This window comes from Xanthobacter sp. DMC47 (genome assembly GCF_056313845.1).
Map to the genome: position 1 here is coordinate 1,129,447 of NZ_JBQUZM010000004.1, position 225,647 is coordinate 1,355,093.

The window sequence follows — 225,647 nt, forward strand, 5'->3', positions numbered from 1 at the left end:
ACGAAGATCATGTCGCGCAGCCAGGCGGCGCTGCGCGCTCCGATGAAATTGCTATCCCGGAGATGGTCGAGGTTCTCGCGCTTCGGGCGGTGCAGGTCCCACGCGCGGAACACGGCGTACGTTTCCTCGATCATCGCGCCTTTAACGATGGTGAAGGACGAGACGATGCGTGATCTAGACGCATTCTTCATGCGGCGCTTGCACGAACGAAGGGGACGACCGGGTCGTTGGCGCGCCCGACCGAGAATGCCAAGGCAAGAAGGGCGATCTGTGGGCGCTCCCCGGTGAAGATATTGCCGACGGACAGCCCTCGGCCGTCGGGCTCTGCCCGGAGGGCGAGAAATTCCTTGACCTCGTCGCTTGTGACGAGGCCGAGGTCGGTCGTGGCCGCGATGACGTCACCGCTGCGGAGAGCCGCGACGGCCTCGAAGTAGGGCCGCCACTCGCCGTGACGATCGAGCCAGGTTTCCCAGAGTGACTCGAAACGTTCTTCAACTGCCTCCGGGAGCCGCCAGAGGGTGATGGCGTCGGTCTGGCGGAGGAGCTGGTCGCAGCGATGCGACGCGACGGCCATAACGCCGCGCGCCTGCGCAAAATAGTGCGTCCGCGGGAAACCCCGCTTGAGCACGGATGCGCCGGAAGCCCCTAGTTGTTTGCTGGTGTTCCACCACCGGGCGAGATCCATCTCGCCGCACCGTGCTACCGCGACCCGAAGCTTGAGCAGCCACTCGTAGTCCAACTCAGTCATTGATCGCGCGCAGCCATTGTGTTGGGGGTCACGCAGCAAAAATTCGTTTGTGTAGCCGTACGTGTTCGGGGGAGGAACACTAAGTCTTGCCGATGGATCGGATTGGGGTCTCAAGATCATAGCTTGTCCGGCCCTCGGGATTCAATCTTTCAAACTCTTCTATGGACATGACTACAACTACAGGCCGGCCATGCTTCAGGATGGCTACCGGCGCTGCTCGTGCTAGATCAATGAGACGCCCAAACTCGTACTTCGCCTCTTTTGCGGAGAGAGACTTCATCCGGAATCGTTCCACCCTTCTAAGAGGTGGCCATTTTGGCCAAACTGGTGCGCCGCGCAACCGCCAATTCGTATTAAGATATCTGCCAGCTATCGCGTGCAACCCCTTTCGGTAAGTGCGGAGAAGGGAGCCTGGCGGGATCGGTGCAATGGCTGTCCTAAGGTCGAGACGATTGGGGGCGCGAAGCGGACGTTCGCAACGGCGCGCCTGATGGGACGCTTAGCGTCAGTTTCGGCCTCGGACATTCATCGGCGATATGTCCGATTCTCGTTTGAAGTCCCCCAATAGCGGAAAGTCCGCTCCCGGCCCCGAATCGGCCATTCATCATCACAGCAGCAAACTTCGGCCCCTGGAGCTCTATCGCCACCAGCCCTCGCGGACGCACGGAAACCTCCATGCCGATCAGGTGCCCGATTTCGGCCTTGTCATCTTTTTGTGCTTGCCGCCGCGTTTGCCTGCCATGTCCACCAGTCGGCGAAACGTCGGGCACTCCATGTGAGAGGGGGCCGGGCACTCGGCGACATGGCGGAGGGTGTCGCGCAGCGCCGTCAGCTCGCGGATTTTCCGGTCAATCTCTTCCGCCTTCGCGTGAAGCGTCGCACGTGGCAAATCCGGCATGCCATTCCTGCCGAACATCCCAGCGATCTCGCCGAGCGAAAAGCCGGCTGACTTGCCCATTGAGATCAGCTTGAGCTGCAACAGCACCTCGGGGGCAAATTGTCGGCGCAATCCGTGCCGCGAGACCGATGAAATCAGCCCGGCTTCCTCGTAGTAGCGCAGCGCCGAGGGCTTGTTGCCGCTCTTTTCCGCAACCTCGCCAATATCCAGAAACTTCATGCTTGACCTCAAGTCGGCTTTAAGTGGCAGCCTGCACGCTAACGGCTCTCGAAGCAAGAGGACAAGTCAATGGGATTGACACGATCAGGGGTGTTGGAGAAGGCGCAAGCGGGAATCGTGGTCACACTCGCGCTCGCGATGCTGTTGGCTTCGCTCGGCACGAGCATTGCCAATATCGCATTGCCGGCGTTTGCCGAGGCCTTCTCCGCGCCCTTCGCACAGGTGCAGGCGGTGGTGGTCGCCTATCTCGCGGCCCTGACGGGCTGCGTGGTGATCGCTGGTAGGCTCGGCGACCGTTGCGGACTGAAGCCCATGCTGGTGACCGGCCTCTCCGTATTCGCCATCGCCTCAGTGCTATGCGCCGTCGCGCCGAACCTTTCGCTGCTGATCGGGGCGCGGGCGCTTCAGGGGCTGGGCGCGGCATTCCTGATGACGCTCGCCATGGCGCTGATGCGCCAGACCACGAGCGAGGCGGGCGTCGGGCGAGCCATGGGCCTGCTCGGCACCCTATCGGCGCTGGGCACAGCACTTGGCCCCCCGCTCGGTGGGCTGCTCATCCCGGTGGCAGGATGGCGCGGTATCTTCTGGGTGCAGGCGCCATTGGCGGCATTGGCACTGATACTGGCGGTCACCATGCTCCCGGCCGAGCCCGTCAGGGAGAGGGCCCCGGCCGTTCGCCTGCGCACCACCACGGACCGGAACCTCGCATCAAGCCTACTGGTGAATATCGTCGTCGCCGCCGTCATGATGACGACGCTGGTGGTCGGCCCCTTCTATCTCAGCGTCGGGCTTGGCCTGAGCGCGCCGCAGGTCGGCTTTGTCATAGCAGTTGGCCCTGTGATCCCAATCTTCAGCGGCATTCCGTCCGGGAGGCTGGTGGATGCCTGGGGCAGCGACCGCGTGCTCGCCGCCGGCCTGGCCCTACTCGCGACAGGCGCACTTCTGCTGGCGTTTCTGCCGAACGTGATCGGCGTTGCGGGCTATGTGCTGTCCATCGTCGTGCTAACGCCAGGCTATCAGCTATTTCAGGCCGCCAATAACACCGCCGCGCTGGCCGACATCTCCACGGACCTGCGCGGCACCGTCTCCGGGTTGCTGGGCCTGTCACGCAATATCGGCCTGATTGCCGGTGCGTCTGCGATGGGGACCGTCTTCGCTTTCGGCCTGGGAACAGAAGAGTTCGCGCGTGCGACGCCTTTTGTCATCGCCTGGGGGATGCGGCTAACCTTTTTCCTGGCTGGCGCCATGATGCTCGTCGCCATCGCGGTTAAGGTCGACGTTGGCGCCCGTTTGCGCGGAATGTCGCACTAGTGGCGTAAAACCCCGCAGTCATGCGGGGCATCGGCTATTTTGCATCGGGTGAACCGCTGAGGGACCTCCTGGTGCTCCGGATCCCCTCCTAGGGAGCAGGCGCAATGCGTCCGATGGTGGCTGTGCTGACGCCCATTACACGGGCGATGTGCCGCACGCTTTCGCCCTCGCCACGGAGCTTGGCCACGTAGGCGCGTTGATCTGCAGTGAGCACGCTCTTGCGGCCGAACTTGACGCCTCGCGCCTTGGCGCGGATGCGTCCTTCGCCCGTGCGGGTCTTGATCAGTTCGCGCTCGAACTCCGCTAGGCCACCAAGGACCGTCAGCATGAGCCTGCCGTGAGGGGTGGTGGTGTCGGCCCATGCATCGGACAGGGATCGGAAGGCCGCGCCCCGCTCGCTCACTTCAGCCAGCACATTGAGCAGATCGCGCGTGGAGCGGGCAAGGCGGTCGAGCCGCACGACAATGAGAACATCGCTGGGCTTGAGTGAAGCAATGCAGCGTCGCAGCTCGCGCCGATCTGTCTTGGCGCCACTTGCCGTCTCAGAAAAGACTTTCTGGCAGCCTGCTGTCCTGAGGTGTTCGATCTGGCTGTCTAGCGTCTGTCCGTCAGTAGATACGCGCGCATAGCCAATGATCATGAATGCATTATGAGACTATAATTCGAGACGCGCAAGCGATTGATATTTATGAGACTGCCGCGCGTCTCAAATATTTTGAATTTTGAGCCGCGCCAGTGTCGTTCTTTTGCAAGTAGGTTAAACAAAGCCCAGCGGGTCCAAGTTCTGAGAAATCGTTGGTTCGGCCTGGGCCGACACTACATCGAAATGGTGCCGTGCATCACCCGTCGACCCACCAGCAGACTGAGCCATTCCAAATTGTTCGTCGCCGAGATGGCCAAAAGGAATGAGATCCCGGAGCTCGATCAACTGCGTGCGAAGATCCGAAAGAAACTCAGCTCTATTTTCAAGAAAGTCCGATCGAGCCTCCTTGAGGCTGTCACGAAAATCGGCAAGCCAATCAAATATATCCTGCCGAAGCTCCGCGAAGGCTCCCGCACCTGAGAACGCAGGAAAGCCGGCATCGCCTTCTTGAGAGGAGTCTGATTGATCATTTGCCGAAGAACCCGCGACAGTGGGAGCCGCAGACCCGTCATTGGCATAGCTAGGGAGGGGGCTGCTCTGTACTTTCTCGACCGCTGGGAGGTCTGAACCGCGGGAGGCTATGACCGGCGGAGAATCCCGAATCTCGTCCCAAATCGAATCTGGACCGCCCGAAAAGAAGTCCTGCGCGAATTCCTTCCATTGTGCAACGGCCGCGCCTGCCTGAGAGGTGGGGCGCAGCGCCAGACCATCCGCTAAATCGTCCAGGAATTGGAAGGTATCGTCGAGGGCCTCGCCGATGCGCACTGGCAGATGTGAGGCCAGGACATCCAGGCGTTCAAGCACTGCACTCCCTTCGTTGGAAGTAGGCGCATTTCGGGTGTGCGTCATGGCTCATGACCTGCTGTTCAAACCGAGACGTCCGGTGGCGACGCAATGTTCACCACCGGAACCTTCACAATTATTCCGGGAGGTCTGGTGTGGCTCGACCACTGCGACCTCCCTTACGTGCTATGCGAACCTAAAGTCGTCTGTGTTCAACGTGGATAGGGTTACGCCTGTCAACACGACGCTGGCATCATCATCGATCGTGATGACAACATCTGCACCGACCTGATGCGACGCCGTCATGACCTCGCTGAAGTCTTCGAAGAAATTCTTCGAGAATTCCAGAACGTCCCCCGCGCCTGCGCCCCCGGCGAAGCCGGAAACCGTGTCGGTGCCGGAGGCGATATTGAACACAAACGTGTCCGATCCCGCCCCGCCGACCAGGCTGTCATTGCCGGCTCCACCCTCAAGGCGGTCGTCTCCATCGCCTCCCAATAGGGTGTCATTACCGGCTCCGCCTGAGAGGTAGTCGTTTCCACCAAGCCCGCTCAGTGTGTTGGCAGCCGCGTTGCCTATCAGCCGGTTTGCCAGCGCATTGCCGGTGCCGTCGATCGCGCTTGAGGTTCCGTCAGCGTCGCTCAGTAGGATGAGGTTCTCGACATTGCTGTCGAGAATACGTGTGATCGTGGAGCGGACCTCGTCGATGCCTTGGTTCGCCAATTCGGTCACTACGTCGCCGGCATTGTCGACAAAATAAACATCATCGCCGGTGCCACCCTCCATGGTGTCAGCGCCTGCGTCGCCATAGAGCATATCGTTGCCGCCGAGGCCTTGCAGCAGATCGCTTCCGGCGCCCCCCTTTAGGGTTTCCGCATTATTGGCTCCGCGCAAGGTGTCGGCGAACGCCGTACCCGTGAGCCCCTCGATCGTGTTCGTAGCGAAGGTGTCGCCCACGGCGTCACCCGTATGGGTTAGGCCGCCCGAAAGGGAGACCGCGACGCCGGCGGACGACAGCTCATAGGAAACTGTATCGAAGCCCGCCCCGCCGTCGAACTTGTCGGTACCCGCTCCAGCGAGGAAGACGTCCGCCCCAAGCCCTCCATAGAGCGTATTGGTCCCAGACCCGCCCTTCAGAATGTCGTCGCCATCGTCGCCCTCAATACGATCATCCCCATCTCCACCGTCGACGAAGTCCTCGCCCCACCCGGCGTTGACGATGTCGTTGCCGCCGAGAGCAAATACCCTATCAGCGCCTTCGCCGCTCTCGATTGTGTTGGCTGCGCTGGATCCCCAGATCTGATCGTCACCCCCGCGGGTCTTCACATTTTCGATCGCAGACAGCGTATCAGTCGCTCCATAGCCGTCGATAGCAGCACCCGCAGCCAGGCTGGCGCCTGATGCAAGGATTTGTGCGACGGTCGACAAGTTCACTGAGATCGAACCGTCCCCGCCGTCCGCCGCATAGTCGACGGTGTCGGTGCCCGCACCGCCATTGAGGCTGTCGGCCCCGGTACCTCCCAGCAGGGTATCATCACCATCTCCACCGGAGAGAGCGTTCGCGCCCTGATTGCCCTTGATGACGTTCGCAAGGGCATTGCCAGTGCCGCTAAGAGCGGCGGTGCCGATGAGAGTCAGGTTTTCGACGTTGGAGCCGAGGGTCCAGGTAACGGAGCTGCGCACCTCATCGATGCCGCCGTTTGTGCCCTCGGTTACGGTATCACTCGCGGAATCGACCACGAAGATATCGTTGCCGGTTCCACCGTCCATCGAATCGTTGCCCGAGCCACCGTCGAGCACGTCGTCACCACCGGCCCCGATCAATGTATCGTTGCCCGCTCCGCCTTCCAGTCGGTTTCCGAAACGATCGCCGTCAAGAGTGTCGGCAAAGGCGGATCCCCGAAGGCCCTCAACCAGGGGCCAGTAGATCCACGTGTCCCCCGACTGAACAGGTTTCCAAAGCTTGTCACCGACGGCGTCACCCGTCAGCGTGACACCGCCATCCAATGACGCGTTGACCCCGGCGGACGACAGCTCATAGGAGACGATGTCGAAGCCATCCTGGCCATTAAAGGTGTCGGCTCCGCTTCCGGCAAGGAACACATCATTGCCATCTCCGCCGTTAAGGACGTTGGTACCGGCTCCTCCCTTCAGGATATCGGAGCCGTTGCCGCCATCGATCGTGTCGTCGCCATCGCCGCCGTCGAGGAAGTCGTCGCCTCCCCCGCCGTTGATCGTGTCGTTGCCGCCCAGACCATAGGCCAGGTCGGCCCCGTCCCCGAGGGTGAGGACATTGGCCACGCCCGAACCCCAAACGCGATCGTTACCGTTACCGGTGGTGATGTTCTCGACATTCCTGATCGTATCGGCGGCACCGAAGCCATCGATAGCTCTCTCCGCGGCGATCAGCAGCCCACCCCCGATATCCTGGGCTGCGCCGGACAAGTTCACCGTGAGTGCACCGGTCCCGCCATCGGCGGAATAGTCCACGGTGTCGATGCCATTGCCGCCGTCCAAGGTATCTGCGCCAGCCCCGCCTGAGAGCTTGTCGTCGCCGTCGCCGCCGAAAAGCTCATTTACGGCGCTGTTGCCGACGATGGTATTGGCAAGAGCATTGCCCGAACCGTTAACGGCCTGAGTGCCGAGCAGAGTAAGGTTTTCGATGTTTGCACCCAGCGCCCACGAGAACGAGCTCCGGACCTCATCGGTCCCTCCCGCAGCCGAGGTCTCGGTAACCACGTCGCCGGCTTGGTCTACAATGTAGATATCGTTGCCGTCGCCACCATCCATGGTATCGGCGCCCGCGCCACCTACGAGTGTGTCGTTGCCGGCGTAGCCGTAAAGGGTGTCGTTACCATCGCCGCCCTCAATGAGGTTGTCGTAGCGGTCGCCGCCCAACGTGTCGGCGAAGGAAGATCCTCGGAGCCCTTCAACAAAGGCGGTGTAGTAGAGGACGCCGTCTATGATCACTTGGTTCGAGAGATTGTCGCCTTGGGCGTCTCCGAGCGGCCCAAGCGCCCCGCTGATGGCAATCCGAACGCCCGCCGTCGAGTTCTCGTACGACATGATGTCGTAGCCATCTTCGCCGCGGACATTGTCAGAGCCTGCGCCACCGATGAACACGTCATCCCCGGCTCCGCCATTCAGCGTGTTGCTTCCGGCTCCGCCGATGATGCGATCGTTTCCGTCCCCACCTTCGACGGTGTCATTTCCATCGTCGCCATAAAGGATGTCGTTGCCGGCGCCACCGGTGAGGGTGTCATTGCCGCCTAGCCCGTAGGCAACGTCGTCACCATCACCCATAGAGATAACGTTGACGACCTCCGAGCCCCAAACAGTGTCCGCCTTCGCCCCGGTCGTGACGTTCTCGAAATTGCTGAGCACGTCGGTGGCACCCGAACTGTCGCGGCCACGGCCCGCAGCGATGACTTCTCCACCCGCTGTCGTCCTGGAGGTCGAGGAGAGGTTAACGACCACGCCGGTGCTTCCACCGTCATAGGCGTAGTCCACGGTATCGGTGCCGGCGCCGCCATCAAGCGAATCTGCTCCGCCGCCGCCAGAGACCGTATCGTCGCCGTTTAGTGCACTGATTGTGTTGGCGGCAGAATTGCCGCGGATCACATTGGCATTGGCATTGCCGGTACCATTGATCGCAGCCGTGCCCTGAAGGGTCAGATTTTCCACCTGAGCGGCGAGCGTCCAAGTGACCGTCGAGCGGATTTCGTCGGCACCCCCGCCAGCGACTTCGGTGACCGTGTCCGAGGTGCTGTCGACATAATAGATGTCGTCACCGCCGCCCCCTGTCATGGAGTCGTTTCCGGCGCCGCCATCCAAGGTGTCGTTGCCGCCCGCGCCAATGAGCGTGTCGTTGCCCGCGAGACCTTCCAGGCGATCCGCGCTCGAACTGCCGTCAAGGGTATCGTCGAAGTTCGTCCCCCGGATACCCTCTACGTAAACGGTGACGATGCCTTGCCCTGTATCGATAGCCGTGGCGAGCACGTCGCCGACGGCGTCGCCGGTATGCACGACACCGCCATCCATGGAGACCTTCACGCCAGATGTGGAGAACTCATAGGAGACGATATCGAAGCCCTGCTCTCCGCTGAAGGAATCGGCGCCCGCGCCGCCGATGAACACGTCATCCCCATCGCCCCCGCGCAGGGTGTTGGTGCCCGCACCGCCGCGGATCGTGTCGTTGCCATCACCACCGATAATGATGTCGTTTCCGTCGCCGCCATCGATGTCGTCATTGCCGCCTTCACCTCTAATGGTGTCGTTGCCGCCAAGGCCAAAAGCGACGTCCGCCCCATCACCCAGTTCGATCGTGTTGTTGCCGTCACTGCCCCAAACCCGGTCCGCGCCAGCGCCAGTGTACACGTCTTCGATGCTGACCAGGGTGTCGAGGTCCCCATAGGTGTCCAATGCCTTGTTGGAGGCGATTGACTGGGCGTTTCCGTAGGTCTTGGTGGCAGAGGAGAGATTAACGACCGCTCCCTTGCCACCGCTTTCAAGCGAATAGTCAAGGACGTCGGTTCCCGCGCCCCCATCGATGGTGTCTGCCCCGGCATCACCACGTAGCTCGTCGTCGCCATTCTCGCCCAGGACCGTATCGTTACCCGATCCCCCGGCGATCTGATCCTTGCCGTCACCGCCCGCGAGCGTGTTGCTGGCCGCGTTGCCGGCAATGCGGTTGTTCAGGGCATTGCCCGTCCCATTCAGTGCTTCGTCGAGGATATTGCCGAGCGTGTCGAATCCTTTACCAAGGAGGGTCAGGCGATCAATATTGGCGCCCAGTGTCCAGGACACCGTCGAACGCACTTCATCTCCCGTATCCAGGTTCGTCGTCTCGGCAGCAACATCGGCGACATTATCTACATAGTAAATGTCATTGCCCTGCCCGCCATCCATATTGTCGACGCCACTACCGCCGTCCAACGTGTCATCACCCATTCCACCCCTCAGGGTGTCATTGCCGGCTCCGCCCTCCAGCTTGTTGTTCCTAGTGTCCCCGCTGAGGACATCAGCGAACGCCGAGCCGCGCAGGTTCTCGATCGTGCCCGCTCCGAAGATATCTCCGGCAGCATCGCCAGCCTTCGTGAAGGTCACGTCCAGAACGTCCAAGGTCATACTGACGCCGGCCGCTGACAATTCATAAGAGACCGTGTCAGTGCCGGAGCCGCCATGAATCGTGTCCGTGCCCACGCCTCCGTAGAAAAGGTCGTCCCCCTCTCCACCAGTGAGCGAGTTAACGCCGGCACCGCCCCTGATGATGTCGTTGCCTTCGTCACCTTGGATCTGGTCGTCGCCGTCACCGCCGTCCAACAGATCATCGCCGTCACCGCCAACGAGTTTATCGTTGCCGCCAAGCCCCTCCAGAACGTCATTGCCGCCAAAGCCGTAGAGGGTGTTTGCCCCGAAGTCGCCCCGGATGAAATCCGCCCCAGTTCGGGACCCATGAACGTAGTCGATTGTCCCGGCCGCGAACGTGTCCCCGGTCGCCTCGGTCAACCGTGCGCCCACAATGGCACTGCCGTCCAACGCGACATCTACGCCGCTGGTGAAGTAATAGGACACCCCATCCGTACCAGCGCCGCCGTCGTAGAAGTCCGCTCCAGCACTAGAGTACATGCGATCATTATCGGCGCCCGACCGGACCTCATCATTGCCGGCAGTGCCGACAATGTAGTTGCCGCGGCCGTCGCCGATAAGTGAATCGGGACCCGCCTTGATACCGACGGCGGAAATGATCTGCTGATAGCTGAGCGTACCATCCTGAAAGACGAAGTCGACGGCGTATTCAGCACCTTCGACAGTCGAAAACAGGTTATCGATGGTCAGCTTGTCACCTTCCCCAAACTCGAAAATCAGCTGATTCTCCGAATAGGTGAAAGGCACACTTGATGCTGAAATGCCATCAAGGAAGACGACTCGGTCAGACTTTTCCCCGAGGCTCTGAGCTGTGAACGTGTCCGAACCGTAGCCGCGGCCATAAATCATCGTATCGCCGCCGCCGAAGCCGTTGACACTCTGATTGCCGGCGCCGGTGTTGAATATCTCGGATGTAACTGCCGTGCCGATCGGGAGCTGAAGAGGCGCCACTTTCTGCAGCAGGGTCTGCCGGTCCCAGACGGTGCCATCCGCGAAGCGCACCTCGTCCATCATCCCGGAGCCGATGAAGTCCCTGACAAGCACCGCTTGATTGGGATCACCGTCCACCTTCAGCAGGAGATCGTCGCCCTTGAGCGATGCCGTCACCTGGTTTGGCTTGATATCCGCTCCAAACCGAACCGTATCGAAATCGGAAGCGCCATTGCCATCGGCGTTGACTATGATGTCCTCGCCATCGCCTCGGTTGTAGACATAGACATCGTTGCCACTACCGCCGAGCATAGAATCTTCGCCGGTCCCGCCTTTCAACTCGTCGTTGCCCGAGTTGCCAACGAGAAGGTCGTCGAGGTCCCCGCCATCGAGCTTGTCGTTGCCCGTGCCGCCGACGAGCCAGTCGGAGCCGCCGGCGCCATTGAGCGTGTCGTCACCGGCGCCACCAATCAAAAGGTCGGTACCAGCGTGGCCGGTAACCGTGTCGTTACCGTCACCGGCATCCACGCGAACGACGGTATAGAGACGCGTATCAGGCGTGTTCGGATCGTCAGAGACTGCTGTCGAGACTGAGATTACATCGTTGCCCGCTGTGCCATCGACCTTGTCCGAGTGGCCGGGACCGAAGAAGTTATCGATGACGATATCTTCCTGCAAAGGGTCGTCAGCTCGCAGCACAAGCGTATCGCCATCGAAATCGGGAGTCCACGAAACTACTTTGGCAAGCCCGGAGTTCTCGAGCGCCAGCAAGAACCCGCCGAGATAGTCAGACGGCTGTGCGGAGTCTAACCCCAGATCATGCGCGCGCTGAAGAGTGATGATCCAGCCAGCGGAAAAAGCGCTATCCGGCGATAGGGCTATAAGTAAATTAATCGCAGCATAATTTTCTATGTACGTCCTGTATTCGCTCGCGATTGTGAGGTTGAATGCCAATTGATCGACATTTTCGCCACGAGAGGCGTAAAATGCTCGGCGTAATATTGGATCTCCGCCGATTATCTGCAAATCATCAAGGGTTTTTGCAATGCCAAACTTAACGGCCTCGATAGAGCCATCAGGATTGCCTAGATCGTAGACTACGACCTCTGATGTACCGGCCCCCTCACCCCGCGCGTAGATATGATCTTCGTCATGCCCATAAGTGAATGGCCTTACGCCATGAACCGGGTCTATGATCCCCCCGACCTGCTTTACCAATTCATTCACAACATCGGTGACATTTTTTGCCATGGTCATGGCTAGCTCAACATCACCGCCGTCCTGCTCGCTTACGCTGATGATCTTGAGAGCTCCTGTTGTATCATCAAAAGCCACAAACGCATTTGCCGAAGGATTTTCCTCGAAGAATACATTACCCAACGCTGTCCCAAGCAATGTACCTATCAGAGCCCCGACCCCAGGAAGCAAGAAATTAAGTCCCACGGTGAGCGCGACACTACCAACACCGGCGGAGCCGAGAGCTGTCGTCGCCGCCCATACGCCCAACGCAGAACCAGCCGCGTTGCCTACGCTGCCCACAACCGCTGCTTCCGGACTGTCGGCCGTTAAAATCTGCTCCGCCAAAGCCGCACCAAAAAACGACCCAAGTGCGCCGGGAAGGCCAACGAAGGCGCTTTGAAAGGGATTGCCGGATAAAGCTGCGAGCCCATTTTTCGTCGGATCAAGGACCTGATTGAGCACGCTCCCTAGGTATGCCGATCCAGTTGCGTTGAATAAATCTGCTCCAAAACCATCCAACCCGATAGCCTCTGCTGCCTCAGCAAAAAGGAAGGCCGTTACAGTTTGAATGCTTGCATTTAGGAGATCCTCAGGCAGATCGTCAAGTTGACGAAACGGATCTATCGTATCACCATCGTGCCACGAAATATTATCAACCAAAACCTCGTTAAAATTCCTTATCGCAACACCGAGAGCGGTTCCAGCACTAAGCTGAACGAATGGGTCGTCGCTCAGTATACGCCCTAGCGAAGACCCCAGCGCCTGGCCGATTGCCCCAGCTATGTCGATAGCAACTTGTGAATCGTTATGGACACGGACCCCATTTGCAATATATGTGTGGAAGTTGGCCACCTCGAAGTTATAGACCAATACAGACTTGCCATCCGGCATCAGACTGGCTGGGATGAGCTCGCTGAGGCCCATGTGAATCGGCGCGCCTTCGCCGATCGCAGAGCGGAGCAAAATATAATCGAGCTCCAACGACATTGTCGTGTCTGTTGTGGGCTGTTGCCATGATTCAGGCATCGCTTATCTCCGCCGAAGTGTGGTCAATTAGGATGCAGCTGATTTTGGCTATGAGGCGCGCTCTGCTTGAGCACATTCGACACGGCGCGCGGTAGCGATGGCGCGAAGAAGATGAACGGAACCGCGCATTCGATATTCGGGTATGAGATCAAGCCGGACGGCAGCACAGTCCCATTACTATTTATTATTTCGTCAATGATTGATGTTTCTTGCTCCCGCATTCGATTAAGCAGCTTTAATCCGGCTCTTCGAAAACCAGATTCGCAGACCACAAAATCATCACCAATAGTCGATTTCTGAACCGCGATGCAATACAGCAATTGATCAGCGGGAGAATTTGCATCGCAGCCGGTCGTTGCCCTGATTAAGCGTCCATCACGCCCCACAACGCACAAATCTTGGCGGAGTATATCGATAAGGGGAAGATGTTTTCCTGCATTAACTCCATCACCGCATAGGGTGACGTGATCAGGAGTAACAAAGGTTCCATGAAAGTTGATTACATGGGACACCGCTCGGCGGAATGTGCGTGCCACTTGCCCACGATACAATCGACGATCTGACAGACCCGAGTATTCGTTGTATGAAAGAACCTCATCTCCGACAACAATGTCCTCAATTCTTTTTTGGCTTCCGTCGGCCATATCTATCAGTGTACCAGCCGCAAAACAGCGAGTGGCTGGCCGGATTGGCCCGGGACGGGGCTGGTCAGGGCCGTCGGGAAGCTGCTCAACCGCAGCGATAAGGCTTGCAGGAAGCCTAAGTTGGTAATCAGCAACGGTTGCGCCGTTATCTAATGGCACACCTTGTAGGACGAGGTAGTAGTCCTGAAGAAAGGCGGCCTGAGCCTCGACGTTCAATTGATAAAATGATTTGCCATCCGTAAAAACAGCAGAATAATCATATATATTGTTTCCCGTAAGCGCGTCCATTCCAACCTCTAAAATCGGACTGACTCTATTCTGCGCCTGCCATACATGGGCCATTTCGTGAATAAACGTCGAGTACATTTCTTCATTGGCGGACGCGGAAAAGTCTGAAGTATAATAGTAGTCACTTGTATTTTTTGGGTAATATATAGAACCGTCTGGCGAATGCGGGCGCTCGCCTAGTGGAGTATCAACGAGGTTGAAAAACGTTTCGTCATAATGTATTGTAACTTTTGTATAGTCGATGCTGCTTCCATAAACCGTCTTTGCCATTTCGATTTCGCCAGCTGTGAGTTTTCGTTCAGCCATCTTATGATCTCCAATTGAATCCGTCGTCTCTTTAGATCGGCCTCTGCAGACACACAACATTGTCAGAATTTGCATCGTCAATTCGGCGAGAATATTCGTCAAATGTCTCTATTATGCCTCTTTCGGCGAGTTGTTGTAGGCACCGCGGTTCAGTTTTAGATTTGAGAATGCAAGATTTTATTGAAGATTGATGCTGCAGCGGGACTAGCGCCTCAATTAGATAGATGGCCGTTGAGATGCCATAATCGTTCCCGCTCCTAGATCCATATATAAGTAGGGTAAGAGCATACCGCTGTCTGGTTGGTCCGTCCTCTGGCCGTACCCCGGGTGGTACGATGCCAGCGACCATGAGCCCCACGCCCAATTTAGTCTGACCCTCCGGATCTCCGCTCCTAGCCGGCGGCCAGAGCTTCCGCCAGGCCCCGGTACAATCCGTGTATATAGATTTGCCATGGCCATCCGTATGGCCGAGAGGCGGGGCACTTTGAGCGCTCCATGCACAAACGAAGGACGCTGGAAGAGCGATCCCCAACGCGATCGCCGCAGCTTTAAGTAGCTTCATGACTGCGGTGCCCGGCCAGGGAAGAATCGGGCGGTTCTTTCGTTCCGTAGGTCTATTTCTACGATGTCGAGCCGGGTTGTGCCGCACTGCCATTGCGATGGCGTCATCGACTGCCATCGCGCATCTTTATCAAGCGGCGACAATCGTTCGTGTTCGTAGTCTGTCAACATCGCAAATAGGCAGACGTAGATTGGAACACCATTATGTCGGCTGATAATTGCTTGATTAAGCAGGATCGGTGGCATAATACAGCCCTCTAGATCGATCAATTTTCTTTCTCTGTGGGAGAAAGACTGGGTCATTACCCATACAACCTCCCCAAATATATGCGCGATCGAGCGCTCCCGTGCGGCCATCTCGTTCATATTATGTCGACCCTCATCTGGATGGGGCTAGCTGGAGTGACACCATAATAGCGACTGAAATCGGCCTCGATTGGATCTTCTACCAAGTCAAAAGTTGCGTACCCTTCGCTACTCCTCTAGCATCGCCTTCGCGACCTGATCATTGAGCGGCTTGAGAAGGTAAGAAAGTGGGGTCCGCTGTGCGGTTCGGATGTGAACCTCCGCGGGCATGCCTGGCACAAGTGCTGAGCCACGTAGATTAGCGAGGTCATCGTTAGTGATGACGACCCGCGCCATATAGAAGCTCTCCCCCGTTTCTACAGTGCGCGTGAGGTCTGGTGAGACCCTCTCCACCTTGCCGTTCAGCTCAGGAGTCGTGCGCTGGTTAAAGGCGGTGAATCGGATAAATGCGTCCTGCCCGGCAAACACCTGGTCGATATCTTGCGGTAATATGCGCAGTTCGACTTTTAGTGGATCGGCTTCCGGCACCACGTACATCAGCGGCTCGCCCTGCGCGACGACACCGCCGACGGTGTGAACCCCAAGCTGATGCACAATGCCGTCCTGCGGGCTTGCAATATCGACGCGCTTGAGCTGATCCTCCCCTGCGACCTTGCGCTCAACCAGCTCTCCGATCTTGGATTCCAACTCGCGAAGTTCCTTCAGAACGTCTGTAACAAAGTCTTGTTCGATCTGAAGGATTTGCAGTTCCGTCTCTGTGCTCTTGCCTTTCGACTGGGCGATAGCTGCCATGAGCCGACCGCGCTCCCCCTCCAACCTGGCGGCCTCCCGCTGAAGCGCAGCCACTCGTGAAATGGTGACGAGATTTTTCGCATAGAGCTCCTCGACCCCCTTAAGCTCTTTGGCAATGAGGAGAATCTGGTCGCTGGCAGCAGCCCTTTGCGCCTCCAACCCCGCAATCTCTTGGCTGAGTTGTGCGGTGCGCTCCCTGAGTTGGGCCGTTTGTCCGTGACGGGCATCTCGCCGGGCTAGAAAGAGCCTGTTCTCACCGGCAACTATCTTAGCGACATCTACGTTCGTAGACGCTCGACCATTGAGGGATGTCGGGAATTCTAAACGTTCTGCAGCATCCCTCTCGGCCTCAAGTCGAGTACGTCGTCCTTCCAGCTCATCCAGGCTCTTAGTGACGACCGCGAGGTTCGCTCGTATCACCGTTTCGTCGAGCCGGATCAACACATCGCCCGCCTTCACACGCGTTCCATCGCGAACGAGAATTTCGCTAACTACGCCGCCAGTGGGATGCTGAATTTTTTTGAGGTTCGTCTCGACCACCACCGTTCCGGGAGCAATTACGGCACCCGATAGCTCCGCCGTGGTCGCCCAGCCGCCGAGGCCGACGACCAGAAAGGCGCTGATGCTGACGCCAACGAGCACCTGTCGGCGCAACGACGCAATCGTCGGCGCCCCTATGGGGGAGTTTTGGATCATTTGCCCTTGACCTTAGGTCCATCACGCTAAGGTTGTATGACGCATGGTCAAGGAGGTATCGCGCGGTTATCCACAGGCTAGCGTGTCGACTTCACCAGCACTTCTTCCTTCGGGCCGAATAGCTTGACCGTGCCATCGGCCATTACCGCCACCAGATCGACCGCCGCTATAGCGCTCGGACGGTGGGCGACGACGATGGCGATACCCCCGCGGGCCCTAACGCCGAGGATAGCTTTGCTGACAGCCGCCTCGCCCTCGGCATCGAGGTTGGAGTTGGGTTCATCAAGGACCACCAGGAAGGGATCCCTGTAGAGTGCGCGAGCGAGCCCAATCCGCTGGCGCTGGCCAGCCGACAGGGCGGCTCCGTCCGGTCCAATCTGCGTTTCATACCCAGCTGGCAGCCGAACGATCAAGTCGTGGACATGGGCGGCCTGAGCCGCATTCAGAATCGCCTGGGAATCGGGATCGTTCTCGAAGCGGCTGATGTTTTCAGCGACGGTCCCGGCGAAGAGCTCAATGTCTTGCGGCAGGTAGCCGATGTGCTCACCTAAGGACGCGGGCGACCATTGATCGAGCGTAGCTCCGTCAAGCCGAATGGCGCCCCTCAGAACGGGCCAGGCGCCAACGATGGACCGCACCAGCGAGGACTTGCCAGCGGCGCTGGGGCCGATAATTCCAAGGCCTTGCCCAGCCTCGATTTTGAAACTGACATTAGCGGCGGTGGCCGCCATCGCACCCGGCGGGCCTGCAAAGACGTTTTCGAGAACGAGCTCCCGACTGGGCGCAGGAAGGGTCATCCGCTCTGTGCGCATGGCAGCTTGATCAAGAAGCTCGCTCAAGCGTCGCCGGCTCTCTCTGGCGGCCAGGAAGTTTTTCCAGTTGGCGATCGCCTGCTCGATGGGAGCAAGCGCACGAGACGAGACGATCGAGCTCGCGATGATCGCTCCTCCAGATACCTCTCCTTGGATCGTAAGCCATGCGCCCAGCGCAAGAATGGCAGACTGAAGGAGAGCCCGGAAGACCTTCGAAATAGCCCCTAGCCCCCCGCTCACGTCACTGGCGCGGCGGTGGGCGTCGAGAAATGCCGTATTCGCTGTCAGCCATCGAGCTTGGTGTCGATGTGCAAACCCCATTGCGCGGAGCGCTTCGGCGTTCCGTCGACCAGCGGCCGCAAGCGCTTGCCTTCGATTTCCTTCCACATGGGCTCGCTTGGCAGGTTCACGCGATAGCAATTCAGTGATGAGCGTTAGGGAGATCAGGACGCAAGCGCCTGCTGATGCAAGCCAACCCAGCCACGCGTGCAAGATGAAGACGAAGCCGAGATAGAGCGGGATCCAGGGGAGATCGAGAATCGCGGAAGGGCCCGGCCCGGAAAGAAAGGTGCGGATACTGTCCAAATCGCGAATCGGTTGCAGTCCATCCCCATCGACACGGGCTCGGAGCGGTAGGGACAGCACGGCTGCGTACGTCTGCTCGCCGAGAATCTCGTCTACGCGGCTCCCCAAACGCACCAGCATGCGTGTGCGAACGAGGTCGAGAACCCCCTGAATGAGGTAAAGAAGAGTGGCCATGATGGCCAACGCCACGAGCGTTGGCACGCTCCGGCTCGTCAGTACCCGGTCATAGACCTGAAGCATGAAGATCGAACCGGTCAACGCCAGAAGGTTGATCAGGCCGGAAAAGAGCCCCACGGCGATCAGCCAGCCCCGCAATTCCTTCAGAGCTTTGGCGACCTGTCCAAGCGGCGCAGACGAGGGACGGACTGGCGGGGACAAGCATCAGCTCCGCTGTGGCAGGGGCGGTCGCCGGCGCTAACCGGCGGTTGTAGGCAGGCGGCATCTGAGTAGCTGTGTCGTCACGATTTTCAAGTGAAATGTGCGCGGCGAAGCCTTCCGCCGCGAGCCCGCCTACAAAACAATAAAACCCATCCGATCTGAAGGCAGTATCGAGAGCAATTGACATTAGAACGGTATTATGATACAATAAAAACGCGCCCAGTCGGCGTTCAATTTGGAGCACTTCAACATGACCACTCAGACATCCATTCTCGCCTGCGTTCTGTTCTCCAAAAACTGGGCTGGCAAGGCTCAGGCCGGCCGCTTCTATTCGGCTGATGTCGAGCGCGCCACTGCCGCAGCCCTGAAGAACGGCGCCTCTGTCGTATTCTTCTCTGAGGGTGACGATGCCGATCTCGTCGCCGCCATCCCCGCCGGACGCTTCGGCGAGAACGACCGCCCGCTGCTCACCAGCGTGCGCCAGGACATCTTCAAGCGGCTGGTCGCCGTCGCCGAGACGCAGGGCAAGGCATCCACGCCGGCCCAATCGAATGAGAAGGCCGCTGAGGCCGATGTCGCGAAGAGCGAGCCGAAGGCGCCAGCGCGCAAAAAGGCCGCTGCAATGCTCGCCAAGTCGACGGACACGGCGAGCGGCGAGGCACTGATCAGTGTCGTGATCAAGGAAGGCGCCAAGCACTGGCCGGGCCTGCAGAAGGGGGACGTGGTTCTCGCCCCGGAGTACAGCGATGGCGAGTACAATGGCTGGTGGGAGGCCGTGGTGGTGGCCCGGAGCGAAAGCCACGTCACGCTCGAATGGCGCGACTACAAGGACCACCCCACCTTCACGCGCCCCATCACGCAGGTCGCTCCCATCCACCCGGAGTGCAGGGTCGCAGTCTGAGGCCGATACACGATGAGTACGAAGAAAGGGGCGGCTTCGGCCGCCCCTTTCTTTTGTCCTACCGGCTTCCAATTATCGGGGCCGGTCCAGCTCTGGCGGCTCGGCCAATGGCGCGAACCCGTGCGTCGGTTGCAGGAAGGCGAATAGCGCTCCCTACGCCTTGCGCTTGGGCTTTGACTTGGATGCGCGCCCAGGGGCGACGGGCGGCTCGGCAACGGCCTTGCGCATCTGCCCCAGTCCGATCCGCTTGGCCATCTCAGAGCGCGCAGCGGCATAGTTCGGGGCTACCATGGGATAGTCCTTCGGAAGGCCCCACTTCTCCCGGTAGGCCTCAGGCGTCAGCCCGAACGCAGCGAGAAGATGCCGCTTCAGTGACTTCAGCTTCCGACCGTCTTCGAGGCAGACGATATAGTCCGGCGTGATCGACTTGCGCACCGGTACAGCCGGCACGAATTCGACAACGGCTTCGGGCTGGGGCGCTCCGAGGGTGCTGAGGCTGGCGTGAACGCTGGCAATAAGCGCAGGGAGCTCAGCCGTGGGCACGGTATTGTTGCCGACGAACGCCGCTACAATATCCGCGACATTCCCGAGAAGGACTTCGGCGTCACTCACCTGATCATGGCCCGACATTTTCCACCCCAGAATAAAAAAGATATCAGCTTTTCAAGCGCAGATTTTTCGATCTGGCAAGAGATCAGCCATCCGAAGCATCAGATTTTCTATTAGCGGGAAGAATGGGGTCATAAATCCCCCGCTTGATCAGTAGCGCTTGCGCCCAGTCCGCAACAACGAACAGCCGTGCGGAGACTGCACAGCCTCATCGTAGCCGCGATCTGTGGCCTGACCGCGTTCGCTCAGCGCCTTGGGCAGGACAAGCAGACTATCTTCGGGCAAGCTTCGTCCGTTGGCTTTCAGAGCGTACTCTGTGGCCTTCCCGGGGGTCGTGTCGAGCCGGACGCAGTGAATGCGCTGAAGGCGAGTATCCCTCATGAGCCAAGGCGCATTGTCCTTGACCCAGGTGGCCAGTTCGTACCGGAACCGGGATTCCATGGGCGTGAGCAATATCCCGTGCTCATGCAGGCCATCGTTCAATGTGACATCAGCAACAGACACCTTTTCCGTCTTGAACACCGGCAGATCAGGCGAGGCGACCAGGAGGGGCAGGTACCGGCGCTGGGATGGCTTGTCGGGGTGATGGGCAAAGCGGTGAGCCACCCGAGAATAGACCCTTTCGATATCCTTATGCATGAGGTCGATCTTGCCCCCCTGCGTTCCGGCGTAGAGAGTCTTGAACATGAACGTCATCAGGTAGCCGGTGTAGCCATCGGCGATATGGTCTTCGACCCATTTGCCGTAGCTGCTGGCAAGGCCCTCGGCACAGGCCCATCCCGAGCGAAGATTTTCAACACGCTTGTTCGGCATTGCAAATATCCATACATTATGAGAACGATAATTATTTACAATATTCAATTTATGCACCTGCATTTGTGAATAATTAAATTATATATCGCAGACATACGCTATAGATATGCGGGTATTTATCAAATGTATAATAGATACGACGATAATGTATGCATTGCATTTCTATCGAACGATCGAAGCGATCATCTAGATATAAATTCAAACCTGAACGCATTCATGATCGAATTTCAGTCAATTTGCCTTTCAGACACACCTGATTCAGCCTTCGATCATTCAGACATGACTCCAAATCTCATTCAGACATGACTCCTCATATGCGGTGCGTGATGCGGCCCACATTGAAGCTGTCGGAGGCGACACAATCGATGTCGAAAACCCAATCATCGATCGCTGTTCGCTGCTGATGCCAATGATTTACAGAATCGCGATTTGCACCCTCACGGCGTGCTTTCTAAAAATTAGAGCGCGTCCCGCCGCACCTTGATCGCGTGCCCATACAAAAAAGGCCCCGCGCTGCGCGCGCGAGGCCGAAAAGTGATGAGCATGTGAGCCACCAGCTTAGGCGGCGTCCGGCTCGTCCTTGGCATTCCCCTGAATACGCGCGAGGTCGAACACGACATAGTCGCGCCGGGGCGGATGCATGCCTTTCACGCGGATCTGGCGCACATAACGCCCCGCCTCCTTGCCGGGCAGGAGATACCCGCGCGCCTTAAGTGAAGCCAACACACCGTCCGCCTGCCACGCTGGCACGATATCCGGCACGCGATCACGCAGGAGCGCCAAGCCTGACACACCCGAGATCTCACGACGGATCCCGAACATCGTCTTGCCCCTGGCCGAACGCACCTTCATCCCCATTCCCACCTTGGGGAACGGCTTGGGGTCGGTGGCGTGGGCGCGCAACCACGCCAGCATATCGTCAGCAGCAGAGCCGGCAGGTCGCACAATCTCCCAAGCCTGCCGATGCACCTTGCGGATTGCGGTAGCGGCCGCCTTCCTCGTCCATGGCGCCACCTTATATTGCGCGGCGAGCATGGCGGCCGCGTACACCACCGCGAACTTCCGGGCGAACCGCTCTGCGAAGGGAGAGGGAGCCGTCACAGCCTTGACCATGAACCGCTCGACATATTCACGAGCCCTCTCCTCGCCCTTGGGGTCGACGAGGAACTTCCGGACGAAGCGCCGGATAGGACGGCCGTAATTCTCGCAGATCGCCGACTCCGCATTGCGGGCCAGTTGCGCTCGACGCTCTCCGGAAACCTGCAGGTCAAAGATCCCGCCCTCGTCACGAGGCGGAACGGGAATGCCGATCAGGCGGACCTGCTCGCCGTCGTTCCGCCGTCGGATGCCCGAGCCATCCAGGGGCTCCTCACCCGACGACAACCCGAAAAGTAGGTAGTGGACGTTGCGCAAATCGAAGTCGGAGACCGCCCGGCTGGATCTTTGGCGTCCTTGCCCGCCGGTCATCTTGTAGGCGAGGTTCTGGACGTGCTGAAGGCGCTTGGCAGGTGTTCCTTCGATGCGCCCCAGTTCGTCGAGGACGAGGAGTGAGTCGTTGCAGCGAGCAGCCTCCTCTTCGAGAGCGCGGCCCGTCAGATCATGGGTGCGTAGACGCTCTCGTCCGGCCTTCTCGATGACGGATTGAGCCGCCGTCGATGCCAGGCTCTTCCCCGTCGACGACTCCCCGATGAAGTGGAAGACGGCGCCTTCGTCCTGGCCGACTGGCCGCAGCAAACAGCCCGCGAACGCCACACTAACCGCGAAAGTTAGATAGCTGGAGCACGCGCACGCTTCGGCTAGCCCTTCGCGCCAAGCCTTGGTCTTGCCCTTCGCGCATTGGCGAACCGGCAGAGGGTCAGTGGGGACCAACCGACGGCCACGGCCAACAGCACGGTCTGGAAAAAGGTAAGACCGGCCGTGCCATCCAAGGACGCTCGTCGAATTAACGACGTCACACCCCTCCGCTTTCAGTGCCAACTGCAGGTCCTCGAGCCAGTCCTCGGGTATGCGGGCGCCTCGCGCTGCGAGAACTCGCTTCGCTCCGCGGGGGTCGTCGATCTGGGATCGAGGAATAATCGAGGTCGCACGGCCACCGCTAACGGTACCGAAGGCAACCTTTACCGAGTGAAAATTGTCGTCGATGTTGTGATGGATCTCGATAGGCTGGACCCATGGCATCTTATGCGCGCGCGTCATGTCGGAATCCTGGGTTGGTGTGAGCCATCGGTGGCTCACACGACAGCAGACAAGGGTCTGCGCGCGCGCCGGAGCGCGCGTGCAGATGTTGGCGAGGGTGGGGTTTTGCGCCTACTTCCGAGGGACCTGCCGCTTCGACGGAGGACCTCGGACAGGCTAAGTCAGAGCGCCAGGATCAGCGTCCTGCGATCGGCGATGCGACCATCCGGCGTGAAGCTGACAACACTGTCAAGCTGAACAGTTGCGCGGATATCGAGAGTACCGGGCGGCGGTGGGCACCATGATCGGGTTTTTGGTCAGCGGCCATTGCCCACGCCCTTTTCGATGAGCAGGGCGATATCCGAAGCACGCCATGCCACTGCGCGTGCGCCGAGCCGGACCGGCTTGGGATAACGAGACCCCACGCCAGCCCACCAAGTCGAGCGCGACACAGGGATGGGCCCACGCGGGGCAAGAATTTCAGAGAGGCGGAGCAATCGGTCGGTCATGTCCGGGTCCTTTCGTTGGGGACCCGATCTATCTACGGCATGCCGAATGGGGCTTAAGGGAGTAGCGCAAGGCACTAAAAGCGCGCGCCACTCCCTCAGTTGAAATTTTATTTCTTTTTCAGGAACTTATACCGAGCAATCGCCAGATCCAGCATTGCCCGAATAGGCTTTTCGGTTAGCCTCATGCCTGAATCTTCAATCTTCTCCATAATGTTGTCGACAGCTTTCGTCCGCCCGCCCTTTGAATACCCAAAACCATCAACAGCCAATGCATACACTATTTTAAGATAAGAGTCTTTATGATTTGCCATTTTTACAGTCGTTCTCTTAATATTTTTGTATTTTCTCTCAAATCGCATCAGATAACGCTCATTTTGCTTCAAATTTTTCCAAATTTCTTTCGGAAATTCTGATTCAAATCTCTTCATGTGCCGATACATCGCCGCGGGAGTCCGATCTTTTCCGGCATCCACATAGCGCTCCGCCACACGCCTCAGATGCTCGAAGCGGCGATACACCTCGGCATCTGCAAAGCCGATCAATCCACCGTCCTGTGGGTCAAAACCAAGAGCAAGGAGTGCCGCCTCCTCTGGGGACCAAGAAGCGAGCTGGCACCAGTACTTGTAATCAATCGTCCGACCCATTGTGTGCGCGAGTTCCGAGGCCTGCTCTGCAGCCTGAGCTGCCAAACCGTCGTCGCCGGCAATGGCTTCTTTCGCCAGTTGAACGCATCGCCTGATCAGCGCGACCTCACCGATTCTGGGCTCTTCCTTCCGCGCTTGATCGGCAAATTCCACCAAAGCGAAACGGACGAAAGCTTGAACTCCCATCTCCCCCTCCTTCGCGGGGCATGGGAGTACAAAGAGGCGCCCCCAGTAATTTGCTCCCATTGAACATATGGTAACATGCGGGAACGCGGCCGCTCCAATGGCCAAAGTGCCGCTCAGGCTGAAGGCGCATCCTTCCTTGCGCGAAATTCGTCCAACAGATCCGCCCACACCTGCATGAGCACCACCCGCTCTGGCCAATAGGTCGCCCGGTTATAAGCTCGGCGGACTTCGTTCTGGTCCAGATGTCCCAGCGCCGCCTCGATCACGTCGGGAGAGTGCCCCTTTTCGTTGAGGATCGAACTCGCCGCCGCCCGGAACCCATGGGAGGTCATTTCCTCCTGCGTAAATCCCATGCGGCGCAGCGCCGAGTTCATGGCGTTTTCGCTCAGGAGCTTCTTGTTCGAGCGTATCGATGGAAAGATCAGCTCGCTGGCGCCGGTCAGTGGACGGATATCGGCGAGCACCGCCATCGCCTGCCGAGAGAGCGGCACGACATGCGGTCGGCGCATCTTCATGCGCTCTGCCGGGATGCCCCACGTCGCACTATCAAAGTCGATCTCAGCCCATCGCGCCCCGCGTACCTCGCCCGGCCTGGCGAATGTCAGCGCGGTGAATAAGAGGGCCGAACGGAGGGTTGGCCATCCATCATACTCGTCGATAGCGCGCATGAGGCCGCCGAGCTTTTTGGGATCGGTCAGTGCCGCTCGATGGGTCACCCTCGGCCGTTCCAGCGCGTCCTTTAAGGCAAAGGTAGGGTCGTTCTCAGCACGCAGTGTCGCGATCGCAAACCTGAACACGCTCCCGATAGCCGCACGCAACCGTCGCGCCGACTCTCGCCGGCCGCTTCGCTCGACCTGCTGCAGCGTTGCCAGGACCTCTACCGGGGTGATTTCGCCGATCGGCCGGGGACCGAGCGCAGGACCTGCCAATGTCTCTAGCAACCACCTGTTCTTCGCGATGGTTGCCGCCGCCGCGCCCCTGCGCTCTAGACGCTCGACATATTCCGCTGCGAGCAGCGCAAAGGTGTTTCCCGTCGCTATGGCAGCATTGACCCGTTCAAGCTTGCGCGCGGTCGAAGGATCCTGCCCTTCCAGCAGGAGCCTTTTGGCCTCGTCCCGCTTCTGCCGCGCCGCCACGAGCGTCACGGTTGGGTAGGGACCGAACGAGAGCTGCTTCGGCTTACCGGCGAAACGATAGGCAAGGCGCCAGATTCGGCTTCCGTTCGGATTGACAAGCAGGTGCAGGCCGCCGCCATCAAACAATTTGTAGGGATTGTCTCGCGGCTTTGCATTTCGCAGCGCTAAGTCCGTGAGCGCCATCTGTAGGCATCTCCTTGTGGGCACCATCGCCGTGCCTACAAGCATGCCTACGCGCGCGCGAGATTCAACTGGACCTTAGCGGCTCCAGCCGGACTAGCGATGCGGCTTAATCGCTTGTTTTAGAATGATTTTTGGACGACGATGGACGTCGTCAGACTGGTAGCTGGTGCCGCGGAAGGGATTCGAACCCCCGACCCACGCATTACGAATGCGTTGCTCTACCAGCTGAGCTACCGCGGCACGCGCGCCCTCTATTACGGGCAGGCTCCGCCGTTTTCAAGGGTCCGGCGCAAAACGCCCCGCAGGCCGCTCCGGCGGGCGTGCCGGCGCGGCTTCGGCGGGTTGCCGTCTCAGTAGGTGAGCACCGGCGGCAGCTCCTTGGCCTGCGCCACCCACTTTTCCACCATGCTCTCGGTGGGCAGGGCACGCACCAGCTTGCGCTTGGCGTTCGCCTCGGCCATGGCCTTGGTGAGGTTGGCGGGCACGCGGGTCTTGAGTTCCTTCACCGTGTCCACGCCCGCCGCCTCGAGCAGCTCGGAATATTCCTCTCCCACCCCCTTGATGCGCATCAGGTCGGCCATGTTGGCCCATTTGAGGATACGGCTCTCGTCGATCCCCGTCGCCGCCGCCAGCTCCTTGCGCAGCTTGGGCGACTTGGCCCTCTCGAGCAGTCCCTCTGTGGTGGTGATGCCCGCGGCCTTCAGCTTTTCGGCATAGACCGCGCCGACGCCCTCGATCTCGATGATGGGATAGGACATGCGACCCCCCTTCAAATCCGGCTTGTGCGCGCCGGCATCAAGATCAGGCCACAACCGCGGGCCGAGTCAACTGCCCAGCGACAGCGACCATCAGACCACGTGGGTGAGGCCCGGCACCGAGCGCACGAGGAGGTTCACGGGTTCCGCGCCCACCGTTTCGCGGGCATAGGCCACCGTCTCGCGGACCGCGAGCTGCACCTGCGGCATGGTGAGACCGTGGGCCATCATGCGGTCCGCAACCAGCATGAGCCGCGCCATGCCACCGAAATGGCGCTCGGAGAGGGCAGTTGCATTCTCCACCGGGGCGACGTCGGCCATGTCCCGTGCCCAGGGATGCGTGGCGTAGAGGGGCGCCATGGCACTCGCCGGCGCCTCACGAGCGAGAAACTGGATGACGATGGCCACCAGGGCCTCGGCGGTCGGGGCATCCACCTCGACCCGCTCTGTCAGACGCGCGATCAACTCGTCCATGCCATCTCCTTGCGCCGCATCGCAGGCGAGACTGCACCGAGATTGCCGGGCACGGCGCGCTTTCGCAAGCGGGAGCGCCGGCAGTTCTCACCGGGCGGGTACAAGCGCAAGCGGCGCTGCAACGGGCTTGCCCGCACCCCTGCGGCGGGCGAAAACATCGCGATGCCGTGGCCGGATCCGAAGGTGCGATTCGGCTGGACCGCATGCCCGAGCGAGGACACCGCCATGGCCAAAGGCCCAGGGACGAGCCGAGGAACGACGTCCGGGACGAGCCCCGAGCAAAGCACGCAGGCCAGCGCGGCGCCGTCCCCCGGCCCCTGGAGCCGCACCTCAGTACCGCGAACCGCATCCGCAGCGCCCTCCGGCGGGCGGGCTCCGGCCCCCGAATCCGACGGCCGCATCCTGGTCGGGCGCAGCTTCCTCGGCCGCGTCGAGGCGGCGGCGACCCATGCGAAATCGAAGGATGAGTATCTCACCCTGCGCCTCGCCAACCGCCACGGCCTCGTCACCGGCGCCACCGGCACCGGCAAGACGGTGACGCTGCAGGTGCTGGCGGAAGGCTTCTCGCAGGCCGGGGTGCCGGTGTTCGCCGCCGACATCAAAGGCGACCTCTCCGGCGTCGCCGCCGAGGGCGAGGCCAAGGACTTTCTGGTGAAGCGCGCCGAGGAAGTGGGCATCACCTACACGCCGGACAGCTTCCCGGTGATCTTCTGGGACATGTTCGGCGAGCAGGGCCACCCCGTGCGCGCCACCATTTCCGAGATGGGGCCGCTTCTGCTCGCCCGTCTCATGGGGCTGAACGAGACGCAGGAGGGCGTGCTCAACATCGTCTTCCGGGTTGCCGACGAACAGGGCCTGCTGCTGCTCGACCTCAAGGACCTCAGGGCCATGCTGGCCCACGTCTCGGCCAATGCCGCGGCACTGACCGCCACCTATGGCAACGTGTCGGCGCAGAGCGTCGGCGCCATCCAGCGCCAGTTGCTCGTCTTGGAGAACCAGGGCGCGGACAAGTTCTTCGGCGAGCCAGCGCTGGATATCGCCGACATCATGCGGATCGACCGCTCCGGCTACGGCACCATCAACATCCTCGCCGCCGACAAATTGATGGGCTCGCCCCTCCTCTATTCCTGCTTCCTGCTCTGGCTGCTCTCCGAGCTGTTCGAGCGGCTGCCCGAGGTGGGCGATCCGGACAAGCCGAAGCTGGTCTTCTTCTTCGATGAAGCCCACCTGCTCTTCAACGAGGCGCCGAAGGCGCTGCTGGAGAAGGTGGAGCAGGTGGTGCGCCTCATCCGCTCGAAGGGGGTCGGCGTCTATTTCGTCACCCAGAACCCGCTGGACGTGCCAGAGACCGTGCTGGCCCAGCTCGGCAACCGGGTGCAGCACGCGCTGCGCGCCTTCACCCCGCGTGACCAGAAGGCCGTGAAGGCCGCCGCCGAAACCTTCCGTCCCAATCCGGACCTGGACACGGCCAAGGCCATCATGGAACTGGGCAAGGGCGAGGCACTGGTCTCCATGCTCGAGGGCAACGGCATTCCCTCCATGGTGGAGCGCACCCTCATCCGCCCGCCCTCGGGCCGCATCGGGCCGCTCACGCCCGCAGAACGCGCGGCCATCCTGGCGAAGAGCCCGGTGGGACACCTCTACGACACGGCGGTGGACCGCGAATCGGCCTTCGAGATGCTTCAGGCGCGGGCCGAGGAAAAGGCCCAGCCGGAGCCGGAGGAGGCCGCGCCGTCCTCGGGCGGCGGCAGCATTCTTGACAGCATCCTCGGCGGTGTCCTCGGCACCGCCACCGGCGCGCCGAAGGTCGAGCCGGTGCCGCGCGACGGCGCGCCCCGCCAGGGTTCGACGACGCCGCGCGTCCCGACCACGACCGGGCGGACCACCGGTACCGCCACCCCCCGGCCGAGCACACGCATGTCCACCACGGAAGTGGTGGTGCGGCAGGTGGCACGATCCGTGGCGACTCAGGTCGGCTCCCAGCTGGGAAAGGCCATCTTGAGGGGTATCCTGGGGAGCATCAGCAAGCGCTGACGGAGCGCGGGCGCGGTCCATCCCCGGTCTCGCCCGCGCCACGGCAAGGCTCAAGGTGCTTCCACACCGCCCGTCGGTACCTAACGGCAGCTTGACCTTACTCCTGTGGCCTCGCCGTGGTCGCAATGTCGAAAGTGTTGCGTCAGAAGGCTCCTAACGGTAGTGTCATAGCGTGTCGGCGAGATTGCGGGGTCGCGTCGGCAGAGATGCTCAACACGCGTGCCCGAGCCTTCCTCCCTTGTGGATGCGGACCGAGGCGCGCCATGACCTGGAGCGCCTCATGAAGGTGTTGCCCACTGCCCGCATCGTCCTCCTTGATGCCAATATGGAACGTCGCCAGGCGACGCGCCTCGCCTTGTCCTCCCTCGGGGTCGGATCCGTGCGCGAGGTCGCCTCCATCGACGAAGTGACCGATCCTTCCGCCCAAGGCACGGCCGACGTGCTCGTGGTGCAGGTGGACGATCCCGAGGATGCCCCAACCAACCCCTTCCGCTTCGGTGCCGGCATTCCTGCCGTGCTCGTGGCGGAGGTTCCGGCACAGCAGCTCGTGCGCGTCGCCGGCCGGACCGGCTACGACGCCGCGCTCGGCACGCCCGTCGCCCCGCGGCTGCTCTACCGCCGCATCGGCTCTGTGCTCCAGCGCGCGCGCCGTCTAGGGCGTCCTGCATCCGCAGTGATTGCATCGCCCGCCGATCTCGTCACCGCCGGCTGACCTGACGGCAAACCGTCTGGCACCTTGCCAGACGGTCCCGCGACCGCCAGCATCCCTGCGATTCCGGGCCCATCGCGGCCCGGTACAGAGATCGCGCTGGCGGAGGTTGAGATGGCGGCATCGGAACTCGATCCGATTCTGAAGGCGGTTGATGCGGGGCTCGACGGGGCGCTGGAGCGTCTGTTCGACTTCCTCAAGATTCCGTCCATCTCCACCGATCCCGCCCATGCTGGTGCCTGCCGGGACGCCGCGCAGTGGGTGGCCGGAGAGCTTGAGGCGCTCGGCTTCACCGCCACCGTGCATCCCACCGCCGGCCACCCGGTTGTGGTCGCCCGCACGGACACCGGCGCCCCACGGCGCGTGCTGTTCTACGGCCATTACGACGTGCAGCCCGTGGACCCGCTCGATCTGTGGGAGACGCCGCCGTTCGAGCCGCGCCTCGGCACGACGCCGGATGGGCGGCGCACCATCGTCGGCCGCGGCGCCTGCGACGACAAGGGGCAGGTGCTGACCTTCCTCGAAGCACTCAGGGCGTTCCGCACGACCCGCGGCGCCCTGCCCGTGGATGTCACCGTGCTGCTGGAGGGCGAGGAGGAATGCGGCTCGCCCAACCTCCCCGGCTTCCTCGCAGCCCACGCAAGTGAGCTTTCGGCCGATGTCGCCCTCGTCTGCGACACGGGCATGTGGGACCAGCGCACGCCCTCCATCACCAGCTCGCTGCGGGGCATCCTCCACACCGAGCTGACCATCGAGGGCGCCGACCGGGATCTGCACTCCGGCCTGTTCGGCGGCGCGGCACGCAACCCCATCCATGTGCTGGCGGCCATCCTCGCCGATGCCCATGACGCCGACGGCCGCGTTACCCTGCCCGGCTTTTACGACGATGTGCGTGAGCCGCCCGCTGACGTCCGTGCCCGCTGGCAGGCGCTGGGGCTGACCGCCGAGGCCTTCCTGAAGCCGGTCGGCCTCTCCGTCTCGGCCGGCGAGAGCGACCGGCTGGTCATCGAGCAGATTCAGTCGCGACCGACCTTCGAGGTCAACGGCATCTTCGGCGGCTACACCGGCGCCGGAACCAAGACCATCATCCCCGCCCGGGCCACCGCCAAGATCTCCTTCCGTCTCGTGGCGGACCAGGATCCGGCCAAGCTGCGTGCCGGCTTTGAGGCGTTCGTGGCGGCGCGGGTGCCCGCCGACTGCCGCGCCGTGTTCCATTGGGGCGAGGGCGCCCGCGCCTTCCTCGTGCCGCCGGAGAGCCCGGACCTTGGCCACGCCGCCGGGGCCCTCGCGGCGGAATGGGGCGTCGCACCGGTCACCATCGGCTCGGGCGGCTCCATCCCCGTGGTGGGCCAGTTCAAGGACCGGCTGGGCGTGGACACGCTGCTGATCGGCTTCGCCCTGGACGACGACCGCGTCCATTCCCCCAATGAGAAGTACGACCTCACGTCCTTCCACAAGGGCACGCGAAGCTGGGTGCGGATTCTCGACGCCCTTGCCGGCTCGTGAGTTGACGTAACGCTAGACTTTTTCGCGTCGTGCAATCGTGCGAGGAAGGCCCGTAACGTCAGCGACGGAACCTGCCATGGCCGCTCTCGCCTCCACCATCGACACGCAGGGCCTCGTCTCGGCATGGTGGTTCGATGGCAAGGGCGGCGCAGGTCGCATCAAGCCTGAGGATGCCATCTCCGCGACGGCGCCCGAAGGCGGCTTTGTCTGGCTGCATTTCCGCCATCTGCCCCGCGCGCCGCAGACGTGGCTGCGGGTCGACAGCGGCCTGGAGGGGCACGCGCTGGAAATCATGGCCGAGGACCAGTGCCGCCCGCGCTGCGTGATGTTCGCCGATGGTGCGCTCCTCTCCCTGCGCGGCATCAATTTGCAGCGCAACGCGCTCCCCGAGGAGCTCATCACCGTCCACCTCTGGGTGGATGCCCAGCGCATCGTCTCGGTTCAGCACGACTTCCTTTCCGCCATCGCCGATTTCGAGGATGCGCTCGGCCGTGGCCGCTGCCCGCGCACGCAAGGCGAGTTCGTGGCCGACCTCTCCATGCGCCTCGTGGAGCGGGTCGACGCGGTGGTGACGACCCTGATCGAGGAGGCGGACGAGCTCGAGGATGCCGTCCTCGTCACCGAGACATCCGAGCTTCTGCCCAAGCTCGCGGTGCTGCGCCGGGTGGCGATCAAGCTGCGCCGGCACATCGCGCCCCAGCGCGAGGCGCTCAACCATTTCGCGCTCGAGGATGACCCCTGGATGGGGCCGAAGGACCGAAACCGCCTGCGCGACGCCGCCGACCGCGTGGCCCGCTTCTCCGAAGAGCTAGACAGCGTGCGCGAGCGGGCGGCGGTCATCCGCGACCAGATGGTGGACGCCCGCGCCGAGCAGATGAACAAGTCCATGCTGGTGCTTGCCGTGGTCACGGTGGTGTTCGCCCCCATGACGCTGATTTCGGGTATGTTCGGCATGAACGTGGGCGGCATCCCCGGCAGCACGGATCCCGCGGCCTTCTGGGCGCTCTGCGTGTTCCTTCTGCTGCTCGGCTTCGTCCTCCTGTGGACGTTCCGCCGGCTGAAATGGATCTGATCTTCCTTTAGGTCATGCAAAGTTCGCGCGGCTGTCTCCACCGCGTCAAGGATGGTGCCGCAGATGCGGTGCGCACGGACCTTTGGAGGTTTCCCATGCGCACCCTGAAATGCGTTGCCCTCGCGCTGCTCGCCGGCGCCGCCTTCGTTTCACCCGCCCTTTCGCAGGATAAGACCGCCGAAGGCACCGCCTTCCCGGCCGTCCTCGCCGGACATGTGGTCCTGCCGGCCGCCACCTTCGTCCCCGCCCCTGCAGACGCGCCGGATGCGTTGAAGACGTCGGGCAAGTTCACCAATGCCGATCGCGCGCGGATCGACGCCATCGGCAGCGTGAAGGGCGTGAGCGTTCTCTCCAATCCCGCTGCGCCGCGCGAGACGGGCCTCTCGCTGCCGTTCGACGGGCAGCCGGTGCAGGGCTTCTCCGGCATCGTTTCCGAGGGCGACGGGAATTTCCTGGTGCTGACCGACAACGGCTTCGGCTCCAAGGCCAATTCGCCGGACGCCATGCTCACGGCGCACCGGCTGAAGATGGACTTCAAGGCCGGCACCATCGAGCGCCTGAAGACGATCTTCATCAGCGACCCCGACCGCAAGGTGCCCTATCCCATCGTCATGGAAGGCACCGCCACGCGCTACCTGACCGGCTCCGACTTCGATCTCGAATCGATACAGCGCGTGGGTGACAGCCTGTGGTTCGGTGACGAGTTCGGTCCCTTCCTCATCGAGACCGATCTCGATGGCAAGGTAAAGGCCGTGTTCGAGACCAAGGTGGACGGCAAGGTGGTGCGCTCCCCCGATCATCCCGCCGTCACCACGCCGGGCGCGCCGGACGGCAAGGTGGCCTTCAACGTCTATCGTTCCAAGGGCTTCGAGGGCATGGCCCTCTCCCCGGACAAGACCAAGCTCTATGCGCTGCTCGAAGGCCCGCTGTTCGATGCGGCCGCCGGCGGCAAGGAGAAGGTGGGTGATGCGGAAGTCCTGCGCATCGTCGAGTTCGACCTCGGCAAGCGCGAATGGACCGGCCACTCGTGGAAGTATCCCCTGGCGGTGGCGGGCAATGCCATCGGCGACTTCAACATGATCGACGACACCCACGGCCTCGTCATCGAGCGCGACAGCCTGGAAGGCTCCCGCTTCAAGGCCTGCGCCGCAGGCAAGGTCGAGCCGAGCTGCTTCGACAAGCCGGCCCAGTTCAAGCGCGTCTACAAGATCGCCTTCTCGCCCGAGACCGCCGGCGAGCCGGTGCGCAAAGTGGGCTATATCGACCTTCTCGCCATCAAGGATCCGAACGGCAAGGCGAAGCAGGGCGGCACCGAGGGCGTGCTCGACTTCCCCTTCTTCACCATCGAGGACGTGGTGATGGTGAGCCCCACCGAGATCGTGGTGGGCAACGACAACAACCTGCCCTATTCGGCCGGCCGCAGCCCGCAGAAGAACGACGACAACGAGTTCGTCCTCCTCAGCGTGCCGGAGCTGCTGGGCGCCAAGTGAGCCGGCGCGCGATCGCCGCAAGAACGCAAAAGGCCGGGCTCACGCCCGGCCTTTTCGATTCACTTGCGATCAGACCCTACTGCCCGGCGGCGAAGACGCTCGGGAACGGCCGCCCACGCACGTCGTAGACGGTGGCGTAGGTGACGCCCTCGCGCTCGACCTTCACCAGCAGCGGCGCCTTCACGTCGGCGCAATAGAACTCGCCGAGACGCATATAGAAGTCCGCATTGCTGCTGTCGTAGGTCGTCTCGTAGCGCGGCCCCAATTCTGCAGCGGCGGCGAAGTGGGGGCCGCAGACGGCCACGCGCAGCTTGCGGCCCTGGGGGAGGGTGCGCCGGTGCTGCTCCACATATTCGTCCAGCTCCTCCGTGGCCTGCTTGAAGGCAAGACCCCAGTAATCGAGCATGAACAGATCGTCCGCGCCCTTGATGCCGCCGACGAAGTGGTTGTAGTAGGTATATTCGTAGGGGTGGAGATTGTGGAAATCCACCGCCGGCACCGCGAACCCGACCGCGAAGGTCGCGGCCACGGCGGCCTGGGCGAGACGCGGGAGGCCCTGCGCCTTCTGCCACAGCCACGCCGCCGCATAGCCGCCAAGCAGCGCCAGGGCGGGCGTGACGAACACGAAGTGGCGGATGCCGTTGTACATCACCGGGCGGGTGACGACCGTGAGCAGCACCGGGAAGGCGGCGGCGGTAACGATCAGAACCAGCCGCGCGCGCTTGGCGGGGGAATCCTTGCCGACGAAAGCCGAGACGATCGCGCCCGCAGCGCCTGCCACCGCAAGGCCGAGGAACAGCTCGGGCATCTGCACGGAGAAGAGCGTGGGCACGTAGGTGCGCGGCATGTCCGGCACGAGGATGGGCCGGCCCTCGAACATCTCCCGCCACGGCACTTCCCAGAAGTGCGAGTAATATTGGAGCGCCACCAAGGGATTGAGCGGCTCCGCGACGCCCCAGGGCCAGACGATGCCGAGCACGAAATAGGCCAGCGGCAGGCCCAGCATCAGGAGGCCAGTGAAGCGCAGGGTGCGCAGCAGCGCCGGCTTGATGCCGAGGCGCACGCACTCCACCGCCAGCACGAAGGCGATGGCGGCGGCGAGATACACGCCGCAAAGAAGACCGAGGACGCGGGTGCCGATGGCAAGGCCGAGAAACAGGCCGAACAGGGTCACCGTGCGCGGCGACGGCTGGGGAAATTCATCGAACGCGCGGATGCAGGCATAGAGCACGCCGGCCACGGCCACGGCGAAGGGCGCGTCCTTCGCGTTCATGAACATGTGCCCGTAATAGAGCGGGCAGATCATGAGGAGGGCGACGGCAGCAAGCCCGCCCCACGGCCCGGCAAGCCGCCGGCCGGCCCGCCACACCAGGACGAAGCCGAAGACGCCGACCAGCCCGCCCAGAAGCCGGCGGATGTCGAAGACATCGACGAAGGGCAGCGCCTTGGAGAGGGCAGCCGCCGCGAGATCGAAGCCGCCGCCGTAATAATACAGGTTGACGAAGGAAAAGACCTTCCGATGCGTCAAGCCTGACGAAAAGTAGGAATAGAGCAGGTCGCCATACTGGGAGTGGGTGAAGTCATCCCAGCCGAGGCCATAATCGGAAAAGGTGAGAGCGGCGATGACCGCCACACCGGCGATGAGGACAAGGGCGCACGCGTCCGCAATCGCGCCCGGCCGACGTTCTATATCGAGGAACGACATTGATGGAGGATCCCGAACCCAACTCCTGTCGCGCCGATTCCGGAATCGCTTCCAGGCCCCCAGCGCGATACACCACCATATTACCGCAGGCAGCTACGCGGATCACAGCTAAGATGGAGTAGAGGAGGATCGCAACAAAATTATGCTGTGCGTTGCAAAAAATTAAGGCAACTTCGGGAGCAATTGCGGCAGCATAGCTGACCGAAGGTAAGATTAACCGGCGCAGTATTCTTGCAGGGCAGAGTCGATCACCGGCAGGAAAGAAAGTCGCGTGCCCGAGCGTATTTGTTCAGCACGTGAATCCCGGAGCGGCAAAAGAGGCGGCCGCCCACAATCGGCCTCGCGCAGGAGCCAAGCGGGCCTGCACCCACGCCCTTCGGCGAGGAGCAGGCCCGGAATGGGAGCCGGTCAGACGGCCTTGCCGTAAAGCTCGGCGACGTAGTCCCAGTTGATGAGGTGGTCGACGAACGCCTTCAGGTAGTCGGGGCGACGGTTGCGGTAGTCGATGTAGTAGGAGTGCTCCCACACGTCGACGCCGAGAATCGGGGTGGCGCCCTGCACCAGCGGGTTCTCGCCATTGGCGCTCTTCAGCACGACCAGCTTGCCGTCCTTGAGCGCGAGCCACGCCCAGCCCGAGCCGAACTGCCCGACGCCGGCGGCGATGAAGTCCTCCTTGAACTTCTCGACCGAGCCGATGTCCTCGATGATCTTCTTCTCGATCTCACCGGGGATGGGCCCGCCGCCGTTCGGCTTCATCCAGTTCCAGAAATGCAGGTGGTTGTAGTGCTGGCCGGCGTTGTTGAAGAGCGGGGCGTTCTTGCCGAACGAGCCCACGACGATCTCCTCGAGGGTTTTCCCTTCAAATTCAGTTCCCTTTAGGAGATTGTTGCCATTGTTGACATAAGCGAGGTGGTGCTTGTCGTGATGGTATTCCAGCGTTTCGCGCGACATGTACGGCGCAAGCGCGTCATAGGCATAGGGCAGGTCGGGCAGCGTGAAGGACATGAAACATCTCCGCAATCTATCCGGCGTTTCGCCCGGGGCGAAATCGCTGCCCCGGCGCCATACCGGGTATACGACATGTCCGAGCGAGGACCTAGATAGGGTCGCGCTCGCCATCAAACAACCTTGAAGCGGCCGATTTTCGCGGCGAGGTACCACCTTTGATCAGAACGGCTGAGGCCGGCATGCGGAAGTGGGGTTCGAGATGTGGTGGTTCCTGGTCCTTCTCGGCGTTCTCATCGCTCTGGCCGGGCTCGCGGTCATCGGCCTCGGGGTGACGATCTACGTCTCGGCCTTCGGCAATACCCTCATCACCACCGGCGCCGTGGCCGCTTCTGGCGGCTTCGTCATCACCGCCATGGGCCTGGTGCTGCGCCAGCTGGACCGGCTGACGCGGCAGATCGATCGCTCCTACCCGGCCGGCGAGGCCGAGGCCGAGGAAGCCGCCGCGCAGCCCGCGGCCCGTCCCGCCCGCGGCGGCCGCGGCGCAGCGCCGCGCCTCTCCGTGGATGATCTGGTCTCCGCCGAGGAGGCCGACGCCGAGGCCGCCGCGCCGCCGGCCCGTGAACGTGCGGCCGACCGGCCTCAGGAACGTCCCCAGGAGCGCGCTCCGGAACGCGCCCCCGAGCGCCCGCAGGAGCGCCCTGCCGCGCAGCGGCGCCCCGGCCCCTCCCCGCTCCTGCCGCCGCCCGAGGCCGCTCCAACGGCCGACCCGATGGTCGAGGCCCGTCGGCAGCGGCTCCAGCGCGGCCCCGAGCCTGCCCCGGAAGCGCCGGCTGCCCCGCCTGCACCGCCCCGTCCGCGCACCGGCTATGAGCCGCCGCCCCGTCCGGCCCGCGCCGCGCCGCCCGAGGCCCCGCCTCCCGCTCCCGCGCCGGCTCCCGCCCGCGAGCCGGACGAACCGCGCATCCTGAAGTCGGGCATCGTCGGCGGCATGGCCTACACGCTGTATTCGGACGGCTCGATCCAGGCCGAGCTGCCCACCGGCGTCGTCCGCTTCGCCTCCCTCCAGGAACTGCGCGACCACGTGTCCCAGGCCCAGCAGGGCGGCTGAGCGGCAGCCGTCGCCCCGCCGGGCGGCGGGGCGGATTTGCCGGATCGGGGCGCCCGCTCTATTGAGCGGCAGCGTTCCCTGCCCGGCAATGCCGGCGCCCAGAGGTCATTCCGCCCGATGTTCCCGCAAGATCCCGGCTCGCCCTTCGACGACATCCGCCAGCTCGTCGCCACCCTGCCCGGCCCCAACGAGGGCGCCCGCGAGGCAGCGCTCGCCCGGCAGGAGCAGCTGGTGAAGCCGCCGGGCGCGCTCGGGCGGCTCGAAGCCATCGCCGCCCACCTTTCCGCCTGGCAGGGCAATTCCATGCCGACGGTCAACCGCCCGATGGTGGCGGTGTTCGCTGCGACCCATGGCGTGGCCGACCGCGGCGTCTCGCCCTATCCGGGCGCCGTGACCAAGCAGATGATGGCGACCTTCACCGCCGGCAAGGCCGCGGTGAACCAGATCTGCGCCACCTTCGACGCCGGATTGCGGGTGTTCGACCTCGCCCTCGACTATCCGACCCCCGACATCACGACGAACGCCGCCCTCGACGAGAAGGCATGCGCCGCCACCATGGCCTTCGGCATGGAGGCCATCGCCGGCGGCTCGGACCTGCTCTGCCTCGGCGAGATGGGCATCGGCAACACCACGGTCGCCGCCGCCATCTGCCACGGGCTTTATGGCGGCACCGCAGAGGACTGGGTGGGGGCGGGCACCGGCTCCACCGGCGAGGTGCTCGAGCGCAAGATCGCCGCCGTGCGCGATGCCGTCGCCTTCCACAAGGATCACCTCTCTGATCCGCTGGAAGTGCTGCGCCGCCTCGGCGGGCGGGAGATCGCCGCCATCGCCGGCGCCATTATCGCCGCGCGGCACGAGAAGGTGCCGGTGGTGCTGGATGGGTTTGTGGTGACGGCCGCCGCCGCCGTGCTCCACGCCATGAACCCGGGCGCCCTCGACCACTGCCTCGCCGGCCATGTCTCGGCGGAGAAGGCCCATCGCGCGTTGCTGGACCGGCTGGGCCTCGTGCCGCTGCTCGATCTCGGCATGCGGCTGGGCGAAGGCTCGGGCGCCGCGCTGTCCATTGGCGTGGTGAAGGCCGCCGTGGCCTGCCATCGCGGCATGGCCACCTTCGCGGAGGCCGGCGTCTCCGAGGGCTGACGCCGATCAGGGTCCGGGCAGGGTCCGGGCGGGCGGGAACGTCACGCGTGCCCGCGTTCCGCCTCCGGCGCGGCGGGCCAGCTCCAGCTCCCCGCCATGGAGAGCCGCGAGCCCCCGCGCGATGGCGAGGCCGAGGCCGGCCCCACGGCCGGTGGCAAGATCTAGCCGGCTCTCGCGGGCATGGGCGACGCCCAGCGGCAGCTCGCCATCAGCGATGCCCGGGCCGCTGTCCTCGACGATGAGGACGGCTCCACCCGTCGCGTCCACGGCCGCGACGAGCCGCACCTGGCCTTCGACGGGCGTAAACTTCACCGCGTTTGCCAAGAGGTTGAGGGCGATCTGCCGGATCGCCCGCTCGTCGCCCCACAGCCGCGGCGTGCCAAGCCGCTCCAGGGAAAGGCGCAGGCGCCGCTCGGCCGCGAGTGGACGCATCATGGCGAGGCAGTCTTCCGCCAGCGCATCGAGCCGCACGGGCGTCTCCACCAGCGTGCGATGGCCGCTTTCGATGCGGGCGAGGTCGAGGAGATCGTCGGCGAGCGCCAGCAGGTGCCGGCCGGCACCGTGGATATCGCGGGCATAGCCGGCATAGGCCGACACCCGGTGCGGACCCAGCACCTCCTCGGCCATCATCTCGGAGAAGCCCATCACCGTGTTGAGCGGGGTGCGCAGCTCATGGCTCATCTCGGCGAGAAAGCGCGATTTCGCAAGGCTTTCCGCGGCCGCGCGCCGGCTCTCCGCCTCGGCCGCCAGAGCCCTCGCCTCGGCCGCCTCACACGCCGCATGGAGGCGCCGGACGTGACGGGCCACGACGGCGAAGGCAAGGACCGCGGCAGCAGCCCCCAGGATCGCCCCGGCAACACCGGCAGCGAGCCCGCCCGCCAGCGCAAGCCCGGCAGCGGCGGAGATCGCGAGCAGGATCAGGATCTTGGATGAGATGATGTCGGGCCCAGCGAATCCCTCCCCCGCTTCCGCCGGCTCCGGTTGGGAGGCCGCGGCGTTGCCGAGCGGGAGGCAGAGGGGGCCGGACATGCGGCGGGAGCCCTTCGCGGACGGAGTGTCGGTGGAATCGACCACCCTGCGGAACGTCACCTTGGCACCGACTCCTGCGTCAGGTGGGTTAACGATTGGTTAACGCCCCCACCCCATCCTGCCAGCGTCCCGGTCATCCGGCGTCGAGCGGCCAAGGCTGGACCATCTAATTCATGCGTTTGTTCGATATTTTACGCGCGGCCCTGATCCTCGCCGTGCTCGCAGTGGCGGTGGAAATGCTGTCGCGCGCCGAACATCTGGAAGGCCGCGCCGAGGCGGTGGATGGGGACACGCTGGACATCGCAGGCACCCACATCCGCCTCGCCGGCATCGATGCGCCCGAGCTGCGCCAGACCTGCGAGCGGGAGGGCCGCCCCTGGCGCTGCGGCGAGGCGGCGCGGGCGGCGCTGGCCGAGGCGCTGGCCGGCGGCCCGGTGTCGTGCCGCGCCGAGAAACGCGATAAATACAAGCGACCATTGGGTTTTTGCACCGTCGGCAGCACCGATATCGCAGCGCTGATGGTCGGCAACGGGCTGGCCATCGCCTATCTGGGCAAGGCCTACCAGAACGAAGAAGCGGAGGCGCGGGCCGCCGGGCGGGGCTTGTGGGCCGGCACCTTCCAACGTCCCGCCGACTACCGGGCCGAGCATCCGCGCGCGCCCTGATCGCGGAACGCGCGGACGGGAGCGCGGACCCTTGCGCGGTTGCCGCAGGCATGGTCTTTCGCTGGCCATAAAATCACGCCAGGGGGAAGCGCACCGCCATGAAGCTCTATGACACCAACCGGGCGCCGAACCCGCGCCGCGTCCGTATCTTCTTGGCGGAAAAGGGAATTTTGGTGCCCCTGGAGGCCATCGACCTCGGCAAGGGCGAGCACAAGAGGCCGGAATTCACCGGCCTCAACCCCCGCCAGCGGGTGCCCCTTCTGGTGCTGGACGATGGCACGGCCATCGCCGAAACCATGGCCATCTGCCGCTATTTCGAGGCCTTGCAGCCCGAGCCCAACCTGTTCGGCCGCACGCCGGAGGAGCAGGGGCTCGTGGAAATGTGGCAGCGGCGGGTGGAGCTGGACCTGTTCTATCCCATCATGATGGTGCTCAGGCATCTCAACCCGGCCATGGCCCAGATGGAGGTGCCGCAGGTGCCGGAATGGGGCGAGGCGAATAAGCCCAAGGTGTTGGCAGCGCTCGGCTTTTTCAACGATCAGCTAGCTGACCGGGCGTTCATCGCCGGCCCCCGCTTCTCGGTGGCGGACATCACCATGCTGGTGGCGGTGGATTTCCTGCGCGTGATCCGCACCGAGGTGTCCGAGCACCAGACCCACCTCAAGCGCTGGTACGATGTGGTCTCCCAGCGGCCAAGCGCAAAGGCTTGAAATCATGAAGCTAAAGGTGGTGGGTTGCGGCGATGCGTTCGGCTCGGGCGGGCGGGGAAATTCCTGCTACCGCGTGGAGACGGACGGGCATGTCGCGACCCTCGACTTCGGTGCGAGTTCACTCGTTCAAATGCACCGGTTCGGCATGGATTCCAGTGCGGTTCGGCAGGTGTTCATCAGCCATCTGCATGGCGATCATTTCGGCGGCCTGCCCTTCCTCCTGCTCGACGGCCAGTTCGTCCACCGCCGGAGCGAGTCGCTGACCATCATCGGCCCACCCGGTACCAGGATACGCCTCGACGCGGCCATGGAGGTCCTCTTCCCGAAGATGGCCACCAATGCCTGGCGGTTCGACTTCGAGGTGAAGGAGGTGGAGCCCGGCTCGACCTCGCAGCATGGCCCCCTCACCCTCACCACCGCCGAGGTGATCCACGGCTCGGGCGCCCCCTCCACCGCGCTCCGCATCACGGACGGCAAGCGCACCCTCGCCTTCTCCGGCGATACCCAGTGGACGGACGCGCTCCTGCCCATCGCCCATGGGGCGGACCTCTTCATCTGCGAGTGCTTCGCCTTCTCCGGCAGCCCGCACGGCCACATGGCCTATGAGACCATCGCGGAAAAGCGGGAGGCGCTGGGGGCCAGGCACATGCTCCTCACCCACATGGGCGACGAGATGTGGGCGCGCCGGAACGAGGTGGACCAGACCCATTTCACCGTGGCCGAGGACGGGCTTGAACTCACCCTCTGACGACGGCCTCGACGCGCTGGTCGCGCGCATCCGCGCCTGCCGGATCTGCCGCGAGGCGCCGCGGGGCGCGCCCATGCCGCACGAGCCGCGGCCAGTGCTCAGGGTGTCCGGCACCGCCTCCATCCTCGTCGCCAGTCAGGCGCCGGGGACGAAGGTGCACCTTTCGGGCCTGCCCTTCACCGATGCCTCGGGCGACCGGCTCAGGGCCTGGATGGGGGTGGACAAGGACACCTTCTACGATGCCGCCCACATCGCCATCGCCCCCATGGGCTTCTGCTTTCCGGGACAGGATGCGGCGGGGGGCGACCTGCCACCGCGCCGGGAATGCGTCGCCACCTGGCACGACACGCTGTTCGCCACCCTACCGCCGTTCCGGCTGATCCTCGCCGTGGGGCGGCCGGCGCAGGCCTATCACCTCGCCCGCCTCGGCCTCGCGGCGCACCTGAAGCCGAGCCTGACCGAGACGGTGGCCAAATGGCGGGCGGTTCGTGCGGCGGGGGAAAAGCTCGCCCATCCGGTGGCGGTCTACACTTTGCCCCATCCCTCGTGGCGCAACACCGGCTGGCTGAAGAAGAACCCCTTTTTCGAGGCCGAGCTGCTGCCGCAGCTTCAGGCGGATATCGCGAAGGCGCTCGGGCGGGGGTGAGCGGGCGGGGTGCTCGCGTTGGAACCGGCCGGCCCCCTCTCCCCTTGCGGGAGAGGGCTGGGGTGAGGGGTATAGCCCCATTTGCCCCAGCACCGGGATGGCGCGGCCAGCCCCCTCGGAACAGGGTGCAGCGCCGTCGTCCTCCGGCTCGACCGGAGGACCCATGGTGCCGCTTGTCACGCGACCCCGGCCATCCGCGCAAGCGGAGGGATGGGCCCTCCGGTCGAGCCGGAGGGCGACGGCGGGTGGGGTGAATCAACCCTCGCGTCCCGGACGCATGCAGCGACAGCGGAATGCGAGCCGGGACCCAGCGCAAGGGGCCGCCGAAGGCGCTGCCCTAGCCCAGCGCTCTAAGGTTTTGCCCCGCTGCGCGGGACTTTTTGCGCTGGTCCCCGGATCGGCGCTCCACCTGCGGTGTCGCTTGTCTGGGGAACGGAGATCCAGCCCGGCCCCTCAGATCCGCAGGCGCGCCCACAGGATGAAGCCGGCGCCGGCCACCGCGGCGGCGCCCACCAGCGCGACGAAGAGGGCGGACTGGTCGAGCCACGCCACGGCGGGCACGCACAGGGCCATGAACACGCCGTTCAGCGCCATGCGCCACGACTGGGTGTGCACGCCCGCCACGAAGCTGCCCAGCGCCAGCAGCAGGAGCACGATGAGGCTGGTGGAATCCGCGTCCGCCACCGCCTGCACGCTCGGCAGGAACACAAGGTTCATGGCGGCGAGGAAGGCGCCCCAGTGGAGGAACTGCGTCACCACCAGCCGCACGCGCTGCTCCTTCAGCGTGGCGCGCCGCCAGCCGGCGAAGATGCCCACCGCGCAGCTCGCCACCGCCACGAATTCCCAGAACGTGACCAGCGGCCGGCGCGTCATGGCCACGTAGGCGACGCCGCCCACCGTGAGCGCGAGGATGGCGAGATAGGGCCCCTCGCGCAGCCAGAAGTCGCGGCCGTCTCCCGCACCGGCCCCCGACTGCGCCCTGCCCGCGTCATCCATGTCCGCCTCCGCCGCGCTTTCCGCACCGGAATAGCCATAGGGCCGAAACGCACCGGATTGAAGCGCCCCGAAGGTCGCGCGGGGGCGCTCCCTCAGGCCGCGGCGGCTCGGTCCACCGGGTGCAGCATGCGCGAGGAGACCGCGATGCGGTTCCACACATTGATGGTGCCGATGGCGATGGTGAGCTTGGCGATCTCCTCCGGCGAGAATTCCGCCGTCACCGCCGCATAGGCGCTGTCGGGAATGCCGGTCTGCGCGATGAGCGTCACGCTCTCGATCCATTCCAGCGCGGCCCGGTCGCGGGGGCTGTAGAGGGGCGATTCCCGCCACGCCGTGAGCATGTGGAGATGCTGGGCGGGAATGCCGTCGGCGAGGGATTCCTTCACGTGCATGTCGATGCAGTAGGCGCAGCCGTTGATCTGCGACGCACGCAGCTTGACGAGATGCAGGAGGCGCTTCTCCAGCCCCGACTTCATCACCGCCCCGTCCAGCGCCCGCACGGCGGCATAAAGGGCGGGGGCGGCCTCGGCCACGTTCATCCTCGGTTCCATGCGGCTCTCCTGTCGGCTCTCGGATATCTGATCCCGCCCGTCCTTGGCGTGAATCATAGACATATTATATCTATGATTATCGGAGTAGGAAAGAGGCCAGCCGGTGATGAACCCGGGGCAGGAGCCGGAGCAGGCATGAGGCGGTTGGGAGACGGAGTGGAGGCGGCGCTGCACTGCGCGCTGGTGCTGTGCTGGCTGGAGCCGGGCAAGGTGCTGCCGGGCAAGAGCCTCGCCGAGATGCACGGCCTGTCCGAGAGCTACCTCCTCAAGCACATGCGCGCCCTCACCGAGGCCGGCCTCGTGGAAGCCCTGCCCGGCCCCCGCGGCGGCTACCGGCTGGCGCGGCGCCCCGCCGAGATCACGCTTCTGGACATCGTGGAAGCCATCGACGGGAAAGAGCCCGCCTTCACCTGCAAGGAGATCCGCCGGCGCGGGCCGGGAAAGTCCAAGGACCCGTGCGCCTACAAGACGGACTGCTTCATCAAGCGCCGGATGCTGGCGGCGGAAGAGCTGTGGCGCCAGTCGCTGAAGGCCCAGACCCTCGCCGATCTCGCCCAGGATGGCGAAGAGCTGATCGACGCCGAGAGCAGGAAGACCGTCGCCGCCTTCGTGCGCGAGGCGCAGCGCTAGAGCGCGCGTTGGCCCGAGACCGACCAAAGGCGCCAACCGGATGCCGTCATGCCCCGGCTTGTCCGGGGCATCCACCCCGCAACCCACGCGCCTCCCGGGGGACACGAAGCCAGCCCGGCCGCACGGTGGATCCCCCGGACAAGCCGGGGGATGACGGCCGGAACGGGCGGCTTCGGCCTTCGACTGCAGATGTTCAGCTCAAGACAACCGGCAGGCCCCGCGCGACGCAACGGAACTCTGCCGCCTGCCGCCCGTTGTGCTCCCAGCCCGAAGCGCATCGCGCCCGCGGGTGATCGCCCAAGGACAAACCCGGTCCCACCCGTGACCCACGCGGATGGACGCGCGCCCTCGCGCGCGCCGGCTGGCCGTGGTGCGATTTGGGCCTGCGACACGAGAAAACCGGCGGCAACGTCAAACGAAAGGCATTCCCCATGGCACAGTCCAAGACTTTGCAGGATCTGTTCTCCGAAACGCTGAAGGACATCTACTACGCCGAGAAGCAGATCCTTCGCGCGCTGCCCAAGATGGCGAAATCGGCCCAGTCGGAGGAGCTGAAGGCCGCCTTCCTCACCCATCAGGAGCAGACGGAAGGCCAGATCGAGCGCCTGGAGCAGGTGTTCGAGATGATGGGCAAGGCCGCGCGCGGCAAGCACTGCCCGGCCATCGTCGGCATCGTGGACGAGGGCAAGGAGATCATGGAGGACTTCGCCGGCACCGAGGCGCTGGACGCCGGCCTCCTCTCCGCCGCGCAGGCGGTGGAGCATTACGAGATCGCCCGCTACGGCACGCTGAAGACCTGGGCCGCCCAGCTCGGCCTCGCCGATGCGGTGCCGCTGCTGGAGGCCACCCTGAAGGAGGAGAAGGAGACCGACCAGCTCCTCACCCGCCTCGCCTCCGCCAACGTGAACAAGAAGGCCGCCTGAGGCGACCCTCTGGCGCCCGCTCCGGCGGGCGCCGTTTTCATAAGAGGCCCCCAGGATGGCGCCCCCTCCCTTCGACCCTCGCGATGTCGGCCGCCGCACGACCGCGCTGGCGGCGCTGAATGCGGAGGGCAAGGAGAAGGGACCGCTGGTGCCCGGTGCCACGAACCCCGTCTTCGGCGAAGGTCCCATCGGGGCGGCGCTCGCCTTCGTCGGCGAGCAGCCGGGGGACAAGGAAGACAAAGAGGGCCGTCCGTTCGTCGGCCCCGCCGGCAAACTGCTCGATCGGGCGCTGGAGGAGGCGGGGATCGACCGGGGCGCGTGCTACCTCACCAATGCGGTGAAGCATTTCAAGTTCGTCCAGCGCGGCAAGCGGCGCATCCACCAGAAGCCCGGCGCGGGCGATGTCGCCCATGAGCGCTGGTGGCTGGAGGCTGAGCTGGATCTCGTGGCGCCGCAGCTGGTGGTGACGCTGGGCGCGACGGCCCTGCTGGCGCTCTCCGGCAAGCCGCTGGCCATCTCCCGCCTGCGCGGGCCGGCGCGTCTCGGGGCGCACGACGCCTTCGTCACCGTCCACCCCTCGTCCATCCTGCGCGCGCCCGATGCCGACCGCTCGGCCGCCTACGCCGGCTTTCTTGCCGACATGCAGGCGGTGCGAAAGATCATCGCGGCGGATCCTCCCCCGGCAGCCGCTCGTTGAGTTCCTGCCGGCGCCGGCGCCGCTGGAAGGTGCCGTACAGCAAGGCGGCGAACAGCACGAGCGCGCCGCCGGCCACCGCGATCAAATAGAAGCCGCTGGCGGCATCGCTGGCTTCGTTCATGGCGCGCCCTCAGCTCAGCCGCATGGCGGCGAGATAGGCGGCCATGCGGCGGCCCGCCGTATCCACCGCCTCCTCAGTCCCAAGCCGCGCGGCGGCGATGAGGACGTGGGCGGTCTCCTGCAAGGCGGCGGAATGCTCCAGCGTCGCATGGCGACCGGAGAGGAAATCGCCGGCATCCGCCAGCGTGCGCAGCACGAGGCCGGGGACGGACACGACCTCGATGGGCACGGGCAGCGCCGCATGCCAATGGGTTTCGCCGCGCGCTTCGGGATCGGGGCCGGGCAGCACGTCGCGTCCCTCAATGGGCGAGAGGGCGCTGCCGAAATCCTCCGCCGGCCGATCACCGCCGGCCTTGCCCTCATAGACGCTGGCGGTGCGTTCGCCCGCGGCCTTGGTGGCCTGCGCCACCGGCGGGTTGTGCCGGTCGCCAAGGCTCTGGACGAGGTCGTCGGGATAGGCCGTGGATGCGGGAATGGCCGGTCCGGGCTCCGCCATGGCTTCCTCCTGCGCTGGTGCCTCCCGGTGCGCCGTGCGCAAACCGGGTTCAGGAGATCAAGCCATGGGGGCGCGCAGGGTTCCGGAATTCCCTATTCGGCCGCCTCGGCAAGCACCTCTTCGTCGCGCGCGGCCGGATGGGTGGGGAACGGCAGGCCGAGATTTTCGCGCAGGGTCGTGCCTTCGTACTCGGTGCGGAACAGGCCGCGCTCCTGCAGGATCGGCACCACCTGCTCGATGAAGTCCTCCAGCCCGCCCGGCAGGTGCGGCGCCATGATGTTGAAGCCGTCCGCGCCCTCCTTGCGGAAGCGCTCCTCCAGCTGGTCGGCGATCTGCTCGGCCGTGCCCACCACCTGCCAATGGCCGCGCGCGCCGGCAATGGAGAGATAGAGCTGGCGGATGGTGAGGTTGTCGCGCCGGGCGGCGTCGATCACGAGCTGCTGGCGGCTTTTCGGGCCGTTGGTCTCGGGCAGGTCCGGCAGCGGCCCGTCGAGATCATAGCCGGAGAGGTCGCCGACGCCGGCCACCACGGAGAGCAGCTGGAGCCCCACCGCCGGATGGATGAGGGATTGCAGCTCCTCGAACTTCTCCCGCGCCTCCGCCTCGGTGCGGCCGATGACGGGGAAGACGCCGGGCATGATCTTCACATGGTCGGGGTTGCGCACGGCGTTGGCGGCGCGGGTCTTGATGTCGGCATAGAAGGCGCGCGCCTCTGCCAGCGTCCGGTGGGCGCAGAAGATGGCTTCCGCGCTCTCGCCCGCCAGCGACCGGCCATCCTCGGACGCGCCCGCCTGCACCACCACCGGATGGCCCTGCGGCGAGCGGGCGACGTTCAGCGGGCCCTTCACGTTGAAATGCCTGCCGCGATGGTTGAGCACGTGGAGCTTTTCGGGATCGAAATAGGTGCCGGAGACCTTGTCGCGCTGGAAGGCGTCGTCCTCCCAGCTGTTCCACAGGCCCTTCACCACCTCGATGAATTCCCGCGCCCGGTCGTATCGGTTCGCATGGGGGATGTGCTGGTCGAGATTGAAGTTGCGCGCCTCCTCCTCGCCCGAGGAGGTGACGAGGTTCCACCCCGCGCGCCCGCCGCTCAACTGGTCGAGGGAGGCGAACTTGCGGGCGATGTGGAAGGGCTCGTTGAAGGAGGTGGAGGCCGTGCCGATGAGGCCGATGTTGTGCGTCACCACCGAGAGGGCGGACAAAAGGGTCAGCGGCTCGAAGCCCACGTTGCGCGAGGTGCGATGCACCGAATCGAGGTTCGTATCGCGCACGCCGAGGGAGTCGGAGAGGAAGATGGCGTCGAGCTTGGCCGCCTCGGCGAGGCGCGCGAGGCGCAGATAGTGGTCCACCCGCACATTGGCGTTCGCGGTGGCGCGGGGATGCCGCCAGCCGGCGATGTGGTGGCCGTCCGTCATGAGGAAGGCACCGAGCTTGATCTGTCGCGTCTTGGTCATCTGTCGCCTCCAGGGGGCGAAATCTCTGGCGGTTCGCGCGCCGCGACGGGGCAGGGTCGGCGGGCTGAACGGTTGGAGCGCGGCGGCCGGAGAGCCCGGGTCGAGGCAGCATCCAACAGTAATATGATAATTTCAATCTGTTTTATATGAATTTGACGCGCGCGAAGTACGCCTTCGCATCGGCGGAACGGTCAACCAATTGAGCAGAATATTAAAAACCTCTTCTGTCCCGCCGACGTGGATGGCCGGGACAAGCCCGGCCATGACGGGTGTAGCAAGGCGCGCCGTCGCATCGGGGACCGGCGCGCCTCGCCCCCTCAGCGCAGGCCGAAGCCCAGCGCGGTGAGCGCATCGCGGATGCGGTCGCGGCCGGCGAGGGAGGAGGCGCCCTTCACCCTCGGCAGAGCGGCGGCGATCCAGCCGATCTCGGGGATCTTCTGGCCCTTCTGGAAGGCCTTCAGCGCCGCTTCGTAATGGTCCAGCGCGTCCTGCGGCAGGCGCGCGTCGTAGCGCTCGCGGTGGAGCACGAGGCGCTGGGAAATGCGCGGCTTCACATCCGCCGGCCGGTCGGGATCGGGATGGCCGATGGCGAGGCCGAATACGCCCACCACGTTGGGCGGCAGGCCGAGCAGTTCGGCCAGTTCAACCGGTCGGTTGCGCAGCGCGCCGAGATAGACGCCGCCCTGCCCGAGGGATTCCAGCGCCACCAGCGCATTCTGCGCCCCCAGAGCGGCGTCGATGAAGCCGACGAACAGGGTTTCCAGAAAGCCCAGCGCGTCGGTGGGGTGGGCGTTGCGGCGGCCGATCTCCTCGAGGCGCGCGAGGTCGGCGAGCCACACCAGCACCAGCGGCGCCTCGACGACATGCTTCTGCCCGCCGGCGATCTCGGCGAGGCGCGCCTTGGTGGCCGGGTTTTCCACCGCGACCACGCTGAAGGTCTGGAGGTTCGAGGAGGACGGCGCCGACTGCGCCGCCGCCACCAGCGTCTCGATGAGCCCCTCCGGCAGGGGCTCCTGCGTAAAGGCGCGCACGCTGCGGTGGTTCAGGAGGCCGGCAATGGTGTCGTTGAGGAGGATGGAGGCCGGCGCCTCGGTCGCGCCGTAGCGGGCCTCCAGCAGGGCGCGGGCGGCGGCGGCTTCATCGGGCGCGAGGGTGGCGCCGGTGGCTGTATCGGTCATGCGGGCAAGCTCCATGGGACGGCGCCGCGAACGGCGCCCGAATGCGATCAGGCCGTGGCGCGCGGCTTCTCGGCGACGGCCGCCGCGTTCCGGCGGAAGCCGGCGGCGGGGTGGGTGTCGGGCAGGAGGGGGCCACGGCGGAACAGCTTCTCGCGCAGGGTACCCTCATCGTAGGACGTCTTGTAGACGCCACGGTCCTGAAGCTCCGGCACCACGAGGTCCACGAAGGATGCCAGCGTCTCGTGGGAGACAAGGCGGTTGAGGTTGAAGCCGTCCACGTCCGTGTCGCGCACCCAGGAGATGATCTCGTCCGCCACCTCGCCGGGAGAACCGACGATGAAGGGCGCGCGGGCGCCGGTGGCGGAGAGGGTGGCGAGGTCCTTCACCTTCAGCGGCTCGGCGCTGCGCAGGGTGAGGTTTTCCAGCGTGGACTGGATCGCATTGCTCTTCACGTAGGAGATGGCCTCCTCCGGGTCGAGGGTGGAGAGGTCCACGCCCGTCCAGCCGGAGAGCAGCGCCAGCTGCCCGGCCGTGTCCACATACTGGGCATACTCCGCCAGCCGGTCGAAGGCCTCGGCGCGGGTGGGGGCGACGATCACCGTCGCGCCGGGGAACATGCGGATGTCGTAGGGATCGCGGCCGAAGCTCGCCGCCGCCGTGCGCACCGCGCGCACCGCCTCGGCGAGGATGGGCCGGGTCTGGCCATTGAGGAAGATGGCCTCCGAATGCTTCGCCGCGAACAGGCGCCCCCGGCCCGAAGTGCCCGCCTGATAGAGCACCGGCGTGCGCTGGGGCGAAGGCTCGGCGAGCTGGATGCCGTCCACCTGATAGTAGGGGCCGTTGTGGCGGATGCGGTGGACCTTGGACGGGTCGGTGAAGACCCGGGCGGCGCGGTCGCGGCGCACGGCCCCCTCCTCCCAGCTGCCCTCCCACAGCTTGTAGACGGCGGCAAGGAAATCCTCCGCCGCCTCGTAGCGGGTGTCATGGTCGCGGTTGGACTTGTCGCCCATGCCGCGGGCGCCGCTGTCCAGATAGCCGGTGACGATGTTCCAGCCCACGCGGCCCTTGGTGAGATGGTCCAGCGTCGCGAAGCGGCGGGCGAACTGGTAGGGGTGCTCGTAGGTGAGATTGGCGGTGACGCCGAAGCCGATGTGCTTCGTCGCATGCGCCATGCTCGGCACCACGAGGGCCGGGTCGATGTCCGGCGTCTGGGCGGCGGAGATCAGGGCCGCGTCCGGGCTGTTGCCGTAAACATCGTAGACGCCGAACACGTCGGCGATGAACACACCGTCGAACAGGCCGCGCTCGGCGGTGACAGCCAAGTCGATCCAGTAATCGAGGCTGTTGTAGTCGAAGGCGCGGTCGCGCGGATGCGCCCACAGGCCGGCCCAGGTGTGGCCGGGCGAGGCCATGTTGAAGGCGTTGAAGCGGATGTCGCGGTTGAGCGGTTTCGTGGTCATGGCAGCGTCCGCCCTCAGCTGTAGAGCGGGGTCGGCGTGATGACGCCGTTGAGGGCGTAATTGCCCACCTCGCGGGATTTGTAGACCACCGGATCGTGCAGGGTGTGGGTGCGGATGTTGCGCCAGAAGCGGTCGTAGCCGTAGTGGCCGGCGGTGGCGCGGGCGCCCATCAGCTCGAAGATGCGGGAGGTGACCTCCAGCGCCGTGCGGCTGGAATGCACCTTGGCGGCATAGATGGCCGCGGCGGCGAGATTGCGCTCGTCCGGGGTGATGGCATTGCCCAGCGCGGCCGCCGCCTCGAAGCGCGCATTGGCCACGTCCGCCAGCGCAATGGAAGCGCGCAGCTCCACGTCGAGATTGCCGTAATGCTCGAGGATGTAGGGGTCGAGCCGTGCCGCCTCGACGCCTGAGGCCTGCCAGGGGCGGGAGACATCGCGGATGTAGCGGTTCGCTTCGGCGAGCGCGCCCTCGGCGAGGCCGATGTAGAAGTTCACGATCAGCAATTGGTGGAAGGGCACCACGAGGCTGGTGCGCGGCGGCGGCGGGGCGGCGGGATCGCCGAGGATTTCGTCGCGGCCGATCTTCACGTCAGCGAAGGCGATGGTGCCGCTCTCCGACAGGCGCTGGCCGAAGGCGTCCCAGTCGTTGCCGTGGCTCACGCCCTCCCGGTCGCCGGGCACGACGAGCACGGCGAAGCCGTCGCCGAGCTGCGCGCGCAGGGTGATGATGTCGGCGAGCGCGGCGTTGGAGGCGAAGGTCTTGCGGCCGGCGAGGCGATAGGAATCTTCCACCGGCGCGAGACGGGATTCCGGATCACGCGGGTTGGAGGCGCCGCCCCAGAACCAGCGTCCCGCCACCGACGCCCGCGCCAGCGCCGCCGCCTGCTCGGGGCGCGCCCGCCACAGGGCGTTGGTGAGGTGGAGATAGTGGTAGGCGAGCAACTGGGCGATGGAGGCATCCGCCCGCCCGATCACCCGCACGGCGAGGAGCGCGTCGGCGAACGATCCGCCGCCCCCGCCGTGCTCGGCCGGGTAGAGCAGTTCGAGCAGTCCTGCCTCGCGCAGCAGCGCGAGTTCGCGCTGGGGCGAGGCGCCGATGCGGTCGCGCTCGGCGGCATCGGGGACGAGCGCGTCGGCGACGCTCTGGGCGCGGGCGATCCAGTCCGGGCGCGGCGCCGGGGCGAGGGAGAGGTGGGACGGGCGTGCGGCGGGCGGGTTCATGGGTCAACGCTCCTCGATTGGGTTCCGGCAGGCGCGCTCACCAGGTAGGGATGAGGCTGCCGTTGAACTTGGCGAGGGTGAAGTCCTTCACCGGCTGGGACCGGTAGACCTGGATGAACTTGGCGATGCGCGGGTCATCCTTGCGGTCCTCGCGGGCGGCGAAGACGAGCGTGAAATAGGGCTTGGATTCCTCCAGCGTCGTCTCCGCCAGCAGCGCGCTCTTCAGCTGCAGGCCGGCGAGATAGGCATAGTTGGAGGAGACGAAGGCGGCGGCCACGTCGTCCAGCGAGCGCGGCAGCTGGGCGGCGTCGATCTCGACGATCTTGAGGTTCTTCGGGTTCTCCGCCACGTCCAGCACGCTGGCGTAAAGGCCCGAGCCCGGCTTCAGCTTGATGAGCCCGGCCTTCTGGAACAGCAGCAGCGCGCGCCCGCCATTGGTGGGATCGTTGGGAATGGCGATCTTCGAGCCGGCCGGAATGTCGGCGAAGCTCGTATACTTCTTGGAATAGAGACCGGCGGGCACGAGGATGGATTCATCCAGGGCGACGATATTATAGCCGCGCGTCTTCACCTGATTGGCGAGATAGGGCCGGTTCTGGAAGTTGTTCAGGTCGATGTCGCCGGCCTGCAGCGCCGCATTGGGCTGGTTCCAGTCGGTGAACTCGATGATCTCCGCCTTCACCCCCTGCTCGGCCGAGAGCTTCGCCGCCTCGCGCAGGATGTCGCCGTAGGGCCCGGCCGAAACGCCGATCTTCAGTGGCTTGTCGGCGGCGGCGGACGGCGCCTGCGCATTGGCGCCGGTGCCGAGCGCGAACAGGGCAAGGCCCGAGAAGAGGAGGGCCGCGAAGGGGGAGCGGAAGCGGGAGGTCATGGATCGATCCTGGTTCATGAAGGGGCGGAAGCGCGCGCGAACCCTGCGCCCCCGCACGGGCGGAGACGCGAAGCGTGGCCTTCGGATCGGCGCGCCTTCTATATTCCATAAAACTTATAGAATTAATTTGCATACCTCGCCGGCAGTGTCTATCCCCTTTTCGTCACGCCCCTTCCGACGCCGGGAACCGCCATGAACAAGCCCGTCATCCCCCTCCCCCCTGCCGCGCCCGCAGCGCCCACCACGCGCCGCTCGACCGATCCCGCCGACTGGCGCGACCTGTTCGCGCAGATCGGCGCAGGCTCCAGCGAGCGCGAGCGCGACCGGGTGCTGCCGTTCGAGGCGGTTGATCTCTTGAAAGCAGCCGGTTTCGGCGCGCTCAGGCTCGCGGAGGCGGACGGCGGGGCGGGCGCGACCTTCCGCCAGACCTACAAGCTGGCGCTGGACCTCGCGGCGGCCGACGCCAACGTGGCGCACATCTTCCGCAACCACTTCACGGTAGCCGAGCAATATGCGCGCCGGCCCTACGATGCGAAGAGCAGGGGCTGGCAGAAGGAGGTGGCGGCGGGCGGCATCTTCGGCCTCGCCTCCACCGAATCCGGCGACAAGCCGGCCGGCGGCTTCGCGCCCGACACGCGGCTCGACCCCGAGGGCGACGGCTTCCGCCTCAATGGCGTGAAGTATTACAGCACGGGCACCCTCTTCGCGGATTCCATGCTGATCCGCGCGGCGACCGCGGACGGACGGGTGGCGGCGGTCATCATCCCCACGCGGCGGGAAGGCATCGAGATCGTGGACGACTGGGACGGCGCCGGCCAGCGCCTCACCGCATCGGGCACCACGCGCTACCACAACGTGCGGGTGGAGGCCGACGAAGCGGTGTTCGACACCCCCGGCCTCGGCTACGGCCTCGCCTATTCCAACACGCAGGCGCAGCTCTTCCTCACCACCGTGGTGGCGGGCATCACGCGCGGTGCGCTGGAGGACGCCATCGCTCTGGTGAAGCGGCGCAAGCGCAGCTTCTATTACGCGCCGGTGCCCACCCCCGCCGACGACCCCTTCCTGCATCAGGCCGTGGGCCAGCTCGCGGCCAATGCTTTTGCCGCCGAGGCGGTGATCCTCGCGGCGGCCGAGACCCTCGACCGCGCGAGCGATGCCCGGGACCGCGGCGAGGACGCGCAGGCGCTCGCCGCAGAGGCGGCGAAGGCCGCGGCGCAGGCGAAGCTGGTGGTGGACGATCTTGCCCTGAAGTCCGGCTCTCTGCTGTTCGAGACCGGCGGCGCCTCGGCCACCGAACGGGCCGTCAACCTCGACCGCCACTGGCGCAACGCCCGCACCATCGCCTCGCACAATCCTTCGAGCTACAAGGCGAAGGCCATCGGCGAACTGCTGGTGAAGGGCACGCCGCTGCCGGCCAAGGGCTTCTTCTGAGGGCTTCTTCTGATCCGGCGTCTTACGTCACGATATGATGGCCCCGCCGCACCGGCGGGGCCATTTCTTTTAAGGGTCACGCCGCCGGAAAGGCGCCCTCGAACACGGTCTCGTCGAGCGGGCGCCGGCCGCTCGGGGTCTCGCCCTTGTGGAAGCTCTCCGGCAGCAGGGACTTGTCGCCGCGACGGCCGAGGGCGATGGCGATCTCCACCTCGTAATCGTCCGGCACCTTCAGCTCCGTGCGGGTCTTCTCCACATCGAAGCCGCCGATGCCGTGGGCGTGCCAGCCGAGCTTGGTGGCCTGCAGCGCGAGGTTGGCCCAGGCCGCGCCGGTGTCGAACGAATGGCTGCGCGCGACGATCACATCGCTCGTCCCCGGCCGCACGAAGGTGCGCGCCGACACGGCGATGATGAGCACCGCGGCATTCTGCGCCCACTGCTGGTTGAACGGGTTGAGCAGGCCGAGGAAGGTCGCGAATTCAGGCGTGCCACGGCGCGCGTAGAGGAAGCGCCAGGGCTGGGAGTTGAAGCTGGACGGCGCCCAGCGCGCCGCCTCGAAGATGGACTTCAGCTCGGCGGCCGGGATCTCCTCCCCGGTGAAGGCGCGGGGCGACCAGCGCTCCAGGAACAGGGGCTCGACGGGGTGCTCGCTCTGGCGCGGTGCAACGGCAATGGTCATGGGGCAAATCCTCGGGTTGGGAACGGATGAGCGTCACAGCCTCAGGCCGGCCTGCTTCAGCAGGGGCAGGATGGCGGTGGCGAAATGGTCAAGGTCGGCCGCGAAGTCATAGAAGTTGAGCTGCACGCCGTCGATGCCGGTCTTCTTCAGCGCGGCGAGCTGGTCCACCACCTCTTCGGGCGAGCCGATGATCTCGATGTTGCCGCCGAGGTTCAGCCCCTGCTTGTGCTTGGGGTCGCGCCGGCCGAGCCAGGCCACCGCATCGCTGTCATAGCCGCGATGGCCGAAGGACGTGTGGGTGGGCGCCGGCACCCCGGCGGCGATGGCGCGGGCATAGTCATGCGCCTCCGCCGAGGTGTCGCGGCTGACGATGATGGGGTTGATGATGGCCTTCACCTCCCGCCCCTTCGCCCGCGCCCGCCCCTTGATGGCGGCGATGTGCGCCGGCAGCGTCTCCAGCGCGCTGTCGATATGCGCGCCGCCGGGCGAGGTGAGGAAAACGAGGTCCGAATGGCCCGCCGCGAAGTCGATGCCGGCTTCCGAACCCGTCGCGGTGACGAGGATGGGGCGGCCATAGAGGGGCTTCGGCGTGATGTAGCCGTTGACGATCTTCCACGGGTTCAGCCGGCCCTCGACGGAATAATTCTCGGTGTCGCTCCACAGGCGGTGGAGCACGTCGAACAATTCGCCCGTCATGTCGTAGCGGCGATCGTGCTCGATGCGGTTCCAGCCGAACATCTCGTGCTCGATGGCGCGGTGGCCGGTGACGATGTTGATGCCCCAGCGCCCCTTGGAGATGTGGTCGAAGGTGGCGCCGATCTTGGCGATGTGCAGCGGGTGCCACGGCCCGTAGAGCACATGCAGAGTCGAGATGAGCAGGATGTTCTTCGTGGTGGCTGCCATGGCACCCAACGCCACGAAGCTGTCCAGCGAGGCCTCCCCGTCATAGCCGCCCTTGGGCAGCCACTGGGTGCGCGAGAAGGCGATGTCGAAGCCCAGCGCGTCGGCCTTCTGCACGAGGGCGGAATTGTAGTCCCAGGTCCAGCTGTTGCTGGTGGGATGATCGGAAAAGTGGATGTCCTGGAGGTTCAGGAACAGGCCCAGCATCAGCGGCTGGCGGGCCGAGCGGGAGAGCGGGCTGTCGGGAAAGTCCAGCGGGCCGCGCAGGAGCGGGGCATCGGACGGGGCGGCGAGAGCGGACATGACGAACCTCGCAGGAGGACGGAAAGTGCCCCGGCCCCTCCCCCGAGCGACCGGGAAAGGGGCCGGATCCGTGCCCGGCCGCCTGGGGAGCGGACGGGCGCGACGGAAAGGCGAAGCCTCAGGCGGTGGCGCGCGCCGCCTCGGCAAACTGGCTCCCGGGCCGCGGGAGGCCGTAATGCTCGCGCAGCGTCCGGCCGGTGTACTCCGTGCGGAACAGCCCGCGCTTGCGCAGGATGGGCACCACCTGGGAGGCGAAGAGATCGAAGCCGGCGGGGTACCACGGCGGCATCACGTTGAAGCCGTCCGCCGCGCCGGTCTCGAACCAGAGCTGGATCTCGTCGGCGATCTTCTCGGGCGTGCCCACTACCACGTAATGGCCGCGTGCCCCGGCGAGGCGGTCGATGAGCTGGCGCAGCGTCGGCTTCTCCCGCCGCACGATGTCCACCACCAGCTGGAAGCGGCTCGCCACCTGCTTCGCCGGGCCGACGTCCTTAAAGGCATCCAGCTCCACCACCGCATTGAGGGGGTGACCGGAGAAGTCCACGCCGGTGATCTGCTTCAATTGCGAGATGGAATATTCCGGCTGGATGAGGTCGCTGAACGCCTCGTGCAGCTGGCGCGCTTCCGCCTCGGTGGAGCCGATATAGGGGCTGATGCCGGGCAGGATCTTCACATGGTCCGGATTGCGCCCGAGGCCCGCCGCCTGCTTCTTGATGTCGGCATAGAAGGCCTTGGCGCTCTCCACCGTCTGGTGGGCGGTGAAGATGGCTTCCGCATAGCGCGCCGCGAACGAGCGCCCGTCGTCGGAGGAGCCCGCCTGCACATAGACCGGCCGGCCCTGCGGCGTGCGCGGCGTGTTGAGCGCGCCCTTCACCCGGTAGTGCCGGCCCACATGCTCGATGGGGTGGATCTTCGCGTCATCCGCGAACAGTCCGGAGACGGGATCTGCGACGAGAGCGTCGTCCTCCCAGCTGTCCCAGAGCTTGGTCACCACGTCCACGAACTCCGCCGCGCGGGCGTAGCGCTCGGCGTGGCTCGGGGTCTCGGCGAGGCCGAAATTGGCGGAGGCTTGCGGCACGGCGGTGGTGACGATGTTCCAGCCCGCGCGCCCGCCGGAGAGATGATCCAGCGAGGCATAGAGCCGGGCGAGATTGTAGGGCTCGTAATAGGTGGTCGAGGCCGTGCCGATGAGGCCGATATGGGTGGTGGCCGCCGCGATGGCCGAGAGCCAGGTGAGCGGCTCCAGGCGGAAGCGCGAGGCGTAGCGGATGTTGTCCACCTGCGCCGGCCCGTCGGCGAAGAACACCGCATCGAGCTTCGCCGCCTCGGCCGAGCGGGCGAGGTCCTGGTAGAAGGTGATGTCCAGCAGCCGGTCCGGCCGCGCGCCGGGATAGCGCCAGCCGGCCTCATGATGGCCGCCGGGATAGATGAACAGGTTGAGGACGAGCTGCCGGCGGGCCTGCGGGGCGGGGGTCGAGATAAGTGCCATTGGGATCTCTCCTGTGATCGCTCAAGGCGTGAAGGGGCAGAACATTCGGTTTTTTCAGCCGACGCGGGCGGCCACGCGCGAAGTCACGCGCTCTTGCGCGCGCTCCTGCACCCGCGCAGCCGCATCGCTTCCGCCGGTGTGCGGCACGCGGCCCTCAACCGGGTGGCTGGGATCGGTGTAGAATTTCGTGGAGACGTGCCCGTCCGGCACGAGGGAAGCCACCAGCGCCTCGTCGGCGGCGGTGAAGCCATAGTCGAGGGCGGCGACATACTCGTCCCACTGCGCTTCGGTGCGCGGCCCGGCGATGGCCGAGGTGACGAGGCTGTTGTTCAGGACCCAAGAGAGGGCAAATGTCGCGGCCGGAATGCCGGCCTCGGCCGCATGCCGGGCGATGGTTTCGGCGATGTCGATGGAGTCCGCGCGCCACTCCGTCTCCAGAATGCGCCGGTCGCCCCGCCCCACCCGGCTGTCGGCATCCGGCGCCGCGCCCGGGGCGTATTTGCCGGTCAGCACGCCGCGCGCCAGCGGCGAGTAGGTCACCACGCCGAGGCCGTAATGCTGGGCGGCGGGAAGCTGCTCCACCTCCGCCGTGCGGTCCACGATGTTGTAGAGCGGCTGGCTCGCCACCGGCCGGTCGATGCCGAACTGGTCGGCGAGATGCGCCACCTCGGCGATGCGCCAGCCGCGGAAATTGGAGACGCCGAAATAGCGCACCTTCCCCGCCTTCACGAGGTCCGCCACCGCCCGCACCGCCTCGCCCAGCGGCGCGTCGAAGATGGCGCGGTGGAAATAGAGGATGTCGATGTAATCGGTGCCGAGGCGCCTCAGGCTCGCCTCCGCCGCCTCGATGATCCACTTGCGCGAGATGCCCTGGCGGTTCGGCCCCGTGCCGCCCGGATTGGCGAATTTGGTGGCAACGACGTAGGCGTCCCGATCCTCGCGGATGGCGCGGCCGACGATCTCCTCGGTGCGGCCGTTCTGGTAGGCGTCGGCCGTATCGAGGAAGAAGAAGCCCTGTTCCTTCGCCTTGTGGATGATGCGGTGGGAGGTGGCCTCGTCGGTGGGCCCGCCGAACATCATGGTGCCCAGCGCGAGCTTCGGCACCTTGAGGCCGCTCCGGCCGAGATAGCGATAATCCGGCGGCGTCGCGGGCGCTTTCGGGAAGGCGTGCGCAGTCATTGGCGAAATCCTCAGTGAAGCGCCTCTTCGGGCGCGTGATGGCAGGCGACGGCGCGGCCGGCCCCGAAGGGACGCAGCGCGGGGTCGGACGTGGTGCAGATCGGGGTGGCCAGCGGGCAGCGCGGATGGAAGCGGCAGCCGGGCGGCACGTTGCGCGCGCTCGGCAGATCGCCGGACAGCGGGGCGGCGTGGCGCCGCCGTCCGGGCGTCGGCACCGCCTCGATCAGCGCGCGGGTGTAGGGATGCAGCGGACGGGCGAAGATGGACTGCCAGGAGCCCGTCTCCACGATGCGGCCGAGATACATGACCAGCACCCGGTCGGCGAAATAACGCACGACGGAAAGATCATGGGAAATGAAGAGATAGGAGAGCCCTAGCTCCGCCTTCAGCCGCGCCAGCAGGTTCAGGATCTGCGCCTGGATGGAGAGGTCGAGGGCCGAGACCGGCTCGTCGCAGATGACGAGCCGCGGCGAGAGGATCAGCGCGCGGGCGATGCCGAGACGCTGGCGCTGGCCGCCGGAGAATTCATGGGGAAAGCGCGCCAACGCCTCGCGCGGCAGGCCCACCCGCTCCAGCGCCTCGCCGGCCGCCTTCAGACGCTCCCCGTGCGGCACGAGGTTGTGGACCGCCAGCGGCGCGATGAGGATGTCGGCGATGGACTGGCGCGGATTGAGCGAGGCGAACGGGTCCTGGAACACGATCTGCGCCTGCCGGCGATAGGCCTTCAAGGGCGCGCCTTCGAGGCCACCCACGTCCACCCCGTCGAACACCACCCGTCCCGAGGTGGCCGCCACGAGGCGCATGATGACCTTGGCGAGGGAGGACTTGCCGCAGCCGCTCTCGCCCACGAGGCCCACCGTCTCCCCCGGCGCCACGGCGAAGGAGACGCCGTCCACCGCGCGCAGCAGGCGCCCGCCGGACTCATAGCCGGCGTGCAGGTTCTCAACCGAAAGCAAGGGCATGGCGCGCCTCCCTTTGCGCGACCGCCGTGGTGACGGGGCAGGCGACGAGATGGCCCGGCGCCACGGCCTCCAGCGCCGGCGCGGCCGCGCGGCACAGCGCCCGCGCGATCGGGCAGCGCGGGGCGAAGGCGCAGCCCTCTTCCCCCGCCGCCGAGGCGATGGAACCGGCGATCTCGGCGAGCGCGCCGACCGAATAATGCTGGCCGGCATCGAGCCGCGGCGAGGCGGCCAGCAGGCCGCGCGTGTAGGGATGGAGCGGGGCGTCGAACAGGGTCTCGAAGGGCGCTTCCTCCACCTTCCGGCCGGCATACATCACCGCCACCCGGTCCGCCCATTCGGCCACCACACCGAGATCGTGGGTGATGAGGAGGAGGCCCATGGAGAGGTCGCGGCGAAGGGCGTCGAGCAGGTCCAGCACCTGCGCCTGGATGGTCACGTCGAGGGCCGTGGTGGGCTCGTCGGCGATGAGCAGGCGCGGGGCGCAGGCGACCGCGATGGCGATCATCACCCGCTGCCTCATGCCGCCGGAAAGTTCATGGGGATAGTCCCCCACCCGCCGCTGCGGTTCCGGGATGCGCACGAGGTCGAGCAGTTCCACGGCGCGGGCAGAAGCGGCGCGGCGGGAGAGGCCTTCGTGCAGGCGCACCACCTCGGCCACCTGCTGGCCCACGGAGAGCACCGGGTTCAGCGAGGTCATGGGCTCCTGGAACACCATGGCGATGTCCCGCCCGCGCACGCGGCGCAGGGCACGATCCTCCAGCCGGGCGAGATCGGTCACCGCGCCGTCGCGGTCCCGGAACAGGATCTCGCCCGAGGCGATGCGCGCCGCGTCGGGCAACAGGCGCATCAGCGCGAGGGCGGTGAGCGACTTGCCGGAGCCGCTCTCCCCCACCAGCGCGACGGTCTCGCCCGCCCTGACCGTGAGGGAGAGGCCGCGCACGGGCGTCGCGCGCGGGAAGGCGATGGAGAGGTCGCGCACGTCGATGAGCGGCGCCATTCAGCCCTCCCCGCCGCGGCGCGGATTGAGCGCCTCGTTGAGGCCGTCGCCGATGAGGTTCAGCGACAGCACGGTGAGCACGATGGCGACGCCGGGGATGGCGCTGAGATACCAGGCCGTGCGCAGGAGATCGCGGCCGGTGCCGATCATGGAGCCCCAGCTCACCACATTGGGATCGCCGAGCCCCATGAAGGAGAGCGCGCTTTCCATGAGGATGGCGGTGGCCACCGTGACCGAGGCGAGCACGATCACCGGCGGCAGGGCATTGGGCAGGATCTCGCGGAAGATGATGCGGGCGTGCCCGAAGCCCAGCGCCCGCGCGGCGGCGACGAAATCCTTCTCCTTGATGGCGCGGAACTGCGCCCGCACGAGGCGCGCCACCTGCGGCCACGACACCGCCGCGATGGCGAGCGCGATGGCCGGCACCGAAGGCTGGGCGATGGCCACCAGCACGATGAGCAGGATGAAGCCCGGCACCGTCTGGAAGATCTCAATGAGCTTGGAGAGCCCATCGTCCACCAGGCCGCCGAAATAGCCCGCCGTGGCCCCCACGAGAATGCCGGCCAAAAGCCCCGCCAGCGTCGCCGAGGCGCCGACCAGCAGGCTCACCCGCGCGCCGTGGACGAGGCCGGCGAGCACGTCGCGCCCCAGCGCATCGGTGCCCAAGGGAAAGCGCGGGTTCTGGCCCGGCCACTGCAGCGGCCGGCCGGCCATGTCGAGTGGATCGTCAGGGAAGAGCAAGGGGGCGGCCAGCGCCGCCCCCACCACGACGGCGAGGATGAGGAGGCCCGCCACCGCCGTGGGATTGGAGAGGAAGACGAGCAGCGCATGGCGCCGGCCCACGGGCGCGAGCCGTGCCACCTCCGCCGTCACCGTGCGCGCGGCATCCGGCGCATGGACGTTGGGCCAGAAATCCGGCGGCTCGGGCGGCGGGACGGGCGCGCGCTCGGCGCCGAGGCCGGCGGTCGCGGCGCTGTCCTCGGCGTCGGTTGCGAGCCCGCCGGTGGGGAAGGTGTCCGCGCCGTGCATCAGCGCACCTCGATGCGCGGGTCGAGCCACGCTTGAAGGATATCGATGGCCGCATTCACCGCCACCACCAGCAGCGACGACAGAAGCAGGATGCCGAGCAGGACATGGAAGTCCCGGCCCATCACCGCCTCGTAGGCGAGGCGGCCGAGGCCGGGCCAGCTGAACACCGTCTCCACCACCACCGCCCCGCCCATGAGGCCGGCGAGGTGGATGCCGGCCATGGTGGTGACGGGGATAAGCGCGTTGCGCAGCACGTGGTCGCGCGTCACGGCATAGGGCGAGAGGCCCTTGGCGCGGGCGGTGCGCACATGGTCCTGCGCGCGCACCTCGATCATGTCGTCGCGGGTGAGGCGGGCGTAGATCGCCACATAGAAGAGCGCGAGGGAGAAGGCCGGAAGGATCTGGTAGCGCGCCCGGTCCAGCACGGCGTCCCAGCCGGTGAGGTTCGCGCCGATGGTCTCGGCCCCGCCGGTGGGCAGCCAGCCGAGCTTCACCGAGAACAGCACGATCAGCATCAGCCCGATCCAGAAGCTCGGGATGGAATAGAACAGCAGCGCGACGACGCTCAGCACCCGGTCCGTGGGCCGCCCGGCGAACGTCGCCATGAGCGCGCCCAGCGTGATGCCGATGACGAGCGCGAAGACGAGGGCGAGGCCCATCAGGCTCAGCGTGTTGGGCAGGCGGGCGGCGATCAGCTCCGCCACCGGCTGGTTGTAGCGCGGCGACACGCCGAGGCTGAAATGGGCGAGGTTGTTGAGATAGGACGCGAGTTGCTGGAACGCCGGCAGGTCCAGCCCGAACTTCGACTTCAGCGCGGCGAGCGTTTCCACCGTCGCCGCGCCCGCCTCGCCGGCGAGCACGTCGGCCGCGTCCCCCGGCGTCAGACGCAGCAGGAAGAAATTGAGGATGAGGATGCCGATGACAGTCGGCACCGCCTGGAGCGCGGTGCGTCGCACGGCTTTCAGGATACGGGGCAGCCGGCGCGTGGTCATTTCTCGATCCACACGTCCGCGAAGGAGGCGTTGGGCCCGGTCACGCCCAGAGTGTGGTTCTTCACCTTCTTGTTGAAGAGCGTCACGCCCTGCGGCGCGATGAGATGCACCGCCGCCACGTCGTCATGGATGGCTTGCTGGAAGGCGAACCAGATCTGCCGCCGCTTCTCCGGATCGCTCTCCACCGCGCCGGCCTCGAGCAGCGCGTCCACCTGCGGGTTGTCGTAGTGGGAGGCGTTGGAGAAGGGCAGGCCGATCTTGAAGTTCTTCGACCAGAAGATGCGCTGGATACCCGGCGTCGGATCGAAGGTGTTGGAGAGGGATTCGAGCGTGAGATCGAACTCGCGGCCGGTATAGGCCTTCTGGATATAGGTGGAGAAATCGAAATACTGGAAATCGACCGGGATGCCGATCTTCGCCAGCGCCTGCTTCACGAAGTCACCGGATTCGCGGCCGTTGAAGGGATTGGCATAGAGGCGGAGCGGAAAGCGGGTGCCGTCCGCCTTGCGCGGATAGCCCGCCTCGTCGAGCAGGCGGTTCGCGGCCTTCAGGTCGAAGGGATAGGGCTTGATGGAGGGATCGACGAACTTCTTCAGGTCCGGCCCCACCGGCGAGGGCGCGATGGTGCCGTAGCCGAAATAGACCACGTCCAGCAGCTTGTTCAGATCAAGCGCCTGGGCGATGGCGAGGCGGACGCGCTTGTCCTTCAACTGCGGCGTGTCGAAGTTGAAGTAAAGCTGCGTCATGTTGCCGTTGTATTCGTAGCCCCGCGTCTCCGAGCCGAGGTTCGGCAGGGCCTGCACGCGGGCGAGGTCGGAGCGCGGCACCGGCGGGCCGCCGGCCAGATCCAGTTCTCCGGTCTCGAAGGCTGCGGCGCGGGCGCTCTGGTCGGCGATGAAGCGGATCACCACCCGGTCGAGATAGGGCTTCCCCTTGTCCCAGTAATCGGGGTTGCGCTCCAGGATGACGTGGCTGCCCTTGACCCATTCCTTGAAGATGAACGGGCCGGTGCCGATGGGCGCGGACGCGTTCTTGTTGGTCAGCGGATCGGTGCCCTCATAAACGTGCTTCGGCACGATGGGCGATTCAGAGGCATCCAGCGCGGCGAGGAGATAGGGCGCCGGCTTCGACAGGCGGATGATCGCCGTGGGCGGATCGGGCGTGTCCACCGCCGTCACCGAGGCATAGGTGCCGCGGCCGCGCGGGTGATTCTCCTTCAAAAGCTTGATGGAATAGGCCACGTCCTCGGCGGTGAAGTCCTGCCCGTCGTGCCACTTCACGCCTTCGCGCAGCTTGAAGGTGTAGGTCAGCCCGTCCGGGCTCACGCTCCATTCCGTGGCCAGCGCCGGCTTGGGGTTGAAGTCGAGATCATAGCTGATGAGGCCCTCCGTCACCTTGGGCGAGACGCGCTGGGTCGGGCCCGCCGTGTGGGCGATGGAGACCAGCGTCGAAGGCTCATGCTCCACCAGGAAACGCAGCACCCCGCCCCGCACCGGCTGGGCCGTGGCCTGCGGCTCCGTCCCCCGCGCCGGCGCCGCTGCCCCCACGATCACGCAGGCCGCCGCCAGCAGCCCCTTCAGCACCGCCCGGCGCGGGCGGGAAGCGAACGACGGGAATGCGTCAGCGCGCGGCAGAACCATGCCGGGTCTCCTCGGATGCAGGGAAGGCGATGCGGGCATCGCGAGACCCAACGATATGGCCCGGCTTCAACGCGTCAATTATTTTTTGATAAAATCTATGAAAAAGATAGAATATGGTCGTGCCGCCCGCGCCGGGGCCGTCCGGCGCGCGCCGCCGCGCCGGCCCTCGGCGCCGCAACCGCCTGCCATGAAAGGAAAACCGATGCCGAGCGCTGCGCCCGTCTCCTCCAGCCAAGCCGGATTCGCCGATCTGCCGCCGCGCCACATCGCGGTCCATCCGCTCACCGGCCACATCGGCGCGGAGATCGAGGCGCCGGACCTCTCCCGCCCGCTGGCGCCGGAGGTGGTGGACGAGATCCGCGCCGCGCTTCTCAAGTGGAAGGTAGTGTTCTTCCGCGACCAGCCGCTGACCCATGCCGAGCATGTGGCGCTGGCCTCGGCGTTCGGCGCACCCACCATCGGGCATCCGGTGTTCGGCTTCGTGGAGGGCTATCCGCAGGTCTATTCCATCGGCCGCGACCGCTTCGCCACCCGCCACACCGGCGAGCCGCTGATCCGCCCCTGGACCGGCTGGCACACGGACGTGACCGCCACCGTGAACCCGCCCGCCGCCTCCATCCTGCGCGGCGTCACCATCCCGCCCTATGGCGGCGACACCTTCTGGACCAACCTCGCGGTGGCCTATGAGGCGCTCTCGCCCACCCTGCGGGGCTTCGTGGATACGCTGCGCGGCATCCACGCCTTCGCCCCGCCCGAGGGGCAGGCCGGCACCGCCGACTTCACGGAGAAGAACCGGCGCCGGCCGCTGGTGAGCGAGCACCCGCTGGTGCGCGTCATCCCGGAGACCGGCGAGCGGGTGCTGTTCGTCAGCCCCTCCTTCCTGAAGAGCATCACCGGCCTCACCCCGCGCGAGAGCCAGCAACTGCTGGAATTGCTGTTCGAGCACATCACCCGGCCGGAATTCACCGTGCGGTTCCGCTGGCGGCCGGGCTCCATCGCCTTCTGGGACAACCGCACCACCGCCCACCTCGCCCCGCGCGACATCTATGCGCTCGACTTCGACCGCCAGCTCTTCCGCATCACGCTGAAGGGCGACGTGCCCGTGGGCGTGGACGGACGGCCGTCCAGCATCGTCGAGGGCGAGCCGCTGGAGGCCTTCACCGCCGGCACCGCCTGACCCTTTCTTTGCGTCCTCCCCGCCTTCCGGGCCTGCGCCTCACCCGCGCGGGCCCGCCTTTTTCATCAGCCCAGGTTTTCCCTGCCACCGGACAGCCCCTCCCCATGAGCCGCGACTTCCTCATCCTCCTCGCCCCCGGCTTCACCGATCCCCAGAAGCCTGGCCGGCGCTATTTCTGCCCCGACTGCAACCAGATCGAGGGGGTGCTGGCGAGCAATCCGGGCCTCGCGAGCCGCATCACCGTGAAGCGCGTGTCCTTCCTGCGGCCGCGGGCCGAGGTGGTCGCCCTGCTGGGGCCGGACAACCAAGGCCTGCCCGTGCTCATCTTCGGCGATGCGGCGCCCATCCCGGCGGATGCGCAGGCCTACGGCACGTACCGCTTCGTCACCGACACCCGCCGCATCCTGGAGCTGATCGCCGAGCGCCACGGCGTGCCCTTCCCGCATTGACGCAGCCCCCCGGCGCGGCCACCCTCCGCGCCAACCCCTCCCCTGGATTCCCATTCCCCCATGCTTGAATATCGCCCCCTCGGGCGCACCGGCATCTCGGTGTCGTCCATCGCGCTTGGCACCATGACCTTCGGCCAGCAGAACACCGAGGCCGAGGGCCACGCCCAGCTCGACCTCGCCCGCGATCGCGGCATCACGCTCATCGATGCCGCAGAGCTCTATCCCATCCCGCCCAAGGCCGAGACGCAGGGCGCCACGGAACGGATCATCGGTTCCTGGCTGAAGGCGCGCGGCGGCCGCGACAAGGTGGTGATCGCCTCCAAGGTGGTGGGCCGCTCGGACGCCACCTATTTCCGCGCCGACGGCAGCACCACGCGGCTCGATGCGAAGAACATCAACGAAGCCGTCGAGCGCTCGCTGAGGCACCTCGGCACCGATTACATCGACCTCTACCAGATCCACTGGCCCGACCGCGCCGTGCCCCTGTTCGGCCAGCGCGCCACCACCCGCGCGCGGGGCGGCGGCGATGGCCCGGAGGTGCCGGTCGAAGAAACGCTGGCCGCCCTCGATGGGCTGGTGAAGGCCGGCAAGGTGCGCCACATCGGCCTCTCCAACGAGACCCCCTGGGGCCTCTCCGCCTTCCTCGCCGCGGCGGACAAAGGCAACGGCCCGCGCGTCGCGTCGGTGCAGAACGCCTTCAGCCTCGTGAACCGCGTCTATGAGACCGGCCTCGCCGAATTCCATGGGCGCGAGGGGGTGGGCCTGCTCGCCTATTCGCCGCTGGCGCAGGGCTTCCTCACCGGCAAATATCTCGACGGCGCCCTGCCCGCCGGCGCCCGCAAGACGCTGTTCAATCGCGCCCAGCGCTATGAGAAGCCGGGCACGGAAGAGGCGGTTCGCGCCTATGTGGCCCTTGCGCGCGAGGTGGGTCTGAGCCCGGCGCAGCTTGCCCTCGCCTTCGTCACCAGCCGGTCGTTCGTGACCGCCAACATCATCGGCGCCACCACCCTCGCGCAGCTCGAGGAAAATCTGGGCTCGCTCGACGTGACCATCACGCCGGAGATCGAGGACCGCATCGACGCCCTGTACCAGTTGCACGGCAGCCCCGCGCCCTGAACGCAGACGCACCGCCGGCCCGGTCGCGGGGCGGCTGTGCGCCCGGCACGTGTCCGCCTTCGTCCGGCACTATTTTCCATTAATTTGATAGACAAACTTATTATCGATCGTAGACTGGCCGGCACCGATTGGCCGGCACACGCATCGCGCCCCTTTCCGGCCAGTCTCCGCCCGTCTGCCGCCGAGCTGCCGTTTGCTTCCGAGGACCTTTCATTCCATGAGCCAGATCGAAGACGCCTGGGGCGCCGGCCCCACCGACCGCTACGAGGAATTGGCGAGCCGGTTCCGCCCCATCTTCCGCGAAATCCGCGAGAGCGCGGTGGAGCGCGAGCAGACGCACCGCCTTCCGCGCGCCGAGATCGACGCCCTCAAGGCGGCCGGCTTCACCACCCTGCGCCTGCCGAAGGACGAAGGCGGCTTCGGTGCCACCTTGCCTGAGCTGTTCAACCTGCTGATCGAGCTGTCGGAAGCCGACAGCAACGTCACCAACGCGTTGCGCGCCCACTTCGGCTTCACCGAGGAAGTGCTGAACTCGCCCTTCAAGGACTATCGCGACCGCTGGGTGAAGCGCATCGCGGCCAAGGAAACCTCCGGCAGCGGCTTCACCGAGGGGGCCGACAATGCGGTCGGCCACTTCAACACCCGCATCGTGCGCGACGGCGACCGGCTGCGGCTGGACGGGCAGAAATTCTACACCACCGGCTCCCTCTTCGCCGACTGGATCAACCTCGGCGCCGAGGACGAAGAGGGCAACTTCATCCTCGCCCAGGTGCCCACCAGCGCGCCAGGCGTGCGCATCGTGGACGACTGGGACGGCTTCGGCCAGCAGCTCACCGCCTCGGGCACGGCGACGTTCGACAACGTGACCCTCTCGGACGAGCACCTCAACCCGCAGCGCAAGCGCTTCCGCTATTCGGTCGCCTTCTACCAGCTCGTCCACCTCGCCACCCTCGCCGGCATCGGCCGGGCGGCGGCGGGCGACGTGGCGCGGCTCGTCTCGGCGCGCAAGCGCGTGTTCAGCCACGGCAATGCCGACCGCGCGGGCGCCGATCCGCAGATCCTCCAGATCGTCGGCAAGGTGCGCGCCAGCGCCTACGGGGCCGGCGCGGTGGTGCTGAAGGCCGCCGAGGCGCTGCAGCGGGCCTACGACACGCGCGAGCGGGAGACGTCGGAAGGGCAGGACATCTCGGTCGCGGTGGCGGACCTGGAGGTGAACCAGGGCGTCACGGTGGTGACCTCCCTCATCCTCGGTGCCACTTCCGACCTGTTCGACGCGCTGGGCGCCTCCTCGGCGCGGCGCGGGGTGGGCCTCGACCGCCATTGGCGGAACGCCCGCACCCTGTCCTCCCACAATCCGCGGGTCTATCGCGAGCGCATCGTCGGCGACTTCGCCGTGAACGGCACCTGGCCGCCCGGCCCCTATCGCGTCGGCGACGGCGTCGCCGCGACCGCCGGCTGAGCACCCCTCCCCGACGCGACACGGCGTGGACCCGCCCGCCCCGGCCTCACCGGGGCGGGCACCGCGCCGTGCCCTTTCGCTGGCAATCGCCAGCCCGCGCCCTATGCTCCGGACTGATTTTCGCCGCGCCCGCCGCGCGCTTCCGGACGACAGGGACACGATGCGAGACTTCCGCTGCCTCTACCGCCACGACTTCCTGCGCATCGCCTCCTGCGTGCCGCGCGGCGCCGTCGCGGACCCGAATTTCGCCGTTGCCGAGACGCTGGAGATGGCGACGCAGGGCCATGAGGCCGGCACCGCGCTGATGCTGTTCCCGGAACTCGGCCTGTCCGCCTACGCCATCGACGACCTCCTGTTCCAGGCACCGCTGCTCGATGCGGTGGAGGGCGCGCTCGCGACCCTCGTCGCCGCCTCGCAGGATCTCTCCCCGGTGCTGGTGGTGGGCGCGCCGCTGCGCCATCAAAGCCGGCTCTACAACACGGCGGTGGTGATCCATGCCGGCACAATCCTCGGCGTGGTGCCGAAGAGCTATCTGCCCAACTACCGCGAGTTCTACGAGCGCCGCCACTTCACCCCCGGCCTCGACGAGCACGGCGGCTACATGGCGCTGCTCGGCGCGGAGGTGCCGTTCGGGGTGGACCTCCTGTTCCGCTCGGAGGGCGAGGTGCCCTTCACCTTCCATGTAGAGATCTGCGAGGACGTGTGGGTGCCCCTGCCGCCCTCCACGCGCGGCGCGCTCGCGGGCGCCGAGGTGCTGCTCAATCTCTCCGCCAGCAACATCACCATCGGCAAGGCGGAATCCCGCCGCCTGCTGTGCGGCTCGCAATCCGCCCGCTGCGTCGCGGCCTATGCCTATTCGGCGGCGGGACCGGGGGAATCCACCACCGACCTTGCCTGGGACGGGCACGCCGCCATATTTGAGTATGGCGACACCCTCGCCGAGGCGGAGCGCTTCGCCCCCGACGCCACCATGGCGGTGGCCGACATCGATCTTGGCCGGCTGCGGCAGGAGCGGATGCGCCTCAACACGTTCGGGGATTGCGCCCGGCTGGAGCGCGACAGCGCCCCGCCCTTCCGCACAGCCCATTTCGCCTATGAGCCCCCGGCCGAGCCCGTGCGCCTCAACCGCGACGTGGCGCGCTTCCCGTTCGTGCCCAACGATCCGGCGCGGCTGCGCGAAGACTGCTACGAGGCCTACAACATCCAGGTGCAGGGCCTCGCCCAGCGCCTCGCTTCCACCGGCATGTCGCGGGTGGTGATCGGCGTCTCGGGCGGGCTTGATTCCACGCAGGCGCTCATCGTCGCCGTGCGCGCCATGGACCGCGTCGGCCATCCCCGCTCCAACGTGCTCGCCTATACCCTGCCGGGCTTCGCCACCTCCGACGAGACCAAGGGCAACGCCTGGGCGCTGATGCGCGCCCTCGGGGTGAGCGCGGAGGAGATCGACATCCGTCCCGCCGCGCGCCAGATGCTGGCGGATCTCGGCCACCCCTTCGCGGAAGGCCAGGCGGCCTATGACGTGACCTTCGAGAATGTGCAGGCGGGGCTACGGACGGATTATCTCTTCCGCCTCGCCAACCACCATCGCGGGCTCGTGGTGGGCACCGGCGACCTCTCCGAGCTGGGGCTCGGCTGGTGTACCTATGGCGTCGGGGACCAGATGTCCCACTACAACGTCAATGCCTCGGTGCCGAAGACGCTGATCCAGCACCTCATCCGCTTCGTCGCCGCCTCGGGGGACGTGAGCGAGGAGACCGCCAGCATCCTCCACGCCATTCTCGCCACCGAGATCTCGCCGGAGCTGGTGCCGGCCACCGAGGGGGGCACCATCCAGTCCACCCAGAGCATCATCGGCCCCTACCCGCTGCAGGACTTCACCCTCTTCTACGTGACCCGCTACGGCTACCCGCCGTCCAAGATCGCCTTCCTCTCCGAGCACGCCTGGGCAGATGCGAAGAAGGGCCGCTGGCCGCAGGGCATTCCGGAAGCCGACAAGCGGGCCTACGACCTTGCCGAAATCCGCCGCTGGATGAAGGTGTTCCTCTCGCGCTTCTTCGTGAGCCAGTTCAAGCGCTCGGCCCTGCCCAACGGGCCGAAGATTTCCTCCGGCGGCTCCCTCTCCCCGCGCGGCGACTGGCGCCAGCCCTCCGACAGCGGCCCCGGCGTGTGGCTCGCCGAGCTGGAGCGCAACGTGCCGGAGGCATAGGGGCCCCTACGGCGCCTCGAACACCCGCCCTTCGCCGTCGCCCGCGGTGCGGGCGGGGGGCGCGGCCGTGCGGCGGAAGGCGGCGGGGGTGACGCCGAAGCGTGCCTTGAAGGCGCGGCCGAAATGGGAGCCATCGGCGAAGCCAAGGTCGGCGGCGATGCGGGCGGCGGAAAAGCGCGTGTTGGCCAGCATCCAGCGCGCATGGCGCAGGCGCAGCGCCAGATAGCTCTCCTGCGGGCTCTCGCTGAGGCGATCCGCGAACAGCCGCTCCAATTGGCGCGCGCTTAGCCCCAGCGCATCCGCGATGGCGGCGATGGCCAAAGGCTCGGCGAGGTTCTGCTCCATCATGAGCAGTGCCCGGGAAACGCGGGCATCGTCCACCGTGCCTTCCGCGAGGCGCGGCGCCGGCTGGGCGCTCTCGGCCGCGCGGGGGCGGTCGATGAGGAGGATGTTCAGCGCCTTCTGGGCGGTGGCCGCGCCGAGATGCTCGGTGACGAGCCGCGCGGCAAGGTCCGCCACGCCCGCCCCGCCCGAGCAGGTGATGCGGTCGCCATCCACGACGAAGAGCTGGTCCGCCACCGGCACGAGGGTGGGAAACTCGTCCAGAAAGTCGCGGTAGTGATACCAGCTCACGCAGCATTTGCGCTGCGCCATCAGCCCCAACCGGCACAGGAGGAACGAGCCGGTGCAGACCCCGATCAGCGGCACCCCCGCCGCCGCCGCGCGCTTCAGATACTCCCCGAGCGGATCAGCCTGCCCCGGCACCCCGCGCAGCAGCCCGCCCACCGCGACGATGTAGTCGAACGCCTTCGGGTCCGAGAGGTCCGCGGTCGGCTGGATGTCGATGCCGCACGAGGAGCGGACGGGACGCAGGCGCGGGCTCATGACCTGCCAGGAGCAGTCGATGGGGCGCGAGCGGTCGCCCTTGTCGGCAGCGAGGCGCAGCACGTCCACGAAGCTGGAAAAGGCCGTCAGCGTGAAGTTCGGCAGCAGCACGAACCCCACCCTGAGCTTGGCGGACGGGCCGGGACGGGCAGAGAGCACGTGTCGCATCTGTTCCAGACGAAAGTCGCAAGGGGACGAGCAGGCGCCCCCGCCAGCCAGCATGATGAAGCTTCGCCCCGGTGCGTCGACGGGTCAAGACGGGCGCGACAAGTCCTTGAGACAGCGATAGAATAGGCCGCCGACCCCGGAGGGCGCCGGATGACCAGCGTGTTCGACCTGTTCAAGATCGGCATCGGGCCGTCCTCGTCCCACACGGTCGGGCCGATGGTGGCGGCGCGCCGCTTCCGGGAGGCGCTGCCCGCCGGCACCGCCCGCATCACCGCCGAATTGTTCGGCTCGCTGGCCTGGACCGGCAAGGGCCACGGCTCCGACCGCGCCGTCGCGCTCGGCCTCATGGGCGCGCGGCCGGAGACCCTGGACCCGGACGACGTGCCGGCGCTGGTGGCGCGGCTCACCATCCGCAAATCCATCGAGGTGGCGGGCGCGCGCATCGCCTTCGATCCCGAGGCCGATCTCATCTTCGATTTCGATACGCTGATGCCGCTGCACTCCAACGCCATGCGCTTTCGCGCTTTTGGGGCGGATGGCACGCTTATCGGCGAACAGGTCTTCTATTCCATCGGCGGCGGCTTCGTGGTGGCCGAGGGCGAGGCGCGCGAGCCGGAGGCGGCGGAGGTGCCCCACCCGTTCGCCACGGCCTCCGAGCTTCTCTCCGCCTGCGCCCGCACCGGCCTCACCATCGCCGGCCTGCAGATGGCGAACGAATGCGCGCTGCGCCCGGCGGACGAGGTGGAGGAGAAGCTGGATGCGCTGCTCGCCGCCATGTTCGCCTCCATCGATCGCGGCCTCGCGCAGGAGGGCACCCTGCCCGGCCGGCTGCGCGTGCGGCGGCGGGCGAAGGCCATCCGCGACCAGCTGGAGGCGGACCGGCTCGCCAATCGCCGGCCGCCGCACGAGATCATGGATTGGGTCTCGGTCTTCGCCATGGCGGTGAACGAGGAGAATGCGGCGGGCGGGCGCATCGTCACCGCCCCCACCAACGGCGCGGCGGGCATCGTGCCGGCGGTGCTGCGCTATGTGCGCGACATCTGCCCGGACACCACCCACCCCCAATTGCGCGACTTCCTGCTGACGGCGGCGGCGGTGGGCGCGCTCATCAAGCGCAACGCCTCCATCTCCGGCGCTGAGGTGGGCTGCCAGGGCGAGGTGGGCTCGGCCGCCGCCATGGCCGCGGCGGGGCTCGCCTGCGTGCTCGGGGCGAGCCCGGCGCAGATCGAGAATGCCGCCGAGATCGCCATGGAGCATCACCTCGGCATGACCTGCGATCCCATCGGCGGGCTGGTGCAGATCCCCTGCATCGAGCGCAACGCCTTCGGCGCCAACAAGGCCATCGCCGCCGCCTCCCTCGCGCTGCGGGGGGACGGGGTGCATCTGGTCTCGCTGGATCAGGTCATCGAGACCATGCGCCAGACGGGGGCGGACATGCAGTCCAAATACAAGGAGACGTCCCAGGGCGGCCTCGCGGTGAATGTGCCGGAGTGCTGAAGTTGGGGTAAGGGGTGGCGTCGAATTCACCCGACTGCCGTCGCCCTCCGGCTTGACCGGAGGGCCCATCCCGCCGCCGGCGCAACCGGCACGGTGGGTCCTCCGGTCAAGCCGGAGGACGACGGCGGTTTGGTGCAGCCTCCCCGTCCCCCAGCGATCCCCTTCCCCACCATTGCCTCCGCTCCCCGCCTTGCGCATGGTGGCGGCCCTTCGATGCCCCAGAGTGAGCGCATGAGCCTGCCGTCCCCCCTGTCCGCCCGTGATCTCGCCCACGCCATCCGCTCCGGCCGCACCACGCCGGAATCCGTGCTGGAACAAGTGGCAGACGCCATCCCCGCCCGCGAAGGCGAGGTCGGCGCCTTCGTCACCCTCGCGGTCGATCAGGCCCGCGCCGCCGCCCGCGCGCCGGGCCTTGCCGCGACGCCGCTCGCCGGCCTGCCGGTGGGGGTGAAGGACATCCTCGACACGCGGGACATGCCCACCACCTACGGCAGCCCCATCTACGAAGGCTACCGCCCGCGCACCGACGCGCCCGTGGTGGCCATGACGCGCCGGGCCGGCGGCCTCATCGTGGGCAAGACCGAGACCACCGAATTCGCCTTTCTCCAGCCGACGCGCACCCGCAACCCGCGCCGCCTCACCTTCTCGCCGGGCGGCTCCTCGGCGGGATCGGCGGCGGCGGTGGCGGCGGGGATGCTGCCGCTGGCGCTCGGCACCCAGACCGGCGGCTCGGTGATCCGCCCGGCGGCCTTCTGTGGCGTCACCGGCTACAAGCCCACCTTCCGCCTGCTGCCGACGCTGGGCATGAAGACCTTCTCCTGGCACCTCGACACGATTGGCCTGTTCGGCGCGCGGGTGCGGGACGTGGCCTTCGCCGCCGACGCCATCGCCGGGCGAGGCCTCGATATCGGCGAGGAGGCCGCGATGGCGCCGCGCATCGCCATCGTGCGCACCGCCCGCGCCAGCGCCGCCTCGCCGGACGCCCACGCCGCGCTGGAGGCCGCCGCCCGCGCCGCCGAGGCGAGGGGCGCCCGCATCTTCGATCTCGAATTGCCCGAGGCGCTGGAGGCGGCCGACGCCATCCACGGCACGGTGCAGGATTTCGAGGCCGCGCTCTCCCTAGGCGATGAGTGGGCCTATGACGGCGACCGCCTCTCCCCGCTCCTGCGCGGCCATCTGGAGGCCGCCCGCGCCATTCCGCCGGACCTTTATGACGGCGCCCGCCGCACGGCGAAGCGGGCGCGGCATGTGCTGGGCGACGTGTTCGCGGAGGTGGACGCGCTCCTCACCTTCTCCGCCCCCGGCCCCGCGCCGGAGGGATTCGCCACCACCGGCTCGGCCATCTTCAACCGGCTGTGGACGCTGATGGGCTGTCCGGCGATCAACGTGGCGGGCCTCTCCGCCGCCAACGGCATGCCCGTTGGCGTGCAGGTGGTGGGGCGTTTCGGCCGCGACCGGCAGGCTCTGGCCGTCGCCAACCTCGTGGAAGCCGCCATTACCGCCTGAAATGCAGTATTCCACCGCTGCGTACCGTGCGCCGCAGCGGAAGGGAAAGCGTAGAAGGGGGCTCGACTTGACGACCTGAGGACCGCGGAAAGTCATGCGCTGCAACACTTTGCAGCGGCAATGCAGCACAACTTACCTCTTTTCGCAGTCTGAGAGTTTGTTAAGGTTCTATTGAGATCGACCCTGCGAGGCACAAGGTGACATTCGGCCATCTCCTCACCGTGATCGAGACGTGCGCGGCCTTCGGCTTCGTTGGCGCTGTGCTGCTCGGTCTGGTCTGAGGACCAAGACCCGACACCGCCCTCGGGGACCCGACAATAGAAACAACCGGGGTCCGGTCGATCGAGGGCGCCGGGGAGCCAACCTCCCCGGCGCCGCTCGTTTCAGGGGCCTGAGATACGGGCAGTCGCACCTCCGGATACCTCTGCCCCTTCTGACCCCCGTTCATGACAGGCCGTTGACATCCCGCCCGACGCGCCGACGCGCGCCGTCATAAACCGCGCGTCACATGCCGCCCGCGCATGGACCGCGCCACCCCCGCCAACCTGACCCAGACAGCTTGGACGAGGCACGCCGCGTGCACCTCGGCCATGATCCGCCCATCGTCATACGGGTGTTGCGGAGCAGCGCTATCGATGGCTTCGACGCGCTGGTGAGCGATCAATGCGGCCTGAGCCGTGCGATCTTCGCTGGCCAGTGGATCAGGACCGCGCTGCCCGGCCGGCTTGCCCTGCAAGCTGGCCGTCGCGTGCTCTGGGAGCCTCCGGATGCTGGTGATCGAGGGCCTCACCCGACGCTTCGGCGACAAGGAGGCCGTGTCCAACGTGAACCTTCAGATCGGCCAAGGCGCCTTTGTGGGCGTCATCGGCCGCTCCGGCGCCGGCAAATCCACGCTGCTGCGCATGGTGAACCGCCTGCAGGATCCCTCCGCCGGCCGCATCTCGTTCGAGGGGCGGGACGTGACGGCCCTCAAGGGCCGCGCGCTGCGCCAGTGGCGCGCCGAGGCGGCGATGATCTTCCAGCAGTTCAATCTGGTCGGCCGCCTGGATGTGCTGACCAACGTGCTCATGGGCCGCCTCGCCACCGTGCCCGCCTGGCGCGCCCTCACCAAGAGCTGGAGCGCGGACGACCGGGCCATCGCCCTCTCCGCCCTCGACCAGTTCGATATCGCCTCCCTTGCCGCGCAGCGCGCCGACAGCCTGTCCGGTGGCCAGCAGCAGCGCGTGGCCATTGCCCGCGCGCTGGCGCAGGAGCCGGCGCTGATCCTCGCCGACGAGCCCATCGCCTCGCTCGATCCGCGCAACACCAAGATCGTGATGGATGCGCTCCTGCGCATCAACAAGCACTTCGGCATCACCGTGCTGTGCAACCTGCACTCCCTCGATCTCGCCCGCACCTATTGCGACCGCCTCGTGGGCATGGCGCAGGGCCGCGTGGTGTTCGACGGCGCCCCCGCGGCGCTCACCGAGGACGTGGCGCACGATCTCTACGGCCTCGAGGCCGGCGAGGTGATGGACACGCCCGCGCGGCGTCCCGTCACCGCCGAAGATGGCATCCCCGAAGCGGCCGCCCTCGCCTGAGCGCGCGCCTCCCGCGCCGACCCGTTCCGGCGGGCCGGCCAATTCCGCTTGTTCACGTTCGATTTCGTCCGACAGGAGCACGAGACATGCTGAACCGTCGTAGCCTGATCGCGGCCGCCGCCGCGCTCGTGATGTCCGCCGGCGCCGCCGCCGCGCAGGACTGGAAGGCGAAGTATCCCGAGCTGGTGTTCGCCATCATCCCCGCCGAGAACGCCTCGGGCGTGACCGAGCGCTTCCAGCCGCTCATGGACTACCTGACCAAGCAGCTCGGCACCAAGGTGACGCTGCGCATCGCCAACGACTATGCGGCGGTGATCGAGGGCCAGCGCGCCGGCAACATCCAGATCGCCTCCTACGGCCCCTCCTCCTTCGCCCGCGCGCTGATGACCGGCGCCAAGATCGACGCCTTCGCCATCGAGGTAAACCTCGACGGCACCAAGGGCTATCATTCGGTGCTCTATGTGAAGGCCGACAGCCCCTACAAGTCCATCGAGGACCTGAAGGGCAAGAACCTCTGCCTGGTCGATCCCAACTCCACCTCCGGCAACAACGTGCCGCGCTTCGCCCTGAACAAGATGGGCCTCAAGCCCGACGACTTCTTCGGCAAGGTGGTCTACGCCGGCTCGCACGAGAACGCCGTGATCGCCGTGCAGCAGGGCACCTGCGACGCCGCCTTCAACTGGTGGAACGACGAGCAGGAATCCAACCTCAAGCGCATGGAGCGCAAGGGGATGGCGAAGTACGACGACTTCCGCATCATCTACAAGTCCGACCTGATCGTGAACTCGCCCTACGCCTATCTCTCGGACCTGCCCTCCGACCTGAAGGCGAAGATCCGCGACGCCTTCTTCTCGATCCAGCAGAACGACAAGGCCGCCTTCGACAAGATCTATGAAGGCAAGCAGCAGCCCTGGCAGCCCATCGACAACGAGGCCTACGTGCAGATCATCGAACTGAACAAGTTCGTGGACGAGCTGCGCAAGAAGAAGAGCTGAGCGGATTTTCCCCTCTCCCCTTGCGGGAGAGGGTGGATCGCGGCGCAGCCGCGAGACGGGTGAGGGGCGCCGCGCACCACGCGGCCCCACGACCCCCTCACCCCCAGCCCCTCTCCCGGAAGGGGAGAGGGGAGAAACAGGTAGAGGCTCCCGTGTCCCACGCCATCACCCGGCTGCCCGACGAGCAGATCGCCCCCCTGATCGCGCATTACGATGCGGCGGTCCGGGCGCGGCAGCGCCATACGCTCGTCGTGTTCGCCGTGATCGCCGTGTGCATCGTCCTCGCCGCCTGGATGGGCGAGGTGAAGCCGGCGGTGTTCCTCGCCCATGCCGACCGGCTGCCCAACTATTTCTGGAGCATCACGCCGGTCCTTCACTGGGACACCCTCGGCACCGATCTCGCCGAGTGGTACTGGAACGTCGACCACTGGCTGAAGCTTCTGCTGGATACGATCCTGATCGCCTACCTCGGCACGCTCATCGGGGCGGTGGGCGGTTTCTGCCTCTGCTTCCTCGCCAGCGCCAATCTGGTGAAGAGCCCGTGGATCCGCCTCGGGGCGCGCCGCTTCCTGGAATTCTGCCGCACGGTCCCGGAGCTGGTGTTCGCGCTGCTGTTCGTGATCGCCTTCGGCCTCGGTCCCATGCCCGGCGTGCTGGCGCTCGCCATCCACACCATGGGCGCGCTTGGCAAGCTCTATGCCGAGGTGGTGGAAAACATCGACATGAAGCCGGTGGAGGGCGCCACCGCCTCCGGCGCCTCCTGGCTCACCACCGTGCGCTTCGCCGTGGTGCCGCAGGTGCTCTCCAATTTCGCCTCCTACGGCCTGCTGCGCTTCGAGATCAACGTGCGCGAGGCCTCCATCATGGGCTTCGTCGGCGCCGGCGGCATCGGGCAGGATCTCGTGGAGGCCATCCGCAAATTCTACTATTCGGACGTTTCCGCCATCCTCCTCCTGATCATCGCGACCGTGATGATCATCGACCTCGTCACGGAGCAGGTGCGCCACCGCCTGCTCGGCTGGGAGGGGCAGCGATGAGTCGGGCGCGCATCACCCTCACCCACGCGGCGCGGGCGCGGCTCGCCGCCGACCACCCCGGCGCGCTCGCCCCCTCGCCCGGCGCGCGGATGCGCACGCTCGGGGCGATCGCGGCGGCGCTGGCGGTGGCGGCCTTCGGCTTCTGGCAGCTGGGCTTCAATTTCGACCGGCTCGGCACGGGCATCGCGCAGCTCGCGCACTTCCTCACGCTGATGGTGCCGCCCGATCCGGGCACCCAGCTTCCGCTCTACATGCACGCTCTGGGCGAGACGCTGGCCATCGCCTTTCTCGGCACGCTGGGTGGCGCCATCATCGCCTTCCCCTTCGGCTTCCTTGCCGCGAAGAACGTCATCCCCAACATCTTTGCCCATTTCACTGTCCGCCGCGTGCTCGATACGGTACGCGGTGTGGACCGCCTCATCTGGGCGCTGATCTATGTGACGGTGGTGGGCCTCGGCCCCTTCGCCGGCATCCTCGCCATCGCCACCGCAAGCTTCGCCGAACTGGGCAAATTGTTCTCCGAAGCGGTGGAGGCTCTGGATCGAAAGCCCGTGGAGGGCGTCGTCTCCACCGGCGGCTCGCCCGTGGAAGCGGTGCGCTTCGGCATGCTGCCGCAGGTGCTGCCGGTGCTGGCGAGCCAGCTGCTCTATTACTTCGAGTCGAACGCCCGACAGTCCACCATCGTCGGCATCGTCGGCGCGGGCGGCCTCGGCCTGCATCTCGCCGAGCAGATCCGCGTGCTGGAATGGCAGAAGGTGTCGTTCCTCATCCTGATGATGCTCATCATGGTGGCGGTGATCGACTTCATCTCCTCCCGCCTGCGCTTCGCCATCATCGGCAAGTCGCGCATCGGGTGAGCTGAAAGTCAAACTCCACAGTCATCCCCCGCCTTGTGCGGGGGATCCACTCCGGGGCCCGAGCGGTGTGTAGCGTTCACGCACCCGTCCCGGCGGAGGAGTGGATGCCCCGGACAAGCCGGGGCATGACAAACCCAGGCAGAAGCGGCCGCCGTCAGTACAGAATCTCCCGATAGCGCGCGACCATCTCGGCCTGGCTCTCCGGCGCGTCGGTTGCGAAGGCGGAGGCGGCGTCCTTGCCGGCGATCTGGTCGCGCAGCATTTCGCCCATGGTGGGCAGCTGGGTGCGCTCCACCTGCGCCTCGAGGTCCCACAGGCGCGAGCGCATGAACGCCTTGGCGCAGTGCAGATAGGCCTCCTTCACCTCCACCCGCAGCACCGTGCGCGGCGCCTTGCCGCCGACGGTGAAGAGGCGCGTCAGCTCCGGGTCGTCATGGATGAAGGCGTTGCCGTTCACCCGCAGGGTCTCGTCCACGCCGGGAATGAGGAAGAGCAGGCCCACCTGCCCGGTGGCGAGGATGTTGGTGAGGGAATCCAGCCGGTTGTTGCCGGGACGGTCGGGAATGAGGAGCTCCCGCTCGCGTGCCGCGACGAAGCCCGGCACATCGCCGCGCGGCGAGACATCGGCGGCGCCCGCGGCATCGGCCGTGGCGATGAGCACGAACGGGCTCAGAGAGATGAAGTGCCGGCAATGGCGGTCCAGCCGGTCCAGCTGCTTGGCGACGCTGCGTCCCGCGGCAGAGCCATAGAGACGGCGCAGGGCGGCTTCATCGGCGACGACGGCCATGGGGCAGACCTCCTTCGGATACCTATTTCTCGCGCAAACGATTGGGCTGACGCAAGCACCTAGGGCTTGAAAACCAGCTGCACCCGGTCGGCGGCGAAGGAAGAGCGGCCCCATTGCAGGGGCTTGCCGTTGGCCTCCACATCGAGCCGTTCCAGCACCATCACGGCGCGGCCGGGGGCGAGGGAGAGAATATCCATCTCGCGCGGATTGGCGGGTCGGGCGGTGATGCGCGTCTCGCGCCGGCGGAAATCCTCGATGCCGAGCGTCGCGAGCGCCCGCGTCAGCGAGCCAGTGGCAGCATAGATGAGGTCGAGGTCGCGGCAGCGGGCGGCGGGAAACCAGGCCGAGCCGCAGGAGATGGGCACGCCGTCCGCCTCGTGGGTGGTCTCGATGCGCAGCACCGGCGTGCCGATGGCAAGCTGCAGCTCGCGCGCCACGTCCGCGTCCGCCGCCTCCACCGTGGAGCCGCGGAACCGGCCGGACGGCTCGCGCCCGCCCGCCGCCACGATCTCGGAGAAGCGGGTGCGCGGGCCGATGGGATAGCGCAGCGGCGGCTCCTTCACGAAGGTGCCCCGGCCCGCCGTCGCCTCGATCAACCCGGCCTCGGAGAGATGGGAGAGCGCGCGGCGCAGGGTGTGGCGATTGACGCCGAAGCGCTCGGCAAGCTCCGCCTCCACCGGCAGGCGCGCGCCCGGCGCGAGCGCGCCCGCGAGGATGTCGGCCTCCAGCTTCTCGGCGATCTGCCGCCAGAGGGTGACGCCGCTGCCGCGCGCGACGGAACCGGCTGGCGCCGCGCCGGTGTCGTCCTCCGTCATCGGGCTGTGACCCTCGGCGGCGAGACTGCGCGGCGCACCAGACATTCCTGCCTCCCCATCCGCCCAAGGACAGCACCGAGGGCGCAGATACCGTCTTGCGCATTTGTATAGACTATTATACAAACTATGTCCAGCAAGGCCCCGCGGCAGCGCTCGCCCGTTTGCGCCAGGGGTGCAGGACATCTGGAGGCTGCCCGTGAGGTCCGATCCGCCCGGCATCGAGCCGCAAATCGCCGCCGTTTCCGATCCCGCTGCGGAGCAGGCCGCACGGGAGGTCATGATGGGTCTCTACGCCCGCGCCACCCGCGCCGAGCTCCAGGCCGCCGTGGAGCGCTTTCAGCCGCTGCCGCAGCTCAAGAGGCTGCGCCCGGCGGAAGCCGGCCTCATCATGGTGCAGGGCCGCACGGGCGGGGACGGTGCGCCCTTCAACCTCGGCGAGGCGACCGTGACCCGCGCCGCCGTGCAGCTCGCGGGCGGTGCCACCGGCGTCTCCTACCTGCTCGGCCGCGACCCGGCGAAAGCGGAGGCCGCCGCCATCCTCGATGCCTTGTGGCAGGACGAGGCGCTGCGCCTCGCGGTCACGGACGCGCTCACCCCCGTGCGGCGGCGCCTCGCGGTGGAAGCGGCCGTGGCGGCGGCGGAGACCGAGGCCACCAAGGTCAATTTCTTCACCATGGCGCGGGGAGAGGACTGATGGCCGCCCCCGCCCTCGCGACGCCCCATGTCGTCCCCCTCTCGGCCGGCTTCGCCGATCCGGTCCACGACGCCCAGCGCAGCTTTGCCGCGGTGATGCGCGCCATGGCCGAGCCGGGCCTGCCCGTGCCGTTGGCGAGCGATCTCGATCCGCCCGCGCCGTTGACCCGCGAGGCCGCCGCCTGCGCCCTCGCGCTGCTGGATTACGAGACGCCGGTGTTCCTCGACGCGGCGCTCTCCGCCTCTCCGTCGGTCGCCGCCTTCCTGCGCTTCCACACCGGCGCGCCGGTGGTGGACGACCCTGCCGCAGCGCGCTTCGCCCTCTTCGCCGATGGCGCGGCGCTGCCCGATTTCGGCGTCTTCGCCCAGGGTGAGCCGGACTATCCGGACCGCTCGGCCACGCTGATCGTGCAGGTCGAGTCCTTTGCTGCCGGCGCGATCACCCTCGAAGGCCCCGGTATCAAGGGCCGCCGCAGCTTTTCCGCCGCGCCGCTGCCTTCCGACCTGCCGGCGCGGCTCGCCGCCAACCGGGCGCTCTACCCGCTCGGCATCGACCTCATCCTCACCGCGCAAGGGCCCGACGGACTTGGGTCCGTGATGGGCCTGCCGCGCTCGGTGACGCCCGTGATGGAGGACTGATCCATGTACGTGGCCGTGAAGGGCGGCGAGGCCGCCATCCGCAATGCCCACGCGCTGCTCGCCAAGCGCCGCCGGGGCGAGGAGAGCGTGCCGGAGATCGGGCTCGACCAGATCGCCGGCCAGCTCTCCCTCGCCGTCGACCGGGTGATGGCCGAGGGCTCCCTCTATGACCGGGAGCTGGCGGCGCTCGCCATCAAGCAGGCGCGGGGAGACCTGATCGAGGCCATCTTCCTCGCCCGCGCCTTCCGCACCACCTTGCCCCGCTTCGGCGCCTCGGTGCCGGTGGATACGGGCGCCATGCACATAGAACGGCGCATCTCCGCCACCTTCAAGGACCTGCCCGGCGGGCAGGTGCTCGGCCCCACCTTCGACTACACCCACCGCCTGATGGACGAGCGGCTAGCGACCAAGGCGAGCGATGCGAACGAATCGCACCAGCCCGCCCTCTCTCCCCCCGCGGGAGAGGGCTGGGGGGAGGGGGAGGAACAGAGGGAAGCCACTCCTGCCACTCCCATGCCCCGCGTCACCGACCTGCTCGGCGGCGAAGGGCTGATCGAGCCCTCCCCGGCCGATGACGGCACGCCGCCGCGCGATCTCACCCGCGAACCCCTCTCCTTCCCCGCCGACCGGCCGCTGCGGCTGCAGGCGCTGGCGCGGGGGGACGAGGGCTTTCTGCTCGCGCTCGGCTATTCCACCCAGCGCGGCTATGCCCGCACCCATCCCTTCGTGGGCGAAATCCGCTTCGGCACGGTGGAGGTGAGCCTCCATGTGGAGGAGCTGGGCTTTGCCGTGCCCCTCGGCGACATCGCCGTCACCGAGTGCCAGAGCGTGAACCAGTTCAAGGGCTCGGCCACCGAGCCGCCCCAGTTCACCCGCGGCTACGGCCTCGTGTTCGGCCAGTCCGAGCGCAAGGCCATGTCCATGGCGCTGGTGGATCGCGCGCTGCGCTTCAAGGAGCTGGGCGAGGAGAAGAGCGCCCCCGCGCAGGACGAGGAATTCGTCCTCTCCCATTGCGACAACGTGCAGGCCACCGGCTTCGTGGAGCACCTCAAGCTGCCGCACTACGTGGACTTCCAGGCCGAACTCGACCTCATCCGCCGCATGCGCGCGGCGGCCGAGCGCGATCCCGGCTCCGAGGACATGAAGGAGGCCGCCGAATGACCGCGCCCGCGAATGCCGCCGCCTCGTCCATGCCGGCCATCACCTACAATTTCGCCTATCTCGACGAGCAGACGAAGCGGATGATCCGCCGGGCCATCCTGAAGGCCATCGCGATTCCCGGCTATCAGGTGCCCTTCGCCTCGCGCGAGATGCCCATGCCCTACGGCTGGGGCACCGGCGGCGTGCAGGTGACGGCGGCCATCCTCGGCGCGAACGACGTGCTGAAGGTGATCGACCAGGGCTCGGACGACACCACCAATGCGGTGGCCATCCGCACCTTCTTCGAGACCACGGCCGGCGTCGCCACCACCACGCGCACGCCCGACGCTACCATCATCCAGACCCGCCACCGCATCCCGGAAGCGGAGCTGAAGGCGGGGCAGACCATCGTCTTCCAGGTGCCCATCCCCGAGCCTCTGCGCTTCCTCGAACCGCGCGAGACGGAGACGCGCCGCCTGCACGGCCTCGCCGATTACGGCCTGATGCAGGTGAAGCTCTATGAGGACATCGCCCGCCACGGCCACATCGCCACCACCTACGCCTATCCGGTGAAGGTGGAGGGCCGCTACGTGATGGATCCCTCCCCCATCCCGAAGTTCGACAATCCCAAGATGAACGACAGCCCCGCCCTGCAATTGTTCGGCGCCGGCCGCGAGAAGCGCATCTATGCCATCCCGCCCCACACGCAGGTGGTGTCGCTGGATTTCGAGGATCACCCCTTCAAGGTGCAGGCCTTCAAGGAGCCCTGCGCCCTGTGCGGCGCCAAGGGCGTCTATCTCGACGAGGTGATCCTCGACGACAAGGGCGGGCGCATGTTCGTCTGCTCCGACACAGACCATTGCGCCACCCGCCAGGCGGACGGGCACACGGGGACCATGAGCGCGCCTTATGCCGCGAGCACCGCCGCACCCCCTCTCCCCTTGCGGGAGAGGGATGGGGTGAGGGGGTGTCCGGACGACCTGGGAGCCGCTGGCGTCGCCAGCTCCGCGGCCCCCTCACCCCCGACCCCTCTCCCGCAAGGGGAGAGGGGAGACGGCAGCCACCCGGAGACGTGGCATGACTGACATCCCCCTCCTCACCGCCCGCGGCCTCGCCAAATATTACGGCCACCGCCTCGGCTGCCGCGACGTGGACCTGACCCTGCACGAGGGCGAGGTGCTCGCCATCGTGGGCGAGAGCGGCTCCGGCAAGTCCACTTTGCTCGGCCTCCTCTCCACGGAACTCGCGCCCTCCGCCGGCAGCGTTACCTACCGCATGCGGGACGGCGCCACCCGCGATCTCGCGACCCTTTCGGAAGCCGAGCGCCGGCTGCTGCTGCGCACCGACTGGGGCTTCGTGCGCCAGCATGCGGAGCAGGGCCTGCGCATGGCGGTCTCGGCCGGCGGAAACGTGGGCGAGCGGCTGATGGCGGTGGGCTGGCGCCATTATGGAAACATCCGCAGCGAGGCCACCGACTGGCTCGCCCGCGTGGAGATCGCCGCCGAGCGGATCGACGACGACCCGCGCACCTTCTCCGGCGGCATGCGCCAGCGCCTGCAGATCGCCCGCAACCTCGTCACCCGCCCCCGGCTCGTCTTCATGGACGAGCCCACCTCCGGCCTCGACGTGTCGGTGCAGGCGCGCCTGCTCGATCTCATCCGGCAACTGGTGGAGGAATTCGGCCTCGCGGTGGTCATCGTCACCCATGACCTCGCGGTGGCGCGGCTGCTCTCCCACCGCATCATGGTGATGAAGTCCGGCCGCGTGATCGAGCAGGGCCTCACCGACCAGGTGCTCGACGACCCGCGCGAGCCCTACACCCAGCTCCTCGTCTCCTCGGTGCTTGCGGCATGATGATCTCTTCTTCTGGCGCCCTCGCGTCCACTGCCGCAGAGCGCATGACGGCTGGTAAAGGCAATGCGTCGGCGCTGGGCCGGGACACGCAGGGCCTCCTCCTCGCCGTCGAAGCCCTCGCCAAGAGCTTCACGCTCCACCTGCGAGGCGGGCTCAGACTGCCCGTCGTCTCCGGCGTCACCTTCGAGGTCCGCGCCGGCGAGTGCGTGGCGCTGGGCGGGCCGTCGGGAGCGGGGAAAAGCTCCATCCTCAAGATGGTCTACGGCAATTACCGCATCGATGCCGGCTCCGTGCGCATCGCCGATGGCGACACCTTCGCCGAGGTGGCGGGCGCCGAGCCGCGGCAGATGCTGGCCCTGCGACGCGCCCGCGTCGGCTATGTCAGCCAGTTCCTGCGGGTGATCCCCCGCGTCTCCACCCTCGACGTGGTGGCGGCGCCCCTGCGCGCGGAGGGCGTGGACGAGGAGACCGCGAAAGCTCGCGCCGGCACGCTCCTCGCCCGGCTCAACCTGCCCGAGCGCCTGTGGACGCTGCCGCCCGCCACCTTCTCCGGCGGCGAACAGCAGCGCGTGAATGTGGCGCGCGGCTTCATCGGCTCCCAGCCGCTGCTGCTGCTGGACGAGCCCACCGCCTCGCTCGACGCCGCCAACCGGCAGGTGGTCATCGACCTCATTCGAGAGAAGAAAGAGGCGGGTACCGGCCTGCTGGGCATCTTCCACGACGCCGAGACCCGCGAGGCCGTCGCCGACCGGGTGGTGGACGTCACCCGTTTCGAAGCCTGAGTCCGGAGCCCCGCCAATGACCGAACAGGTTTTCGCCAACGCCCGTCTCGTCCTCGCTGACGAGATCGTTTCCGGCCACGTCACGGTGACGGACGGCACCATCACCGCCATCGGCACCGGCACCGCGCCCGCGGGTGCGGAGGATATGGGGGGCGACTATCTCCTCCCCGGCCTCGTCGAGTTGCACACGGACCATGTGGAGGGCCACCTCGCCCCCCGCCCCAAGGTGCGCTGGAACCCCCTCGCCGCCATGCTGGCCCACGATGCGCAGATCGCCGCCTCAGGCATCACGACCGTGTTTGACTCCCTGCGCGTGTGGCCCGACAAGAAGGCGGTTGGCATGGACGGGGATGCCCCGCTCCTCATCGCCGCCCTGGAGGCGGCCCGCGCCGCCGAGGCGCTGCGCGCCGAGCATTTCATCCACCTGCGCTGCGAAATCCCCACCGACACGGTGGTGGAAGACGCCGAGGCGATCCTGAAAAAGACGCCCGTGCACCTGATCTCGCTCATGGACCACACGCCGGGCCAGCGGCAGTTTGCGACCATCGACCAGTTCCGATCCTATTACATGAAGAAGAGCGGCATCAGCGCCGAGGAGATGGACGTGATCGTCACCTCGCGGCTCGACTTCCACGCGCGCTACGCCCGCGACAACCGCGCCGGGCTGGTGGCCCTCGCCCACGCCCATGGCTGCGTGGTCGCCAGCCATGACGACGGCACGCCCGAACATGTGGCCGAGGCCATCGGCGACGGCGTCGCCATCGCCGAATTCCCCACCACCGAGGAGGCCGCGCGCCTCTCCCACGAGGCCGGCATTCGCGTGCTGATGGGCGCGCCGAACCTGGTGCGCGGCGGCTCTCACACCGGCAACGTCTCGGCGGAATCGCTGGCGCGTGGCGGCCGGCTCGATATCCTCTCGTCGGATTACGTGCCCTCATCCCTGCTGTGGGCGGCCTTCGACCTCACCCGCCGGGTGCCGTCCATCGCCCTGCCCGAAGCGGTGCGGATGATAACCAAGGCCCCGGCCGAGGTGGCGGGCCTTGCCGATCGCGGCGAGATCGCCATTGGCCGTCGCGCCGACCTCGTGCGGGTGACGCTGGCCGGCGAGATGCCGGTGGTGAAGGGCGTGTGGCGGGAAGGACGGCGCGTGGCATGACGAAAGATGCGGCCGGCGACACATTCGGCCCCGGCACCCTGCTCCTCGTGGTCGGCCCCTCTGGCGCCGGCAAGGACACCCTCATCGACATTGCCCGCGCGTATTTTGCGAGCAACCCGCACGTGCTGTTCGCCCGCCGCCTCGTCACCCGGCCCTCGGGCACGGGGGAGGCGCACGGCACGCTGTCGGAAGCCGAGTTCGACGCGCTGCTGGCCGAAGGACGCTTTCCCCTCTTTTGGCGGGCGCACGGGCTCAGCTATGCGCTTGGGCCGGAGGTGGCGGAGGTGATCGCGAAGGGGGGTGTCGTGGTGGCCAACGGCTCCCGCGCCACGTTGCCGGAAGCGCGCCGCCGCTTCGCACGGGTGCGGGTGGTGCATGTGACGGCGCCGGTGCCGGTGCGCGCCGCCCGCCTCGCCATGCGCGGCCGCGAAAGCGCCGACGACATCGCCGAACGCCTCGCCCGCGCGCCGGAGCTGGACGTGGCGCCCGACCTCACCATCGACAATGTGGGCACGCCCACCGAGGGCGGCGCGCGCCTCGTGGACTTCATCGCCGAGGAACTGGCCACGGTCGCCTGAGCGGGGCCGACGCCCCGATCGCAGCTGGCGCCCCGAAGCTATCGCCGTTCGCCGGCCGGCAGATAGGGCTGGAGCGCGTGGGCGAGCTTGGACGGGGTGAGCGACTGGAGCCACACTGTGCCGGGCCCGGCGAGGCGGGCGAGGAAGAGGCCATCGCCGCCGAACAGCATGTTCTTCACACCCCGCACGGTGGTGATCTCGAAGGAGACGCTGTCCTCGAACATGCCCACATGCCCGGGATGCACCAGCAGGTCCTGCCCCGGCTGCAGCGTATAGCTGACGATCTCGCCGCCCAGTTCGATGAAGGCCGAGCCCTCCCCCGTGAGGTGCTGGAGGATGAAGCCGTCGCCGCCGAACACGCCAGCCCCCAGCGTCTGCTGCACGCCGACGCCGATGGAGAGCGTCGGCGCGCCCGCGAGGAAACCGTGACGGTGCACGAGATAGCCGCGCCCCGGCGCCACCTGCATCTCGAAGATGCTGCCGGGGATCGTAGCCGCGAAGGCCACCAGCGCCTCGCCGCCCTCGGCCGTGAACTCGGTCATGAACAGCCCGCCCCCACCCAGCGCGCGGCCGATGGCACCGAAGAAGCCGGTCGAGCCGCCGGTGGCCGTGGTGGTGTGCATGGCGACGTTGGAGGTCATCCAGGAGAGGCGGTCCGTCTCGGCCAGCACGGTCTCGCCCGGCGCCAGCGTGAGCGTGAGCACGGGCAGCGTCGTTCCGGAAATCTCGTGGCGCATGTTTTCTCTCCCGGTAAGTCGACACCGAGATTAGGGTGAGGAAAATCGCACGCAAGCGACCGCCTCCGGCCAAGCCGCAACAATCACTGCACAAGCTGAGGAAAAGCCCATGCGCGCCACCACGCTCCTTCTCCTCTCCCTGCTGGCCACGCCCGCCTTCGCGCAGCAGCCGGCTTTCCTGCCCTATCTCAACGCGCCCGCCGACGGCGCGCCCATCCTCCGGCCGCCGACGCTCTCCATGTCCATCAACGGCGGGCCGGCGCGCCGCGCGATCATGGATACCGGCTCCACCGGCGTGGTCGTCTCGGCAAGCGCCATCCCCGGCTTCGACCAGCTGACGCCGCTGGGGCCGGGCGAGCTCACCTACACCTCCTCCGGCCGCATCATGCGCGGGGTGAACGTGATGGTGCCGGTGACGGTGGCCGGGGCGGACGGCACCAGCGTCACCACCCAGCCCATTCCGGTGCTGGCTGTGACGCGCATCGACTGCCTGCGCAACGCCCGCAACTGCCGCCCCATGGATGCGCCCCGCCGGGTCTCCATGCTCGGCATCGGCTTCGCCCGCGCCAAGGACCGCCAGCCGGGCGCGGGGCCGGGGCGCAACCCCTTCCTGAACGTGGCCGGCATGGGACAGGCAGGGACCGGCACCGCCGATTTCAAGCGCGGCTATGTGGTGACGCGCCGCGGCGTGCAGGTGGGTCTGGCGAAGGGCGACGGCGCAGCCTTCAGCAAGGTGAAGCTCGGCAGCGATGCGGCCACCGGCGACTGGCAGCCGATCCCCACCTGCCTCGCCCTCAACGGCCAGACCCCCGCCGCCTGCGGCACGCTGCTGCTCGATACCGGCGTCTCCATCATGTACCTGACCCTTCCGCCGGCCCAGACGGATGGCCTTGCCGTGCCCGGCCTGCGCGGCGGGCGGGTGGTGGCGGACGGCGCCAGCCTCGCCATATCGCCGGGCACTGGCCAGCCGGTGCCGGCCTACAGCTTCACGGTGGGCGACCGGAGCAATCCGGTGACACCGGAGCGCGTCGTGCTGGTCGGACGTGGCGACCGGCCCCCCTTCGTCAACACCACCGTGCGGGCGCTGAACGCCTTCGACTATCTCTTCGATGCCGAAGCCGGGGAGGCCGGCTTCCGGGCCGTGGGCCGGCGATAGCGAACAAATCCGGAAAAGCGGGCGGGAACTGATTCGGTCACGGCCCGTTCGCGCTGCGTGCGCGGGGGGCCCGAACCAATGTGCCATTTCTGGACAGAGGATTGCGCGCCAGCCGCTATCCCACCGTCATGGCCGGGCTTGTCCCGGCCATCCACGTCGGGCCGAAAGCGCATTAATCGGATGATGGTCCCCAGCCGCTCCACGTGGATGCCCGGAACCCGCGTGTTCGCGGGTTCCGTTCTGGCGGACGGAAGTCGGCAAAAGCCGACTTCCGGGACAAGCCCGGGCATGACCGCCAGTGAGGTAGGCTGCGACGGAGCTAATATCTCGCCGGGAAGACGACGGCGGCGAGGCCGGGCGCGACGCGGAGCGATAACAAACCCCGAAACCCGGCCGCCGACTGATTCGGTCATGCCCCGTTCCCGCTGCGTGCACGGCTGGCCGAGCCGCTGTCCCATTTCGGGACGGCAGAACAGCGCGCGGCCCCGGCAAGCGCAGCGTTTTGCGAACAAACCCCGAAAACCAGCCCCCGACCGATTCGGTCACGCCCCGTTCCTGCTGCGTCCCGGCCTGCGCGCGCTTCCGTCCCGTTCCGGGACAGGTTCACGGCTTCAGATAGAGCGCGAGGCGGGTGGCGGCGTTGCGCAGGTGTTCCTCGGCGGCGGCGCGGGCGGCGTCGGCGTCCTGCCGCTCGATGGCGGTGAAGATGGCCACGTGCTCGTCCTGCACCGCCTGGGCGAGGCCGCCGAGGCGGGCGGTGTTGGCGCGGGCGGTGCGGATGAAGTGGCGCACCCGGTGGTCGAGGAACTGGGAGAGGTCGCGGAAATAGGGATTGCCGGTGGCCTCGACGATGGCCCGGTGGAAGGCCATGTCCTCGTCCACCCCCGGCTCGCCGCGGAAGACCGCCGCCTGCATGGCCTCGAGCTGGTCATGGATGCGGCCGAGATCGTCCGTGGAGCGGCGCACGGCGGCATGGGCGGTGGCGTTGGCCTCCACGGCCATGAGCAGCTCGACGATGGCGCTCATCTCCGCGCGGTCGCTGAGATCGGCGATTTCCAGCCGGAAGGAGGAGGCGGCGCCGGGATCGGCGACGAAGGCCCCCGCCCCCTGCCGGCTGGTGACGAGGCCATCGTGCTTCAGCCGGCCCACCGCCTCGCGGACGATGGGGCGGCTGACGCCGTAGGTCTCCGACATCTGGTGCTCGGTGGGCAGCTTCTCGCCGGGCTGGAGACGGCCGGAGGCGATCTCCTCGCGCAGGCGCTGGGCAAGCGTGTCGGCGAGCGAGGGCGCGCGGCCGAGAATGTCGCGCGGCATATCGCGGGGCGTCGCGCGGGGCGTTTCGCGGGGGTCCGCCATCCTTGTGTCCTCACCTCCGCCGGCCGTGTGGGTGGGGTGCCGCTGCTGGTGCGGCGCCCCTCGGCTCAGCTCGCAATATAGAGACCACCATTCACGTGCACTGTCTCGCCAGTGACGAAGCTCGCCCAGTCGGAGGCGAGGAAGGCGACGACGCGCGCCACCTCCTCCGCCGTGCCGAGCCGCTTCAGCGGCGTATTGGCGAGCAGCGCCCCGCCGTTGGCCGCCATCAGCGGGCGCACCATGGGCGTGTCGATGAGGCCGGGTGACACCGCATTCACCCGCACCTTGGGTGCGAGTTCCTGCGCCAGCGTGCGCGAGAAATTCAGCACCGCGCCCTTGGCCGCCGCATAATCCGCATGGCCGACGCTGCCCTTGTGACCAGCCATGGAGGCGACGTTGACGATGGACGCGCCCTCCGCGAAGTGCGGGATGGCGGCGCGGCAGGTGTAGAACACCCCGTCCAAATTCACCGCGATGCCGGTGCGCCAATAGTCATCGCTCATGTCCCCCACGCGCCGCTCGCGGTAGAGCCCGGCGGAGGTGACGAGCACGTCCAGCGCGCCGAATCGATCCGCCAGCGCTTTCAGCGCCGCGTTCGCCTCCTCCGGCTTCGCCGCGTCCTGCCGGAGCGGGAGGACGCGGGTGCCGGTGGGATCCAGCTCCGCCGCGAACGCGGAGACGCCGGGAAGGTCGAGATCGGTGAGCACGCAATTCGCGCCGAGATCGAAGAACACCCGCGCGATGGCGCGGGAGATGCCGCCGTTGGCGCCGGTCATCAACAGGGTCTTGCCGGTGAAGTCGATCATCATGCGCCTCAGGTCATCAGCCAGCCGCCGGCCACGTCCACCACCTGTCCGGTGACGAAGGCCGAGGCCTCGGAGGTGAGGAACACGCAGGTCGCCGCCACCTCCTCCGGCTGGCCGAGGCGGCGCAGCGGGGTGGAGAGCCGCACCGCCTCGTTGGCGGTGGAAGCGGTGCCACGCATCATGGGCGTGTCGATGCGGCCGGGGGCGATGGCATTCACGGTGATGCCGTAGGGCCCGAGTTCGCCCGCCAGATGCTTGGTGAAGCCGATGAGCGCGGCCTTGGAGGCGGCATAGTGGACGCCCACGATGTCGCAATAGGTGCGCCCCGCCACCGAGGCGATGTTGACGATGCGCCCCCTGCCCTGCGCCTTCATGCCAGGCGAGAGCGCCCGCACGCAGTTGAAGGCGCCGGTGAGGTTCACGTCGATCACCCGCCGCCATTCCTCCGGCGGCATCTCCCAGGCTTCCGAGCGGCGGCCGTCCGCCCCGCTCTTGGGCGAGATGCCGGCATTGTTCACCAGCACCTCCACCGGCCCGAGCGCCGCAGCCGCAGCCTCCGCGGCGGCCGCGACGGCGGCGTAGTCGGAGACGTCGGCGGCAAGGCCGATGGCGGCGGCGCCGCGCGCGATCGCGGCCTCGGCGGCCTCGTTCGCGAGACCCGCATCGTGGTCCACATAGGCGATGGCGAGGCCCGCATCGGCGAGGGCATCCGCCTGGGCGCGGCCGATGCCGCGACCAGCGCCCGTGACGAAAGCGACGCGCGCGCTCACCGGCCGGTCTCCAGCATGATCTTGCCGAGATGGGCGCTCGATTCCATCAGCGCATGGGCTTCCCGTGCCTGCTCCAACGGGAAGGTGGCGTGGATGAAGGGCTTCACCTTGCCGGCGTCGAGCAGCGGCCACACGTCCCGCATGAGCAGATCGGCGATGGCCTTCTTCAGCGCCACCGGGCGGGCGCGCAGCGTGGAGCCCGTGAAGGTCAGGCGCTTCAGCATGACCGGCATGAGGTCGATGGTAACCTCGCTCGGCTGCAGGAAGGCAATCTGCACGAGGCGGCCCTCCACCGCGAGGGCCTGGAGGTTGCGCGCCACATAGGGGCCACCCACCATGTCGAGGATCTCCTCGACTCCCTTGCCGTCGGTGAGCGCCTTCACCTCGGTGACGAAATCGCCCTCGCGATAATTGATGGCCGCGTCGGCGCCCAGCGACAGGCAGAAGTCGCACTTTTCCTTGGAGCCCGCCGTGGCGATGACCCGCGCGCCGGCATGATGGGCAAGCTGGATGGCGGTGGAGCCGATGCCGCTCGACCCGCCATGGATGAGGATGGTCTCGCCCGCCTTCAGACCGCCACGGGTGAAGACGTTGTCGTAGACCGTGTAGTAGTTCTCCGGCAGTCCGGCCGCTTCCAGCAGCGACAGCGGCTTCGGGATCGGCAGGCAGAGCGGCGCCTCGGCGATGCAGTATTCCGCATAGCCGCCGGAGATCACCAGCGCGCAGATCTCGTCGCCGATCTTCGGGGAGGTGACGCCCTCGCCCAGCGCGACCACGCGGCCGGCGATCTCGAGGCCGGGCACATCGGTCGCGCCGGGAGGCGGGGGATAGTTGCCGGCGCGCTGGAGGCAGTCCGGCCGGTTCACGCCCGCCGCCACCACTTCCACCAGCACCTGCCCGGGGCCGGGACGCGGCACATCCGCCGTCTCGACCGTCACCACCTCGGGACCGCCCGCGCCCGCAAAGCGGACCTGTCGCATCGTCTTGGAAATCTCTGCCACCGGTTTCCTCCCTTGCGCCTTCTGCGAGGCTTTCCGGCACCTGTCGGCGGCGGCCTTTTCGGCCGCGCCCGGTCCCGGCGGCGCCCTCATCACGGCGCGTTCTGGTCGGCGAGGAAAATACATAGGTCGTACTTGTCAGGCAACTTGGTTATCTGCATTATCCGCCTCGCCAGACGGGCCGGCCGCCACGCCGGACCGCAGCCGAAGGGCACGAAAACCGTGCCCGAGCAACGGTTTGAATCGCCCGGCCCGAACCGGGGTCGGCGGAGGGAGGAAACCATGAAGTTGTTTGCGCGGGCGGCGCTCGCCGCCGCCATGCTTGCTGCCGTGCCGATGGCCACGACCCTGCCGGCAGCGGCGCAGGGCACCGTGAAGTTCGGCGCCCTCTATCCCTTTTCCGGCACCCTCGCGCTGCTCGGCGACGAGAGCTTCCGCGGCTTCGAGCTGGCGGTCGAGGAGCGCAACGCGGCCGGCGGCCTCAACGGCCAGAAGATCGAGTTCATCAAGGGCGACGCGGTCGATCCCAACCAGGCGGTCGGCGAAGCGCGGCGCCTGACCTCGGTGGACAAGGTCTCGGCCATCTTCGGCACCTATTCCTCGTCCCTGTCGCTGGCTGCGACACAGGTGACCGAGCTCGCCAACATCCCCTATTTCGAGCTGGGCGCGATTTCCGATCCCATCACCGAGCGCGGCTTCAAGTACGTCTTCCGCACCAACGCCACGGCGCGCGACTTCGCCAACCGCATGGTCGATTCGATCATCGAGGCCATCGCCCCGGCGCTCAACGCCAAGCCCGGCGACCTGAAGATCGGCATCATCCACGAGGACAGCCTCTACGGGCAGACGGTGTCCGGCTATCAGAAGGCCCGCGCCAAGGAGAAGGGCCTCAACGTGGTTGAGGTGCTGCCCTATTCGGCGAAGTCGGTGGACCTCACCCCCGTCATCCTGCGCCTGAAGTCCTCGGGTGCCGACGTGGTGCTGCAGACCTCCTACCAGAACGACACCGTGCTGTTCTTCCGCCAGATGAAGGACCAGGGGTACAAGCCCAAGGCGGTGATGGGCGCCGGCGGCGGCTATTCCACCCGTGACACCATGCAGGCGGTGGGCGCGGAGAACATGGAAGGCGCCCTGGACGTCGACTTCACCCAGTACAACACCAACCCCAAGGCGGCGCCGGGCATCACCGAGTTCGCGGCGAAGTACAAGGCCAAGTACGGCATCGAGCCGCGCTCGGGCCACTCGCTCGCCAACTACATGGGCGCCAAGGTGTTCTTCGACGCCATCGCCAGCGCCAAGAGCACGGATGCCGACAAGGTGCGCGCCGCCGTCCTCGCGGTGGACATCCCCGTCGGCCAGACCTCGACCGGCTGGGGCGCCAAGTTCTCCGAGCAGGGCCAGAACACCCGCGCCGTGCCCTTCCTGATGCAGTGGCAGGGCGGCAACCTCGTCACCGTGTTCCCGGCGGACGCCGCGGTCGCCAAGATGAAGACCGGCATCGGCGCCAACTGAGCATCAAACTGAGGCGGCGACCTCCCGCGCCGCCCTGCCCCGCCCGGTCTGGCTCCGGGCGGGGCCCTCTGACACCTGACCGGCGCAGCCCGCTGCGCTCTCGGCCGAAGCCGCGCCCCTGCCCCGGCGCGGCGCCGGTCCTCTGCGCCCCGACGGCACGCCTCACCCACCTGCGCACTGGAGCCAAGCGCGATGGACGTTCTTATCCAGCTGGTGCTCAACGGCATATTGCTCGGCAGCATGTATGCCATCATCAGCGTCGGCCTCACCCTGATCTTCGGCATCGTGCGGGTGGTGAACTTCGCCCACGGCGAGTTCCTGATGGTGGGCATGTACGCGGCCTATCTGCTGGCCGCGAAGTTCGGCCTGCACCCCTATGCCGCCGCAGTGCCCATCGTGATCCTGCTGTTCGCCATCGGCGCGGCGGTGCAGCGCTTCCTCATCCAGCCGCTGCTGGGGGCCGAGGAGCACATCCAGATCTTCGCCACCGTCGGCCTCTCCACCGCGCTGGTTAATCTCGCTCTGCTGGTGTTCGGCGCGGACCTCTATTCCATCCCCCCCTCCGCCGCGCAGGGCTCCGTCATGGTCGGCGGCTTCTCGCTGGTGAAGGGGCAGATCGTGATGTTCGTGTGCGCGCTGGCGCTGGTCGCCGGGCTGCACCTCTTCATGCAGTCCACCGCCCTCGGCCGCGCCATCCGCGCCACCGCGCAGAACCGCAACGCGGCGCTGCTCATGGGCGTGAAGGTGGACCAGATCTACGTCATCGCCTTCGGCATCGGCGCCGCCTGCGTCGGCCTCGCCTCGGCGCTGGTGATGCCGCTCTATCCGGTCACGCCCACCATCGGCACCTACTTCGTCCTCACCGCCTTCGTGGTGGTGGTGCTGGGCGGCATGCGCTCCATGTACGGCGCCTTCTTCGGCGCGATGATCATCGGTCTCGTGGACAGCCTCTCCGGCTACTACATCGCCCCCGACCTCAAGGAAGTCGTCTATTTCGCGATCTTCCTCGCCATTCTCATCTTCAAGCCCACCGGCCTGTTCGGCCTCGGCCGCGGCACGGAGTGATCCGATGAGCCTTCAAGACTCCTCGCCCGCCTCCGCCACCCCGGTGTCCTCCGGCGGTCCCTCCCTGCTGGCGCGCCTCGCCAATCCGCGGGTCTATTGCGCGCTCCTCGCGCTCTCGCTGCTGGTCATCATCCCGGCCTGGTCGGGCTCGACCTTCGTCATCCACGTCTTCGTCACCATCTGCGTGTTCGGAGCGCTGGCCACCGCGTGGAACATCCTCGGCGGCTATGCCGGCCAGCTCTCGCTGGGCCACACGGTGTTCTACGGCATCGGCGGCTATACGGCGGCGCTGCTGCTGGACAGCTTCGGCCTCTCGCCGTGGATCGGCATGATCGGCGGCGCGGCGCTGGCGGCGCTGGTGTCCATCGGCATCGGCTATCCCTGCTTCCGGCTGCGCGGACCGTTCTTCTCGCTCGCCACCATCGCCTTCCTGGAGGTGGTGCGGCTGCTCGCCATCCACTTCAACGGCCTTACCGGCGGTTCGGCCGGCCTCGTGGTGCCGCTGCAGATCGGCTGGCCGTGGATGATCTTCCGCGAGAAGATCAACTATCTCTACATCGCCTTCGGCCTGCTGCTGCTGTCGCTCGCCGTCAGCTACGCCATCCGCCACTCGCGGCTCGGCTATTCCCTCACCGCCGTGCGCGAGCGCGACAGCGCGGCCCAGGCGGCAGGCATCAACATCAACGGCGTCAAGCTCTGGGCCATCGCCGCCTCGGCGGCGCTCACGGCGACCGTCGGCACCTTCCACGCCATGTACATGACGTTCCTGGAGCCGGCGACGCTGTTCTCTCTCGCCACCGCCATCGAGATCGCCATGTTCGCCCTGATCGGTGGCCTCGGGACCGTGGCGGGGCCGCTGCTCGGCACGGTCCTGGTGGTGCCGCTGGCGGAACTCGCCCGCGGCTGGCTCGGGGCCTCGGCCAATGGCCTGCACGGCTTCGTCTACGGCACCGTGCTGGTCATCATCACGCTCACCCTGCCCGGCGGCCTCGTCGGCACCTTCGGTCCCTTCGTCACCCGCCTGATCGACAGACTGCCCGGCGGCGGACGGACCCGGCCGGAGACGGTTGCGCCCGCGGTCAAGCTGGTCGGCGGCACGCCCGGCGAGCCGGTGCTGAAGGCGACCAACCTCGTGAAGCGCTTCGGCGGGCTGGTGGCCACGGACAACGTGTCCCTCACCCTGAAGCGCGGCGAAATCCTCGGCGTCATCGGCCCCAACGGCGCGGGCAAGACCACCGTCTTCGCCCAGCTCTCCGGCTTCCTCGCGCCCAATGCGGGCACGGTGGAACTCCTGGGACAGGACGGCAAATGGCACCAGCCGAAGACGCCCGATGCCTTCGCCCGCCTCGGCATCGGCCGCACGTTTCAGATCGTCCAGCCCTTCGGCAAGCTGAGCGTGCTGGAGAACATCATGATCGGCGCCTTCCTGCGCCACCGTTCGGTGGACGACGCCCGCGCCGTGGCGCTGCGGGTGGCGCGCACCGTCGGCCTCTATGATGTGAAGGATGTGGAAGCCGGCACCCTGCCCATCGGCGGCCTGAAGCGGCTCGAAGTGGCGCGCACGCTCGCCACCGAGCCGACCGTCCTCCTCCTCGACGAGGTGATGGCCGGCCAGAGCCAGTCGGACACGCTGAAGATGGTGGAACTGGTGCGCGCCATCCGCGACAGCGGCGTTTCCGTCATCGCCATCGAGCACAACATGCAGGCCATCATGAGCCTGTCGGACCGCATCGTCGTCATCGACAGCGGCAAGGTGATCGCCGAGGGCGCGCCGGAAGCCGTCGTGCGCGAGCGCCGGGTGATCGAGGCCTATCTCGGGGAGGATTTCGTCCATGCTCAAGGTCTCTGACGTGACCGCCGGCTATGGCCGGACCGTCATCCTCCAGGACTTGTCCCTCCGCGTCGGAAGGGGCGAGGTCGTCACCATCATCGGCTCCAACGGCGCCGGCAAGACGACCCTGCTGCGCACCATTTCCGGCCTGGTGAAGCCCACCTCCGGGACCATCGAGTTCGACGGCAAGCGCATCGACCGCATGAGCCCGGACGAGATCGTGGGCTCGGGCCTCATCATGGTGCCGGAGGCGCGACAGCTCTTCCCTGTGATGACGGTGCGCGACAACGTGCTGATGGGCGGATACCACCCGAGCGTCCGCGCCGGGATGATGGAGCGCTTCGAGGAAGTGCTGGACATCTTCCCCCGCGTCCGCGAGCGCCTGTCCCAGCTCGCCGGCTCCCTCTCCGGCGGCGAGCAGCAGATGGTGGCCATCGCCCGCGGGCTGATGGCGAAGCCGAAGCTGCTGATGCTGGACGAGCCGTCGCTGGGGCTCGCGCCCATCATCGTCGGGCAGATGTTCGATGTCATCGACCGCATCTGCAAGAGCGGCACCACGGTTCTCCTCGTGGAGCAGAAGGCGTTCCACGCGCTGAAGATCGCCGACCGCGCCTATGTGATCGAGAACGGCGCCATCGCCATCGAGAACACCGGCGTGGGCCTGCTCGCCGACCCGCACATCAAGACCGCCTATCTCGGCATCTGAGACCGGACATCTGCCATGACCGCCCCGACATCCCGCGAGATTTCCGGCCTCACCAAGGTCTACGGCATCCTCGCGGACCCCATCCATCACGTGAAGACGCCGCAGATGCTCAACGCCCTCATGGCGCGCGAGGGTCGCGACGGCGTGATGGTGCCCTTCCACGTCTCATCCGACGAGCTGCCGCGCCTCGTGGATGGCCTCAAAGCCATGAAGAGCCTTGGCGGCTTCGTGGTCACGGTGCCGCACAAGACCGCCATCGTGGACCTTCTGGATGAGGTCTCCGACAGCGCCCGCCGCATTGGCGCCTGCAACGTGGTGCGCCGGGAAGAGGACGGGCGGCTGATCGGCGACATGCTGGACGGCAAAGGCTTCGTCGGCGGGCTCATCGCGGCCGGCATCGATCCCAAGGGCAAGAGCGTCTATCTCGCGGGAGCCGGCGGCGCGGCCAACGCCATCGCCTTCGCTTTCGTGGAGGCCGGTGTTGCCCGCCTCACCATCGCCAATCGCACGCGGGCCAAGGCGGAAGACCTCGCGGCGCGCCTCGCCGACGCCTTCCCGGGCGCGCCGGTTCAGATCGGCACGTCCGACCCCTCCGGCCACGATATCGCCGCCAACGCCACATCCCTAGGACTGAAAGAGGGCGATGCCCTGCCCCTCGATGCGTCTCGGCTGACAAGCGACCAGATCGTTGCCGAGGTCATCATGCAGCCGGAGGAGACCGCGATCCTTGCGGCGGCGAAGGCCAAGGGCTGCCGCACCCATCCGGGCAAGCCCATGCTGGTCTGCCAGCTCGATCTGATGGCCGACTTCCTCGGCATGCGTTCCCTCGGAGCCGCCTCGTGACTGGCGCGCTGGCGGGCCGCTGCGCCCTCATCACCGGCGGCGCCTCGGGCATCGGCCTTGCCGTGGCGCGGGCCTTCCGGGCGGAGGGCGCCTCCCTCGTCTTGCTCGACCTCGATCCCGCCGCCGCGCGCATCGCGGAAGAGCTGGGCGAGACGCTTGCCGTCAAGGGCTCGGTGACGCGCAAGGCGGACATCGTGGCCGCCTTCGATGCGGCCGAGGCGCGGTTCGGGCCGGTGGACATCTGCCTCGCCAATGCCGGCGTCTCGCAGAACGCCCCCACCCTCTCGGTGAGCGAGGAGGAGTGGGAGCGCGTCATTTCCATCAACCTCACCGGCGTGTTCCTCACCGCGCAGGAAGCCGGCCGGCGGATGATCGCGCAGGGTGGCGGCTCGCTGCTGCTCATGGCGTCCATGTACGGCATCGTCGCGGCCCCCGAGCGTATCGGCTACTGCGCCTCCAAGGCCGGCGTCGCCATGATGGCCAAGGCGCTCTCCTGCGAATGGGCCGGGCAAGGCGTGCGGGTGAATGCCCTCGCCCCCGGCTATGTGCGCACCCCCTTCCTCGACGACCTCGCCGAACGCGGCCGCCTCGACCTCGACAGGCTCCGGGCGCGCACGCCCATGGGCCGGCTCATCGAGACCGAGGAGGTGGCGCGCATGGCCGTCTTCCTCGCGTCCGACCAGGCGAGCGCCGTGACCGGCCAGATCATGGCCGTGGACGGCGGCTGGACCGCCTACGGCTACCTGTGAACACCGCCTGCGGCAGGTGCCGCAGGCACGCCGAACACAGCTTCCGGCGGGTGCCGGAAGCACTTGTACGAAACGTTTTAATTGACGGTCCCGACGCCACTCCGAGCGCAGGAGGACGCCGCGGCACGGAGACAAGAGATGCCCGAGACCATTGCCCTTCATCCCGCCGCGCCCTGGGTCGAACTCAAGACCACGGAGGCCGACTGGGCCGCCGCCGACCCGGCCCTGCTCAAGGAGCTTCTGACGCAGATGGCGCTGATCCGGGCCTTCGAGGAGAAGGTGCTGGAGCTGGCCGGCGAGGGCCTCGTGCACGGCCCCGCCCATTCCTCCATCGGGCAGGAGGGCGGCGCGGCTGGCTCCATCGTGGGCCTGCGCCCCACCGATCAGGTCAACGGCTCCCATCGCGGCCATCACCAGTTCCTCGCCAAAGCCCTCGCCTATGTGGCGCCGGGCCTCGACCCCACCGCGCCGCTGAGCGATGACACCCACGCCCTGCTCCACCGCTCGCTCGCCGAAATCCTCGGCCTCGAACCCGGCTTCGGCCACGGGCGCGGCGGCTCGATGCACCTGCGCTGGGGCGAGGCGGGCGCCATCGGCACCAATGCCATCGTCGGCGGCGGCGTGCCTCTGGCGGCGGGCGCGGCCTTCGCCCACAAGCGCGCGGGCACGGGGGATGTGGCCATCTCCTATTTCGGCGACGGCGCGGTGAATATCGGCGCAGTGCTGGAGACCATGAATCTCGCCGCCGCGTGGGACCTGCCGCTGCTCTTCTTCATAGAGAACAACGGCTACGCGGTGGCCACCACCGTGGAGGAGGCAACGCGCGAGACGCGCCTCTCGGGCCGTGGCACCGGCTTCGGCATCCCCTCCTGGAAAGTGGACGGCATGGACCCGCTGGCGGTCCATCTCGCCACCCAGGAGGCCCTGAAGATCATGCGCGCGGGCCAGGGCCCGGCCGTGATCGAGGCGGACGTCTACCGCTATTTCCACCAGAACGGCGCCCTGCCCGGTTCCGCCTTCGGCTATCGCACCAAGGAGGAAGAGGCAGCATGGCGCGCCCGCGACCCCATCAAGCGCACCGGCGCGGCGCTGGTGGCGCGTGGCGATCTCACACAGGATGATCTCGACGCCCTCACCGAGCGCGCCGAGGCGGCCATGGCGGATGCGGCAGCAAGGCTCGTGGAGACCGTGGGCAACAAGCGCCGGGTGATGCCCAGCATGTGGCCCAACGTGTCCTTCGTGGACGAGGGCATCCGCGGCGATCTCTCCGAGCTTTCGGGCAAGCGCGGCGAGGAGGAGGCGACCTATCGCGGCCGCCTCGCCGAGCGCAAGTTCGTGGACGCCATCGCCGACGTGCTCCACCGCCGCTTCGAGACGGACGACCGCTTCGTCATCATGGGCGAGGACATCCACAAGCTGAAGGGCGGCACCAACGGCGCCACCCGCGGCCTCGCCGCCGCCTTCCCCGATCGCTGCCTCGGCACGCCCATCTCGGAAGGCGCGTTCGCGGGCCTCGCTGGCGGCATCGCCATGGACGGGCGCTACCGGCCCATCATCGAGTTCATGTATCCCGACTTCATGTGGGTCGCCGCCGACCCGGTGTTCAACCAGATCGGCAAGGCGCGGCACATGTTCGGGGCGGACGTGCCGGTGCCCCTCGTGCTGCGCACCAAGATCGCCATGGGCACGGGCTACGGCTCCCAGCATTCGCTGGACCCGGCGGGCGTGTTCGCCACCTCCCCCGGCTGGCGCATCGTCGCGCCCTCCACCCCGTTCGACTACGTGGGCCTGATGAATGCGGCGCTGGCCTGCGAGGACCCGGTGCTCGTGATCGAGCACGTGGACCTCTACCAGACCTCCGGCGCCATTCCGGACGGCGACCTCGACTACATCATCCCCTTCGGCAAGGCGAAGGTGGTGCGCCCGGGGCGCGAACTCACGATCCTCACCTATTCCGCCATGGTCCACCGCAGCCGCGAGGCCGTGGAGGAGCTGGGGCTCGATGCCGAGATCATCGACCTCAGGTCCCTCGATCGTGCGGGGCTCGACTGGGACACCATCGGCGAGAGCATCCGCAAGACCAACAACGTGCTCATCGTGGAGCAGGGCTCCCTCTCCACCTCCTATGGCGGCTTCCTCGCCGACGAGATCCAGCGCCGCTATCTCGACTGGCTGGACCAGCCGATCCAGCGCGTGACCGGCAAGATCGCCTCCCCCACCATCTCCAAGGTGCTGGAGCGCGCCGCCTTCGCCGGCAAGGAGGAGGTGATGGCCGGCCTCGCCGTCACCATGGCTGCGAAGGGAATGCCGCTGCCGGGAATGCCCGGCGCCGCCCTCTAGTCCCATTCGGATCGAAGACGATGGACAGTTTCGATTACATCGTGGTGGGCGGCGGCACCGCAGGGTGCATCCTTGCCGCCCGGCTCTCGGAAGACCCGCGCCGGCGCGTGCTGCTGCTGGAGGCCGGCGGCACGGACAAGGGCTTCTGGGTGCCCATCCCGGCCGGCTTCTCCAAGCTCCTGTCGGGCAGCGCCTTCAACTGGCGCTTCAACACCGAGCCCGAGCCCAACACCTACGACCGCCCCATCGTCGTGCCGCGCGGCAAGGGGCTCGGCGGCTCGACGCTCATCAACGGCATGATCTTCGTGCGCGGGCAGAAGCAGGATTTCGACGGCTGGGCCCAGCGCGGCGCCACTGGCTGGGGCTATGACGACGTCCTGCCCTATTTCAAGAAGTTCGAGCGCTTCGACGAGCCGGACGCGGACCCGACCGTGCGCGGCACAAACGGGCCCATCAGCATCGTGCGAGTGGCGGAGCGGCCGGTGCTCTCCGAGGCCTTCCTCTCGGCGGCGGAGGAAGCGGGCTTCCCGCGCAATCCCGACTACAACGGGAAGGACCAGGAAGGCTTCGGCTATTACCAGGTGAACCAGCGAGGCGGTCGGCGCTGGACGGTTGTGGACGGCTATCTGCGCCCTGCCCTCTCCCGCCCCAACCTCAAGGTGATCACCCACGCGCAGGCGCTGCGGCTGGTGCTCAACGGGCGGCGGGTAACGGGCGTGGTGTTCCGCCGCGACGGGAAGGAAGAGACGGCCACCGCCTCGGGCGAGGTGCTGCTCACCGCAGGCGCCGTGCAGTCCCCCCATCTGATGGAACTCTCCGGCATCGGCCATCCGGAGGTGCTGCGGGCGGCGGGCATTCCTGTCGTTCATGCGCTGACGGGCGTCGGCAACAATTATCAGGACCATTTCGCCACCCGCATGAACTGGCGGGTGAAGGAGCCCATCACCCTCAACGAGCAGACGCGCGGCGTCGCCCTGGCCAAGGCGGTGGCGCAGTATTTTCTCACCCGCAAGGGCATCCTCACGCTGGGCACGGGCCTCGCCCATGGCTTCGTGAAGACGCGGCCGGGGCTGGCGGGGCCGGACGTGCAGTACTTCTTCATGCACGCGAGCTACGCCAACGCCGCCGATCGCACGCTGGATCATCTGCCGGGCATGACCATCGGCGTCACCCAGTTGCGGCCCCACTCTGTGGGCTCGATCCATGCCAAGAGCGCGGACCCGCTGACGCCGCCCGCCATCCGACCGAACTTCCTCGCCGTAGAGGAGGATCGCGCCTGTCTTGCCGCCGGCATGAAGATCGCGCGGCAGATCGTCGATCAGCCGGCCATGGACCCGTACCGCGCCTTCGAGATGAACCCCGGGCCGGACTGCCGGAGCGACGCCGACTTCGTGGAGTTCGCCCGCCGCACGGGGCAGACCATCTATCACCCGGTCGGCACCTGCAGCATGGGCACCGGGCCTCAGGCCGTGGCGGACCCGCACCTGCGCGTCATCGGGCTCGATGGCCTGCGCGTGGTGGATGCTTCGGTGATGCCGACGCTGGTCTCGGCCAACACGGCGGCGGCGGTGATGATGGTCGCGGAGAAGGCGGCAGACCTGATCAAGGCGGACAGCCGGGGCTGAGCGGCGCCGCGCTTCTGCGCCGCGCTCGGCTCCAGTCCGGAGCCGTCATCCCCCGGCTCGTCCGGGGGATCCACTCCGGGGCCATTCCGCTTTCCGCCATCCGGGCACCCCTCCAGCCGAGGTGTGGATCGCCCGCACAAGGCGGGCGATGACGGGAGGGATTAGCGGCGCGGGCGTCCTGCGTTGCCTTCGCTCAGGCGCCGCGCGGGCTAGGCGAAGCCCGTCACAAACGCCAAAAGCCGGCGCGGGGATGTCCCCGGCCGGCGCCGAACGCCCTGTCCGCGATCCCGAAGGATCAGCGGCGGCGGAAATTCTGCTGGCGGCGAGCGCCGGGCGGCGGGGCGTTGCCCTCGGCCTTGTGGCGGAAGTTGATCCGGCCGCGATCGAGATCGTAGGGGGACATCTCCACCACCACGCGGTCGCCCTCGATGGTGCGGATGCGGTTCTTCTTCATCTTGCCGGCCGCATAGGCCAGAATCTGGTGGTCGTTGTCGAGACGCACCCGGAAATTGCCGTCCGGGAGCACTTCCGTCACAGTCCCCTCGAACTCCAGCAGTTCTTCCTTCGCCATATAGTCGTCTCCAGCGGTCCCGCGGCGCGGGACGAATTTGGCGGGCTTATCTCACAAAATCGCCCGATTTCCCATAGGTGGGTCACGCCGGCCCGGGAAAAAGGCCCGGCGTGACCTGTTCAACGCAGTGTGACGGGAGTGCCGATGCTCAGCGCACCGGGCGCTTGGTGCCGGCCGGACGGCTGGCGGGACGCTCGCCTCGGTTGGACACGGCCTTCATGAAGCCGAGGCCGCCGAGATCGGCGCCGGGACGCGCGCCGCGATCGCCGCCGCGCTCACCCGAGCGCTCGCCCCGGGGGGGACGGGCCTCGCCACGGTGCTCACCGCTGCGCTCACCGCCGCGGTTCTGGCCGTCACGACGGCCTGCGCCGTTGCCGGCCCCCTGGGCGTTGCGGTGCCCTTCGGGGGCGCGCTCGGCACGCGGCTGGGCGGCACGGGCCGGACGACCCTCGCCGGCCGGACGCTCGCCACGCGGCTCGCGGCCCTCGGCGCGCTGGCCCTGGCCACGCCCGCCTTCGGGGCGCGGACCGCGCGGACGCTGCGGGCCACGCTGGCCCGGACGGCCGCCGCGACCACCGATGAAATCGTTGCGCTCGGCGGTCTCGTCGCGCTCCTCCAGCTCGATCGGCGGCGCGTCCGGAATAGCGAAGCGCATGCCTGCGCCGCGACGGTCGGTGGCCGGGATCTGCAGCTTGATGAGCCGCTCGATGGACTTGAGATACGCCCTCTCCTCGTGATCGCAGAAGGAGATGGCGATGCCTTCCCGGCCGGCGCGCGCGGTGCGGCCGATGCGGTGGACGTAGCTCTCGGGCACGTTGGGCAGGTCGTAATTGATGACGTGGCTGACGCCCGTCACATCGATGCCGCGCGCGGCGATATCGGTGGCGATCAGGGTGCGGATCTTGCCCTCGCGGAAGGCGAGGAGCACGCGGTCGCGCTGGTTCTGCGACTTGTTGCCGTGGATCGCCTCGGCGGCAATGCCGCACTTGGCGAGCACGCGCACCACCTTGTCCGCGCCGTGCTTGGTGCGGGCGAAGACGAGGGCGCGGTCGATCTCCTCGGTGGAGAGCACCTCGGCGAGGAGCTGGCCCTTGTTGGGCTTGTCCACGTGGATGACGCGCTGCTCCACCCGGTCGGCGGTCTTGGCCACCGGGGTGACAGCGACGCGCACCGGATCATGCAGCATGCCGCCCGCCAGCTCGGCGATGGCCGGCGGCATGGTGGCGGAGAAGAACAGGGAGTGCCGCTTGTGCGGCAGCCGGCGCACCACCGCGCGGATGGCATGGACGAAGCCCATGTCCAGCATCTGGTCGGCCTCGTCGAGGACGAACATCTCCACCTGGTCGAGCTTCACCGCGTGGTTTTCCACGAGGTCCATGAGCCGGCCCGGGGTGGCGACGAGCACGTCCACGCCGCGGGCAAGCGCCCGGATCTGCCGGCCCATGGGCACGCCGCCGATGGCGAGCGTGACCGAGATGCGGGCATGGCGGCCGAACTTCTCGAAATTGTCCACGATCTGGCCGGACAATTCGCGGGTGGGCGACAGCACCAGGGCACGCACGGACTTGGGGTCCGGACGGCGGGGATGGCGCACGAGGCGATCGAGGATGGGAAGGGCGAAGGCAGCGGTCTTGCCGGTGCCGGTCTGGGCGATGCCGATCAGGTCGCGGCCGTTGAGGACCTGCGGGATGGCTTCAGCCTGAATGGGGGTGGGAGTGACGTGATTCGCTTCGGTGAGGGCGCGAACGATGGGCTCGGCAAGGCCGAGGCTCGAAAAAGAGGTCAAGCTCTGACTTTCATATGCGAGCGGCACCGGCGCAGCCTTTTGGGCGCGGCGCGGCTCGCGGGATTTCGACATCCCGCGTGGCCAGGGGTGTCCAAGGGCAAAAGATGTGATCGGGCAAAGCCGCTTGCGATGCCTCACCGACGAAACGCCCAGTCACGGCGTCGTCCAGATCGAAGCTCCAGCGGTCTCCGCTACGCGGCCCGAGCGCGCTAAGGGGAGGAAACCAACTGCCTCCATCGGCGCGATGCACCGCATATGGACGAGACCCGTGACGATTTCAAGGCGAATGGTTGGGCAGGCGGAGCTTTGCGCCGTCCGAATGCGTCGCGTGGCGCCATTTCGCCCGAATGTGCGTCCAGTAGAACACGCTGAAGCAGTCGCCCGGGGTGGCGCGCGGCAGGGCCTTGCGCCCGGAGGCCACGCCGCCGATCCTCGCGGCAGGAGGAGACATGTTCGATTTTTCCGCCATCGTCGCCGCAACCACCGCCTTCGTCGAGCAGCACCATTATCTCGCGCCGGCCGTGGTGTTCGGGCTCGCCTTCGGGGAATCGCTGGCGCTGATCTCCTTCTTCATTCCCGCCACCGTGCTTCTGCTCGCCATCGGCGCGCTGATCGAGGCGGCGGGGCTGCACTTCTTCCCCATCTGGCTCGCCGCCGCCGCAGGCGCCGCGCTGGGCGATGCCGTCTCCTATTGGCTCGGCTTCCACTACAAGGAGCGCGCGAAGGGCTTCTGGCCCCTGTCGCGCCGGCCGGACCTCGTGGCCCGCGCGGAGGACTTCTTCCAGCGCTTCGGCGTGTGGGGCGTCGCCATCGGACGCTTCTTCGGGCCGCTGCGCGCGGTTGTGCCGCTGATCGCCGGCGTGCTCGCCATGCGCCAGAGCCACTTCCAGGTGGCGAACGTGACGAGCGCGGGCATCTGGGCCTTCGCCATGCTGGCTCCCGGTGCCGCCGCGCTGAAGCTCATGGGCTTTTGACGGCGTCGCGCCCCCGCGCGGCGTGATGCCGCAGTGCAGCAAAGGCCGACTGGGCGCCAGACGTTTGGCGGTATCCTGAGCCGCGCTGCGGCGGGTCCTGACCTTTCGGAACGGCCCAGCCTATTGTCTCGCCGCAGCATCCTGTATATCGATGGACATATCACAGGCCCATTGCCGAGGTGCCATTGCCATGTCCGGTTTTCCTGCCTCGTTCCTCGCCTCGTTTCCTGCCTCCCGCCGCCTGGTCCTCGGTCTCGTCGTCTCGGCCTTTGCCGCCGCGCCGCTCCCCGCGGCCGCGCAGGAGACCGTGACGGTGTTTGCCGCCGCGAGCCTCACCAACGCCTTGCAGGACATCGCCAAGGCCTATGAGGCGAAGGGCAGCAAGGACAGCATCAAGTTTTCCTTCGCTGCCTCCTCGGCACTGGCCAAGCAGATGGAGGCCGGCGCACCCGCCAACATCTTCGCCTCCGCCGACCTGAAGTGGATGGACTATACCGACGGCAAGGGCCTGACCCTGCCCGCCACCCGGGTGAAGCTGCTCGGCAACGAGCTGGTGCTGGTCGCCCCCGCCGACAAGGCGAAGCCGGTGACCATCTCCAAGAGCCTCGACGTGGACGCGCTGCTCGGCCCCAACGGCCGCATCGCCACCGGCCTCACCGACAGCGTGCCGGTGGGCGTCTATGCCAAGCAGGCCTTCACCAATCTCGGCCTGTGGGACAAGATCGGCCCCCGGATCGTCGGTTCGGAGAGCGTCCGCGCGGCGCTGGCGTTGGTGGAGCGCGGCGAGGTGCCTTACGGCGTCGTCTACGCCACCGATGCGGCCATCGCCAAGAACGTGAAGATCGTCGCCACCTTCCCGGCCGACAGCTATCCGCCCGTCGATTACCCCTTCGCCCTCGTGAAGGGCCAGGACACCGCCGCCGCCAAGGCCTTCTTCGCCTTCGTCCAGAGCCCCGAGGCCAAGGACATCTTCAAGAAGTACGGCTTCGCGGTGAACTGAGCCGCTGCGCGCCGGGGGGCGCGGGGCGGAACGGGAATTGCTTATTGGGGGCAAAAGGCCGAGCCTGTTTCACGGGCGATGCGCGGCCTTTTTGCAGGCGGATATATTCGAGATGTTGCTCACTCCCGAAGAATGGACGGCCGTGCGGCTGAGCCTCATCGTGGCCTTCTGGGCCACTCTGTGGAGCCTGCCGCCGGCCATTCTCATTGGCTGGGTGCTCGCCCGCTTCGAGTTTCCCGGAAAAGGCATCTTCGACGGCATCGTCCACCTGCCCCTCGTGCTGCCCAAGGTGGTGGTGGGCTATCTGCTGCTCATCGTCCTCGGCAACCGCGGCTATCTCGGCCAGTATCTCAACGAGTGGTTCGGCATCTCGCTGATCTTCTCCACCGCGGGCGCCACGGTCGCGGCGGCGGTGGTGAGCTTCCCGCTCACGGTCAACGCCATCCGCCTTGCCATCGGCGGCATCGACAAGGGCATCGAGACGGCAGCGCGCACGCTGGGGGCCAGCAGGCTCGACGCCTTCTTCACCGTGACACTGCCGCTGATGATGCCCGGGGTGCTTTCCGGCTGCCTCATCTCGCTCGCCTCCGCGCTGGGCGAGTTCGGCGCCACCATCACCTTCGTCTCCAATGTGGAAGGCCAGACGCGGACCATCCCGCTCGCCATCTACAGCGCCACCCACATGCCCGACGGCGACGCCATGGCGCTGCGCCTCACGGTGGTGTCAGTGATCCTCGCCCTCGGCTCCCTCATGCTGGCGGAGATGGCGGACAAGCGCATCCGCGTGGCGCTGGGCCAGATATGATCGAGATCGAAGTCTCCCTCGCCCGCTCCACCGGCTTCCACCTGAAGGCGGACCTCAGGGCGCCCGAGACCGGCGTGACCGCCCTGTTCGGCCGTTCCGGCTGCGGCAAGACCACGGTGATCCAGCTGGTCGCCGGCTCGCTGACGCCGGACACCGGGCACATCCGCGTCGGCGACACGGTGTTCTTCGACAAGCAGGCGGGCATCAACCTGCCCATGGAGCAGCGCGCGGTCGGCTACGTGTTCCAGGACGCGCGGCTGTTCCCGCACATGACCATCGAGAACAACCTGCGCTACGGCGAGCGCCGCACGAAGCGGCCGCGCACCATAAAGTTCGATGCCGTGGTGGAGATGCTGGGCGTCGGCCACCTCTTGCAGCGCCGCCCGCACACGCTCTCCGGCGGCGAGAAGCAGCGCATCGCCATCGGCCGCGCGCTACTCTCCCAGCCGCGCCTGCTCCTGATGGACGAGCCCCTCGCCTCCCTGGACGAGATGCGCAAGGGCGAAATCCTGCCGTATCTCGAGCGGCTACGCGACGAGCTGAACCTGCCCATCCTCTATGTCAGCCACTCCATCGAGGAGGTGCTGCGCCTCGCCGATGCGGTGGCCGCGCTGTCGGACGGCAAGGTCATCGCCTGCGGCCCCCTCGCTGACGTCCTGTCCCGGCCCGAGCTGCTGCCGGTCATCGGCCGGTTCGATATCGGCACCATCCTCGACTGCATCGTGACGGCGCACGATCCGGACCTCGGCCTTTCCACCGTCTCGTTCGCGGACGGCGAATTGCGCGTGCCGCTGGTGGGCCGCCCGGTAGGCGCGCCGGCGCGGGCGCGCATCCGCTCGCGCGACGTGTCGCTGTCCCTGTCGCGGCCCATGGACGTGTCGGTGACCAACCGGATTTCCGGCACCATCGCGGCCATCACGCGGGCGGAAGGTCCGTTCTCCGAGGTGGAGCTGGCGCTTTCCGCCGGCCGCCTCAGCTCGCTGGTGACGCAGGAAAGCGTGCTGCGCCTTGGCCTTGAGCCGGGCATGCAGGTGTGGGCGATGATCAAGGCGGTGACGGTGGACAGCCGTCCGCCGGGCTTTTACTCGCCCGGCGCGGAGATCAGCCCGCCTGCTTCGCGGCCGGCGCGGCCAGCGGCGAATCCGCCTCAGGATCCCCCGGCTCTGCGTGTGATTTCGGGTGGTAATCCGCCGCAAGGGCGGACGTAAGCTCGTCCAGCGCCCCACTGGTGGCCTTGGCCGCCTGCCGCTCCATGGCGCGGTAGAGCGCGATCACTCGTTCGCCGAAGGCCGTCACCTCGGTGCCCGCGCCACGGCGGCCGGGGAAGGTGACGATCACGCGCTGCTCGAACATACGGTCCAGCTCGTCCACCAGCAGCCAGGCGCGGCGATAACTCATGCCGATGGCCTTGGCGGCGGCGAGGATGGAGCGGTGTTCGCGGATCGCCTCCAGAAGCTTGATCTTGCCCGGCCCGAGGCGCCGGCCGTCGGCGAAGTCCACGCGCAGGAACAGGCGGGTGCCGTCCCGGCCTTGCCCGTCCTTGGTGCGGCTGTCCTTGCTGCGGCCACTGCCGCCCGTTCCGCCGCTCATGATGCTTCTCCTCGGATGCCGCCCGGCGCACCGCCTGTCCCGGGAGCCCGGAACAGCGCAGTCAGCATACCGGAAGCCGGCGACCTCGGAAACGCCGGAGGGCGACGGAAGCGCTCCGAAGATCAGGCGCGGAAGGAGGCTCAGGCGCGGGACACTTGGCCACCGGCCGAGTGGCCGGCGCTCTGACGGCGCGGGGCGGCCGAAAGGCGGCCGTTGACGATGGCCGACAGGCCGAGGATGACCGCCACCGTCGCCACATAGGCGATCACCTGCATGCCCGTGGGCTCGGCGCGGTAGCCGACCAGCGTGCGCAGCACGCGGCCCAGCGCGCTGTCGTCGGCCAGCAGCCAGCTCGAATTCCACACCGGCTCGGCCAGCGACTGGATGAAGCCGGAATCCTGCAGGATGCCAACCACCTGCGCGGCAAGGCCGGCGGCCAGCAGCGTGATGAGGACGGACGTGACCTTGAACAAGTGCTTGAGCGGGATCGCCACGAGGCCGCGATAGAGCAGCAGCGACAGGGCCGCGCCACCGGCGAGGCCCGCAAGGCCGCCGAGCACGACCTGGCCCGTCGAGTCGGCGCCGGTGCTGGCGATGCCATAGAGGAAGAGCACGATCTCGACACCCTCGCGCAGCACGGCCATGCCGACGACGATGGCCAGCGCGGCGAGGGGCTTGCGCCCCTCCTTCACGTCACGGCCGACTTCCCGCATCTCCATGACCATGTGCTTGCCGTGGCTCGCCATCCAGACGACCGTCCACACCAGCATGACCACCGCGACGGAAAGGATGGCGGCGTTCAGGATGTCCTGGCCAGAGCCATCGAACGTGGAAGCGATGGTGTCGGCGAAGAGCGCGAGCACGCCCGAGCCGGCGATCCCGCCCAGAATGCCGAGGCTGATCCAGAGGCCGCGATGGCGGATGCCCTCGGAGGCGGCGAGCACCACGCCGGTGACAATACCGGCCTCGAGGACTTCCCGGAAAACGATCAGAAGCGCGGCAATCATCGCGACCTGTCCTTCTGTCCCCGACGGCCGCTGCCGGCACGCACGAGCGGGCACAAACGCTGCCCTGAGGGCCATCGCCCCGGGGGCGATCAAGGCCGGCGGGACGAAAACCAGTTGAATATGACGAAATCCTATCACTCGGGTGCGGCCCCTGTCACGGCAACGGCTGAGGTTTGGAATTGTTCAAATGAAAAGCTGCGCACCCATCCAGCGACCGTTCAGACTATAGTTGGAGGGCGGCTGCACCCGGCCGCGATCGGCGCGTGTTCAGCGTTTGCAGCGGGGCGCGACGAAACGGCCCAGCGCGACGCGGATACAGGTGACGTTACGTCTTCTACTAAGGAGTGCGTCGCTTTGACTTGGGGGCGTCAAGTCGATGACCCGCACTCTGGACATGGAACAATTCCATTATTTTCCCAAGCGCTTGCCCGTCACCAGCCCGGCTCATACTCTCCGCGGCGACGGGGCAAAGGCCCCGGTTCCGGTTGTCCCTGCCCCGGTTGCCCGGGCGCCGGTTCCTGTATTCGAATTTCAAGGAGAGAAGGTCGATGCGCGCGCATTTTCTCGGCGCAGTCATCGCGTCAGTTGCAGCCTTCGCGAGCCCCGTGCTCGCGGATGCGCCGAAGCCGCGTGACGTGATCGTCCATTATGCCGACCTCGCCGAGGTGTCTTACGGGACGTCCGCCGCCACCGCCAAGGACATGCAGAAGGCCATCGACGCCTTCCTCGCCGCCCCCAGCGCCGACACCCTCGGCAAGGCCCGGGATGCCTGGAAGGCAGCCCGCGTCTATTACCAGCAGACCGAGGCCTTCCGCTTCGGCAACAAGATCGTCGACGAGTGGGAAGGCAATGTGAACGCCTGGCCGCTGGACGAAGGCCTCATCGATTACGTGGACAAGAAGAGCTACGGCGAGAAGTCGGACGAGAACCCGCTCTACACCGCCAACGTGATCGCCTCGAAGTCCATCCGCATCGGCAAGAAGACGGTGGACGTCACCAAGATCACCCCCAAGCTGCTGCATGAGCTGAACTCGGCCGGCGGCGTCGAGGCGAACGTGGGCTCCGGCTGGCACGCCATCGAGTTCCTGCTGTGGGGCCAGAACCTCCACAACGCGACGCCCAGCCAGGGCCAGCGCTCCTACACCGACTATGACCTGAAGAACTGCACCAACGGCAATTGCGACCGCCGCGGCGAATATCTGAAGGTCGCGACCCAGACGCTGGTCGCCGATCTCGACGAGATGACTGCCAACTGGGGCGCCAAGGGCAAGGCGCGCGCCGCGCTCATCAAGAAGAACGACAAGGCCGGCCTCGCCACCATCTTCACCGGCCTCGGCTCCCTCTCCTATGGCGAACTCGCCGGCGAGCGCATGAAGCTCGGCCTCATCCTCCACGATCCGGAGGAAGCGCACGACTGCTTCTCCAACAACACCCAGAACGCGCACTATTACGACGAAGTGGGCATCCGCAACGTCTATTACGGCTCCTACGTGAAGCCGGACGGCGCCAAGGTCACCGGCCCCTCGGTCGCCGACCTCATCCGCGCCGCCGACCCGAAGATCGCCGACGAGATCGACGCCAAGTCCGACGCCGCTTTGGCCGCCCTCAAGGCCCTGAAGGACGTGGCGGATTCCGGCGAGATCACCTACGACAAGATGCTTGAGGAGGGGAACACCAAGGGCGCCAAGCTGATTCAGGACGGCGTCGACGCCCTGGTGGCCCAGGCCCACGCCATCGAGCGCGGCGTCGCGGTCCTCAAGATCCAGATCAAGGTGGAAGGCTCCAAGAGCCTCGATGATCCGAAGAACGCGAAGAAGAAGTGAGACGATGACGATGGGACGGACGCGATGATTTCGCGTCGGGCGCTCCTTGCGGGCGCAGCGGCTGCGGGGGCGGCGGGGTTCGCCCCCTCCGCCCTCGGCCGCGTACCGGCCTCCGTGGATACGCTGCCGAAGACGGCGCCGGTGCGCCGGCTCGCCCTCTCGGCGGCGGAAATGGAAATGCCGCTGCTCGGGCCGGGCAAGCCGGTGACCAAGGGCTTCTGCGCCTATAACGGCACGCCCTTTCTCACCCTGCGCGCGCCCGTGGGCACCCGCCTGATGGTGGATTTCGAGAACCGCCTGCCGGACCTCACCACCGTCCACTGGCACGGCGTGCGCGTGCCGTATCTCTCGGACGGGGTGTCGCCCATTACCCAGGCGCCAATCCCGGCGGGCAGCACATTCACCTACAACGTGCCCCTGCCCGATCCCGGCTTCTATTTCTTCCATCCCCATTGCGACGAGACGGGACAGGTGGGCCGTGGCCTCGTCGGGCTGCTCGTGGTGGACGATCCCGCCGAGGCAAAGCTCGGCTTCGATGCCGAGCACTTCATCGTGGTGAAGGACTGGCGGCTCGACGAGAAGGACGGCCGCTGGCTGGAGATGTTCACCGACGAAGGCGCCTCCACCGCCGGCACCTTCGGCACGGTGCGCGCCACCAACGGCTCCATCGTGCCGCCCCGCGTCGACGCGCCGGCCTATGGCGACGTGCGGCTGCGCGTGATCGTCGCCGATTCCACCCGCACCATCGATTTCGGCTGCGAGACGGAAGACGCGGCCATCATCGCCATTGACGGGCAGGCCCTGACACCGCTGCCCTTTTCCAAGCTGCCGAACGAGATCTGGCGCATGGGCCCGGCCATGCGCATCGACGTCCATGTGCGCATGCCCGGCCCCGGCGAGGAGGTGAAGGTCTATGACTACCGCACCGCCGAGCCCTATCTGCTCACCACTCTGGTCGGCGTCGACAAGGGCCGAAAGAAGACCGCCTTCCGCCCCAAGGCGCTGCCCGCCGCGAAGGTACCCCTGCCGGACGTGAAGCGCGCGAGCCGCCTCGACTATCTCGTGCAGACCGCTGCCGGCCCCATCGTGAGCGGCGATCCCCTGCCGCCGGACGATCCGCTGGCCAAGGCGCTCATCGCCTCCGCCTGCGTCGGCAGCAAGACCTTCTGGGCCATCAACCGCAATTCCTGGGGCGCCGGCGCGGACCTGCGCCTGCCGCCGCCGCTGGCGACGCTGAAGGACGGGTCGAGCTACATCGTCTCCATCACCAACGTCACCAAGCACGTCCACCCCATGCACCTGCACGGGCACGTGTTCCGTGTGCTGTCCTCCTCCAAGAAGAAGGACATCCCGCCCTATCTCGCCGATACGGTCATGACCGAGCCCAACGAGACGGTGGAGATCGCCTTCCGCGCCACCAGCGGCGACTGGGTGTTCCACTGCCACATCCTCGAGCACATGGATTCGGGGCTCATGGGCTGGATCAGGGTGGTCTGATGAGCGGGCGCCTCCTTCTCGTGCTGCTCGCCGCCCTCGCGACCACGCCCAGCGCGGCCGAGACTTTGGACAAGCTGGACCTCGCCATCGGCAAGGCGCTGTTCAAGCGCCCGTGGGTGCCCGCCCCCGCCTCGACGCGCGGCGACGATGGCCTCGGCCCGCTGTTCGATGCCCGCTCCTGCGCCACCTGCCACCCCGCCGATCGCCGCGCTCCCGCGCGTCTGGAGAACGGAACGGCGGAGCGCGGCTTCGTCTTGATGATCGGCCGGCCGGACGGCAGCGGCGATCCGGTCTATGGCCGGCGCTTCCAGATCGATGCGGTGCCGGGCATCCCCGGCGAAGGCGTCATCGGCGTCACCGATACGCCGCTGCCGGACGGCCGCATGGCTCGCAAGCCCCATCCCGAGGCACTGGGCTACGGCCCGCTCGATCCGGAGAGCGGACTGTCTCTCCGCGTGGGGCCGGACCTGAAGGGCCGCGGGGCGCTCGCCGCCGTGCCGGATGCCGCCATCCTGGCGGTGGAGCGGGAGCAGGCGAAGGGCACCGACGGCGTGAAGGGCATGGCGCGGCGCGTCACCCTCGCCGACGGCAGCACCGCCATCGGCCGCTTCGGCTGGAAGGCGTCGCAGCCGACCCTCGCCGGCCAGTCGGCGGAAGCCTTCTTCCTCGATCTCGGCCTCTCCAACCGCTTCCATCCCGAGCCGTGGGGCGACTGCACCCCCACCCAGACCGCCTGCAGAACGGCACTTCATGGCAATGCCAACGCCACCTCGGGGGATGCGGACGACGAATTGGAAATCGGCTCGGCGGTGCTCGACCGGGTGGTGGCCTATGTCGCCTCCCTGCCCCAGCCCGAGCCGGAAGAGCTGCCCAAGGCCGAGGCGAAGCGCGGCGCGGCGCTGTTCGCCTCCACCGGCTGCGCCCAATGCCACCGGCCGTCTTTGCCCATGGCCGGCGGCGGCGAGGCACGCATGTACACGGACCTGCTGCTGCACGAGATGGGCCCGGACCTCGGCGACACCATGCCGGAGCCGGGCGTCGGCGCCTCGCAATGGCGCACCGCGCCGCTCGCCGGCCTCTCCGATGCGCTTGCCGCCAAAACCGGCCTGCTGCACGACGGCCGCGCGCGCACGGTGGAGGAGGTGATCGCCTGGCACGGCGGCGAGGCGGCGACGGCGCAGCGGCGCTTCGGCGCGCTCCCGCCCAAGGACAGGGCGGCGCTGGTGCGCTACGTTTCCAGCCTGTGATTTCCGCCGGCTGCGGCCGGCACCGACCTGATATTGCGGATCGACGTCATGATCGAAGCCATGCGCCTTTCTTCCTCCCGCCTCGCTGGCGCCGCCCTCGCCGCCACGCTCGCCTTTGGCGCCGTCCCGGCCGCCGCGGCCGATCCGAAGCTTGATCCGGTGCCGCTCATCGAGGGCTGGCTGCTGCCGCGCTATGATGCGCTCGCCGCCTCCACCGCCGCACAGGCGAAGGCCTGGGCCGCCTTCTGCCCCGCCCCCTCGGCGGCCGGCGTCGCGCCGCTGAAGGAGGCCTACAACAAGGCCGCGGATGCGTGGAATGCGGTGGAGTTCGTCACCTTCGGCCCCATCACCTTGTCGCTGCGGGCCGACCGCATCTCCTTCTTCCCGGACCGGCGCAACGGCGTGACGCGCGGCCTTGCCGAGATCATTGCCGACAGCGATCCCGCCCGCCTCGCGCCCGAGCGCTTCACCCAGTCGAGCGCCGCCGTGCAGGGCCTACCGGCGCTGGAGCGCCTGCTTTACGACGAAGGTGCCGCCGATGCGCTGGTCTCCGGCCCCGAAGCGGCGCGGCGCTGTGCGCTGGGCACTGCCATCGCCAACAATCTCGCCACCATCACGGGGGAAATCCGCACCGCCTGGGGCGACAAGTCCTCCGGCGTGCTCGGTGCCATCGTCTCCGGCAAGGGCGATCCGGCCCTGTTCCCGGATGTGGGCGCCCTGCCCGGCATGATCCTCACCGACCTCTCCGGCGCCTACCAGCGGGTGACCGACACGAAGCTCCTGCCCGTGCTCGGTGCCAGTCCCGCCGATGCCAAGCCGACGGTCGCCGACAGTTGGCGTTCCGGCCGCTCCGGCCGCGTCGCCGCGAACATGATCCACAGCGCCGACGCGCTCCTCGTCGCCGTGGGGACGCAGATGCCGAGCCGGCCGCAATTCGTGGTCAACAAGGCCGCCACCGCCGCCGATGCCGCCGCCGACAAGCTGCCCGCAGACATCGGCGCAGCCGCCGCCACCGCATCGGGCGCGCAGGGCATCCAGGCAACGATCAAGACCTTCAAGGCCGCGCAGCTCGCCGTCTACAAGCCCATCGCCTCCTATTTCGGCATCTCGCTGGGCTTCAATGCCCTCGACGGCGACTGATATGCGCGCGCGCCTCGACCACGCCCCGCTCATCGGCCGGCGCGGCCTGCTCCTCGGCGGCGCGGCCCTCCTCGCGTCGGCCGCCTTACCGGGCTGCCTGCGCGCCGCCGAGCTGGACGAAGGCTGGCTGGCGACGGCGGGGGTGGGCGAAGGCTTCGCCGCCATCGGCCTCGATCCCAGCTTCGCGCCGACCCCCGAGGCGCCCTCCGACGCTCGCCTGCACGGCATCGAGGCGAGCCCGGTGGGTCCGCTCGCCGTGGCGGTGGGGCGGCGGCCGGGGCGCATCGCGCTCGTGTTCGACCGGCGCAAGGGCGGCGTGGTCGCGAGTTTTGGGCCGGGCGAGGGCCGTGTCTTCTCGGGCCATGGCCGCTTCTCGGCGGACGGCCGACTGTTCCTGACCAACGAGATCGAGCGCCCGGCCGACGGCGTGCGCGCCATGGGCCGCGGCGTCGTCGCCGTGCGGGCGGTGGACGGCGGCTTCGCCATCCGTGACGAATGGGCAAGCGGCGGCGACGGCCCGCACGATCTGATGCGCTCGGGCACCGCCCTCGTGATCGCCAATGGCGGCATCGAGCCTAACACGCCGGAGGCGCGCGACGCCGAGGTGACGGGCTCCGGCATCACCCTGGTGGATCCCGAGACCGGCGCCGTGCGGGGCGAGGGCAAGCTGTCCGCCGATCTCGCCAGCCTGTCGCTCCGCCACCTCGCCCGCGACGGCAATGGCGGCACGGTGGTGGCGGCGCAGGACCTGCTGAAGGACGGCGAGGCCCGCCCCCTGCTCTTCCGCATCGCCGCCGATGGCACGCTCTCCCCCTTCGATGCGCCGGACGAAGCCTGGCGGGCGCTGCGCGGCTATGTAGGGTCGGTGGCCTATGATCCCTCCGGCCGCTTCGTCGCCTGCGCCACCCCGCGCGGCAATCAGGTCGCCGTATGGCAGGCGGATGGCCGCTATATCGGGGCGGTGCCGCTCACCGATGGCTGCGGCCTCGCGGCGGGGGCTGAGGCGGGCACCTTCGTCGCGGCATCCGGCTATGGCGAGGTGATCGTGGTGAGGGCCGCAGCCGAGGGCGTCGCCATCACCGCGCGGCGCACCGGCGGGCCGCGCTACGACAATCACATGGTCCGCATCGGCTGATTTTGACGCAAGCTCACGCAACCTTCTTGTTTTTGCGCCATTATCCGGGGCGTGCCCATGTGGGCAGGGGATGGCGGGCAGCGGGAGAATGGCGATGAACTGGGTCGTGCTGGTCGGCAGCGTTCGCAAGGGGTCCCTCAATGCCGCGCTGGCCCGCGCGCTCGCGGGAATCGCGCCGGAGGGGACGACGCTGGAGATCCTGCCCTCCATCGCCGAATTCCCCATCTATGACGGGGATATCGAGGCGGAAGGCTTCCCGGCCCCGGTGACGGCCATGGGGGAGAAGGTCGCGGCGGCGGATGCGCTCGTCATCGTGACGCCGGAATACAATTACTCGGTGCCCGGCGGCCTGAAGAACGCGATCGACTGGCTGTCGCGTCTGAAGCCGCAGCCGCTCGCCGGCAAGCCCACCCTCATCCTGTCCGCTTCGCCCGGCTCCATGGGCGGGGCGCGCGCGCAATATCACCTGCGGCAGGTGCTGGTGGCGCTCAACGCCCACGTGATGAACGTGCCGGAGGTGATGGTCGCCCAGGCCCACACCAAGATCACGGACGGCGTCGTTACCGACCAGGGCACGCTGGACTTCACGAAGAAGCAACTTTCCGCCTTCGCCACCTTCGTGAGGAAGGCCAAGGCCGGGGACGCGGCGGGCTGAGGCCCGCTCACCCCTCGGCGTATTCCGCGTAGGACATGGGCGTCTCATAGACCCGCACGGAGGCGAGCGTGGGCAGGAGCGGCTTCATCCGCGTCCAGATCCACGCCGCGATGATCTCGGCGGTCGGGTTTTCCAGCCCCTCGATGTCGTTAAGACAATAATGGTCCAACTGCTTCAAGAGCGGGCCGAAGGCGTTCTCCACATCGAAGAAGTCCACCACGAAGCCCGTCACCGGGTCCACCGGCCCCTCCAACGCAAGGTCCACGCGATAGGAATGGCCGTGCACCCGCCGGCAGCGGTGGGTTTCCGGCACGTTGGGCAGGAAATGCGCGGCCTCGAAAGTGAAGCCCTGGGTGATCCGCACGCGGCCGGGCAGCGCCGCCGGGGTGTCACGGGTGGTCATGGAATTCCGATCATCTTGTGGGTCTGGACGGACAGGCGCCAGCGCGGATGGGCGAGGCAATAGGCCACCGCCGCATCTGTGTTCGCGCGGCGATCCGGGCCGTCCATGGGCTGGAGGAAAAAGTTGGTGAAGGGGAGGTCCGCGACCTCGGCGGGGTCGAGCCCGGCCTGCGGGAAGACGAGCTTGAGCTCGTGGCCGACACGCTGCTTCAGCTCGGTGCCGGCCTTGGGGCTGACGCAGATCCAGTCGAGCCCCTCCGGCGCGACGACCGTGCCGTTGGTCTCCACCGCGATCTCGAAGCCCCGCCCATGCACTGCCGCGATGGCCGCAGGATCGAGCTGGAGCAAGGGCTCGCCGCCCGTGAAGACGACGAAGCGGCGTTCAGTACCTGCGTTGCCCCACACGGAGCCGATGGCATCCGCGAGCGCCTCGGCATCGGCGAAGCGGCCGCCGCCCTCGCCATCCAGGCCGATGAAATCGGTGTCGCAGAAACGGCACTGGGCGGCGGCACGATCCTCCTCCCGCCCGGACCACAGGTTACACCCCGCGAACCGGCAGAAGACGGCAGCACGCCCCGCCTGCGCCCCCTCCCCCTGCAGGGTGAGGAACATTTCCTTGACTGAATAGGCCATGAGGCGACGCCTTTAGACCGAACGCGCCCGCGAGGGAAGCGCCGGCCCGGCATAGGTCGCCTGCGCGGACGGGATCACGGCGCAAGGCGCCGCGGCCCTATTGGGCGGGGGCGGTCGGCGTGGCGGCCGGCTGCACGCTGGCGGACTGGCCCACGGGACCGGGCGGATGCGCCGCGCGGGCCTGATCGAGGCCGGTGATGCGCACCCCCTCCATCTGAACCGTGTTGGAGGACGCGGTTCCGTTGGCGCTGGCAAGCGCGCTTTGCAGCTGCGGCGCCATTTCGGCGAGTTGGGCGAACTTGCCGTGGTTGAAACTGTCGAGGGCCTTCACGTCGGTCATGTCGACCACGACGGCGCCAAGACCCACGAGTTCGGTGTCGTTGGCGTATTCGCCGAGCCGCGGCTTCTTGCCGGCAAGGAAGTCGGAGAAGCCGAGCGCCTTGTCGTCGCGGGAGACGACCACGATGAACGGCTTCGGCGGCTTGCCGAAGCGGCGCAGCTGGGTCTTGAACACGTCCACGTCGATGTCGGGCGCAGCGAGGATGATGTTGCCGATCTTGTTCACCGGCAGCGTCTTGCCGGAGATGCGGATCTGCCGCAGGGCCTCCACCGTCAGCCAGTTGCCCATGGAGTGGGCGAGGATGCTCACCTGGTCCGCGCCGCTGCCGAAGGCGAGGCGGATGGTCTCCTCCAGCTGGTCGCGGGCGGCGGTGGCGCTGTTGTTGTCGTAGACATAGCCCTCGGTGGTCGCCCGCGAGGCCCAGGTGAAGAGGATGGGAACCGCCGGCGCATCGGAGTCCGTCGCCATCTGCGCGAGACGGTACAGCGCCTCGGAAAACATGGTGTTGTAGCCATGCACGAAGATGAAGACGTTGCGCTTGCCGGCGGGCCGGCGGGCCAGCTCGCTCTTCAGGTCGCGCAGGAACTCGCCTTCGGTGTCACGGTAGATGGCCTCGCGCACCACCATGTCGGTGGTGGGATTGCCGAGGCCGTTCTTCGGCCACTCGATCTCGCCCGGCCTGTGGGTGGGCGGCACGGAGAGGTCGATCTTCGCGAAATTGAGCTGGGCGGAGCGTTCGCCGTTGAAGAAGACGCCGGGGCGCGGATCACGCTCGCGGGTGGAGGCGACGAGGATCACCTGCTCGCGGGCCCCCTCCGCCAGCGGGGCGGAAACCGGGACGAGGGCGTCGATGCCAGGGCGATCGGAGCAGCCGGCGACGAGCATCACCACCGTCGCGGCGGCCATGAGGCGCAAGGCCAGATTGCGGAACGTCATGCGCCAAAGTCCCCCAAAGTCCGCCACGCCCACCTGCATGCCCCCGCATGGAACGGCCTTCTTGGCACAAACAATGAGGCGGATGAACGGCGATCGCGGGAAATGCTGAACACCGGTGAAATGGTGCCGGCGCGGCCACGCTGCCGATTACCACAAATTGCATGAACGATCTGATCGACCCCTATTCCACAAAACGCTCTTGCAAATCGGCAAACCCGGATTGCGAACGTGGTTCTCGTCCCGAAGCGGCTGCGCGCCTATCTCTGGCACCAGACAGATACCAGGCTCCGCACGCCGGAGGAGGACGCCATGCCGAACACCACCGAGACCACCGGGCCGCTGACCGGACTTCACCACGTCACGGCCATCACCGCGGATGCGCCCTACAACCACCGCTTCTACACCCAGACGCTGGGCATGCGCCTCGTGAAGAAGACGGTGAACCAGGACGACGTGTCCGCCTATCACCTCTTCTATGCCGACGGGGAGGCCAACCCCGGCACCGACCTCACCTTCTTCGACTGGCCGGTGCCGCGCGAGCGCCGGGGCAGCCACGCCGCCGTGCGCACCTCACTGCGGGTGCGCGATGAGGCGGCGCTGGAATACTGGGCGGCGCGCCTCACTGACGCGGGCGTTTCCCACGCCGGCATCGAGACACGCGACGACCGCCACCAGCTTCCCTTCGAGGACAGGGAGGGCCAGCGCCTTGCCCTGATCGTCGATGACGGCAAGGGTCCGGGCGTCGCCTGGGCCAAGAGCCCGGTGCCGGAGGCGCACCAGATTCGCGGCCTCGGCCCGATCCTGATCTCGGTGCCGGACCTTGCCCCCACCGCTGCCGTGCTGATCCACGTGATGGGCATGAAGGAGGTGCGCACCTATGCCGCCGAGGACGGCCGCGCCATCCATGTGTTCGAGATGGGCGCGGGCGGCCCCGCCGCGGAAGTGCATGTGAAGGTGGAGCCGGGCCTTTCCCCCGCCGGACAGGGCGCGGGCGCGGTGCACCATGTGGCGTTCCGCGTCACCACCTTCGACCAGTACGAGGAATGGGCGCGGCGGCTGAAGGAGCTGCGCATCCCCAACAGCGGGATGGTGGATCGCTTCTACTTCCGCTCGCTCTATTTCCGCGAGCCGAACGGCGTGCTGTTCGAGCTGGCCACCGACGGGCCGGGATTTGCCGCCGACGAGGACGCCGCGCACCTCGGCGAACGCCTCGCCTTGCCACCCTTCCTGGAAGGCCGTCGCTCTGCCATCGAAGCCGGGCTGAAGCCGCTCTGAGGCGAACGGGCTGGCCAGCCCGCGCGGCGCCTGAGCGAAGGCAGCCCATAACAAAAAAGGCCGGTCGGACGGGGAGATCCCGTCCGACCGGCCTTTTGATTGCGTCTCAGGCGAGCGTCAGGCGCGCTCTTCCAGCGGGTGCGTGCGCAGCCGCATGGGATCGTAGAAGGGGGTGCGCACCACCGTCGCCTCGAAGCTCTCGTCTCCATCAGCAACAGAAAGCGCGGTGCCGAGCGCGGTCACGTCGGGCCGCAGCGAGACCAGCGCCAGCGACTTCATGAGATGGCGGCTGTAGGTGGTGGAATTCACCACGCCCACCTCGTCGCCATCCTTGAAGATTTTCGCGCCGGGCGTGATCGCCTTGGCCGCCAGCACTTCGAGTCCGGCCTGATGGGTGCGCTCCGTGCCCTTGCGGGCGAGGAGGGCCGCCTTGCCGCGGAAGTCCGGCTTGGAGAGGTCCACGGACCAGTCCATCAGCACCTCGAAGGGCGTCGTGTCCTTGTGCGGCATGTCGAAGGGGAAGAACAGCAGGGAGCCTTCCACCCGCACGATGTCGAGGCAATCCCACGACACCGGCATGGCGCCGAACGGCTTGCCCATCTCGAGGATTTTGTCCCAGAGGAAGACCGCATCCTTCGCCGCGCAGAAGACTTCGTAGCCGCGCTCGGCCGAGTAGCCGCCGCGGGCGAGCGACACCGGAATGCCGAACAGGGTGGTCTTGCCGTGCCCGAAATAGGGCAGGTCCTTCAGCACCATCGGCGTGTGGGGGGAGAGGATGTCGAGGGCGAGCGGGCCCTGCAGGGAGAGGATGTGGACGTCGTTGTCACGGCTGAAGGTGACATCGAAGCCCTCCGCCACCACCGGCAGCGCCTCTTCCAGCGCGCCGCCGCCGTGGGACAGGCGGAACTTGCCGTCGCCGTCCACATAGACGAGCACGTCGTCGATGAGCCCGCCTTCGTCATCGACGATGGAGGAGATCATGGAGCGGCCGGCCGGGATCTTGGCGATGTCCGCGGTGAGCAGCTTGTTGAGGAAGGCGAGGGCGTCCGGGCCACCGATGTCGATGATCTTCAGGGCGGACACGTCGAAGAGGCCGGCCCGGGTGCGCACGGTCTCCGTCTCCACATAGGGATCGGTGGCGTAGTGCTGGGGAATCGCCATGTCGTTCCAGGATTCCTCCAGCTTGGAGCCGAGGTCCCGGTGACGGTCGTTGAGGATCGATTGGCGCAGAAGGATCGCGCTGGTCATGTGCCCTCTCTTGAAGGATGCCGGCCCGTGCGCCGGGCCCGTCGTTAAGGCGGGCGGCTCAGGCGGCCGGAAGGCCGGCCATGCGCGCCGCGACGACCGCATCCTGATGGCGGGTCAACGCTGCTGTCAATTACTTTTCCTCAGAAGAAATTTCTTTGGTAGCATGGCGCGAAAGGCGGCAAAGGAAAGCGAGGTGGGCCCATGCGTCGCCCAGATCGTGGTCATCCAGGAGGCGCCAAACGCCCAACTAATGGGCTTGCACCAAAAATGGCCCGTGGCACTCTCGTTTCTACCGCGTCAAAAAAGTTCACTGAGGGGAACAGGCGCGCCACAGCGTGATCGCAAATGGCAGGGACGGCCGCGGGGACTGCCCGCGCGCCGGCCCGGGCGGAGCTTGAGATATGTCCGAGACAAAGATGTGGGGCAAGGAAGAGTTCTGGGGGCTCGGCTTCGAGTGGGACCCCCAGTGGCTGCTGAGCGCCGAGCAGAAGGACCTGCAGGCGAAGCTCATCGCTTTGTGCGAGACCACGCTGCGGGCGAACGCCGTGGAGAGCGACGCCAACTACGTCTACCCTCGCAAGAATTTCGAGGCCCTGGCCACCCTCGGCCTGCTCTCGCTGAACGTTCCAAAGGAACTCGGCGGCCTCGGCCAGAACCATGTCTGCGCCGCCATGGTGGTGGAGACCATCGCCCGCTACGGCTGCCCCTCCACCGCCATGTGCTACACCATGCACCTCGGCGCCGTGGCCGCCGCGCTGCTGCGCCACCACGACAACCCGCTGCTCACCGACATCCTGAAGCGGCTGGACAGCGACGTGCTCATCGGCACGCTCTCCTATTCCGATCCCGAGACCGGCTCGCACTTCTGGTATCCCATCTCCTCCAAGGCCGAGGCCCATGGCGACGGCTGGAAGGTGACCAAGAAGGCCTCCTGGACCACCTCCGGCGGCTTCGCCGACTGGTACATCGTGCAGACCACCAGCCCCGGCTTCTCGGGCGACTATTCCGACCTTTCCTGCTTCCTCGTCACCAAGGACGAGGTGAAGGCCAACCCCTCCGAGTGGGACGGCCTCGGCCTGCGCGGCAACCAGTCCGGCCCCATCGTGGTGGAGAATGCGGTGCTGCCGAAGGAGGCCCTCGTCGGCCCCATCGGCGACGGCGCCAAGTCCAACGACGAGGTGGTGGACCCCTTCTTCCTCACCTGCTCGTCGGCCTGCTGGAACGGTATCTCGCTGGCGGTCATCGACATTGCCAAGCGCCACACCACCCGCAAGACCCACAATGACGTGGGCATGCGCGTCGCCGACTACCCCACGATCCAGGACTATGTGGGCGAGGCGATCATGGACACCAATGCCTGCCGCGCCTTCGACTATCAGATGGCGCAGGCGCTGGATTCGGTGACCAACAATTGCGACTGGTCGATCCACAAGGACATCGACGCGCTCCCCCGCTCTACCCTGCTCCACTGGCTGTGGCAGGTGAAGTTCGAGGCGGCGAAGAACGTCGCCCATGTGGTGGACAAGATGCTCCACGCCACCGGCGGCACGGGCTTCCGCCCGGCGCTCCAGATCGAGCGCTATCTGCGCGACGGCAAGGCCGGCTGGGTGATGGGCCCCACCAACGAGGTGCTGCGCCAGTTCGTCGGCAAGGCCGCGCTGCTGGGCTTCGGCTCGCTGGACTACTGGAACAAGTCGATCAACGAGCGCGTGCTCAACAACGAGATCAAGAAGATGGACGAGGCGGAGAAGCGCGCCTTCGCCGAAAAGCTGCTGGCCGAGCTTCAGCCGGCCAAGGTGGCGTAACGCGGGACGCCACCACGCGGAGCCTTCGTCCCTCTCCGTCGCTCAGGAGGGGGGCGAAGGCCCGCGCGCCCGCCATCGAAGGGGATTATCATGGACGGGCTGTCGCATTTCAGAAAGTACCTTGCCATGACGACCATTGATCTCGACGCCCGTTTCGACCCGCGCGAACTGCGCAACGCCCTCGGCCGCTTCGCCACCGGCATCGCCGTGGTGATGGCGCAGGACGAGGACGGCCCCATCGGCGTGACGGTGAATTCCTTCTCCTCCGTCTCGCTGGACCCGCCGCTGATTCTCTTCTCCATGGCCCGCTCGCTGCATTCGCTGGCGCGGCTGGAGAAGGTGAAGGCCTATTCGGTCAATATCCTCATGGAGAGCCAGCAGGACATCTCCAACCGCTTCGCCCGTGCCGGCGAGGATAAGTTCTCGGCAACACCCTGGGAGGTCGGCCCCTCCGGCGCGCCGCGCCTCGTGCCCGCCCATGCCATCTTCGAGTGCGTGCCCTACGCCCATTACGACGGCGGGGATCATGTGATCTTCGTCGGCCGGGTGGTGCATCTGCACGCCGAGGGCGAGGGCGACCCGCTGCTCTATTACCGCGGCAGCTACCGGCTGCTCGCATCCATCGCTCAAGAGGGGTGAATGGACGCCTCCCTCCTTCCGCCCGGCCCTTCCTCGACCACCGCCGCCCGCGAACGGGTGGTGGTGCGTGGCGGCGGCATGGCCGCCCTCTCGCTCGGCGCCGGAGACCGACTGACCGTGCTGGACCCGGAAGGGCTCCAGCCGGCGCTGGTTTTCGTCACCGACACCGATGCTGTGGAAGGCTGGGACGGCGCTGGCGTCGAGACGCTGCCGGCGCTTCTGGACCAGCGGGGAGAAGGCAGCGCGGAGGTCGCCCGGCTTCTGGCGGAAAGCGGCTTCGCGCCGGCAGCGCTGGCGGGACGGACATTGCTTTCGCGAGAGAGCGGCACGGGCGAGACGGCGGACGTCGCGGCCCGGGCTGATGTGCTCGTGGTGATCGCCGCCCCCGGGGGCCCCATGTCCCCGGACGCGCAGGACGCGCCCACCGACCTCATCGTCACCGTCACCCGTGCGCGGGGCCGCGGCCGTCCCCTCCCCGCCCCGCTCGCGCCGCCGAAGCTCGACGTGCGCGTACCGGCGGCCGAGGCCCGGGCCTATCGGGTGAAGGCGGGCGACTACATCCAGATCATCGACGTCGATGGCCGCCAGTGCGCCGACTTCCTCGCCTTTGACGCCGCCGCGCTGGAGACGGGCGCGGAATTCGGCCTCGACGCCACCACCACCCGCACGCTCATGGGCGCCGCCTTTCCGGGGCCGGGGCTCCATTCCAAATATTACGACGAGCGCCAGCTGCCGCTGGTGGAGGTGATCCGCGACACGGTGGGCCGCCACGACACCTTCGCCCTCGCCTGCTCGGCGAAGTATTACGAGGACATGGGCTATCCCGGCCACGCCAACTGCACGGACAATTTCAACGCCGTGCTCGCGCCTTTGGGCATTCGGGAGCGCGCCGGCTGGCCGGCCATCAATTTCTTCTACAACACCGCCGTGGACCACACCAACGCGATCACCATGGACGAGCCGTGGTCGCGACCCGGCGACTATGTGCTGCTCAAGGCGCTGACCGACCTCGTGTGCGCCACCTCGTCCTGCGCCGACGACATCGACCCTGCCAATGGCTGGGAGCCCACCGACATCCATGTGCGCGTCTATGACGGCGCCGAAAACTTCTCCAAGGGGATCGCGTTCCGCATGAGTGCTGACGCCGAGCCGCGCCTGACGCGCGAGAGCGCTTTCCACCAGAGCCTTGCTGCCCATACGCGGAATTTCGTGGAGTATCGCGGCTTCTGGCTGCCCACCTGCTTCACCGGCGAGGGGCCCATCGCCGAATACTGGGCCTGCCGCGAGAAGGCCGCGGTGATGGACCTCTCCCCGCTGCGCAAGTTCGAGGTGACGGGGCCGGACGCCGAGATCCTGCTCCAGCGCACGGTGACGCGCGACATGCGCAAGCTGGCGGTGGGCCAGGTGGTCTATACTGCGCTCTGCTACGACCACGGCGGCATGATCGATGATGCCACCGTGTTCCGCCTGTCGCCGACCAATTTCCGACTGGTGTGCGGGGAGGAATTCACCGGCGCCTGGCTGCGCACCAAGGCGGCGGAATGGGGCCTTAACGTCCACGTCCGCTCATCGACCGACCAGTTGCACAATATCGCCGTGCAGGGGCCGCTCGCGCGGGAGATTCTCGCCGAGGTGATTTGGACCGGACCGACCCAGCCCGCCATCGCCGAGCTGAAGTGGTTCCGCTTCGCTGTCGCGCGCCTCGGGGGTCCCACGGGGCCGGCTCTGGTGGTTTCGCGCACCGGCTATACGGGCGAACTCGGCTTTGAAATCTGGTGCCATCCCAAGGACGGCAAGGCGCTGTTCGAGGCCGTCTGGGCGGCGGGCGCGCCGAAGGGCATGAAGCCTCTCGGCCTTTCCGCGCTGGACATGCTGCGCATCGAGGCGGGGCTCGTCTTCGCGGGCTACGAGTTCTGCGACCAGACCGACCCCTTTGAGGCCGGCATCGGCTTCGCCGTGGCGGACAAGGACGAGGATTTCGTGGGGAAGGCGGCGCTGGCGCGGCGCAAGGCGAACCCGGCCAGGAAGCTCGTGGGGCTCAAGATCGAGGACAACGATGCGGTGGGCCATGGCGACCCGCTGTTCGTCGGCCGGGCGCAGGTGGGCGTTGTCACCAGCGCCACGCGCTCGCCCATCCTGAAGGCCCAGATCGCCCTCGCCCGCATCGATGTGGCCCATGCCGCGACCGGCACGGTCCTCGAGATCGGCAAGCTCGACGGGCACCGCAAGCGCATCGGCGCCGAGATCGTGCCCTTCCCCCATTTCGATCCGCAGAAGACGAGGGTGAGATCCTGACCTGTCATCGCCCGCGCGATGACATCTGAGCAGAGGTAAAACCAGCCCGGCCCCGCGCATTGCACCGCGGGGCCGCAGGCATTTGTTTCCCTAACGATAGCATGCCCAAGCATTGAGCGGGCGATGCGTGCAAATTGAGCCGCTTTCACCATCCAGTTGGCCAATTTATACGTTGACAAAAAAGTTTCTTCTCTGGAAACTCCCCTCCATAATTGAGGGGAATAACATGAGCATCGCAGCAACCAACGAGGCGATCGCCGCGCCTGAGGCCGGCACGCTTCAACGCAAGATCAGCTGGACCGGCGCCTTCTGGATCGCGAGCGGCGTGCCCGCCCTCGTGCTCTTCTCCATCGGTGCCATCGGCGCCACGGTAGGCGCGCCGGCCTGGTTCGTGTGGATCCTGTCCATCATCTTCGGCTTCATCCAGGCCTTCTCCTACGCCGAGATCGCCGGCCTGTTCCCGCACAAGTCTGGCGGGGCCTCGGTCTACGGCGCCATCGCCTGGGTGCGCTACGGCAAGCTGCTCGCGCCGTTCTCGGTGTGGTGCAACTGGCTGGCCTGGTCTCCGGTGCTCTCCATCGGCTCGGGCCTTGCGGCGGGCTACGTGCTCTCCATCCTGTTCGCGCCGGATGCCGCCATCAACACCTGGCAGCTCACGCTGGTGGATCTCGGCTGGCTGAAGGCGGGCCTCGCGCTGCGCATCAACGCCACCTTCATCCTCGGCGCGGTGCTGCTGCTCGTCGCCTTCGCCATCCAGCACCGCGGCATCAGCCAGACCGCCAAGGTGCAGGTCATCCTCGGCGTGGTGGCGCTGCTGCCGCTGATCCTCATCGGCCTCGTGCCGCTGTTCACCGGCGACGTGCTCGCCGCCAACCTCGGGCCGTTCGCCCCGCTCGCCAAGGACGAGGCCGGCAAGGTGATCGCCGGCGAGTGGAACATGGCGGGCCTGACCCTGATGGCCGGCGGCCTCTTCATCGCCGCGTGGTCCACCTACGGCTTCGAGACCGCGGTCTGCTACACGCGCGAGTTCCGCGACCCGAAGACGGATACCTTCAAGGCCATCCTCTACTCGGGCCTGCTCTGCATCTTCGTCTTCACCATCGTGCCCATCTCCTTCCAGGGCGTGCTCGGCCTCGGCCAGCTCGTGACCCCGGCGGTGCTGGACGCCTCCGGCACGGTGACGACGCCGGCGGTCTATTCCGGCATCCTCTCCGCCGACATCTATTCCGGCATGGGTGTCGCCAGCGCCATGGCGGACATGATCAAGGGCGGACCCATCGTCCACACCGTGATCGTGGTGATGCTGATCCTCGCGCTCATGCTGGCTATCATCACCTCCATGGCCGGCTCTTCCCGCACGCTCTACCAGGCGTCGGTGGACGGCTGGCTGCCCAAGTACCTCAGCCACGTGAACGAGAACGGCGCCCCCACCCGCGCCATGTGGACGGACCTCGGGTTCAACCTCATCCTGCTGATGATGTCGGACTACGTGTTCATCCTTGCCATCTCCAACGTCTGCTACATCCTCTTCAACTTCCTGAACCTGAATTCCGCCTGGATGCACCGCATCGACCGCCCCGCCTGGGAGCGCCCCTTCAAGGCCCCCGTCTGGCTCATCGGCATGGGTACGGTGCTTGCCTACGTGAACCTGTTCCTGCTCGGCATGGGTGCCGACATCTGGGGCGCGGGCACGCTGGTCACCGGGCTCATCGTATCGGCCGCCATCATCCCGGTGTTCCTGTTCCGGCACTATGTGACGGACAAGGGCCAGTTCCCGGCGGCGATGATGGAGGACATGCACCTCAAGGCCGAACCCGGTGCCGGCACGCGAGCGGGGATGCTGCCCTACCTCGCCCTCGTGCTTGGCGCCGTTGTCATCATCGTGGCCCGCAGCATTGCGGTCTATTGAACGGAGACGAAATGAGCGACCAGGGTATCAAGAGCCGCCCGACGTACGCCCCCATTGCCCCGGACCCGTCCGGACGGCACCACCTCCTGGTGGTTGAGGCGGCCGAGGTCCCGGCTGAAGCGCTGGCGGAGGGGGTCACCCCCTCCGCCTTCGAGGTCTGGACGGTGGCCCGGCGCAGCGCCGTGCCCTCCGCCCCGGCCATGGAGGAGGCGCCGGGCAGCGTCGCCGTCTTCCGCTCCGTGCCGCACCTGTTTTCCGCGCTGGAGGAGCGGCTCGCCCGCGAAACCATGGGGCTGCGCCTCTATGCGGCCGGCGCCGAGCCGTTCCTGTGGGATGTGTGGGGGCGCGCCGAGAAGGCCGGCCTCAGCCGGCAGGAGACCGCCTTCGCCGCGGTCGGCCCGAAGGCGCGGCGCATCTATTGCGTCCACTGCCGGACGGTGAGCGAGGGTGTCACCACCTCCATCTTCACCTGCCCGGGCTGCGGCGCATCCCTGTTCGTGCGCGATCATTTCTCACGGCGGCTCGCCGCCTTCATGGCCGTCCAGGTGGACGCCGAGGTGCCCGGTGAGGTGCCCGAGGCCGAGGAGCTCTACGCATGACCGCCGCCCAGCCCTTCAATGTGCGCGTGCGCGAGATCGTCGAGCTTGCGCCGAGCCTCAAGCGCTTCTCCTTCGAGCCCGCCCACGGCGGCGTATTCCCCACTCCGCCGGCGGGTGGGCACGTGCTCCTCACCCTGCGCGACGGGGCGCGGGTGATGAAGAACGCCTATTCCCTCGTCTCCCCGCCCTCCGAGCGCGCGCGCTACGACATCATCGTGCGCCTCGTCGCCCAGTCGCGCGGCGGCTCCTCCTATCTCCATCGGCGGGTCGCGCCGGGCGACGTGCTGGAGATGGCCAATCCGGTGAGCCTCTTCCCGCTCGCCTCCACCGCGAAGAAGCACCTGCTCATCGGCGGTGGCATCGGCATCACACCGCTCCTGTCCTTCCTGCCGGAGCTGAAGGCGCGCGGCGCGCGCTTCGAGCTGCACCAGCTCGCAACGCTGGAGGAAGTGCCGGTGTTCGAGCGCCTGCTCGCGCCCTATGCGGCGGGCGAGGAAATCCGCGTGCACGGCGGCGGCCGCGCCGCCTTCGATCTTGCGGGCCTGCTGGCGCGCCAGCCGCTGGGCACCCATGTCTATGTCTGCGGGCCGCACAGCCTGATGGAGGCGGTGGCCTCCACCGCTGCCGCGCTCGGCTGGCCCAAGGGCAAGGTGCACAAGGAGAGCTTCGGCGGCGACGTCACCGGCCTGCCGTTCCGCGCCGTGCTCCGGAAGTCCGGCATCGAGGTGGAGGTGGGCGAGAGCCAGAGCCTCTTGGAAGCCATCGAGGCGGCCGGCGTGGAGGCCCCGTGCCTGTGCCGCGGCGGCGCCTGCGGCCAGTGCGCCACCCCCCTCGTGGAGGGCGAGGCGGAGCACCGCGACGACTTCCTCTCCGCGGAGGAGAAGGCGGCCGGCACCCTCATCATGACCTGCGTGTCGCGTGCCCGCGGCCCGCGCATCGTCATCGACCTGTGATCCCGGGAGGTTCCATGACCCTTCAGTTCAAGCCCGCAGAGACCTTCCGCGACACCTTCACCTACAAGAAGTCGCCCGAGGATCTCCTGCGCTTCCCGTTCCCGTTCCCCGAAGACAGCTACATGTATTCGGTGAACATCGAGCCGCACGTGCGCGGGGGGCCCACCGCGGCCTTCCAGGCGGTGTTCGACGTTGACGAGCACTATATCGCCGAGTGCAAGGAGCGCGCCCGCATCCTCGCCGAGGACCCCAAGCGCTGCCAGGTGCTGCCGCACATGATGACGGCGGAGTGGGACAGCCTCGAGCTCATCATGGAAAGCCTCGCGGCAGATTATCCCGAGCACTTCACCCTGTCCAAGGACGGCGACGCCTGGACCTGGGTGAACCGGCCGCTCGGCATCCAGCAGAGCTTCATCTTCGGCAAGGCCGAGACGCTGCCCTGCGGGCCGTTCGAGTACATCACCCGGCAGGCGCAGGGCGATTTCACCCTTCAGGACCAGCGCGAGGACAACCTCTTCGTGGACGGCGGCATGGTGACGACCCAGGCCGACTGGTCGCTGGAGTTCGATATCGGCATGAGCTTCCAGGAATGGCACGGCCCGGTGCCGCTGGCGCACGAGAAGGGCGTGTTCGACCGGGCGCTGAAGTATCTCCTGCGCCTCCAGTACGGCCAGCCGGTGCGCCGCCTGAACTGGACCATGACGGTGAACCCGCGCCTCGACACCTCGCCAGAGAATTATCCGGTGTGGGGGCCGGACAAGGCGTCGATCACGCCGGAGAACGTGGCGGAGAAGGTGCATCTGCGCGTGGAGCTGCAGACGCTCTATCGCCTGCCCCGCTCCAACGCCATCCTGTTCGGCATCCGCTGCTATCTGACCAGCGTAGCGGACATCGCCAAGGTGCCGAAGTGGCGTCGGCGGCTGCATCGCGTGCTGCGCGACCTGCATCCGGACATCGCCGCCTACAAGGGCATTCCGCGCTTCCGGCAGATGGTGGTGGACCACCTCGCGCCGCTGGACGACGGCTCGCCGACCTCGCCCGGCATCGCGCCGGATGTGGAGAAGATCGAGGCCTGACCTGAAGGCCCGAGAAAGCCAGCCTGCCGCCGCTCAGATCGGCGGCAGGTTGAGCCATTTCTGGAAGGCGTTGAGCACCAGATTGACCGAGAAGGCGGCGAGCAGGATGCCCATGATCCGCCGCAGGAGGCTCGCTCCGCCCTCGCCGAGCACCTTGGCGATGTAGTCGCCCAGCCAGAAGATGGCGAACAGCACCAGCGACATGAGCACCAGCACGCTCACCGTGACGAGGTGCTGGGAGAGCGGCGCACCCCGGTTGTTGTCGGAGAACAGCACCATGGCGAGGATGGCGCCCGGCCCGGCGATGATGGGCGTCGCGATGGGATAGATGGCGATATGGGTCAGCCGCCGCTCGGGGGCGGGCGTCACGGCATGGGGTGTCATCGCCCCGAAGATCATGGTCATCGAGAAATAGAACAGGATGATGCCGCCGGAGATCTGGAAGGCGAGGATGGAGATGCCCATCGCCTCCAGCAGCATCCGACCGATCAGCGTGAACACCACAAGGATCAGGAAGGCGAAGGCGGTGCCCATGGCCGCCACCTTGTGCCGCTCCTGCCGGTCGAGATGGTCGGTGGTGGCGAGGAACATGCTGAGATGGCTCAGCGGCTCCAGCACGACCCAGAGCGTCACCAGCTGGCTCGCGAACAGGTTCAGATCGTCGATCATCGGCACCCCCTGCACCCCTTATTACCTCAAGGGAATGGGCTGGCAACCGGCAGACGCGCTCTGCAGCCTTGACATGACGCAACGACAAGCTGAAGCCTTCGGGTACCTTGATCTTGTGTCAGGAGGAAACGCCAAATGGTGCAGAACATAAAAAGCGTACTCATCGGCATGACCGAAGAGGGCATCGATGAGCCCTCTGCCGCTCTCGCCTATGGCCTCTCGCTGGCCCAGCAGTCCGGCGCCCACGCCACCATCCAGGCGGCCTCGCTCAAGGTGGTGATGGGGAATACCTTCGTCAGCAACGTCGCGACCGGCCTCGTCGCCGCCCACAACCGCCGGCTGAAGCAGCTCGCGCAGGCGGTGGCGGAGCGGGCGCGGGGCGATGCGGCGGCCGCCGGTGTCGCAGCCTCGGTGGAGGCGCCGCAGCTCGGCTATGGGCAGCTGGTCGAGCTGTTCGTCGCCCAGGCGCGGGTCCATGACATCGCTGTGCTCGACGCGGAGGTCGCGACCGTCAATGCCGATCGGGGGCTGATCGAGGCACTGCTGTTCGAGAGCGGCCGGCCGGTGATCGTGGTGCCGCCCGGCGTGGACACCTTCAAGCACGACCGCGTTCTGATCGCCTGGGACGCCAGCGTGCGGGCGACGCGGGCCGTCAACGACGCCATGGGCATCCTCAAGTCCGCCGCCTCGGTGGAGGTGCTTGCCATCGGCTCGGAAAAGGAGCTGGCGCATGAGGTGCCCGGCGCCGAGCTGGCGCCCCATCTGGCGCGCCATGGCGTCCATGTGGAGGTGAAGAATCTGGTGGTGAGCCCGGATGGCGTCGCCGAGACCCTACGGGAGCAGGCCGGGCTGATCGGCGCCGACCTCATCGTCATGGGCGCCTTCAACCACTCGCGCATCCGCGAATGGGTGCTGGGAGGGGTCACCGAGTCGCTGCTGGAGGACTGCAAGGTTCCACTGCTCATGTCCTACTGAGGCCCGCCGGGCCGACCGCGGCGCGCCTCAGGCGGCCGCGCAGCCTGTCGCGAAATCCTGTCCCCGCTTTCCACGCCCGCACCGCCTCAGGCGGCGGGCGCCTTCAGCGCGCAGCAGCCTTGGAGCGCACCCTTTGGGCGCGCAGATCAGCTCACCGGCTGCCAGCGGCCGTCCGCCGTGCGGCAGGCGGCGCCGCGGGCGATCTGAGGGCGATTGTCGATATAGATGGTGTGGGAATAATCGCGGCAGCTCTGGTAGCCGGCACGGTTGTAGGGCGGGCCGGCGATGACCGTGCCGCGCGCGTTGCCGTCGCCCTTCCAGCCGATGGGATAGCCGGGGCCGCCCGTCTCCAGCGCCGAAATCTCGGCGTCGTAGGCGCGCTGCCGGTCGCCATCGTCGAGCCCATTGCCGATTCCGCCGCTGATGAGGCCGCCGGAGACAGTGCCCGACATCACCGGTGCCGTGGGCAGGGCCGCGAGCGCCGCCGTCGCCTTGTTGCCCGTGTTGTCGGTCGCGCACCCGCCGAGCGCAAGGGCGACGACCGCTGCGAACGCGGGAGGAACGCGGAACACGCGGACGAACATGAACAGGCCTCGGGCAGAACAACGGGCAGGACGGACCCGGGCGAATGCCCGTGCACGTCATCAACGCTCAGACCAGCCCATCGGATCACCGATTGGGGCGACAAAGAGGCTGACGGGCTCTCTTAGGCGCCGCAAGCCTCACTGTGAAGACGGTTTGCCGCAGCCTGTGGCGCCACGGTGTCACCCCCGGGGCCGCGCCGTCCCGAAACGTCAGGTGGGTGGGGGCGGCGCCGCGGCGGCCGGCAGCACCAGTTCGGTCCGAAGGCCGCCGATGGGGGCCGAGCTCAGCTCGAACCGCCCGCCATAGAGCAGGGCCAGTTCGTGGACGATGGAGAGGCCGAGCCCGGAGCCGGGCTTGGATTCATCGAGCCGCCGCCCGCGTCGCCCCACATCCACACGCCGCGCAGGATCAAGGCCCGGACCGTCATCGTCGATGGTGACGTGGAAATAGACCCGGTCGCTAGGGGTGCGCGGCCGCTCCACCAGAACCTCCACCTCCACGCGAGAGGAGGCCCATTTGCAGGCATTGTCGATGAGATTGCCGAACATCTCCTCGAGATCCTGCTGCTCGCCGCGGAAATGCACATCCTCGGGAATGTGCACGTCGATGGCGAGGTCCTTGGTGCGGTGGATCTTTTCCATGGTGCGGGCGAGCGAGGTGATGACGGGCGTCACCTCGCACACGCTCGCCACCACCGAGATGCGGGCCGCCATGCGGGCGCGCTCCAGATGGTGCGCCACCTGGTCCCGCATCACCCCGGCCTGGTCGCGCACCCGCATGGCGAGGGGGTCGTCGCGGGTACCGGCCTCGTTCATCAGCACGGAAAGGGGAGTCTTGAGCGCATGGGCAAGGTTGCCCACATGGGTGCGGGCGCGCTCCACGATCTCGTGGTTGGCGTCGATGAGGGCATTCACCTCCCGCACCAGCGGCACGATCTCGATGGGGTACGTGCCCTCCAGCCGCTCGGCCTTGCCGGAGCGCACATCCGAGAGCGCCTCCGAGATGCGGGTGAGCGGCTTCAGCCCGAACCGCACCTGCACGATGACCACCAGCAGGAAGGCGCAGGCCAGCACCACGAGCGTCGCCGCCAGCGAGAGGTTGAAGGCAGAGATCTCGGCTTCGAGATCGGACGCCACCGCGGCCACCGAGACCACGTAATGGGCATCGGTGCCGAGGTCCACGTCGCGCTCCACGACGCGCAGGCCGACGCCGCCCGGCCCGGTCGCATAGCCCTGCCGCATGAGCCCGGGGCGGCCGCGGATGCCCTGCTCGGCGAGCAGCGGCAGGCTGGCCCCCACCAGCGAGCGCGAGGTGCGCCGCTCAAGCTGCCCGCCGGACTTCAGCGCGATCTGCCAGTACCAGCCGGAATTGGGGAAGGCGAACAGCGGATCGGCCAGCGCCGCCGGATCGGGCAGCCGATCCGGCGCGTTGGCGACGTCGGCGACGATGATCTTCAGATAGATGTCGAGCTGCCGGTCGAACGCGCGCTCGGCGGAGCTGCGGTAGAGGGAGGCGAGCACGAGCCCCACCACCAGCAGCACCACCACGGTGATGGCCATGGCGGAGAGCACGAGACGGAAGGCCAGGGAGCCGGGCGTGTATTCCGGCGGCCGCGCGGCGTTCGCGGCCATGTCAGGAGGTCGCCTTGCAGGCTGCCGCCTCGCGGGAACCGGCCATGGATCAGCGCGGCTCCTCGGGTGCGGCGAGCAGATAGCCGAGGCCGCGCACGGTCTGGATCACGTCGCAGTCCAGCTTCTTGCGCAGGCGCCCGACGAACACCTCGATGGTGTTGGAATCGCGGTCGAAATCCTGGTCGTACAGATGCTCGACCAGCTCCCCACGCGACACCACCCGCCCCGCATGGTGCATGAGGTAGGAGAGCAGGCGATATTCGTGCGACGTGAGCTTGACCGGATTGCCGTCCACCGTCACGCGGCCGGAGCGGGTATCGAGCCGCACCGCACCGCAGGACATCTCGCTGGAGGCGTGCCCTGTAGCGCGGCGCAGCAGCGCGCGCAGGCGGGCCAGCACCTCCTCCATGTGGAAGGGCTTGGCGACATAATCGTCGGCGCCGGCGTCGAAGCCCTGCACCTTGTCGCTCCAGCGGTCGCGGGCGGTGAGGATGAGAACGGGAGTGGTCTTGCCCGCCCGTCGCCAGCTTTCCAGCACCGAGATGCCGTCGAGCTTGGGCAGGCCGATGTCGAGCACGATGGCGTCGTAGGGCTCGGTCTCGCCGAGGAACTGGCCTTCAAGGCCGTCATAGGCGCGATCGACGGCATAGCCCGCGTCGCCGAGCGCCTCGACGAGCTGCCGGTTCAGCTCGGGATCGTCCTCGATCACCAACAAGCGCACGGTGCCCCTCCGCCTTCGCCTGATCCTCCTTAAGCGAGAGAGGCCAAGAATGACAGAGCCTTGCGCGCCTGTCAGCGATGACGGGGCGCCGCAGGCGAGACTTGAGCCATCGGCTCCGGTCTGTTCGACCGGAGCCGAGTGGGCCACGCTCAAGCGCCGCGCGGGCTTTTTGGTGGCCACGCTCAAGCGCCGCGCGGGCTTTGTGGGGGGAGCGCGCCCAAGCCCCTATCCTCCCCCCTCACCGCCAGCCGCACAGCCGCCGGCCCACCGCGTTGGCGGCCTTGGCCTGGCGAATGGTCTCCTCGGTGTCGGACAGCGACCAGCGGATGGGGGCGGCGGCGCCGCAATAGACCCTAGTCGCGCCGGAACCCATCGTCGTCGTGCAGCCGGCGAGCATCGCCGTCGCGGCGAGCGGCAGCATCCCGCGCAGACCGCGCGGCAGAAAGGCTTTTCGAGACATCGCGTTCTCCGTCCTTCAGGGCGCGGTCATAGCCGCGCTGGGCGGCGCGCCGGGTGACGAGGATGAGGGCAAGGACAGCGGCGGCCATCCCCGCCGCCCGCACGCCGAACAGGCGAAGCAGCAGCACCACGGCGAGGGCGCCCGGCAGGGTCCAGGCCCACCACGGCACGGCGTAGCCGAAGAAACCGCCGAGAGCGTCGAGCGCGCCGCTCACGGCTTCGCCTCCCCCGCCGCCCCGGTTCCGAGGTCGAGCACCTCTGCCCGCTTCGCGCCCGCGTGCGCGCTCCACCACACCCATCCGAGGCCGGCGAGGGTGGCAGCGAGGCCAAGCAGGGTGAGGACGGCGAACACGTTGGCGAGCAGGGGCGAACCCGCCGCGTGGGGCTCGATCTGCCGCGCCGCCTCGGCAACAGTGGAAGCGACGATGCCGCCGGCAACCGCACCCGCACCCGCCTCGGGCCGCGGCGCGGGCTTGGCGCTGGCGAGCGCGCCCTTGGCACCCTCCCCGTCCCTGGCCGGCACCGCGACCGAGGACGTCCGCCCGCCGGTCGCCCAGGATTTCCCGAGCTTGCGCACGTCGGCGACGCGCCGCCCCCAGCCCTTGCCGAACACCGGCCAGGTGCGCAGCGCCTGCAGCATGGCGAGGCGACGGTCGCAGATGTCATCCACGAGGCCGGCCGGCGCGTGCTCGGCGGCGGCGCGGGCGGCATTGAGCGTCACCTCCCCCACCTGCCCGTCGGCGGAGAGGCCGAGCGCACGCTGGAGCCATTTGGCGGACTGGGCGGGGCCGGAATTCACCGCGCCGTCGAACACCACATAGTCGATGCCGGCGGGCAGCTCATCGGCGCGCACCGCGTCCCAATACTGGCGGCGGTAGATCTCCTTCAGCTCGGCATCCTCGATCTCGCGGACCGGGCGCGCGGGAAGGCCCTTGGAGCGGCGCCAGGCGTCGTACACGCGCTGGATGATGCCCTTCATGGTCGGGCCGCCGGGATCGTCGGGATGGTTGGAATATCCGCCCTCGTGGCGGAGCACGGCGGCGAGCGCCGGCGCGAAGCTTTCGGCAGCCATTGCGAAATGTCCTGATGAGGAAAGGCGGGATTGCATCGCCGCGCACGCGGCGGCACGCGGGAGGGGCGGATTTCGCCCCTCCCGCGCTGTCTTCAGGCCACCAGCGGCAGGAGGTCGTTGGCGTAGCTCGCGGCCATGCGACCGGCGAGGTACAGCGTGCCCTTGTCCACGGGGTGCACGTTGTCGCCGCCGATCCACTGCCCGATGTTGGACGACCAGCTGGAGCCCGCGTTGTTGTGCGAGCCGGTCAGCCAGGGCGGCGTGGCGGTGACCATGGACTTGTAGAAGATGTTCTTGTTCGGCCGCGCCGCGACCGCCGCGGCGATGGCGGCGTCCACGGTCTGGATGGACGAATAGCTCCCCGCCAGCGGCGCCGGGCCGAACCAGAACACCGGGGCGCTGGTCGCGGAACGGATGCTGTCGAGGAAGGCGAGCGCTTCCGTGGTCAGGGCCTGCTGGGTGTAGCTCACGTCATTGGTGGAGCCCTGGACGAAGATCACGTCCGGCTTCAGCGCGAGCACCTGCGGCAGGCGCTCGCGGTAGGTGTAGAACGGCCCCTGCGCGGCGTTGGGATTCAGAAGCCCGGTGCCGCCGATGCCGAAGCGCCACATGTTCCGGATGCCGGCAAGACGCCCGAACGCCGCCGAGAGCGTGTTGCTGAGAATGAAGGGGCCGTAGCTGGAGCCGTCCAGATAGCTGTCGCCGATGAAGGCACCGACAACGGGAACGGCCGGCACCGAAGGCCAGAACTGATCCCGGTTAGAGACAAGAAGTCGCCCGAAGATCGCCGACGACTTCCCGAAGAACACCTCATAGGTGCGCACACGCTGGTCGCCCCACGTCAGGGTGAAGACCAGATTGCTGACATTGTTCGGATAGATGGCATCCGCAGTCACCGGCCGGCCGTCCACATGGACACAGTAGCCTGCCGTGCTGTTGATGACCTCGAAACCGATGTAGTTGGCGTCCGAGCGAAACGCGACGGAGCATCCGCCCACCTTCTGCCCCGAGGCATTAGCCATGAAGGTGTTGCACTCCAGCCGATCCGCATACTTCTGGACCGGCGTGCAACCGTTGAAGGTGAAGAACGACCGGTTCGCCCACACGTCGAGGAAGCTGAGGCCCGCCGGGGCACTGCCGCCGCCGGTGAGCGTGAGGGTCGGCGCATCCGTCCGGCTGGCCGGATCATCCGTGTAGGAGCCGAGATGCGCCCACAGCACGCCGCCATCGCTGATCGCCGCGCCGGAGGCATGGGTCGGCTCGGTGGCGCCGGTCGTGCCGCTGTTCACCGCGATGTAGCGCTGGCCGACGGAATTGACCTTCACCTGCCCCTGAAGGATGGCGATGCCCGACGACCAGGCACCGGGGGCGATCCACGGCTGCTGATACACCGGCTGGGACTGCGCCGCGAGCGCCTGCTGAAGGCGGGTCTTCAGGGCGGCGGTGCTCTGGTTCCAGTTTCGAGACGACATGAACAACTCCTGAGCAAAGGTCAAAACACGCCCGTGCCGGGGGTGCGGCACGGGCGATCCGGGCATGGGGAATGGGGGTGCGGGCTGGAGCGGCGGCCCGCGGGGGCCGCTCAGATGCGCTCGATGAGGCGCGCGCCGTCCGCGTCGGTCAGCGGCGAGCCATCGGCATCCACGAGGAAGATGAAGCCGCGGGGCGGACGGAGCCCGCGCCGGCCGCGCAGGATGGCGGCCGCGGAGAGGGCGAGGGACAGCATGGCCGCCGCTCCGCTCAGCGGTCGATCAAGGCGTAGATGTCGATGCCCGTGCTGGTGCCGGTGGCCCACACCCGGCGCACCTGGCAGGGCGGCAGGGGCTGGAGGCCCGGCAGGGCGCGCACGTCGATGCGGGTGGCATCGTCCGCGCCCACGGGAGTGATGCGCACGGTGGCCACGCCGCCGGCGACATCCTCCGGCACGAACACCCACACGGCCTTGGCGTAAGCGGCGAGTTCGTCGCTGTCGGAGGGGGTGACACGGGTCATCTGCCGCGTCGGCGAGGAGAGCGAGGCGGCGAGCCCCCGCATGGGGTCGCGGGCGGGATCATAGGCCATGGGAAGTCTCCGAAAGGCGGCCGCGCGACGCGCGTCAGGCGCCGGGAATGGCAAGGAGGAGGAGGTGAAGGCCGAGGCGCACCGTCCCGCCGCTGAAGCTGCCGCCGACGGCGGTGAGGCGGATGGGGGTGGGCGCGTAGAAGGCGGTGGGACCGATGACGCCCATGTTGGTGGCGCCCGCCGCGGCGCCGAGGCTGCCGCCGAACTTCGCGGGCTCCCCGGCGATGCCGCAGTCGTAGGCGGAGGCGCCGGTGACGGCAGTGAGGGTGCGGGTGGAAACGCCGAGCGCGATGGCCCGGTCGGGGATCACCAGCGCGGTGTCCACAGTGGCACCGGAGAGGGTCGCATCCGCCTCCCGCACTTCGGCCGAGATCGCGCCGCGATGGGCACTGGCCGCCAGAGGCGAGACCCACGCGCCACCGTCGAACACCGCGAGCCGGCCCTCGTCGCGGATGAAGGCGAGGAAGCCCGCCGCCACGGGCAGGAAGTCGAATGCGCCCGCCTCATAGGCCGCGATCATCCCCGCCCGGCCGGCGAAAGCGCCGGTGGCGCCGGGCAGGACGAACCAGCGCGCGCCCTCGGCGGGCGATGCGGGCGGGGCGGTCGCGGTGGCGCTTTCCAGCACCAGCTGCACGAAGGCATCAAGGCGGCGGATGGCCTCGTTATGGGTGACATGCTTCTGCGCCTGGGCCGCCGCGATGTACGGCAGCGCCAGGTTCGCCGATTGCTCGGACATGGCTGGACCTCGATGGAAGGAGAAGGGCCTTACGGCCGCACGGTGGCCGTGACCGCCGCGCCCGCGCCGACGCTGGCCGAGAGCTGCGCGATGCGGACGGTGAGTTCGCCCTGCGGGGCGCCGAAATCGGCGATCTCGTCGGCCGCCGCGTAGAGGGCTTCGGGGGACGTGAGGGTGAAGCTGCGCCGCACCGTCCCGCCGTCGAGAATTTCGAGCCGGTAGGCCTCGCTCGCCTCGCCCAGCGGCACCTCCACCGCCTCCCAGCCATCGCCGGCGATGCGGGTGCGGCGGATGAAGGAGAGCGCGACGCCCGCCCCCGTCCGCCGCGCCCGCACATGCACCGGCGAGAGCGGCGCGAGCGCGCGGCCGGAGACGGTGGCGGCGACTTCCGTCACCTCCTCCGCGCCCTGGTCATCCCGCGCCGAGCCGACGCGGTAGACGAAGGAACGCCCCAGCGCCGCGACGCCGCTGGCCACGCTCACCAACGTACCGTCGAGCCGCACGATGCGGGTCCCCGCCGGCCACGCCTCCGCCCCCGCGCCTTCCGTGCCGGCGAGGCCGCGCAGCAGGCCGGTGAGGTGATAGCTGCCGGCATCAACCAGTTCCGCCTCGGTGAAGGCGACGATCTCTGGCGGGCGGTCATCGGCGAGAAGCACGAGGAGGTTGACGCCAGCCAGCACCTCGGCCTCGCTGGCCGAGACGAGGAGGGAGGTCTGCAAGCTGGCCTCCATCGCGTTGTGCCGATCGAACCGCCAGAGCGGCCCCGGCGCCAGCGGCGCGGTGAGGGTACCGAAGGTCGCAGAGGCGGTGACGGGCGCCAGCGTCTCGAAGGTCGCGCCATCGGTGGAGCGCCAGATGGCGAGCGTCCCCGGCCAGGGCGATGCGGCCGCCGCAAGCCATTGCAGCGGCACGGGTTCCGCCTCCGACAAGGCCGGCAGGTCGAGCACCCGCACGGCGGGCGGGCCGGAGGCGCCGGGCAGCGCGATGGCGCCCGCCCCCTCCTCTGCCAGCGCCACGTCGAACACCTCCGGCTCGATGGTGCGCGCGGTGATGGCCAACGCCTCCGCCGCCTCCACGCGGACGATCTCCACGAGCCGCGTGCGGCCATCGAAGGTCAGCCGCACGAGGTCGCCGGGAGCAAGCGCGAGCAAGGAGGGCGGCAGGGAGAAAGTCAGCGTTTCCCGCCCGGCCCACAAGTCCTGAAGCCAGACATCGGCGGCCCGCACCATCACGGCATCGGAGGCGACGACCGCGAGATCGGCCTGCGTCACATGCCGGCTCTTCCCCGCGAGGCGGCGGGAGGAGACGGTGGCGCGGCGGTAATCGCGCAGGGCGTCGACGAAGCCCACCGTCACCTCCAGCGGCAGCTCGGTCTCCTGCGCGCGGGTCACGGCGAGGAGCGGCGTGCCCTCGGCCTGCACCAGGTCGTCGGTGGCGATCTGCGCCACCTCCCCCTGTCCGCGCGGACGGAACACCATGCGGCCCGCCTCCTCCCCCGCCTCGAAGGCGAAGGCGCGGGCGAGCGGCTCCAGCGCCGCGCGGGCGGTCATGGGCTGCTCCACCACATAGCCCTCGACGGCGCCCGAGAGGCCCGCGCTGTCCACGTCCGCAATGCCGAAATCGGCGGCGAGTGTCGCCACCAGCGCATCCAGCGGCGCGGCGCCGAGGCGGCCGGTGAGCCAGTGGCCGGTGGCCCAGTTGGCCCCGTCCGCCCACACGTCGGTGGCGTAGGGGAACTGGGGATAGGGCCGCGCATCCCAGCTCCACAGGAAGAGCGCGTCGGGCTCCATCATGCGGCCGGGATAGAGCGTGGCGGCCGGGTTGTCGGTGGGGTCCGCATCCGCGCCGAACGTGGCGAGGATGGCCTCCAGCGCATGGCGCTGGATGAGGTCGTCCCGCGCACCGGAGGAGAAGGGCGGCAAGCGGTTCTCGGCGGATTTCGCATCCGGGAAGGCGCTCGGCCGGTTGGCGCCCTTGTCCACCGCCGGGCACCCCGCCTCCATCAGGCGGATGGGCTTGGCGCCGGGAACATAGGCGGTGGGGCTCGCGTTGCGGACGCCCGCGATGCGCTCGTGATGGGCGTTCGCCCACCAGGACCAGAGATCCTTCTGGCGATACACCCACGGCTCGCCGAAGGCACCGTCGGTGATCGGGCTGCGGTCCTGCGCCGTGCGGGCGGCATCGTCCGCATAGAACCAGTCGAAAGCCTCGCCCCGGCGCAGGTTGGCCTTGAGATACGCGCGGTCGTGGATGGACTGCGCCAGCGCCGCATCGAGATGGGTGGAACCGTCGCGCCAGTCGGCGAGCGGGGGGTAGTAGTCGATGCCGATGAAGTCCACCGCATCGGCGCTCCACACCGCATCGAGGGGAAAGCGCACGTCGCCCGAGGCGAGCACCTGCGCGCCATATTCCGTCCAGTCGGCAGCGTAGGAGACGCGGGTGGACGGCCCCACCACCGCCTTAACCTCGGCAGCAAGCGCGGCCAGCGCCTCGGCCGCGGGGAAGGCGCCGGTGTCGTCCGTGAGGCGGGTGAGCGCGGCCATTTCCGAGCCGATGAGGATGGCCTCCACCCCGCCCGCCGCGACGGCGAGATGGGCGTAGTGCAGCATCATGCGCCTGAGGCTCCACTCCTCCGGCCCGTGATAGATCACGCTCGATCCGACGCGGGTGAAGTCCCCCGCCGCCGCCGTGCCGAACAGCGCCGCGATCTGCGTCCGGCAGGCGGCCGTGCCATCCACCGTCCCAATCCGCCCCGGCGCCGGATCGCACGTGATGCGCCCGCGCCAGGGATGGGTTGGCTGGGAGGCGGCGCCGGTCCAGGGATCGGGGCGCGTGTTGTCGGCCGGGATGTCCATCATGACGAAGGGATTGAGCGTCACCTTCAGCCCGGCTTCGGCCATGCGCTGGATGGCGCGCACCACGCTGTCGTCGGAGGGCGTACCGCCATAGGCCGCGCGGCCCTCGTACTGGGAGACGGCGGGCGTGGTGAGGCGCGCCTGCCCGCCCACGCTCCACAGCGCCGGGGCGGTCGCCTTGTTCACGCGCTCGCACTTCGGCCGCACGGCGCAGGCGCCGGCGCGCAGGTCGTCGCCGAACCAGGACACCACCAGCGAGACGCGCTCCAGGTTCGGGCAGGCGCCGATGAGCTGGTCGAGGGAGGCCTCGAAATCGCTGAAGAAGCTGGTGACGTGCCGGTTCTCCGGCCCGTAGCTCGCCTCGCCATAGACCTGCCGGATGTTGCGCGTGTCGTAGCCGAATTCGGTGGCGCCGGGGATCAGCGTCACCGCCTTCACCTGCTTCTCGAGCGCGCCGATGGAGCGCTCCACCTCCACGGTGATCTGCGGCAGGCGGTTGCCGTAGTCGGTCAGCTCCAGATTGCGGAAGGTGAGATAGGCGACACCGCGATAGGCCGGCGTCCCCGCCGCCCCCTGCTTCGCCTCGATCCAGGAATCCGGCGCCTCGTCCGCGCCGCCGAGGTGGGGCGTGATGTGGAGGCGCCGCGTATCCAGCAGCTTGCCGTCCGCCCAGATGCGGCCGATGCGCGAGACCGGGCCTTCGCAGAGCGCCACGGCGAAATTGGCGTAATAGGTGTAAGTCGTGGTGCTAGCGGACAGGCTGCCGCCCTTGCCGCCGACGGACTGCGTCTCCTCCTTCTTCACCTCCTTCAGCTTGGTGGCCCAGATCACCTGCCCGGCGAGGCGCGCGCGGCCGTAGATGCGGGGCAGCGGCGCGCCGGCGGTGGAGGCCATCACGTCGAGGTCGGTGAGGCGCGGGCCTTCCGCATGGCGCGAGCGGTTGCCGCCGAGGAGCGCGCCATCGATGACCGAGCCGCCGAGCGCGCCCAGCGCCCGCCCCGCCACCGCGCCGATGGGTCCGAAGAGCGCGCCGCCGATAAGGCCGCCGGCCGCGCCGAGAAGCAGCGTCGCCATGGGAAAGGGCTCCGGGATGGTGGGATGGGATGACGGTGATCCGAACCCGCCACAGCGCACCGTCATCGCCCGGCGCGTCCGGGCGATCCACGGTTCGGCGGGTTCGGGTTTCCGGGCAGCGCGCAAGCGGCTCAGTGGATGCCCCGGACGAGCCGGGGCATGACGGCGGGCAGTATGGGGAAGTCGCCGCGGCGACATGCGCCCGTCCGCGCCGCAAGGGCCTCCCTCTCCCCTTGCGGGAGAGGGCTGGGGTGAGGGGTATTTTTCCGCTTGGCTGGTGCTGGTGAAGACGGGGCGGAAGAGCGGACAGGCGGATGCGCCGCCCCCTCACCCCCGCCCCCTCTCCCACAAGGGGAGAGGGGTGTCACGTGCCCCTACCCCGCCGCCGGAAACGCGAAGGCATAGGCCAGCCGCCGGCGCCACCAAGGCGTGAGGGCGGTCTCGCAGACGCTCGCGCCGTCATAGGCGTGGATCATCCGCCCGCCGTCGCAGAGCAGCGCCGCGTGCTTCGCCGGAAGGTGCTCGCGGAAGCGGAACAGCAGCACGTCGCCGGGCTGCGCCTCGGCCAGCGGAAGCGCGACGAGATGGCGCCGCGCGGTGTCGGCCAGCGTCTCGCTGCGGGAGGCCTCGGCCCAGTCCGGCGCGTAGGATGGAAGCGCCTCGGGCTCCGGGCCCACCACCGCGCGCCAGACGCCGCGCACGAGGCCGAGGCAGTCCGCGCCGTGGCCCTTCAGCGAGGCGCGGTGGAGATAGGGCGTGCCGATCCAGGCGCGGGCCTCGGCCAGGATAGCGGCGCGGAGGGCGGCGCGATCAGGAGCCACGCTCATTCCCGGAGGCTCCCGTCGTAGCCGCCCTCGCCGGGGATGGCGACGGAGATCACCGCATCGTTGCCCGGCATGTGCGGGAAGCCGCGGAAATTGAATGCGTTTGAGAAGCGGTCGCGACAGGTCGCAAAGCGCTTGTCGCAGCCGGCGGTGAGGGCGATCCCGTCGCCCTCCATAATCTCGAACGGCGGGCGCTGCCACAGGCGCAGGACCACCCCTTCGGCATCCACCAGATGCGCCTTCACCTCGGTGACGAAGCCGGCATTGGCACCGCCCGCAAACACCGCACGCCCCCGCGCGAAGGCGCCGGCCGCAAAGCCGTCCAGGCCAGCGACGCGCAGGCGCAGCGCGCCCTCCACCGCGCTCACCACCACGCGCGCGGAATGGGCCGGCGCGGAAAGGTCCACGCCGCAGCGCGCGTCGCCGAGATCGGCATCGCAGGTGGGGGTAAAGAGGCGCCCGCGCGTCTGGTTGAAGGCATCGGCGAGGGCGCGGATCTCGGCGGTGAACACACCATCCTCTGAGCGCACCTCGCCGATGGTTCCCCGCCGCAGGAGATGGTTCTGCGCGGGCGCCTGCCAATTGACGAGGAGGAGGTCCACGCCCGCCCCGTCATAGAGGCCGGCGGCGAGGTCGGCGGCATCGAGCGCGTCGGCGCTGAGCGCGCCGGAAAGCTCGGTGCCCGTCACCGAAAGCCCCTGGGCCTCGCTGCTCTCGGAACCCGCGACGCCGGAGGCGGCGATGAAGGTCACGCCCTCCACCACGAGGTCGCGATCATGGTCGGTGAAGCCGAGCACGGTGCCGTCGCGGCGGGTCACGCGCCATGCGCGGCACAGGGTGGTGACGCCGCTCGCGAGATGGTCGGCGAGCGCGGGATCGAGGGTGCGCATTTTCGGCCTCACACGCGGATTTCGATGATTGGGATGCGGGGGATCGCGCCGGCCGCGAAAGCGGAGAGATCGACCTCCAGGAAATCGGTGTCGAAGCGCACCGGAACATCGAAGCGGAAGCCGGCCGTGACCACCGCCGCGGGGGGCGGGATGGCACCCGCGGCGAAGGTGATTTCGCCGCGCGTGGCATCGAGCGAAAAATGTGCGCCCTCAACGTGTTCGATGCCATTCACCGCGACCTTCACACTGCCCGCGAAGGGCTTGGTGATGGCGCGCAGATAGGGCGCGTGGAGGGCGCCGTAGCGCTTCGTCAGCGCGAAGGTGGCGCGCGCTCCGTCACCCGCGCCGATCAGCTGGTCGAGGGCGCTCACCTCGCTTTGCGGAGCGGCCGAGGAATGGTCGAGACGATCGCGCCAGCGGAAGCCGTGGAGACGCCCGCGACGCTCCTCGAAGAAGGCGACGATTTCGGCCAGCGCGGCGAAGGTCTTCACCCCGTAACCGGCATCCCATCGGCGTCGCGAATCAGCCTGTCGGGTGTTGCGTTCCTCGCGTCCGGAGGCGGTCGTGACGACCTCGGTGACGCGCTCGGGACCGCCGGAAGCGCCGAGAGCGACCTCCAGAGGGAACAAAATCTCATGAAAGGCGGCCATATGATGCCCCCATCCCCTAATTCTTGGCCGAAAACAGTAGAGATGGCCTTGACATAGTTGAACGTGACGCCTTGACTTTCCGGTGCCCCGTTGAGCATGGAGCGAAAGCATGGCTACCAAGCCCGCGAAGAAGCCGGCCGCCGCCGCCGAGAAACCTGCCGAGAAGAAGGCCGCTGCCCCCAAGGCCGCTGCCAAGACCACAGCACCCAAGACCGCCGCCCCGAAAGCCGCTGCACCGAAGGCCGCCGCCCCCAAGGCTGCTGCGCCGAAGGCCGAAGCCAAGGCCGCTGCTCCCAAGGCCGCTGCTCCCAAGGCTCCTGCCAAGAAGGCCGCTGCGCCCAAGGCCGCTGCGCCGAAGGCCGAGGCCAAGGCTGCTGCCCCGAAGGCTCCCGCCAAGAAGGCGGCTACCCCCAAGGCTGCGGCTCCCAAGGCTGAAGCCAAGGCCGCTGCCCCCAAGGCCGCCGCTGCCAAGGCTCCTGCCAAGAAGGCTGCTGCCCCCAAGGCCGCTTCCGCGAAGGCAGCCGCCAAGCCCGCCGAGGCTCCGGTTCCCGAGAAGAAGGCCGCCGCTCCCAAGGCTGCGAAGGCGCCCGCCAAGGCTGCGGCTCCCAAGGCTGCCGCGCCCAAGGCCGCTGCCAAGCCCGCCGCCGAGAAGAAGGCTGCCGCCCCCAAGAAGGCCGCGGCTCCCAAGGTTGCTGCGCCCGCTCCGGCCCCCGAGGCCAAGCCTGCCGCGCCCAAGGCCGCTGCCAAGCCCGCCGCCAAGAAGGCCGCTGCCCCGAAGGCTCCCGCGAAGAAGTGATCTTCGCTCCCCGATGGCGGCGTGCGGCTCAGGGCCCGCGCCACCGCCATCGGAGCGCCACCGAGGTGGCCGCATGACGATGCCCGCCCATGGGCGGGCGACAAAGAGACGATGCCGCCCATGGGCGGCAGACAGGATCGGGGCCCGGCGGTTCATCCGGGGCCTCATGTGGCATCCGTATGCGCCCGGGCACCGCGTGGCCTGGGCCTTTGCGTGTTCGGGCACCCGCCTCTTCGGGCGCCGGATCGGGTGATGTCGTATCCGTTCGGACATCGGCCAGAGGGGCAAGGCCGGAATGCCGCGAACGGGACGACCACACCCGGCTCCTACTCCGCACGCCGGATGCCTGCCGGCGCGAACAAGAGCTGCGAGGTCCGCTCGGCCAGTCCACTCGGCCAGTCCACTCGGCCAGGTCGTGCCTTCCGGCGACACGTCGCCACGAAAGACCTTCCGGCGCGGCCGCCGGACATCGTTTGACCTCAGGTCACGCGAGATATTCCGCCTTGGCGTTCAAGGTGCCGATCCGTCAGGGGATTTCCCGGCACGCGCGGCAACGCTATGGTCGGCGGGCTCGCATCGGGCGAGCCTGTCCGGACCGCCTTCTGCTGCCATGCCCACTCGCGCCTCAAGCCCCATTTCGTCCGGACACCGCTCCGCCGCCATCGGCCCGGCGCGGGCAACCCGCGGACGGATACCCGGCGCGCTGGCCTTGGGCGCGGCCCTGCTGATGGCTGCCGCAGGCCCGGCCCTCGCGCAGTCCAGCGGCAAGAGCGGGAGTGCCAGCGGCAGTTCTACCAGCAAGAGCGACAGCTTCTGCGCCAGCTACGGTCCGGGCTTCCAGCGGGTGCCGGGCTCGGATTCCTGCGTGAAGACCGGCGCGGTCGTGCGCACCGATGCCTATAGCGGCAGCGGTCCGAGCAACGCGCCGAACCAGTTCAACAACACGATCTCGTCCTCGCAGCCCTCGACCCCCGCCCCCGCGCCGGACCCGTGGAAGTCCGCGCGCTGAGGGCTCACCCGCTGCGCTGCCCGCGCGCCACCGCCCGCGCCACCAGGCCCGAGACATAGGCGTCCGAACGGCGGAAGCCCGAGATGTCGGGCGTCGAAATGTTCACCGTCACCGCCCCGCCGCCCGCCCCTTCGGACGTGCGCACGCCGAGCCGCCCGTCGGCCCCGCGCGCCAGCGGCAGGATGGCTTCCGCCCCCTTCTCGCCCATCAGGCCGAGGGACGCGCCGAGGGGAAAATAGGTGGGCGCCGCCACCACACCGCCGCGCGCGAAGGGCTTCACCTGTCCCTCGCCGATCACCCCGCCCTTGGCGAAGCCGAGGCCGGCGCCGGCACCGGAGAGAAGCGAGGTGAGCGAACTCTCCAGCGGCTTCAGGGCCGCCGTGAGCGCGAGGTTGGCGAGGCGGGTCGCGAGCTGCTCTAGTACCGTGCCGAGATCCTTGCCCTGCACGGCAAGCCCAGTGAAGGCGGAAGCCAGCGCGGAAGAAAAGCCGCGCGCGGAGACTTCTGCGGCACCCAGCGCCGCCATGGCGCTGCGGGTGTCCACCTGAAGGGCGATATCGACGGTCTCGGTCACGGCGTCATCCTCTCGTGCGATCGGGAAACCGCGCCATGAGGGCGGCAAGGCCGGCGCGGTCGATGGCCTCCGGCGCGGCGGGCAGCAGAGCGGAGAGGGCGGCCGCCAGCTCGCGCGGCGTCATCCGCCAGAAGGCGTCGGGGGCAAGCCGCAGCAGGCCGAAGCCGGCACCCATGGCGAGCGCCCAGGGAAAGGCACGCGCCGAAGGCGGCGCGCTGTCCTGGGTAGAGGCACGCGCCGCGGGCGTTGCGCTCAGGCCGGCTGCGGCGCGGGAGGGGACGGGATCGTCTCCTCTCCGCCGAAGGTGGCCGCGAGCAGGTCCGCGACGATGCGGGCGAACCCTGCCGCGCCGCCATCCGCCCGCATGTGCTCCACCTCCTCCACGGAGACATCCGCGCCCGCGCCGTTGAGCCCGGCGGCGATGATGCGCGCGGCATCCCGCGCCGAGAGGCGGCCGCGGCCGAAGCGCTCGGCGAGCGCCATGAGATCGTCCGCGCCGAAGGCGGCTTCCAGCTCCGCCAGCGCGCCGAGGGTGAGCACGAGCACGCGGGGCGTGCCGTCGAGCACCGCCGAAATCTCGCCGCGCCGGCGGTTGGGCATCCCGCCGCCCATCACAGCGCCGCGAAGGCGATTTCGCCCGCGCTCTCCAGGGTCAGGTCGAAGGTGATCTCCCGGTCGTGCTCGGCCGCGATCTCCAGCGCCGTCACCTGGAACGGGCCGGTGAGCGTGCCGAAATCCGGGATCAGCAGCTGGCAGCTCGCCAGCGCGCCGGAGAAGAAGAGCTGGCGGACGAGGGCATCGGACGCCGCATCCTTGAACACGCCGGAGCCGGAGACCGAGGCGCGCTTCACGCCCGCCCCGTCCAGCAGCTCGCGCCAGCGGCCGGCGCTTTCGGAATGGGTCACATCCACGCTCTGCGTGTTGAAGGCGAGGGTGCGCGTGCGCAGCCCCGCCACGGTGATGAAGGAGGTGCCGTCATGCACCTTCAGGAGAAGGTCCTTGCCCTTCTGCGCGGCCATGTTTCTCTCCGGTCAAACGGGCTCGGTGACGGCGCGGAACCGCACCAGAGCGTGGAAGGTACGCCCGTCGCTCTCGCGGCGGACCTCGGCGGTGGTGGCGCGCAGATTGGCGAGGCGATGCCCGTCCAGCGCGAGGGCCGCATCGTGCAGCACCTCCTGCATGCGGGCGGCGATGGCGAAGGCCTCCGCCCGCCCGCCGGAGCGGGAGAAGACGTGCAGCGTCAGCGCCTGCTCGGTGCCCGCCTCGGTGGCGGTGGACCAGTCCGCCACCACCGCCTCGCCGAGGGTGACGAAGGGAAAGTCCGCATCGCCCGGCGGCACGTCATAGACGCGCGGCGCGCCGAGCAGCGCCACCAGCGCGGCATCGACCACGAGCGCGGCATGGATGGCGGCGCGCAGCGCCAGCGCGGGGCTGTCGAGGGGGATGCTCACAGGCGCCTCCGTCGCGCGAAGAGAAGGCGGATGCGGTCGAGCGCCGGATCCCCCGGCCGGTCGAAGGCGCCCCGCACGCGGTCGAGGAACGCCGCGCCGGAGACCTGCACCAGAGGCCGCGCGGGTGTGCCCGCGATCGTGGCGACGGCGCCGGCCTCGGCGCCGATCTCCCCCGCCAGGGCGGCGGCGGCGCGGGCCGCGACCTCCGCTTCGGCAGCGGGGAAATGGCGGGCGGCGATGCGGCGGGCGAGGCCGTCGAGGCCCCGGGTGCGGACGCTGAGTTCCGTCCTCATGTCTGCTCCTCGCTGCAGCGGATGCGATGGAAGCGGCCGCGCCCATCGGCGTCGGAGATGGACTCCACGGTCAGCACGCGGCCGGCATGGATCAGCCGGTCACCGGCCGCGATGGTGTTGGGCGCCCGCACGGTGACATGCAGCACGCGCGCGGCGCGGGGCCTCTCCTCGCCGAGGCCGTAGGCGGTGGAGACCTCCTCTACCGCGCCCCAGAGGACATCCACGGAGATGAAGCTGCGCGTCACGCCGCCGGCGCCGTCCGGCACCTCCAGCGGCGTCTGGTGGGTAAGGCGATGGCGCAGGGCGCCGATGCCGCTCACAGCCGCACCACGCGATAGGGCGCGGTCAGCGCGCGGGCGGCGGCGGGGAGCTGGGTGGCGTCACCCGGCCCGTCGCGATGCTCGTAGAGATGGGCGAGCATGAGCCGCACCGCCTGCACGAGATCTGCCGGCACGTCCCCCGCGTCCGCGCCATAGCCGGCGAGGAGCGTGATGACGATGCCGCCATGGGAGACGAGCGGCGCGGACACCCGTGCGGACGCCACCCGGATGAGCGCCGGCGCGCGATCCCCCACCAGCGCGAGGGCGTCCTCGGGGAGCGCCACCGGCGTGCCGTCCGCCGCCGCGACGGTGGCTTCAAGGATGGCCCGCACCGGGGCGACGGGCGCGGGGATGACGCCGCGCAGGGGCCAGCGATCCAGCGAGAAGCGCCAGGTCTGGTCCATCAGGATGCGCCCCGTCTCGGCCTCCACATGGCGGCGGGCGGCGGCGATGAGGGCATCGATGAGGGCGTCCTCCGCGTCGGTCTCGACGCGCAGAAAGGCCTTCGCCTCGGCGCGCGTCAGCGGCTCGGCGGCGGGGCCGGAAAGAAGCTCGGCCATGGGGGGCTCCGGGTGAAAGGAATGGGGCGTGGCAGATGCGCGGCGGGCGTCCTGCACCGGCCATGCTCCCTCTCCCCTCGAAGTCGGCTATTGCCGACTTCGACCCTCACGAACCGAACTCGGCAAAAGCCGAGTTCGGGCGGGAGAGGGCTGGGGTGAGGGGTGTGGCGCAGCAGACAGAGGCGGCGGGACTTGTGGAGAGGTCTCCCCCCTCACCCCCGGCCCCTCTCCCGCGAGGGGAGAGGGGAGGAAGAATTTGTGCTGCCGTCGCCCTCCGGCTCGACCGGAGGACCCATATGTCCGCGCGCGCCGTCATCCGCGCACTGGGACAAACGGTGCCATGGGTCCTCCGGTCGAGCCGGAGGACGACGGGGTTTGCCTGCCGGGCGGAGTCTCTCGCAGGCCCACGCATCAGCGCTCCGGCCGCACCGTCGCTTGTCCGGGGCACCATTGACGCGTCCCGCTACGGGCGGCAGAAACGGGGGATGATGACGCTCCGCACCCGTGCCGCCGCGACAATCCTGATGTGCGCCCTCGCGCTCTCCGCCGGCCCGGCCCGCGCCATCGTCGGCGGCGCGCCAGCTGCGGCGGATGTGGCGGCGCAGACGGTGCTCATCGTCTCCACCCGCGGCGCCTCCTGCACCGGCACGGTGCTGGCGCGCGACCTGGTGCTGACGGCGGCGCATTGCGTGGGGCCGAAGGCGGACTATGCGGTGGCCGTCCTCGGCGACGGCGCGCCGAAGCTGGTGCCGGCGGCGCGCATCGCGGTGCATCCGCGCTTCGACGCCGACCAGTTCCAGACCCGGCGGCCAACGCCCGACCTCGCTTTGGTGAAGCTCGCCGAGCCCTTGCCCGCGCGCTTCCGCACGGCGCGGCTCAGCCCAGCCACGGGGCTGCCGGAAAAGGGCGTCTCCTTCCTCATCGCGGGCTATGGCGTCACCGCCGATGGGGCGATGAAGAGCGCGGGCACGCTGCGCAGCGTGGCCCTGCCCTCCATCGGCACCACCGGGGGCATCATGGTGCGGCTCTCCGCGCCCGAGGGCGCGGCCGGGGCCTGCACCGGGGATTCCGGCGGGCCGGCCTTCCTCGATGGCGCGGTGGCCGGCGTGGTGGGCTGGGCCACCGCCGCGGGCGGCGCGCGCGGCTGCGGCGGCGTCACCGGCGTCACTCTGGTGTCGCTGCATCGCGACTGGATCATGGCCACGGCGAAGGCGCTGGGCAGTTCCCTTCCCTCAACCGGGCTCTGACATGCGGGCCGCCCTGCATCACGCAGGACGCGGCCTCGTGCTCCTGCTCGCGCTCGCGGCGCCGGCCCGCGCTCAGTCGCCCGGCGGCGAGACCGTGGATCACGCCATCTGCCGGCTCATCGATACGGCGGCAGCGAAGGAGGGGCTGCCCGCTTCCTTCCTCACCCGCCTCATCTGGCAGGAAAGCTCGTTCCGGTCCGATGTGGTGAGCCGCGCCGGGGCGCAGGGCATCGCCCAATTCATGCCGGGCACGGCGAAGGAGCGCGGGCTCGTGGATCCCTTCGATCCGGAGGCGGCCATCCCTGCCTCGGCCGCGCTCATCGCCGATCTCAACCGGCGGTTCGGCAATCTGGGCCTCGCGGCGGCGGCCTACAATGCCGGGCCGGGGCGGGTGAACGGCTTCCTCGGCGGCGGCGGCCTGCCCAACGAGACGCGCGCCTATGTGCGCATCATTACCGGCCGCACGGCGGAGGATTGGGCGGGCCTGAAGAAGCAGAATGCGGCCGCCTTCGGCCCGGCGGATTTCCCGCCCGAGCCGTGCCTCGCCACGGTGGCGAGCCTGCGCAAGGGTGCGCCGGCCCCGGCCGCCGGCCAGCCGGCGAATGCGCTGTTCGCGCCCTGGGGCGTGCAGATCTCCGGCAATTATTCGCGCGAGATCGCCCTCGCCTCCTTCCGGCGCGAGGCGGCGCGCGCGCCGCAGGTGTTCGCGGACTTGACGCCGGTCATCGTCTCCACCCGGGTGGGCGGGCGCGGCCCGCGCACCTTCTACCGCGTGCGCCTGCCGGCCCAGTCCAAGGCCGAGGGCATGAAGATGTGCGAGCGCCTCCGCAAGGCCGGCGGCGCCTGCCTGGTGCTGCCGAACTGAGGGAGTCCTGATAACCGCCGTCGTCCTCCGGCTTGACCGGAGGACCCATGGCGACGTTTGTCCCCATCGCCGGAGGCTTGCAGCGGCGGCGGAATGGGCCCTCCGGTCAAGCCGGAGGGCGACGGAGAGAGGTCGCCCCTCAGCTCGCGGCGAACTTCAGGAGCTTGGCGGCCTCGAAGCTCTGCACGCCGCCGCCCACGCGCTTCGTCGTGTAGAACAGCACGTAGGGCTTGGCGGAATAGGGATCGCGCAGCACCCGCACCCCGGCGCGGTCCACCACCAGGTAGAAGCGGCGGAAGTCGCCGAAGGCGATGGCGAAGGCGTCGGCGGCCATGTCCGGCATGGCCTCGCTCTCGGCCACCGGGAAGCCGAGCAGGCTCGCCGGCTGGCCGACGCCTGCGGGCGGCGTCCAGAGGTAGTTGCCGTTCTCGTCCTTCAGCTTGCGCACGGACCCTTGAGTCTTGCGGTTCATCACGAAGGTGGCGTTCTGGCGGTAGCCGCCCTTCAGCGCATAGACGAGATCGATGAGCGGATCCGCGGGAGTCGCGGAGGGGAAGGCGCCGGCGGCGCCGGTCGCCACATAGCCCACCTTGTCCCACGCCCAGGCGCTGTCGGCGACCTTGGTATAGGCGAGGAAGCCCTTGGGCTTGGCGACGCCGTCGCCGGTGACGAAGGCCGTGCCCTCCTGCTCGGCGAAGGCGGCGTCCACCTCCTGCGCCAGCCACTCCTCGATGTTCACCTGCGCATCGTCGAGCAGCGCCTGCGTCGCCGCCGGCATGGCGTAGAGCTCCATGGCGGGGAAGGCGAGCTCGGCGAGGACCGGGCTGTCGGTCTGCGGACGCGCCGCCGTCTCGGCCGCCCAGCCGGAGGCGGGACCGGACGTCATGAAGGGCTTGCGATAGGTGCCCGCGCCGATCACCCGCACCGTGGCCAGCGCGCGGATGGGCGAGAGCGCGGAAAGGCGCCGGCCGATCTCCTGCTCCGCCTCATAGGGCACCAGATAACCGCCGTCCGCGCCGGAGCCGGCGGAGAGGGCCTTTGCCTCCAGCGCCTTCAGGCCACCGGCCTCACCGTGGCGGGCATAGGTGTCGAAGGCCGCGCCATGCTGGGAGGCGTCCGCCGTGCGCTCGGGCGCGGCGCCCAGCGCCGGGCGCCGGGCCTTGGTGGCGAGGGCATCGAGCCGCGCCTGGTGGGCGTCCAGCGCCGCATCGATGCGGGCGAGCTGCTCGGTGGTGAGCACGTCGGCGCCGCGGCGCTCCATCTGGGCGAGGCGCGCGTCGTTGGTCTCCTTGTAGGCCTCGAAGGCGGAGAGGAAATCCGCGACGGCGATGCGCTGCTCGGCACCGGCCACCTTCGTTTCAGGCGCGCCCGAATGGGCGTCAATGTTGAGCGACATGGGAAGAACCTTCTGTTGAGCGAAGATCAGGCGCCGGCGGTGGCGCGCAGGCGGGCGGCCGCGGCGGTGAGCAAAGCGGCGGGAGACGGCGCCGGACGCCGGATCCGGGCGTCGTCGGTTTTGCGCGCAATGCGCGCTTGTGGCTGCATGGGAAAGGTGACGACCGACACCTCCCACAGATCGATACGGGCGATGCGGCGCAGCCGCGTGCGCGGATCGGTGCGGGCCGTCACCGCCTTGAAGCCGATGGAGAGGCCGTCGAGCGCGCCGTCGCGGATCAGCGCCGCCACCTCCCGCGCGCGGGCGACGAAGGGCGAGAGCCGGCCGCGCACATAGAGGCCGCGTCCGTCCTCGATCACATCGGTCCACACGCCGATGGGCTCGGCCGGATCATGCTGGTAGAGCATGCGCACGCCGCCCGCGCCCTGGCGGGCGAGGCTTGCCGAAAAGGCGCCGCGCTCGATGAGGTCGCGGCCGAGGTCCGGCACGTCGAACAGGCAGGCATAGCCCTCGATGGCGTAGCCGTCGGTTGGGGGGTCAGACACGGCCAAGGAATCCCGCGCGGGCATGGCTCAGGCGCCCCCCGCGGGCGGGGTGGGCTTCTTGCGGCGGCGGCTCTTCTCGATGCGCTCCAGCGTCGCGACGAACTCGCGGAAGACGGTGCCGGCGGCGGCCGGAGCGGCCGGCGGCGTGGCGCGGGCCTTGGTTTTCGGCCCGCCGGTGAGCGCGCGGATGCGCGGCGCGGACGCCTTCTGGAATGGCGATCGCATGGGTGTCTCCGAAGATGTGTTGGGGGGTCAGGAGAGGTCGTCGAACCGCGCGTTGAAGCGGGCCAGCTCACGCACCAGCGCGTCCATCCGCGCGTTGGCGCGGGCCAGCTCGGTGAGCGTCCGCCACAGCCCGGCGGTGGCCGCCAGCGCCCACAACAGCAGCGCCAGATGCGCCAGATCGCCCCGCTCGGCGAAGGTGCGGATGAGGGTGTCCATGGGGGCTCGCGAGAGTGGGATGAAGCGGGGCGCGGTGATCGCAACCCGCCGTCGTGGTCCGGCTCGACCGGACCACCCATGGCGCCGTTTGCCCCACACTCCGCGCCTTCGCAAAAGGATGGATGGGCCCTCCGGTCAAGCCGGAGGGCGACGGCGGTGCGGGAACCGCCCTCGCGCCCCGGACGCATGGAGCGTCAGCGCAATGCGCGCCGGGGCCCCGCGCAGGGGACCGCCGAAGGCGCTTCCTGATGCCCGCTGCTAGCGAGAACCGCCGTCGTGGTCCGGCTTGACCGGACCACCCATGGCGCCGTTTGCCCCGCCGCTTGTACATGCGGAGGGATGGGCCCTCCGGTCAGGCCGGAGGGCGACGGCGGTACGGGGCATTGGATCGGCGATCCGGCTGCGCCGTCGCTTATCCTGGGAACGAGGCCGGGTCCGGGGAGGCCCTACCCCTGATACCCCACCGCCGCCCTTTTCTCCGCGTCGCTCAAAAAGTCGGCCGCGCCCACCCGCGCCCACAGCTCCGAGCGCTCGGCGGAAAGGGCTTCGATCTGGTCGAGGTCGGGCACCAGCGTCAGGCCGCCGCCGTAGGCCGGGGCGAGCCACAAGGCGAGGGCGTCGCAGACGCGGCGCACCAGGGGCACCACGCTCTGGCGCCAGAGGGCGCGGTTGGCTTCGGCGTAGTTCGCATAGGTGTTGTCACCGGGGATGCCGAGCAGCATGGGCGGGACGCCGACCGCCAGCGCGATCTCCCGCGCGGCGGAATTGCGGGCGGCCTCGAAGTCCATGTCCTTGGGCGAGAGGGAGAGCGGGCGCCAGTCGAGCCCGCCCTCCAGCAGTAGCGGGCGGCCGGCATTCACCGCGCCCTGGAAGGAGGCTTCCAGCTCGCCCTTCAGCCGCTCGAACTGCTCCTCGGTAAGCGCGCCCGTGCCGCCATAGACGAGGGCGCCGGAGGGGCGGGCGGCGTTGTCGATGAGCGCCTTGTTCCAGGCGCTCGCCGCATTGTGCAGGTCCAGCGCCTGCGCCGCCGCCTCCAGCGGGGCGAAGCCATAATGGTCATCCAGCGGGTTGAAGGCGGAAAGATGCAGGATGGGCGGCACGTCGGCGCCGGGCACAAGCGTGTCCTGCGCGATGCGCACCGTCTCGGCGCCCAGGGTGTAGTCGAACGCCTCGGGCCAGCCATCCGGCCCCGGCACCACGCGCACCCGGTCCGGCCGCAAAAGGTGCAGCTCGCGGGGCGCGCCGTCGAGGGCCACCGCCTCCACATAGGCGTTCCCGGCCACGAGAAGATGGCAGCAGATGGCCTCGAACAGCGCCGCGCGGGTGAGGCGCGGGTTGGGCCGGGCGAGGAGATCGAGGAAGGGGTGGGTGTCGTGCTCGCGCCCGTTCACCGTGAGCACGAGGGGCACGGTCGCCGCTGCCTCGCCGATGAGCCGCACGGCGCGATAGGCGATGGCGTTGCGGGCATAGCCCTCGCGGGCGAGCGAGGCGTAATCGCGCGGCGTCCAGCGCGGCCGGCCGGCGGAGAGGAGCGCGATGAGGCGGCCGGTGCGGCTCGCCTTCGCCTCCTCGGGCGCGCGGCGGAAGGGGGCGAGGAGGCTGGCCAGCATGAGAGGGCTCCGAAATGAAATCGGCCGCCCCCTGAAGCCGTTCCTCCGCGCAGCTCGGGGCGTCTGCGGAAGGAGCGGATCAAGGAGCGGCCGGAGGTTGCACACCGGCGAACCGGCTGCAGGCCACAGGGTGCGCCGGCAGGGCGGCCGGCGTTAAAGCGTGCGGATCAGCCCGCGCGGCGGGGCAAAAGGGCTTTAGCCCGCCCGACGTGGCAACAGGGCTTTAGCCCGCCCGGCGAGGATACTCGTGGTGGCGCGGCGGCAGCCGGTGATAGAGGCTTGCCACCGCCACGAGGCAGATAGCACCGGCGATCACGATGCCGGACAGCTCGAACGGGTCGATGGCCGAGGCCGCCATCAGCACCGGCACGGCGCCGGCGGGCGGATGCGACACGCGCAGCAGCAGCATGGCGAGGATGGCAAGGCCCACGCCCAGCGCCGCCGCCCACCAGGCGCCCGGAAACAGCAGCGTGAACACGATGCCCACCGTGACCGACAGCATATAGCCGCCGATGACATTGGCCGGCTGCGCGAGCGGCGAGGAGGGATGGCCGAACAGCAGCACCGCGCTCGCGCCGAACGGCGCGATGAGCAGCGGAAGGCTGGTGAAGGCCGCGGCGCCACCGACAAGGCCCATGCCGAGCATGCCGCCCGCGCCGGACTTCAGCCCGACCTGGACGGAGCCGCAATGGGGCTCATGACGTGCGAAAAATGCTTTCCAATGATGTCTCATGGCTCCAGACGGGGCAGAGAGGGCCAAGGGAAGGCAAATGTCTGCACACAACGCTGTCATGCAGCCTCATTTGTAGGCACATGATGGACGTATTCTGGATGCCACGCAAGGGGCATAGCACGGCGCCGGCGGAACGCGAGCCGCGACCCAGCACAAGCGGCCGCCGAAGGCGCAGTCTGGCTCCCTCTCCCCTTGCGGGAGAGGGCTGGGGTGAGGGGTAGTCTTTCCCTTTGTCGGGATCGCCGGGGACCGCGGCGCCACCCCCCTCACCCCCGGCCCCTCTCCCGCAAGGGGAGAGGGGAGAAGGACGGCCTAGAGCCCCCGCACCCGCGGCGCGCCGGCCCTGGGGCCGAGCGCCAGCGCGGTCACCGCCCACACCAGCGCGTCGAGCCGGTCGGGCGAGCGGCCGGAGGAGAGTCCGTCGGTGCCGAAGTCGCACATCTCGTCCTCCAGCTCCGGAAAGGCGCCGGCGTGGCGGACGCGGGCCTGCTCATAGAGGGCGGCCACCGGCTCGGCGCGCAGGAACTTGCCGCGTGTGGCGCGCACCTGCTCCACCGGGACGGCGGGGTCCACCTCGGCGATGACGGCGCGCACCATCTCGCCGCCCTGGTTCACCTCGGCGACGATAAGGTCGGCGGATAAGCGATGGAACAGCGCCACCGCCTTCGCCGCCCATTGGGCCGGGCGCAGGCCCTGCTCGGTGGCATCCGCCAGCACATGCACCACCCCCGCCGCATCGACGCCCGCCGCGACGAGGCCGCAGGAATCGGCGCCAGCGCGGGAGGAGGCGGGCGGGTCCACCGCCACCACGATGCGGGCGAGCGGCGGGGCCTCGGCCTCGCGCAGCGCCTCCAATTGGGGGCGGGAGAACAGCGCGTCCGGCCGGTCCTCGATGATCTCGCCATCCAGCTCCTGCCGGCCGAGGCGGGTGCCGCCATAACGCGACATCACCTGCCCGAGGAAGGTCGGCGCGAGGTGAAAGGCATTGTCCGCCGTCTTCGCCCGGCTCACTGCCGTGGCGGGATCGGCGAGGAGCCGGCGCAGCAGTGCGGTGGGGCGCGGCGTGGTGGTCACCATCTGGCGCGGGTGGGTGCCGAGGCGCAGGGCGAATTGCAGCATGTCGAAGGTGGCCTCGCCGCGCTTCCACTTGGCGAGCTCGTCCAGCCAGGCGGCGGCGAATTGCGGGCCGCGCAGGCTTTCCGGGTCTTCCGCCGAAAAGCCCTGCGCCACCGCGCCATTGGGCCAGACGAGCCGGCGGCGCGTCGGCTCCCAGCGCGGACGCTCGCCGCGCGGATGGACGGCGAGGACGCCGGAGACGCCCTCCACCATCACCTCGCGCACATCGGCCATGGTCTCGGCGATGAGCGCGATGGGGCTCACCGGGGCCGCCGCGAAGGGCGCGGTTCCGGAGGCGAGGCCGCGCACCCATTCGGCGCCGGCCCGCGTCTTGCCGGCGCCGCGCCCGCCCAGCACCAGCCAGGTGGACCAGAGGCCGCCGCCCTGCGCCTCGGCGGGGGGAAGCTGGTCCGGCCGCGCCCACAGGGCCCAGTCGGCGAGGAGGCGGCCGGCGTCGTCCTCGGGCAGGGCCTCAAGAAACGCCCGAGCCGTCCCCGCCCTCGTGCAGGCGATCAAGGCGGCGCGCAAGCTCGCGGCGGAAGGTGTCGAGGTCGCGGACGGTTCCATCTTGGTCCTTCGCCTTGCGCCGTTTCTTCGCCTCGGCCTCCAGCGCGGTGAGTTCGCGCAGGGTGCGCGCGAGAACCGCCAGCGCGCGGGCGTCCTTCTCGGGCTCGGGGCGGGGCGCCTCGTCGCCGGGGTCGGCGGTGCGGGCGAGGCGGCCCTCGATCTCGTCGATCTGCCGCTCCGCCGCCCGCCACAGCCGCTTGAGCAGACCGCGCCGGTCCGGCTTGCCGGAGGGCTTTTCGGCGCGCGTCTTCGCCGGCTGCCCGCCCACGGGATGCGCGGTGCGGCGCGGCACGGGATTGAAGAGGAAAGTGCCGTCCGGCCCCATCTCGCGGTCGATCCAGTAATAGACGGTGGCGCTGGAGAGGCCGGTCTGCCGGCGGATCTCCGCCATGCTGGCCCCCTCCAGATAAAGCCGCCGCGCCAGCGCCCCCCGCGCCGGACGCGCGGACGGCACGGCGCTGCCGTGAGGCTGATCCATGGGCGGACCTCTGGGATGAGGAGGGATGGGTGGAGAGGGGCGGGGCGCCAGACCGGCGGAGAGGGCACGCCCCGCTCACGCACCGCCGTCGCCCCCGGCTCGACCGGAGGGCCATTGTTTCCGCCGCCGCGAACCCTTGGCGGCCAGCGCATGCGGCGCCATGGGTGGTCCGGTCAAGCCGGACCACGACGGTGCGCGGAACACCAAATCATGACGAGAGCGGGAACATCGAACACCGAAACCGCCGTCGCCCTCCGGCTCGACCGGAGGGCCATTGTTTCCGCCGGCGCGAACCCTTGGCGGCCAGCGCATGCGGCGCCATGGGTGGTCCGGTCAAGCCGGACCACGACGTGAGCAGGAACATCGAACACCGAAACCGCCGTCGCCCTCCGGCTCGACCGGAGGGCCTATTGTTTCCGCCAGCGCGAACCCTTGGCCGCCAGCGCGCGTGGCGCCATGGGTGGTCCGGTCAAGCCGGACCACGACGGTGTGCGGAACGCCAAATCATGATGTGGGCGGGAGCCGCGCCACCGGCCTCGGCCGTCAGGCACACGTCTCGAACATGGGGAAAAGATACCCAGGCAGCGTCACGCTGTCAAGGACTAAATTCCCATAAATCTCACCCCACCCTCACCCGGTCCCGCCCGTCCATCTTCGCCTGATACAGCGCCCGGTCGGCGCGGCCGTAGGCGTCGGAGAAGGTGTCGCCGGGGGGAGCGAAGGTGAGGCCGGCGGAGAAGGTGTAGGTGAAGTCCGGCAGTTCGGGGAGCGGGCGGGAGGCGCGGACGCGGGCGAGGAGGTCGGCGACGCGGCGCTCGGCGTCCGCAAGGTCGGTCCGGGGCAGCACCAGCACGAATTCCTCGCCGCCCACCCGGCCGAAGCAGTCGGAGCGGCGGATGGCGCCGGCCATCAGGGCGCAGAAGGCGCGCAGCAGCACGTCGCCCGTCTGGTGGCCGAAGCGGTCGTTCACCTGCTTGAAATTGTCGATATCGATGACGCACAGGGTGCCGCCGGGGCCGTGCGGCGCCATCATCTCGTTGGCGCGGTGGATAGCGAAGCGGCGGTTGGCGACGCCGGTCAGCTCGTCCGTATAGGCGGCGCGCAGCGCGTGGTCGCGGGCCTGCCTGATGTGACGCGTGTCGACACGGAAGGAGGTGACGTCCACCCCCACGGTGAGCATCCAGCCGTCCGCGTCCATGGTCTCGTTGACCAGCAGCCAGCGCCCATCTTTCAGATCGCTCTCGAAGCTGCGGAACTGCACCTTGCCCCGCCGCGACTTGGCGGAGGCGAGCCAGGTCTCGAAATCGTCCGACCTGATGACGATGCCATGCCCCGCCGCATGGCTGCGCCGGACCAGTTCCTCCCAAGTGGGGAACTCGCCCTCCGGAAGGCCGAAGGTGGCGCGGCAGGCGGGGTTCGCATAGCGCAGCCGGTCGTCGGGATCGTAGAGGCCGACAAGCAGCGGCGTCGCCTCATAGAGGGCGCGGATGCGGGCGATGATGTCCAGCGCGCCGTCTTCGGCGCCCAGGCTTCCGAAGTCACGGATATTGAACATGGCCCGGCCGAGCATAGCGCAAGCCTGGCCACGGTGGGCGATGGATTTGCCCCGTTTGCCCCCTGCTTTCGGGTGAGGCGAGGGCGCCTTCCGGCCGCCGCGACCTACCTTGGAACCGCCTACCCGCGGGCCGCCATCGCCGCGGGCGGCGCCTCGCCGTCGACCATGATGCGGTTTCGGCCGGCCATCTTGGCCATGTAGAGCGCGCGGTCGGCGCGGCCATAGAGATCGGTGAAGGTGGTGCCCGGCCCGCCCGTGGCGACGCCGGCGGAGAAGGTATAGGCGAAATCCGGCCATTGCGGCAGCGGTCGCGACTGGCGCACCACGGACAGCATCCGCTCGACGATGAGCACCGCCTCCGCCGCGGAGGTCTGCGGCAGCACCAGCACGAACTCCTCGCCGCCGATGCGGCCGAAGCAATCCTTGCGGCGGATGAGGCCGTTGATGCGGGCGGCGAAGTCGCGGAGCACCGCATCGCCCGCGAGGTGGCCGACGAGGTCGTTGATGTATTTGAAATTGTCGAGGTCCAGCACGCACAGCGCCCCGCCCAGGGCGCCGGGCGCGAGCATGTCGTCCACCCGCGCGGTGATGAAGCGGCGGTTGGCGATGCCGGTGAGGTCGTCGGTCTGCGCCTCCTTGATGGCGCGGTCGCGGGCCTGGCGCACATCCCGCCCGTCGGCCTTCAGGGCCGTGATGTCGCTGGCGATGCAGAGCATCCAGCCCGAGGCCGAGACGCTCTCGGTCATCAGCAGCCAGCGTCCGTCGTAGAGGTCGGTCTCGAAGGCGCGGTAGGGCACCTTGCCGCGGCGGGAGAGGGTGGAGACCAGCCAGGCGTCGAAATCCGGGGCGGTGATGACCGTGCCCCGCCGCTCGGCATGGTTGCGGCGCATGATCTCCGCCCAGGTCGCCTCCTCGCCCGGCGCGAGGCCGAAGGCGGCCCGGAAGGCGGCATTCGCATAGCGCAGCCGGTCGAAGGAATCATAAGCCGCCACAAGCACCTGCGTGCTGTCGTAGAGAGCGGCGAGATGGTCGGGGACAAGGGTCATTCCAAGGCCATTATACGTCATGCCTGAAGGTTTGGGCCACGTCCCGAACGCGCTTGCGCTGCGTGCTGCTGTCTCATGCCGCCGGTGGAGCGGCGCGCGCCATGGAAAGCGGCTTCGCGCTGCGGTATGGAGAGGGGTGGCGCGCTGGCGCGCCGCTCTGGAGGGTGCGTTCCCATGTTTCCGCCCGGCTTCCCGTCCGGCCTGCCGCTGCTGGTGCCGCTGATGCTGGCCGCCTGCCTGATGGTGCCGGCCCACGCGCTGGAGGCCCAATGGCCGGATACCGCCTCCGCCCGCCAGCAGGCGCAGGAGCTGGTGGAGGCGCTGAACGCCGACCTCCTCGCCCATCCGAGCGCCACCGCCACCCTGGAGCGCTGGTGCGCCACCCGGGGCATCTCCGATCCATCCAAGGTGGTGGCCGAGCGGGTCTACGAGCGGGAGGGCGCCGCCCCCCCGGAGGTGCGCGCGCTGCTCGGTGCCGGACCCGACACGCCGGTGCGGCATCGCCGGGTGCGCCTCGTGTGCGGACCCACGGTTTTGTCGGAGGCGGATAACTTCTATCTGCCGGAAAAGCTGACACCCGACATGAACCAGGTGCTGGACACCACCGGTACCCCGTTCGGCAAGGTGGTGAAACCGCTCGATTTCCGGCGGAAAACCCTCGATTCCACAGTGCTGTGGATGCCGGCCGACGAGACCGGTTTCAAGCCAGCCCCCGGCGCCCCGCTGCCCCTGCCCGCCTTCGTGCTGAGCCATCGGGCGGTGCTGACCCTGCCCGACGGCACCCCCTTCAGCGCCCTGATCGAGCGCTATACCGCGGGCATACTCGGCCCCCCGCCATCGCGCTGAATCCGGCCGGCAAGAGCCTTTGACAAAGGCATTCCTCCTCCCGCGCGGAGAGGAGGAATGCCTTTGCTTACAGAGGCTTGTCAGTCCGTCTGCGCCTCGGCGACGGCCACGGCGGTCATGTTGACGACACCGCGGGTCGTCACCGACGGGCCGAGGATGTGGGCCGGCTTGGCGGTGCCCATGAGGATGGGCCCGACGGGGAGGGCATCGCCCAGCACCTTGATCATATTGAAGGCGATATCGGCCGCGTCGAGGTCCGGCATCACCAGCACGTTGGCCACTCCGGAGAGGCTGGAGTGGGGGAAGGACTTCTTGCGCACATCTTCCATAAGTGCAGCATCCGCCTGCATTTCTCCGTCCACCTGCAGGTGCGGGTCGCGCTCGCGGATGATGGAGAGTGCGGAACGGACGCGCTTGGCCGAAAGCGTCTCGTGGCTGCCGAAATTGGAGTGCGACAGCAGCGCCACCCGCGGCTCCAGACCGAAGCGGCGGACGTGGGCGGCGGCCAGCACCGTCATCTCGGCAAGGTCGGCGGCGGTGGGCTCGGTCTGGATCTGCGTGTCGCAGATGAAGAAATTGCCCTTGGAGGTGATGAGCAGCGAGAGCGCCGCCAGTTCCTTGACGCCGGGGGCGAGGCCGATGATGTCGCGCACCTGCCGCAGGTGGCGCACGAAGCGACCCTCGATGCCGCAAAGCATTGCATCCGCCTCGCCGCGATGGACGGCCAGGGCCGCGATCACGGTGGGATGGGTGCGGACGAGCGTGCGGGCGGCATCAGGCGTGACGCCCCGGCGGCCGGCCACCTCGACGTAATCGCGCACGTAGTCGCGGTAGCGCGGATCGTCCTCGGGGTTGATGAGGTCGAAGTCGCGGCCGGGCTGGATGGAGAGGCCGAAGCGCTTCAGGCGGGTGTCCACCACGCTCGGGCGGGCAACGATGATGGGCCGGGCGATGCCTTCCTCGACCACCGCCTGCACGGCGCGCAGCACGCGCTCATCCTCGCCCTCGGCATAGATCACCCGCTTGATGCTCTTCTTCGCCTTGGCGAAAAGCGGACGCATGATGAAGCCGGAGCGGAACACGAAGGTGTCCAGCCGGTCGATATAGGCGTCCATGTCGGTGATGGGCCGCGTCGCGACCCCGGTGTCCATCGCCGCCTTCGCCACCGCCGGTGCGATGCGCAGGATGAGGCGCGGATCGAACGGCGAGGGAATGAGCGAATCGGCACCGAAGGAGCGGGTCTCGCCGCCATAGGCGCGAGCCACCACGTCCGAGGGCGTCTCGCGGGCGAGGGCGGCGAGGGCTTCCACCGCGGCCATCTTCATCTCGGCGTTGATGTCGGTGGCGCCCACATCCAGCGCGCCGCGGAAGATGTAGGGGAAGCACAGGACGTTGTTGACCTGGTTCGGGAAGTCCGACCGGCCGGTGCAGATCATAGCGTCCGGCCGCGCCTCGCGGGCGGCTTCGGGCATGATCTCGGGCATGGGATTGGCGAGGGCGAGGATGAGCGGCTTGTCCGCCATCTTCTTCACCATCTCCGGCTTCAGCACGCCGCCGGCGGAGAGGCCGAGGAAGATGTGCGCGCCTTCGATCACCTCGTCGAGGGTGCGCTTGTCGGTCTTCTGGGCGTAGATCTCCTTGTAGGGATCCATGAGGGTGTTGCGGCCGTCATAGACCACGCCCTCGATATCCGTGACCCAGATGTTCTCCTTCTTCGCGCCGATCGTGACGAGGAGGCCAAGGCAGGCGAGCGCGGCCGCGCCGGCACCCGACGTGACGATCTTGAGATCCTCGATCTTGCGATTGCCGATCTCCAGCGCGTTGCGCACCGCGGCGGCGACGATGATGGCGGTGCCGTGCTGATCGTCGTGGAAGACCGGGATCTTCATGCGCTGGCGCAGCTGGGCTTCCACCTCGAAGCACTCGGGCGCCTTGATGTCTTCAAGGTTGATGCCGCCGAAGGTGGGCTCCAGCGCGCTCACCACGTCCACCATGCGCTCGACGGTCAGGGCGTCGATCTCGATGTCGAACACGTCGATGCCGGCGAACTTCTTGAACAGGACGGCCTTGCCCTCCATCACCGGCTTGCCGGCGAGGGGGCCGATATTGCCGAGGCCGAGCACGGCGGTGCCGTTGGAGACGACGCCCACGAGATTCGAACGGATGGTCAGCTCGGCGGCCTGCAGCGGATCGGCGGCGATGGCCTCGCACGCGGCGGCGACGCCGGGCGAATAGGCGAGGGCGAGATCGCGCTGATTCCCGAGGGGCTTGGTGGCCTGGATCTCAAGCTTTCCCGGCCGCGGCGTGCGATGGTAATAAAGTGCGCCCGAACGCAGATCCTCGGAAATGTTGGACGCCATGCCCCTCCCCCTTCGTGAATAACGAACGTCGCGGAAAATCGGGCCGCAACCTAACTGCCACGCATGCTTATGTCACGGTGGACCGCACAAATTAGGTTATGTTGCGCACGCATGGCGGCTCTGAGGGGCGCAGGTGACGCGATCTTGGGCAGGCCTTGTGCGGGCCCGTGATTTGGGCGCCTGCGATTTGGTCTTGCGGCCGCTGGGGCGGCGGGTCTGATGCGGGCGGATGCCCGAAAGGAATGGACATGAGCGAGGGGAAGGCGGGGCGCGGGATCTGGACCAGGGTTGCCGTTGCGGTCGGTATCGTCGCCGTGCTGGCGGCGGGCGGCTGGTTCGGCTTCGCCGCCTGGTCGCGGGCCAAGGTGCGGGCGGAGGTGGATCAGGCGTTCGCCGGCATCCGCGCGGCAGGCAGCCAGGCCTCCTTCACCGATGCCGGCTTCGACCCGGCCGGCCGCGCCGTGACCGTCTCCGGGATCGCCATCGCCTCGGCGGACGGCTCTGCCGCCGTGAAGATCGCGCGCCTCGTCGCGCGGGGCAGCGAGAAGCCCATCGACCGGCGGGTGACGCTGGAAGCCCTCGACCTCGACAGCGTGGAAGTGACGCTCAGCGGTGACGCCGCGCAGGGCGGCACGATCACCTACAACCTGCCGCAGGTGATGATCGACCGCTACAATGGCCCGATGACGCTGATCGCCGCCGGTGAGGGCGGCGGCGCCTACGGTGCCTTGCGCGTGGCGCTGCGCCAGCTGGCGGCGACGACGGCCGCCAAGGTGACGATCCCCGAGACCCGCGTCCGCATGGCACCGGCCGGCGCCCCGCCCATGGAGGCGACCTACACCAATCTCGCCGCCGAGGGCATCAATGCAGGCGCGATCCGCAGCCTCATCATCGATCGCTCGACCGCCTCTTATGTCCTGCCGGCAGCCGCCCCCGCCGATGGGCAGGCTGCACCGGCGAAGGTCAGCCTGCGCATCGAGGGGCTGGTCGCCGCGCAGATCGACACCGCTCCGCTGCTGCTGATGACCCAGCCGGGCGGCCCCGTCGGCAAGGCCGCGGATGCCTACGGGCGCATCTACGGCAAGGTGGTCACCGGCCCCTATGTCATCACCCAGGAAAACGGCCCCACGCAGGGCGGCGCTTCCATGCTGATGGAGAATTTCGCCATCCGCCCCTCGGCCTTCGATGCGGGGCGGCTTGCGAAATTCCAGGCCCTCATGGCGAAGCCGCCGGCCAATCCCTCCGTCGAGGACAGCCGCCGCGCCGCCGAACTGCTGCGTGACACCATCGGCGGCCTCTCCTTCACGACTGTTGCGCTCACCGAAGCCTACACCAAGGACAATGGCGAGACCGGCCATATCGGCCTGGTGCGCATGGATGGCCTTGCCAACGGCGTGCTCGACGGATTCGTGCTGGAGCGGGCGGACGGCACGACGCCCGACGGCGGCGCTGGCAAGATCGGGCGCATTGCGGTGCGTCAGCTGGATTTCAACCAGCTCGCGGCGCTCGCCGCCGAGGCGCAGAGCCCCTCCCCCACCACGGCGCTGGTGCTGTTCCGGGTGATCTCGGGCATCGAGATCAAGAACCTCGAGGTGCCCTACGGTGAGGGGGATGCGAAAAATGAGCCGGTGAAGATCGGCAACTTCTCCCTGTCCTGGGGTGGATCGCTCGGGGTGCTGCCGTCCTATGTGGACTTCGCGCTGACCGACGTGTCCGGGCCGATCCGGCCGGAGGATGGCGAGCCCTTCACCTATCTCATCAACGCGGGGATCAAGCGCGCCACCGTCTCGCTTGGCGCCAAGGCATTCTACGACATCAACGAGAGCACCCTGACGCTGGCGCCCATCACCACCGAGGTGAAGGACGCCTTCCGCGTCACCATCGAGACCACCCTCTCCGACGTGCCGCAGTCCGCCTTCGCCGATGCCGGCGGCTTCATCAACGAATTGCCGGCGATTGGCGCGGGGCCAGTAACGGTGACGCTGACCGACCTCGGGCTCGCCAAGCTGATGTACGCCCAGTTCGCCAAGGCCGCCGGGGTGAGCGAGGCGGACTATCGCGAGCAGGTGGTGGCACTGGCCGAAAGCTTCGCGGCCGAGATGGAGGAAGGCATGCCGGAGATGGCCCCGGTGGGTGCCGCCCTGGTGTCCTTCCTGCGCAATCCGGGGACGCTGAAGGTGACGGCGAAGCCGAAGGGGTTCGTGCCGCTGATCGCCCTCGCCTCCTCCGGCGACCCGACGGTGCTGCTGGAAACCTTCACCTTCGAGGCGACCGCCACGGCGCCCTGACGGCGCGCAGGCCGTCGATCGACTGACGGTGGGTCAGACGGCGCCCCTCACCGGGGGGCGCCGGTCGCAGCGCTCAGGAACGCCACCAGCTTCACGATCTGCTGCTGGACGGCCATATTGACCGATTCCGGCGGATTTTCCTGCACCTGCACCATCTTCCGCCCAAGGGGGCTGGTGTAGAAAGCGGCCAGTTCCTTCAGGTCGGCCAGCGTGTAGGCGTCCGCATAGTAGCCGACGAAGACCCCCACGAGATCCTCCCGGATGCTGGCGGATTCTTTCGTGAGCACCTCACGTGCGGCGTCCCGCTTGTCGGCGGGGATCTTCTCCGCCGCCTGGCCGATCATGCGGCCGAAATGCTTTTCGAGGCCCGGCACGACCGCGAGGTCGACCACCTGGCGCGCCAGCGCGGCCTTGTCGGACGCCTCATCGGCTGCGGCGCCGGCCGAAAAGGTGAGTGTCTGGACCGCAAGTGCCGCGGCCACGAGCATCGGATAGGCGAACCGCATCTTAATCCTCCCGGGAGCGCCCGCGGTTCGTCCCGCGATGCGTCCCGAAGAGAATCTATATCGGCTTCGGCGCGGCCGCGCTTCTCCCCCAACTGGGGGACTGCATCATTTCTGCTGCGGCGCAGGACGGATGTGCAGTTCGCGCAGCTGCTTGGGGCTCGCCTCGTTGGGCGCGCCCATGAGCAGGTCCAGGGCCTGCTGGTTCATGGGGAAGATGGAGATCTCACGCAGGTTGGTGGTGCCGCACAGGAGCATCACGATGCGGTCCACGCCCGCCGCCATGCCGCCATGGGGCGGCGCGCCGTACTGGAATGCGCGGTACATGCCGCCGAACCGCTCCACCACGGTCGCCTCGTCATAGCCGGCCAGCTCGAACGCCTTCACCATGGCCTCGGGGCGATGGTTGCGGATGCCGCCGGAGGCGATCTCGTAGCCGTTGCAGGCGATGTCGTACTGGAACGCCTTGATGGTCAGCGGGTCCTGCGTGTTCAGCGCTTCCAGCCCACCCTGCGGCATGGAGAAGGGGTTGTGGGAGAAGTCCACCTTCTTCTCCTCCTCCGAATATTCGTAGAAGGGGAAGTCGACGATCCAGGCCAGCTCGAAGCGGTCCTTGTCGATCAGGTTCAGCTCCTCGCCCACCTTGGTACGGGCGAGGCCTGCGAACTTCACGAACTTGTCCGGGTCGCCCGCGACGAAGAAAGCGGCGTCGCCGGCCTTGAGGCCGAGCTGCTGGCGGATCGCCTCGGTGCGCTCGGGGCCGATGTTGTTGGCGAGAGGACCTGCGCCCTCCCCGCCTTCACGCCACATGATGTAGCCGAGGCCCGGCTGGCCCTCGCCTTGCGCCCACGAATTCATGCGGTCGCAGAAGGCGCGCGAACCGCCGCCAGGACCGGGAATGGCCCACACCTCGTTCTTCTCCACCTCCAGCATGCGGGCGAACACCTTGAAGCCCGAGCCGCGGAAGTGGTCCGACACGTTCTGCATGACGAGAGGGTTGCGCAGGTCCGGCTTGTCGGTGCCGTACTTGCGCAGCGACTCTGCATAGGGGATGCGCGGCCAGTTGTTGGTCACCGGCTTGCCGCCCGCAAATTCCTCGAACACGCCGGTGATGACCGGCTCCATGGCGGCGAACACGTCTTCCTGCTCGACGAAGCTCATCTCCAGGTCGAGCTGGTAGAACTCGCCGGGCAGGCGGTCGGCGCGCGGGTCCTCGTCACGGAAGCAGGGGGCGATCTGAAAGTAGCGGTCGAAGCCGCTCATCATGATGAGCTGCTTGTACTGCTGCGGTGCCTGTGGCAGGGCGTAGAACTTGCCGGGATGCAGGCGCGAGGGCACCAGGAAGTCGCGCGCGCCTTCCGGCGAGGAGGCTGTGAGGATGGGCGTCTGGAACTCGAAGAAGCCCTGATCCTTCATGCGCCGGCGCATGGCGTCGATGATGGCGCCACGGGTCATGATGTTGCGGTGGAGCTTCTCGCGGCGGAGGTCGAGGAAGCGGTACTTCAGCCGCGTCTCTTCCGGATATTCCACGTCGCCGAACACGGGCAGCGGCAGCTCCGCCGCCGGGCCGAGCACTTCCAGCTCGAGGGCATAGACCTCCACGGCGCCGGTGGTCAGGTCCGGATTCTCGGTGCCCTCGGGGCGCGGACGCACCTTGCCGTCGATGCGGATGACCCATTCGGATCGCACCTTCTCGGCGTCCTTGAAGGCCGCGCTGTCCGGGTCCACCACCACCTGGGTAAGGCCGTAGTGATCGCGCAGGTCGATGAAGAGCACGCCGCCGTGGTCGCGGATGCGGTGGCACCAGCCGGAGAGGCGGACAATCTGGCCCACCTCGGCGGTCGAAAGCGCGCCGCAGGTGTGGGAGCGGTAACGGTGCATGGGGTCGCCCTTTCAAGGCTGATCAGGGAAGACACGGGGCGAAAAAGACCCTGCTGCCCGAGGGTCCGCGCGCAGGCCATTGGCGCGCACCGGCCCCCCAAGGCGCCGCTTGCGTGCCGGGCGCCGCGTCACCGCGCGCCACGGCTCGAAAGTCCGCATCTGAGGCGGGGCGAAGGTGCATGCGTTCCGGCCCGTGTCAAGCGCGCAGTCCTGTTCAGCCGTGCGCGAAGGATGTAGGTTCAGCTTCGCCGTGTCTCAATCGACGGGTCGTGCGGGTGCGGGTGTGACAGAGAATGAGGCCGGCATGGAGACGCCGAAGGGGCGGGAGACCGGGCCGTCGGACGTGGCTGGTCCGGCGCTGCGCGGGCCTCTGTGGCTCGCCTTCATCGTCATCGCCCTGATCGTCTGCGTCATCTCGGCCACCAGCCTGCTGGTGACGCGACTGTGGCACGATGGCGCTGCGGACCGCACCAGGGAACTTGAAAACCTCGCGGTGACGCTGTCCGAGCAGACCGCCCGGGCTTTCCAGAGTGTCGGCCTCATCCAGGACGACCTCATCTCCCATGCACGCGAAAAAGGCATCGAGACGCAGGCCGAACTTGCCGTCGTGATGTCGAGGGAAGACATCCACGCGACCCTGCGGGAGAAGATTTCGGGTCTGCCCTTCGTCGACGCCATCACGATCATCGACGAGACTGGCAAGCTCCTCAACTTCTCGCGCTATTGGCCCATCCCCAGGGTCAACGTATCCGACAGGGATTATTTCCTGGCCCTCGAAGGGATGCGGGGACCCGACATCTTCCTGAGCGAGCCGGTCCCGAACCGCGGCACCGGCTCAGTCACCATCTATCTTGCCAAGCGCTTCGCCAACAGCTCCGGCCGCTTCCTCGGCCTGGTGCTGGGAGCCATGGAGCAAGCCTATTTCGAGCGCTTCTACGGCGGCATCCGGCTCGGCCGCGACGGCATGATCGCTCTGGTTCGGTCGGACGGCGCGCTGCTCGCCCGCAATCCCGGCTCGGCCGGCCTGTCTCCGCGCGATGCTGCCGTGCGCGCGCGGACCGCGGCGGCGGTGTTCGGCAGCGGCCAGATGGCTGAGCTGCCCGCCGGCACGCTGGACGAGAAGGCCCGCGTCGCCGCCGTCCACCCGGTCGGCGACCTGCCGGTGGCGGTGGTGGTGAGCGACAGCGTTGCGTCCCTCGACGCCCTCATGTGGCAGCGGGCGACGCCTCTGCTCGTGGCCGCCGGGCTGCTCTGCCTCACCATCGTCCTCGCCGCCTGGGGGCTCGGCCGGCACCTTCGCGATGAGCGCGCCTTCGCCGTGACGCAGCACGCCATGGCGCGGATCGACATGCTGACCGGCCTGCCCAACCGCCTCGCCTTCACCGAACGGCTGGGCGCGCTCCTGGGCGCGCGGGGCGGCGGGACGCCCTTCGCCCTGATCTATCTCGACCTCGATTATTTCAAGACCGTCAACGACACCCTCGGCCACGACGCCGGGGATACCATGCTGGCGGAACTGGCGGAACGCATGCGCGGCCTGCTCGGCCCCGAGGATTTCGCTGCGCGCCTGGGAGGCGACGAGTTCGCAGTCGTGCTGTTGGGGGTGACGCGCGAGAGCGAGGCGACGGAACTCGCCCAACGCCTGATCGACGCGCTGCGGACGCCGCTTCACCTCGGCCTCCACCGCATCATCAGCGGCTGCAGCATCGGCATCGTGATGGCCCCGCGCGACGGCAACGACGTGGCGGCGCTGCTCAAGAATGCCGACCTCGCCCTCTATCGTGCCAAGACCGACGGCCGGGGCATTGCCCGTGTCTTCGTCGAGGAGATGGAGCGTCTGGTCCGCGAGCGGCGGGAGATGGAGGTAGACCTCCAGACCGCATGGCGGGAGCATCAGTTCTTCCTGCTCTACCAGCCCATCGTCGAGGCCGAATCGGGCCGAATCGCCGGGTTCGAGGCGCTGCTGCGCTGGCGCCATCCCGAGCGCGGACTGGTCAATCCGGAAAGCTTCATCCCGGTGGCCGAGGAAACCGGGCTCATCCTGCCGCTCGGCGCCTGGGTTCTCACCGAGGCCTGTACCGCAGCAACCGCCTGGCCTGACGGTCTTGTCGTCTCGGTCAACCTCTCGCCCGTCCAGTTCCGCGGCGCCGAAGCTTTTCGGCAGGTGCGGAGCGCGCTCGAAAGCTCGGGCCTCGCCCCCTCGCGGCTCGAAGTGGAGATCACCGAAAGCACCCTGCTGCACGAAGGCCCCATGGTGCGGGCGACGCTGGAACAGTTCAGCGAAGAGGGAATCACGGTCGCGCTCGATGATTTCGGCACCGGCTATTCCTCTCTCGGCTACCTGCGGACGCTCAGCATCGGCCGCATCAAGGTGGACCGCTCGTTCATCGAGCAGGTGGAGACCTCGCCCCAGAGCCTCGCCATTGTCCGTGCGATCGTCGGCCTCGCCCGCACGCTCGGGCTGCGCTGTACCGCCGAAGGCGTCGAGACCGAGGGTCAGCGCCGGCTGCTCACGGCCGAAGGTTGCTCACACCTGCAGGGCTACCTGTTGGGCCGTCCTGGCTCCGCAGAGGAAGCCCTGCGCCGCGCCCGCGCCTCGGCTGCCTGACGCCTTTCCGACAACATAGCGCCACATTTCCTTTGCCGAACGCGTCGTCGTGGGTATGTTTGCAGCATGGACCCCATCACCTCGACCGAGGCGCTGGCAGTTGCCTGCGAGCGTCTTGCGCGACACCCCTTCGTCACCGTCGACACGGAATTCCTGCGGGAAAGCACCTTCTGGCCGAAGCTGTGCGTGGTGCAGGTGGCCTCTCCCGACGAGGCCATTCTCATCGACGCGCTCTCGGATGGGCTGGACCTCGCCCCCTTCTATCGGCTCATGAGCAATGAGCGGGTGATGAAGGTCTTCCACGCCGGGCGGCAGGACATCGAGATCATCTGGCATCAGGCCCGGCTGATTCCGCACCCGGTGTTCGACACCCAGGTGGCCGCGATGGTTCTGGGATACGGCGACAGCATTTCCTACGACCAGCTGGTCCAGCGCACCGTCGGCCACAGCCTCGACAAGTCCTCGCGCTTCACCGACTGGTCGCGCCGGCCGCTGAGCCAGGCCCAGATCACCTACGCCATCGCCGACGTCACTCACCTGCGGGACATCTACATCAAGCTGACCGCCGACCTCGACGCGCGCGGCCGCGGCGAGTGGGTGGGCGAGGAGATGCACGTCCTCACCTCCCCCGCCACCTATGAGCAGCATCCCGAGCAGGCCTGGGAGCGGCTCAAGTCGCGCGTGCGCAAGCCGCGCGAACTGGCGGTGCTGGTGGAAGTCGCCGCCTGGCGCGAGCGGGAGGCCCAGACCCGCGACCTGCCGCGCGGTCGCGTCATCAAGGACGAGGTTATCGGCGAGATCGCCGTGCAGCAGCCGCAAACCCCCGAGAAGCTGGCGGAGCTGCGGTCCCTGCCCAAGGGCTTCGAGCGTTCGCGCTACGGCGAGGCGGTGCTGGAGGCGGTGAAGCGCGGCGTCGCCCGCGACCCCAAGACCTTGCCCCGCATCGAGCGGGACAAGCCCCTGCCCAACGGCGCCAGTGCTACGGTCGAGCTGCTGAAGGTGCTGCTGCGCATGACGGCGGAGCAGAACGCCGTGGCCGCCAAGGTGATCGCGACGACCGAGGACCTGGAGCGGATCGCGGTGAGCGACGAGGCCGACGTGCCTGCGCTGAAGGGCTGGCGACGCGAGCTGTTCGGGGTTCACGCCCTCGCCCTCAAGGCCGGCAACCTTGCCCTGGCGGTGGACAAGGGGAAGGTGGTGGCGGTGCAGAAGTAGGCGCCGCCCTCTGCCCGTCTCAAGAGCGTCCCTCAGAGGTTGTCGCGCAGGCCCTTCACGAAGCTCGAAAGCCCGGTGAGCCGCCGCCGCTTCAGCCGCTCCGCCTGAAGGATGGCGGTGAGCTTGGCGAGGCTGTCCTCCACGTCGTGATTGATGATGATGTAGTCGTATTCGGTGTAATGGCTGATCTCGTCCGAGGCCTTGGCCATGCGCTGATGCACGACCTCCTCCGAATCCTGCGCCCGCGACCTCAGCCGCTGCTCCAGGTCGGCCGCCGACGGCGGCAGGATGAAGACCTTCACCAGATCCTGCTGGGCGCTCTCGCCGAGTTGCTGGGTGCCCTGCCAGTCGATGTCGAACAGCACGTCCCGCCCGGCCGAGAGCGCCTGCTCCACGGCGCCGCGCGGGGTGCCGTAGAGATTCTCGAAGACCGTGGCGTGCTCCAGCAGCTCGCCTTCGTCGCGCATGCGGTGGAAGGTGTCGCGATCGACGAAGAAGTAGTCCTTGCCGTGCTCCTCGCCCGGCCGCGGCGCGCGGGTGGTCACCGAGACCGACATGGTGATGCGGTCGTCGCTCTTGAGCAGCAGGCGGGAAAGCGTGGTCTTGCCGGCCCCCGACGGGGAGGAGAGCACCAGCATCAGTCCGCGGCGCGCCAGCACCCCTGCCCCCGGCTTCCAGCCCGGCAGGGCGAAGTGCGGCGATACGGAGGAAGAGGCGGAATTGGGCATCGCGGCGGACTTCACTCGAGGTTCTGGATTTGCTCGCGGAACTGATCCACGAGCAGCTTGAGGTCAAGCCCGATCTGCGTGAGCGCCACGGAATTGGACTTTGAGCACAGGGTGTTCGCCTCGCGGTTGAACTCCTGGGCGAGGAAATCCAGCCGCCGCCCCACCGGGCCGCCGGCCGCCATCAGGTCGCGCGCGGCGGCGATGTGGGCGACGAGGCGGTCGAGTTCCTCGCGCACATCGGCCTTGGTGACGGCGAGAATGGCCTCCTGGTGGAGACGATCCGGATCCAGCGAGGCGGCGTCCATCAGCACCCGGACCTGATCTGCGATGCGGCCCTTGACCGCCTCGACCGACCGCTCGGGCAGGCGCTCGGCGCGGGACACAAGGCCGGTGATCGAATCAAGGCGCTCGGTCAGGATGGAATTGAGGGCGCTGCCCTCCCGCTCGCGCATGGTCCCGAGATCGGCCAGCGCCCGGTCGAACGCTTCGAGCACGGCAGCCATCAGGGCGCGGCGCTCCTCCTCGCTGTCCTCGGCCTCGGTGATCTCCACCATGCCCTTCACGGCGAGGAGCGAATCAAGGGTGGGAGCGGCAGCGCCGAGGCGACGCGCGCTCTCGGCCATGGCACGGTAAAGCGCTTCCAGCGCACCCTGGTTGACGCGGACGGTGGAGGCTTCGCCCTCGCGGGTGGCGGTGAGATTGGCGGAAACGGAGCCGCGGGAGAGCACCTGCCCGGTGCGGCTGCGGACGTCCGATTCCATCGCCTCGAAGCCGGGCGGCAAGCGGAGCCGCAGGTCGAGGCCCTTGCCGTTGACGGAACGCACTTCCCAGCCGAAGCGCCACGGACCGTGCGAGCCCGAGACGCGGGCGAAGCCGGTCATGCTGGCGAGCGGCGTCCTCGGCTCCACCTTTCCGGCCGAGACCGCTGCGCGCTTGATGATCGGTCCCGCGGCCATCGCCGTCTCCGTGTCGGTCAGCGGCCGGGGGCGGCCGGAGGTGTGGTGGGCGGCCCTGCGGGCGACTGCCCGCCCTGGGCCGGGGCTGCGCCCTGCTCGATCGCCCGCCAGCGGCTGACATTCTTGTTGTGATCCGCCAGGGTCTCGGCGAAGGCGTGACCGCCGGTGCCATCGGCGACGAAGAACAGATCCTTCGTCTTCGGCGGGTTGGCGGCCGCCATCAGCGCGTCCTTGCCCGGATTGCAGATGGGGCCGGGCGGCAGGCCGTCGATGGCATAGGTATTGTAGGCCGTCGCGGTGGCAATGTCGGTGCGGCTGATGGGCCGGCCGAGCGAGCCCCTGCCACCAACGATGCCATAGATGATGGTCGGATCGGACTGGAGCCGCATCTTCTTCGTGAGGCGATTGACGAACACGGCGGCGACCTTGGGTCGCTCGTCGGCCTGCCCGGTCTCCTTCTCGACGATGGAGGCGAGGGTCACGAGTTCCTGCGGGCTCTTGAGCGGCAGGTCCGGTGCGCGCTTGGCCCAGACGGTCGCGAGCAGCTTCTTCTGGGCATCCGCCATCTCCTGCAACACGGCGTCCCGGGTCATGCCGCGGTGGATGCGGTAGGTCTCGGGCAGCAGCGTGCCCTCCTGCGGCACGGCGGGCGTGCCGGTGAGAAGATCGTTGTCCATCAGCCGCTTGACCACCTGCTGGCTGGTCAGCCCCTCAGGGATGGTCACCTGGTGGAGCACGACCTTGCCGGAGGCGATGGTGTCGATGACGCTCGCCACCGACTGGCCCGGCTTGAACACGTACTCACCCGCCTTCAGTGAGGCATCCGGCCGGGCGATCTTCTGCCCGGCGACGAACAGCACCCAGCTCTGGACCACGCCCTCGCGCTCCAGGATTTCCGCCATGTCGCGCACCCCGGCGCCACGCGGAATGTTCACCACCTTCTCAGTGGTCAACGGGCCCGGCTCGGTGAAAGCGCGCTGGCCGTACCAACCGGCGAGCCCCACTGCCACGAAGACGAACAGCAGGAAGGTGAAGATGCCGCTGCCGATGGTCACAGCGGGATGCCGCGCGCTGCGCGATGGCCTGGGCGGCTTCGGCGGTGGCCGGCGCGGCGGCGCCTTGCGCGGCTTCGAACTGCGGGCGGGACCGGTGGGCATCGGCGGAGCGGCGGGCGGCCGTGGCGGGGCGGACACGCCGGCGTCGGGCGGACGGACCTGCCCCTTCGGCAGAAGCGGCGATTCCTCGCCTGCACCGGCGTGAGACTGCGGCACGGCAGGCTCGGAAGATGCCGGCGTCGGGGCTGCCGTGCTCCCGGCCTCCACCGGCTCCTCGCGCGTCGATGATCCGTCGTTGGACTGGGCCATCCCGGGCTCCCTTGTCGTCGGCGAAGGCTCCCGCCCTGTCGGCGGGGCAGTCAGCCACCTTTTGGCGGCTTGCTAAAGGGACATTCGGGCGTGACGGGGGCAGGCTGTCCCAGCGTCGTGCGGCCGGGCGCGAGCCCGGCCGTCGGGCCGCATCAGGCGGCGTAGCGGCGGAAAACCAGCGACGCGTTCGTGCCGCCAAACCCGAAGGAATTGGACAGCACGGCGTCGATCTTGCGCGGCTTGGGCGTCAGCGGCACCAGATCGATCGGCGTTTCCACCGACGGATTGTCGAGATTCAGCGTCGCCGGGGCGATCTGGTCGCGGATGGCGAGGATGGAGAAGATCGCCTCCACCGAGCCCGCGGCTCCGAGCAGGTGGCCGATGGACGACTTGGTCGAAGACATGGCGGTCTTGGCCGCCGCATTGCCGAGCAGCCGCTCAACCGCCTTCAGCTCGATCTCGTCGGCCATGGTGGAGGTGCCATGGGCGTTGATGTAGTCGATGTCATCGGCCGTCATCCCCGCCCGCTTCAGCGCCGCCGACATGCAGCGATAGGCGCCATCGCCGTCCATGGACGGGGCGGTGATGTGGAACGCATCACCCGAGAGGCCGTAGCCAACCAGCTCGGCGTAGATCTTGGCGCCGCGGGCCTTGGCGTGCTCCAGCTCTTCCAGCACCACGACACCGGCGCCCTCGCCCATGACGAAGCCGTCGCGGTCCTTGTCATAGGGGCGCGAGGCGTGGGTGGGGTCTTCGTTGAAGGCGGTGCAAAGGGCCTTGCAGGCGGCGAAGCCGGCGATGGAGAGCCGGTTCACCGGCGATTCGGTGCCGCCCGCGACCATCACGTCCGCATCGCCAAGGGCGATCAGCCGGCCGGCGTCGCCGATGGCGTGGGCGCCGGTGGAGCAGGCCGTGACCACCGCATGGTTCGGCCCCTTGAGGCCGTGGGCGATGGAGACGTAGCCGCCGGCGAGGTTGATGAGCCGGCCGGGAATGAAGAAGGGCGAGATGCGACGCGGGCCGCGATCCTTCAGCAGCAGGGACGCATCCGCGATGCCCTCGATGCCGCCGATGCCGGAGCCGATCAGGACGCCAGAGGTGATCTGGTCCTCGTACTCCGTGGGATGCCAGCCGGCGTCGTCCAGCGCCTGGGTGGCGGCGGCCATGGCGAAGACGATGAATTCATCGACCTTGCGCTGTTCCTTCGGCTCCATCCACTGGTCGGGATTGTAGGTGCCGTCGGACCCGTCGCCGCGGGGGATGTTCGCCGCGATCTTGCACGCGAGGTCGGCGACCTCGAAATGGCTGATCGCCTTGACACCGCTTTCGCCGGCGAGAAGCCGCCGCCAGGTCGGCTCGACGCCGCAGGCGAGCGGCGTCACCATGCCGAGGCCGGTGACGACAACACGTCTCATGGGAAAAACTCCGGGAGGCGGGCAATCAGCGCGCCTGGCGCGCGGCCCGGTGCAACAACGGCCGCGGGCGCCAAGCGCCACGCGACCGCCAGATGGACACGCGAATGGATCAAGCCGCGTTCTTTTCCAGGAACTTGATCGCGTCGCCCACAGTCAGAATGGTCTCGGCGGCATCGTCCGGGATCTCGCAGTTGAAAGCCTCCTCGAAGGCCATCACGAGTTCCACGGTGTCGAGGCTGTCGGCGCCGAGATCGTCGATGAAGGAGGCGCTCTCCGTGACCTTCTCGGGCTCAACCCCCAGATGCTCCGCGACAATCTTCTTCACCCGCTCGGCGATGTCACTCATAGATCGAACCCTCGGTTGTTCGGATAATCCCGTTGCCGTTCGGCGGCTGGACGAGGGCATAATGCCTTTTTTCCGCCGTGCCCAGTCCCCCTCCGTCGCGAAGGAGACGAGATTGCGTCGGTCCGTCCTCGCGCCGCGCGCGGATGGTGGAGCGCCTGAACGCCCGCGTGCCCCCGGCCCAGCAATTGGGCTCGTTAGCACACTCCCTGCGGCAAGGCCAGCAATGCACGCAAAGGTAAGGAGAAAGGGTGCCCTTGCGCCGGCTCGGGACCAGCTTTAATGGGACGAAAAGGGAACATCATGGCCTCTGACACGGATCGATCGGACCGCCTCGCCGCCGCCCTGCGCGCCAATCTCCAGCGCCGCAAGACGCAGGCCCGCGCCCGGCGCACGCCGCAGGCGCCCGATGCGTCATCTTCCCCCGAGGCTTCCGGTGGAAATCCCGCAACGGGTGGTAGCAGCGCCCCGCCCGAGGGGAAGCCCGCGATTGTGCCGGACGGCGAGGCGGGCTAGAGCTTTCCTCTTATACCCGCTTACGGCCGGCTCGGGGGGCGCCGCCCGCAAGGCAAGGACAGGACGGCATGGACAAGATTCGCATCGTCGGCGGCAACGAGCTGAAGGGCACGATCCCCATCTCGGGCGCGAAGAACGCAGCCCTGCCGCTGATGATCGCCAGCCTCCTGACCGAGGAGAAGCTGATTCTCGAGAACGTGCCGCGGCTCGCGGACGTGGCGCTGCTGCAGCGCATCCTCGGCAATCACGGCGTGGACATCACCACCAACGGCAAGCGCAACGGGGACGACCCCTATGCCGGCCAGACGCTGGAGATCGACGCTCGCGTCATCGTCGACACTGTCGCTCCTTACGAACTGGTGTCGAAGATGCGCGCCTCCTTCTGGGTGGTCGGGCCGCTCCTCGCCCGCATGGGCGTCGCCAAGGTCTCCCTGCCGGGGGGCTGCGCCATCGGCACCCGGCCGGTGGATTTCCACCTCGACGCCCTGCGGGCGCTCGGCGCGGACATCGAGATCGACGCCGGCTACGTGCTGGCCAAGGCCCCGCGCGGGCTCACCGGCGCCCGCATCGTGTTCCCGAAGGTGTCGGTGGGCGCGACCCATACCGCGCTGATGGCCGCCGCCCTCGCCCGCGGCGAGAGCGTGATCGAGAACGCCGCGCGCGAGCCGGAGATCGTCGACGTCGCCGACTGCCTCATCAAGATGGGCGCGCGCATCGAGGGGGCCGGCACCTCCACCATCCGCATCGAAGGCGTGCCGCGCCTCAAGGCCGCCCGCCATGCCGTGCTGCCCGACCGCATCGAGACCGGGACCTATGCCATGGCCACGGCCATGACCGGCGGCGACGTGATGCTCGCCGGCGCCCGCCCGGACCTGCTTGAAGACGCGCTTGAGACCCTGCGCCACGCCGGCGCCGAGATCGATGCCACCAACGAGGGCATCCGCGTGCGCCGCAACGGCGCCGGCATCCTGCCGGTGGAGGTCTCCACCGCCCCGTATCCGGGCTTCCCGACGGACCTCCAGGCCCAGCTCATGGCCCTGATGACGAAGGCCAAGGGACGCTCGCGCATCACCGAGACCATTTTCGAAAACCGCTTCATGCACGTGCAGGAGCTGGCCCGCCTCGGCGCCCGCATCCAGCTCGACGGCGACACCGCCGTGGTGGAGGGCGTCGAGCGCCTGACCGGCGCCCCGGTGATGGCCACCGACCTGCGCGCCTCGGTCTCCCTCGTCATCGCCGGCCTCGCCGCCGAGGGCGAGACCATGGTCCAGCGCGTCTACCATCTCGATCGCGGCTTCGAGAAGCTCGAAGAGAAGCTGTCGCGCTGCGGCGCCGAGATCGAGCGCATCAGCGGCTGAACGGGCGCGGAGCTTTCCGCGCCCTCCAATGACGGGCCTTTCAACGCTATCAGGGTGGCGGAAGAGCCGTGAGCATCCCCAACATCATCACCTTGCTGCGCATCTTCCTGGTGCCGGCCGTGGTGTGGGCCATTGCATCCGGCGAACCGCTGTTCGCCTTCTGGCTGTTCCTCGCGGCGGGGATTTCCGACGCACTCGACGGCTTCATCGCCAAGCGCTTCCAGATGCAGACGGAGCTCGGCTCCTATCTTGACCCGGTTGCCGACAAGGCGCTCCTCGTCTCCATCTACGTGACGCTGGCGGTGGTGGGGCTCATCCCGCGCTGGGTGGCCATCGCGGTGGTGTCGCGGGACGTGATGATCATCGGCGCGGTGGTGCTGTCGCTGGTGATGGCGAAGCCGGTAACCATCAGCCCTCTGCTGATTTCCAAGGTCAATACGGCGGCCCAGATCAGCTTCGCTGCCCTTGTGCTGGCCAGCGCGGGCTTCGGGGTGACGGTGCCCGGCCTGTACGATCTGGGGCTCGTGCTTGTCGGCCTCTTGACGGGCCTTTCCGCCGCTGCCTATCTCGCCGCATGGACGCGCCATATGGCAAGCTGAGGGGCAACGGTTCAGGATCGGCGCTTCTCGGGGCGGCCGGTTGAAAGGCGCAAGGTGATGGACGGCGACCGCACCCGTATGCCGGAACTCCGCAGCGACCCCACGTCGCCGGCGCGGCGCGGTGCCGCCTTCGCCCGCCTGCCGCGCATGCCCCTGCCGGTCCATGCCGAGGTGGAGGGTCCCTCCGTGCGCATCCAGGCCCGCTTCTGGGTGGGCGCGCTGCTGCTCACCGCCGTCGTCCTGTGGCTGCTCGCGGGCATCCTCCTGCCGTTCGTGGCCGGCATCGTGCTCGCCTATTTCCTCAATCCGGTCGTCGCGCGCCTGGAGCGCATCGGCGTCGCTCGCACCCTCTCCGCGCTGGTCGTGGTGGGGATCATGCTGCTGCTGGTGATGCTGTTCTTCCTGCTGGCGCTGCCCATCCTGTCGTCCCAGCTGTTCGAGTTCATCCAGCGCCTGCCGTCCTATGTGACGCGCCTGCAGGGCCTCCTGACCGAAGAAAACCGGGAATGGTTGAGCGGCATCGTCGGCGACCGGCTGCCGGACATGCAGCGCTCCATCTCCGACCTGATGACGCAGGGGGTGAGCCATGTGCTGAGCCTGCTCTCGTCCGTCTGGTCCGGCGGGCAGGCGCTGATCTCGCTGTTCGCGCTGCTGGTGGTGACGCCAGTGGTTGTGTTCTACATCCTCTGCGACTGGAACGAGATGGTGGGCCTGGTGGACCGGCTGGTGCCCGTGCCGCACCGCCCGGTGGTGAGGAGCCTCGCCCTCGCCATGGACAATGCCGTGGCCGGCTTCGTGCGCGGGCAGGCCATGGTCTGCCTGCTGCTCGGCGGCTTCTATGCCGTCTCCCTCTCCATGGTGGGGCTGAACTTCGGCCTGCTGATCGGCATCGTCTCGGGGGTCATCACCTTCATCCCCTATGTGGGCTCGCTCACCGGCTTCGTGCTGGCCATGGGCGTGGCCATCGTCCAGTTCTTCCCGGACTGGAGCATGATCGGCACCGTGCTCGCCATCTTCGTCGCCGGCCAGACCATCGAGGGCTATGTGCTCTCGCCGAAACTGGTGGGCGACAGCATCGGCGTGCACCCGGTGTGGCTGATGTTCGCCTTGTTCGCCTTCGGCTATCTCTTCGGCTTCGTGGGCCTGCTGCTGGCGGTTCCGCTCACGGCCGTCGCCGGCGTGCTGGTGCGCTTCGCCATCGCCCGCTACATGCAGTCCTCGCTCTATCAGGGCGCGGCGGACGAAGATCCGCCCGCCGAGACGCGCTGACCCGATGCCCCGCACCCCGGCCGAGCCGCCGCGACAGCTTCCCCTCGACCTGCCGAACCAGCCCGCACTCCGGCGCGAGGACTTCCTGGCCGCGCCCGGCAACGCGGCGGCACTCGCCCTGATCGACGCATTTCCCGACTGGCCGTCGCGCGTCGCCTGCCTCGTCGGGCCGGAGGGCGCGGGCAAGAGCCACCTCGCCGCCATCTTCGCCGAGCGTTCGGGCGCGCTGACGCTGGCCGCCTCTGATCTCGCCCGCGAGGCGGTGCCGGCGGCCCTCGCCCATGAAGCGCTGGTATTGGAAGACCTTGACCCGGCGACGTTCAGCGAGCCCGCCCTGTTCCACCTGCTCAATCTCGCCCGCGAGCAGCAGGCCTACCTGCTGATGACGGCGCGCATGCCGCCCTCCGGCTTCACCCTCGCCACCGCCGACCTCGCCTCCCGGCTGCGCGCGATCCCGGTGTTCGAGATCGCCCCGGCGGACGATGCGCTGCTCGCCGCGGTCCTGGTCAAGCTGTTCGCCGACCGGCAGCTCGCCGTGGACGAGGCAACGGTGCAATACCTGCTGTTGCGCATCCCGCGCTCGGTGGCAGGCGCGCAACACATCGTCGAGGCGCTCGACCAGGCAGCGCTGGCCGCCCGGCGTCCGGTGACGCGTGCTCTTGCCGCCCAGGTGCTGGCGACCGCGCTGGCCGATCTGCCGGACGAGGCGCCTCCGGGCACATCTCCCCAGTCGGAAGATTGAGGAGCATGCACGGGCGGCGCAATGTCATAGAGTGGTCATCCAAGCCAGCCATGGTCCGGCCGGTTTCCGCCATTGGGGCACGAGGGAGCGACGGGAGCGAATGGGCATGAACGAGGCTGTGGCTCTCTCCGAGACCGAAGTCGTCGCCGAAGTGGAAAGCCCGCTCGCGCAGTCACCGCAGCGGTTCATCAACCGCGAGATTTCCTGGCTCGGCTTCAACCGCCGCGTGCTGGAGGAAGCGGAGAACCGCAATCATCCCCTGCTGGAGCAATTGCGCTTCCTCTCCATCTCCGCCAACAACCTCGATGAATTCTTCATGGTCCGCGTCGCGGGCCTGAAGGAGCAGGTGCGCGAGGGCGTGCAGACCCCGAGCCCCGACGGCCTCACCCCCTCCGAGCAGCTCACGACCATTCTCGCCGCCGCCGCTCAGCTGATCGCCGACCAGCAGGGCCGCTGGCGCGAACTGAGGCGAGACCTCGCCGGCGCCGGCATCGTGCTCGTGGACGGCGCGGACGGGACGCCCGAGGACCTGGAAGTGCTGGAGCGCCACTTCCTCAACTACGTCTTCCCGGTGCTGACCCCGCTCGCCATCGATCCTGCGCACCCCTTCCCGTTCATTCCCAACCTCGGCTTCTCGCTGGCGCTCCAGCTGGTGCGGCAGTCGGACGGGCGGGGCATGAACGCGCTCATCCGAATCCCGGCGAAGGTCGATCGCTTCATCCGCCTGCCGGACCTCGGCACCGGCGCGCTGCGCTTCATGACGCTGGAGCAGATGATCGGCCTGTTCATCGCCCGCCTCTTCCCCGGCTACGCGGTAAAGGGACAGGGCGTGTTCCGGGTCATCCGCGACAGCGACCTCGAAATCGAGGAAGAAGCGGAAGACCTCGTGCGGCTGTTCGAGACGGCCCTCAAGCAGCGCCGCTACGGCGAAGTGATCCGCATGGAGGCCGACGCCGCCATGCCTGAGGAGCTGCGCAACTTCGTCGCCCGCGAACTCGGCGTGAATGACGACGAGATTTTCGTGGTGGACGGCGTGCTCGCCCTGAACGAGTTCTCACAGCTCGTTTCGGTGGACCGGCCGGACCTCAAGTTTCAGGCCTACAACGCCCGATTTCCCGAGCGCATCCGCGACCACGGCGGAGACTGCTTTCTCGCTATTCGTGAGAAGGACATTCTGGTTCACCACCCTTATGAATCCTTTGACGTGGTGGTTCAGTTCCTTCGTCAGGCCGCCCGCGACCCCAACGTCGTCGCCATCAAGCAGACCCTCTACCGCACCTCCTCCGACAGCCCCATCGTGAAGGCGCTGGCCGAGGCGGCCGAGGCTGGCAAGTCGGTGACGGCTCTGGTGGAGCTGAAGGCCCGCTTCGACGAGGAAGCCAACATCCGCTGGGCCCGCGACCTGGAACGCGCGGGCGTGCAGGTGGTGTTCGGCTTCATCGAGCTGAAGACCCACGGCAAGCTCTCCATGGCGGTGCGCCGGGAAGGCTCGCAGCTCGCCACCTACGTCCACGTGGGCACCGGCAACTACCACCCCATTACCGCACGCATCTACACCGATCTCTCCTTCTTCACCGCCGACCCGGTGATCGCCCAGGACGTTGCGCGCATCTTCAACTTCATCACCGGCTATGCGACGCCGGGCGAGCTGGACGCGATGGCCGTCTCGCCCGCCTCGCTGAAGCCGCGCCTGATGAAGCACATCGCGGACGAGATCGAGTTCGCGCGGGCCGGTCGGCCGGCAGCCATCTGGCTGAAGTGCAATTCGCTGGTGGACCCCGAGATCATCGACGCGCTCTATGCCGCGAGCGCCGCCGGCGTGCAGGTGGATTGCGTCATTCGCGGCATCTGCTGCCTTAGGCCCGGCATTCCCGGCCTTTCCGAGAACATCCGGGTCAAGTCCATCGTCGGGCGCTTCCTGGAGCACTCGCGCATCTATTGCTTCGGCGGCGGCCATGGCCTGCCAAGCCCGAACGCCATCGTCTACATTTCCTCGGCGGACCTGATGCCGCGCAACCTCGACCGTCGGGTCGAGACCCTGTGTCCCATCACCAACCCCACGGTGCATGAACAGGTGCTCGACCAGATCATGGTTGCGAACCTTATCGACAACCAGCAGAGCTGGCGCGTCTTGCCGGATGGCTCCTCCGAACGCATAGTCCCGGCGCCGGGCGAGGAACCGTTCAACGCCCATCAGTACTTCATGACAAATCCGAGCTTGTCCGGACGTGGAAAGTCTCTCAAGGATTCTTCGCCGCGTAGCCTCTTCGTCCGCCGCGGAGGCGGGCGCTGAGTTGACGCATGCGCCTGGCCGGCTGTCCCACGGGGCGCCGGTTGCCGTCATCGACATCGGCTCAAACTCGGTGCGCCTCGTGGTGTACGAGGGGCTCAACCGTGCGCTGACGCCGATCTTCAACGAGAAGGCCCTGTGCGGGCTCGGCCGGGAGGTGCTCTCCACCGGCCGGCTCCCGCAGGATGCCGTCGATCGCGCCTTCGCGGCCCTGAGGCGTTTCCGTGCGCTCTGCGACGCCATGGAGGTGGGAGAGGTTCACGCCCTCGCCACCGCGGCGGCGCGTGATGCGCAGAACGGCCCGGCGTTCATCGCCGAGTGCGAGGCGATCTGCGGTACCCGCATCGAACTCCTGACCGGCAAGCGCGAGGCGGAACTCGCCGCGTGCGGCATCGTCGCGGGCGTCCATGCGCCGGACGGCATCGTCGGCGACCTGGGCGGCGGCTCGCTGGAGCTGGTGGACGTGAAGGCCGGCTGCGTCGGCACCGGCGTGACCCTGCCCCTGGGCGGCCTCGCCCTCCAGGACCGCTCCGCGCGCTCGACGCGCAAGGCGGAGAAGATCGTCCGCGACACCATCCCCGAGGCCCAGGTTCTGGAAGGCCTCGCCGGCCGCACCTTCTATGCGGTGGGCGGCACATGGCGGGCGCTCGCGCGCCTCCACATGTTCACCAAGGGCTATCCGCTGCATGTGATGCACGGCTACGTCATCCCCGCCCGGGAGGCGCTGGACTTCACCCGCATCGTCCATCGCGCCGATACCGAGGCGCTGGCCCATATCGACGTGATTTCCGATGCCCGCCGGCCCCTGCTCGCCTACGGCGCGCTGGTGCTGGAGAACATCGTGCGGCAGGGCCGCCCGTCCGAGGTGGTCATCTCCGCGCTCGGCGTGCGGGAAGGCCTGCTCTATTCGCTGCTGCCGGAAGCCGAGCGCGCCGGCGACCCGCTGCTCATCGCCGCCGCCGAGATGAACGTCCTGCGCTCGCGCTCGCCCCTGCACGGCGAGGAACTGGTCGCCTGGACCGACGGATTCTTTGCGTCTGCCCCCGTGCTGGAGGAGGCGGACGAGGAACGCCGCCTGCGCCGCGCGGCCTGCCTGCTGGCGGACGTGGGCTGGCGCGCCCATCCCGACTATCGTGGCGAGCAGAGCCTGAACATGATCGCCCACGCCGCCTTCGCCGGCATCGATCACCCGGGCCGGGCGTATGTGGCGCTGTCGGTCTATTTCCGCCATGTGGGCTTGGGCGCAGACGAGAGCGACACCCGCATTCTCGAACTCGTCACCACCGGAATGCTGGACCGCGCACGCATTCTCGGCGCAGCCATGCGGGTGGCCTATGTACTGTCCGCTGCGATGCCGGGCATCCTGCCCCGCATGCCGCTGAAGGTGCGTGGCGACCAGTTGGTGCTGAGCGTACCAAAAGCGCTGGTGCCGCTGGTCAACGAGCGTGTGCAGAACCGCTTGCGCCAACTCGCCCGGCTGATCGGCCGCGAGCCGGCGATGGAGCAATATGACGAGGGGGCGGCGGACTGATCCGCCTCCCGCCCCTCCACGCTCCGCGCCCAGCCCGGTCACGAAAAGGTTGCCGGTGCCCCCGCGTCGCCGCACGGATTTCCGCCTGAATTGGCCGGCAGTCTTTCAGGCATGAAACAGCTCGTGAACATCTTCGGCGGCATCGCTGGCCTTGTGGTGGCGGGTCTCGTGGGCCTCGCCCTCTTCACCCTCGTGGGCGGGCTCATCCTGGTGGCGGGTATCGTCATCACAGCCCTGGTCATTGGCGGCGGCGTCTATGCCCTCGTCACCGGCCGCGCGCCGGGCATGAAGCGCAACGGCGGCTTTTCCTTCCGGGTCATCGACCTGCGCGAGACGCGCACCTACGGGACGCCGGACGAGAGCGGCATGATCGACGTGACCCCGCCCAAGGATCCCCGCCGCAACATCTGACCGCCGCTCTCGCGAGCGGTCTGGCCGACCGACTGGTGATATGGTCAGCGCCCTTCAAAGCGGGAGCGGACCTGGGATATGGACGGAAATATCGGTTCGGGCGCGGTTTTCGCGGTGGTCGTCACGAGCATCGTCCTGGCGATGCTCACCGTGGTCACGCACGCGATTTCGCTGACGCTCATCCGCCGCCGCCTCAACCACCGGATCCGCGGAAAGATTTACGTCGACCACGTCTTCGTGGAATCCGTCATCATCAGCGCCACGGTGCTCAGTCTCAGCCTCGTGCATCTCGCCGAGGTGTGCATCTGGGCCGGCGCCTATGTGCTGCTTGACGCCATCGGCGACCCGCGGGACGCCATCTATTATTCGCTCTCCACCTACACCACGCTCGGGCCCGATGGCGTGAGCATCGTTCGCTCGTTCCGGGCTCTCGCCGGATTCGAATCGCTGATCGGGCCGATGATGGTTGCCTGGTCCACGGCCTTCCTGGTGGAATTCGTGGTGCGGATGCGCGGCGGCGGTGCCGCCGGCGCGGGGTGAGCCGCGCCGGTGCGAACACCCAAACAGCTTCAGACGCTGGTCGGGTAGTTGGGGCTCTCGCGGGTGATGGTCACGTCGTGGACATGGCTCTCGCGCAGGCCGGCCGAGGAGATGCGCACGAAGCGGGCGCGCTCGCGGAACTCTTTCAGGTTGCTGCCGCCCACGTAGCCCATGGCCGCCCGGAGGCCACCAGCGAGCTGATGCAGAACCGCGCCCACCGGCCCCTTGTACGCGACCTGCCCCTCGATGCCTTCCGGCACCAGCTTCAGGGTATCGCGCACCTCGGCCTGGAAATAGCGGTCGGCCGAGCCGCGGGCCATGGCGCCCACCGAGCCCATGCCGCGATAGGACTTGTAGGAGCGCCCCTGGAACAGGAACACCTCGCCGGGGCTCTCGTCGGTGCCGGCGAGCAGCGAGCCCACCATGGCGGCGGACGCGCCGGCTGCCAGCGCCTTGGCAAGATCGCCGGAGAACTTGATGCCGCCATCGGCGACCACCGGCGTTCCGGTGAGGAGCGCCGCTTCCACCGCGTCCATCACGGCAGTGAGCTGGGGCACGCCGACGCCGGCCACGATGCGGGTGGTGCAGATGGAGCCGGGGCCGATGCCCACCTTCACCGCATCTGCACCGGCATCGATCAGCGCCTTGGCGCCGTCGGAGGTAGCGATGTTGCCGGCGAGGATCTGGGTACGGTTGGAGAGCTTCTTGATGCGCTCCACCTGGTCCAGCACCTTGCGGGAATGGCCGTGGGCCGTGTCCACCACCACGAGATCGACGCCGGCGTCGATCAGGCGCTCGGTGCGCTCGAAGCCGTCCTCGCCCACCGTGGTCGCGGCGGCAACGCGCAGGCGGCCCTGCTCGTCCTTGGCGGCGTTGGGATACGCCACCGCCTTCTCGATGTCCTTGACCGTGATGAGGCCGACGCAGCGGTCGTCCGCATCTACCACCAGCAGCTTCTCGATGCGGTACTGGTGCAGCAGGCGCTTGGCCTCGTCCTGGTTCACCTGCCCCTCGCGGACAGTGACCAGCCGGTCCTTGGTCATCAGCTCGGCGACGCGCTGGCCGGGATCGCGGGCAAAGCGCACGTCGCGGTTGGTCAGGATGCCGACGAGACGGCCGGCAATGCCGCCGGTGCCGCGCTCCACCACCGGAATGCCGGAAATGGAATAGCGCTTCATCAGGTCGAGGGCGTCGGAGAGCGTCTGGTCGGGGTGGATGGTGACGGGGTTCACCACCATGCCCGATTCATACTTCTTCACCTGCCGCACATGCTCGGCCTGCATCTCGGGCGAGAGATTGCGGTGGATGACGCCAATACCGCCGGCCTGGGCCATGGCAATGGCCAGCCGCGATTCGGTCACGGTATCCATCGCGGCGGAGAGGATCGGCAGGTTGAGGCTGATGGTCTTGGTCAGCTGGGTGCCGATCTCCACCTGACCGGGCATCACCTCGGAGGCGCCAGGCGTCAGCAGCACGTCGTCGAACGTCAGCGCCTCGCGGAAGCGCGAGCGGCTGTCGATCGCGGACGAATGCGCAGTCCCATTGGGGGTCGTCATGGCCAACTCCTGGTGGCGGCGCGGAACGCGACCGCTGGATCGGGGCCGGAACGAGGGGCTGAGTCTGGACCAAGCCTTGGGCTGGCCTTGGGCTCCGACGCCTCGCTACGAGTTGGCAGTGGCCGATACCATGGGTGCGCGACGAATAGAAGACCTGTTGCGAGGGATTCGCTGCAGGGCACGCATGCACCGGACGAGGAGCAGGAAAGGCAGCTCCTCAGCGCGTGATGAGAATCAGCGTGTTGCCCGCCCCGTAGTTCTGCACCAGGGAATAGAGCGTGGCGGCGTTCGACGGATGCAGCCGCACGCAGCCGTGCGAGGCCGGCGCGCCGAGGCGGCTCACCTCGTAGCTGCCATGGATGGCATAGCCCCCATTGAAGAAGATCGAGTAGGGCATGGGCGAGTTGTAATACTTGCGCGAGAAATAGCTGCGGTACATGCGCTGCGGCCGGTAGGCGCCGGTGGGCGTGACATAGCCGCGCCGGGCGGTGGAGACCGGCCAGGAATATTGCGGCATGCCGTTGACGCTCACCGTCATGGTCTGGCGCGACAGATCGATCAGCGCCACCACGGCCGCGGTGCCGGCGGAGGCGGGAGCGGCAAAGGCCGGCGACAAGACGAGCGAAACGGCCAGGAAGAGTGCCGCCAGCCAAGTGGGGGAAGCCCGAAGCGGGCGCGTCGCGAGCGGAGGCCGGGCCTTCCAGCCGGCACGCGGTCGCACAACCAGAGCTAGACTCATGCCCGCTGCCCTCCCGTCAGCCATAGTGCCACGCTTGCGGTCGCGCGCAAGCTGTTGCCGCCGCTCGCACCGTCCACCAGTTGCTGGGCCGCTGCCCCGTTTCCAACCGGCTCCGGTGCCACTAATGTCCGCCCGGCGGCGGCTGACGTCTGCGGACCGCGCCTGAAGGAGACCTGCCCCATGGTGATGATGCTGCTCGGTCTCGTCGTCTTCCTCGGCATCCACCTGGTGACGACTGTCAGAGGCCTGCGCGCCAGCCTCATCGCCCAATTGGGGGAAGGCCCCTACAAGGGCTTCTATTCCCTGCTGGCGGCCTCGGGGCTGCTGCTCACGGCGTATGGCTATGCCCTGTGGCGCGCCTCCGGCCCGCTGCAGGTGTGGAACCCGCCGGTCGGGATGCGGCACCTCACGCTGCTGCTGATGCTGTTCGCCGCCATCGCCATCGTCGCCGCCTATGTACCGAGCCACGTGAAGGCCTGGCTCAAGCACCCCATGCTGGTGGGCGTGAAGACATGGGCGGTGGCGCACCTGCTCGCCAATGGCGATATCGCCTCCATCGTCCTGTTCGGCGCGGTGCTGGCCTGGGCGGTGTTCGACCGCATCTCGCTGAAGCGGCGCAACCTGCCGGTGCCGGTGGCGCCGAAGAACTGGGCGGGCGACGCTCTCGTGGTGGGCGGGGGGCTGGTGCTCTATCTCGCCCTCGCCTACCTATTCCATCCCTACGTCGTCGGCGTGCCGGTGATGTAGAAGCGGCAAAGCCGCAGGGGAACAAGAACAACGCACAGGTGAGGGCGGCTCCTGCCGGAGCCGCGAACGACCCCGGCCGCAGCCATGACGGCGGCCAAGCCAAGAGGAACGCCATGTCCATTCAGGCCGACGCCCGCCGCGTCACCGCGCCCGAGATCCAGGCCCGCAAGGGGGGCGAGCCCATCGTGTCGCTCACCTCCTACCACGCCCATACGGCGCGCCTGCTCGACCGCCATGTGGACGTGATCCTGGTCGGCGACAGCCTCGGCATGGTGATGCACGGGCTGGAGACCACCGTCCCCGTCACCGTGGAGATGATGATCGTCCACGGCCGCGCCGTGGTGCGGGGCACGCAGCGCGCGCTCATCGTGGTGGACCTGCCGTTCGGCAGCTACGAGGCGAGCCCGACCGAGGCCTTCCACACCGCCGCCCGCGTGCTCAAGGAGACCGGCGCCGGCGCGGTGAAGCTCGAAGGCGGCCGCCGCATGGCCGAGACCGTGCGCTTCCTGGTGGATCGCGGCGTGCCGGTGATGGGCCATGTGGGCCTCACCCCGCAGGCCATCAACACGCTCGGCTCGTTCAAGGCCCGCGGCCGCGACGATGCGGAGGCCTCCATCATCCTCGACGACGCTCGCGCCATTGCCGAGGCCGGCGCCTTCTCCATCGTGCTGGAGGCTATTGCCGAGCCCTTGGCGCGCCGCATCACCGAGGAAGTGCCCTGCCCCACCATCGGCATCGGGGGCTCGCCCGCCTGCGACGGACAGATCCTGGTGCTGGAGGACATGCTGGGCCTCGGCGACCGGGTGCCCAAGTTCGTGAAGAAGTACGCCAACCTTGGCCCGGACATAGAGACGGCGGTGGCGACCTATGCCGAGGAAGTGCGCGCCCGCACCTTCCCCGCCAAGGAACACACCTACGCGCCGCGCCTCGTGGACAAGCCGGCCAAGGCCTCCTGATGGGGTGGTTGCGCTCGGGGGTGGGAGCGCCTCTCGCCCGCCTCGTTCTCACGCTGTCCCTCGCTCTGACCCCGGCGCTCCTCGTCCTGCGCCCGGCAGCGGCCGCCGAGGACTGCCTGCTCGTCACCGACCTCGACAGCGGTCGGGTGCTGGCGAAGCAGGGACTGTGCGCCGCCCGGCACCCGCCCAACTCCACCTTCAAGGTGGTGCTGGCGCTGATGGGCTACGACGCCGGCATCCTCAAGAGCGATAGCCAGCCGGTCTACGAGCCCCCGCCGGGTGCCGACCTCGAACGGGAGGTGACGCGCGGCCCTCAGACGCCCCGCTCCTGGATGAAGAATTCGGTGGTCTGGTATTCCGAGCTGCTGGCCGCCGAGCTGGGCCGGGAGCGGATGGCGCACTATCTCAAGGTCTTCACCTACGGCAACGAGAACATGGGCGGGGTGAAGGGCGAGGAGGAGCCCGGCAAGCGCTACTGGATCTCCTCTTCCCTCGTAATCTCCCCCCGCGAGCAGATCGACTTCCTGCGCCGCATGCTGAAGGGGGAGCTGCCGGTGTCTGCCGATGCCGTGGACCAGACCATCCGCATCATGGCGATCGAGGAGCAGCCGGCCGGCTGGCTCACCTTCGGCAAGACAGGCTCCGGCTACGGCCGCTTCCCGGACGGGCGCAGCGACCGGTCACGGCCGTTCGGCTGGTTCGTCGGCTTTGCGAAGAAGGACGGCCGCACCGCGGTGTTCGTGCGCTATACCTCCCTCGACATGGCGTCCCCCGAATCCCTCGGGCTGGTGGCGCGGCGGCAGACGCTGGCGGCGCTCGTCCCCGTGTTGTCGGCGCAGGCCCCCTGAGCCGCTAGGCGGAGGCCTTCCGATAGACGTCCGCGAGGAGTTGAGCGTGCCCGTCTCCGCCATCGTGTCGGCCTTCGTCGCCGCCCTCGTGGGCTTCGGCGGCACGCTCGCCCTCATCCTTTCCGCCGCCGCGGCGGTAGGGGCGAGCCCGGCGCAGGCCTCGTCCTGGGTGGCGGCACTGTGCCTCGCAGTGGCCGGATCGAGCGCATTCCTCTCCATCCACCACCGCATGCCCATCATCAGCTCGTGGTCCACGCCGGGCGCGGCGCTGCTCGCTGCGTTCGGCGCGGGGATCGGCATGGAGCGGGCGGTGGGCGCTTTTCTGGTGGCCGGCCTGCTCATGGTGGCCTGCGCCGCGGTGAAGCCGCTCGGCACGCTGGTGGCGCGCATTCCCGTTGCGGTGGCGGCGGCGATGCTCGCGGGCGTGCTGGTGCGCTTCGTCACCGCGCTGGCCGAACATGCGGTGAAGAGCCCGGCGCTGGTCCTGCCGGTGGTGGTCGCCTTCTTCCTGACGCGCCGGCTCGCGCCGAGTTGGTCGGTGCCGGCGGCGCTCGTCGCCGGCATCGGCGCGGCCCTCGGTCTGGGGGCGGTCGGACCCATGCCTGCGCCCGAACTCTCGGCGCTGGTGTGGGTGACGCCGGAGTTCGATGGCGGCGTGCTGATCAGCATCGCTTTGCCGCTGTTCCTCGTGACCATGGCGTCGCAGAACCTGCCCGGCTTCGCTGTGCTGACGGCCAGCGGCTACGTGCCGCCGGTGCGCTCCATTCTCGCCACGACAGGCATCGCCTCGGTGCTGACGGCGCCATTCGGTGCCCATGCCTCGAACCTTGCCGCCATCACCGCCGCTCTCTGCACCGGGCCGGAGTGCGACCCCGACCCGCGGGCGCGGTGGAAGGCGGGGCCGGTCTATGCCCTGTTCTATCTGCTGCTGGCGGCGGCGGGCGCCTCGCTGGTGGCGGTGTTCGCGGCGCTGCCGCCGGCGCTGGTCGCCACCATCGCGGGGCTGGCGCTGATCGCCCCCCTCACCGGCTCGCTCACCGCGGCGCTCAACGTGGACAAGGACCGCACCGCCGCCATCGTGACATTCGCCACCACGGCGTCGGGCATCAGTGCCCTCGGTCTCGGTGCCCCGGTCTGGGGGCTGGCCGCCGGCCTTGCGGTCTTCGCCATGGATACCGTGCGCCGCCGCTGACGGGGCCAGCCCAACAAAAACCCCGCGGACGATGGACGCCCGCGGGGTGGGAGGATGTCTGTCCGGCTGCCGGAGCCGGACGCCCCGATGCTAGCCGTTGGACTTGCGAGCCTTCATCTGCGCCCAGACCGCGATCACCTCGCCGACGAAGCCGCGGCGGAACAGGGAGACGGCGAGGACGAAGATGACGCCCTGAATGACCAGCACCCACTCGCCGAGGCCGGCGAGATAGTTCTGCATGGTCACGATCACGGCCGCGCCCACCACCGGGCCGAGGATGGTGCCCATGCCGCCCACCAGCGTCATCAGGATCACCTCGCCCGACATCTGCCAGGCGACATCGGTGAGCGAGGCGAGCTGGAAGACCAGCACCTTGGTGGAACCGGCGAGGCCGGCGAGGGCCGCCGAGAGCACGAAGGCGAGCAGCTTGTACTGGTTCGCCCGGTAGCCGAGCGAGATGGCGCGCGGCTCGTTCTCGCGGATCGCCTTCAGCACCTGCCCGAAAGGCGAGTGGATGGTGCGGTAGATGACGAAGAAGCCGAACAGGAAGATCGCCAGCACGAAATAATAAAGGTGGATGTCCTGGCTGATGTCGATGACGCCGAACAGCGGGCGCCGCGGCACCGCCTGGAGGCCGTCCTCACCGCCGGTGAACTTCGCCTGCAGGCAGAAGAAGAAGAACATCTGCGCCAAAGCCAACGTGACCATGGCGAAGTAGATGCCCTGCCGGCGGATGGCGAGCAGGCCGGAGATCAGCCCCAGCAGCGCCGCGAATGCGACACCCGCCAGGATGGCGAGCTCCGGCGTGAAGCCCAGCACCTTGGTGGTGTGGGCGCAGATGTAGGCCGACCCGCCGAAGAACATGGCGTGGCCGAACGACAGGAGCCCCGTGTAGCCGAGCAGCAAGTTGAAGGCGCACGCGAACAGCGCAAAGCACATCACCTTCATCAGGAACACGGGATAGACGCCGAACGGCGCCACCAGCAGCACCGCCACGGCGGCGATGCCGAACAGGAGCATGGCGTTCGAGCCGGAGCCGGAGGCGGCGGGCGCGGCGGCGGGATGGGTTGCGGAGCTCATCGCTGCGGCCTCACTTCGCGGTGCCGAACAGGCCGGCGGGCTTCACCATGAGCACGATGGCCATGATGACGAAGATCACGGTGGACGAGGCCTCGGGATAGAAGACCTTGGTCAGGCCCTCGATGACGCCGAGACCGAAGCCGGTGACGATGGCGCCCATGATCGAGCCCATGCCGCCGATCACCACCACCGCGAACACGACGATGATGAGATTGGAGCCCATGGTGGGGCTCACCTGGTAGGCCGGGGCGGCGAGCACGCCGGCGAGCGCGGCGAGGCCGACGCCGAAGCCGTAGGTGAGCGTGATCATGCGCGGCACGTCGATGCCGAAGGCCTGCACCAGGTCCGGCCGCTCGGTGGCGGCGCGCAGGTAGGAGCCGAGCTTGGTGCGCTCGATCACGAACCAGGTGGCAAGGCACACCACGAGGGACGCCACCACCACGAAGGCGCGGTAGTTGGGCAGGAACATGAAGCCGAGGTTGGTGCCGCCCGGCAGGGGATTGTTGTAGGGCAGGCCCGAGGAGCCGTACTGACGCCGGAACAGGCCCTCGAGGATGAGGGCGAGGCCGAAGGTGAGCAGCAGGCCGTAGAGATGATCGAGATGGTACAGCCGTTTGAGCAGCGTCCTCTCGATGACCATGCCGATGATCGCGACGATGATCGGCGAGAGCACCAGCGCCCCCCAGAAGGGGATGCCGGCATAGTTCAGCAACATCCACGCCCCGAACGCGCCCATCATGTATTGCGCGCCGTGGGTGAAGTTGATGACGTTCAAAAGGCCGAAGATCACCGCGAGCCCGAGGCTCAGCATGGCGTAGAACGCGCCGTTAATCAGGCCCAGCAGCAATTGCCCGAACAGGGCCTGGGGGGGAATGCCGAGAAGCTCGAACATCGAAGACCCGTCTCGTCAGGAGGAAACGGCGGAAACCGCAAGCGACAACCGGAACTGAGGTACCGGACACGAAGGAGGACCGGGCGGGCCCTGAGGACCCGCCCGGTCCGGATGCTGGATCAGCCCTTCTTGACGAGCGGGCAGTCGCTCTCGGAGAGCGGACGGAACGCCTCGTTGGCGGGGATGGTCGCCTTCAGGGTGTAGTAGTCCCACGGACCCTTGGATTCGGAGGGCTTCTTCACCTCGTAGAGATACATGGGGTGAATGGTGCGCCCATCGACCCGGACCTCGCCCTTGCCGAACAGCGGGTCGTCGGTGGGGATTTCCTTCATCTTGGCCACGACGGCAGCGCCGTCCTTGGCCGACTTCATGGCCTCCACCGCCTTCAGATAGTGCAGGGTGCCGGCATAGACGCCCGCCTGAACCATGGTCGGACGCTTGCCGCCGTTGGCCGCGGCGAAGGCGTCGGCGAACTTGCGGTTGGCGTCGGTCTGGTCCCAGTACCACGCTTCGGTCAGGGTCAGGCCCTGGGCGGTCTTCAGCCCGAGCGAATGCACGTCGGTGAGGAAGATGAGCAAGCCGGCGAGCTTCTGGCCGCCCTCGACGATGCCGTATTCCGACGCCTGCTTGATGGAGTTGATGGTGTCGCCGCCGGCATTGGCGAGACCGACGATCTTCGCCTTCGACGACTGCGCCTGCAGCAAGAAGGAGGAGAAGTCGGCATTGTTGAGCGGCACCTTCACCGCGCCCACCACCTTGCCGCCATTGTCCACGACCACCTTGGAGGTGTCGCGCTCGAGCGCGTGGCCGAAGGCGTAATCGGCGGTGAGGAAGAACCAGGTGTCGCCGCCGGTCTTCACGATCGCCTTGCCGGTGCCGTTGGCCAGCGCATAGGTGTCGTAAGTCCAGTGGACGGTGTTCGGCGTGCAGGCCTTGCCGGTGAGGTCGGAGGTGGCCGCGCCGGAATTGATGAAGACCTTGTTCTTTTCCTTGGTGACGGTGTTCACCGCCAGCGCCACGCCCGAATTGGGCACGTCAAGGATGACGTCCACGCCGTCCACGTCGTACCACTGGCGGGCGATGGAGGTGCCGACGTCGGCCTTGTTCTGGTGATCGGCGAAGATCACGTCCACCTTGAGGCCCTTGGCGGCGGCGCCGAAGTCCTCGACCGCCTTCTTGGCGGCCCACACGGAGCCCTGGCCGCCGAGGTCGGCGTAGAGGCCGGACTGGTCGTTGAGAACGCCGATCTTGACGGGAACCTGGGCCTTGGCGGCGCCAGCGGCAACGACGACGCTGGCGGCGGCCAGCAATACGGCTGCAAGACGCATGATGTGTCCTCCCTCCGGCTGGAACCGGATTTTCTCGCTGTCAGGAACCCGGCGTCACACGCCGAGAAATGCTTCGAGACGCGCCGCGTTTTCCGCGATCTTGTCGTTTTCCACCATGTCCACCACGCGGCCGTGCTCCACCACGTAGTGGCGATCGGCGACGGTGGAGGCGAAGTGGAAATTCTGTTCCACGAGCAGCACCGTGAACCCCTTCTTCTTGAGGTTCCGGATGATCTCGCCGATGTGCTGCACGATCACCGGCGCGAGGCCCTCGGAGGGCTCGTCGAGCAGCAGGAGCTTCGCCCCCGTGCGCAGGATGCGGGCGATGGCCAGCATCTGCTGCTCGCCGCCCGAGAGCTTGGTGCCCTGGCTGTTGCGGCGCTCTTCGAGCCGCGGGAACAGCTCGTGAACCTCGTCGACGGTCAGGCCGCCGGGCAGCACCACGGGGGGCAGCAGCAGGTTCTCGCGCACGGAGAGCGAGGAGAAGATGCCCCGCTCTTCCGGGCAGATGGCGATGCCGAGCCGGGCGATCTTGTTGGGCGGCAATCCAACCGTTTCAGTGCCCTGATAGCGGATGGAGCCGGCGCGCTTGCGCAGGAGGCCCATGATGGCGCGCATGGTGGTGGTCTTGCCCGCGCCGTTGCGGCCGAGCAGCGTCACCACCTCGCCCGGATGGACGTCGAAGGTCATGCCGTGCAGCACGTGGCTCTCGCCATAATGGCCGTGCAGGTCCTTCACCTCGAGAAGGGGCGTTCCGTTCGCGGCCATCAATGCGCTCCACCGGTGCCCATGTAGGCCTCGATCACCTGCGGGTTCTTCGACACTTCGGAATAGGGCCCCTCGGTGAGGATCTCGCCGCGCGCCAGCACGGTGATCCGGTCCGAAAGGTTGGCCACGACCGAAAGGTTGTGCTCCACCATGAGGATGGTGCGGTTGGCGGAGACGCGCTTGATGAGGTCCGCCGTGCGGGCGATGTCCTCGCGGCCCATGCCGGAGGTGGGCTCGTCCAGCAGCAGCATCTCCGGCTCGAGCGCCAGCGTGGTGGCGATCTCCAGCGCGCGCTTGCGGCCGTAGGGCAATTCCACCGCCAGATGCTTCGCGTACTGCGTCAGGTCCACGTCGGCGATCAGCTCCATGGCGCGGTCGTTGAGCGCTTCGAGGCTCTTCTCCGACTGCCAGAAGTGGAATGAGTTGCCGATGGGCCGCTGCAGCGCGATCCGGACGTTCTCAAGCACGGTGAGATGCGGGAACGTGGCCGAGATCTGGAACGAACGGACCATGCCAAGCCGCGCTACATCCGCCGGCGGCGTGCGCGTGATATCGCGGCCGTTCAGCTTGATGGTGCCGCGCGTCGGCTCCAGAAATTTGGTAATCAGGTTGAAGCACGTGGTCTTACCGGCACCGTTCGGCCCGATGAGGGCATGAATGGTGTGTCGGCGGATCCTGAGGTCAACGTTCTTGACCGCAGCGAACCCCTTGAATTCCTTCGTAAGACCTGAAGCTTCAACGATGTAGGGCACGTCTGAGACGCTGTCCATGATCGTAAGGCGCCCTCGCTGTTCCCCGGCCGCGCGTCGCAGGCGAGCACGCTTCAGCCGACCTCCGCAACTAAAGGCACCTTGACCGGTGCGCTTGATCTTGGGGCGCAAGCTAGCACGCTCCGCCGCGGCTGCGTCAATAGACCGGGCCGTCGACAAATGTCTAGCTCGATCTTACCACTATTGTCTGAGCGCCGTAGCGGCAGGAGGTAATCCACAGCCATACGCGCCCGAGTTGAGTTCAAGTTGTTGCCGGCTTACGGCGCAACTGCATCGATGACCAGTCCGAGACTGGCACCGACGGCATCGCCCACCACCAGCACAGCCTCGCCCGGGGGCAACCGGAAGCGCAGGCTCTTGCGGACGCCCGGACAGGCATGCACCCCGGTGAAGGCGAGCGGCGCCAATGGTTTGCCGTCCACGAACACGTCGAGCCACGCGCCCTCCGACACCGTGACCTGGTAGTCTCCACCAGGCGAAGGGACGGTGAGGTGCGCGAACCCGGCCCAAGCTTCCCGCCCCTGCCGCGTCGGCGGGAACGGAAGTGCGAGGGATACGCGATCCGACAAGGCCAGCGTCACCGCGCCCTCCAGCGGCAAGGAGAGGCGTCCGCCCGACTCCACTGTCCGAACCGGCGCCGCGAGGCGGGTGCGCGCGGACGCGAGCGGCCATGCCGCCGTGGCGCAATCCTCCCCGGCCGTCTCCGCCCTCACCGCCGCCGGAGCAACGGCAAGCGCGGGCGAGAGCAGCAGAAGAAAGATCAACAGCCCGTGCGCCGAACCCATGCCGCGCCTCCCGATCCTGAAAGCTATATCCATAAGGATATATCTTCCCGGTCCGGCGGGCGAGCCCTGGGGCCGATCCTCACCCCTTCGGCGTGCGCGACTGGGCGTGGTATTCCTCGTTCGGGCGCATGTCCGTCGCCGAGGCGATGCGGTTGGACATGTTGAAGAAGCCGACCACGGCGCCGATGTCCCAGATGTCGCGCTCGGAGAAACCGGTCTTGCGCAGCGCCGCCCGGTCCTCCTCCTCAACTTCATGGGGGCGCTCGGTGAGCTTGGCGGCGAAGTCGAGCATGGCCCGGCGGCGCGGATCGAGCCGGGCGGCGCGATAGTTCATCACCATTTGCTCGCCGAGGATGGGATCTCCGGACAGCTGGCGCACCGCGGCGCCGTGCGCCGTCAGGCAGTAATAGCAGCGGTTAATGCTGGACACGACCACCGCGATCATCTCCCGCTCCAGCTTCGAGAGGCCGGAGGGGGCGAGCATCAGGTCATTATACATGCCGGCGAAGGCGTTCAGCTTCGCCATGTCGAGCGCGTAGGCTTGAAGGACATTCGGCACGAAGCCGATCTTCTCCACGCACTTGTCGAAATAGGCCTGATTCTGCGCATCGAGCTCGGCGGGCGGGATGGCGAGGGCAACGGTGGGAAGATCGTCGCGCTTGCGGGCAGGCTCGGCCGGAGAAACGGCCTTGTTCGGGACGGACTTCTTGGCCGAAGACTTCCCGCCGGACGCCGCCGCCTGAGTTTCGGGCCTGCCTTTATTTGCGGCAGTCGCGCTTTTGCCCTTTTCCACGCCCCCTGCTGCCTTCACTTTCGGTGCCATTGGGTCGCCTCGTCATTCCAGCGTCGCCGCTCCGGGCCACAACGTCATGCTCGCCGTGCCTGGGAAACCCGCAGCCGGCGGCCACACAGTGAGGAAAGGCCATGAACGTCATGGGATTTCAAGCCGGTGCGCACGGGCTCCACGACGAGACGGCACTGGCCGCGGTGAAAGCGCTCGTCGAACGCGAAGCGCCTCACCTGCCGGCCGGCTTCACCGACACCTTCCTCGCCGCCGTGGCGCCGGAAGACCTGGCGCCCCTCCCGGCGGCCTGCATCGTCGTCCTGCTGCGCGAGGCCTGGGCCCATGTGGCCGGCCGCCCCAAGGGCCAGCCGAGCGTGCGGGTGTTCAATCCCGCCCTGCCCGGCCCGGCCATCACCGTCATCGAGGCGGTGAACGATGACATGGCCTTCCTGTTCGATTCGGTCGCGGGCGAACTCGCCGACCGCGGGCTGGTGGTGAAGCTCGCCGCCCACCCCATCCTGCATGTGGAGCGGGACGGCGACGGCGCGGTGCGCGGCCTGGAGAGCGCCGGCCCCCGCGGCCTGTCGGAAGAGAACCGCGAAAGCCTCATCCACATCCATGTGGCGGCCATCGACGAGACGGCAGCTGCGGAGCTGAAGGCCGGGCTGGAGCGGACGCTCGCCGACGTGCGCGCCGCCAATCTCGACTTTTCGGCCATGCGCAAGCAGGTGAAGAGCCTCGCCAAGGGCTATCGGCGCGAGAAGCGGCCCTATGACGACGACGCTCGCGAGGAAGCCGCCGACGTTCTGGAGTGGCTGAACGAGGACAATTTCATCTTCCTCGGATTGCGCCACTACGAGCTGACCGAGGACGGGCTCAAGGCGGAGGAGAACAGCGGCCTCGGCATCCTGCGCAATCCCGACGTCCATGAACTGCGCCTCGGCGATGCGCCCGTGGTGACGACGCCGGAAATCCGCGCCTTCCTCGATGGCCCGACCCCGCTCCTCTTCACCAAGGCCAGCCTGCGCTCGCGGGTGCATCGGCGGGATGTGATGGACTATGTGGGCATCAAGGCCCACGACGAGAAGGGCCGGCTCATCGGCGAGGTGCGGCTCATCGGCCTGTTTGCCTCCACCGCCTACACCCACTCTTTGCGCGAGATTCCCTATCTGCGCCTCAAGGCGGAGTCCGTCATCCGCGGCGCCGGGCTGGAGCCGGACAGTCATTCCGCCCGCGCGCTCTCCACCGTGCTGGAGACCTATCCGCGCGACGACCTGTTCCAGATCGACGTGCCGACGCTGCTCGTCCACGCCCGCGAGATCCTCTCCCTTTATGACCGGCCGCGCCTGAAGGTGCTGGCGCGGGCCGACCGGTTCGACCGCTTCGTCTCCGTCCTCACCTTCCTGCCGCGCGAGCGGTTCGATGCGCAGGTGCGCGACCGGGTTGGCGCCATCCTCGAACAATCCTACGGCGGAACGGTCACGTCCCTGGAGCAGGCGTTCGTCGCCGGCCTGCCGCTCACGCGCGTGCACTACGACATCGGCCGCACCGAAGGGCGCATCCCGGAAGTGGACAAGGGTGAGCTGGAACGGGCGGTGGCGGATGCCATCCTCACCTGGCGTGATCGCCTTTCAGCCGCCGTATCGGCGCTGCCCGGCATGAATGGCGCCGATTCTACCCGCCTCGCCCGCCGCTATGTGGAAGCCTTCGATCCCGGCTACCGCGCAGCCTATGGCGTGCCGACGGCGCTTGCCGACATCGAGCTGCTCGAACGCCTGTCCGAGGAGCGCCCCGTCGCACTCGATTTCTACCGCCGGGACGGCGACGACGACCGGCGCATCGCGCTGCGCCTCCTCTCCTATGGTGCCCCCCTCCCGCTGGCGGCGCGGGTGCCCATGCTGGAGAACATGGGCCTCAAGGCCATCAACGAGCGCACCTTCCGCATCGAGCCCGCCGGCGGTCCCAAGAGCTGGGTCCACGACATGTCGCTGGAGCGGGCGGACGGGGGCTCCATCGCCGTGGAAGGCTCCGCGACCCGGCTGGAGGACTGCCTCAACGCCGTGCTGCGCGGCGCGGCGGAGAATGACGGCTATAACGCGCTCGTGCTCGATGCCGGCCTCAGCTTCCGCGAGGCGGCGCTGGTGCGCGCGCTCGGCCGCTATCTCAGGCAGGCCGGCATCCCCTTCTCGCAGGACTATATCTGGCAGACGCTGAACCGCCACGGCACACTCGCCCAGGCCATCGTCGGCCTGTTCCACGCCCGCTTCGACCCGGCGCAGGACACCTCCCCCGAGGCCCGCGCCGCCCGGGAGGCGCCGCTGCGCGAGGCCATCGACGAAGCCCTCGCCGAGGTGTCCAGCCTCGACGAAGACCGCATCCTGCGGCGCTTCGTGAATCTCGTGGATGCGGCGCTGCGCACCACCTACTACCAGAAGGATGCGCAGGGCCGCCTGCGCGAGCCCATCGCCATCAAGTTCGAGAGCGCCAGGGTGGAGGGGCTGCCCCTGCCCCGCCCGCTCTATGAGGTGTTCGTCTATTCGCCGCGCGTCGAGGGCGTCCACCTGCGCTTCGGCAAGGTGGCGCGCGGCGGTCTGCGCTGGTCGGACCGGCCGCAGGATTTTCGCACCGAGATCCTCGGCCTGGTGAAGGCGCAGCAGGTGAAGAACGCCGTCATCGTGCCGGTGGGCGCCAAGGGCGGATTCGTGCCGAAGCGCCTGCCCGTTGGCGGCTCGCGCGAGGCGGTGTTCGCCGAGGGCACGGCGGCCTATGAGGTGTTCGTCTCCTCCCTCCTCGACCTGACCGACAATCTGAAGGGCGGCGCCGTGGTGCCCCCGGCCGACACGGTGCGGCTCGACGGGGACGACCCCTATCTCGTCGTCGCCGCAGACAAGGGCACGGCCACCTTCTCCGACACCGCCAACGCCCTTTCGGCCCGGCACGGCTTCTGGCTGGACGACGCGTTCGCCTCGGGTGGGTCGGTGGGCTACGACCACAAGGCCATGGGCATCACCGCCCGCGGCGCCTGGGAGGCGGTGAAGCGTCACTTCCGGGAAATGGACATCGACATCCAAACGACCCCCGTCACCGTGGCCGGCGTCGGCGACATGTCGGGCGACGTGTTCGGCAACGGCATGCTCTTGTCCTCGGCGCTGAAGCTGGTGGCGGCCTTCGACCACCGCCACATCTTCCTCGATCCCGAGCCGGACCCCGCCTCCTCCTTCGCCGAGCGTCGGCGCCTGTTCGACCTCCCCCGCTCCTCCTGGGCGGACTATGACGCTTCCCTCATCTCCAAGGGCGGCGGCATCTTCCCGCGCAGCGCCAAGAGCATCGACCTCTCGGAGGAAGTCCGCGCGCTGCTGCGCTTCCCGAAGGCCAGCGCCACCCCGGCGGAGCTGATCAACGCCATTCTCAAGGCGCCGGTGGACCTCCTGTTCTTCGGCGGCATCGGCACCTACGTGCGCGCCTCCAGTGAGACCGATGCCCAAGCCGGCGACCGCGCCAACGACGCAGTGCGGATCGCCGCCGCCGATCTCAACGCCAAGGTCATCGGCGAGGGCGCCAACCTCGGCATGACCCAGCGCGGGCGCATCGAGGCGGCCCGCAAGGGCGTGCGGCTGAACACCGACGCCATCGACAATTCCGCCGGCGTGAACACCTCCGACGTGGAAGTGAACATCAAGATCGCCCTCGCCAAGCCGTTGGAGATGGGCGACCTCAGCGTGCCGGACCGGGCGGCGCTCCTGAAGCAGATGACCGACGAAGTGGCCCGCCTCGTCCTCGTCAACAACTATGCACAGACCCTCGCCTTGTCCCTCGCCGAGCAGAAGGGCGCGGACGATCTCGCCTTCCAGCAGCGCCTGATGCAGATGCTGGAGGCGCGGGGCGAACTGGACCGCGCGGTGGAGTTCCTGCCGTCGGACGCCGAGATCGCCGACCGTCGCTCACGCGGCGAGCACCTCACCCGGCCCGAGCTGGCGGTGCTCCTCGCCTATGCCAAGCTCGCCCTGAAGGACGATCTCGTCGGCTCCAGCGTGCCGGACGACGCCTATCTCTCCGGGGAGCTGGTGCACTACTTCCCGCACGAGTTGCAGGACCGTTATCCCCACGCCATCGAGACCCACCGCCTCCATCGGGAGATCATCGCGACGGGCCTCGCCAACGCCATCGTCAACCAGGGCGGCCCCTCCGCCATGGCCCGCATCTCGGACCAGACGGGTGGCGATGCCGCCTCCATCGCCCGCGCCTTCGCGGCGGTGCGCGACAGCTACCACCTGCCGGAACTCACCGCCGCCATCGATGCGCTGGACAACAAGGTGGACGGGCACGTCCAGCTCCAGCTCTACGCGGCGGTGCAGGACCTGATGGTGGGGCGCACCATCTGGTTCCTGGGCAACGTCTCGTTCGCCGATGGCATCGCCGGCGTCGTCGAGCGCTACCGCAGCGGGGTCGCTGCGGTCGCCGCCGCCCTGGACGAAAGCCTACCGGAAATCTGGCGCAAGGACCGCGCCGGACGGGTGGCGGATCTCGTGGCCCAGCGTGTGCCCGAAGAGCTGGCGCGCCGTATCGCCTCCATGCCGGCGCTGGCGGCGGCATCGGACATCGCGCTGATTGCCGAGACCACCGGCAAGGCCATCCCCAGCGCGGCCAGCACCTTCTTCGCCGCGGGCCGCTACTTCGCCATCGATGATCTGCTCGCCCAGTCGCGCGGCATCATGGCGCCGGACTATTATGACCGGCTGGCGCTGGACCGCTCGCTCGCCCAGCTCGAGACCTTCCTGCGCCGCATCACCGAGGCGATGCTGGCGGAGGGCGTCTCCGGCGAGGCCGCGGTGGAGGCCTATGTGGGCCGCCGCCGCGAGGAGGTGGAGCGCATGCGCCGCACGGTGCGCGACATCGCCCAGTCCGGCCTCAGCCTCTCCAAGCTGACCCTGGCCGCGAGCCTCCTGGGCGATCTGGTGAAGAGCTGAGAGGGCGCTGGCTTAACCGTCGCCCCCCGGCTCGGTCGGAGGGCCCTCAGGCCGCTCCCGCCCGCACCGGAACGACGGCGGGAGCGGGGGAGGCGGGCGCCTCCACCTGTGCAGCCTCCACTGCCCCCTTCACCGTGGACACCGCCGCCGCCTCGCCCTGGAGGACGGCCGGCGATTCCTCAGCCATGAAATCCGCCACCACCACACGCCGGCCGGTGCGGTCGCGGTTGAGGCTGCGGATGGTGTAGCGGCGGTGCGCCGGCGTCGCGGGAGAGAGATAGGCGAGGATGATCGCCTCCGCCTGCCCCGTCGCCAGCCGGCGCGCACCACCGGCCGGGGCCGCCTCGGCCTCAATACCGTCCGCCATCAGCCGGTGAACCAGAAGCAGGGCTGCCGCCTCGTCGAGCGCCGAGCGGGCGGGCAGGACCAGCACTTGGGGGCCTTGTGGCCGGGGCGCGGCCTCGCCGCTCTCGTCCGCGGCCGCAGGGGGCTTCTCGTCCGGCTCCGGCATGTGGTCCAGAAGGTCCGCGAGGGTGTCGCGGATGCGCTCCTGCCGGCTGGCGTCGAGCGCGCCGCGCGCCGCATCCCGCTGGGCAAGCCTCAAAGCGGGCATCACCACGCCGTCGCAATAGGCATCGAGATCCTTCTGCCGCAGCACCTCCTCGGCGGCGGCGGCGGCCTCGATGGGGTCCGCGGCCAGAAGGCGCTGATAGAGGAGTTCGCTGTCCGACAGGGGCGGCCGGTCGCCCAGTGCCACGTCGAGGAATTCGAGGCTTTCCACGTGGCGCCCGAGCACCACCAGACACAAGGTAAGAGGGGTCGAGAGCAAGAGGCCGATCGGCCCCCACAGCCAGGTCCAGAAGGTGGCAGCGGCGATCACCGCCACCGGCGAGAGGCCGGTGGAACGGCCATAGAGCAGCGGCTCGATCACATGACCCACCAGCGGTTCAACCACGATGAAGAGGGCGGCGGCCGACAGCACCATGGTCCAGCCGGGGTCCACCGCCAGCGCAAAGCCGATGGGCAATGCAGCGGCCACCGCCGCGCCCACATAGGGGACGAAGCGCAGCACCGCCGCGGCGAGGCCGAACAGCAGCGGGCTCGGCACCCCGATGAACCACAGGCCGAGGCCGATCACCGTTCCGAAGGCGGCGTTCAAGCCCACCTGGGCCAGGAAGAAGCGCGACAGCCGCCGTGCCGCATCATCCAGCGCTGCCGTCGTCCGCTGGATGTCGTGGGCGCCGGCGAGGCGCACGAAACGGTTCCTGAGGTCCTCGCGCTGGAGCAGGATGAACAGCACGAAGATGAAGACGATGCCGAGCGTCGCCAAAGGATGCAGCAGTGGCGCCATGACGGTGGAGAGGGTACCGAGCGTGCCGGGCGGCGGCTGGCGGATTTCCACCGGCAGAGGCCGACCGCCCGTCGCAAGGAGCCCGCCCTCCTCCTTCGCGGCTTTGGCCGGATCCGGAGCCTCGAGTTCCCGGCCGAGATCCTGGATCATGTCCATGGTCCGCTCGAACGTGCCGGAGCCGCCGGTCGCCTCCTTGAGGGAGCGTATCTTGTCGCTCAGGTTCAGCCGGTATTTCGGCAGCTCGGCGACGAGATCTGAGGTCTGGAGCGCGATGACCGAGCCGAGCGCCAGCAGGCCCACGAAGGTCGCGATCACCACCACCACCGCCGCCGCCGTCCGCGGCACCCGCACGCGCCTCAGCACCAGAATGACCGGAGCCAGCACAAAGGCGAGGAGGATGGCCACCGCGATGGGCACGAACACGTCGCGCCCCACATAGAGCACTGTGACGATGGCGATGGCGGTGAAGAAGGCGAGCAGCCGGTCCCGTCCCGGCAGATCGGCGCCTGCGGCCGGGCCGGGCAACGACGGATCCTGTGACTGCAGCATCGCCGCCTCTCCCCAATTTCGCGCCCGCGGCGCCGAACAGGGCATCAACGCTGCGGCGTGGCAGTTGATCCATGGCACTGCGAGATCGCGCTTGGCGGGCCGGAACGAGGGGCTCGACCGTGGCGTTCAGGGGATGGATGGATGCAGGGAGCAGGAAGCGCCATGTACATCTACAAGGTGGTCTGGCGGGCCGGCGACGAGGATCCGCTGCATGTGCGGGACAAGCGCCCGCCCAAGGCCATTGCCCGCGACCTCATCAAGGACGGCTACCTCGTGACCGAGGCGGTCGCCGTGCGCGCCGCCTCCTCCGCCTTCAAGGACGAAGACGGCAATGCGGTGCAGGAGGAGTTCTTTTCCGCCGCGCCGGTGGGCGCCGTCGTGCTTGTGGCATCCGCGATCGCGGCGCTGGTGGAACATGTGGTGCCGGCAGGGGCCGAGCCCATGCCGGAATTTACCGCCTGAGGAGACTCACGCCCGCGCACGGTTTCCCTCGGGCGTTCGGGCTGCCATGGTGCGGCGTCGCTTGCCAGCCGGAACCCGCCCTTGCCTTCCTCGCAGCCCTTCGCCCGCGTCCCGCGCCGGGCCGTGGTCGGCTGGATCCTGTTCGATCCGGCCTGCCAGCCATATTTTACGCTCATCACGACCTTCATCTTCGCCCCCTATTTCGCTTCCGCCGTGGCACCGACGCCGGCAGAGGGGCAGAGCCTGTGGGGTTTTGCCACCGGGGCGGCGGGGCTCGTCATCGCCATCTGTTCGCCTATCCTCGGCGCGGTGGCCGATGCCTCCGGCCGGCGCAAGCCGTGGATCGCGGTCTTCGGGCTGATGCTCATGGCGGGTTCGGCGCTGCTGTGGTTCGCGGTGCCCGGCGACACCGCGCGCATCCCGCTCATCCTCGCCGCCTTCGCCATCGGCACCATCGGCGTGGAGTTCGCCACCGTCTTCAACAACGCCATCATGCCCGACCTCGTGCCGCCGGAGCGGCTGGGCCGGCTTTCCGGCACCGGCTGGGCGGCGGGCTATTTCGGCGGGCTGGTGTCGCTCGCGCTGATGCTCTGCTTCTTCTCCACCGCGCCGGACACCGGCCTCACCCTCATCGGCCGGCCGCCGGCCTTCGGCCTCGACGCCGCGACCCGCGAGGGCGACCGCTTCTGCGGCCCGCTGACCGCTGTTTGGTTCGCGGTGCTGGTGCTGCCCATGTTCCTGTTCGTGCCCGACCGCGCGAAAGGCCTGTCGCCGCGCGAGGCGGTGCGCAAGGGACTGTCCGAAATCCGCGTCCTGATGCCGAAGCTGAAGGCGCGCCCGGCCCTCGCCCGCTTCCTCATCGCCAACATGATCTATGCGGACGGCCTCGTCGCCCTCTTCGCCTTCGGCGGCATCTATGCGGCGGGCACCTTCGGCTGGGGCTCCATCGAGATCGGGATCTTCGGCATCCTGCTCACCCTCACCGGCACGGCCGGGGCTCTGGCCGGGGGGTGGCTGGACGATGCCTTCGGCCCGCGCGTGGTCATCCTCGGCGCGCTCCTCGCGCTGCTTTTCGCCTGCGTCGGGCTTCTCTCGGTGGCGCGCGACTCCATCCTGTTCGGCCTCGTGCCCACCGCGCCGGGAACGGGTCTTTACGGCACCGTGCCGGAGAAGGTCTATGTGGGCCTCGGCCTCCTGATCGGCGCGGTGGCCGGCCCACTCCAGGCCGCCTCGCGCACCCTGCTGGTGCGCCTCGCGCCGCCGGAGAATATCGGCGAATGCTTCGGCCTGTTCGCGCTCTCCGGCAAGATCACCTCGTTTGCTGCCCCCACCACGGTCGCCATCGTTACCGCCCTGACCCAAAGCCAGCGCGCGGGGGTGGCGGTGCTGGTCGCCTTCTTCGGGGTCGGTGCCATTCTTGTCGCAGGCATCCGCACACCCTTGCGGCAGAATGCCGGACAGGCGAAGGATGCGACCCACGCCGTCCGCCAGGCGCGCAGGGAGTGACCCCCATGGCCATCCGCTCCATCCGCTTCGATCCGCACCCGCCGCTCGACCCCGGTGCGGCGACGACCGTGCATGAATGGTATCAGGATCGCACTGGCGCCTTCTCGGCGGGCTTCTGGGCCTCCGCCCCGTCGGAGATCGAGGTGAGCTACGACGAGGACGAATTCTGCGTCCTCATCGAAGGCACGGTGGAACTCACCGATGCTTCGGGCCACACCGAGACCTTCCTCGCCGGGCAATCCTTCGTCATTCCCTCGGGGTTCAAGGGGGTGTGGAAGAGCGTGACGGCGGTGCGCAAGTTCTACGTGGTCCACCTCCCGTCGCCCGCCCCCGGAGCCCCCAAGGCCGCGCCCTCCTTGCCTGATGCCGCCGGTGACCTCGCAGGAACCTGAACGCCCGCCGGGAACCACCCCGGGCACACACCTGTTGCCCTTCCGGGATGTGATTTCGGAAGGAGGCTCGCCCATGTCGATCCGGCTGCAACTCGCCGCCATGCTGTTCATGATGATCCAGGCCGTCACGTTCTTTGCCGGCCTGCTGGCGCTGCTGCTGTCGCCGCTGGCGCGCGACGCCATGAGCGTGATGCCCTTCGTCGTGATCGGCTCGTCGATCGTGTCCGCGCCGCTGTCGTGGTGGCTGGCACCCCGGCTCAGGGCCCGGACCTGGCGGCGCGAGGGCACGCTCGAACTGCTCAGGTGAAGGATCATCCGCGGCCAAGCTCGCAATCCGGCGCGCGCGATGCCATTTTGTTCCCTTGAGCGAATCACGCGCACCGAGACCTGTTGCATTGAGACCGCCTGAATCCCCGCGCCGTCCGGGCCATGAACCCGGCGGAGCGCCAGAGCTTCCCGCCTTGAAGCCCGGCGGCATTGCCGCGCGGGCGCGTGCCGGCATCGCGCCCGCCGGGCCGCAGGCCTCCTATCTCTCCGGCCTCAATCCCGAGCAGCGCGAGGCGGTGGAGACGCTTGACGGTCCTCTGCTGGTGCTTGCCGGCGCCGGAACCGGCAAGACGCGCGTGCTCACCGCCCGTGTCGCCCATATTCTTGCCTCCGGCCGCGCCTTTCCTTCGCAGATCCTGGTGGTGACCTTCACCAACAAGGCCGCGCGGGAAATGAAGGACCGCATCCACGGCATGGTCGGCGACCAGATCGAGGGGATGCCCTGGCTCGGCACCTTCCATTCCATCGGCGTGCGCATCCTCCGGCGCCACCACGAGCTGGTGGGGCTGAAGAGCGGCTTCACCATCCTCGACACGGACGACCAGATCCGCCTGCTCAAGCAGCTCCTCGCCGCCGAGAACATCGACGAGAAGCGCTGGCCGGCACGCCTGCTCGCCGCCACCATCGACGGCTGGAAGAACCGCGGCCTTTCGCCCAAGGACGTTCCGCCCGGCGAGGGTGCCGTCTTCGCCAACGGCAAGGGCGGGATGCTCTATGCCGCTTATCAGGCGCGCCTCAAGGCGCTGAACGCGGTGGATTTCGGCGATCTGCTGCTGGAAGGCATCCGCCTGTTCCGCGAAAACCCCGACGTGCTCGCCGAATACCACCGGCGCTTCAAGTATCTGCTGGTGGACGAGTATCAGGACACCAACGTCGCCCAGTATCTGTGGCTGCGCCTGCTCGCGCAGGGCTCGAAGAATGTCTGCTGCGTCGGCGACGACGACCAGTCCATCTATGGCTGGCGCGGCGCGGAGGTGGACAACATTCTTCGCTTTGAAAGCGACTTTCCCGGCGCCAAGGTCATCAGGCTGGAGCGCAATTACCGCTCGACGGGACATATCCTCGCTTCGGCCGCCCACCTGATCGCCCACAATGAGGGGCGGCTGGGGAAAACCCTGTTCTCCGAGGGCGACGAGGGCGAGCGAGTCTCCGTCACCGGGGCGTGGGACAGCGGCGAGGAGGCCCGCGCGGTCGGCGAGGAGATCGAGGCGCTGCAACGTGCCGGGCATCGGCTATCGGAGATCGCCATCCTGGTCCGCGCCTCCTTCCAGATGCGCGAGTTCGAGGATCGCTTCGTCACGCTGGGCATGCCCTATCGCGTCATCGGCGGCCCGCGCTTCTACGAGCGGGCGGAAATTCGCGATGCTCTGGCCTATCTGCGCTGCGTGAACTCCACCGCCGACGACCTCGCCTTCGAGCGCATCGTGAACGTGCCCAAGCGCGGCATCGGCGATGCCACGGTGAAGCAGATTCATGATGTCGCCCGGGCCGCCGGTGTGCCCCTTCAGGAAGCCGCGCGCGTGCTCACCGAGAGCGAGGAGCTGAAGCCCAAGGTGCGCGGGACGCTGCGCGGGCTCATCCAGGCCTTCGAGCGCTGGCGCGAGCAGGCGCGCACCATGTCCCACACCGAGATTGCCGAGATCGTCCTCGACGAGAGCGGCTATACGGAGATGTGGCAGAAGGACCGCTCCGCCGAGGCCGCCGGGCGGCTAGAGAACCTGAAGGAACTGGTGCGCTCCATGGAGCCGTTCGAGAACCTGCCCGGCTTCCTCGAGCACATCTCCCTCGTGATGGACGTGGACAACGGCGCCGGCGAGGATGCGGTGCAGGTCATGACCCTGCATTCGGCCAAGGGGTTGGAGTTCGACACCGTCTTCCTGCCCGGCTGGGAGGAAGGCCTGTTCCCTCACCAGCGCGCGCTGGATGAGCAGGGCAAGGCGGGCCTCGAGGAGGAGCGGCGGCTCGCTTATGTGGGCATCACCCGCGCCCGTGCCTCCGCCCGCATCTGGTTCGCCTCCAACCGGCGCATCCACGGCATGTGGAATTCGACGGTGCCCTCCCGCTTCCTCGACGAACTGCCGGACGCGCACGTTCAGGTCGAGGAAAGCCGCGGGGGCATGGGCTGGGGCGGCTCGTCCTACGGCGGCGGCGGCAGCTACGGCCAGAGCCGGTTCGACCGGGCCGAGCCCTTCGCTGCCTCCTCCTATTCCACCCCCGGCTGGCAGCGGGCGCAGACCCAGCGCGGCCGATCCGACACGGGCGGCGGCGGGCGGGGAGGGTTTTCCGAGCGCGGCGGGCGCTATGATGCCGGCGCTGCGGCCCGGCGCGGGCCGATGGTGATCGAGGGTACGCTGGTGGCCTCCTCCGCCGCTCCCTCCTCGGCCTTCAAGCGGGGCGAGCGGGTATTCCACATCAAGTTCGGCTATGGCGAAATCACGGGCATCGACGGCAACAAGCTGACCGTGCAGTTCGACAAGGCGGGCGAGAAACGGGTGGTGGATACCTTCGTCGAAAAGGCCTGATGCAATATTTGCGGGCGACGACCTAAATAGCGCCCCATTCCGGCCCGGCGGCCCTCATCTCCGCCCTGATCTTCCCCTAGCGTCGCCCGCGCCGCAGATTCCAGATTGATGATCGCACTCAACATCCTCCTGCTCGGCGCCGAAATGCTGGTGTATTTCGGCGCCATGCTCGCGCTGTTCCGCCTGCGCGGCACGCTGGGCATAGGCGTCTTCTTCTGCGCGCTGGGCTCGCTCCATTTCATGGAGACGTATCTGGCCGCCGCCTACTACGTGCAGTTGCCCTTCGCCGTCTCCCTGTCGCCGGGCTCCGTGGTATTATTTTCCGGAAAACTGGCGCTTCTGCTGCTCGTCTACATTCGCGAGGACGCGCTGGTCGCGCGCCAGCCCATCTATGGCCTTTTCCTCGGCAATCTGGTGCTGCTGGCGCTCGTTTTCCTGCTGCGCCAGCACGATGTGGTGCCGGCCCCCGGCACGCCCGCGGACATCACCTTCATGGACCAGCTCGGCGCGCTGGCGGTGTGGAGCACGCTGCTGCTCTTCATCGATTCCATTGCCATGATCCTCATCTACGAGCGCCTGTCGTCGCGCGTGAAGCGGCATCCGGTGGCAGTGATCTGGGCGACACTGGCGCTCGTGCTCACCTTCGATCAGGTGGGCTTCTTCGGCGTGCTGCATTTTGCGCTCGACGTGCCGTTCTCTGCGGGCGTCGGCGGCTGGGTGGGCAAGATGGTGGCGGCGGGCCTCTATGCCCTCATGCTTGCCCTCTATCTCGACCGCTTCGAAATGGCCGGCAATCCGCAGCGCCCGCGCATCGCCGACGTGTTCGACACCCTCACCTACCGCCAGCGCTACGAGCAGCTGGAGGTGACCTCCCGGCTCGATCCGCTCACCGGCGTGCTCCACCGGGGCCAGTTGGAACCGCTGGGCCGCGACCTCGTGGCGATCGCCCGCAAGACCGGCCGGCCCATGAGCCTGCTGCTGGTGGATGTGGACGACTACAAGGAGGTCAACGACCTCCACGGCCACGCCACCGGCGACGACGTGTTGCGGCTGCTGGCGGGCGCCATCTCCGAGAGCCTTCGGCAGTCGGACCACGTGGTGCGCTATGGCGGCGACGAATTCGCGGTGCTGGCGCCGGGTGTGTCCCACGTCTCGGCGGTGGCCCTCGCCCACATGCTCAACGAAAGCGTGGCGGGGCTCACGCTGCCGGCCGGGGTGCGGCAGCAGACCCTCTCCATCGGCGTCGCGACATTGCCCGAGGACGGCCAGACCTTGACGGCACTGCTCGAAGCGGCCGACAAGCGCCTCTACGCGGCCAAGGACGCCGGGCGCAACCGCGTGACGGGAGCGACGGGCGACGGCGGCCCCAGCGATAACGGATGACGTTTCACCCATGCTCGAAGGCCTCCCCCCCAACGACGCCACCCATGTGATGCGGGTCGAGGCGCCGCGCCGGCAGGCGCAGCGCATCGCCGACCTGATCTCGGAGACGTTCGACCCCGCCGAGGTGGCCGTGGCCAATTTCGAGCGGACGGACGACGACTGGGTGGTGGAAGTCTACGCCGGGGCAGCGTTCGATCCGGACATGCTGCGCGAGCTGGTGGAGATCGCGGCCGGCCCGGAACTGGCCGCCGCCGTCACCTTCGGCGAGATCGAGCAGAAGGACTGGGTGGCCGCGAGCCTCGAAGGCCTCGCACCGGTGGCCGTCGGACCGGTCGTGGTCCATGGCTCCCATGATCGCGGGCGGGTGGGACCGCACCGGATCGGCATCGAGATCGAGGCGGCGCTGGCCTTCGGCACGGGCCACCACGGCACCACCCAGGGCTGCCTCCACGCCATTGTCCACGCCGCGCGCAAGGGACGCCCGCAGCGCGTGCTGGACGTGGGCACGGGCACCGGCGTGCTCGCCATTGCCGCCGAGCGGCTGTTTCACACGGAGATCGTGGGGAGCGACATCGACATCGTTGCGGTGCGCACGGCCAAGGCCAATGCGGCGGCCAACAAGGCGCCGGGGGTGCGCATGGTCCATGCGGCGGGAGCCGGGGCGCGGGCAATCCGCATCCATGGCCCCTACGACCTGATCCTCGCCAACATCCTGCTGCCGCCGCTGAAGCGGCTGGCGCGCCCGCTCGCCTCATTGCTGGCGCCGGGGGGACGCATCGTCCTGTCGGGGCTGCTCACCGCCCAGGTCCCGGCCGCATTGGCGGCCTACCGGGCGCAGGGGCTGCACCTCGTCAGCCAGCGGCATATCGAGGGCTGGGCCACACTGACCCTCGCCGCGCGGTCGGGTCGGCCGCGCGGATGAGAGGTCTTACCTGAAGCGTGTCAGTTCAGCGGATCGCGACCGTTGAGCTGGACATAACGGGACAGTTCGCGCTCGGCCTGCTCCATCCGGGCGGCGATGATCGCGTCCATCAGACGGCCGAAGAAGCCCTTGCCGGCAGTCTTGCCAGCCGCAGCCTTGGGAGCGGCAGAGCGGGTGTCGCGGGAGAGGGTGTCGGGAGAAAAGGTAACGGCGCTCATGGAGGCCTCCTGCACTGGCCCTACGGGGCTTTATCGCAGTGCAATATATGCCTCTGTGCGACGCAGCAGAACTTCCCGCTAGACATGCCAGACCTGCGCCGAGCGCACGGTAAAGGCATGGTTGCCGATTGGGCAGACGCGGCCCGAAGAGAAAGGCGGCCGGGCGTTATCGCCTCAGCCGCCACCGGCGCACCAGCGCCGCGATGACCGCGATGGACGTCAGGATCACGGTCGCCCCTATAGCCGCGCTTCAGGATCGCGACGGCATGGACACCTTGCGGCCAACGCCGTCAAGAGGCGGCAAGCCCGCATGGGCGGCGCGCATGGTGGCGATCCGTTCCAGCACGTCGTCCGGGAAGGGCACCACCCGCCGGGAGCCGAGGTCCACGTGCAGCGTGATCTGCTCCGACGTGGCGGAAACCCAGCCGTCGGTGGCATGATGCAGCGACTGGAAGAGGTGCAGCCTCTTCTCGTCGTAGTCGAGCAGCCGCATCGTCACGCGGACCGGCGAGTCAGGGGCCAGTTCGCGGGCATAGCGGATATGGGATTCGCCGGTGAAGAAAGAGGCGCCGCGGGCGCGGGCGTAGGACGGACCCAGCCCGAGCAGGCAGAGCGCCTCATCCAGCGCTCGGTCGAAGATGAGCGTGTAATAGGCCACGTTCAGATGGCCGTTATAGTCGATCCAGTTGCTCTCCACCTTCATGGAGGAGGACACGAACGGGGCAAAGAACACGGGTTCAAAGTCGATTCGGTCGAGCATGGCCGCCTCGCTTCGTCAGGTTTCAGATTTTGCCGCTTGTGATGGCACTGTGCCGTGCTAGGAGGCATCCGTCATCCTGAAAAAGCGCCGCAGGGCGAATCAAAAAAGTCACTGTCAAGTCGAAACTGCTTCTAAAACGGTTCAATCCAATTTTGCGCCATCCGGGGCCCGCCCGGCCGGCGCAGACAAAGGTTAAGGATTTGTAAATGGTTGCCGCAGCCGCGAAATCCGACAGTGCAATGCCCGATCGCATCGCCCAGGCGGTGCAGCGCCTGCAGGCCGCACTGGATCACAAGGTCGTTACGGGCCGCGCCGTGCGGGAACAGCACGCGAACGTGACGACATACCTGCCCAACGAGCCCGCGGACGCCGTTGTTTTCGCTGAATGCACGGAAGATGTGCAGGCCGTCGTCCGGGTCTGCGACGAGCTGTCCGTCCCGGTGATCGCGTGGGGCGCGGGAACCTCGCTGGAGGGCCATGTGAACGCCCCCTTCGGCGGCATCTGCATCGACCTCTCGCGCATGAACCGCATCCTGGCCGTCAACACCGCCGACCTCGACTGCGTGATCGAACCCGGCGTCACCCGCAAGCGGCTGAATGAGGAACTGCGCGACCAGGGCCTGTTCTTCCCGCTCGATCCCGGTGCCGACGCCTCGCTGGGCGGCATGGTCTCCACCCGCTGCTCGGGCACCAATGCGGTGCGCTACGGCACCATGAAGGACAACGTACTGTCCCTGAAGGTCGTGACGCCCAACGGCGAGATTCTCACCACCGCCACCCGCGCGCGCAAATCCTCCGCCGGCTATGACCTGACCCGCCTGTATGTGGGTGCGGAGGGCACGCTCGGCATCATCACCGAGATCACCCTCAAGCTCTACGGCATCCCGGAGGCGGTTTCCGCCGCCGTCTGCCCCTTCCCCAGCATCGAGGCCGCCTGCAATACGGTGATCGCCACCATCCAGAGCGGCATCCCGGTGGCGCGCATCGAGCTTCTGGACGAGGAGCAGGTGAAGGCCTCCAACGCCTACGCCAAACTGGCGCTGGCCGAGACCCCCACCCTCTTCCTCGAATTCCACGGCACCGAGGCGAGTGTCCACGAGCAGGCCGATCGCTTCGGCGAACTGGCGGCCGAATTCGGGGGCGGCCCCTCGGTGTTCGCGGTGAAGCCGGAGGAGCGCACCAAGCTCTGGCAGGCGCGGCACGACGCCTACTGGTCGGTCCTGCCCATGCGGCCGGGCGCCAAGGCGGTGGCCACCGACGTGTGCGTGCCCATTTCCAATCTCGCCGAATGCGTGATGGAGACCAAGCGCGACATCGTGGAGATGGGCCTCATCGCCCCCATCGTCGGCCATGTGGGGGACGGCAATTTCCACACCACGCTGATGGTGGACGTGGACGATCCGGAAGACCTCGCCAAGGCCAAGCTTTACATGAAGCGTCTGGTGGAACGCGCCCTCGCCATGGGCGGCACCTCCACGGGCGAGCACGGCGTCGGCCAGGGCAAGATGAAATACATGGAGGGCGAGCACGGCGCCGCGGCGCTGGAGGCCATGCGGGCGATCAAGCGGGCGCTCGACCCCAAAAACATCATGAATCCGGGAAAAATCGTCGCGATCTGATCGCAATCCCTGCGCATAGGGTTAAGCGTCCCTTTATGATCGGGGGCCTCATCGGGAGACGCGTGTGCAGGGCATTCTCATCAGCCTCGCCTCGGCGATAGTCCTCGCCATCAGCGCGGCCTTCGCCGCGCCGTTCGTGGTGGACTGGAACCAGTGGCGCGGCACGTTCGAGACCGAGATGGGCCGCACGCTGGGCCTGCCCGTGGTCATCCGCGGCCCCATTGACGCGGAAATCCTGCCCGCGCCCCGCATCGTGCTGCGCGACGTGACCCTCGGCGACGTGGTTTCCACCGGCGGCACAGTGAAGGAACTCACCGCCGAGCTCTCCCTCGGCGCCCTGATGCGTGGCGACATCCAGGCCACCGGCGTCACCCTGCGCAAGCCGCAGATCCGCGTGGTGCTGGACAGCGCCGGCCGCGTCGCCATGCCCACCGGCACCGGCCGGGCTTCCGAACTCTCCATCGCCCGGCTGGAGGTGGAAGACGGCAGCCTCGATCTGCTCGACCGCGCCTCGGACCACCGGGTCAGCATCGACGACCTCGACCTGAAGGGCGAGGCGCGCTCCCTCGCCGGCCCCTTCCGCCTCGATGGCGAAGTCCAGGCCGGCGAAGCGCGGTTCGCCGTGCGCTCCACCCTGGGCAAGATCGGCGATGACGGCGCGGGCAAGCTGCGCATCGTTCTCGACGGGCGCACCCGTCCCTATGCCCTCGATCTCGACGGCAGCCTCAACGTGGCCGGCGCCAAGCCGCGCTTCGACGGCCGCGCCACCCTTTCCCGCCATGGCGACGGGGCGGAGGCCTGGCAGCTCTCCGGCACGCTGAAGGCGAGCCCGGAAGCGGTACTGGCGGAAAGCCTTGATCTGGCGCTGGGCGGCTCGGCCACCCCGGCGCAGCTCACCGGCACCGCGCGCCTCGCCCTCGGCCGCGCCATCGGCCTCGATGCGGTGCTGAATGCCCGCAGCCTCGACATCGACGCCGTGCGCGCCGCCACCGGCACGAAGGACGCCGACGCCGGCAGCGGCAGCCCGGCCGCCTCCCTCGCCCGCTTCCTCGGCGGCGTCGCTGCCCTGCCCGCGCCGGACATCGCCTCGCGCATCGGCCTCTCGGTGGACCAGCTCGTGCTTGGCGGGACCATGGTGCGCGACGTGCGCGCCGACATCTCCGGCTCTGCCGCCGGCTGGCGGGTGGACAGCGCCGAGGCGCAGTTGCCCGGCAAGGCCGCGCTCCGCCTCTCCGGCATGCCGACCCGCGCCAATGGTGGCGGCGGCTTCGACGGCAATGTCTCCTTCTCCGCCGATGACCCGGCTGTCTTCCTGCGCTGGGCCGCGCCCACCGCGCCGCGCGACTATGTGGCGGCGGCCAAGGGCCCGGTGCGCATTTCCGGCCGCGTCACCGCCGGGCCGTCGCGCATCGCGGTGGACATGCTGGACGCCACCTTCGCCGCGAGCCGGATGCGCGGCTCGGCCTCGGCTGCGCTGCCGGACAACGCACCGCCCAAGCTCGATTTGCGCCTGTCGCTGGACGGCTTCGACCTGGACCCGCTGATCGCCGCGGTGCAGACCGCCTCGGCGGCGGTGGGCGGAGGTGCGGACGGGCAGATGGCGCTTGAGGGGCGCAACCTCACCCTGTCCGGCCTGCCGCTGCGCGGCCTGAATCTGGACGGCTCCGCCACCGGCGGCAACTGGCGCCTCGCCCGCCTCGTGATGGACGATTTCGCCGGCCTGCGCGTCGAGGGTGCCGGACGGATGGAGAATTTCTCCACCACGGCGCGCGGCGAGTTCAACATCGCCGCCTCCGGCGCCAAGGCCGATGGGCTCGTGCCCGTGGCGCGGCTGCTGGCCGGCGAGGAAACGGCGCAGGTCATCGGCAGCCTCCTGCCCATCGCCTCCCCGGTGAAGCTCAACAGCACCGTCGTCTGGGGCGAGGCCGGCGGGCGCAATGTCACCATCGCCGGCACGCTGGGGCAGATATCGGGCGATGTCTCCTTCGCCCGCACCACCGCCGGCGTGCCGCTGCGCATCGCCCTGAAGGCAGACGCGACCGACGGCGGCCGGGCGCTTTCCGTCCTCGGTGTGGACGGGCTCGGCCAGCGGCTCGGCCCGGCCCACGTGGAACTCTCCGTCGATCCGCTGACGCAGGACGAGGCGCAGGTGCGCGGCCGCATCACGCTCGCCGACCTCACTGCGCAGGCGCAGGGCACCGCCCGCCTTTCCGGCGGCAGCATCGAGCCCAATCTCGCCATGCGCCTCGACGGCGCCGACCTCGGCCGGCTGCTGCCGCAGGCTTACGCCGCCGTGGAAGGGCCGGTGCCCACCGCCCTCGCCTTCACCCTCTCCCGCCGCGCTGGCGCGTGGCGCCTCGGCGAGCTGACCGGCTCGCTGGCGGCCGCGCCGGTTTCCGGCAGCGTGGAGTTCGAGCCCGGCGCGGTGCCCCGCCTCTCCGGCAAGCTGGCGTTCGATAGCCTTTCGGTGCCCCGCATCCTTGGCATGTTCGCCGCCCGCGCCAGTGCGGAGAGCGGACCGGCCGGCCTGTGGAACACCGCCCGGCTCGCCCCTGCAGCAGCGGGCGGCATCGGCCTCAATCTGGAACTTTCCGCCGGGCGCATCGCCGCGCTCGGCCCCTATGCGCTGGACAAGGGCCGCCTCGTGCTGGTCAGCGACGGCACGGACTTCGACCTGCGCGACCTCTCCGGCAGCCTCGGCGGCGGCCGGGTCGCCGCCTCCCTCCGCCTGAAGCGGCAGAACGACCTTCTCCAGGCCGACGGCCGCCTCGTGCTGGAACAAGTGGACGCGGCCGCCCTTCTCGCCCCCACCGGCGCCCGCACCCCGCCCAAGGGTCGCGTGAACCTGCTGCTGGATCTCGGCGGCTCGGGCCGCAGCGTCCAGTCCATCGTGCAGAGCCTCTCCGGGCAGGGCACCCTTGGCGTGCGCGACCTCGTCATCGAGAATGCCAGCCCCGCCGCCCTCGACGCCGTGCTCGCCGAGGCTGCCCCCCTCTCCCCTCCGCCCGACGAACGCCGCACCGCGCAAATGCTCGATCGGGCACTGGCCAGGGGGCCGCTCAAGCTCGCCTTCGTGGAATCAACCCTGGGCGTGGTCAACGGCGTCGCCCGCCTGTCCCCCGCCCGCACCACGGCGGACACCGTGCGCGTCGGCCTCTCCGGTAGCCTCGACCTGACGCGGCTGATCCTTGATGCAGGCGTCGATTTTGAAGGCGCGGAGGCCGCCGGTGGCGTGCCCGGCGGCGCCGTCGCCTGGCGCGGACCGTTGGCGGCACCCGAGCGGCGGGTGAGCGCGGCGGCGGCGACCAGCGTCATCGCCATGCGCGCCATCGAGCACGAAACCCGCCGTCTGGAAGAACGCCAGCGCGGTGGAACGCCAGCCCCCGTGCCGGCCACCGCCCCGGCGGCACCTACGACCGTCGCGCCGGCTGCGGTCTTGCCCGCGCCGGTCGTTCCTGCTCCGGCTCCGGCGCCTGTTCCCGCCCCGGTCGCCGTCGCCCCCGCGCAACCGACCACCCCGCCGCCTGCGGCGCCCGCCCCCCGTCCGGCCGTCACGGCGCCTGCGCCTGCTCCGGTGGCTCCCGCACCGGCACCGGCACCCGTTGCGACCGCTCCGGCGGCCGCGGTCGTCGCGCCCGCGCCAGCGCCCCAGCCGGCTCCCGTGCCGGTGCCGCGCGCGGTGGATCGCAATCAGGAGATCGAGCGGCGCGACGTGCCCGCCTCAGGTTTCGGGGTACCCACCGCCTCCGGCACCGCCGGCACCGCCACACCGGGCGAGGTCCAGTCCCGCCAGACCCATCAGGCAGCACCGGCCCGTTCCGAGCCCGAGCGCCAGCAGGAAAGCCGTGCCACGCCCGAGCCCAATGCCGAGCCGCGCCACCAGCCGGTGGTGCGCCAGACCCAGCCGCAGCCGCCCGCGCCGCGCCGCACGGACCGCGTTGAGCCGCCGCCCCCGCCGCGCTTCGCCGTCCCCGCACCTTCGGACGGCCAGTTGCCGCCCACCTCCGGCTTCGGCGACCTGCCGCGTCCGCCGGGCCTGGTAGGCGCGCGCTGAGCGGGCCGCTCAGGCCCGTTCGAGCGTCACATAGGTAAAGGCGGCTTCGTCCTTCTCGCCGCGGATCGGCCCCTCGCGACCGGTCTCGCGCCATTGAGCGCGATCGAAGGTGGGGAAGAGCACGTCGCCCACAGGTGCTGCATCCACCTCGGTCAGGTGCAGCCAGCGGGCGATGGGCAGGGTCTCGCGAAACAGCCGCTCGCCGCCAATGACCATGATGGCGTCGGCACCCATGGCGTCGGCCGCGTCATCCGCCAGCGCGAGCCCTTCCGCGAGGGATCCGCCCTTCAGCACGCCCTCGGGCGGCGTGAATGCGGGATCGGCGCTGATCACAACCGAGGTGCGTCCCGGGAGCGGCTTGCCGATCGACTCGAAGGTGCGCCGCCCCATGAGGATCGGCTTGCCCCAGGTGATGGCGCGGAAGCGCTTCAGGTCCGACGGCAGCCTCCACGGCAGCCCCCCGCCGACGCCGATGACGCCGTTCCTCGACACTGCGACCACCAGCGCTAGGGGATGGCGGGTCGCGCTCATGCTGCGTGCTCCAAGTGTGCGAGGGCGGTTTCGGCGGCGACGATCCCGGAGAGGTGCGCGCCATGGCAGGTGGAGAAGGCGGGACCGCCGAGCGCCTCCCCCGCGAACACGATGCGCGGGTCGAACGGTTGGTGAAGCTTCGCGCGCAAATGGGCCTTGCCCGGCAGTGCGCAGGAATAGGCCCCGCCGATAAAGGGCATCCCGGTCCAATCGGTGGTGAGGCGCCGGACGACATGGCGCCGCACGTCTTCTCCGACCGCAGTGGCCAGCACACCGAGGGCAAACTCGGCCAGCGCATCGGCCCCCTCGGCCGCGACCGCCTGCGCCTCCGGCCCGGCCACATGGACCAGGGCCGCCGAGGCGCCGCCCGGCCGCAGCATGACCGAGGCGCCAGCGCGGGCCGGATCGGCCGGGTCCACCGCGTCGAAGCCGCTGCGCTCGGGAACGCCGAAGATGT

207 protein-coding genes, 1 tRNA gene and 2 pseudogenes (2 of these 210 only partly in view) are annotated in these 225,647 nt (G+C 68.1%); 97 read left to right on the plus strand and 113 right to left on the minus strand.

The genetic code is table 11. The annotated features are described in order from the left end of the window. The 4 genes from ACT54R_RS17030 to ACT54R_RS17045 all read right to left on the minus strand — a co-directional run. On the minus strand, positions 1-191 hold the 5' end (the start) of the coding sequence (locus tag ACT54R_RS17030; protein ID WP_476328224.1) for a BrxA family protein. 595 nt of this gene lie to the left of the window's left edge; 191 of the gene's 786 nt are visible here — the first part of the coding sequence; it begins with the start codon at positions 189-191; its stop codon lies beyond the left edge, outside the window. Then, positions 188-748, minus strand: coding sequence for a BrxE family protein (locus ACT54R_RS17035; protein ID WP_476328226.1), 561 nt, complete (start codon positions 746-748; stop codon positions 188-190). The genes ACT54R_RS17030 and ACT54R_RS17035 overlap by 4 nt, the downstream gene beginning before the upstream one ends. Positions 749-827: 79 nt before the next feature. Next, the gene (locus tag ACT54R_RS17040; protein ID WP_476328228.1) at positions 828-1,028 is read right to left on the minus strand and encodes a type II toxin-antitoxin system Phd/YefM family antitoxin; all 201 of its coding nucleotides are present in this window, start codon (positions 1,026-1,028) and stop codon (positions 828-830) included. 402 nt (positions 1,029-1,430) lie between these two features. Continuing rightward, a complete protein-coding gene (locus ACT54R_RS17045; RefSeq protein ID WP_476328230.1) occupies positions 1,431-1,865 on the minus strand; it encodes a helix-turn-helix domain-containing protein in 435 nt (144 codons plus the stop codon). Positions 1,866-1,934: 69 nt separating this feature from the next. Between ACT54R_RS17045 and ACT54R_RS17050 the strand changes: the two genes are divergently transcribed. Beyond that, positions 1,935-3,176 carry an MFS transporter gene (locus ACT54R_RS17050; protein ID WP_476328232.1) on the plus strand — a complete coding sequence of 414 codons (1,242 nt, stop codon included), beginning with the start codon at positions 1,935-1,937 and terminating at the stop codon, positions 3,174-3,176. A gap of 88 nt (positions 3,177-3,264) precedes the next feature. Here the strand turns inward: ACT54R_RS17050 and ACT54R_RS17055 are convergent, their stop codons facing one another. The 7 genes from ACT54R_RS17055 to ACT54R_RS17085 all read right to left on the minus strand — a co-directional run bounded on the left by ACT54R_RS17055 (position 3,265) and on the right by ACT54R_RS17085 (position 18,313). Beyond that, a complete protein-coding gene (locus ACT54R_RS17055) occupies positions 3,265-3,816 on the minus strand; it encodes a recombinase family protein (RefSeq protein ID WP_476328233.1) in 552 nt (183 codons plus the stop codon). Between the two features lie 117 nt (positions 3,817-3,933). Continuing rightward, positions 3,934-4,668, minus strand: coding sequence for a hypothetical protein (locus ACT54R_RS17060; protein ID WP_476328235.1), 735 nt, complete (start codon positions 4,666-4,668; stop codon positions 3,934-3,936). A 120-nt stretch (positions 4,669-4,788) separates the two neighbouring features. After that, on the minus strand, positions 4,789-12,906 hold the full coding sequence (locus tag ACT54R_RS17065; protein ID WP_476328237.1) for a beta strand repeat-containing protein: 8,118 nt from the start codon (positions 12,904-12,906) through the stop codon (positions 4,789-4,791). Between the two features lie 62 nt (positions 12,907-12,968). Further along, positions 12,969-14,183 (minus strand): Hint domain-containing protein, encoded by a 1,215-nt coding sequence (locus tag ACT54R_RS17070; protein ID WP_476328239.1) that lies wholly within the window; start codon positions 14,181-14,183, stop codon positions 12,969-12,971. 558 nt (positions 14,184-14,741) lie between these two features. After that, a complete protein-coding gene (locus tag ACT54R_RS17075) occupies positions 14,742-15,110 on the minus strand; it encodes a toxin-activating lysine-acyltransferase (RefSeq protein WP_476328241.1) in 369 nt (122 codons plus the stop codon). 108 nt (positions 15,111-15,218) lie between these two features. After that, positions 15,219-16,538 (minus strand): HlyD family type I secretion periplasmic adaptor subunit, encoded by a 1,320-nt coding sequence (locus ACT54R_RS17080; RefSeq protein WP_476328243.1) that lies wholly within the window; start codon positions 16,536-16,538, stop codon positions 15,219-15,221. A gap of 77 nt (positions 16,539-16,615) precedes the next feature. Beyond that, positions 16,616-18,313: a type I secretion system permease/ATPase gene (locus ACT54R_RS17085; RefSeq protein ID WP_476328245.1), complete on the minus strand. Its 1,698-nt coding sequence runs from the start codon at positions 18,311-18,313 to the stop codon at positions 16,616-16,618. Positions 18,314-18,563: 250 nt separating this feature from the next. On the opposite strand from ACT54R_RS17085, the gene ACT54R_RS17090 reads away from it, so the two are divergent. Continuing rightward, positions 18,564-19,214 carry a hypothetical protein gene (locus tag ACT54R_RS17090; protein WP_476328247.1) on the plus strand — a complete coding sequence of 217 codons (651 nt, stop codon included), beginning with the start codon at positions 18,564-18,566 and terminating at the stop codon, positions 19,212-19,214. Positions 19,215-19,367: 153 nt separating this feature from the next. Here ACT54R_RS17090 and ACT54R_RS17095 read toward each other — a convergent pair whose 3' ends face one another. Continuing rightward, on the minus strand, positions 19,368-19,757 hold the full coding sequence (locus ACT54R_RS17095; RefSeq protein ID WP_476329209.1) for a Ros/MucR family transcriptional regulator: 390 nt from the start codon (positions 19,755-19,757) through the stop codon (positions 19,368-19,370). Here ACT54R_RS17095 and ACT54R_RS17100 point away from each other — a divergent pair. Continuing rightward, on the plus strand, positions 19,716-19,940 hold the full coding sequence (locus ACT54R_RS17100) for a hypothetical protein (protein ID WP_476329248.1): 225 nt from the start codon (positions 19,716-19,718) through the stop codon (positions 19,938-19,940). The two genes, ACT54R_RS17095 and ACT54R_RS17100, sit on opposite strands and share 42 nt — an antisense overlap. Positions 19,941-19,973: 33 nt before the next feature. On the opposite strand, the gene ACT54R_RS17105 is transcribed toward ACT54R_RS17100, so the two are convergent. From ACT54R_RS17105 to ACT54R_RS17140, 8 genes are all read right to left on the minus strand, one after another. Continuing rightward, positions 19,974-20,636 (minus strand): hypothetical protein, encoded by a 663-nt coding sequence (locus ACT54R_RS17105; protein ID WP_476328249.1) that lies wholly within the window; start codon positions 20,634-20,636, stop codon positions 19,974-19,976. 558 nt (positions 20,637-21,194) lie between these two features. After that, positions 21,195-22,832, minus strand: a complete 1,638-nt coding sequence (locus ACT54R_RS17110; protein ID WP_476328251.1) for a DUF927 domain-containing protein — start codon at positions 22,830-22,832, stop codon at positions 21,195-21,197. A gap of 296 nt (positions 22,833-23,128) precedes the next feature. Further along, the gene (locus tag ACT54R_RS17115; RefSeq protein ID WP_476328253.1) at positions 23,129-23,320 is read right to left on the minus strand and encodes a helix-turn-helix transcriptional regulator; all 192 of its coding nucleotides are present in this window, start codon (positions 23,318-23,320) and stop codon (positions 23,129-23,131) included. A gap of 107 nt (positions 23,321-23,427) precedes the next feature. After that, entirely contained in the window at positions 23,428-24,150 is a 723-nt protein-coding gene (locus ACT54R_RS17120) for a hypothetical protein (protein WP_476328255.1), read from the minus strand. A 113-nt stretch (positions 24,151-24,263) separates the two neighbouring features. Continuing rightward, positions 24,264-25,469 carry a tyrosine-type recombinase/integrase gene (locus tag ACT54R_RS17125; RefSeq protein WP_476328257.1) on the minus strand — a complete coding sequence of 402 codons (1,206 nt, stop codon included), beginning with the start codon at positions 25,467-25,469 and terminating at the stop codon, positions 24,264-24,266. A gap of 164 nt (positions 25,470-25,633) precedes the next feature. Further along, positions 25,634-25,709: transfer RNA gene (locus ACT54R_RS17130), tRNA-Thr, on the minus strand. Between the two features lie 110 nt (positions 25,710-25,819). After that, positions 25,820-26,227, minus strand: a complete 408-nt coding sequence (locus ACT54R_RS17135) for a DUF4332 domain-containing protein (protein WP_476328259.1) — start codon at positions 26,225-26,227, stop codon at positions 25,820-25,822. A gap of 90 nt (positions 26,228-26,317) precedes the next feature. Beyond that, positions 26,318-26,698: a hypothetical protein gene (locus tag ACT54R_RS17140; protein WP_476328261.1), complete on the minus strand. Its 381-nt coding sequence runs from the start codon at positions 26,696-26,698 to the stop codon at positions 26,318-26,320. Positions 26,699-26,923: 225 nt separating this feature from the next. On the opposite strand from ACT54R_RS17140, the gene ACT54R_RS17145 reads away from it, so the two are divergent. The 5 genes from ACT54R_RS17145 to ACT54R_RS17165 all read left to right on the plus strand — a co-directional run bounded on the left by ACT54R_RS17145 (position 26,924) and on the right by ACT54R_RS17165 (position 33,509). Next, on the plus strand, positions 26,924-28,732 hold the full coding sequence (locus ACT54R_RS17145; RefSeq protein WP_476328263.1) for a helicase HerA-like domain-containing protein: 1,809 nt from the start codon (positions 26,924-26,926) through the stop codon (positions 28,730-28,732). Between the two features lie 280 nt (positions 28,733-29,012). After that, positions 29,013-29,444, plus strand: a complete 432-nt coding sequence (locus ACT54R_RS17150) for an ANTAR domain-containing protein (protein ID WP_476328265.1) — start codon at positions 29,013-29,015, stop codon at positions 29,442-29,444. A 111-nt stretch (positions 29,445-29,555) separates the two neighbouring features. Then, positions 29,556-30,947: a M20/M25/M40 family metallo-hydrolase gene (locus ACT54R_RS17155; RefSeq protein ID WP_476328267.1), complete on the plus strand. Its 1,392-nt coding sequence runs from the start codon at positions 29,556-29,558 to the stop codon at positions 30,945-30,947. Positions 30,948-31,023: 76 nt separating this feature from the next. After that, a complete protein-coding gene (locus ACT54R_RS17160; protein ID WP_476328269.1) occupies positions 31,024-32,019 on the plus strand; it encodes a zinc transporter ZntB in 996 nt (331 codons plus the stop codon). Positions 32,020-32,114: 95 nt separating this feature from the next. Continuing rightward, positions 32,115-33,509 carry an esterase-like activity of phytase family protein gene (locus ACT54R_RS17165; protein WP_476328271.1) on the plus strand — a complete coding sequence of 465 codons (1,395 nt, stop codon included), beginning with the start codon at positions 32,115-32,117 and terminating at the stop codon, positions 33,507-33,509. A gap of 76 nt (positions 33,510-33,585) precedes the next feature. Here the strand turns inward: ACT54R_RS17165 and ACT54R_RS17170 are convergent, their stop codons facing one another. After that, on the minus strand, positions 33,586-35,214 hold the full coding sequence (locus ACT54R_RS17170) for an ArnT family glycosyltransferase (protein ID WP_476328273.1): 1,629 nt from the start codon (positions 35,212-35,214) through the stop codon (positions 33,586-33,588). Positions 35,215-35,622: 408 nt separating this feature from the next. Next, complete coding sequence (locus ACT54R_RS17175; RefSeq protein ID WP_024277967.1) at positions 35,623-36,219, minus strand: superoxide dismutase; 597 nt, start codon at positions 36,217-36,219, stop codon at positions 35,623-35,625. A 202-nt stretch (positions 36,220-36,421) separates the two neighbouring features. On the opposite strand from ACT54R_RS17175, the gene ACT54R_RS17180 reads away from it, so the two are divergent. Beyond that, complete coding sequence (locus tag ACT54R_RS17180; protein WP_476328275.1) at positions 36,422-37,270, plus strand: hypothetical protein; 849 nt, start codon at positions 36,422-36,424, stop codon at positions 37,268-37,270. 117 nt (positions 37,271-37,387) lie between these two features. After that, positions 37,388-38,410 (plus strand): nicotinate-nucleotide--dimethylbenzimidazole phosphoribosyltransferase, encoded by a 1,023-nt coding sequence (gene cobT, locus ACT54R_RS17185; RefSeq protein ID WP_476328277.1) that lies wholly within the window; start codon positions 37,388-37,390, stop codon positions 38,408-38,410. Positions 38,411-38,416: 6 nt separating this feature from the next. On the opposite strand, the gene ACT54R_RS17190 is transcribed toward cobT, so the two are convergent. Next, positions 38,417-39,499, minus strand: a complete 1,083-nt coding sequence (locus ACT54R_RS17190; protein WP_476328279.1) for a sensor histidine kinase — start codon at positions 39,497-39,499, stop codon at positions 38,417-38,419. A gap of 113 nt (positions 39,500-39,612) precedes the next feature. On the opposite strand from ACT54R_RS17190, the gene ACT54R_RS17195 reads away from it, so the two are divergent. The 4 genes from ACT54R_RS17195 (at position 39,613) to ACT54R_RS17210 (ending at position 42,208) form a co-directional block, all read left to right on the plus strand. After that, on the plus strand, positions 39,613-40,104 hold the full coding sequence (locus ACT54R_RS17195) for a thermonuclease family protein (protein ID WP_476328281.1): 492 nt from the start codon (positions 39,613-39,615) through the stop codon (positions 40,102-40,104). Between the two features lie 98 nt (positions 40,105-40,202). Continuing rightward, complete coding sequence (locus ACT54R_RS17200; protein WP_476328283.1) at positions 40,203-40,814, plus strand: glutathione S-transferase family protein; 612 nt, start codon at positions 40,203-40,205, stop codon at positions 40,812-40,814. A 4-nt stretch (positions 40,815-40,818) separates the two neighbouring features. Further along, entirely contained in the window at positions 40,819-41,562 is a 744-nt protein-coding gene (locus ACT54R_RS17205) for an MBL fold metallo-hydrolase (RefSeq protein WP_476328285.1), read from the plus strand. After that, entirely contained in the window at positions 41,546-42,208 is a 663-nt protein-coding gene (locus ACT54R_RS17210) for a uracil-DNA glycosylase family protein (protein WP_476328287.1), read from the plus strand. Before ACT54R_RS17205 ends, ACT54R_RS17210 begins: the two co-directional genes overlap by 17 nt. A gap of 453 nt (positions 42,209-42,661) precedes the next feature. Here the strand turns inward: ACT54R_RS17210 and ACT54R_RS17215 are convergent, their stop codons facing one another. Further along, entirely contained in the window at positions 42,662-43,204 is a 543-nt protein-coding gene (locus tag ACT54R_RS17215; RefSeq protein WP_476328289.1) for a hypothetical protein, read from the minus strand. Between the two features lie 92 nt (positions 43,205-43,296). After that, positions 43,297-43,755, minus strand: coding sequence for a carboxymuconolactone decarboxylase family protein (locus ACT54R_RS17220; protein WP_476328291.1), 459 nt, complete (start codon positions 43,753-43,755; stop codon positions 43,297-43,299). Between the two features lie 135 nt (positions 43,756-43,890). Here ACT54R_RS17220 and ACT54R_RS17225 point away from each other — a divergent pair, with 135 nt between their 5' ends. The 3 genes and pseudogenes from ACT54R_RS17225 to ACT54R_RS17235 all read left to right on the plus strand — a co-directional run. Then, on the plus strand, positions 43,891-44,385 hold the full coding sequence (locus tag ACT54R_RS17225) for an RrF2 family transcriptional regulator (protein ID WP_476328293.1): 495 nt from the start codon (positions 43,891-43,893) through the stop codon (positions 44,383-44,385). A gap of 431 nt (positions 44,386-44,816) precedes the next feature. Beyond that, entirely contained in the window at positions 44,817-45,308 is a 492-nt protein-coding gene (locus ACT54R_RS17230; RefSeq protein ID WP_168459106.1) for a YciE/YciF ferroxidase family protein, read from the plus strand. Between the two features lie 103 nt (positions 45,309-45,411). Further along, positions 45,412-46,005, plus strand: a pseudogene (locus ACT54R_RS17235) (UdgX family uracil-DNA binding protein); the annotation flags it as partial. On the opposite strand, the gene ACT54R_RS17240 reads toward ACT54R_RS17235, so the two are convergent. From ACT54R_RS17240 to ACT54R_RS17270, 7 genes are all read right to left on the minus strand, one after another. Continuing rightward, on the minus strand, positions 45,968-46,126 hold the full coding sequence (locus ACT54R_RS17240; RefSeq protein ID WP_476328295.1) for a hypothetical protein: 159 nt from the start codon (positions 46,124-46,126) through the stop codon (positions 45,968-45,970). The pseudogene ACT54R_RS17235 and the gene ACT54R_RS17240 overlap by 38 nt on opposite strands. Positions 46,127-46,135: 9 nt before the next feature. Then, positions 46,136-46,621, minus strand: a complete 486-nt coding sequence (locus ACT54R_RS17245) for a hypothetical protein (protein ID WP_476328297.1) — start codon at positions 46,619-46,621, stop codon at positions 46,136-46,138. 92 nt (positions 46,622-46,713) lie between these two features. After that, complete coding sequence (locus ACT54R_RS17250) at positions 46,714-48,075, minus strand: LLM class flavin-dependent oxidoreductase (RefSeq protein WP_476328299.1); 1,362 nt, start codon at positions 48,073-48,075, stop codon at positions 46,714-46,716. A gap of 317 nt (positions 48,076-48,392) precedes the next feature. Continuing rightward, entirely contained in the window at positions 48,393-49,253 is an 861-nt protein-coding gene (locus ACT54R_RS17255) for an NADPH-dependent oxidoreductase (RefSeq protein WP_476328301.1), read from the minus strand. Between the two features lie 47 nt (positions 49,254-49,300). Next, positions 49,301-50,713, minus strand: a complete 1,413-nt coding sequence (locus tag ACT54R_RS17260; RefSeq protein ID WP_476328303.1) for an LLM class flavin-dependent oxidoreductase — start codon at positions 50,711-50,713, stop codon at positions 49,301-49,303. 14 nt (positions 50,714-50,727) lie between these two features. After that, on the minus strand, positions 50,728-51,933 hold the full coding sequence (locus ACT54R_RS17265; protein WP_476328305.1) for an acyl-CoA dehydrogenase family protein: 1,206 nt from the start codon (positions 51,931-51,933) through the stop codon (positions 50,728-50,730). A gap of 37 nt (positions 51,934-51,970) precedes the next feature. Beyond that, complete coding sequence (locus ACT54R_RS17270) at positions 51,971-52,804, minus strand: MetQ/NlpA family ABC transporter substrate-binding protein (protein WP_476328307.1); 834 nt, start codon at positions 52,802-52,804, stop codon at positions 51,971-51,973. Between the two features lie 192 nt (positions 52,805-52,996). Here ACT54R_RS17270 and ACT54R_RS17275 point away from each other — a divergent pair, with 192 nt between their 5' ends. Beyond that, a complete protein-coding gene (locus ACT54R_RS17275; protein WP_476328309.1) occupies positions 52,997-54,235 on the plus strand; it encodes an acyl-CoA dehydrogenase family protein in 1,239 nt (412 codons plus the stop codon). Positions 54,236-54,311: 76 nt separating this feature from the next. Here the strand turns inward: ACT54R_RS17275 and ACT54R_RS17280 are convergent, their stop codons facing one another. The 9 genes from ACT54R_RS17280 to ACT54R_RS17320 form a co-directional block, all read right to left on the minus strand. After that, positions 54,312-54,914, minus strand: a complete 603-nt coding sequence (locus ACT54R_RS17280) for a nitroreductase family protein (protein ID WP_476328311.1) — start codon at positions 54,912-54,914, stop codon at positions 54,312-54,314. 33 nt (positions 54,915-54,947) lie between these two features. Continuing rightward, on the minus strand, positions 54,948-56,117 hold the full coding sequence (locus tag ACT54R_RS17285) for an LLM class flavin-dependent oxidoreductase (RefSeq protein WP_476328313.1): 1,170 nt from the start codon (positions 56,115-56,117) through the stop codon (positions 54,948-54,950). A 118-nt stretch (positions 56,118-56,235) separates the two neighbouring features. After that, positions 56,236-57,606, minus strand: a complete 1,371-nt coding sequence (locus tag ACT54R_RS17290) for an LLM class flavin-dependent oxidoreductase (protein WP_476328315.1) — start codon at positions 57,604-57,606, stop codon at positions 56,236-56,238. 54 nt (positions 57,607-57,660) lie between these two features. Beyond that, positions 57,661-58,785 (minus strand): aldo/keto reductase, encoded by a 1,125-nt coding sequence (locus ACT54R_RS17295; RefSeq protein WP_476328317.1) that lies wholly within the window; start codon positions 58,783-58,785, stop codon positions 57,661-57,663. Positions 58,786-58,796: 11 nt separating this feature from the next. Further along, positions 58,797-59,747 (minus strand): ABC transporter ATP-binding protein, encoded by a 951-nt coding sequence (locus ACT54R_RS17300; protein ID WP_476328319.1) that lies wholly within the window; start codon positions 59,745-59,747, stop codon positions 58,797-58,799. Continuing rightward, the gene (locus tag ACT54R_RS17305) at positions 59,728-60,744 is read right to left on the minus strand and encodes an ABC transporter ATP-binding protein (RefSeq protein WP_476328321.1); all 1,017 of its coding nucleotides are present in this window, start codon (positions 60,742-60,744) and stop codon (positions 59,728-59,730) included. The genes ACT54R_RS17300 and ACT54R_RS17305 overlap by 20 nt, the downstream gene beginning before the upstream one ends. Further along, the gene (locus tag ACT54R_RS17310) at positions 60,745-61,773 is read right to left on the minus strand and encodes an ABC transporter permease (protein WP_476328323.1); all 1,029 of its coding nucleotides are present in this window, start codon (positions 61,771-61,773) and stop codon (positions 60,745-60,747) included. Further along, positions 61,773-62,765 (minus strand): ABC transporter permease, encoded by a 993-nt coding sequence (locus ACT54R_RS17315; RefSeq protein WP_476328325.1) that lies wholly within the window; start codon positions 62,763-62,765, stop codon positions 61,773-61,775. Before ACT54R_RS17315 ends, ACT54R_RS17310 begins: the two co-directional genes overlap by 1 nt. Further along, positions 62,762-64,405: an ABC transporter substrate-binding protein gene (locus ACT54R_RS17320; protein WP_476328327.1), complete on the minus strand. Its 1,644-nt coding sequence runs from the start codon at positions 64,403-64,405 to the stop codon at positions 62,762-62,764. The genes ACT54R_RS17315 and ACT54R_RS17320 overlap by 4 nt, the downstream gene beginning before the upstream one ends. A 202-nt stretch (positions 64,406-64,607) precedes the next feature. On the opposite strand from ACT54R_RS17320, the gene ACT54R_RS17325 reads away from it, so the two are divergent. The 5 genes from ACT54R_RS17325 (at position 64,608) to ACT54R_RS17345 (ending at position 70,812) form a co-directional block, all read left to right on the plus strand. Continuing rightward, positions 64,608-65,582, plus strand: coding sequence for a TauD/TfdA dioxygenase family protein (locus ACT54R_RS17325; RefSeq protein WP_476328329.1), 975 nt, complete (start codon positions 64,608-64,610; stop codon positions 65,580-65,582). Between the two features lie 104 nt (positions 65,583-65,686). Beyond that, positions 65,687-66,031 (plus strand): DUF3088 domain-containing protein, encoded by a 345-nt coding sequence (locus ACT54R_RS17330; protein ID WP_476328331.1) that lies wholly within the window; start codon positions 65,687-65,689, stop codon positions 66,029-66,031. 60 nt (positions 66,032-66,091) lie between these two features. After that, on the plus strand, positions 66,092-67,147 hold the full coding sequence (locus ACT54R_RS17335) for an aldo/keto reductase (RefSeq protein WP_476328333.1): 1,056 nt from the start codon (positions 66,092-66,094) through the stop codon (positions 67,145-67,147). Between the two features lie 217 nt (positions 67,148-67,364). Beyond that, positions 67,365-68,606, plus strand: a complete 1,242-nt coding sequence (locus ACT54R_RS17340) for an acyl-CoA dehydrogenase family protein (RefSeq protein WP_476328335.1) — start codon at positions 67,365-67,367, stop codon at positions 68,604-68,606. A 160-nt stretch (positions 68,607-68,766) separates the two neighbouring features. Beyond that, positions 68,767-70,812 (plus strand): NAD(+) synthase, encoded by a 2,046-nt coding sequence (locus ACT54R_RS17345; protein WP_476328337.1) that lies wholly within the window; start codon positions 68,767-68,769, stop codon positions 70,810-70,812. Between the two features lie 6 nt (positions 70,813-70,818). Here ACT54R_RS17345 and ACT54R_RS17350 read toward each other — a convergent pair whose 3' ends face one another. Next, positions 70,819-71,865 carry a GlxA family transcriptional regulator gene (locus ACT54R_RS17350; protein ID WP_476328338.1) on the minus strand — a complete coding sequence of 349 codons (1,047 nt, stop codon included), beginning with the start codon at positions 71,863-71,865 and terminating at the stop codon, positions 70,819-70,821. Between the two features lie 150 nt (positions 71,866-72,015). On the opposite strand from ACT54R_RS17350, the gene ACT54R_RS17355 reads away from it, so the two are divergent. The 6 genes from ACT54R_RS17355 to phnE (ACT54R_RS17380) all read left to right on the plus strand — a co-directional run bounded on the left by ACT54R_RS17355 (position 72,016) and on the right by phnE (ACT54R_RS17380) (position 79,337). After that, on the plus strand, positions 72,016-73,362 hold the full coding sequence (locus ACT54R_RS17355; protein ID WP_476328340.1) for an L-serine ammonia-lyase: 1,347 nt from the start codon (positions 72,016-72,018) through the stop codon (positions 73,360-73,362). A gap of 231 nt (positions 73,363-73,593) precedes the next feature. After that, positions 73,594-74,868 carry an amidase gene (locus ACT54R_RS17360; protein WP_476328342.1) on the plus strand — a complete coding sequence of 425 codons (1,275 nt, stop codon included), beginning with the start codon at positions 73,594-73,596 and terminating at the stop codon, positions 74,866-74,868. Between the two features lie 767 nt (positions 74,869-75,635). Further along, positions 75,636-76,448 (plus strand): phosphonate ABC transporter ATP-binding protein, encoded by an 813-nt coding sequence (gene phnC / locus ACT54R_RS17365; RefSeq protein ID WP_476328344.1) that lies wholly within the window; start codon positions 75,636-75,638, stop codon positions 76,446-76,448. A gap of 86 nt (positions 76,449-76,534) precedes the next feature. Then, positions 76,535-77,443, plus strand: coding sequence for a phosphonate ABC transporter substrate-binding protein (phnD, locus tag ACT54R_RS17370; protein ID WP_168459132.1), 909 nt, complete (start codon positions 76,535-76,537; stop codon positions 77,441-77,443). A 152-nt stretch (positions 77,444-77,595) separates the two neighbouring features. Beyond that, a complete protein-coding gene (gene phnE / locus ACT54R_RS17375) occupies positions 77,596-78,480 on the plus strand; it encodes a phosphonate ABC transporter, permease protein PhnE (protein WP_476328347.1) in 885 nt (294 codons plus the stop codon). After that, positions 78,477-79,337: a phosphonate ABC transporter, permease protein PhnE gene (gene phnE, locus ACT54R_RS17380; RefSeq protein WP_476328349.1), complete on the plus strand. Its 861-nt coding sequence runs from the start codon at positions 78,477-78,479 to the stop codon at positions 79,335-79,337. The genes phnE (ACT54R_RS17375) and phnE (ACT54R_RS17380) overlap by 4 nt, the downstream gene beginning before the upstream one ends. Before the next feature lie 154 nt (positions 79,338-79,491). Here the strand turns inward: phnE (ACT54R_RS17380) and ACT54R_RS17385 are convergent, their stop codons facing one another. Together ACT54R_RS17385 and phnF are read right to left on the minus strand one after the other, a co-directional pair. After that, positions 79,492-80,124: an MSMEG_1061 family FMN-dependent PPOX-type flavoprotein gene (locus tag ACT54R_RS17385; protein ID WP_476328351.1), complete on the minus strand. Its 633-nt coding sequence runs from the start codon at positions 80,122-80,124 to the stop codon at positions 79,492-79,494. Between the two features lie 59 nt (positions 80,125-80,183). Next, positions 80,184-80,939 carry a phosphonate metabolism transcriptional regulator PhnF gene (gene phnF / locus ACT54R_RS17390; RefSeq protein ID WP_476329211.1) on the minus strand — a complete coding sequence of 252 codons (756 nt, stop codon included), beginning with the start codon at positions 80,937-80,939 and terminating at the stop codon, positions 80,184-80,186. 196 nt (positions 80,940-81,135) lie between these two features. Between phnF and phnG the strand changes: the two genes are divergently transcribed. The 8 genes and pseudogenes from phnG (at position 81,136) to phnN (ending at position 87,781) form a co-directional block, all read left to right on the plus strand. Next, a complete protein-coding gene (gene phnG, locus ACT54R_RS17395) occupies positions 81,136-81,633 on the plus strand; it encodes a phosphonate C-P lyase system protein PhnG (RefSeq protein ID WP_476328353.1) in 498 nt (165 codons plus the stop codon). Next, a complete protein-coding gene (gene phnH, locus ACT54R_RS17400) occupies positions 81,633-82,271 on the plus strand; it encodes a phosphonate C-P lyase system protein PhnH (protein ID WP_476328355.1) in 639 nt (212 codons plus the stop codon). Before phnG ends, phnH begins: the two co-directional genes overlap by 1 nt. A 3-nt stretch (positions 82,272-82,274) precedes the next feature. After that, the gene (locus ACT54R_RS17405; protein WP_476328357.1) at positions 82,275-83,432 is read left to right on the plus strand and encodes a carbon-phosphorus lyase complex subunit; all 1,158 of its coding nucleotides are present in this window, start codon (positions 82,275-82,277) and stop codon (positions 83,430-83,432) included. 29 nt (positions 83,433-83,461) lie between these two features. Beyond that, positions 83,462-84,325, plus strand: a pseudogene (locus ACT54R_RS17410) (alpha-D-ribose 1-methylphosphonate 5-phosphate C-P-lyase PhnJ); the annotation flags it as partial. A 163-nt stretch (positions 84,326-84,488) separates the two neighbouring features. Then, positions 84,489-85,265, plus strand: coding sequence for a phosphonate C-P lyase system protein PhnK (phnK, locus tag ACT54R_RS17415; protein ID WP_476328359.1), 777 nt, complete (start codon positions 84,489-84,491; stop codon positions 85,263-85,265). Positions 85,266-85,309: 44 nt separating this feature from the next. Next, complete coding sequence (gene phnL / locus ACT54R_RS17420; RefSeq protein ID WP_476329213.1) at positions 85,310-86,047, plus strand: phosphonate C-P lyase system protein PhnL; 738 nt, start codon at positions 85,310-85,312, stop codon at positions 86,045-86,047. A gap of 16 nt (positions 86,048-86,063) precedes the next feature. Then, positions 86,064-87,203, plus strand: a complete 1,140-nt coding sequence (locus ACT54R_RS17425) for an alpha-D-ribose 1-methylphosphonate 5-triphosphate diphosphatase (RefSeq protein ID WP_476328361.1) — start codon at positions 86,064-86,066, stop codon at positions 87,201-87,203. Beyond that, complete coding sequence (gene phnN / locus ACT54R_RS17430) at positions 87,200-87,781, plus strand: phosphonate metabolism protein/1,5-bisphosphokinase (PRPP-forming) PhnN (RefSeq protein ID WP_476328363.1); 582 nt, start codon at positions 87,200-87,202, stop codon at positions 87,779-87,781. The genes ACT54R_RS17425 and phnN overlap by 4 nt, the downstream gene beginning before the upstream one ends. Positions 87,782-87,819: 38 nt before the next feature. On the opposite strand, the gene ACT54R_RS17435 is transcribed toward phnN, so the two are convergent. Beyond that, a complete protein-coding gene (locus tag ACT54R_RS17435; RefSeq protein WP_476328365.1) occupies positions 87,820-88,518 on the minus strand; it encodes a TIGR00266 family protein in 699 nt (232 codons plus the stop codon). 109 nt (positions 88,519-88,627) lie between these two features. Between ACT54R_RS17435 and ACT54R_RS17440 the strand changes: the two genes are divergently transcribed. After that, positions 88,628-89,674, plus strand: coding sequence for a hypothetical protein (locus ACT54R_RS17440; RefSeq protein WP_476328367.1), 1,047 nt, complete (start codon positions 88,628-88,630; stop codon positions 89,672-89,674). Positions 89,675-90,277: 603 nt separating this feature from the next. On the opposite strand, the gene ACT54R_RS17445 is transcribed toward ACT54R_RS17440, so the two are convergent. From ACT54R_RS17445 to ACT54R_RS17460, 4 genes are all read right to left on the minus strand, one after another. Further along, a complete protein-coding gene (locus tag ACT54R_RS17445; protein WP_476328369.1) occupies positions 90,278-91,030 on the minus strand; it encodes a FadR/GntR family transcriptional regulator in 753 nt (250 codons plus the stop codon). Positions 91,031-91,095: 65 nt separating this feature from the next. Beyond that, the gene (locus tag ACT54R_RS17450; RefSeq protein ID WP_476328371.1) at positions 91,096-91,836 is read right to left on the minus strand and encodes an SDR family NAD(P)-dependent oxidoreductase; all 741 of its coding nucleotides are present in this window, start codon (positions 91,834-91,836) and stop codon (positions 91,096-91,098) included. Positions 91,837-91,844: 8 nt separating this feature from the next. Then, positions 91,845-92,606: an SDR family oxidoreductase gene (locus ACT54R_RS17455; protein ID WP_476328373.1), complete on the minus strand. Its 762-nt coding sequence runs from the start codon at positions 92,604-92,606 to the stop codon at positions 91,845-91,847. Beyond that, positions 92,603-93,586, minus strand: a complete 984-nt coding sequence (locus ACT54R_RS17460; protein WP_210254515.1) for an NAD(P)H-quinone oxidoreductase — start codon at positions 93,584-93,586, stop codon at positions 92,603-92,605. Before ACT54R_RS17460 ends, ACT54R_RS17455 begins: the two co-directional genes overlap by 4 nt. 300 nt (positions 93,587-93,886) lie before the next feature. On the opposite strand from ACT54R_RS17460, the gene ACT54R_RS17465 reads away from it, so the two are divergent. The 8 genes from ACT54R_RS17465 (at position 93,887) to ACT54R_RS17500 (ending at position 104,275) form a co-directional block, all read left to right on the plus strand. Beyond that, positions 93,887-95,116 (plus strand): ABC transporter substrate-binding protein, encoded by a 1,230-nt coding sequence (locus tag ACT54R_RS17465; RefSeq protein ID WP_476328375.1) that lies wholly within the window; start codon positions 93,887-93,889, stop codon positions 95,114-95,116. Between the two features lie 192 nt (positions 95,117-95,308). Next, entirely contained in the window at positions 95,309-96,181 is an 873-nt protein-coding gene (locus ACT54R_RS17470; RefSeq protein WP_168459148.1) for a branched-chain amino acid ABC transporter permease, read from the plus strand. A 4-nt stretch (positions 96,182-96,185) separates the two neighbouring features. After that, a complete protein-coding gene (locus ACT54R_RS17475) occupies positions 96,186-98,030 on the plus strand; it encodes a branched-chain amino acid ABC transporter ATP-binding protein/permease (protein ID WP_476328378.1) in 1,845 nt (614 codons plus the stop codon). Next, on the plus strand, positions 98,014-98,718 hold the full coding sequence (locus tag ACT54R_RS17480) for an ABC transporter ATP-binding protein (RefSeq protein ID WP_168459149.1): 705 nt from the start codon (positions 98,014-98,016) through the stop codon (positions 98,716-98,718). The genes ACT54R_RS17475 and ACT54R_RS17480 overlap by 17 nt, the downstream gene beginning before the upstream one ends. A 15-nt stretch (positions 98,719-98,733) precedes the next feature. After that, positions 98,734-99,561 carry a shikimate dehydrogenase family protein gene (locus ACT54R_RS17485; protein WP_476328380.1) on the plus strand — a complete coding sequence of 276 codons (828 nt, stop codon included), beginning with the start codon at positions 98,734-98,736 and terminating at the stop codon, positions 99,559-99,561. Continuing rightward, positions 99,558-100,310 carry an SDR family NAD(P)-dependent oxidoreductase gene (locus tag ACT54R_RS17490; protein ID WP_476328382.1) on the plus strand — a complete coding sequence of 251 codons (753 nt, stop codon included), beginning with the start codon at positions 99,558-99,560 and terminating at the stop codon, positions 100,308-100,310. The genes ACT54R_RS17485 and ACT54R_RS17490 overlap by 4 nt, the downstream gene beginning before the upstream one ends. A gap of 138 nt (positions 100,311-100,448) precedes the next feature. Next, positions 100,449-102,650 (plus strand): alpha-ketoacid dehydrogenase subunit alpha/beta, encoded by a 2,202-nt coding sequence (locus ACT54R_RS17495; protein ID WP_476328384.1) that lies wholly within the window; start codon positions 100,449-100,451, stop codon positions 102,648-102,650. A 20-nt stretch (positions 102,651-102,670) separates the two neighbouring features. Further along, positions 102,671-104,275 carry a GMC family oxidoreductase gene (locus ACT54R_RS17500; RefSeq protein WP_476328386.1) on the plus strand — a complete coding sequence of 535 codons (1,605 nt, stop codon included), beginning with the start codon at positions 102,671-102,673 and terminating at the stop codon, positions 104,273-104,275. A 295-nt stretch (positions 104,276-104,570) separates the two neighbouring features. Here ACT54R_RS17500 and infA read toward each other — a convergent pair whose 3' ends face one another. From infA to ACT54R_RS17515, 3 genes are all read right to left on the minus strand, one after another. After that, positions 104,571-104,846, minus strand: a complete 276-nt coding sequence (gene infA / locus ACT54R_RS17505) for a translation initiation factor IF-1 (protein WP_012115181.1) — start codon at positions 104,844-104,846, stop codon at positions 104,571-104,573. Between the two features lie 148 nt (positions 104,847-104,994). Further along, on the minus strand, positions 104,995-106,632 hold the full coding sequence (locus ACT54R_RS17510) for a DEAD/DEAH box helicase (protein ID WP_476328388.1): 1,638 nt from the start codon (positions 106,630-106,632) through the stop codon (positions 104,995-104,997). A 277-nt stretch (positions 106,633-106,909) separates the two neighbouring features. Next, a complete protein-coding gene (locus tag ACT54R_RS17515; RefSeq protein ID WP_476328390.1) occupies positions 106,910-107,083 on the minus strand; it encodes a hypothetical protein in 174 nt (57 codons plus the stop codon). Here ACT54R_RS17515 and ACT54R_RS17520 point away from each other — a divergent pair. The 4 genes from ACT54R_RS17520 to modC all read left to right on the plus strand — a co-directional run bounded on the left by ACT54R_RS17520 (position 107,082) and on the right by modC (position 110,619). Continuing rightward, positions 107,082-107,606 carry a DedA family protein gene (locus ACT54R_RS17520; RefSeq protein ID WP_168459155.1) on the plus strand — a complete coding sequence of 175 codons (525 nt, stop codon included), beginning with the start codon at positions 107,082-107,084 and terminating at the stop codon, positions 107,604-107,606. The genes ACT54R_RS17515 and ACT54R_RS17520 overlap by 2 nt on opposite strands. Positions 107,607-107,796: 190 nt before the next feature. After that, the gene (gene modA / locus ACT54R_RS17525) at positions 107,797-108,606 is read left to right on the plus strand and encodes a molybdate ABC transporter substrate-binding protein (protein WP_476328392.1); all 810 of its coding nucleotides are present in this window, start codon (positions 107,797-107,799) and stop codon (positions 108,604-108,606) included. A gap of 115 nt (positions 108,607-108,721) precedes the next feature. Further along, positions 108,722-109,411, plus strand: coding sequence for a molybdate ABC transporter permease subunit (gene modB / locus ACT54R_RS17530; protein ID WP_476329216.1), 690 nt, complete (start codon positions 108,722-108,724; stop codon positions 109,409-109,411). Further along, positions 109,408-110,619: a molybdenum ABC transporter ATP-binding protein gene (modC, locus tag ACT54R_RS17535; protein ID WP_476328394.1), complete on the plus strand. Its 1,212-nt coding sequence runs from the start codon at positions 109,408-109,410 to the stop codon at positions 110,617-110,619. The genes modB and modC overlap by 4 nt, the downstream gene beginning before the upstream one ends. Here the strand turns inward: modC and ACT54R_RS17540 are convergent. After that, the gene (locus ACT54R_RS17540; RefSeq protein ID WP_476328396.1) at positions 110,513-111,001 is read right to left on the minus strand and encodes a winged helix-turn-helix domain-containing protein; all 489 of its coding nucleotides are present in this window, start codon (positions 110,999-111,001) and stop codon (positions 110,513-110,515) included. The genes modC and ACT54R_RS17540 overlap by 107 nt on opposite strands. A gap of 140 nt (positions 111,002-111,141) precedes the next feature. Then, the gene (locus ACT54R_RS17545; protein WP_476328398.1) at positions 111,142-112,008 is read right to left on the minus strand and encodes an FTR1 family iron permease; all 867 of its coding nucleotides are present in this window, start codon (positions 112,006-112,008) and stop codon (positions 111,142-111,144) included. Positions 112,009-112,556: 548 nt separating this feature from the next. Here ACT54R_RS17545 and ACT54R_RS17550 point away from each other — a divergent pair. The 6 genes from ACT54R_RS17550 (at position 112,557) to ACT54R_RS17575 (ending at position 119,505) form a co-directional block, all read left to right on the plus strand. Then, positions 112,557-113,831 carry an imelysin family protein gene (locus ACT54R_RS17550; RefSeq protein WP_476328400.1) on the plus strand — a complete coding sequence of 425 codons (1,275 nt, stop codon included), beginning with the start codon at positions 112,557-112,559 and terminating at the stop codon, positions 113,829-113,831. A 24-nt stretch (positions 113,832-113,855) separates the two neighbouring features. Next, on the plus strand, positions 113,856-115,328 hold the full coding sequence (locus ACT54R_RS17555) for a multicopper oxidase family protein (protein ID WP_476328402.1): 1,473 nt from the start codon (positions 113,856-113,858) through the stop codon (positions 115,326-115,328). Then, complete coding sequence (locus ACT54R_RS17560) at positions 115,328-116,575, plus strand: di-heme oxidoredictase family protein (protein WP_476328404.1); 1,248 nt, start codon at positions 115,328-115,330, stop codon at positions 116,573-116,575. Before ACT54R_RS17555 ends, ACT54R_RS17560 begins: the two co-directional genes overlap by 1 nt. A 48-nt stretch (positions 116,576-116,623) precedes the next feature. Further along, positions 116,624-117,715, plus strand: coding sequence for an imelysin family protein (locus tag ACT54R_RS17565; protein ID WP_476328406.1), 1,092 nt, complete (start codon positions 116,624-116,626; stop codon positions 117,713-117,715). A gap of 1 nt (position 117,716) precedes the next feature. Further along, the gene (locus ACT54R_RS17570; RefSeq protein ID WP_476328408.1) at positions 117,717-118,850 is read left to right on the plus strand and encodes a DUF1513 domain-containing protein; all 1,134 of its coding nucleotides are present in this window, start codon (positions 117,717-117,719) and stop codon (positions 118,848-118,850) included. 94 nt (positions 118,851-118,944) lie between these two features. Then, positions 118,945-119,505 (plus strand): NADPH-dependent FMN reductase, encoded by a 561-nt coding sequence (locus ACT54R_RS17575; RefSeq protein WP_476328410.1) that lies wholly within the window; start codon positions 118,945-118,947, stop codon positions 119,503-119,505. Positions 119,506-119,512: 7 nt separating this feature from the next. Here ACT54R_RS17575 and queD read toward each other — a convergent pair whose 3' ends face one another. From queD to ACT54R_RS17590, 3 genes are all read right to left on the minus strand, one after another. Continuing rightward, positions 119,513-119,869, minus strand: a complete 357-nt coding sequence (gene queD / locus ACT54R_RS17580; protein WP_168459270.1) for a 6-carboxytetrahydropterin synthase QueD — start codon at positions 119,867-119,869, stop codon at positions 119,513-119,515. A 35-nt stretch (positions 119,870-119,904) separates the two neighbouring features. Continuing rightward, positions 119,905-120,540: a 7-carboxy-7-deazaguanine synthase gene (gene queE, locus ACT54R_RS17585; RefSeq protein ID WP_476328412.1), complete on the minus strand. Its 636-nt coding sequence runs from the start codon at positions 120,538-120,540 to the stop codon at positions 119,905-119,907. Between the two features lie 97 nt (positions 120,541-120,637). Further along, complete coding sequence (locus tag ACT54R_RS17590; RefSeq protein WP_476328414.1) at positions 120,638-121,816, minus strand: alpha/beta hydrolase; 1,179 nt, start codon at positions 121,814-121,816, stop codon at positions 120,638-120,640. Between the two features lie 309 nt (positions 121,817-122,125). Here ACT54R_RS17590 and ACT54R_RS17595 point away from each other — a divergent pair, with 309 nt between their 5' ends. Continuing rightward, complete coding sequence (locus ACT54R_RS17595) at positions 122,126-123,091, plus strand: ring-cleaving dioxygenase (protein ID WP_476328416.1); 966 nt, start codon at positions 122,126-122,128, stop codon at positions 123,089-123,091. A 117-nt stretch (positions 123,092-123,208) separates the two neighbouring features. Here ACT54R_RS17595 and ACT54R_RS17600 read toward each other — a convergent pair whose 3' ends face one another. Continuing rightward, complete coding sequence (locus tag ACT54R_RS17600) at positions 123,209-124,339, minus strand: aminomethyl transferase family protein (protein WP_476328418.1); 1,131 nt, start codon at positions 124,337-124,339, stop codon at positions 123,209-123,211. Positions 124,340-124,740: 401 nt separating this feature from the next. Here ACT54R_RS17600 and ACT54R_RS17605 point away from each other — a divergent pair, with 401 nt between their 5' ends. The 7 genes from ACT54R_RS17605 to ACT54R_RS17635 all read left to right on the plus strand — a co-directional run bounded on the left by ACT54R_RS17605 (position 124,741) and on the right by ACT54R_RS17635 (position 133,615). Further along, positions 124,741-126,144, plus strand: a complete 1,404-nt coding sequence (locus ACT54R_RS17605) for an acyl-CoA dehydrogenase family protein (protein ID WP_476328420.1) — start codon at positions 124,741-124,743, stop codon at positions 126,142-126,144. 126 nt (positions 126,145-126,270) lie between these two features. Beyond that, positions 126,271-126,783 (plus strand): flavin reductase family protein, encoded by a 513-nt coding sequence (locus ACT54R_RS17610; protein ID WP_476328422.1) that lies wholly within the window; start codon positions 126,271-126,273, stop codon positions 126,781-126,783. Continuing rightward, the gene (locus ACT54R_RS17615; protein ID WP_476328424.1) at positions 126,784-129,078 is read left to right on the plus strand and encodes a DUF1989 domain-containing protein; all 2,295 of its coding nucleotides are present in this window, start codon (positions 126,784-126,786) and stop codon (positions 129,076-129,078) included. It begins immediately after the preceding gene. 226 nt (positions 129,079-129,304) lie between these two features. Continuing rightward, positions 129,305-130,987 (plus strand): APC family permease, encoded by a 1,683-nt coding sequence (locus ACT54R_RS17620; protein WP_476328426.1) that lies wholly within the window; start codon positions 129,305-129,307, stop codon positions 130,985-130,987. Between the two features lie 11 nt (positions 130,988-130,998). Beyond that, a complete protein-coding gene (locus ACT54R_RS17625) occupies positions 130,999-131,586 on the plus strand; it encodes a dimethylamine monooxygenase subunit DmmA family protein (protein WP_476328428.1) in 588 nt (195 codons plus the stop codon). Further along, positions 131,583-132,539: a PDR/VanB family oxidoreductase gene (locus ACT54R_RS17630; protein WP_476328430.1), complete on the plus strand. Its 957-nt coding sequence runs from the start codon at positions 131,583-131,585 to the stop codon at positions 132,537-132,539. Before ACT54R_RS17625 ends, ACT54R_RS17630 begins: the two co-directional genes overlap by 4 nt. 14 nt (positions 132,540-132,553) lie before the next feature. Continuing rightward, positions 132,554-133,615 (plus strand): heme-dependent oxidative N-demethylase family protein, encoded by a 1,062-nt coding sequence (locus ACT54R_RS17635; protein WP_476328432.1) that lies wholly within the window; start codon positions 132,554-132,556, stop codon positions 133,613-133,615. Between the two features lie 33 nt (positions 133,616-133,648). Here ACT54R_RS17635 and ACT54R_RS17640 read toward each other — a convergent pair whose 3' ends face one another. Beyond that, positions 133,649-134,284 (minus strand): MarC family protein, encoded by a 636-nt coding sequence (locus ACT54R_RS17640; protein WP_476328433.1) that lies wholly within the window; start codon positions 134,282-134,284, stop codon positions 133,649-133,651. 135 nt (positions 134,285-134,419) lie between these two features. Between ACT54R_RS17640 and ACT54R_RS17645 the strand changes: the two genes are divergently transcribed. Further along, a complete protein-coding gene (locus ACT54R_RS17645) occupies positions 134,420-135,259 on the plus strand; it encodes a universal stress protein (protein WP_476328435.1) in 840 nt (279 codons plus the stop codon). A gap of 146 nt (positions 135,260-135,405) precedes the next feature. Here the strand turns inward: ACT54R_RS17645 and ACT54R_RS17650 are convergent, their stop codons facing one another. The 14 genes from ACT54R_RS17650 to ACT54R_RS17715 form a co-directional block, all read right to left on the minus strand. Beyond that, entirely contained in the window at positions 135,406-135,843 is a 438-nt protein-coding gene (locus ACT54R_RS17650; RefSeq protein WP_476328437.1) for a hypothetical protein, read from the minus strand. Between the two features lie 210 nt (positions 135,844-136,053). Beyond that, on the minus strand, positions 136,054-137,475 hold the full coding sequence (locus ACT54R_RS17655) for a sensor histidine kinase (protein ID WP_476328439.1): 1,422 nt from the start codon (positions 137,473-137,475) through the stop codon (positions 136,054-136,056). A gap of 49 nt (positions 137,476-137,524) precedes the next feature. Continuing rightward, a complete protein-coding gene (locus tag ACT54R_RS17660; RefSeq protein ID WP_168459179.1) occupies positions 137,525-138,196 on the minus strand; it encodes a response regulator transcription factor in 672 nt (223 codons plus the stop codon). 238 nt (positions 138,197-138,434) lie between these two features. Beyond that, a complete protein-coding gene (locus ACT54R_RS17665; RefSeq protein WP_476328441.1) occupies positions 138,435-138,569 on the minus strand; it encodes a hypothetical protein in 135 nt (44 codons plus the stop codon). Next, entirely contained in the window at positions 138,550-138,870 is a 321-nt protein-coding gene (locus tag ACT54R_RS17670) for a hypothetical protein (protein ID WP_476328443.1), read from the minus strand. Before ACT54R_RS17670 ends, ACT54R_RS17665 begins: the two co-directional genes overlap by 20 nt. Then, positions 138,867-139,727, minus strand: a complete 861-nt coding sequence (locus tag ACT54R_RS17675; RefSeq protein ID WP_476328445.1) for a glycoside hydrolase family 108 protein — start codon at positions 139,725-139,727, stop codon at positions 138,867-138,869. Before ACT54R_RS17675 ends, ACT54R_RS17670 begins: the two co-directional genes overlap by 4 nt. A gap of 92 nt (positions 139,728-139,819) precedes the next feature. Beyond that, positions 139,820-141,199: an SGNH/GDSL hydrolase family protein gene (locus tag ACT54R_RS17680; protein WP_476328447.1), complete on the minus strand. Its 1,380-nt coding sequence runs from the start codon at positions 141,197-141,199 to the stop codon at positions 139,820-139,822. A 110-nt stretch (positions 141,200-141,309) separates the two neighbouring features. Further along, positions 141,310-141,453, minus strand: a complete 144-nt coding sequence (locus ACT54R_RS17685) for a hypothetical protein (protein ID WP_476328449.1) — start codon at positions 141,451-141,453, stop codon at positions 141,310-141,312. A gap of 14 nt (positions 141,454-141,467) precedes the next feature. Further along, positions 141,468-141,788 (minus strand): spike base protein, RCAP_Rcc01079 family, encoded by a 321-nt coding sequence (locus tag ACT54R_RS17690; RefSeq protein ID WP_168459184.1) that lies wholly within the window; start codon positions 141,786-141,788, stop codon positions 141,468-141,470. Positions 141,789-141,822: 34 nt separating this feature from the next. Then, positions 141,823-142,524, minus strand: a complete 702-nt coding sequence (locus ACT54R_RS17695; RefSeq protein ID WP_476328451.1) for a DUF2793 domain-containing protein — start codon at positions 142,522-142,524, stop codon at positions 141,823-141,825. Positions 142,525-142,553: 29 nt separating this feature from the next. Beyond that, complete coding sequence (locus tag ACT54R_RS17700) at positions 142,554-146,453, minus strand: baseplate multidomain protein megatron (protein ID WP_476328453.1); 3,900 nt, start codon at positions 146,451-146,453, stop codon at positions 142,554-142,556. A gap of 374 nt (positions 146,454-146,827) precedes the next feature. Next, positions 146,828-147,280, minus strand: a complete 453-nt coding sequence (locus tag ACT54R_RS17705) for an NlpC/P60 family protein (RefSeq protein ID WP_476328455.1) — start codon at positions 147,278-147,280, stop codon at positions 146,828-146,830. Further along, the gene (locus ACT54R_RS17710) at positions 147,277-148,167 is read right to left on the minus strand and encodes a DUF2163 domain-containing protein (protein ID WP_476328457.1); all 891 of its coding nucleotides are present in this window, start codon (positions 148,165-148,167) and stop codon (positions 147,277-147,279) included. The genes ACT54R_RS17705 and ACT54R_RS17710 overlap by 4 nt, the downstream gene beginning before the upstream one ends. 8 nt (positions 148,168-148,175) lie before the next feature. Beyond that, a complete protein-coding gene (locus ACT54R_RS17715) occupies positions 148,176-148,817 on the minus strand; it encodes a phage distal tail protein, Rcc01695 family (RefSeq protein ID WP_476328459.1) in 642 nt (213 codons plus the stop codon). Between the two features lie 109 nt (positions 148,818-148,926). Between ACT54R_RS17715 and ACT54R_RS17720 the strand changes: the two genes are divergently transcribed. Together ACT54R_RS17720 and ACT54R_RS17725 are read left to right on the plus strand one after the other, a co-directional pair. Next, positions 148,927-149,613 (plus strand): hypothetical protein, encoded by a 687-nt coding sequence (locus tag ACT54R_RS17720; protein ID WP_476328461.1) that lies wholly within the window; start codon positions 148,927-148,929, stop codon positions 149,611-149,613. 727 nt (positions 149,614-150,340) lie between these two features. Continuing rightward, entirely contained in the window at positions 150,341-150,622 is a 282-nt protein-coding gene (locus tag ACT54R_RS17725) for a hypothetical protein (protein WP_476328462.1), read from the plus strand. Positions 150,623-150,626: 4 nt separating this feature from the next. On the opposite strand, the gene ACT54R_RS17730 is transcribed toward ACT54R_RS17725, so the two are convergent. Genes ACT54R_RS17730 through ACT54R_RS17765 form a run of 8 tightly spaced genes read right to left on the minus strand, consistent with a single transcriptional unit; the run spans position 150,627 to position 153,820 of the window. After that, a complete protein-coding gene (locus tag ACT54R_RS17730) occupies positions 150,627-151,196 on the minus strand; it encodes a phage tail tape measure protein (RefSeq protein ID WP_476328464.1) in 570 nt (189 codons plus the stop codon). A 4-nt stretch (positions 151,197-151,200) separates the two neighbouring features. Continuing rightward, positions 151,201-151,452: a rcc01693 family protein gene (locus tag ACT54R_RS17735; RefSeq protein ID WP_476329218.1), complete on the minus strand. Its 252-nt coding sequence runs from the start codon at positions 151,450-151,452 to the stop codon at positions 151,201-151,203. Beyond that, positions 151,449-151,796 (minus strand): gene transfer agent family protein, encoded by a 348-nt coding sequence (locus tag ACT54R_RS17740; protein ID WP_476328466.1) that lies wholly within the window; start codon positions 151,794-151,796, stop codon positions 151,449-151,451. The genes ACT54R_RS17735 and ACT54R_RS17740 overlap by 4 nt, the downstream gene beginning before the upstream one ends. A gap of 11 nt (positions 151,797-151,807) precedes the next feature. Then, entirely contained in the window at positions 151,808-152,215 is a 408-nt protein-coding gene (locus ACT54R_RS17745) for a phage major tail protein, TP901-1 family (protein WP_476328468.1), read from the minus strand. 12 nt (positions 152,216-152,227) lie between these two features. After that, on the minus strand, positions 152,228-152,647 hold the full coding sequence (locus tag ACT54R_RS17750) for a DUF3168 domain-containing protein (RefSeq protein ID WP_476328470.1): 420 nt from the start codon (positions 152,645-152,647) through the stop codon (positions 152,228-152,230). Beyond that, positions 152,644-152,940: a hypothetical protein gene (locus ACT54R_RS17755; RefSeq protein ID WP_476328472.1), complete on the minus strand. Its 297-nt coding sequence runs from the start codon at positions 152,938-152,940 to the stop codon at positions 152,644-152,646. Before ACT54R_RS17755 ends, ACT54R_RS17750 begins: the two co-directional genes overlap by 4 nt. Then, positions 152,937-153,260 carry a head-tail adaptor protein gene (locus ACT54R_RS17760; RefSeq protein WP_476328474.1) on the minus strand — a complete coding sequence of 108 codons (324 nt, stop codon included), beginning with the start codon at positions 153,258-153,260 and terminating at the stop codon, positions 152,937-152,939. The genes ACT54R_RS17755 and ACT54R_RS17760 overlap by 4 nt, the downstream gene beginning before the upstream one ends. Further along, positions 153,257-153,820 (minus strand): head-tail connector protein, encoded by a 564-nt coding sequence (locus ACT54R_RS17765; RefSeq protein ID WP_476328476.1) that lies wholly within the window; start codon positions 153,818-153,820, stop codon positions 153,257-153,259. Before ACT54R_RS17765 ends, ACT54R_RS17760 begins: the two co-directional genes overlap by 4 nt. 485 nt (positions 153,821-154,305) lie before the next feature. Between ACT54R_RS17765 and ACT54R_RS17770 the strand changes: the two genes are divergently transcribed. Next, positions 154,306-155,067 (plus strand): S1 family peptidase, encoded by a 762-nt coding sequence (locus tag ACT54R_RS17770; protein ID WP_476328478.1) that lies wholly within the window; start codon positions 154,306-154,308, stop codon positions 155,065-155,067. A gap of 1 nt (position 155,068) precedes the next feature. Next, positions 155,069-155,932: a lytic transglycosylase domain-containing protein gene (locus ACT54R_RS17775; protein WP_476328480.1), complete on the plus strand. Its 864-nt coding sequence runs from the start codon at positions 155,069-155,071 to the stop codon at positions 155,930-155,932. A 139-nt stretch (positions 155,933-156,071) separates the two neighbouring features. Here ACT54R_RS17775 and ACT54R_RS17780 read toward each other — a convergent pair whose 3' ends face one another. The 10 genes from ACT54R_RS17780 to ACT54R_RS17825 form a co-directional block, all read right to left on the minus strand. Next, positions 156,072-157,328, minus strand: coding sequence for a phage major capsid protein (locus tag ACT54R_RS17780; RefSeq protein ID WP_476328482.1), 1,257 nt, complete (start codon positions 157,326-157,328; stop codon positions 156,072-156,074). Between the two features lie 26 nt (positions 157,329-157,354). After that, positions 157,355-157,897: an HK97 family phage prohead protease gene (locus ACT54R_RS17785; RefSeq protein WP_476328484.1), complete on the minus strand. Its 543-nt coding sequence runs from the start codon at positions 157,895-157,897 to the stop codon at positions 157,355-157,357. 3 nt (positions 157,898-157,900) lie between these two features. Beyond that, a complete protein-coding gene (locus ACT54R_RS17790) occupies positions 157,901-158,098 on the minus strand; it encodes a hypothetical protein (protein WP_476328486.1) in 198 nt (65 codons plus the stop codon). A 27-nt stretch (positions 158,099-158,125) separates the two neighbouring features. After that, complete coding sequence (locus ACT54R_RS17795) at positions 158,126-158,314, minus strand: hypothetical protein (protein ID WP_029555135.1); 189 nt, start codon at positions 158,312-158,314, stop codon at positions 158,126-158,128. A 446-nt stretch (positions 158,315-158,760) separates the two neighbouring features. Then, positions 158,761-159,924 carry a phage portal protein gene (locus ACT54R_RS17800; RefSeq protein WP_476328488.1) on the minus strand — a complete coding sequence of 388 codons (1,164 nt, stop codon included), beginning with the start codon at positions 159,922-159,924 and terminating at the stop codon, positions 158,761-158,763. Between the two features lie 223 nt (positions 159,925-160,147). Then, positions 160,148-160,570, minus strand: a complete 423-nt coding sequence (locus tag ACT54R_RS17805; RefSeq protein ID WP_476328490.1) for an HPP family protein — start codon at positions 160,568-160,570, stop codon at positions 160,148-160,150. Between the two features lie 399 nt (positions 160,571-160,969). After that, positions 160,970-162,340 (minus strand): DNA-packaging protein, encoded by a 1,371-nt coding sequence (locus ACT54R_RS17810; RefSeq protein WP_476328492.1) that lies wholly within the window; start codon positions 162,338-162,340, stop codon positions 160,970-160,972. Further along, positions 162,246-162,818 (minus strand): terminase gpP N-terminus-related DNA-binding protein, encoded by a 573-nt coding sequence (locus ACT54R_RS17815; RefSeq protein WP_476328494.1) that lies wholly within the window; start codon positions 162,816-162,818, stop codon positions 162,246-162,248. The genes ACT54R_RS17810 and ACT54R_RS17815 overlap by 95 nt, the downstream gene beginning before the upstream one ends. 619 nt (positions 162,819-163,437) lie before the next feature. Beyond that, complete coding sequence (locus ACT54R_RS17820; RefSeq protein ID WP_476328496.1) at positions 163,438-164,373, minus strand: GGDEF domain-containing protein; 936 nt, start codon at positions 164,371-164,373, stop codon at positions 163,438-163,440. A gap of 119 nt (positions 164,374-164,492) precedes the next feature. Beyond that, positions 164,493-165,419, minus strand: a complete 927-nt coding sequence (locus ACT54R_RS17825) for a diguanylate cyclase (protein ID WP_476328498.1) — start codon at positions 165,417-165,419, stop codon at positions 164,493-164,495. A 174-nt stretch (positions 165,420-165,593) separates the two neighbouring features. On the opposite strand from ACT54R_RS17825, the gene ACT54R_RS17830 reads away from it, so the two are divergent. After that, a complete protein-coding gene (locus ACT54R_RS17830) occupies positions 165,594-166,265 on the plus strand; it encodes a hypothetical protein (RefSeq protein WP_476328500.1) in 672 nt (223 codons plus the stop codon). Positions 166,266-166,345: 80 nt separating this feature from the next. On the opposite strand, the gene ACT54R_RS17835 is transcribed toward ACT54R_RS17830, so the two are convergent. After that, positions 166,346-168,625, minus strand: coding sequence for an NADP-dependent malic enzyme (locus ACT54R_RS17835; RefSeq protein ID WP_168459211.1), 2,280 nt, complete (start codon positions 168,623-168,625; stop codon positions 166,346-166,348). 248 nt (positions 168,626-168,873) lie between these two features. Between ACT54R_RS17835 and ACT54R_RS17840 the strand changes: the two genes are divergently transcribed. After that, a complete protein-coding gene (locus ACT54R_RS17840) occupies positions 168,874-170,913 on the plus strand; it encodes a hypothetical protein (RefSeq protein ID WP_476328502.1) in 2,040 nt (679 codons plus the stop codon). A 47-nt stretch (positions 170,914-170,960) separates the two neighbouring features. Here the strand turns inward: ACT54R_RS17840 and ACT54R_RS17845 are convergent, their stop codons facing one another. Both ACT54R_RS17845 and aspS read right to left on the minus strand, forming a co-directional pair. Continuing rightward, positions 170,961-171,419, minus strand: coding sequence for a DUF2059 domain-containing protein (locus tag ACT54R_RS17845; RefSeq protein WP_476328504.1), 459 nt, complete (start codon positions 171,417-171,419; stop codon positions 170,961-170,963). A gap of 105 nt (positions 171,420-171,524) precedes the next feature. Then, entirely contained in the window at positions 171,525-173,297 is a 1,773-nt protein-coding gene (gene aspS, locus ACT54R_RS17850) for an aspartate--tRNA ligase (RefSeq protein ID WP_476328506.1), read from the minus strand. Positions 173,298-173,601: 304 nt separating this feature from the next. Between aspS and ACT54R_RS17855 the strand changes: the two genes are divergently transcribed. Continuing rightward, complete coding sequence (locus tag ACT54R_RS17855; RefSeq protein ID WP_476328508.1) at positions 173,602-175,905, plus strand: bifunctional diguanylate cyclase/phosphodiesterase; 2,304 nt, start codon at positions 173,602-173,604, stop codon at positions 175,903-175,905. Positions 175,906-175,971: 66 nt separating this feature from the next. After that, complete coding sequence (gene rnd, locus ACT54R_RS17860; protein ID WP_476328510.1) at positions 175,972-177,120, plus strand: ribonuclease D; 1,149 nt, start codon at positions 175,972-175,974, stop codon at positions 177,118-177,120. 32 nt (positions 177,121-177,152) lie between these two features. On the opposite strand, the gene gmk is transcribed toward rnd, so the two are convergent. From gmk to mltG, 3 genes are all read right to left on the minus strand, one after another. Beyond that, a complete protein-coding gene (gene gmk / locus ACT54R_RS17865) occupies positions 177,153-177,848 on the minus strand; it encodes a guanylate kinase (RefSeq protein WP_476329220.1) in 696 nt (231 codons plus the stop codon). Positions 177,849-177,859: 11 nt separating this feature from the next. Further along, on the minus strand, positions 177,860-178,729 hold the full coding sequence (locus ACT54R_RS17870) for a YicC/YloC family endoribonuclease (RefSeq protein WP_168459274.1): 870 nt from the start codon (positions 178,727-178,729) through the stop codon (positions 177,860-177,862). Between the two features lie 92 nt (positions 178,730-178,821). Then, on the minus strand, positions 178,822-179,859 hold the full coding sequence (mltG, locus tag ACT54R_RS17875; RefSeq protein ID WP_476328512.1) for an endolytic transglycosylase MltG: 1,038 nt from the start codon (positions 179,857-179,859) through the stop codon (positions 178,822-178,824). Between mltG and ACT54R_RS17880 the strand changes: the two genes are divergently transcribed. Continuing rightward, on the plus strand, positions 179,840-180,064 hold the full coding sequence (locus ACT54R_RS17880; RefSeq protein ID WP_476328514.1) for a hypothetical protein: 225 nt from the start codon (positions 179,840-179,842) through the stop codon (positions 180,062-180,064). The genes mltG and ACT54R_RS17880 overlap by 20 nt on opposite strands. A gap of 256 nt (positions 180,065-180,320) precedes the next feature. On the opposite strand, the gene fabF is transcribed toward ACT54R_RS17880, so the two are convergent. Together fabF and ACT54R_RS17890 are read right to left on the minus strand one after the other, a co-directional pair. Further along, complete coding sequence (gene fabF, locus ACT54R_RS17885; RefSeq protein WP_168459217.1) at positions 180,321-181,583, minus strand: beta-ketoacyl-ACP synthase II; 1,263 nt, start codon at positions 181,581-181,583, stop codon at positions 180,321-180,323. 109 nt (positions 181,584-181,692) lie between these two features. Continuing rightward, complete coding sequence (locus tag ACT54R_RS17890) at positions 181,693-181,929, minus strand: acyl carrier protein (protein WP_012115109.1); 237 nt, start codon at positions 181,927-181,929, stop codon at positions 181,693-181,695. Between the two features lie 300 nt (positions 181,930-182,229). Here ACT54R_RS17890 and ACT54R_RS17895 point away from each other — a divergent pair, with 300 nt between their 5' ends. From ACT54R_RS17895 to ACT54R_RS17935, 9 genes are all read left to right on the plus strand, one after another. Continuing rightward, a complete protein-coding gene (locus tag ACT54R_RS17895) occupies positions 182,230-182,442 on the plus strand; it encodes a hypothetical protein (RefSeq protein ID WP_476328516.1) in 213 nt (70 codons plus the stop codon). 68 nt (positions 182,443-182,510) lie between these two features. Continuing rightward, positions 182,511-183,800 carry a UDP-N-acetylglucosamine 1-carboxyvinyltransferase gene (gene murA / locus ACT54R_RS17900; protein WP_168459219.1) on the plus strand — a complete coding sequence of 430 codons (1,290 nt, stop codon included), beginning with the start codon at positions 182,511-182,513 and terminating at the stop codon, positions 183,798-183,800. A 68-nt stretch (positions 183,801-183,868) separates the two neighbouring features. After that, complete coding sequence (locus ACT54R_RS17905) at positions 183,869-184,399, plus strand: CDP-alcohol phosphatidyltransferase family protein (protein WP_476328518.1); 531 nt, start codon at positions 183,869-183,871, stop codon at positions 184,397-184,399. A gap of 57 nt (positions 184,400-184,456) precedes the next feature. Further along, entirely contained in the window at positions 184,457-185,668 is a 1,212-nt protein-coding gene (locus tag ACT54R_RS17910; protein ID WP_476328520.1) for an AI-2E family transporter, read from the plus strand. A gap of 4 nt (positions 185,669-185,672) precedes the next feature. Further along, positions 185,673-186,410: an HdaA/DnaA family protein gene (locus ACT54R_RS17915; protein ID WP_476328522.1), complete on the plus strand. Its 738-nt coding sequence runs from the start codon at positions 185,673-185,675 to the stop codon at positions 186,408-186,410. 106 nt (positions 186,411-186,516) lie between these two features. Then, positions 186,517-188,703, plus strand: coding sequence for an RNA degradosome polyphosphate kinase (locus ACT54R_RS17920; RefSeq protein ID WP_168459222.1), 2,187 nt, complete (start codon positions 186,517-186,519; stop codon positions 188,701-188,703). A 1-nt stretch (position 188,704) separates the two neighbouring features. Then, positions 188,705-190,231, plus strand: a complete 1,527-nt coding sequence (gene ppx, locus ACT54R_RS17925) for an exopolyphosphatase (RefSeq protein ID WP_476328525.1) — start codon at positions 188,705-188,707, stop codon at positions 190,229-190,231. 111 nt (positions 190,232-190,342) lie between these two features. Then, positions 190,343-190,642 (plus strand): hypothetical protein, encoded by a 300-nt coding sequence (locus ACT54R_RS17930; RefSeq protein WP_476328527.1) that lies wholly within the window; start codon positions 190,343-190,345, stop codon positions 190,640-190,642. 78 nt (positions 190,643-190,720) lie between these two features. Continuing rightward, a complete protein-coding gene (locus ACT54R_RS17935) occupies positions 190,721-191,182 on the plus strand; it encodes an ion channel (RefSeq protein ID WP_476328529.1) in 462 nt (153 codons plus the stop codon). 29 nt (positions 191,183-191,211) lie between these two features. Here ACT54R_RS17935 and guaB read toward each other — a convergent pair whose 3' ends face one another. Beyond that, the gene (gene guaB / locus ACT54R_RS17940) at positions 191,212-192,738 is read right to left on the minus strand and encodes an IMP dehydrogenase (protein ID WP_476328531.1); all 1,527 of its coding nucleotides are present in this window, start codon (positions 192,736-192,738) and stop codon (positions 191,212-191,214) included. Positions 192,739-192,955: 217 nt separating this feature from the next. Continuing rightward, complete coding sequence (locus ACT54R_RS17945; protein ID WP_476328533.1) at positions 192,956-193,477, minus strand: L,D-transpeptidase; 522 nt, start codon at positions 193,475-193,477, stop codon at positions 192,956-192,958. 180 nt (positions 193,478-193,657) lie between these two features. Here ACT54R_RS17945 and ACT54R_RS17950 point away from each other — a divergent pair, with 180 nt between their 5' ends. From ACT54R_RS17950 to ACT54R_RS17965, 4 genes are all read left to right on the plus strand, one after another. Then, entirely contained in the window at positions 193,658-194,224 is a 567-nt protein-coding gene (locus ACT54R_RS17950; RefSeq protein ID WP_476328535.1) for an NnrU family protein, read from the plus strand. A gap of 113 nt (positions 194,225-194,337) precedes the next feature. Continuing rightward, the gene (panB, locus tag ACT54R_RS17955; protein ID WP_476328537.1) at positions 194,338-195,180 is read left to right on the plus strand and encodes a 3-methyl-2-oxobutanoate hydroxymethyltransferase; all 843 of its coding nucleotides are present in this window, start codon (positions 194,338-194,340) and stop codon (positions 195,178-195,180) included. 20 nt (positions 195,181-195,200) lie between these two features. After that, on the plus strand, positions 195,201-196,028 hold the full coding sequence (locus ACT54R_RS17960; protein ID WP_476328539.1) for a penicillin-binding transpeptidase domain-containing protein: 828 nt from the start codon (positions 195,201-195,203) through the stop codon (positions 196,026-196,028). A gap of 46 nt (positions 196,029-196,074) precedes the next feature. Beyond that, positions 196,075-197,220: a benzoate/H(+) symporter BenE family transporter gene (locus ACT54R_RS17965; protein WP_476328541.1), complete on the plus strand. Its 1,146-nt coding sequence runs from the start codon at positions 196,075-196,077 to the stop codon at positions 197,218-197,220. 90 nt (positions 197,221-197,310) lie between these two features. Here ACT54R_RS17965 and ACT54R_RS17970 read toward each other — a convergent pair whose 3' ends face one another. The 7 genes from ACT54R_RS17970 to ACT54R_RS18000 all read right to left on the minus strand — a co-directional run bounded on the left by ACT54R_RS17970 (position 197,311) and on the right by ACT54R_RS18000 (position 203,471). Next, complete coding sequence (locus tag ACT54R_RS17970; RefSeq protein ID WP_476329223.1) at positions 197,311-198,240, minus strand: branched-chain amino acid ABC transporter permease; 930 nt, start codon at positions 198,238-198,240, stop codon at positions 197,311-197,313. Between the two features lie 70 nt (positions 198,241-198,310). Next, positions 198,311-199,192, minus strand: a complete 882-nt coding sequence (locus tag ACT54R_RS17975; RefSeq protein WP_168462586.1) for a branched-chain amino acid ABC transporter permease — start codon at positions 199,190-199,192, stop codon at positions 198,311-198,313. A 119-nt stretch (positions 199,193-199,311) separates the two neighbouring features. Then, a complete protein-coding gene (locus ACT54R_RS17980; RefSeq protein WP_476328544.1) occupies positions 199,312-200,520 on the minus strand; it encodes an ABC transporter substrate-binding protein in 1,209 nt (402 codons plus the stop codon). Between the two features lie 54 nt (positions 200,521-200,574). Next, a complete protein-coding gene (locus ACT54R_RS17985) occupies positions 200,575-201,288 on the minus strand; it encodes an ABC transporter ATP-binding protein (RefSeq protein WP_476328546.1) in 714 nt (237 codons plus the stop codon). Next, positions 201,288-202,058 (minus strand): ABC transporter ATP-binding protein, encoded by a 771-nt coding sequence (locus ACT54R_RS17990; RefSeq protein ID WP_476328548.1) that lies wholly within the window; start codon positions 202,056-202,058, stop codon positions 201,288-201,290. Before ACT54R_RS17990 ends, ACT54R_RS17985 begins: the two co-directional genes overlap by 1 nt. 257 nt (positions 202,059-202,315) lie before the next feature. Continuing rightward, positions 202,316-202,843 carry a hypothetical protein gene (locus tag ACT54R_RS17995; RefSeq protein WP_476328550.1) on the minus strand — a complete coding sequence of 176 codons (528 nt, stop codon included), beginning with the start codon at positions 202,841-202,843 and terminating at the stop codon, positions 202,316-202,318. Positions 202,844-202,922: 79 nt separating this feature from the next. Continuing rightward, positions 202,923-203,471, minus strand: coding sequence for a peroxidase-related enzyme (locus ACT54R_RS18000; RefSeq protein ID WP_476329225.1), 549 nt, complete (start codon positions 203,469-203,471; stop codon positions 202,923-202,925). A 296-nt stretch (positions 203,472-203,767) separates the two neighbouring features. Between ACT54R_RS18000 and ACT54R_RS18005 the strand changes: the two genes are divergently transcribed. Then, entirely contained in the window at positions 203,768-208,594 is a 4,827-nt protein-coding gene (locus tag ACT54R_RS18005; RefSeq protein ID WP_476328552.1) for an NAD-glutamate dehydrogenase, read from the plus strand. A 46-nt stretch (positions 208,595-208,640) separates the two neighbouring features. On the opposite strand, the gene ACT54R_RS18010 is transcribed toward ACT54R_RS18005, so the two are convergent. After that, positions 208,641-210,494 carry an AI-2E family transporter gene (locus ACT54R_RS18010; RefSeq protein WP_476328554.1) on the minus strand — a complete coding sequence of 618 codons (1,854 nt, stop codon included), beginning with the start codon at positions 210,492-210,494 and terminating at the stop codon, positions 208,641-208,643. Between the two features lie 141 nt (positions 210,495-210,635). On the opposite strand from ACT54R_RS18010, the gene ACT54R_RS18015 reads away from it, so the two are divergent. From ACT54R_RS18015 to ACT54R_RS18045, 7 genes are all read left to right on the plus strand, one after another. Further along, positions 210,636-210,956: a hypothetical protein gene (locus tag ACT54R_RS18015; RefSeq protein WP_476328556.1), complete on the plus strand. Its 321-nt coding sequence runs from the start codon at positions 210,636-210,638 to the stop codon at positions 210,954-210,956. A gap of 81 nt (positions 210,957-211,037) precedes the next feature. Further along, entirely contained in the window at positions 211,038-212,462 is a 1,425-nt protein-coding gene (locus ACT54R_RS18020; protein WP_476328558.1) for an MFS transporter, read from the plus strand. 5 nt (positions 212,463-212,467) lie between these two features. After that, a complete protein-coding gene (locus tag ACT54R_RS18025; protein ID WP_476328560.1) occupies positions 212,468-212,854 on the plus strand; it encodes a cupin domain-containing protein in 387 nt (128 codons plus the stop codon). Positions 212,855-212,927: 73 nt separating this feature from the next. Beyond that, a complete protein-coding gene (locus tag ACT54R_RS18030) occupies positions 212,928-213,161 on the plus strand; it encodes a hypothetical protein (RefSeq protein WP_476328562.1) in 234 nt (77 codons plus the stop codon). Between the two features lie 154 nt (positions 213,162-213,315). Then, positions 213,316-215,703: an ATP-dependent helicase gene (locus ACT54R_RS18035; RefSeq protein WP_476328564.1), complete on the plus strand. Its 2,388-nt coding sequence runs from the start codon at positions 213,316-213,318 to the stop codon at positions 215,701-215,703. Positions 215,704-215,811: 108 nt separating this feature from the next. Then, positions 215,812-217,086, plus strand: a complete 1,275-nt coding sequence (locus tag ACT54R_RS18040) for a GGDEF domain-containing protein (protein WP_476328566.1) — start codon at positions 215,812-215,814, stop codon at positions 217,084-217,086. Between the two features lie 10 nt (positions 217,087-217,096). Continuing rightward, positions 217,097-218,008: a 50S ribosomal protein L11 methyltransferase gene (locus ACT54R_RS18045; RefSeq protein ID WP_476328568.1), complete on the plus strand. Its 912-nt coding sequence runs from the start codon at positions 217,097-217,099 to the stop codon at positions 218,006-218,008. 20 nt (positions 218,009-218,028) lie between these two features. On the opposite strand, the gene ACT54R_RS18050 is transcribed toward ACT54R_RS18045, so the two are convergent. Next, positions 218,029-218,226 carry a hypothetical protein gene (locus ACT54R_RS18050; protein ID WP_168461964.1) on the minus strand — a complete coding sequence of 66 codons (198 nt, stop codon included), beginning with the start codon at positions 218,224-218,226 and terminating at the stop codon, positions 218,029-218,031. Between the two features lie 250 nt (positions 218,227-218,476). Continuing rightward, positions 218,477-218,986 (minus strand): thioesterase family protein, encoded by a 510-nt coding sequence (locus ACT54R_RS18055; protein WP_168461966.1) that lies wholly within the window; start codon positions 218,984-218,986, stop codon positions 218,477-218,479. Positions 218,987-219,192: 206 nt separating this feature from the next. Between ACT54R_RS18055 and ACT54R_RS18060 the strand changes: the two genes are divergently transcribed. Then, a complete protein-coding gene (locus ACT54R_RS18060; RefSeq protein WP_476328571.1) occupies positions 219,193-220,605 on the plus strand; it encodes an FAD-binding oxidoreductase in 1,413 nt (470 codons plus the stop codon). Between the two features lie 64 nt (positions 220,606-220,669). Then, entirely contained in the window at positions 220,670-224,659 is a 3,990-nt protein-coding gene (locus ACT54R_RS18065) for an AsmA family protein (RefSeq protein WP_476328573.1), read from the plus strand. Between the two features lie 9 nt (positions 224,660-224,668). Here ACT54R_RS18065 and ACT54R_RS18070 read toward each other — a convergent pair whose 3' ends face one another. Then, positions 224,669-225,190: a dihydrofolate reductase gene (locus tag ACT54R_RS18070; RefSeq protein WP_476328575.1), complete on the minus strand. Its 522-nt coding sequence runs from the start codon at positions 225,188-225,190 to the stop codon at positions 224,669-224,671. Beyond that, on the minus strand, positions 225,187-225,647 hold the final stretch of the coding sequence (locus ACT54R_RS18075; RefSeq protein ID WP_476328577.1) for a flavin monoamine oxidase family protein. 805 nt of this gene lie beyond the right edge of the window; 461 of the gene's 1,266 nt are visible here — the last part of the coding sequence; its start codon lies off the right edge, out of view; its stop codon occupies positions 225,187-225,189. The genes ACT54R_RS18070 and ACT54R_RS18075 overlap by 4 nt, the downstream gene beginning before the upstream one ends.

What these genes read in the sequence shown, in the direction of transcription:
- gmk (WP_476329220.1), bottom strand. Translation starts at nt 177,848, where the DNA reads ATGCCCAATTCCGCCTCTTCCTCCGTATCGCCGCACTTCGCCCTGCCG.
- ACT54R_RS17165 (WP_476328271.1), top strand. Translation starts at nt 32,115, where the DNA reads ATGCGCACCCTGAAATGCGTTGCCCTCGCGCTGCTCGCCGGCGCCGCC.
- ACT54R_RS18045 (WP_476328568.1), top strand. Translation starts at nt 217,097, where the DNA reads ATGCTCGAAGGCCTCCCCCCCAACGACGCCACCCATGTGATGCGGGTC.
- ACT54R_RS17425 (WP_476328361.1), top strand. Translation starts at nt 86,064, where the DNA reads ATGACCGAACAGGTTTTCGCCAACGCCCGTCTCGTCCTCGCTGACGAG.
- ACT54R_RS17215 (WP_476328289.1), bottom strand. Translation starts at nt 43,204, where the DNA reads ATGGATGACGCGGGCAGGGCGCAGTCGGGGGCCGGTGCGGGAGACGGC.
- ACT54R_RS17880 (WP_476328514.1), top strand. Translation starts at nt 179,840, where the DNA reads ATGCCGCTGCCGATGGTCACAGCGGGATGCCGCGCGCTGCGCGATGGC.
- ACT54R_RS17635 (WP_476328432.1), top strand. Translation starts at nt 132,554, where the DNA reads ATGACCCTTCAGTTCAAGCCCGCAGAGACCTTCCGCGACACCTTCACC.
- ACT54R_RS17705 (WP_476328455.1), bottom strand. Translation starts at nt 147,280, where the DNA reads ATGAGCGTGGCTCCTGATCGCGCCGCCCTCCGCGCCGCTATCCTGGCC.
- rnd (WP_476328510.1), top strand. Translation starts at nt 175,972, where the DNA reads ATGGACCCCATCACCTCGACCGAGGCGCTGGCAGTTGCCTGCGAGCGT.
- ACT54R_RS17725 (WP_476328462.1), top strand. Translation starts at nt 150,341, where the DNA reads ATGGCTGCCGCAGGCCCGGCCCTCGCGCAGTCCAGCGGCAAGAGCGGG.
- ACT54R_RS17915 (WP_476328522.1), top strand. Translation starts at nt 185,673, where the DNA reads ATGCCCCGCACCCCGGCCGAGCCGCCGCGACAGCTTCCCCTCGACCTG.
- aspS (WP_476328506.1), bottom strand. Translation starts at nt 173,297, where the DNA reads ATGCACCGTTACCGCTCCCACACCTGCGGCGCGCTTTCGACCGCCGAG.
- ACT54R_RS17795 (WP_029555135.1), bottom strand. Translation starts at nt 158,314, where the DNA reads ATGGACACCCTCATCCGCACCTTCGCCGAGCGGGGCGATCTGGCGCAT.
- ACT54R_RS17615 (WP_476328424.1), top strand. Translation starts at nt 126,784, where the DNA reads ATGGACGCCTCCCTCCTTCCGCCCGGCCCTTCCTCGACCACCGCCGCC.
- ACT54R_RS17285 (WP_476328313.1), bottom strand. Translation starts at nt 56,117, where the DNA reads ATGTCCGCTCTCGCCGCCCCGTCCGATGCCCCGCTCCTGCGCGGCCCG.
- ACT54R_RS17800 (WP_476328488.1), bottom strand. Translation starts at nt 159,924, where the DNA reads ATGCTGGCCAGCCTCCTCGCCCCCTTCCGCCGCGCGCCCGAGGAGGCG.
- ACT54R_RS17220 (WP_476328291.1), bottom strand. Translation starts at nt 43,755, where the DNA reads ATGGAACCGAGGATGAACGTGGCCGAGGCCGCCCCCGCCCTTTATGCC.
- ACT54R_RS17600 (WP_476328418.1), bottom strand. Translation starts at nt 124,339, where the DNA reads ATGACCAGCGCGATCCTTCTGCGCCAATCGATCCTCAACGACCGTCAC.
- ACT54R_RS17105 (WP_476328249.1), bottom strand. Translation starts at nt 20,636, where the DNA reads ATGCCGAACAAGCGTGTTGAAAATCTTCGCTCGGGATGGGCCTGTGCC.
- ACT54R_RS17110 (WP_476328251.1), bottom strand. Translation starts at nt 22,832, where the DNA reads ATGACGCGCGCGCATAAGATGCCATGGGTCCAGCCTATCGAGATCCAT.
- infA (WP_012115181.1), bottom strand. Translation starts at nt 104,846, where the DNA reads ATGGCGAAGGAAGAACTGCTGGAGTTCGAGGGGACTGTGACGGAAGTG.
- ACT54R_RS17335 (WP_476328333.1), top strand. Translation starts at nt 66,092, where the DNA reads ATGCTTGAATATCGCCCCCTCGGGCGCACCGGCATCTCGGTGTCGTCC.
- ACT54R_RS17995 (WP_476328550.1), bottom strand. Translation starts at nt 202,843, where the DNA reads ATGGGTTCGGCGCACGGGCTGTTGATCTTTCTTCTGCTGCTCTCGCCC.
- ACT54R_RS17125 (WP_476328257.1), bottom strand. Translation starts at nt 25,469, where the DNA reads ATGGCGCTCACGGACTTAGCGCTGCGAAATGCAAAGCCGCGAGACAAT.
- ACT54R_RS17855 (WP_476328508.1), top strand. Translation starts at nt 173,602, where the DNA reads ATGGAGACGCCGAAGGGGCGGGAGACCGGGCCGTCGGACGTGGCTGGT.
- ACT54R_RS17790 (WP_476328486.1), bottom strand. Translation starts at nt 158,098, where the DNA reads ATGCGATCGCCATTCCAGAAGGCGTCCGCGCCGCGCATCCGCGCGCTC.
- ACT54R_RS17970 (WP_476329223.1), bottom strand. Translation starts at nt 198,240, where the DNA reads ATGCTCCTGTTCGGCATCGCCGCCGTGGCGGTGCTGCTGGTGGCGCCG.
- ACT54R_RS17440 (WP_476328367.1), top strand. Translation starts at nt 88,628, where the DNA reads ATGCGCGCCACCACGCTCCTTCTCCTCTCCCTGCTGGCCACGCCCGCC.
- ACT54R_RS17895 (WP_476328516.1), top strand. Translation starts at nt 182,230, where the DNA reads ATGGCCTCTGACACGGATCGATCGGACCGCCTCGCCGCCGCCCTGCGC.
- ACT54R_RS17640 (WP_476328433.1), bottom strand. Translation starts at nt 134,284, where the DNA reads ATGATCGACGATCTGAACCTGTTCGCGAGCCAGCTGGTGACGCTCTGG.
- phnL (WP_476329213.1), top strand. Translation starts at nt 85,310, where the DNA reads ATGACGGCTGGTAAAGGCAATGCGTCGGCGCTGGGCCGGGACACGCAG.
- ACT54R_RS17160 (WP_476328269.1), top strand. Translation starts at nt 31,024, where the DNA reads ATGGCCGCTCTCGCCTCCACCATCGACACGCAGGGCCTCGTCTCGGCA.
- ACT54R_RS17300 (WP_476328319.1), bottom strand. Translation starts at nt 59,747, where the DNA reads ATGCCCTTGCTTTCGGTTGAGAACCTGCACGCCGGCTATGAGTCCGGC.
- ACT54R_RS17345 (WP_476328337.1), top strand. Translation starts at nt 68,767, where the DNA reads ATGCGAGACTTCCGCTGCCTCTACCGCCACGACTTCCTGCGCATCGCC.
- ACT54R_RS17080 (WP_476328243.1), bottom strand. Translation starts at nt 16,538, where the DNA reads ATGATCCAAAACTCCCCCATAGGGGCGCCGACGATTGCGTCGTTGCGC.
- ACT54R_RS17515 (WP_476328390.1), bottom strand. Translation starts at nt 107,083, where the DNA reads ATGTCTCCTCCTGCCGCGAGGATCGGCGGCGTGGCCTCCGGGCGCAAG.
- ACT54R_RS17815 (WP_476328494.1), bottom strand. Translation starts at nt 162,818, where the DNA reads ATGGATCAGCCTCACGGCAGCGCCGTGCCGTCCGCGCGTCCGGCGCGG.
- ACT54R_RS17870 (WP_168459274.1), bottom strand. Translation starts at nt 178,729, where the DNA reads ATGACCGGCTTCGCCCGCGTCTCGGGCTCGCACGGTCCGTGGCGCTTC.
- ACT54R_RS17555 (WP_476328402.1), top strand. Translation starts at nt 113,856, where the DNA reads ATGATTTCGCGTCGGGCGCTCCTTGCGGGCGCAGCGGCTGCGGGGGCG.
- ACT54R_RS17150 (WP_476328265.1), top strand. Translation starts at nt 29,013, where the DNA reads ATGAAGGTGTTGCCCACTGCCCGCATCGTCCTCCTTGATGCCAATATG.
- ACT54R_RS17680 (WP_476328447.1), bottom strand. Translation starts at nt 141,199, where the DNA reads ATGTCGTCTCGAAACTGGAACCAGAGCACCGCCGCCCTGAAGACCCGC.
- ACT54R_RS17205 (WP_476328285.1), top strand. Translation starts at nt 40,819, where the DNA reads ATGAAGCTAAAGGTGGTGGGTTGCGGCGATGCGTTCGGCTCGGGCGGG.
- ACT54R_RS17245 (WP_476328297.1), bottom strand. Translation starts at nt 46,621, where the DNA reads ATGGCGGAGCCCGGACCGGCCATTCCCGCATCCACGGCCTATCCCGAC.
- ACT54R_RS17590 (WP_476328414.1), bottom strand. Translation starts at nt 121,816, where the DNA reads ATGACGTTCCGCAATCTGGCCTTGCGCCTCATGGCCGCCGCGACGGTG.
- ACT54R_RS17740 (WP_476328466.1), bottom strand. Translation starts at nt 151,796, where the DNA reads ATGCCCAACCGCCGGCGCGGCGAGATTTCGGCGGTGCTCGACGGCACG.
- ACT54R_RS17240 (WP_476328295.1), bottom strand. Translation starts at nt 46,126, where the DNA reads ATGAACGAAGCCAGCGATGCCGCCAGCGGCTTCTATTTGATCGCGGTG.
- ACT54R_RS17350 (WP_476328338.1), bottom strand. Translation starts at nt 71,865, where the DNA reads ATGCGACACGTGCTCTCTGCCCGTCCCGGCCCGTCCGCCAAGCTCAGG.
- ACT54R_RS17540 (WP_476328396.1), bottom strand. Translation starts at nt 111,001, where the DNA reads ATGAGCGGCGGAACGGGCGGCAGTGGCCGCAGCAAGGACAGCCGCACC.
- ACT54R_RS17090 (WP_476328247.1), top strand. Translation starts at nt 18,564, where the DNA reads ATGACCACTCAGACATCCATTCTCGCCTGCGTTCTGTTCTCCAAAAAC.
- ACT54R_RS17195 (WP_476328281.1), top strand. Translation starts at nt 39,613, where the DNA reads ATGCGTTTGTTCGATATTTTACGCGCGGCCCTGATCCTCGCCGTGCTC.
- guaB (WP_476328531.1), bottom strand. Translation starts at nt 192,738, where the DNA reads ATGACGACCCCCAATGGGACTGCGCATTCGTCCGCGATCGACAGCCGC.
- ACT54R_RS17935 (WP_476328529.1), top strand. Translation starts at nt 190,721, where the DNA reads ATGGACGGAAATATCGGTTCGGGCGCGGTTTTCGCGGTGGTCGTCACG.
- ACT54R_RS17035 (WP_476328226.1), bottom strand. Translation starts at nt 748, where the DNA reads ATGACTGAGTTGGACTACGAGTGGCTGCTCAAGCTTCGGGTCGCGGTA.
- ACT54R_RS17775 (WP_476328480.1), top strand. Translation starts at nt 155,069, where the DNA reads ATGCGGGCCGCCCTGCATCACGCAGGACGCGGCCTCGTGCTCCTGCTC.
- ACT54R_RS17690 (WP_168459184.1), bottom strand. Translation starts at nt 141,788, where the DNA reads ATGGCCTATGATCCCGCCCGCGACCCCATGCGGGGGCTCGCCGCCTCG.
- fabF (WP_168459217.1), bottom strand. Translation starts at nt 181,583, where the DNA reads ATGAGACGTGTTGTCGTCACCGGCCTCGGCATGGTGACGCCGCTCGCC.
- ACT54R_RS17560 (WP_476328404.1), top strand. Translation starts at nt 115,328, where the DNA reads ATGAGCGGGCGCCTCCTTCTCGTGCTGCTCGCCGCCCTCGCGACCACG.
- ACT54R_RS17435 (WP_476328365.1), bottom strand. Translation starts at nt 88,518, where the DNA reads ATGCGCCACGAGATTTCCGGAACGACGCTGCCCGTGCTCACGCTCACG.
- ACT54R_RS18010 (WP_476328554.1), bottom strand. Translation starts at nt 210,494, where the DNA reads ATGCTGCAGTCACAGGATCCGTCGTTGCCCGGCCCGGCCGCAGGCGCC.
- ACT54R_RS18060 (WP_476328571.1), top strand. Translation starts at nt 219,193, where the DNA reads ATGGTTGCCGCAGCCGCGAAATCCGACAGTGCAATGCCCGATCGCATC.
- ACT54R_RS17645 (WP_476328435.1), top strand. Translation starts at nt 134,420, where the DNA reads ATGGTGCAGAACATAAAAAGCGTACTCATCGGCATGACCGAAGAGGGC.
- ACT54R_RS17200 (WP_476328283.1), top strand. Translation starts at nt 40,203, where the DNA reads ATGAAGCTCTATGACACCAACCGGGCGCCGAACCCGCGCCGCGTCCGT.
- ACT54R_RS17065 (WP_476328237.1), bottom strand. Translation starts at nt 12,906, where the DNA reads ATGTCGTTGGAGCTCGATTATATTTTGCTCCGCTCTGCGATCGGCGAA.
- ACT54R_RS17675 (WP_476328445.1), bottom strand. Translation starts at nt 139,727, where the DNA reads ATGGCTGCCGAAAGCTTCGCGCCGGCGCTCGCCGCCGTGCTCCGCCAC.
- ACT54R_RS18005 (WP_476328552.1), top strand. Translation starts at nt 203,768, where the DNA reads ATGAACGTCATGGGATTTCAAGCCGGTGCGCACGGGCTCCACGACGAG.
- ACT54R_RS17170 (WP_476328273.1), bottom strand. Translation starts at nt 35,214, where the DNA reads ATGTCGTTCCTCGATATAGAACGTCGGCCGGGCGCGATTGCGGACGCG.
- ACT54R_RS17720 (WP_476328461.1), top strand. Translation starts at nt 148,927, where the DNA reads ATGGCTACCAAGCCCGCGAAGAAGCCGGCCGCCGCCGCCGAGAAACCT.
- ACT54R_RS17405 (WP_476328357.1), top strand. Translation starts at nt 82,275, where the DNA reads ATGTACGTGGCCGTGAAGGGCGGCGAGGCCGCCATCCGCAATGCCCAC.
- ACT54R_RS17060 (WP_476328235.1), bottom strand. Translation starts at nt 4,668, where the DNA reads ATGACGCACACCCGAAATGCGCCTACTTCCAACGAAGGGAGTGCAGTG.
- ACT54R_RS17765 (WP_476328476.1), bottom strand. Translation starts at nt 153,820, where the DNA reads ATGGCCGAGCTTCTTTCCGGCCCCGCCGCCGAGCCGCTGACGCGCGCC.
- ACT54R_RS17155 (WP_476328267.1), top strand. Translation starts at nt 29,556, where the DNA reads ATGGCGGCATCGGAACTCGATCCGATTCTGAAGGCGGTTGATGCGGGG.
- ACT54R_RS17990 (WP_476328548.1), bottom strand. Translation starts at nt 202,058, where the DNA reads ATGGACAGCGTCTCAGACGTGCCCTACATCGTTGAAGCTTCAGGTCTT.
- ACT54R_RS17980 (WP_476328544.1), bottom strand. Translation starts at nt 200,520, where the DNA reads ATGCGTCTTGCAGCCGTATTGCTGGCCGCCGCCAGCGTCGTCGTTGCC.
- ACT54R_RS17330 (WP_476328331.1), top strand. Translation starts at nt 65,687, where the DNA reads ATGAGCCGCGACTTCCTCATCCTCCTCGCCCCCGGCTTCACCGATCCC.
- ACT54R_RS17570 (WP_476328408.1), top strand. Translation starts at nt 117,717, where the DNA reads ATGCGCGCGCGCCTCGACCACGCCCCGCTCATCGGCCGGCGCGGCCTG.
- cobT (WP_476328277.1), top strand. Translation starts at nt 37,388, where the DNA reads ATGTTCCCGCAAGATCCCGGCTCGCCCTTCGACGACATCCGCCAGCTC.
- ACT54R_RS17470 (WP_168459148.1), top strand. Translation starts at nt 95,309, where the DNA reads ATGGACGTTCTTATCCAGCTGGTGCTCAACGGCATATTGCTCGGCAGC.
- phnK (WP_476328359.1), top strand. Translation starts at nt 84,489, where the DNA reads ATGACTGACATCCCCCTCCTCACCGCCCGCGGCCTCGCCAAATATTAC.
- ACT54R_RS17445 (WP_476328369.1), bottom strand. Translation starts at nt 91,030, where the DNA reads ATGGCGGACCCCCGCGAAACGCCCCGCGCGACGCCCCGCGATATGCCG.
- ACT54R_RS17950 (WP_476328535.1), top strand. Translation starts at nt 193,658, where the DNA reads ATGGTGATGATGCTGCTCGGTCTCGTCGTCTTCCTCGGCATCCACCTG.
- ACT54R_RS17500 (WP_476328386.1), top strand. Translation starts at nt 102,671, where the DNA reads ATGGACAGTTTCGATTACATCGTGGTGGGCGGCGGCACCGCAGGGTGC.
- ACT54R_RS17625 (WP_476328428.1), top strand. Translation starts at nt 130,999, where the DNA reads ATGAGCGACCAGGGTATCAAGAGCCGCCCGACGTACGCCCCCATTGCC.
- ACT54R_RS17250 (WP_476328299.1), bottom strand. Translation starts at nt 48,075, where the DNA reads ATGACCAAGACGCGACAGATCAAGCTCGGTGCCTTCCTCATGACGGAC.
- ACT54R_RS18050 (WP_168461964.1), bottom strand. Translation starts at nt 218,226, where the DNA reads ATGAGCGCCGTTACCTTTTCTCCCGACACCCTCTCCCGCGACACCCGC.
- ACT54R_RS17910 (WP_476328520.1), top strand. Translation starts at nt 184,457, where the DNA reads ATGGACGGCGACCGCACCCGTATGCCGGAACTCCGCAGCGACCCCACG.
- ACT54R_RS18055 (WP_168461966.1), bottom strand. Translation starts at nt 218,986, where the DNA reads ATGCTCGACCGAATCGACTTTGAACCCGTGTTCTTTGCCCCGTTCGTG.
- ACT54R_RS17305 (WP_476328321.1), bottom strand. Translation starts at nt 60,744, where the DNA reads ATGGCGCCGCTCATCGACGTGCGCGACCTCTCCATCGCCTTCCCGCGC.
- queE (WP_476328412.1), bottom strand. Translation starts at nt 120,540, where the DNA reads ATGGCCTATTCAGTCAAGGAAATGTTCCTCACCCTGCAGGGGGAGGGG.
- ACT54R_RS17700 (WP_476328453.1), bottom strand. Translation starts at nt 146,453, where the DNA reads ATGGCGACGCTGCTTCTCGGCGCGGCCGGCGGCCTTATCGGCGGCGCG.
- ACT54R_RS17055 (WP_476328233.1), bottom strand. Translation starts at nt 3,816, where the DNA reads ATGATCATTGGCTATGCGCGCGTATCTACTGACGGACAGACGCTAGAC.
- ACT54R_RS17745 (WP_476328468.1), bottom strand. Translation starts at nt 152,215, where the DNA reads ATGGCCGCGCAGAAGGGCAAGGACCTTCTCCTGAAGGTGCATGACGGC.
- ACT54R_RS18015 (WP_476328556.1), top strand. Translation starts at nt 210,636, where the DNA reads ATGCAGGGAGCAGGAAGCGCCATGTACATCTACAAGGTGGTCTGGCGG.
- ACT54R_RS17495 (WP_476328384.1), top strand. Translation starts at nt 100,449, where the DNA reads ATGCCCGAGACCATTGCCCTTCATCCCGCCGCGCCCTGGGTCGAACTC.
- ACT54R_RS17070 (WP_476328239.1), bottom strand. Translation starts at nt 14,183, where the DNA reads ATGGCTGAACGAAAACTCACAGCTGGCGAAATCGAAATGGCAAAGACG.
- ACT54R_RS17280 (WP_476328311.1), bottom strand. Translation starts at nt 54,914, where the DNA reads ATGACCATTGCCGTTGCACCGCGCCAGAGCGAGCACCCCGTCGAGCCC.
- ACT54R_RS17835 (WP_168459211.1), bottom strand. Translation starts at nt 168,625, where the DNA reads ATGGCGTCCAACATTTCCGAGGATCTGCGTTCGGGCGCACTTTATTAC.
- ACT54R_RS17575 (WP_476328410.1), top strand. Translation starts at nt 118,945, where the DNA reads ATGAACTGGGTCGTGCTGGTCGGCAGCGTTCGCAAGGGGTCCCTCAAT.
- ACT54R_RS17385 (WP_476328351.1), bottom strand. Translation starts at nt 80,124, where the DNA reads ATGGCCGTCGTCGCCGATGAAGCCGCCCTGCGCCGTCTCTATGGCTCT.
- ACT54R_RS17295 (WP_476328317.1), bottom strand. Translation starts at nt 58,785, where the DNA reads ATGACTGCGCACGCCTTCCCGAAAGCGCCCGCGACGCCGCCGGATTAT.
- ACT54R_RS17595 (WP_476328416.1), top strand. Translation starts at nt 122,126, where the DNA reads ATGCCGAACACCACCGAGACCACCGGGCCGCTGACCGGACTTCACCAC.
- ACT54R_RS17830 (WP_476328500.1), top strand. Translation starts at nt 165,594, where the DNA reads ATGTTTCCGCCCGGCTTCCCGTCCGGCCTGCCGCTGCTGGTGCCGCTG.
- ACT54R_RS17655 (WP_476328439.1), bottom strand. Translation starts at nt 137,475, where the DNA reads ATGGCCGCGAACGCCGCGCGGCCGCCGGAATACACGCCCGGCTCCCTG.
- ACT54R_RS17260 (WP_476328303.1), bottom strand. Translation starts at nt 50,713, where the DNA reads ATGACCACGAAACCGCTCAACCGCGACATCCGCTTCAACGCCTTCAAC.
- ACT54R_RS18030 (WP_476328562.1), top strand. Translation starts at nt 212,928, where the DNA reads ATGTCGATCCGGCTGCAACTCGCCGCCATGCTGTTCATGATGATCCAG.
- ACT54R_RS17145 (WP_476328263.1), top strand. Translation starts at nt 26,924, where the DNA reads ATGGCCAAAGGCCCAGGGACGAGCCGAGGAACGACGTCCGGGACGAGC.
- phnD (WP_168459132.1), top strand. Translation starts at nt 76,535, where the DNA reads ATGCTGAACCGTCGTAGCCTGATCGCGGCCGCCGCCGCGCTCGTGATG.
- panB (WP_476328537.1), top strand. Translation starts at nt 194,338, where the DNA reads ATGTCCATTCAGGCCGACGCCCGCCGCGTCACCGCGCCCGAGATCCAG.
- ACT54R_RS17930 (WP_476328527.1), top strand. Translation starts at nt 190,343, where the DNA reads ATGAAACAGCTCGTGAACATCTTCGGCGGCATCGCTGGCCTTGTGGTG.
- ACT54R_RS17520 (WP_168459155.1), top strand. Translation starts at nt 107,082, where the DNA reads ATGTTCGATTTTTCCGCCATCGTCGCCGCAACCACCGCCTTCGTCGAG.
- phnE (WP_476328349.1), top strand. Translation starts at nt 78,477, where the DNA reads ATGAGTCGGGCGCGCATCACCCTCACCCACGCGGCGCGGGCGCGGCTC.
- ACT54R_RS17755 (WP_476328472.1), bottom strand. Translation starts at nt 152,940, where the DNA reads ATGAGGACGGAACTCAGCGTCCGCACCCGGGGCCTCGACGGCCTCGCC.
- ACT54R_RS17475 (WP_476328378.1), top strand. Translation starts at nt 96,186, where the DNA reads ATGAGCCTTCAAGACTCCTCGCCCGCCTCCGCCACCCCGGTGTCCTCC.
- phnH (WP_476328355.1), top strand. Translation starts at nt 81,633, where the DNA reads ATGGCCGCCCCCGCCCTCGCGACGCCCCATGTCGTCCCCCTCTCGGCC.
- phnF (WP_476329211.1), bottom strand. Translation starts at nt 80,939, where the DNA reads ATGACGGAGGACGACACCGGCGCGGCGCCAGCCGGTTCCGTCGCGCGC.
- ACT54R_RS17360 (WP_476328342.1), top strand. Translation starts at nt 73,594, where the DNA reads ATGAGCCTGCCGTCCCCCCTGTCCGCCCGTGATCTCGCCCACGCCATC.
- ACT54R_RS17890 (WP_012115109.1), bottom strand. Translation starts at nt 181,929, where the DNA reads ATGAGTGACATCGCCGAGCGGGTGAAGAAGATTGTCGCGGAGCATCTG.
- ACT54R_RS17225 (WP_476328293.1), top strand. Translation starts at nt 43,891, where the DNA reads ATGAGGCGGTTGGGAGACGGAGTGGAGGCGGCGCTGCACTGCGCGCTG.
- ACT54R_RS17050 (WP_476328232.1), top strand. Translation starts at nt 1,935, where the DNA reads ATGGGATTGACACGATCAGGGGTGTTGGAGAAGGCGCAAGCGGGAATC.
- ACT54R_RS17270 (WP_476328307.1), bottom strand. Translation starts at nt 52,804, where the DNA reads ATGACCTCCCGCTTCCGCTCCCCCTTCGCGGCCCTCCTCTTCTCGGGC.
- ACT54R_RS17355 (WP_476328340.1), top strand. Translation starts at nt 72,016, where the DNA reads ATGACCAGCGTGTTCGACCTGTTCAAGATCGGCATCGGGCCGTCCTCG.
- ACT54R_RS17140 (WP_476328261.1), bottom strand. Translation starts at nt 26,698, where the DNA reads ATGGACGAGTTGATCGCGCGTCTGACAGAGCGGGTCGAGGTGGATGCC.
- ACT54R_RS17545 (WP_476328398.1), bottom strand. Translation starts at nt 112,008, where the DNA reads ATGATTGCCGCGCTTCTGATCGTTTTCCGGGAAGTCCTCGAGGCCGGT.
- ACT54R_RS17840 (WP_476328502.1), top strand. Translation starts at nt 168,874, where the DNA reads ATGAGCGAGGGGAAGGCGGGGCGCGGGATCTGGACCAGGGTTGCCGTT.
- ACT54R_RS17710 (WP_476328457.1), bottom strand. Translation starts at nt 148,167, where the DNA reads ATGCGCACCCTCGATCCCGCGCTCGCCGACCATCTCGCGAGCGGCGTC.
- ACT54R_RS17565 (WP_476328406.1), top strand. Translation starts at nt 116,624, where the DNA reads ATGATCGAAGCCATGCGCCTTTCTTCCTCCCGCCTCGCTGGCGCCGCC.
- ACT54R_RS17550 (WP_476328400.1), top strand. Translation starts at nt 112,557, where the DNA reads ATGCGCGCGCATTTTCTCGGCGCAGTCATCGCGTCAGTTGCAGCCTTC.
- ACT54R_RS17825 (WP_476328498.1), bottom strand. Translation starts at nt 165,419, where the DNA reads ATGACCCTTGTCCCCGACCATCTCGCCGCTCTCTACGACAGCACGCAG.
- ACT54R_RS17135 (WP_476328259.1), bottom strand. Translation starts at nt 26,227, where the DNA reads ATGTCCTATCCCATCATCGAGATCGAGGGCGTCGGCGCGGTCTATGCC.
- ACT54R_RS17325 (WP_476328329.1), top strand. Translation starts at nt 64,608, where the DNA reads ATGCCGAGCGCTGCGCCCGTCTCCTCCAGCCAAGCCGGATTCGCCGAT.
- ACT54R_RS17040 (WP_476328228.1), bottom strand. Translation starts at nt 1,028, where the DNA reads ATGAAGTCTCTCTCCGCAAAAGAGGCGAAGTACGAGTTTGGGCGTCTC.
- ACT54R_RS17045 (WP_476328230.1), bottom strand. Translation starts at nt 1,865, where the DNA reads ATGAAGTTTCTGGATATTGGCGAGGTTGCGGAAAAGAGCGGCAACAAG.
- murA (WP_168459219.1), top strand. Translation starts at nt 182,511, where the DNA reads ATGGACAAGATTCGCATCGTCGGCGGCAACGAGCTGAAGGGCACGATC.
- ACT54R_RS17115 (WP_476328253.1), bottom strand. Translation starts at nt 23,320, where the DNA reads ATGACCGACCGATTGCTCCGCCTCTCTGAAATTCTTGCCCCGCGTGGG.
- ACT54R_RS17075 (WP_476328241.1), bottom strand. Translation starts at nt 15,110, where the DNA reads ATGAACGAGATGGCCGCACGGGAGCGCTCGATCGCGCATATATTTGGG.
- ACT54R_RS17230 (WP_168459106.1), top strand. Translation starts at nt 44,817, where the DNA reads ATGGCACAGTCCAAGACTTTGCAGGATCTGTTCTCCGAAACGCTGAAG.
- ACT54R_RS17945 (WP_476328533.1), bottom strand. Translation starts at nt 193,477, where the DNA reads ATGAGTCTAGCTCTGGTTGTGCGACCGCGTGCCGGCTGGAAGGCCCGG.
- ACT54R_RS17920 (WP_168459222.1), top strand. Translation starts at nt 186,517, where the DNA reads ATGAACGAGGCTGTGGCTCTCTCCGAGACCGAAGTCGTCGCCGAAGTG.
- ACT54R_RS17290 (WP_476328315.1), bottom strand. Translation starts at nt 57,606, where the DNA reads ATGGCACTTATCTCGACCCCCGCCCCGCAGGCCCGCCGGCAGCTCGTC.
- ACT54R_RS17610 (WP_476328422.1), top strand. Translation starts at nt 126,271, where the DNA reads ATGACGACCATTGATCTCGACGCCCGTTTCGACCCGCGCGAACTGCGC.
- ACT54R_RS17820 (WP_476328496.1), bottom strand. Translation starts at nt 164,373, where the DNA reads ATGTTCAATATCCGTGACTTCGGAAGCCTGGGCGCCGAAGACGGCGCG.
- ACT54R_RS18025 (WP_476328560.1), top strand. Translation starts at nt 212,468, where the DNA reads ATGGCCATCCGCTCCATCCGCTTCGATCCGCACCCGCCGCTCGACCCC.
- ACT54R_RS17845 (WP_476328504.1), bottom strand. Translation starts at nt 171,419, where the DNA reads ATGCGGTTCGCCTATCCGATGCTCGTGGCCGCGGCACTTGCGGTCCAG.
- ACT54R_RS17780 (WP_476328482.1), bottom strand. Translation starts at nt 157,328, where the DNA reads ATGTCGCTCAACATTGACGCCCATTCGGGCGCGCCTGAAACGAAGGTG.
- ACT54R_RS18070 (WP_476328575.1), bottom strand. Translation starts at nt 225,190, where the DNA reads ATGAGCGCGACCCGCCATCCCCTAGCGCTGGTGGTCGCAGTGTCGAGG.
- ACT54R_RS17255 (WP_476328301.1), bottom strand. Translation starts at nt 49,253, where the DNA reads ATGACCGATACAGCCACCGGCGCCACCCTCGCGCCCGATGAAGCCGCC.
- ACT54R_RS17785 (WP_476328484.1), bottom strand. Translation starts at nt 157,897, where the DNA reads ATGCCCGCGCGGGATTCCTTGGCCGTGTCTGACCCCCCAACCGACGGC.
- ACT54R_RS17630 (WP_476328430.1), top strand. Translation starts at nt 131,583, where the DNA reads ATGACCGCCGCCCAGCCCTTCAATGTGCGCGTGCGCGAGATCGTCGAG.
- ACT54R_RS17695 (WP_476328451.1), bottom strand. Translation starts at nt 142,524, where the DNA reads ATGTCCGAGCAATCGGCGAACCTGGCGCTGCCGTACATCGCGGCGGCC.
- modC (WP_476328394.1), top strand. Translation starts at nt 109,408, where the DNA reads ATGATCGAGATCGAAGTCTCCCTCGCCCGCTCCACCGGCTTCCACCTG.
- ACT54R_RS17485 (WP_476328380.1), top strand. Translation starts at nt 98,734, where the DNA reads ATGACCGCCCCGACATCCCGCGAGATTTCCGGCCTCACCAAGGTCTAC.
- ACT54R_RS17805 (WP_476328490.1), bottom strand. Translation starts at nt 160,570, where the DNA reads ATGCTCGGCATGGGCCTTGTCGGTGGCGCCGCGGCCTTCACCAGCCTT.
- ACT54R_RS17315 (WP_476328325.1), bottom strand. Translation starts at nt 62,765, where the DNA reads ATGACCACGCGCCGGCTGCCCCGTATCCTGAAAGCCGTGCGACGCACC.
- ACT54R_RS17460 (WP_210254515.1), bottom strand. Translation starts at nt 93,586, where the DNA reads ATGCGACAGGTCCGCTTTGCGGGCGCGGGCGGTCCCGAGGTGGTGACG.
- ACT54R_RS17985 (WP_476328546.1), bottom strand. Translation starts at nt 201,288, where the DNA reads ATGGCCGCGAACGGAACGCCCCTTCTCGAGGTGAAGGACCTGCACGGC.
- ACT54R_RS17265 (WP_476328305.1), bottom strand. Translation starts at nt 51,933, where the DNA reads ATGAACCCGCCCGCCGCACGCCCGTCCCACCTCTCCCTCGCCCCGGCG.
- ACT54R_RS17685 (WP_476328449.1), bottom strand. Translation starts at nt 141,453, where the DNA reads ATGCTGTCCCTCGCCCTCTCCGCGGCCGCCATCCTGCGCGGCCGGCGC.
- ACT54R_RS18040 (WP_476328566.1), top strand. Translation starts at nt 215,812, where the DNA reads ATGATCGCACTCAACATCCTCCTGCTCGGCGCCGAAATGCTGGTGTAT.
- ACT54R_RS17770 (WP_476328478.1), top strand. Translation starts at nt 154,306, where the DNA reads ATGATGACGCTCCGCACCCGTGCCGCCGCGACAATCCTGATGTGCGCC.
- ACT54R_RS17620 (WP_476328426.1), top strand. Translation starts at nt 129,305, where the DNA reads ATGAGCATCGCAGCAACCAACGAGGCGATCGCCGCGCCTGAGGCCGGC.
- ACT54R_RS17275 (WP_476328309.1), top strand. Translation starts at nt 52,997, where the DNA reads ATGAACAAGCCCGTCATCCCCCTCCCCCCTGCCGCGCCCGCAGCGCCC.
- ACT54R_RS17320 (WP_476328327.1), bottom strand. Translation starts at nt 64,405, where the DNA reads ATGGTTCTGCCGCGCGCTGACGCATTCCCGTCGTTCGCTTCCCGCCCG.
- ACT54R_RS17120 (WP_476328255.1), bottom strand. Translation starts at nt 24,150, where the DNA reads ATGGGAGTTCAAGCTTTCGTCCGTTTCGCTTTGGTGGAATTTGCCGAT.
- ACT54R_RS17180 (WP_476328275.1), top strand. Translation starts at nt 36,422, where the DNA reads ATGTGGTGGTTCCTGGTCCTTCTCGGCGTTCTCATCGCTCTGGCCGGG.
- ACT54R_RS17810 (WP_476328492.1), bottom strand. Translation starts at nt 162,340, where the DNA reads ATGGAACCGTCCGCGACCTCGACACCTTCCGCCGCGAGCTTGCGCGCC.
- ACT54R_RS17650 (WP_476328437.1), bottom strand. Translation starts at nt 135,843, where the DNA reads ATGTTCGTCCGCGTGTTCCGCGTTCCTCCCGCGTTCGCAGCGGTCGTC.
- phnN (WP_476328363.1), top strand. Translation starts at nt 87,200, where the DNA reads ATGACGAAAGATGCGGCCGGCGACACATTCGGCCCCGGCACCCTGCTC.
- ACT54R_RS17605 (WP_476328420.1), top strand. Translation starts at nt 124,741, where the DNA reads ATGTCCGAGACAAAGATGTGGGGCAAGGAAGAGTTCTGGGGGCTCGGC.
- ACT54R_RS17340 (WP_476328335.1), top strand. Translation starts at nt 67,365, where the DNA reads ATGAGCCAGATCGAAGACGCCTGGGGCGCCGGCCCCACCGACCGCTAC.
- modA (WP_476328392.1), top strand. Translation starts at nt 107,797, where the DNA reads ATGTCCGGTTTTCCTGCCTCGTTCCTCGCCTCGTTTCCTGCCTCCCGC.
- phnC (WP_476328344.1), top strand. Translation starts at nt 75,636, where the DNA reads ATGCTGGTGATCGAGGGCCTCACCCGACGCTTCGGCGACAAGGAGGCC.
- ACT54R_RS17175 (WP_024277967.1), bottom strand. Translation starts at nt 36,219, where the DNA reads ATGTCCTTCACGCTGCCCGACCTGCCCTATGCCTATGACGCGCTTGCG.
- ACT54R_RS17310 (WP_476328323.1), bottom strand. Translation starts at nt 61,773, where the DNA reads ATGCACGGCGCGGACACCTTCCCCACCGGCGGGCTCGCAACCGACGCC.
- ACT54R_RS17450 (WP_476328371.1), bottom strand. Translation starts at nt 91,836, where the DNA reads ATGATCGACTTCACCGGCAAGACCCTGTTGATGACCGGCGCCAACGGC.
- ACT54R_RS17715 (WP_476328459.1), bottom strand. Translation starts at nt 148,817, where the DNA reads ATGGCCGCCTTTCATGAGATTTTGTTCCCTCTGGAGGTCGCTCTCGGC.
- ACT54R_RS17465 (WP_476328375.1), top strand. Translation starts at nt 93,887, where the DNA reads ATGAAGTTGTTTGCGCGGGCGGCGCTCGCCGCCGCCATGCTTGCTGCC.
- ACT54R_RS17975 (WP_168462586.1), bottom strand. Translation starts at nt 199,192, where the DNA reads ATGTTCGAGCTTCTCGGCATTCCCCCCCAGGCCCTGTTCGGGCAATTG.
- ACT54R_RS17480 (WP_168459149.1), top strand. Translation starts at nt 98,014, where the DNA reads ATGCTCAAGGTCTCTGACGTGACCGCCGGCTATGGCCGGACCGTCATC.
- ACT54R_RS17665 (WP_476328441.1), bottom strand. Translation starts at nt 138,569, where the DNA reads ATGGGTTCCGGCGCGACTAGGGTCTATTGCGGCGCCGCCGCCCCCATC.